199 protein-coding genes, 3 tRNA genes, 1 pseudogene and 1 riboswitch (1 of these 204 only partly in view) are annotated in these 227,496 nt (G+C 72.4%); of the genes and pseudogenes, 91 read left to right on the forward strand and 112 right to left on the reverse strand.

The genetic code is table 11. The annotated features are described in order from the left end of the window. Positions 1-222: 222 nt before the first annotated feature. From rho to PZB77_RS09175, 7 genes are all read right to left on the reverse strand, one after another. Positions 223-2,253 (reverse strand): transcription termination factor Rho, encoded by a 2,031-nt coding sequence (rho, locus tag PZB77_RS09145; protein ID WP_275492073.1) that lies wholly within the window; start codon positions 2,251-2,253, stop codon positions 223-225. 386 nt (positions 2,254-2,639) lie between these two features. Next, entirely contained in the window at positions 2,640-3,557 is a 918-nt protein-coding gene (gene thrB / locus PZB77_RS09150) for a homoserine kinase (protein WP_275492074.1), read from the reverse strand. Positions 3,558-4,016: 459 nt separating this feature from the next. Further along, on the reverse strand, positions 4,017-5,087 hold the full coding sequence (gene thrC, locus PZB77_RS09155; protein WP_275492075.1) for a threonine synthase: 1,071 nt from the start codon (positions 5,085-5,087) through the stop codon (positions 4,017-4,019). A 6-nt stretch (positions 5,088-5,093) separates the two neighbouring features. Continuing rightward, positions 5,094-6,449 carry a homoserine dehydrogenase gene (locus PZB77_RS09160; protein ID WP_275492076.1) on the reverse strand — a complete coding sequence of 452 codons (1,356 nt, stop codon included), beginning with the start codon at positions 6,447-6,449 and terminating at the stop codon, positions 5,094-5,096. 95 nt (positions 6,450-6,544) lie between these two features. Then, positions 6,545-7,936: a diaminopimelate decarboxylase gene (gene lysA, locus PZB77_RS09165; RefSeq protein WP_275492077.1), complete on the reverse strand. Its 1,392-nt coding sequence runs from the start codon at positions 7,934-7,936 to the stop codon at positions 6,545-6,547. A gap of 30 nt (positions 7,937-7,966) precedes the next feature. Continuing rightward, positions 7,967-9,115: an ArgS-related anticodon-binding protein NrtL gene (gene nrtL, locus PZB77_RS09170; RefSeq protein ID WP_275492078.1), complete on the reverse strand. Its 1,149-nt coding sequence runs from the start codon at positions 9,113-9,115 to the stop codon at positions 7,967-7,969. Between the two features lie 126 nt (positions 9,116-9,241). Beyond that, entirely contained in the window at positions 9,242-9,676 is a 435-nt protein-coding gene (locus PZB77_RS09175) for a response regulator (protein ID WP_275492079.1), read from the reverse strand. A gap of 170 nt (positions 9,677-9,846) precedes the next feature. Here PZB77_RS09175 and PZB77_RS09180 point away from each other — a divergent pair. Next, positions 9,847-9,918: transfer RNA gene (locus tag PZB77_RS09180), tRNA-Arg, on the forward strand. A 550-nt stretch (positions 9,919-10,468) separates the two neighbouring features. After that, positions 10,469-11,047, forward strand: coding sequence for a hypothetical protein (locus tag PZB77_RS09185; RefSeq protein ID WP_275492080.1), 579 nt, complete (start codon positions 10,469-10,471; stop codon positions 11,045-11,047). A gap of 21 nt (positions 11,048-11,068) precedes the next feature. On the opposite strand, the gene PZB77_RS09190 is transcribed toward PZB77_RS09185, so the two are convergent. Further along, a complete protein-coding gene (locus PZB77_RS09190) occupies positions 11,069-11,317 on the reverse strand; it encodes a hypothetical protein (protein WP_275492081.1) in 249 nt (82 codons plus the stop codon). A 177-nt stretch (positions 11,318-11,494) separates the two neighbouring features. Here PZB77_RS09190 and PZB77_RS09195 point away from each other — a divergent pair, with 177 nt between their 5' ends. Continuing rightward, positions 11,495-12,004 (forward strand): MSMEG_6728 family protein, encoded by a 510-nt coding sequence (locus tag PZB77_RS09195; RefSeq protein ID WP_275492082.1) that lies wholly within the window; start codon positions 11,495-11,497, stop codon positions 12,002-12,004. 16 nt (positions 12,005-12,020) lie between these two features. Here the strand turns inward: PZB77_RS09195 and PZB77_RS09200 are convergent, their stop codons facing one another. Continuing rightward, a complete protein-coding gene (locus tag PZB77_RS09200; RefSeq protein WP_275492083.1) occupies positions 12,021-12,749 on the reverse strand; it encodes a ScbR family autoregulator-binding transcription factor in 729 nt (242 codons plus the stop codon). A gap of 226 nt (positions 12,750-12,975) precedes the next feature. Between PZB77_RS09200 and PZB77_RS09205 the strand changes: the two genes are divergently transcribed. Beyond that, positions 12,976-14,001, forward strand: coding sequence for a ScbA/BarX family gamma-butyrolactone biosynthesis protein (locus PZB77_RS09205; protein ID WP_275492084.1), 1,026 nt, complete (start codon positions 12,976-12,978; stop codon positions 13,999-14,001). 71 nt (positions 14,002-14,072) lie between these two features. On the opposite strand, the gene PZB77_RS09210 is transcribed toward PZB77_RS09205, so the two are convergent. The 3 genes and pseudogenes from PZB77_RS09210 to PZB77_RS09220 all read right to left on the reverse strand — a co-directional run bounded on the left by PZB77_RS09210 (position 14,073) and on the right by PZB77_RS09220 (position 17,598). Further along, on the reverse strand, positions 14,073-15,389 hold the full coding sequence (locus PZB77_RS09210; protein ID WP_275492085.1) for a cytochrome P450: 1,317 nt from the start codon (positions 15,387-15,389) through the stop codon (positions 14,073-14,075). A 201-nt stretch (positions 15,390-15,590) separates the two neighbouring features. Then, positions 15,591-16,850: pseudogene (gene glyA, locus PZB77_RS09215) on the reverse strand (serine hydroxymethyltransferase); the annotation flags it as partial. 349 nt (positions 16,851-17,199) lie between these two features. Then, positions 17,200-17,598, reverse strand: coding sequence for a VOC family protein (locus tag PZB77_RS09220; RefSeq protein WP_275492086.1), 399 nt, complete (start codon positions 17,596-17,598; stop codon positions 17,200-17,202). Positions 17,599-17,756: 158 nt separating this feature from the next. On the opposite strand from PZB77_RS09220, the gene PZB77_RS09225 reads away from it, so the two are divergent. Further along, positions 17,757-18,767, forward strand: coding sequence for a YafY family protein (locus PZB77_RS09225; protein WP_275492087.1), 1,011 nt, complete (start codon positions 17,757-17,759; stop codon positions 18,765-18,767). A gap of 217 nt (positions 18,768-18,984) precedes the next feature. Next, entirely contained in the window at positions 18,985-20,778 is a 1,794-nt protein-coding gene (locus tag PZB77_RS09230; protein ID WP_275492088.1) for a hypothetical protein, read from the forward strand. Between the two features lie 119 nt (positions 20,779-20,897). Here the strand turns inward: PZB77_RS09230 and PZB77_RS09235 are convergent, their stop codons facing one another. Beyond that, on the reverse strand, positions 20,898-22,079 hold the full coding sequence (locus PZB77_RS09235; RefSeq protein WP_275495972.1) for a Ku protein: 1,182 nt from the start codon (positions 22,077-22,079) through the stop codon (positions 20,898-20,900). Positions 22,080-22,194: 115 nt separating this feature from the next. On the opposite strand from PZB77_RS09235, the gene ligD reads away from it, so the two are divergent. The 11 genes from ligD (at position 22,195) to PZB77_RS09290 (ending at position 37,026) form a co-directional block, all read left to right on the forward strand. Next, positions 22,195-23,112 carry a non-homologous end-joining DNA ligase gene (gene ligD / locus PZB77_RS09240; RefSeq protein WP_275492089.1) on the forward strand — a complete coding sequence of 306 codons (918 nt, stop codon included), beginning with the start codon at positions 22,195-22,197 and terminating at the stop codon, positions 23,110-23,112. A 304-nt stretch (positions 23,113-23,416) separates the two neighbouring features. Next, positions 23,417-25,522 (forward strand): PBS lyase, encoded by a 2,106-nt coding sequence (locus tag PZB77_RS09245; protein ID WP_275495973.1) that lies wholly within the window; start codon positions 23,417-23,419, stop codon positions 25,520-25,522. 136 nt (positions 25,523-25,658) lie between these two features. Then, positions 25,659-25,991: a zinc-ribbon domain-containing protein gene (locus tag PZB77_RS09250; RefSeq protein ID WP_275492090.1), complete on the forward strand. Its 333-nt coding sequence runs from the start codon at positions 25,659-25,661 to the stop codon at positions 25,989-25,991. A gap of 304 nt (positions 25,992-26,295) precedes the next feature. Then, positions 26,296-26,799: an SH3 domain-containing protein gene (locus tag PZB77_RS09255; protein ID WP_275492091.1), complete on the forward strand. Its 504-nt coding sequence runs from the start codon at positions 26,296-26,298 to the stop codon at positions 26,797-26,799. 206 nt (positions 26,800-27,005) lie between these two features. Continuing rightward, positions 27,006-28,385 carry an FtsW/RodA/SpoVE family cell cycle protein gene (locus PZB77_RS09260; RefSeq protein ID WP_275492092.1) on the forward strand — a complete coding sequence of 460 codons (1,380 nt, stop codon included), beginning with the start codon at positions 27,006-27,008 and terminating at the stop codon, positions 28,383-28,385. Continuing rightward, complete coding sequence (locus tag PZB77_RS09265) at positions 28,382-29,860, forward strand: penicillin-binding transpeptidase domain-containing protein (protein WP_275492093.1); 1,479 nt, start codon at positions 28,382-28,384, stop codon at positions 29,858-29,860. Before PZB77_RS09260 ends, PZB77_RS09265 begins: the two co-directional genes overlap by 4 nt. A gap of 67 nt (positions 29,861-29,927) precedes the next feature. Next, positions 29,928-31,001 (forward strand): amidase family protein, encoded by a 1,074-nt coding sequence (locus tag PZB77_RS09270; protein ID WP_275495974.1) that lies wholly within the window; start codon positions 29,928-29,930, stop codon positions 30,999-31,001. Positions 31,002-31,202: 201 nt separating this feature from the next. After that, positions 31,203-32,138, forward strand: a complete 936-nt coding sequence (locus PZB77_RS09275) for a diiron oxygenase (protein WP_275492094.1) — start codon at positions 31,203-31,205, stop codon at positions 32,136-32,138. A 78-nt stretch (positions 32,139-32,216) separates the two neighbouring features. Then, on the forward strand, positions 32,217-32,492 hold the full coding sequence (locus PZB77_RS09280; protein WP_275492095.1) for a hypothetical protein: 276 nt from the start codon (positions 32,217-32,219) through the stop codon (positions 32,490-32,492). 87 nt (positions 32,493-32,579) lie between these two features. Continuing rightward, on the forward strand, positions 32,580-35,324 hold the full coding sequence (locus tag PZB77_RS09285; RefSeq protein ID WP_275492096.1) for a PQQ-binding-like beta-propeller repeat protein: 2,745 nt from the start codon (positions 32,580-32,582) through the stop codon (positions 35,322-35,324). Positions 35,325-35,544: 220 nt separating this feature from the next. Continuing rightward, on the forward strand, positions 35,545-37,026 hold the full coding sequence (locus PZB77_RS09290) for an NlpC/P60 family protein (RefSeq protein WP_275492097.1): 1,482 nt from the start codon (positions 35,545-35,547) through the stop codon (positions 37,024-37,026). Positions 37,027-37,034: 8 nt separating this feature from the next. On the opposite strand, the gene PZB77_RS09295 is transcribed toward PZB77_RS09290, so the two are convergent. The 6 genes from PZB77_RS09295 to PZB77_RS09320 all read right to left on the reverse strand — a co-directional run bounded on the left by PZB77_RS09295 (position 37,035) and on the right by PZB77_RS09320 (position 43,522). Further along, positions 37,035-37,436: a hypothetical protein gene (locus tag PZB77_RS09295; protein ID WP_275492098.1), complete on the reverse strand. Its 402-nt coding sequence runs from the start codon at positions 37,434-37,436 to the stop codon at positions 37,035-37,037. Between the two features lie 210 nt (positions 37,437-37,646). Next, positions 37,647-38,882, reverse strand: coding sequence for a styrene monooxygenase/indole monooxygenase family protein (locus tag PZB77_RS09300; RefSeq protein ID WP_275492099.1), 1,236 nt, complete (start codon positions 38,880-38,882; stop codon positions 37,647-37,649). 45 nt (positions 38,883-38,927) lie between these two features. Next, complete coding sequence (locus tag PZB77_RS09305) at positions 38,928-39,674, reverse strand: ATP/GTP-binding protein (RefSeq protein ID WP_275492100.1); 747 nt, start codon at positions 39,672-39,674, stop codon at positions 38,928-38,930. Continuing rightward, on the reverse strand, positions 39,655-40,068 hold the full coding sequence (locus tag PZB77_RS09310) for a DUF742 domain-containing protein (protein WP_275492101.1): 414 nt from the start codon (positions 40,066-40,068) through the stop codon (positions 39,655-39,657). The genes PZB77_RS09305 and PZB77_RS09310 overlap by 20 nt, the downstream gene beginning before the upstream one ends. After that, entirely contained in the window at positions 40,065-40,544 is a 480-nt protein-coding gene (locus PZB77_RS09315) for a roadblock/LC7 domain-containing protein (protein WP_275492102.1), read from the reverse strand. The genes PZB77_RS09310 and PZB77_RS09315 overlap by 4 nt, the downstream gene beginning before the upstream one ends. Continuing rightward, complete coding sequence (locus PZB77_RS09320; RefSeq protein ID WP_275495975.1) at positions 40,541-43,522, reverse strand: nitrate- and nitrite sensing domain-containing protein; 2,982 nt, start codon at positions 43,520-43,522, stop codon at positions 40,541-40,543. Before PZB77_RS09320 ends, PZB77_RS09315 begins: the two co-directional genes overlap by 4 nt. Before the next feature lie 365 nt (positions 43,523-43,887). Here PZB77_RS09320 and PZB77_RS09325 point away from each other — a divergent pair, with 365 nt between their 5' ends. Continuing rightward, positions 43,888-44,673: a protein phosphatase 2C domain-containing protein gene (locus PZB77_RS09325; protein ID WP_275492103.1), complete on the forward strand. Its 786-nt coding sequence runs from the start codon at positions 43,888-43,890 to the stop codon at positions 44,671-44,673. 43 nt (positions 44,674-44,716) lie between these two features. Here the strand turns inward: PZB77_RS09325 and PZB77_RS09330 are convergent, their stop codons facing one another. Further along, positions 44,717-45,199 (reverse strand): MarR family transcriptional regulator, encoded by a 483-nt coding sequence (locus PZB77_RS09330; protein ID WP_275495977.1) that lies wholly within the window; start codon positions 45,197-45,199, stop codon positions 44,717-44,719. Between the two features lie 247 nt (positions 45,200-45,446). On the opposite strand from PZB77_RS09330, the gene PZB77_RS09335 reads away from it, so the two are divergent. Further along, positions 45,447-46,274 carry a lysozyme gene (locus tag PZB77_RS09335; RefSeq protein WP_275492104.1) on the forward strand — a complete coding sequence of 276 codons (828 nt, stop codon included), beginning with the start codon at positions 45,447-45,449 and terminating at the stop codon, positions 46,272-46,274. A gap of 336 nt (positions 46,275-46,610) precedes the next feature. Then, positions 46,611-47,291 (forward strand): polysaccharide deacetylase family protein, encoded by a 681-nt coding sequence (locus PZB77_RS09340; protein ID WP_275495978.1) that lies wholly within the window; start codon positions 46,611-46,613, stop codon positions 47,289-47,291. A 129-nt stretch (positions 47,292-47,420) separates the two neighbouring features. Here PZB77_RS09340 and lon read toward each other — a convergent pair whose 3' ends face one another. Together lon and PZB77_RS09350 are read right to left on the reverse strand one after the other, a co-directional pair. After that, positions 47,421-49,835 carry an endopeptidase La gene (lon, locus tag PZB77_RS09345; RefSeq protein ID WP_275492105.1) on the reverse strand — a complete coding sequence of 805 codons (2,415 nt, stop codon included), beginning with the start codon at positions 49,833-49,835 and terminating at the stop codon, positions 47,421-47,423. Positions 49,836-50,187: 352 nt separating this feature from the next. After that, on the reverse strand, positions 50,188-50,844 hold the full coding sequence (locus PZB77_RS09350; RefSeq protein ID WP_275492106.1) for a hypothetical protein: 657 nt from the start codon (positions 50,842-50,844) through the stop codon (positions 50,188-50,190). Between the two features lie 1,082 nt (positions 50,845-51,926). Here PZB77_RS09350 and PZB77_RS09360 point away from each other — a divergent pair. From PZB77_RS09360 to PZB77_RS09375, 4 genes are all read left to right on the forward strand, one after another. Then, positions 51,927-52,664, forward strand: a complete 738-nt coding sequence (locus PZB77_RS09360) for a response regulator transcription factor (protein ID WP_275492107.1) — start codon at positions 51,927-51,929, stop codon at positions 52,662-52,664. Further along, the gene (locus PZB77_RS09365) at positions 52,661-53,737 is read left to right on the forward strand and encodes an ATP-binding protein (RefSeq protein ID WP_275492108.1); all 1,077 of its coding nucleotides are present in this window, start codon (positions 52,661-52,663) and stop codon (positions 53,735-53,737) included. Before PZB77_RS09360 ends, PZB77_RS09365 begins: the two co-directional genes overlap by 4 nt. Positions 53,738-53,995: 258 nt before the next feature. Next, positions 53,996-57,829, forward strand: coding sequence for a multifunctional oxoglutarate decarboxylase/oxoglutarate dehydrogenase thiamine pyrophosphate-binding subunit/dihydrolipoyllysine-residue succinyltransferase subunit (locus tag PZB77_RS09370; protein WP_275492109.1), 3,834 nt, complete (start codon positions 53,996-53,998; stop codon positions 57,827-57,829). A gap of 145 nt (positions 57,830-57,974) precedes the next feature. Further along, a complete protein-coding gene (locus PZB77_RS09375; protein WP_256920535.1) occupies positions 57,975-58,157 on the forward strand; it encodes a DUF6104 family protein in 183 nt (60 codons plus the stop codon). A 126-nt stretch (positions 58,158-58,283) separates the two neighbouring features. Here the strand turns inward: PZB77_RS09375 and PZB77_RS09380 are convergent, their stop codons facing one another. Beyond that, positions 58,284-59,117 carry a hypothetical protein gene (locus PZB77_RS09380; RefSeq protein ID WP_275492110.1) on the reverse strand — a complete coding sequence of 278 codons (834 nt, stop codon included), beginning with the start codon at positions 59,115-59,117 and terminating at the stop codon, positions 58,284-58,286. 162 nt (positions 59,118-59,279) lie between these two features. On the opposite strand from PZB77_RS09380, the gene PZB77_RS09385 reads away from it, so the two are divergent. Together PZB77_RS09385 and PZB77_RS09390 are read left to right on the forward strand one after the other, a co-directional pair. Continuing rightward, complete coding sequence (locus PZB77_RS09385; protein WP_275492111.1) at positions 59,280-60,137, forward strand: DUF4097 family beta strand repeat-containing protein; 858 nt, start codon at positions 59,280-59,282, stop codon at positions 60,135-60,137. 1 nt (position 60,138) lies between these two features. After that, positions 60,139-61,281 (forward strand): PadR family transcriptional regulator, encoded by a 1,143-nt coding sequence (locus PZB77_RS09390; RefSeq protein ID WP_275492112.1) that lies wholly within the window; start codon positions 60,139-60,141, stop codon positions 61,279-61,281. A gap of 163 nt (positions 61,282-61,444) precedes the next feature. Here the strand turns inward: PZB77_RS09390 and PZB77_RS09395 are convergent, their stop codons facing one another. Continuing rightward, complete coding sequence (locus PZB77_RS09395; RefSeq protein WP_275492113.1) at positions 61,445-62,029, reverse strand: Clp protease N-terminal domain-containing protein; 585 nt, start codon at positions 62,027-62,029, stop codon at positions 61,445-61,447. Next, positions 62,029-62,238, reverse strand: coding sequence for a helix-turn-helix domain-containing protein (locus PZB77_RS09400; protein WP_275492114.1), 210 nt, complete (start codon positions 62,236-62,238; stop codon positions 62,029-62,031). Before PZB77_RS09400 ends, PZB77_RS09395 begins: the two co-directional genes overlap by 1 nt. Positions 62,239-62,386: 148 nt before the next feature. Between PZB77_RS09400 and PZB77_RS09405 the strand changes: the two genes are divergently transcribed. Together PZB77_RS09405 and PZB77_RS09410 are read left to right on the forward strand one after the other, a co-directional pair. Continuing rightward, positions 62,387-63,352 carry a zinc-binding dehydrogenase gene (locus PZB77_RS09405; protein WP_275492115.1) on the forward strand — a complete coding sequence of 322 codons (966 nt, stop codon included), beginning with the start codon at positions 62,387-62,389 and terminating at the stop codon, positions 63,350-63,352. An 87-nt stretch (positions 63,353-63,439) separates the two neighbouring features. Continuing rightward, positions 63,440-63,883, forward strand: a complete 444-nt coding sequence (locus PZB77_RS09410) for a DUF6304 family protein (RefSeq protein ID WP_275492116.1) — start codon at positions 63,440-63,442, stop codon at positions 63,881-63,883. Positions 63,884-64,080: 197 nt separating this feature from the next. Here PZB77_RS09410 and PZB77_RS09415 read toward each other — a convergent pair whose 3' ends face one another. Continuing rightward, a complete protein-coding gene (locus PZB77_RS09415; protein WP_275492117.1) occupies positions 64,081-65,475 on the reverse strand; it encodes an MFS transporter in 1,395 nt (464 codons plus the stop codon). Between the two features lie 586 nt (positions 65,476-66,061). On the opposite strand from PZB77_RS09415, the gene PZB77_RS09420 reads away from it, so the two are divergent. Both PZB77_RS09420 and PZB77_RS09425 read left to right on the forward strand, forming a co-directional pair. Then, entirely contained in the window at positions 66,062-66,400 is a 339-nt protein-coding gene (locus PZB77_RS09420) for a DUF952 domain-containing protein (protein ID WP_275492118.1), read from the forward strand. Between the two features lie 1,371 nt (positions 66,401-67,771). After that, complete coding sequence (locus PZB77_RS09425) at positions 67,772-71,038, forward strand: tetratricopeptide repeat protein (RefSeq protein ID WP_275492119.1); 3,267 nt, start codon at positions 67,772-67,774, stop codon at positions 71,036-71,038. Positions 71,039-71,040: 2 nt separating this feature from the next. On the opposite strand, the gene PZB77_RS09430 is transcribed toward PZB77_RS09425, so the two are convergent. From PZB77_RS09430 to PZB77_RS09440, 3 genes are read right to left on the reverse strand one after another with little or no spacing between them, the layout of a single operon-like run. Then, positions 71,041-71,229, reverse strand: coding sequence for a hypothetical protein (locus PZB77_RS09430; protein WP_275492120.1), 189 nt, complete (start codon positions 71,227-71,229; stop codon positions 71,041-71,043). Beyond that, the gene (locus PZB77_RS09435) at positions 71,216-71,746 is read right to left on the reverse strand and encodes an NUDIX domain-containing protein (protein ID WP_275492121.1); all 531 of its coding nucleotides are present in this window, start codon (positions 71,744-71,746) and stop codon (positions 71,216-71,218) included. The genes PZB77_RS09430 and PZB77_RS09435 overlap by 14 nt, the downstream gene beginning before the upstream one ends. Position 71,747: 1 nt before the next feature. Then, positions 71,748-73,103: a tetratricopeptide repeat protein gene (locus PZB77_RS09440; protein ID WP_275492122.1), complete on the reverse strand. Its 1,356-nt coding sequence runs from the start codon at positions 73,101-73,103 to the stop codon at positions 71,748-71,750. A gap of 194 nt (positions 73,104-73,297) precedes the next feature. On the opposite strand from PZB77_RS09440, the gene PZB77_RS09445 reads away from it, so the two are divergent. From PZB77_RS09445 to PZB77_RS09460, 4 genes are all read left to right on the forward strand, one after another. Beyond that, entirely contained in the window at positions 73,298-74,047 is a 750-nt protein-coding gene (locus tag PZB77_RS09445; protein ID WP_275492123.1) for a hypothetical protein, read from the forward strand. Positions 74,048-74,123: 76 nt separating this feature from the next. Further along, positions 74,124-75,035 (forward strand): phosphotransferase, encoded by a 912-nt coding sequence (locus tag PZB77_RS09450; protein WP_275492124.1) that lies wholly within the window; start codon positions 74,124-74,126, stop codon positions 75,033-75,035. Continuing rightward, a complete protein-coding gene (locus PZB77_RS09455) occupies positions 75,036-75,728 on the forward strand; it encodes a class I SAM-dependent methyltransferase (protein ID WP_275492125.1) in 693 nt (230 codons plus the stop codon). Positions 75,729-75,743: 15 nt separating this feature from the next. Beyond that, positions 75,744-76,289: an HAD domain-containing protein gene (locus PZB77_RS09460; RefSeq protein ID WP_275492126.1), complete on the forward strand. Its 546-nt coding sequence runs from the start codon at positions 75,744-75,746 to the stop codon at positions 76,287-76,289. A gap of 487 nt (positions 76,290-76,776) precedes the next feature. Here PZB77_RS09460 and sodN read toward each other — a convergent pair whose 3' ends face one another. Next, positions 76,777-77,172, reverse strand: coding sequence for a superoxide dismutase, Ni (sodN, locus tag PZB77_RS09465; RefSeq protein WP_275492127.1), 396 nt, complete (start codon positions 77,170-77,172; stop codon positions 76,777-76,779). Between the two features lie 186 nt (positions 77,173-77,358). On the opposite strand from sodN, the gene sodX reads away from it, so the two are divergent. Next, entirely contained in the window at positions 77,359-77,796 is a 438-nt protein-coding gene (sodX, locus tag PZB77_RS09470; RefSeq protein WP_275492128.1) for a nickel-type superoxide dismutase maturation protease, read from the forward strand. On the opposite strand, the gene PZB77_RS09475 is transcribed toward sodX, so the two are convergent. After that, positions 77,700-78,329 (reverse strand): CGNR zinc finger domain-containing protein, encoded by a 630-nt coding sequence (locus PZB77_RS09475; RefSeq protein WP_275492129.1) that lies wholly within the window; start codon positions 78,327-78,329, stop codon positions 77,700-77,702. The two genes, sodX and PZB77_RS09475, sit on opposite strands and share 97 nt — an antisense overlap. Positions 78,330-78,423: 94 nt before the next feature. On the opposite strand from PZB77_RS09475, the gene PZB77_RS09480 reads away from it, so the two are divergent. Beyond that, positions 78,424-79,188, forward strand: coding sequence for a class I SAM-dependent methyltransferase (locus PZB77_RS09480; protein WP_275492130.1), 765 nt, complete (start codon positions 78,424-78,426; stop codon positions 79,186-79,188). A 339-nt stretch (positions 79,189-79,527) separates the two neighbouring features. Here the strand turns inward: PZB77_RS09480 and PZB77_RS09485 are convergent, their stop codons facing one another. From PZB77_RS09485 to PZB77_RS09495, 3 genes are read right to left on the reverse strand one after another with little or no spacing between them, the layout of a single operon-like run. Beyond that, positions 79,528-80,289: an amino acid ABC transporter ATP-binding protein gene (locus tag PZB77_RS09485; RefSeq protein WP_275492131.1), complete on the reverse strand. Its 762-nt coding sequence runs from the start codon at positions 80,287-80,289 to the stop codon at positions 79,528-79,530. Then, on the reverse strand, positions 80,286-81,224 hold the full coding sequence (locus tag PZB77_RS09490; protein WP_275492132.1) for an amino acid ABC transporter permease: 939 nt from the start codon (positions 81,222-81,224) through the stop codon (positions 80,286-80,288). The genes PZB77_RS09485 and PZB77_RS09490 overlap by 4 nt, the downstream gene beginning before the upstream one ends. A 29-nt stretch (positions 81,225-81,253) precedes the next feature. Next, positions 81,254-82,222, reverse strand: a complete 969-nt coding sequence (locus PZB77_RS09495; RefSeq protein ID WP_275492133.1) for an ABC transporter substrate-binding protein — start codon at positions 82,220-82,222, stop codon at positions 81,254-81,256. Between the two features lie 552 nt (positions 82,223-82,774). On the opposite strand from PZB77_RS09495, the gene PZB77_RS09500 reads away from it, so the two are divergent. Then, positions 82,775-84,004, forward strand: coding sequence for an NADP-dependent malic enzyme (locus PZB77_RS09500; RefSeq protein ID WP_275492134.1), 1,230 nt, complete (start codon positions 82,775-82,777; stop codon positions 84,002-84,004). A 147-nt stretch (positions 84,005-84,151) separates the two neighbouring features. Here the strand turns inward: PZB77_RS09500 and PZB77_RS09505 are convergent, their stop codons facing one another. Beyond that, positions 84,152-85,201: a family 2 encapsulin nanocompartment cargo protein polyprenyl transferase gene (locus tag PZB77_RS09505; protein WP_275495980.1), complete on the reverse strand. Its 1,050-nt coding sequence runs from the start codon at positions 85,199-85,201 to the stop codon at positions 84,152-84,154. 148 nt (positions 85,202-85,349) lie between these two features. Next, the gene (locus tag PZB77_RS09510) at positions 85,350-86,756 is read right to left on the reverse strand and encodes a family 2B encapsulin nanocompartment shell protein (RefSeq protein ID WP_275492135.1); all 1,407 of its coding nucleotides are present in this window, start codon (positions 86,754-86,756) and stop codon (positions 85,350-85,352) included. Positions 86,757-86,937: 181 nt separating this feature from the next. On the opposite strand from PZB77_RS09510, the gene PZB77_RS09515 reads away from it, so the two are divergent. The 3 genes from PZB77_RS09515 to PZB77_RS09525 all read left to right on the forward strand — a co-directional run bounded on the left by PZB77_RS09515 (position 86,938) and on the right by PZB77_RS09525 (position 89,759). Further along, positions 86,938-87,387, forward strand: coding sequence for an Rrf2 family transcriptional regulator (locus tag PZB77_RS09515; protein WP_275492136.1), 450 nt, complete (start codon positions 86,938-86,940; stop codon positions 87,385-87,387). Between the two features lie 98 nt (positions 87,388-87,485). Then, positions 87,486-88,706, forward strand: a complete 1,221-nt coding sequence (locus PZB77_RS09520; RefSeq protein WP_275492137.1) for a globin domain-containing protein — start codon at positions 87,486-87,488, stop codon at positions 88,704-88,706. Positions 88,707-88,811: 105 nt separating this feature from the next. Then, a complete protein-coding gene (locus PZB77_RS09525; RefSeq protein WP_275492138.1) occupies positions 88,812-89,759 on the forward strand; it encodes a pyridoxal-phosphate dependent enzyme in 948 nt (315 codons plus the stop codon). Here the strand turns inward: PZB77_RS09525 and PZB77_RS09530 are convergent. Next, positions 89,735-91,336, reverse strand: a complete 1,602-nt coding sequence (locus PZB77_RS09530) for a Na+/H+ antiporter (protein WP_275492139.1) — start codon at positions 91,334-91,336, stop codon at positions 89,735-89,737. The genes PZB77_RS09525 and PZB77_RS09530 overlap by 25 nt on opposite strands. Before the next feature lie 36 nt (positions 91,337-91,372). On the opposite strand from PZB77_RS09530, the gene PZB77_RS09535 reads away from it, so the two are divergent. The 3 genes from PZB77_RS09535 (at position 91,373) to PZB77_RS09545 (ending at position 93,294) form a co-directional block, all read left to right on the forward strand. Beyond that, positions 91,373-91,633, forward strand: coding sequence for a UBP-type zinc finger domain-containing protein (locus tag PZB77_RS09535; RefSeq protein ID WP_275492140.1), 261 nt, complete (start codon positions 91,373-91,375; stop codon positions 91,631-91,633). Between the two features lie 294 nt (positions 91,634-91,927). Beyond that, on the forward strand, positions 91,928-92,341 hold the full coding sequence (locus tag PZB77_RS09540) for an anti-sigma regulatory factor (RefSeq protein WP_266708962.1): 414 nt from the start codon (positions 91,928-91,930) through the stop codon (positions 92,339-92,341). Positions 92,342-92,364: 23 nt separating this feature from the next. After that, positions 92,365-93,294: an RNA polymerase sigma factor SigF gene (locus PZB77_RS09545; protein WP_275492141.1), complete on the forward strand. Its 930-nt coding sequence runs from the start codon at positions 92,365-92,367 to the stop codon at positions 93,292-93,294. 69 nt (positions 93,295-93,363) lie between these two features. On the opposite strand, the gene PZB77_RS09550 is transcribed toward PZB77_RS09545, so the two are convergent. Then, positions 93,364-93,831, reverse strand: a complete 468-nt coding sequence (locus tag PZB77_RS09550) for a hypothetical protein (RefSeq protein WP_275492142.1) — start codon at positions 93,829-93,831, stop codon at positions 93,364-93,366. 164 nt (positions 93,832-93,995) lie between these two features. On the opposite strand from PZB77_RS09550, the gene PZB77_RS09555 reads away from it, so the two are divergent. After that, positions 93,996-94,961 carry a diacylglycerol kinase family protein gene (locus PZB77_RS09555; protein ID WP_275492143.1) on the forward strand — a complete coding sequence of 322 codons (966 nt, stop codon included), beginning with the start codon at positions 93,996-93,998 and terminating at the stop codon, positions 94,959-94,961. Positions 94,962-95,280: 319 nt separating this feature from the next. Further along, positions 95,281-95,538: a WhiB family transcriptional regulator gene (locus PZB77_RS09560; RefSeq protein ID WP_003953983.1), complete on the forward strand. Its 258-nt coding sequence runs from the start codon at positions 95,281-95,283 to the stop codon at positions 95,536-95,538. Between the two features lie 189 nt (positions 95,539-95,727). Here the strand turns inward: PZB77_RS09560 and PZB77_RS09565 are convergent, their stop codons facing one another. Further along, positions 95,728-97,194, reverse strand: coding sequence for a PAS domain-containing sensor histidine kinase (locus tag PZB77_RS09565; protein ID WP_275495982.1), 1,467 nt, complete (start codon positions 97,192-97,194; stop codon positions 95,728-95,730). 670 nt (positions 97,195-97,864) lie between these two features. Here PZB77_RS09565 and nagB point away from each other — a divergent pair. Beyond that, complete coding sequence (gene nagB / locus PZB77_RS09570; RefSeq protein ID WP_275495983.1) at positions 97,865-98,650, forward strand: glucosamine-6-phosphate deaminase; 786 nt, start codon at positions 97,865-97,867, stop codon at positions 98,648-98,650. A gap of 88 nt (positions 98,651-98,738) precedes the next feature. Here the strand turns inward: nagB and PZB77_RS09575 are convergent, their stop codons facing one another. The 4 genes from PZB77_RS09575 to PZB77_RS09590 all read right to left on the reverse strand — a co-directional run bounded on the left by PZB77_RS09575 (position 98,739) and on the right by PZB77_RS09590 (position 103,458). Further along, positions 98,739-100,259: a glycoside hydrolase family 3 protein gene (locus PZB77_RS09575; protein ID WP_275492144.1), complete on the reverse strand. Its 1,521-nt coding sequence runs from the start codon at positions 100,257-100,259 to the stop codon at positions 98,739-98,741. A 10-nt stretch (positions 100,260-100,269) separates the two neighbouring features. Continuing rightward, positions 100,270-101,109, reverse strand: a complete 840-nt coding sequence (locus PZB77_RS09580; protein WP_275492145.1) for a carbohydrate ABC transporter permease — start codon at positions 101,107-101,109, stop codon at positions 100,270-100,272. Then, positions 101,106-102,086 (reverse strand): sugar ABC transporter permease, encoded by a 981-nt coding sequence (locus PZB77_RS09585; protein ID WP_275492146.1) that lies wholly within the window; start codon positions 102,084-102,086, stop codon positions 101,106-101,108. The genes PZB77_RS09580 and PZB77_RS09585 overlap by 4 nt, the downstream gene beginning before the upstream one ends. Positions 102,087-102,174: 88 nt before the next feature. Continuing rightward, the gene (locus PZB77_RS09590; protein WP_275492147.1) at positions 102,175-103,458 is read right to left on the reverse strand and encodes an extracellular solute-binding protein; all 1,284 of its coding nucleotides are present in this window, start codon (positions 103,456-103,458) and stop codon (positions 102,175-102,177) included. 345 nt (positions 103,459-103,803) lie between these two features. On the opposite strand from PZB77_RS09590, the gene PZB77_RS09595 reads away from it, so the two are divergent. From PZB77_RS09595 to PZB77_RS09625, 7 genes are all read left to right on the forward strand, one after another. Beyond that, complete coding sequence (locus tag PZB77_RS09595; protein WP_275492148.1) at positions 103,804-104,568, forward strand: GntR family transcriptional regulator; 765 nt, start codon at positions 103,804-103,806, stop codon at positions 104,566-104,568. A gap of 282 nt (positions 104,569-104,850) precedes the next feature. Then, complete coding sequence (locus PZB77_RS09600; RefSeq protein WP_275492149.1) at positions 104,851-105,123, forward strand: DUF3311 domain-containing protein; 273 nt, start codon at positions 104,851-104,853, stop codon at positions 105,121-105,123. Then, the gene (locus tag PZB77_RS09605; RefSeq protein WP_275492150.1) at positions 105,120-106,754 is read left to right on the forward strand and encodes a sodium:solute symporter; all 1,635 of its coding nucleotides are present in this window, start codon (positions 105,120-105,122) and stop codon (positions 106,752-106,754) included. Before PZB77_RS09600 ends, PZB77_RS09605 begins: the two co-directional genes overlap by 4 nt. A gap of 112 nt (positions 106,755-106,866) precedes the next feature. Then, positions 106,867-107,508 carry a hypothetical protein gene (locus PZB77_RS09610; RefSeq protein ID WP_275492151.1) on the forward strand — a complete coding sequence of 214 codons (642 nt, stop codon included), beginning with the start codon at positions 106,867-106,869 and terminating at the stop codon, positions 107,506-107,508. Between the two features lie 47 nt (positions 107,509-107,555). After that, positions 107,556-108,068, forward strand: coding sequence for a GNAT family N-acetyltransferase (locus tag PZB77_RS09615; RefSeq protein WP_275492152.1), 513 nt, complete (start codon positions 107,556-107,558; stop codon positions 108,066-108,068). 189 nt (positions 108,069-108,257) lie between these two features. Continuing rightward, positions 108,258-108,397, forward strand: a riboswitch (cobalamin riboswitch). 141 nt (positions 108,398-108,538) lie between these two features. Next, positions 108,539-110,956, forward strand: a complete 2,418-nt coding sequence (locus PZB77_RS09620) for a ribonucleoside-diphosphate reductase subunit alpha (RefSeq protein ID WP_275492153.1) — start codon at positions 108,539-108,541, stop codon at positions 110,954-110,956. Next, the gene (locus tag PZB77_RS09625; protein ID WP_275492154.1) at positions 110,956-111,990 is read left to right on the forward strand and encodes a ribonucleotide-diphosphate reductase subunit beta; all 1,035 of its coding nucleotides are present in this window, start codon (positions 110,956-110,958) and stop codon (positions 111,988-111,990) included. The genes PZB77_RS09620 and PZB77_RS09625 overlap by 1 nt, the downstream gene beginning before the upstream one ends. A 117-nt stretch (positions 111,991-112,107) precedes the next feature. On the opposite strand, the gene PZB77_RS09630 is transcribed toward PZB77_RS09625, so the two are convergent. The 4 genes from PZB77_RS09630 to PZB77_RS09645 all read right to left on the reverse strand — a co-directional run bounded on the left by PZB77_RS09630 (position 112,108) and on the right by PZB77_RS09645 (position 115,001). After that, positions 112,108-113,397: a hypothetical protein gene (locus PZB77_RS09630; RefSeq protein WP_275492155.1), complete on the reverse strand. Its 1,290-nt coding sequence runs from the start codon at positions 113,395-113,397 to the stop codon at positions 112,108-112,110. A gap of 10 nt (positions 113,398-113,407) precedes the next feature. Beyond that, complete coding sequence (locus PZB77_RS09635; RefSeq protein WP_275492156.1) at positions 113,408-113,704, reverse strand: hypothetical protein; 297 nt, start codon at positions 113,702-113,704, stop codon at positions 113,408-113,410. A gap of 302 nt (positions 113,705-114,006) precedes the next feature. Next, on the reverse strand, positions 114,007-114,681 hold the full coding sequence (locus PZB77_RS09640; RefSeq protein WP_275492157.1) for a 1,4-alpha-glucan branching protein: 675 nt from the start codon (positions 114,679-114,681) through the stop codon (positions 114,007-114,009). 92 nt (positions 114,682-114,773) lie between these two features. Continuing rightward, positions 114,774-115,001, reverse strand: coding sequence for a hypothetical protein (locus tag PZB77_RS09645; RefSeq protein WP_275492158.1), 228 nt, complete (start codon positions 114,999-115,001; stop codon positions 114,774-114,776). 81 nt (positions 115,002-115,082) lie between these two features. Between PZB77_RS09645 and PZB77_RS09650 the strand changes: the two genes are divergently transcribed. Then, a complete protein-coding gene (locus PZB77_RS09650; RefSeq protein WP_275492159.1) occupies positions 115,083-116,057 on the forward strand; it encodes a helix-turn-helix domain-containing protein in 975 nt (324 codons plus the stop codon). Positions 116,058-116,085: 28 nt separating this feature from the next. Here PZB77_RS09650 and PZB77_RS09655 read toward each other — a convergent pair whose 3' ends face one another. The 9 genes from PZB77_RS09655 to PZB77_RS09695 all read right to left on the reverse strand — a co-directional run bounded on the left by PZB77_RS09655 (position 116,086) and on the right by PZB77_RS09695 (position 124,746). Continuing rightward, positions 116,086-116,823, reverse strand: coding sequence for a D-Ala-D-Ala carboxypeptidase family metallohydrolase (locus PZB77_RS09655; RefSeq protein ID WP_275492160.1), 738 nt, complete (start codon positions 116,821-116,823; stop codon positions 116,086-116,088). Between the two features lie 196 nt (positions 116,824-117,019). After that, the gene (gene def, locus PZB77_RS09660; RefSeq protein WP_275492161.1) at positions 117,020-117,658 is read right to left on the reverse strand and encodes a peptide deformylase; all 639 of its coding nucleotides are present in this window, start codon (positions 117,656-117,658) and stop codon (positions 117,020-117,022) included. 116 nt (positions 117,659-117,774) lie between these two features. Then, entirely contained in the window at positions 117,775-118,755 is a 981-nt protein-coding gene (locus PZB77_RS09665) for a hypothetical protein (protein WP_275492162.1), read from the reverse strand. Between the two features lie 81 nt (positions 118,756-118,836). Further along, positions 118,837-120,165: an HD domain-containing protein gene (locus PZB77_RS09670; protein ID WP_343299856.1), complete on the reverse strand. Its 1,329-nt coding sequence runs from the start codon at positions 120,163-120,165 to the stop codon at positions 118,837-118,839. After that, entirely contained in the window at positions 120,162-121,604 is a 1,443-nt protein-coding gene (locus tag PZB77_RS09675; protein ID WP_275492163.1) for an HD-GYP domain-containing protein, read from the reverse strand. Before PZB77_RS09675 ends, PZB77_RS09670 begins: the two co-directional genes overlap by 4 nt. 254 nt (positions 121,605-121,858) lie before the next feature. After that, positions 121,859-122,179 (reverse strand): mycothiol system anti-sigma-R factor, encoded by a 321-nt coding sequence (rsrA, locus tag PZB77_RS09680; protein ID WP_275492164.1) that lies wholly within the window; start codon positions 122,177-122,179, stop codon positions 121,859-121,861. Continuing rightward, positions 122,176-122,832 carry a sigma-70 family RNA polymerase sigma factor gene (locus PZB77_RS09685; RefSeq protein WP_266708915.1) on the reverse strand — a complete coding sequence of 219 codons (657 nt, stop codon included), beginning with the start codon at positions 122,830-122,832 and terminating at the stop codon, positions 122,176-122,178. The genes rsrA and PZB77_RS09685 overlap by 4 nt, the downstream gene beginning before the upstream one ends. 371 nt (positions 122,833-123,203) lie before the next feature. After that, positions 123,204-123,863 carry an alpha/beta family hydrolase gene (locus tag PZB77_RS09690; RefSeq protein ID WP_275492165.1) on the reverse strand — a complete coding sequence of 220 codons (660 nt, stop codon included), beginning with the start codon at positions 123,861-123,863 and terminating at the stop codon, positions 123,204-123,206. A gap of 67 nt (positions 123,864-123,930) precedes the next feature. Next, positions 123,931-124,746, reverse strand: coding sequence for an SOS response-associated peptidase (locus PZB77_RS09695; protein WP_275492166.1), 816 nt, complete (start codon positions 124,744-124,746; stop codon positions 123,931-123,933). 52 nt (positions 124,747-124,798) lie between these two features. Here PZB77_RS09695 and PZB77_RS09700 point away from each other — a divergent pair, with 52 nt between their 5' ends. The 6 genes from PZB77_RS09700 (at position 124,799) to PZB77_RS09725 (ending at position 129,876) form a co-directional block, all read left to right on the forward strand. Then, positions 124,799-125,512, forward strand: coding sequence for a M50 family metallopeptidase (locus PZB77_RS09700; RefSeq protein ID WP_275492167.1), 714 nt, complete (start codon positions 124,799-124,801; stop codon positions 125,510-125,512). Positions 125,513-125,584: 72 nt separating this feature from the next. Beyond that, a complete protein-coding gene (gene aroA, locus PZB77_RS09705; RefSeq protein WP_275492168.1) occupies positions 125,585-126,925 on the forward strand; it encodes a 3-phosphoshikimate 1-carboxyvinyltransferase in 1,341 nt (446 codons plus the stop codon). A 5-nt stretch (positions 126,926-126,930) separates the two neighbouring features. Beyond that, the gene (gene rsgA / locus PZB77_RS09710) at positions 126,931-127,947 is read left to right on the forward strand and encodes a ribosome small subunit-dependent GTPase A (RefSeq protein ID WP_275492169.1); all 1,017 of its coding nucleotides are present in this window, start codon (positions 126,931-126,933) and stop codon (positions 127,945-127,947) included. A gap of 120 nt (positions 127,948-128,067) precedes the next feature. Continuing rightward, on the forward strand, positions 128,068-128,391 hold the full coding sequence (locus PZB77_RS09715; RefSeq protein ID WP_275492170.1) for a multidrug efflux SMR transporter: 324 nt from the start codon (positions 128,068-128,070) through the stop codon (positions 128,389-128,391). Between the two features lie 63 nt (positions 128,392-128,454). Next, positions 128,455-129,255: a histidinol-phosphatase gene (gene hisN, locus PZB77_RS09720; protein WP_275492171.1), complete on the forward strand. Its 801-nt coding sequence runs from the start codon at positions 128,455-128,457 to the stop codon at positions 129,253-129,255. Between the two features lie 219 nt (positions 129,256-129,474). Next, the gene (locus PZB77_RS09725; protein WP_275492172.1) at positions 129,475-129,876 is read left to right on the forward strand and encodes a CBS domain-containing protein; all 402 of its coding nucleotides are present in this window, start codon (positions 129,475-129,477) and stop codon (positions 129,874-129,876) included. An 84-nt stretch (positions 129,877-129,960) separates the two neighbouring features. Here the strand turns inward: PZB77_RS09725 and PZB77_RS09730 are convergent, their stop codons facing one another. Then, positions 129,961-131,430 carry a catalase gene (locus PZB77_RS09730; RefSeq protein WP_275492173.1) on the reverse strand — a complete coding sequence of 490 codons (1,470 nt, stop codon included), beginning with the start codon at positions 131,428-131,430 and terminating at the stop codon, positions 129,961-129,963. A gap of 152 nt (positions 131,431-131,582) precedes the next feature. Between PZB77_RS09730 and PZB77_RS09735 the strand changes: the two genes are divergently transcribed. Continuing rightward, complete coding sequence (locus PZB77_RS09735) at positions 131,583-132,005, forward strand: transcriptional repressor (RefSeq protein WP_275492174.1); 423 nt, start codon at positions 131,583-131,585, stop codon at positions 132,003-132,005. Between the two features lie 110 nt (positions 132,006-132,115). Here the strand turns inward: PZB77_RS09735 and PZB77_RS09740 are convergent. The 4 genes from PZB77_RS09740 to PZB77_RS09755 form a co-directional block, all read right to left on the reverse strand. Continuing rightward, positions 132,116-132,189 (reverse strand) — tRNA-Met (locus tag PZB77_RS09740). Between the two features lie 101 nt (positions 132,190-132,290). Beyond that, positions 132,291-134,372, reverse strand: coding sequence for a tetratricopeptide repeat protein (locus PZB77_RS09745; protein ID WP_275492175.1), 2,082 nt, complete (start codon positions 134,370-134,372; stop codon positions 132,291-132,293). A gap of 226 nt (positions 134,373-134,598) precedes the next feature. Then, a tRNA-Met gene (locus PZB77_RS09750) sits at positions 134,599-134,672 on the reverse strand. Positions 134,673-134,714: 42 nt separating this feature from the next. Continuing rightward, on the reverse strand, positions 134,715-137,705 hold the full coding sequence (locus PZB77_RS09755) for a UPF0182 family protein (protein WP_275495985.1): 2,991 nt from the start codon (positions 137,703-137,705) through the stop codon (positions 134,715-134,717). A gap of 127 nt (positions 137,706-137,832) precedes the next feature. Here PZB77_RS09755 and PZB77_RS09760 point away from each other — a divergent pair, with 127 nt between their 5' ends. Further along, the gene (locus PZB77_RS09760) at positions 137,833-138,402 is read left to right on the forward strand and encodes a PPA1309 family protein (RefSeq protein ID WP_275492176.1); all 570 of its coding nucleotides are present in this window, start codon (positions 137,833-137,835) and stop codon (positions 138,400-138,402) included. Positions 138,403-138,440: 38 nt separating this feature from the next. On the opposite strand, the gene PZB77_RS09765 is transcribed toward PZB77_RS09760, so the two are convergent. The 4 genes from PZB77_RS09765 to PZB77_RS09780 form a co-directional block, all read right to left on the reverse strand. Beyond that, positions 138,441-139,529 carry a PDZ domain-containing protein gene (locus tag PZB77_RS09765; RefSeq protein ID WP_275492177.1) on the reverse strand — a complete coding sequence of 363 codons (1,089 nt, stop codon included), beginning with the start codon at positions 139,527-139,529 and terminating at the stop codon, positions 138,441-138,443. A gap of 227 nt (positions 139,530-139,756) precedes the next feature. Continuing rightward, positions 139,757-139,927 carry a hypothetical protein gene (locus tag PZB77_RS09770; RefSeq protein ID WP_275492178.1) on the reverse strand — a complete coding sequence of 57 codons (171 nt, stop codon included), beginning with the start codon at positions 139,925-139,927 and terminating at the stop codon, positions 139,757-139,759. A gap of 194 nt (positions 139,928-140,121) precedes the next feature. Continuing rightward, positions 140,122-140,595, reverse strand: coding sequence for a molybdenum cofactor biosynthesis protein MoaE (locus PZB77_RS09775; protein WP_275492179.1), 474 nt, complete (start codon positions 140,593-140,595; stop codon positions 140,122-140,124). A 136-nt stretch (positions 140,596-140,731) separates the two neighbouring features. Beyond that, positions 140,732-141,874: an SDR family oxidoreductase gene (locus PZB77_RS09780; RefSeq protein ID WP_275492180.1), complete on the reverse strand. Its 1,143-nt coding sequence runs from the start codon at positions 141,872-141,874 to the stop codon at positions 140,732-140,734. A gap of 192 nt (positions 141,875-142,066) precedes the next feature. Between PZB77_RS09780 and PZB77_RS09785 the strand changes: the two genes are divergently transcribed. Further along, complete coding sequence (locus tag PZB77_RS09785) at positions 142,067-143,548, forward strand: zinc-dependent metalloprotease (RefSeq protein ID WP_275492181.1); 1,482 nt, start codon at positions 142,067-142,069, stop codon at positions 143,546-143,548. Further along, positions 143,545-144,081, forward strand: a complete 537-nt coding sequence (locus PZB77_RS09790; RefSeq protein WP_275492182.1) for an NUDIX hydrolase — start codon at positions 143,545-143,547, stop codon at positions 144,079-144,081. The genes PZB77_RS09785 and PZB77_RS09790 overlap by 4 nt, the downstream gene beginning before the upstream one ends. Positions 144,082-144,177: 96 nt before the next feature. Here the strand turns inward: PZB77_RS09790 and PZB77_RS09795 are convergent, their stop codons facing one another. The 4 genes from PZB77_RS09795 to PZB77_RS09810 form a co-directional block, all read right to left on the reverse strand. Beyond that, positions 144,178-144,924 (reverse strand): AIM24 family protein, encoded by a 747-nt coding sequence (locus PZB77_RS09795; RefSeq protein ID WP_275492183.1) that lies wholly within the window; start codon positions 144,922-144,924, stop codon positions 144,178-144,180. An 18-nt stretch (positions 144,925-144,942) separates the two neighbouring features. Beyond that, positions 144,943-145,623 (reverse strand): AIM24 family protein, encoded by a 681-nt coding sequence (locus PZB77_RS09800; RefSeq protein ID WP_275492184.1) that lies wholly within the window; start codon positions 145,621-145,623, stop codon positions 144,943-144,945. Between the two features lie 11 nt (positions 145,624-145,634). Further along, positions 145,635-147,218: a TerD family protein gene (locus tag PZB77_RS09805; RefSeq protein WP_275492185.1), complete on the reverse strand. Its 1,584-nt coding sequence runs from the start codon at positions 147,216-147,218 to the stop codon at positions 145,635-145,637. A gap of 107 nt (positions 147,219-147,325) precedes the next feature. Continuing rightward, positions 147,326-147,946, reverse strand: a complete 621-nt coding sequence (locus PZB77_RS09810) for a M48 family metallopeptidase (protein ID WP_275492186.1) — start codon at positions 147,944-147,946, stop codon at positions 147,326-147,328. 222 nt (positions 147,947-148,168) lie between these two features. Between PZB77_RS09810 and PZB77_RS09815 the strand changes: the two genes are divergently transcribed. Together PZB77_RS09815 and PZB77_RS09820 are read left to right on the forward strand one after the other, a co-directional pair. Further along, complete coding sequence (locus PZB77_RS09815) at positions 148,169-149,311, forward strand: ThiF family adenylyltransferase (protein WP_275492187.1); 1,143 nt, start codon at positions 148,169-148,171, stop codon at positions 149,309-149,311. 63 nt (positions 149,312-149,374) lie between these two features. Then, the gene (locus tag PZB77_RS09820) at positions 149,375-151,051 is read left to right on the forward strand and encodes an AarF/ABC1/UbiB kinase family protein (protein ID WP_275492188.1); all 1,677 of its coding nucleotides are present in this window, start codon (positions 149,375-149,377) and stop codon (positions 151,049-151,051) included. Positions 151,052-151,530: 479 nt separating this feature from the next. On the opposite strand, the gene PZB77_RS09825 is transcribed toward PZB77_RS09820, so the two are convergent. The 5 genes from PZB77_RS09825 to PZB77_RS09845 form a co-directional block, all read right to left on the reverse strand. Further along, on the reverse strand, positions 151,531-151,731 hold the full coding sequence (locus PZB77_RS09825; protein ID WP_275492189.1) for a hypothetical protein: 201 nt from the start codon (positions 151,729-151,731) through the stop codon (positions 151,531-151,533). A 395-nt stretch (positions 151,732-152,126) separates the two neighbouring features. Then, complete coding sequence (locus PZB77_RS09830) at positions 152,127-152,465, reverse strand: hypothetical protein (protein ID WP_275495986.1); 339 nt, start codon at positions 152,463-152,465, stop codon at positions 152,127-152,129. A gap of 17 nt (positions 152,466-152,482) precedes the next feature. Beyond that, positions 152,483-152,851, reverse strand: coding sequence for a WhiB family transcriptional regulator (locus PZB77_RS09835; RefSeq protein WP_275492190.1), 369 nt, complete (start codon positions 152,849-152,851; stop codon positions 152,483-152,485). A 173-nt stretch (positions 152,852-153,024) separates the two neighbouring features. Further along, positions 153,025-153,360 carry a hypothetical protein gene (locus tag PZB77_RS09840; RefSeq protein WP_275492191.1) on the reverse strand — a complete coding sequence of 112 codons (336 nt, stop codon included), beginning with the start codon at positions 153,358-153,360 and terminating at the stop codon, positions 153,025-153,027. Between the two features lie 176 nt (positions 153,361-153,536). After that, positions 153,537-155,762: an ATP-dependent DNA helicase UvrD2 gene (locus PZB77_RS09845; RefSeq protein ID WP_275492192.1), complete on the reverse strand. Its 2,226-nt coding sequence runs from the start codon at positions 155,760-155,762 to the stop codon at positions 153,537-153,539. 549 nt (positions 155,763-156,311) lie between these two features. On the opposite strand from PZB77_RS09845, the gene PZB77_RS09850 reads away from it, so the two are divergent. Then, positions 156,312-156,566, forward strand: coding sequence for a mycoredoxin (locus tag PZB77_RS09850; protein ID WP_275492193.1), 255 nt, complete (start codon positions 156,312-156,314; stop codon positions 156,564-156,566). Between the two features lie 412 nt (positions 156,567-156,978). On the opposite strand, the gene nudC is transcribed toward PZB77_RS09850, so the two are convergent. The 5 genes from nudC to PZB77_RS09875 form a co-directional block, all read right to left on the reverse strand. After that, positions 156,979-157,926: an NAD(+) diphosphatase gene (gene nudC / locus PZB77_RS09855; RefSeq protein WP_275492194.1), complete on the reverse strand. Its 948-nt coding sequence runs from the start codon at positions 157,924-157,926 to the stop codon at positions 156,979-156,981. A gap of 39 nt (positions 157,927-157,965) precedes the next feature. Further along, on the reverse strand, positions 157,966-159,369 hold the full coding sequence (locus PZB77_RS09860) for a dipeptidase (protein WP_275492195.1): 1,404 nt from the start codon (positions 159,367-159,369) through the stop codon (positions 157,966-157,968). A gap of 10 nt (positions 159,370-159,379) precedes the next feature. Then, entirely contained in the window at positions 159,380-162,871 is a 3,492-nt protein-coding gene (locus PZB77_RS09865) for an ATP-dependent DNA helicase (RefSeq protein ID WP_275492196.1), read from the reverse strand. Positions 162,872-163,024: 153 nt separating this feature from the next. After that, entirely contained in the window at positions 163,025-166,420 is a 3,396-nt protein-coding gene (locus PZB77_RS09870) for an ATP-dependent DNA helicase (RefSeq protein WP_275492197.1), read from the reverse strand. A 303-nt stretch (positions 166,421-166,723) separates the two neighbouring features. Continuing rightward, positions 166,724-167,218, reverse strand: coding sequence for an MGMT family protein (locus PZB77_RS09875; protein ID WP_275492198.1), 495 nt, complete (start codon positions 167,216-167,218; stop codon positions 166,724-166,726). Positions 167,219-167,415: 197 nt separating this feature from the next. On the opposite strand from PZB77_RS09875, the gene PZB77_RS09880 reads away from it, so the two are divergent. After that, the gene (locus tag PZB77_RS09880) at positions 167,416-170,214 is read left to right on the forward strand and encodes a lysylphosphatidylglycerol synthase domain-containing protein (protein ID WP_275492199.1); all 2,799 of its coding nucleotides are present in this window, start codon (positions 167,416-167,418) and stop codon (positions 170,212-170,214) included. A 147-nt stretch (positions 170,215-170,361) separates the two neighbouring features. Beyond that, on the forward strand, positions 170,362-171,930 hold the full coding sequence (locus PZB77_RS09885; protein ID WP_275492200.1) for an alpha/beta hydrolase: 1,569 nt from the start codon (positions 170,362-170,364) through the stop codon (positions 171,928-171,930). A 152-nt stretch (positions 171,931-172,082) separates the two neighbouring features. Here the strand turns inward: PZB77_RS09885 and moeZ are convergent, their stop codons facing one another. The 7 genes from moeZ to PZB77_RS09920 form a co-directional block, all read right to left on the reverse strand. Further along, entirely contained in the window at positions 172,083-173,261 is a 1,179-nt protein-coding gene (moeZ, locus tag PZB77_RS09890; RefSeq protein ID WP_275492201.1) for an adenylyltransferase/sulfurtransferase MoeZ, read from the reverse strand. Positions 173,262-173,345: 84 nt separating this feature from the next. Next, entirely contained in the window at positions 173,346-174,179 is an 834-nt protein-coding gene (locus PZB77_RS09895) for a spherulation-specific family 4 protein (protein ID WP_275492202.1), read from the reverse strand. Next, positions 174,167-175,132, reverse strand: coding sequence for an NAD-dependent epimerase/dehydratase family protein (locus PZB77_RS09900; protein ID WP_275492203.1), 966 nt, complete (start codon positions 175,130-175,132; stop codon positions 174,167-174,169). The genes PZB77_RS09895 and PZB77_RS09900 overlap by 13 nt, the downstream gene beginning before the upstream one ends. A 206-nt stretch (positions 175,133-175,338) precedes the next feature. Next, positions 175,339-176,568 carry a hypothetical protein gene (locus PZB77_RS09905; RefSeq protein ID WP_275492204.1) on the reverse strand — a complete coding sequence of 410 codons (1,230 nt, stop codon included), beginning with the start codon at positions 176,566-176,568 and terminating at the stop codon, positions 175,339-175,341. Positions 176,569-176,632: 64 nt separating this feature from the next. Then, a complete protein-coding gene (locus PZB77_RS09910; RefSeq protein WP_275495987.1) occupies positions 176,633-178,654 on the reverse strand; it encodes a DUF3492 domain-containing protein in 2,022 nt (673 codons plus the stop codon). A 416-nt stretch (positions 178,655-179,070) separates the two neighbouring features. Further along, positions 179,071-180,558, reverse strand: coding sequence for a DUF3152 domain-containing protein (locus PZB77_RS09915; RefSeq protein WP_275492205.1), 1,488 nt, complete (start codon positions 180,556-180,558; stop codon positions 179,071-179,073). A gap of 8 nt (positions 180,559-180,566) precedes the next feature. Beyond that, a complete protein-coding gene (locus tag PZB77_RS09920; RefSeq protein WP_275492206.1) occupies positions 180,567-181,532 on the reverse strand; it encodes an alpha/beta hydrolase in 966 nt (321 codons plus the stop codon). Between the two features lie 114 nt (positions 181,533-181,646). On the opposite strand from PZB77_RS09920, the gene PZB77_RS09925 reads away from it, so the two are divergent. The 4 genes from PZB77_RS09925 (at position 181,647) to PZB77_RS09940 (ending at position 183,745) form a co-directional block, all read left to right on the forward strand. Beyond that, the gene (locus PZB77_RS09925; protein ID WP_275492207.1) at positions 181,647-181,865 is read left to right on the forward strand and encodes a hypothetical protein; all 219 of its coding nucleotides are present in this window, start codon (positions 181,647-181,649) and stop codon (positions 181,863-181,865) included. Between the two features lie 337 nt (positions 181,866-182,202). Further along, positions 182,203-182,838 carry a TetR/AcrR family transcriptional regulator gene (locus PZB77_RS09930; protein ID WP_266708815.1) on the forward strand — a complete coding sequence of 212 codons (636 nt, stop codon included), beginning with the start codon at positions 182,203-182,205 and terminating at the stop codon, positions 182,836-182,838. A 157-nt stretch (positions 182,839-182,995) separates the two neighbouring features. Beyond that, on the forward strand, positions 182,996-183,223 hold the full coding sequence (locus PZB77_RS09935) for a DUF3107 domain-containing protein (protein WP_275492208.1): 228 nt from the start codon (positions 182,996-182,998) through the stop codon (positions 183,221-183,223). A gap of 246 nt (positions 183,224-183,469) precedes the next feature. Further along, positions 183,470-183,745 carry a hypothetical protein gene (locus tag PZB77_RS09940; RefSeq protein ID WP_275492209.1) on the forward strand — a complete coding sequence of 92 codons (276 nt, stop codon included), beginning with the start codon at positions 183,470-183,472 and terminating at the stop codon, positions 183,743-183,745. 13 nt (positions 183,746-183,758) lie between these two features. On the opposite strand, the gene PZB77_RS09945 is transcribed toward PZB77_RS09940, so the two are convergent. Continuing rightward, on the reverse strand, positions 183,759-184,505 hold the full coding sequence (locus PZB77_RS09945) for a ferritin-like fold-containing protein (protein ID WP_275492210.1): 747 nt from the start codon (positions 184,503-184,505) through the stop codon (positions 183,759-183,761). A gap of 449 nt (positions 184,506-184,954) precedes the next feature. Between PZB77_RS09945 and PZB77_RS09950 the strand changes: the two genes are divergently transcribed. Then, a complete protein-coding gene (locus PZB77_RS09950) occupies positions 184,955-187,057 on the forward strand; it encodes a DEAD/DEAH box helicase (RefSeq protein ID WP_275492211.1) in 2,103 nt (700 codons plus the stop codon). Between the two features lie 270 nt (positions 187,058-187,327). Next, positions 187,328-188,209, forward strand: coding sequence for an alpha/beta hydrolase (locus PZB77_RS09955; protein ID WP_275492212.1), 882 nt, complete (start codon positions 187,328-187,330; stop codon positions 188,207-188,209). Positions 188,210-188,363: 154 nt separating this feature from the next. On the opposite strand, the gene PZB77_RS09960 is transcribed toward PZB77_RS09955, so the two are convergent. Next, positions 188,364-189,272 (reverse strand): NYN domain-containing protein, encoded by a 909-nt coding sequence (locus tag PZB77_RS09960; RefSeq protein ID WP_275492213.1) that lies wholly within the window; start codon positions 189,270-189,272, stop codon positions 188,364-188,366. Positions 189,273-189,483: 211 nt separating this feature from the next. Here PZB77_RS09960 and PZB77_RS09965 point away from each other — a divergent pair, with 211 nt between their 5' ends. After that, positions 189,484-189,636 carry a hypothetical protein gene (locus PZB77_RS09965; RefSeq protein ID WP_007446805.1) on the forward strand — a complete coding sequence of 51 codons (153 nt, stop codon included), beginning with the start codon at positions 189,484-189,486 and terminating at the stop codon, positions 189,634-189,636. 138 nt (positions 189,637-189,774) lie between these two features. Here PZB77_RS09965 and PZB77_RS09970 read toward each other — a convergent pair whose 3' ends face one another. The 3 genes from PZB77_RS09970 to PZB77_RS09980 all read right to left on the reverse strand — a co-directional run bounded on the left by PZB77_RS09970 (position 189,775) and on the right by PZB77_RS09980 (position 192,271). Further along, the gene (locus PZB77_RS09970; RefSeq protein WP_275492214.1) at positions 189,775-190,380 is read right to left on the reverse strand and encodes a MarC family protein; all 606 of its coding nucleotides are present in this window, start codon (positions 190,378-190,380) and stop codon (positions 189,775-189,777) included. A 190-nt stretch (positions 190,381-190,570) separates the two neighbouring features. Beyond that, positions 190,571-191,437, reverse strand: coding sequence for a PHP domain-containing protein (locus tag PZB77_RS09975; RefSeq protein WP_275492215.1), 867 nt, complete (start codon positions 191,435-191,437; stop codon positions 190,571-190,573). 156 nt (positions 191,438-191,593) lie between these two features. Further along, positions 191,594-192,271: a DUF6758 family protein gene (locus PZB77_RS09980; RefSeq protein ID WP_275492216.1), complete on the reverse strand. Its 678-nt coding sequence runs from the start codon at positions 192,269-192,271 to the stop codon at positions 191,594-191,596. A gap of 204 nt (positions 192,272-192,475) precedes the next feature. Between PZB77_RS09980 and PZB77_RS09985 the strand changes: the two genes are divergently transcribed. Continuing rightward, the gene (locus PZB77_RS09985) at positions 192,476-193,708 is read left to right on the forward strand and encodes an MFS transporter (RefSeq protein ID WP_275492217.1); all 1,233 of its coding nucleotides are present in this window, start codon (positions 192,476-192,478) and stop codon (positions 193,706-193,708) included. 58 nt (positions 193,709-193,766) lie between these two features. On the opposite strand, the gene PZB77_RS09990 is transcribed toward PZB77_RS09985, so the two are convergent. After that, a complete protein-coding gene (locus tag PZB77_RS09990) occupies positions 193,767-194,351 on the reverse strand; it encodes a suppressor of fused domain protein (RefSeq protein ID WP_275492218.1) in 585 nt (194 codons plus the stop codon). A 416-nt stretch (positions 194,352-194,767) separates the two neighbouring features. Here PZB77_RS09990 and PZB77_RS09995 point away from each other — a divergent pair, with 416 nt between their 5' ends. Together PZB77_RS09995 and PZB77_RS10000 are read left to right on the forward strand one after the other, a co-directional pair. Next, a complete protein-coding gene (locus PZB77_RS09995) occupies positions 194,768-195,895 on the forward strand; it encodes a magnesium and cobalt transport protein CorA (RefSeq protein ID WP_275492219.1) in 1,128 nt (375 codons plus the stop codon). A 54-nt stretch (positions 195,896-195,949) separates the two neighbouring features. Continuing rightward, a complete protein-coding gene (locus tag PZB77_RS10000; RefSeq protein ID WP_275492220.1) occupies positions 195,950-196,462 on the forward strand; it encodes a hypothetical protein in 513 nt (170 codons plus the stop codon). 64 nt (positions 196,463-196,526) lie between these two features. On the opposite strand, the gene PZB77_RS10005 is transcribed toward PZB77_RS10000, so the two are convergent. After that, positions 196,527-197,288, reverse strand: a complete 762-nt coding sequence (locus tag PZB77_RS10005; protein ID WP_275492221.1) for a hypothetical protein — start codon at positions 197,286-197,288, stop codon at positions 196,527-196,529. Between the two features lie 217 nt (positions 197,289-197,505). Between PZB77_RS10005 and PZB77_RS10010 the strand changes: the two genes are divergently transcribed. The 3 genes from PZB77_RS10010 to PZB77_RS10020 are packed head-to-tail and all read left to right on the forward strand — an operon-like array spanning position 197,506 to position 200,506. Then, on the forward strand, positions 197,506-198,780 hold the full coding sequence (locus PZB77_RS10010) for a CBS domain-containing protein (protein WP_275492222.1): 1,275 nt from the start codon (positions 197,506-197,508) through the stop codon (positions 198,778-198,780). Next, complete coding sequence (locus PZB77_RS10015; RefSeq protein WP_275492223.1) at positions 198,770-199,330, forward strand: DUF1003 domain-containing protein; 561 nt, start codon at positions 198,770-198,772, stop codon at positions 199,328-199,330. Before PZB77_RS10010 ends, PZB77_RS10015 begins: the two co-directional genes overlap by 11 nt. A 42-nt stretch (positions 199,331-199,372) precedes the next feature. Further along, the gene (locus PZB77_RS10020; protein ID WP_275492224.1) at positions 199,373-200,506 is read left to right on the forward strand and encodes an Mrp/NBP35 family ATP-binding protein; all 1,134 of its coding nucleotides are present in this window, start codon (positions 199,373-199,375) and stop codon (positions 200,504-200,506) included. A 124-nt stretch (positions 200,507-200,630) separates the two neighbouring features. Here the strand turns inward: PZB77_RS10020 and PZB77_RS10025 are convergent, their stop codons facing one another. The 5 genes from PZB77_RS10025 to sigE form a co-directional block, all read right to left on the reverse strand. Further along, positions 200,631-201,299 (reverse strand): hypothetical protein, encoded by a 669-nt coding sequence (locus PZB77_RS10025; protein WP_275492225.1) that lies wholly within the window; start codon positions 201,297-201,299, stop codon positions 200,631-200,633. A 126-nt stretch (positions 201,300-201,425) separates the two neighbouring features. Further along, positions 201,426-201,926, reverse strand: coding sequence for a sec-independent translocase (locus PZB77_RS10030; RefSeq protein ID WP_275492226.1), 501 nt, complete (start codon positions 201,924-201,926; stop codon positions 201,426-201,428). 119 nt (positions 201,927-202,045) lie between these two features. Continuing rightward, entirely contained in the window at positions 202,046-203,626 is a 1,581-nt protein-coding gene (locus PZB77_RS10035) for a trypsin-like peptidase domain-containing protein (protein ID WP_275492227.1), read from the reverse strand. Positions 203,627-203,810: 184 nt separating this feature from the next. Beyond that, positions 203,811-204,815 (reverse strand): zf-HC2 domain-containing protein, encoded by a 1,005-nt coding sequence (locus tag PZB77_RS10040; protein WP_275492228.1) that lies wholly within the window; start codon positions 204,813-204,815, stop codon positions 203,811-203,813. Beyond that, the gene (gene sigE, locus PZB77_RS10045) at positions 204,812-205,573 is read right to left on the reverse strand and encodes an RNA polymerase sigma factor SigE (protein ID WP_275492229.1); all 762 of its coding nucleotides are present in this window, start codon (positions 205,571-205,573) and stop codon (positions 204,812-204,814) included. Before sigE ends, PZB77_RS10040 begins: the two co-directional genes overlap by 4 nt. A gap of 178 nt (positions 205,574-205,751) precedes the next feature. Here sigE and PZB77_RS10050 point away from each other — a divergent pair, with 178 nt between their 5' ends. After that, positions 205,752-206,417, forward strand: a complete 666-nt coding sequence (locus PZB77_RS10050) for an O-methyltransferase (protein ID WP_275492230.1) — start codon at positions 205,752-205,754, stop codon at positions 206,415-206,417. A 194-nt stretch (positions 206,418-206,611) separates the two neighbouring features. On the opposite strand, the gene PZB77_RS10055 is transcribed toward PZB77_RS10050, so the two are convergent. Continuing rightward, complete coding sequence (locus tag PZB77_RS10055) at positions 206,612-206,779, reverse strand: DUF3117 domain-containing protein (protein WP_003966491.1); 168 nt, start codon at positions 206,777-206,779, stop codon at positions 206,612-206,614. Between the two features lie 356 nt (positions 206,780-207,135). On the opposite strand from PZB77_RS10055, the gene PZB77_RS10060 reads away from it, so the two are divergent. Continuing rightward, positions 207,136-207,948 (forward strand): enoyl-CoA hydratase-related protein, encoded by an 813-nt coding sequence (locus tag PZB77_RS10060; protein ID WP_275492231.1) that lies wholly within the window; start codon positions 207,136-207,138, stop codon positions 207,946-207,948. Positions 207,949-207,983: 35 nt separating this feature from the next. Here PZB77_RS10060 and PZB77_RS10065 read toward each other — a convergent pair whose 3' ends face one another. Both PZB77_RS10065 and PZB77_RS10070 read right to left on the reverse strand, forming a co-directional pair. Then, positions 207,984-208,571 (reverse strand): DNA-3-methyladenine glycosylase I, encoded by a 588-nt coding sequence (locus PZB77_RS10065; RefSeq protein ID WP_275492232.1) that lies wholly within the window; start codon positions 208,569-208,571, stop codon positions 207,984-207,986. Then, complete coding sequence (locus tag PZB77_RS10070) at positions 208,568-208,969, reverse strand: DivIVA domain-containing protein (RefSeq protein ID WP_275495988.1); 402 nt, start codon at positions 208,967-208,969, stop codon at positions 208,568-208,570. Before PZB77_RS10070 ends, PZB77_RS10065 begins: the two co-directional genes overlap by 4 nt. Positions 208,970-209,092: 123 nt before the next feature. On the opposite strand from PZB77_RS10070, the gene folP reads away from it, so the two are divergent. After that, a complete protein-coding gene (gene folP, locus PZB77_RS10075; RefSeq protein WP_275492233.1) occupies positions 209,093-209,965 on the forward strand; it encodes a dihydropteroate synthase in 873 nt (290 codons plus the stop codon). A 96-nt stretch (positions 209,966-210,061) separates the two neighbouring features. Here folP and PZB77_RS10080 read toward each other — a convergent pair whose 3' ends face one another. Beyond that, positions 210,062-210,823 (reverse strand): TIGR00730 family Rossman fold protein, encoded by a 762-nt coding sequence (locus tag PZB77_RS10080; protein ID WP_275492234.1) that lies wholly within the window; start codon positions 210,821-210,823, stop codon positions 210,062-210,064. Between the two features lie 153 nt (positions 210,824-210,976). Further along, on the reverse strand, positions 210,977-212,056 hold the full coding sequence (dapE, locus tag PZB77_RS10085; RefSeq protein WP_275492235.1) for a succinyl-diaminopimelate desuccinylase: 1,080 nt from the start codon (positions 212,054-212,056) through the stop codon (positions 210,977-210,979). Positions 212,057-212,231: 175 nt separating this feature from the next. On the opposite strand from dapE, the gene PZB77_RS10090 reads away from it, so the two are divergent. After that, entirely contained in the window at positions 212,232-213,227 is a 996-nt protein-coding gene (locus PZB77_RS10090; protein WP_275492236.1) for a hypothetical protein, read from the forward strand. 335 nt (positions 213,228-213,562) lie between these two features. Further along, positions 213,563-213,973 (forward strand): ATP-binding protein, encoded by a 411-nt coding sequence (locus PZB77_RS10095; protein ID WP_275492237.1) that lies wholly within the window; start codon positions 213,563-213,565, stop codon positions 213,971-213,973. 118 nt (positions 213,974-214,091) lie between these two features. Here PZB77_RS10095 and dapC read toward each other — a convergent pair whose 3' ends face one another. Continuing rightward, entirely contained in the window at positions 214,092-215,189 is a 1,098-nt protein-coding gene (dapC, locus tag PZB77_RS10100; RefSeq protein WP_275492238.1) for a succinyldiaminopimelate transaminase, read from the reverse strand. Positions 215,190-215,309: 120 nt separating this feature from the next. After that, positions 215,310-215,630 carry a ferredoxin gene (gene fdxA / locus PZB77_RS10105; protein ID WP_065490770.1) on the reverse strand — a complete coding sequence of 107 codons (321 nt, stop codon included), beginning with the start codon at positions 215,628-215,630 and terminating at the stop codon, positions 215,310-215,312. A 117-nt stretch (positions 215,631-215,747) separates the two neighbouring features. Between fdxA and PZB77_RS10110 the strand changes: the two genes are divergently transcribed. Both PZB77_RS10110 and PZB77_RS10115 read left to right on the forward strand, forming a co-directional pair. After that, complete coding sequence (locus PZB77_RS10110; protein WP_275492239.1) at positions 215,748-216,749, forward strand: GNAT family N-acetyltransferase; 1,002 nt, start codon at positions 215,748-215,750, stop codon at positions 216,747-216,749. Positions 216,750-216,778: 29 nt separating this feature from the next. After that, the gene (locus tag PZB77_RS10115) at positions 216,779-217,660 is read left to right on the forward strand and encodes a transglutaminase-like domain-containing protein (RefSeq protein ID WP_275492240.1); all 882 of its coding nucleotides are present in this window, start codon (positions 216,779-216,781) and stop codon (positions 217,658-217,660) included. A 63-nt stretch (positions 217,661-217,723) separates the two neighbouring features. Here PZB77_RS10115 and PZB77_RS10120 read toward each other — a convergent pair whose 3' ends face one another. Continuing rightward, the gene (locus PZB77_RS10120) at positions 217,724-218,110 is read right to left on the reverse strand and encodes a hypothetical protein (protein ID WP_275492241.1); all 387 of its coding nucleotides are present in this window, start codon (positions 218,108-218,110) and stop codon (positions 217,724-217,726) included. 367 nt (positions 218,111-218,477) lie between these two features. Between PZB77_RS10120 and PZB77_RS10125 the strand changes: the two genes are divergently transcribed. Continuing rightward, on the forward strand, positions 218,478-219,890 hold the full coding sequence (locus PZB77_RS10125; protein WP_275492242.1) for a Tat pathway signal protein: 1,413 nt from the start codon (positions 218,478-218,480) through the stop codon (positions 219,888-219,890). Positions 219,891-219,945: 55 nt separating this feature from the next. Beyond that, the gene (locus PZB77_RS10130) at positions 219,946-220,425 is read left to right on the forward strand and encodes an SAM-dependent methyltransferase (RefSeq protein WP_275492243.1); all 480 of its coding nucleotides are present in this window, start codon (positions 219,946-219,948) and stop codon (positions 220,423-220,425) included. Positions 220,426-221,052: 627 nt separating this feature from the next. Here PZB77_RS10130 and PZB77_RS10135 read toward each other — a convergent pair. The 6 genes from PZB77_RS10135 to PZB77_RS10160 form a co-directional block, all read right to left on the reverse strand. Continuing rightward, entirely contained in the window at positions 221,053-221,670 is a 618-nt protein-coding gene (locus PZB77_RS10135) for a response regulator transcription factor (protein ID WP_275492244.1), read from the reverse strand. Positions 221,671-221,680: 10 nt separating this feature from the next. Then, entirely contained in the window at positions 221,681-222,829 is a 1,149-nt protein-coding gene (locus PZB77_RS10140; protein ID WP_275495989.1) for a sensor histidine kinase, read from the reverse strand. Between the two features lie 56 nt (positions 222,830-222,885). Further along, positions 222,886-223,572 carry an ABC transporter permease gene (locus tag PZB77_RS10145; RefSeq protein WP_275495990.1) on the reverse strand — a complete coding sequence of 229 codons (687 nt, stop codon included), beginning with the start codon at positions 223,570-223,572 and terminating at the stop codon, positions 222,886-222,888. 206 nt (positions 223,573-223,778) lie between these two features. After that, the gene (locus PZB77_RS10150; RefSeq protein ID WP_275492245.1) at positions 223,779-224,714 is read right to left on the reverse strand and encodes an ABC transporter ATP-binding protein; all 936 of its coding nucleotides are present in this window, start codon (positions 224,712-224,714) and stop codon (positions 223,779-223,781) included. 283 nt (positions 224,715-224,997) lie between these two features. After that, positions 224,998-227,124 (reverse strand): hypothetical protein, encoded by a 2,127-nt coding sequence (locus PZB77_RS10155; protein WP_275492246.1) that lies wholly within the window; start codon positions 227,122-227,124, stop codon positions 224,998-225,000. Positions 227,125-227,299: 175 nt separating this feature from the next. After that, positions 227,300-227,496 carry the final stretch of a DUF6113 family protein gene (locus PZB77_RS10160; RefSeq protein WP_275492247.1) on the reverse strand. It continues 274 nt past the right edge of the window, so 197 of the gene's 471 nt are visible here — the last part of the coding sequence; its start codon lies beyond the right edge, outside the window — the gene reads right to left on this strand; it ends in the stop codon at positions 227,300-227,302.

Here is a 227,496-nt window from a genome sequence, read left to right on the forward strand (position 1 = left end):
TGTGACCACCGTACGGCCGAACGGGTGGCGACAGGACCTGGAGAACTGCCGGTGACACCGCGCTCACCTGCGGTTTCTTTCCTCGTGCACCCACCCGGTCGTCCCTTGGGCCGTCACGCTGGGTGTGGCGAACGTCTCGGTTCCGGGGAGCCACCCGTCACGACGGAGCCGCCCCCGTCGCGGGTGCGACGGGGGCGGCCCGGTACGACCGTGTGGAGGGCGTCAGTCGTTGTTGCCCGGCGACGGCGTCGTCTTCTGGATCTGGAGCAGGAACTCCCCGTTGGACGAGGTCTTCTTCATCCGGTCCAGCAGGAGCTCGATCGCCTGCTGCTGGTCGAGTGCGTGGAGCACCCGGCGCAGCTTCCAGGTGACGGCCAACTCGTCGGTGCCCAGCAGGATCTCTTCCTTGCGGGTGCTGGACGCGTCGACGTCGACAGCCGGGAAGATGCGCTTGTCCGACAGCTTTCTGTCGAGCTTGAGCTCCATGTTGCCGGTGCCCTTGAACTCCTCGAAGATCACCTCGTCCATGCGCGAGCCGGTCTCGACGAGCGCGGTGGCCAGGATGGTCAGCGAACCGCCGTCCTCGATGTTGCGCGCGGCACCGAAGAAGCGCTTCGGCGGGTACAGCGCGGTCGAGTCGACACCACCGGAGAGGATGCGTCCGGAAGCCGGCGCCGCGAGGTTGTACGCGCGGCCCAGGCGGGTGATCGAGTCGAGCAGCACGACCACGTCGTGGCCCAGCTCCACGAGGCGCTTGGCGCGCTCGATGGCGAGCTCGGCGACGGTGGTGTGGTCCTCGGCGGGACGGTCGAACGTCGAGGAGATGACCTCGCCCTTCACCGACCGCTGCATGTCGGTGACTTCCTCCGGACGCTCGTCCACGAGGACGACCATCAGGTGGCACTCCGGGCTGTTGACCGTGATCGCGTTGGCGATGGCCTGGAGGATCATGGTCTTACCGGTCTTCGGCGGGGCCACGATCAGCCCTCGCTGGCCCTTGCCGATGGGGGCGACCAGGTCGATGATGCGCGTCGTCAGGACGTTGGAGTCGGTCTCCAGACGGAGCCGGTCCTGCGGGTAGAGCGGCGTCAGCTTCTGGAACTCCGGGCGTCCGCGGCCCGATTCGGGCGCCATGCCGTTGACGGTGTCCAGGCGCACGAGTGCGTTGAACTTCTCGCGGCGCTCGCCGTCCTTGGGCTGGCGCACCGCGCCGGTGACGTGGTCACCCTTGCGCAGGCCGTTCTTGCGGACCTGGGCCAGCGAGACGTACACGTCGTTCGGGCCCGGGAGGTAGCCGGAGGTCCGGATGAACGCGTAGTTGTCGAGGATGTCCAGGATGCCCGCGACGGGGATCAGGACGTCGTCGTCGGCCACCGGCACGTCGCTGACGAAGTCCTCGCGGCCACGACGGCCCCGGCGGTCGCGGTAGCGGCCGCGACGGCCGCGACGGCCGCCCTCGTCGTCGAAGTCGTCCTGCGGACCGTTGTCACGGTGCTGCTGGCCCTGGCCCTGGCTCTGACCCTGGCTCTGACCTTGGCCCTGGCTCTGCCCCTGGCCCTGACGCTGGGACTGGCCCTGACCCTGGCGCTGCTGGCCCTGGTCGTCGCCCTTGCCCCGGCGGTCGCGCTGCCGCTCCCGGCGGTCGCCCCGCTGACGGTCCTGGCGGTCACCGCGGCGGCCCTCGGCCGTGTCCGCGGCGGACTCGGCACGGGCTTCGGCCTTGGCCTCGGCACGGTCGTCCTGCTTCTCGGCCGGGCGCTCGTCCTGCTTGGGCTCGGCCTTCGCCTCGGGGGCGCCGGCCTGCGCGGTGGCGCGGCGCCGGCGGCGCTCGCCCGCGGGCTGGTCGTCGCTGGCGGGCTGACCGGGGATGTCGATCTGCTGCTGCGCGGCCGGCTGCTCGGCCGGGGCGGCGGCCTCGTCGCCCGTGCGCGCCTTGGAGGTGGCACGGCGCTTGGGCTTGGTCTCCGCGTCCGCGGCGACGGGCGCCTTGGCGGCGGTGGCCTTGGCGGCGGGGGCCTTGCCGGCCTGCGCCTCCTTGATGACCTCGATCAGCTGGCCCTTGCGCATGCGCGCGGTTCCCCTGATGTTGAGGCCGGACGCGACCTGCTGCAGCTCGGCCAGGACCATGCCGTCAAGGCCGGTGCCGGAGCGGCGGCGCCGTGCGGTGGTGCCAGAGGCAGCACCTTCGGCGGGCGCGGCGCTGTCGACGCTCTTGTCGGCAGTCACGCCCATCAGATCGGTGGTGTCGCTCACGAAGGGTCCTTCCCTGGAGCGGACGTCGGCCTTCTGGCTCGGCGACCGGTTGTGCTGTCCGGCATTCGGTTGGTGATCTTCTCGATCGCGGACCGTGCCGGGGCGATGGTCCGCCGGGTGCGGCGGAGAGAGGTACGTGCGGGGTCCGACGCGAGCTCCCCCTGCTCGGCCCACTCATGGACGAACGTGGGGTGTCGTGCCGGTTCCGGAGCGTGCTCGAAACTGCTCAGACAGGCTGATCAGGCAGTTGGGGAGGCTCCCGGAAGAAAGGTGGTCCCTGAAGGGGACGCGAAGCAACGCGTCGCGAGGACGTCGATTGCCGACTTGAGATTAACACTACCGGCTCCCACGAATATTCCCCCACTCTCTCACCGGCAATCCCTTGACTACTGCGCGAGCGGCAGGACGCACGCGCCCGGACCGTCGAGTGCGAGCCGGTTGGCGGCCCACCCTTCGCCGGCGAGCCGGGCCACCTTGTCCGCGGCTCCTTCGTCGGTGAGGGCGAGGACCGTCGGGCCGGCTCCGGAGATGACGGCGGGAACGCCGTCCGCGCGCAGCCTGTGCACGAGTTCGAGGCTCTCCGGCATCGCCGGTCCGCGGTAGTCCTGGTGGAGCCGGTCCTCGGTCGCGGCCAGCAGCAGCTCGGGGCGCCGGGTCAGGGCCTCGACGAGCAGCGCGGCGCGACCGGCGTTGGCGGCGGCGTCGACGTGCGGGACCTGGCGCGGCAGCAGTCCGCGGGCGGTCTCGGTGAGCACCGGCTTCCCGGGGACGAAGACCACCGGGACGACCGACGCGGCCGGGTCCATCCGGATCGCCCGGGCCGCTCCGCCGTCCGTCCAGGCGAGGGTGAATCCGCCGAGGAGGCAGGCCGCGACGTTGTCCGGGTGACCCTCGATCTCGGTGGCCAGCTCCAGCAGCGCCGCGTCGTCGAGGCGGGCCTCGCCGCCGGTCGTCACGGCGCGGGCGGCGACGATGCCGGCCACGATGGCGGCGGAGGAGGAGCCGAGGCCGCGGCCGTGCGGGATGCGGTTGGCGCAGACGATCTCCAGCCCGTGCGGCTGTCCGCCGAGCAGGTCGAATGCGGTGCGCAGGGAGCGTACGAGCAGGTGCGACTCGTCGCGCTGCAGGGTGTCGGCGCCCTCGCCCGCGATGTCGATGTGCAGCCCGGAGTCGGCGACCCGGACGACCACGTCGTCGTAGAGGCCCAGCGAGAGGCCGAGGGCGTCGAAACCCGGGCCCAGATTGGCGCTGGTGGCGGGGACGCGCACCCTGACGGCGGCGGCTCGGAACGCGGGACCGGCCATCGGCTGGTGAACTCCTTGGGGCGGGGATGCGGTGCGTGCGGGTGACTGAGCGGCGGCGGGGGCGGCGCGGTGGCCCGGTCGGCCGGAACGGGGTGTCCGGGCGGCCGCTTTGCTGGTGGGCCCCACGGTCGCGCCACGGCGACCGGGACAGGGCCCCGTACAGGCCCTGACGGCGCTGCCGGTCGCGTACAGCTTATCGAAGGAAGGTTCTGTGGCGACATAGGGCGCATGAGAGGCGCACGATGCGTGTCGCACGCGTTCCCTGCGCTCTCCGCCCGGGAAGGGGCGGTCGGACCGCGCCCGCCCGACGTGTGCCGCACCGCCCGCGGGCGTGTGGCCTGCGGGCGGTGCGGTGTTGGTACGTGGCCCCGGAGCCGGGTGCCATGGCGGACGGGTCGCCGGACCGGCCGGGCTTTCGGCCGGGGAGGGCTCTCAGGGGAGGGTTCCCGGCCGAGGCGCTCAGGCGAGGCCGAGCTTCTCCGCGGCAGTGGCGGCGTCGACCGGGACGGTGACGGGCTGCGGTGCGCCCGCGACGGCCCAGTCGGGGTCCTTGAGGCCGTTGCCGGTGACGGTGCAGACGATCCGCTGACCGGGGTCGACCTTGCCCTCTTCGGCGGCCTTGAGCAGACCGGCGACGGAGGCGGCCGAGGCGGGCTCGACGAAGACGCCCTCCTGTGCGGCCAACAGGCGGTAGGCGGACAGGATCTGCCGGTCCGTCACCTCGTCGATGAAGCCGCCCGACTCGTCCCGTGCGGCCAGCGCGAAGTTCCAGGACGCCGGGTTGCCGATCCGGATCGCGGTCGCGATCGTCGCCGGGTCCTTCACGATCTCGCCGCGCACGATGGGCGCGGAGCCGGAGGCCTGGAAGCCCCACATGCGCGGCCGGTGGGTGGCGAGGCCGTCACCGGCGTACTCGGTGTAGCCCTTCCAGTAGGCCGTGATGTTGCCCGCGTTGCCGACCGGCAGGACGTGGATGTCCGGGGCGTCGCCGAGCGCGTCGACGATCTCGAAGGCGGCGGTCTTCTGGCCCTCGATGCGGACCGGATTGACCGAATTGACCAGCGCCACCGGGTAGTTGTCGGAGAGCGAGCGGGCCAGTGTCAGGCAGTCGTCGAAGTTGCCGTCGACCTGGAGGATCTTGGCACCGTGCACGAGCGCCTGGCCCATCTTGCCGAGCGCGATCTTGCCCCGCGGCACGAGGACGGCGCAGACCATCCCGGCGCGCACCGCGTACGCGGCGGCCGAGGCGGAGGTGTTGCCGGTGGAGGCGCAGATGACGGCCTGCGCGCCCTCCTCCTTGGCCCGGGTGATGGCCATGGTCATGCCCCGGTCCTTGAACGACCCGGTGGGGTTGGCGCCCTCGACCTTGAGGTGCACCTCGCAGCCCGTGCGCTCGGAGAGGACCTGGGCCGGGACGAGCGGCGTACCACCCTCACGGAGGGAGACGATCGGCGTCGTGGCCGTGACCGGAAGGCGGTCCCGGTACTCCTCGATGATGCCGCGCCACTGGTGGGTGCCCTTGCTGGTCATGGGTCCTTACTCCCCTTCAACACGCATGATGCTGGCGACACCGCGCACGGTGTCGAGCTTGCGCAGCGCTTCGACGGTCGCCGAGAGGGCGGCGTCGGGCGCGCGGTGGGTGACGACGACGAGGGATGCCTCGCCGCCACCGCCCGCCCGTCGCCCGCCGGCACCCTGCTCGATGGCGCCTTCGTCACCGCTGCCTGGATTTCGTCCTTGCTGACGGACGGTATCGATCGACACACCCTGCTCGGCGAAGACCGTGGCGACCTGGGCGAGAACACCCGGTTTGTCGGCGACGTCGAGGCTGATGTGGTAGCGCGTCACGACGTCGCCCATCGGGCTGACCGGGAGACGCGTGTAGGCGGACTCGCCCGGGCCGGTGGCCCCGTTGAGCTTGTTCCGGCAGACGGCGACGAGGTCGCCGAGGACCGCCGAGGCGGTCGGCGAACCGCCGGCGCCGGGGCCGTAGAACATGAGCTGCCCGGCCGCCTCGGCCTCGACGAAGACGGCGTTGTACGCCTCGCGGACGGAGGCCAGCGGGTGGCTGAGCGGGATCATCGCGGGGTGGACGCGCGCGGTGACCGACTGCCCGTCCGCCGCACGCTCGCAGATGGCGAGGAGCTTGACGGTGCAGCCCATGCGGCGGGCGGAGGCGATGTCGGCCGCGGTGACCTCGGTGATGCCCTCGCGGTGGACCTCGCCGATCCTCACCCGGGTGTGGAAGGCGATCCCGGCGAGGATCGCGGCCTTCGCGGCCGCGTCGAAGCCTTCGACGTCGGCGGTCGGGTCGGCCTCGGCGTACCCGAGGGCGGTGGCCTCGTCGAGCGCCTCGGAGTATCCGGCGCCGCTGGTGTCCATCTTGTCGAGGATGAAGTTGGTCGTGCCGTTGACGATGCCGAGCACCCGGTTGACCTTGTCGCCGGCGAGGGACTCGCGCAGCGGGCGGACCAGCGGGATGGCGCCGGCGACGGCGGCCTCGTAGTAGAGGTCGCGGCCGTGCTCCTGGGCGGCGGCGTGCAGGACGGTGCCGTCCTCGGCCAGCAGTGCCTTGTTGGCGGAGACGACGCTCGCGCCGTGCTCGAAGGCGGCCGTGATGAGGGTGCGGGCGGGCTCGATGCCGCCGATGACCTCGATGACGACGTCGATGTCGCCGCGTTTGACCAGGGCCGTGGCGTCGGTGGTGATGAGCGCGGGGTCGATCCCCTCGCGCACCTTCGAGGGACGGCGGACGGCGACGCCGGCGAGCTCCACCGGCGCGCCGATGCGCGCGGCGAGGTCGTCGGCGTGCGTCGTCATGATGCGCGCCACCTCTGAGCCGACCACTCCGCAGCCCAGCAGCGCCACCTTCAGCGGACGCGTACGCATCATCCGACCTCGTTTCTCCTACATCCGATGTGTGGACCAGTCTCACTCACCGGACGGGCGATTCTGCCACCCGTCCGGATTCTGAGACATCTATTTCATCAGCCGACATCGAGACGCAGGAGATCTTCCTCCGTCTCGCGCCGGACGATGACGCGCGCCCGGCCCTCGCGTACGGCGACGACGGGCGGGCGGAGCGCGTGGTTGTAGTTGCTCGCCATCGACCGGCAGTACGCCCCGGTGGCCGGTACGGCGATCAGGTCGCCGGGCGCGAGGTCCGCGGGGAGGAACGCGTCCTTCACCACGATGTCGCCGCTCTCGCAGTGCTTGCCGACGACCCGGACCAGCATCGGCTCGGCGTCCGAGCTGCGGGAGACGAGCGAGACGCTGTACTCGGCGTCGTAGAGCGCGGTACGGATGTTGTCGGACATCCCGCCGTCGACGCTGACGTAGGTGCGGAGCCCTTCGAGCGGCTTGATGGTGCCGACCTCGTAGAGGGTGAACGCGGTGGGGCCGACGATGGCGCGGCCCGGCTCGACGGAGATGCGGGGGGTGGCGAGCCCGGCGGCCTCGCACTCCCGGGTGACGATGTCGCCGAGCGCCTTGGCGATCTCGTGCGGCTCGCGGGGATCGTCGGCGGAGGTGTAGGCGATGCCCAGGCCGCCGCCGAGGTCGATCTCGGAGAGCTCGACGCCGTGCTCGTCGCGGACCTGGGCGAGGAGCTGGACCACGCGGCGGGCGGAGACCTCGAAGCCGGCCATGTCGAAGATCTGCGAGCCGATGTGCGAGTGGATCCCGGTGAGTTCGAGGCCGTCCAGGGTGAGGGCGCGGCGGACCGCCTCGGCCGCCAGGCCGCCGGCCAGCGCGATGCCGAACTTCTGGTCCTCGTGGGCGGTGGCGATGAACTCGTGGGTGTGCGCCTCCACGCCGACCGTGACCCGGATCTGGACCCGCTGGCGCTTGCCGAGCCGCTGGGCGACGTGCGCGACGCGGACGATCTCCTGGAAGGAGTCGAGGACGATCCGCCCGACACCGGCTTCGACGGCCCGCTCGATCTCGTCCGTCGTCTTGTTGTTGCCGTGGAAGGCGAGGCGCTCGGCGGGCATCCCGGCGTCCAGCGCCGTGGTGAGCTCGCCGCCGGAGCAGACGTCGAGGTTGAGCCCCTCCTCGTGGAGCCAGCGCACCACGGCCCGGGAGAGGAAGGCCTTGCCGGCGTAGTAGACGTCGGCGTCGGCGCCGAAGGCGTCCGCCCAGGCGCGGCAGCGGGCGCGGAAGTCGGCTTCGTCCAGGAAGTACGCCGGAGTGCCGAACTCCTCTGCGAGGCGGGCCACTTCGATGCCTCCGACGGTGAGGGCGCCGTCCGCGTCACGGGTGACGGTACGGGACCAGACCTTCTCGTCGAGGACGTTCAGGTCGGCCGGCGGAGCGGTGTAGTGCCCTTCGGGGAGGACGTCGGCGTGACGGGGTCCGGCGGGGTGGGCGGATCGGCTCATCGTGGTGCTCTCTCGGGTCTCTCGGGTCTCTCACACATGTGCGGGCGCGCTGACGCCGAGCAGGGACAGGCCACCGGCCAGCACCGTCCCGGCGGCCTCGGCGAGGGCCGTCCGGGAGCGGTGGGCGGCCGAGGGTTTCTCGTCGCCGGCGGGGAGCGGGGGGCAGGCGTCGTGGAAGTCGAAGAAGGTGTGCGCGACGGCTTCCAGGTGACGGGCGAGCCGGTCGGGCGCACGGTGCCGGGCTGCGGCGAGGAGGACCGCCGGGTGGTCGGCGAGGAGGGCGGTCAGGGCGAGCGCGGCGGGTTCGCCGTACGCGGCGGCGTCCTCGTGCGGTTGCGGTGCCCCGTGCACGCCGAGGTCGCGGGCGGACCGGACGAGGGCGCGGGTACGGGCGTGGGCGTAGCGGACCAGGAAGAGCGGGTTGGCGGCGCTCTGGACGAGCAGCCCGTCGCCGAGGGCGGCCCGGTCGTGGCCGGCGGCCCGCAGCAGCCCCCAGCGGGCGGCGTCGGGGCCGAGGCGTTCGACGAGCTCCGCGGCGGCGGCCCCCGCCGGCACGGGCCGGACCGTCGCGGCCGGCTCGGCGGTTCCGTGCCCGGGAGCCGTGCCGGCGGTTCCGTGCCCGGGGGCCGTGTCGGCGGTTCCGTGCCCGGGAGCCGTGCCGGCGGTGACGCCGAGCCGGCTCCACGCGGGATCGGCCGGTCCGGTCGCCACGGTGCGCGGGGCGGCGCCCTGCGACCGGAGCAGTGCGGCCACAGCATCGGCGGTGACGGCGGCCCGCACCTCGGCGGCGTACGGCAGGAGGGGTTCCTCGCCGCGCAGCGCCGTGCCGTGGCCGTACTCCGTACCGCGTGCCGCCACCTCGCGCACGAGAGCGGTCCGCGCGGCGCCGTCGGTGGAGGCGTCGAGGGTGAGGCTGAGGAAGCCGGGCCCGGTGATCTCGACCCGTCCGATGCCCGGTGCGGCCGCGATGCGGTCCTTCAGGATGCGGGCGACCTCGTGGGCGGGCAGCGCCGCAGACCGGGCCAGTTGCAGCGCGACGGCGCAGGCGTAGTCGCCGCTGCCGCCGGGCCGCGTCCGCTCCACCCGCACCCGCTCCGGTACGGCCACGCGCAGGGCGTCCTCGTCCACCGCGCGGCGCACGGCGTGCAGCACGGTCCTGGAGAGGTCGGCGGGGGTCACGGGACCAGCCTAGGGGAGGGAGGGGGGCCCTCCGCGACCGCGTTTCGCCATGCGGGCAACCGCCGGAGGGCCGGGCCGGAGGGTCCGGCCCGGCGTCGCCCGGCCGGTGCGGGACGCCGGGGTCCCTCAGCGGGCCGTACTGCCGGCCCGCCCGGCGCCGGAGCCGCCGTCCACCGCGGTGCGTTCCGGCGCCAGCGCGAGGCGGCGCACCAGCCGCACCAGCTCGCTGGGCTCGAACGGCTTCGCCAGGAACGCCTCCACCCCGGCGGCGACGCCCCGGTCCGCCTCGTACGGGGTGCAGGCGCTGATGATCGCGACCGGGATGGCGCTGGTACGGGGGTCCTCGCGGAGCCGGGCGGCGGTCCGGGGGCCGTCGAGCCGGGGCATCACGACGTCGAGGGTGATCACGTCCGGCCGCACCCGGTGCACGATGTCCAGGCACTCGACGCCGTCGGCCGCGGTCACGACCTCGAAGCCCTCAAGCTCCAGGTTGACCCTGATCAGATGCCGGATGACCTTGTTGTCGTCCACAACAAGCACGCGGCCGTACGCCCCTGACACGTTTCGAGAGTAGGTGGGCCCCGGGGGCCGCGTCCGGGTTTTGCCCACTTCCGCCCCGGAGCCGCGCCCGCACACGCCGGTGAACCGCCCCGCCCTGCGGAAATACCCGTTCACGAACACCCCGTCGGAGCTGGTAGTGTTTCCCCCGTCGCAGAGCAACACCGCGATACGCCCCCGTAGCTCAGGGGATAGAGCATCGGCCTCCGGAGCCGGGTGCGCAGGTTCGAATCCTGCCGGGGGCACTTCCGCAGGGGAACGTCATCTGGACGATGCCCGGCGAAGTGCCGCGCATGAAGGGTCGGACACCAGTCTCACTGGGTCCGGCCCTTTGTCGTTGTCCCGCTCATGGGTCCCGCGTGGGCCGTCCCGCTTGGGCACAGCGTTTCTTCCCCGCCGGACTCCGCGACGCGCGACGGCGGTTCGTCCGGACCGCCGGCCGGCCGCTCCGGCTCCCCCGTGTCGGTTCCACCGACGGGCTTTCGGAGCCCCCTCCGGATCGCGTCCGGCGCGGGGACGCCGCGGATGTGTCACTCCGTGACAGCGCGGAAGGCGTCCCCACTCACCGGACGACAACCGGGGCGGGCCCGCCCGCCGCTGCCCGACCGGAGTATTGCCGCCGTGCATTACCGCCGGTAACCTCCGCCCAAGGCTCGACACAGAGGCTACTGAGCACAGTTTTCCCTCGCGCGAGCCTTCAGAGAACCGGCCCGATTCCGGAACCCCGGCAACGCGGTGGTGGGGGATCGTCGCCGGTGGCTCGGTCCGCCCACCTGCGAGAGGAACTCCATGCGTGTGTTCGGCCGGAAATTCGCCCTGCGTGGTGCGGCACTCGTCGCAGCCCTGGGACTGTCGCTCACTCTCGGGTCGGGGACCGCGCACGCGGTGACGATCAGCCCCGGGGGGCCGTTCAGCGGAACGTCCGGGACCTTCTCCATCGGCTCACCGCCCGCGGGGCTCGCCTGCTCCTCCTCGCACATCACCGGGAACTTCCTGTCCTCCCCGATCGGCGGCCAGATCGGGACGGCGACCCCCTCGATGTTCTCGGGTTGCGTCGCCTACGGCTTTCCCGTGAGCGTCACGCTCACGAAATCGCCGTGGGCTCTGTACCTCACCGGCGTCAACCCCAGCAATCCCAACCAGTTCTACGGGAACGCCACCGGCATCGGGATCAAGATCACCGGTGTCGGGTGCACGGTCAGCTTCGTCGGAAGCGCACCGCTCACCTGGACCAATCCCAACGCGCTGAAGTTCGTCGGCACGGCGCCGACCCTCACCGCCACGGCGGCCAACTGCCTGGGGCTGATCAACGTCGGGGACACCCTGCCGCTCACCGCCTCGTACACCGTCTCGCCGCCGCAGATCATCACCTGAGGACGGGCGGCGGGGGCCTCCTCAGCCCGTCGACTCGTCCGGGGTGGGGTGCTCGGGGTGGACGCCCGCGTTCCGGGCGGCGCGTGCTCCCGCACCCGCCTCGTCCGGGTCGGCGTCGGTGTCCTCCGGCTGTTCCGCCCAGGGCGGCGGGGTGACGTCCAGGGCGTCCTCGCCCTCCTGCACCTGCTGGTCCGGCATGTCGGCCGGTATCGGCGGCGGGGTTCCCTCGGCACCGGTGTACGCGGTTCCTTCTGGCCTGCGGTCGGTCATCTGGGTTCTCCGTTCGACGTGCCCATGGTTGCCGGAGCGAGGTCGCCCCGCCACTTCGCGTACCCGGGACACGCCCCCGGCGAACCCGGCCGCGCGGCGGGGACCGTCCGCCCGCAGTCGGATGAATGCGGAGCCGCGACCGGTCGGGGGCGGCCCGGGCGCGGTAGACGCACTCCCATGCAGACCTTCCTGCCGTACCCGGACTTCCGCCGCAGCGCGCTCGTCCTCGACGCCCGCCGGCTGGGCAAGCAGCGGGTGGAGGCGCTCCAGGTGCTGCGCGGCCTCACGGTGCCCGGTTACGGCTGGCGCCACCATCCCGCCGTCCGGATGTGGACCGGTTACGAGGAGGCGCTGGTGCGGTACGGGCTGGACGTCTGCGAGGCGTGGACGGAGGGCGGCAGGACCGACACCTGCGCGGCCACGCTGCTGGTGGACCTCGCCGCCCACCGGGAGCTCCCCGGGGTCCGCGTCCGGAGCGAGGAGGAACTGGCCGGGGCGGGTGAGCTGCCGCCGTGGCTCGGCGACGAGGCGTTCCACCTGAGCCACCGCTCGGCTCTCGTCCGCAAGGCACCGGACCACTACCGGCCGCTCTTCCCGGAGGTTCCGGACGATCTTCCGTACGTCTGGCCCCGGTCGGACCGCGGGGCGGGCGGCGGGGTGCCGGAGGAGCGCGGCGGGGGCCGGTAGCGGCGCCCGGACGGCGTCAGGCGGTGTGCGCCGCCGGCCGGTCCGCGGCGAAGGCCGCCGCCGGCGGATCGGAGACCGTTCCGGCGGCGGCCGGCGGATCGGCCTCCGCCTCGGCGGAGGCACGGGCCTCGGCGAAGGCGCGGGCGCCGCGCCGGGGCGAGGTGTCCAGCCGTCCGAGGACGCCGGGCACCGCGATGCTGGGCAGCACCAGGTCGTAGAGGAGGGAGATGCGTTCCTCGAAGTCGGCCATCTCGGTGGCGGCCTGCGACATCAGCTGGATCCCGGTGAAGGAGCCGACCATCGTCTGGGCGGTGCGCCCGGGATCGACGTGCGGCAGCACCTCGCCCTGGCTCTGAGCGGCCACGATCTGCTGGGTCGTCAGCTGGACCCAGTCGTGCCAGGGCTTCCCGAAGAAGCGCTGGTTGCTCTGATCGGCGGCAATCCGCGCGGCGCCCCGCAACAGTGGCTCCCTCGGCAGTCGGTGCGCGAGGATCAGTCCCATGTCCACGAAGGACTGCAGCTTCAAGGGCTGTTCGGGCGGCGGCTCGGTCACCGCGTGGTCCAGAACCCCTCGTGCCAAGTCCTCCTTGGAGGGGAAGTGGAAGTACAGCGCGCCCTTGGTCACCGCGGCCCGTTCCAGGATCTCCTGGATGGTGGCGGCTTCGTAACCGCGTTCGGCGAAGACCGCCGCAGCCGCTGTCAGTACCGCGTTGCGCGTCCGGATCGCGCGCTCCTGCCGTGCCATTCGAGATCTCCTGACGATGCGCCTGTCGGGGCTCAGTGTCTCCGGCGTGTTCCTCTCAAGAAACCGGCTGGTCCGTATTCTATGGCACCCCTCCGGGCGGCCTCCAGTTGAGGCGGCGCCGGCAACCGTGCGTCCGGTCGCGCTCCCCGCCGCGCACGTTCCTCGCGGTCCGCCGTTCCGGGTGTCCCGCGCTGCTCCGTATTCGCGCTCGACCACCATCGATCACGTGCGCATTCATCCCTGGGGGGAGCACATGCACCACACCGTGAAGCACCACCACACCCCGTCCGCCCCGCCGCCGGCGACGTACGGCGACACCTCGGTCCGGGCACCGGCACGGGGCGCACCGGCCGCCGCGCCCGTCGTCGGCCCGGCCGCCGCCCACCGCGTCCAGGCGGAGGACGTACTGATCCGCGGCGTGCGCCGACTCGTCGAGAACACCTACACGCTCGACGTCGACTGGGCCGGCCGGCACGTTTTCTTCGAACCCGCACTCGGCAGTGTGCACCACCACATGCTGATCGCGCAGACACTGCGGCAGATCGGACTCAGCCTCGCACACACCGAGTTCGCGATCAGCTCCGCCCACCAGTTCCTGATGAGCGGCATGGCCTACTCCGCCCACCCCGGCCGTGCGACGGACCGGTCGCCGGTCCGCGCCGAGGCGGTCTGCACCTGGACGGGGCGCAACTCCCTCCGCATGGCCATCACCCTGGAGCAGCGCGGAGAAGTCGTCGTCCGGAGCGAATCCGGGTTCTCCTGGGTCTCCGACCGGGTCTACCGGCGGCTGCGCGGCGCCTTCCTGACCGCGCGGCCCGGGGCCATGCCGGTGCCGGTCGAAGCGGCGCGGGCCGGGCGGAGGGCCGCCGACGAGGTGGTGCTCGGCGCCTCGGACCGCCCGCACCACTGGGAGTTGATCGCCGACACCGGGCACCCGGCGCTGATGGACCACCCGGTCGACCACGTGCCGGGGCTGGTGATCATGGAGGCGAGCCAGCAGGCCGCGCATGCCGTCGTCGCGGGGCCGGGCACCAGGTCGTGGCTCCCGCTCACCACCGACATGGTCACGTCCCGGTACGTCGAGTTCGACGCGCCGTGCTGGATCCGCGCGCGCGAAGTGCCGCCGCCCGCCGGGCCCTCGACCGGCGGACCGGGCCGGTCGGCGGTGGAGGTGACGGGGGTGCAGCGCGGCAGGGTCGCGTTCCGCACCCTGGTGGAGGGGGTGTCGGGGCCCGGCGCCCGGCGGGAGTGACGGACGGGTGAGGCACCGGGCCGGTGGCGGGCGGAGGACGGCCTCCGTCCGCCACCGGCCCGCCCGGAACTTCAGGCCCCGGGCCCGTACCGCAGGACGGGGAGTTCCCGGTGGCCGTTGGAGATGAAGGACTTCACGGGGCGCAGGGACGAGGAGGGGACGGCGAGGGCGAGTTCGGGGAACCGGGCGAAGAGGGCGGAGAGGGCCGTCGTGCCCTCCATCCGGGCGAGGGGCGCCCCGAGGCAGTGGTGGACGCCGTACCCGAAGGCGAGATGGTCGCGACGGGTGGCCCGGGTGAGGTCGAACAGGGCGGCGTCGGGCCCGTGCAGGCCCTCGTCGCGGCCCGCCCCGGCGACGGCCATCACGAGCGCCTCGCCCTTCGGTACGACGACCTCGCCGAGGTCGATGTCCTCGACGGCGTACCGGAGCATGAGGTTGGCGGCGGCCGGCTCCCAGCGCAGTGTCTCCTCGACCGCGTCGGACCACTCGGCCGCGCCGGTGCGGATCAGTTCGAGCTGCTCGGGGTGGGTGAGCAGGGCGTGCACGGCGTGGTCGATGAGGTTGATGCTGGTCTCGTACCCGGCCGACAGGAAGTGGACGAGGGTGTCGAGCAACTCCTGGTCCTCCAGGGGTTGCGGCGCACCGGAGGCGATGCTCTCCCTCTGGATGGTGATCAGGGCGCTGGTGAGGTCGTCGCCGGGGGCCCCGCGCTTGAGGGCGACGAGCGCGTGCAGGATTCCGTAGAGCTCGACGGCGTGGGCGCGGACCTCCTCGGCCGGGGTCGCGGTGCTGAACAGGGCGTCGAACAGGATGCAGAGGCGGTCGCGGCTCTCCAGCGGTACGCCGAAGAGCTCGCAGATCACGCGGGCGGGCAGCGGTCCGGCGTACCGGGCGCGCAGGTCCACCGGTTCGCCCGGGGGCAGCGCCTCGATCTCGTCGAGCAGTTCCTCGGCGATGCGGGAGACGACGGGGGCCAGCGCCTTGGTGCGGTGGGCGGTGAAGGCGCCGGAGACGAGCTTGCGCAGGCGGGTGTGGGCGGTGCCGTACGCCGTGAACATGCTGCGTATGGAGACCCAGAGGGCGAGCGACCAGTCGGGGCCGACCTCGCCGTCGATCCACGCGGGCCAGTGCTGGGCGGCGTCCTTGGAGACGGCGGGCGAGGTGAGGAGGCGGGTGATGACGGCCGGGTCGGCGACGGCCCAGGCGGGGACCCCTTCCGGCAGCTCGATCCGGGTGGCCGGTCCGGCGGCCCTGATGCGGGCGGCCTCGCCCTGGATGTCCGTACCGTCGGGGTCGAGCCGGAACGGGCAGCGCGCGGCGGGGCCGGCGGCGTGCTCGGAGGGGGTGCCGGGGGCGACCGCGAGGGCGTCGCCGTGGTTCGTGTGCATGGTGTGTCTCTTTTCTGGACGGCTCGTGCCTGTCTGGACATTGGCCGCAGAGACGGTTCTTCGGCAAGCGAAGGGGCGAACCGATTTTTCAGCCGGTCGCCGCGGGAGGCGGTACGAGGACGCGTCGGAGCCCCGGTACCGCCTCCCGCCCGCGGTGGTCGGCCGGGGCCGCCCCGGCCCCCGCCGCTCACCCGCCGGGGATCACCGGACGGCCGCGAGCGGCAGGCCCGGTGCCGGGTGGGCGTCCATCAACTCCTTGACCTCGGACCGGACCCGGGCGACCACTGCCTCGTCGCCGGTGCGGGCCGCCTCGACCACGGTGTCGATCCAGGCCGCCACGGCCGGCATCGCGGAGGACGGGATGCCGCGGGTGGTGAGGGCCGGGGTGCCGATGCGGATGCCGGACGGGTCGAAGGGCTTGCGGGTGTCGTACGGCACGGAGTTGTGGTTCACCACGATGCCCGCCCGGTCCAGCGCCTTGGCGGCGACCTTGCCCGGCACGTCCTTGCCGGTGAGGTCGATCAGGAGCAGGTGGTTGTCGGTGCCGCCGGAGACGAGGTCGAAGCCCCGCACGGCCAGTTCCTCACCGAGGAGACGGGCGTTGGCGACCACCTGGTGGGCGTAGTCGGCGAAGTCCGGTCGGGCCGCCTCACCGAGCGCGACCGCGATGGCGGCGGTGGTCTGGTTGTGCGGACCGCCTTGGAGGCCCGGGAAGACCGCCCGGTCGAGGGCGCGCGCGTGCTCGGCCGTGCTGAGCAGCATCGCGCCGCGCGGCCCGCGCAGCGTCTTGTGCGTGGTGGTGGCGACGACGTCGGCGTACCGGGCCGGCGAGGGGTGCGCCCCACCGGCGATCAGCCCGGCGATGTGGGCGACGTCGGCGACCAGCACGGCACCGGCCTCGCGGGCGATGTCGGCGAAGCCCGCGAAGTCGATGGTGCGGGGCACGGCCGTACCGCCGCAGAAGATCACCTTCGGGCGTTCGGCGAGGGCCAGGTCGCGCACCTCGTCGAGGTCGACGCGCCCGGTGTCACGGCGCACGCCGTAGCGCACCCCGCGGAACCAGGTGCCGGTGGCGGAGACGCCCCAGCCGTGGGTGAGGTGGCCGCCCATCGGCAGCCCCATGCCGAGGACGGTGTCGCCGGGTGCGCAGAACGCCAGGTAGACGGCGAGGTTGGCGGGGGAGCCCGAGTACGGCTGCACGTTGGCGTGCTCCATGCCGAAGAGGGCTTTGGCGCGCTCCACGGCCAGCGTCTCGACCTGGTCGATGACCTGCTGGCCCTCGTAGTAGCGGCGTCCGGCCTAGCCCTCGGAGTACTTGTTCTGGAGGACGGTGCCGGAAGCCTCCAGCACGGCGGCGGAGACGTAGTTCTCGCTGGGGATCAACCGCAGGGTGTCGGCCTGGAGCCGTTCCTCCGCGTCGATCAGCCCGGCGAGTACGGGATCGGCGGCGGCGAGTGCGGGGCGAGCGGCGGCGAGCGCCGCGGATCCGCGTGCGGGGGTGGGTACGGGCGTGGGTGCGGGTGCGGTCACGAGACTCTCCCGGGTCGGCCGCGTGGAGCGGCATGGACCCGGATGCCCAGGCGGACGGCCCTCCGGCGGTGGTCCTCCGGCCAGGCCGGAGCGTGCCGCTTCCTCGTGGTCGGTTCCACGCAACGCCCAGCGGGGCGCACGCCAGTCGCGGCACGTGGGACGTTACCCGCTCCGCCCGCCCCGCGTCCGGTGAACCGTTGTCCGCGGCGACGAACCTGGTCCGATCGCCGACCGGGTCGGACGGAGGGCGAAGCCCTGTGCCTGCCGGGTCGTCGTGCTCTCAGCGGGCGAACTTCTCGCGGGCGGCCGCAGTGACGGGGGTGAAGAAGTTGACGAGATTGCCGTCGGGGTCCCGGAAGAGCAGCGTGCGGTTGCCCCACGGCATCGTGGTGGGCTCGTTGACGAACTCCTCCACGAAACCGGTCAGGTTCCCGTGCACGCCGTCCACGTCGTCGACCAGGAATTCGAGGATGACGCTGTGGTTGTCGGCGGGGCGGGCGGAGCCGGGCGCGAAGAGGGGGACCGTGCGGGTGCTGCCGATCGCGAGGGTGGCCGAGGCGGTCCTGAGTTCGGCGAAGTCCTCGGTGGACCATACGGCGGGTACGCCGGTGGCACGCTCGTAGAAGTCGACGAGACGGGCGACGTCGTCGGTGATGACGCGGAGGGAGACGAAGTTCACGGGTTTCTCCTGGCAGGGCGGGACGGAGGGCAGGGACGTATCGGTGCTGCCGTCCGGGCTTCCGACGGGCTGCTGATCGGTGGCGGATCGGCTTCTGTTCGCAGGCTAGGGGGAATACCGGGCGGAATCCGCCCGGTATGTGCGGGAAACTTGTCGGCATGCCCCGCCCCGTCGCCCGCGTGCTCGCCCTGCTCGAACTCCTGCAGTCGGGCGGGATCCGGACCGTGCCCGAACTCGCGGACCGGCTCGGCGTCGACGAGCGCACCGTGCGGCGCTACGCCGCCCACCTCCTCGACCTCGACGTGCCCGTCGAGTCGGTCCGCGGCCGCCACGGCGGTTACCGACTCGCCCCCGGTCACCGCATGCCGCCCCTCATGCTCAACGACGACGAGGCGCTCGCCGTGCTGCTCGGTTTGCTCGCGGGCAGGCGAACGGGCCTGAGCACGGCCACGGACACCGCGAGCGAGACGGCGGCGGCCAAGATCCGGCGCGTGCTGCCCCAGCGGCTGCGCCTCGCCCTCGACTCCCTGCTCGGATCCCTCGCCTTCACCACCCCGCCCGGCGAGACCGTCCCCCCGCAGGCGGCGGTCCTGCTCCCGGTCGCCGACGCGGTCGACCATCACCGGCCGGTCTCGATCCGGTACACCGGCGCCGACGGCCGGCGCAGCGAACGCACCGTGCACCCGCACGGGCTCGTCGCCCACGCGGGCCGGTGGTACCTCACGGCGGTGGATCCCACGTCCGGCCAGGACCGGACGTTCCGGCTGGATCGCCTCACCGGCGTGCGGGCACTGCCCGGCTCGTTCGAACCTCCCACCGGACCCGACCCGGCCGCACGCGTTCTGACGGGGTTCGCCACCGCCCCGTACCGGCACGAGGTGATCCTCCGGATCCACGGCACGGCCGAGGGGATCCGCACCCGGCTCCCCGCCGGCGTCGCGATCGTGGAGGAGCAGGCGTCGCCGGACGGTGAGGATCCCCGGGCCGGCGGCTGGTGCCGTGTCGAACTGCGGGTGGACCGGCTCGACTGGCTGCCCGCCGTGCTCGCCTCGCTGGACCGGCCCTTCGTCGTCGAGCGCCCGGACGAACTCCGCGACCTCGTCGAGGCTCTCGCCGAACGGCTCATCGACTCCGCCCGGCGCCTCCCCCCTCCTGCGCGGCCTGTGTGACGGAGGCGAGGCCGCGCTCCGTCTCGGTCAAACTCGGTCAATATCAATCACCTTCGGTCGACTTCGAACCGCTCCGTTCCGCCGGCGGATGCGAGTGAGCGCTCTTCGGTGGGTGACCGCCCGGTCCCCGTGAGGACGAGGGGAAATGCGCGCGTGGACGGGAAAAAAAGGGGAAGAGAGACGGGGACTGGAATGGCTCGACGGTGGGGGGACCGTTATGGAGTCGGACGAAGGACGCGCGCACCCGTACGACGGTGCGCGGGATCCCGGCCCCGGATCGGGGCCGGACTCGGGGCCGGGTACGGGTCCGACGGCCGCCCGGGGCTCCGGTCCGGACGGACCGGTGGACGCGCCGCCGCCTCCACCGGGGCCGCCGAACGCGCCCCCGCCGCCGTCCTCGCCGCCTCCCCCGCCGTCGCTGCCGCCGTTCGCCGCGCAGCCCTCTCCCACCGGTCCGCCGCCACCCGGTGCCGGGCTGCGTGCCGCTGCGGCGGGGCTGCTCAACCTCAGCGGGCTCGGGCTCGGCCACCTCCTCACCCGCCGCTGGATCCGTGCCGCCCTCTGCCTCGCGGCGACGGGCGCGCTGCTCCTCGCGGTCCTGCCCGCCGAGCCCGACGGGGTCTCCGGCGGGCTGCTCGTCGCGTACCTCGTGGTGCTCGTGGTGGCCGCCGTCGACGCGGCCCGGATCGCGCGACGCACGCCGGTCGGCGGTTCGTGGCGGCCGGTGGTGGCCGCCGGGGTCGGGCTGGTGCTGCTGGCCGTTCCGGTCGGCGGGGTGGCGCTCTACGGCTCCGCGCGCGACGAGGCCGTCGAGAAGATGCTGCTCGACCGGCTGGAGACCGCCGACCGAGCGGTCGCCGCGGTGTCCGGGCAGCCCTTCGCCACGGCGAAGGCGGGGTACGGCAAGGCCTTCACCGCCTACCGCGACCTCGGTCGCGAGCACCCCGGCTCAAGGGCGGGCAAGCAGGTGCCGGACCGGCTGAAGTCCTACTACGAGGCGGTCGCCGCCCCGTACGACAGGAAGGACTACTGCGCGGCGCTGGAGCCACTGCGCTATCTGCGCACCCTGCCGAAGGGCGAGGACGCCGAGCTGCTGGGCAGCCTCGCGCACTGGCCCGACGAGCCGCTCGGGGAGTCCCTCTACGCGTGCGGGATCGCCCAACTGGGCACGTACGGCGCGGACACCGCGTCCGCGTCCGGCGGCGCCGAACTGGGCGAGCTGCAGCGGACGTTCCCGGACTCGGCCGCCGCACGGAAGATGGCTCCGGCCGTCGACGCGCGGATCACCGAGGAGACCGGGAAGCTGGCCGGCGAGGAGCCCTGCACGGTGACGGAGACCCTGCGCAACATGAGCGGGACCGTCGGCGCCCTGACCGGGGACGCCCTCGAGGCCTCGGCCGCCCGTGCGGACCGGGGCGTCCGGGACGGGGTGTACGCCTGCGGGGTGGACCAGTTCCGGGAGAAGGAGTTCAGTGAGGCGCGGGAGACGCTGACCGGGTTCGCGGACACCTACAAGGACGACAGGCGGCGGGGGCAGGCGCGGAACATCTCGATAGCCGCCGAGATCGCCGAGGACCGTCCCGCCGCGGGTGACGCGCTGCCCCCGGCGAAGCGGCCGGGCGGTCCCACGATGGAGCTCGTCATCAGCAACGACGCGCCCAACGGCGTGGAGGTGCTCTACACCGGACCGGTCACCGGCAGCGTCACGTTGAAGGCGTGCGGGAGTTGCGGGCGGTACAGCAGCTCGGCCGCCGGGGACCGGCAGGCCTGCAAGGCGAGCGGGAAGAGCTACCCGAAGGCGCGGCTGCGGCTTCCGGCCGGCGACTACCACTTCCTCTACAAGCACGGCACCGGGGCGAGTTCGAGCGTGGACAGCTACTCCGACGGGTCGTCGATCGAGTCCGGCTACACCTACACCTCGTGCACCTACGTCGTCGAGCAGGACGACCCCTACGGGCTGGACCTTCCCTCGCTGGAGCCGCCCTTCATCGATCCGGACGACATCGCCTGATCCACGCGCCCGCGGGGCCCGGCCTCCGGGTGCCGGGGATCCGCCACCGACGTGCCGCGGCGTCGGTGGCGGCGGGACGGCTCCTGCCCCGGAGCCGTGCACGGGCGCCGTGCGGAGGTTCAGGCGGAGGACCGCGCGGAGCGTCTGCCGGAGGGGGCGCTCCCACCGGCGGACGTCTTCTTCGCGGCCGTCTTCTTCGCCGCTGTCTTCTTCGCGGCCGACTTCTTCGGCGCCGTCTTCTTCTCGGCCGGTTTCTTCGCGGCCGGCTCCTTAGCCGTCGTCTTCTTAGCCGTCGTCTTCTTCGCGGCCGGCTCCGTGGCTGTCTGCTTCTTCGCGGCCGGCTGCTTCGTGGCTGATCTCTTCTCGGCCGTCTTCTCCACCGTGGCCGACTTCCCCGCCGCCTTCTTCGCCGGCGTCTTCCTCTCCGCCGTCTTCCCGGTGGGGCTGCGGCGCGTGGACCGCTCGATGGAGTGGACCTCGGCGACCTCGCCCTGCCCCGTGCCGCCGTCTGCTCCCCCTCCGTCCACCCGCGATTCCTTCGCCGCGCGGACGCTCTTCTCCAGCGCGGCCACCAGGTCGATGACCTTGCCGCCGGTCTCCGCCTCGGGGGCGGGTTCCAGGGGCTCCCCCGCGGCCTTCGCGGCCACCAGTTCCTCGACCGCCTCACGGTAGTCGTCGTGGAGGGTGTCCAGGTCGACTCCGCCGAGGGTGTTCATCAGGGCGTCCGCCAGGTCGAGTTCGGCGTCGCGCACCTTGGCCCCGGTGTCCGGTACGACGTCGTCGGGGGATCTCAGCTCGTCCGGCCAGAGGAGTCCGTGCATCACGATCACGTCGTCGGCCACCCGGAGCATCCCGAGCCGCTCCCGTCCCCGCAGCGCGAACTTGGCGACGGCCACCTTCTCGCTGCGCTTCAGCGCCTCGCGCAGCAGGGTGTACGGCTTCGCCGCCGGATTCCCGTTCGCGGAGAGGTAGTAGGCGGTGTCCATCTGGAGCGGGTCGATCCGCGAGCCGGGGACGAAGCCGAGGATCTCGATCGTCTTGTTGGTCGGGAGCGGGAGTGCGGCGAGGTCGTCCTCGGTGATCGGGATGAGGGTGCCGTCCGCGTCCTCGTACGCCTTGCCGGTCTCGGCGGAGGAGACCTCCTCGTCGTCGACCTCGCAGACCTTGCGGTAGCGGATCCGGCCGCCGTCGGTGAGGTGGACCTGGCGGAAGGAGACGGAGTGGTTCTCGGTGGCGTTCATCAGTTTGACCGGGATGCTGACCAGGCCGAACGAGATCGCGCCGTTCCAGATCGACCTCATCGAGCTCACTCTTCACTCCTTCGCGACTGCTTCCTGATGTCCTCTGACCTGTTGTGCGGATTGTCGACCGCAGGCGGTCGAGTCCATTTCGGGCGAATCATGCGATTCTTATCGTATGACGCCCATCACCGAGGTGGAGGGGCGGCGGCTGGCCCTCAGCAACCTGGACAAGGTGGTCCACCCGGCCACCGGTACCACCAAGGGCGAGGTGCTCCACTACTACGCCGCCACGGCCGCGGGCGCGCTGCTCGCGCACCTGTACAACCGGCCGGTCTCGTTCCTGCGCTATCCGGACGGCGCGGAGGGGGAGCACTTCTTCTCCAAGAACCCACCGCCCGGTACCCCCGCCTGGGTGCGTACCGCGCGCGTGCCGCACCGCGGGGAGCGGGACGCGGTCCAGGTCATGGTCCAGGACCTGGCGTCGCTGATGTGGGCGGCCAACCTCATGGTCGAGTTCCACACCCCGCAGTGGCAGGCGGACACCCCGGCGGTCGCCGACCGCATGGTGTTCGACCTGGACCCCGGCGCACCGGCGACCGTGGTGGAGTGCTGCGCGGTCGCCCGCTGGCTGCGGGAGCGGCTGTCGGCGGACGGGCTGCTCGCGTACGGCAAGACCTCCGGTTCCAAAGGGCTCCATCTGCTCGTCCCCCTGGAGCCCACCCCGTCGCAGGAGGTGACGGCGTACGCGAAGCGGCTCGCCGTCGAGGCGGAGGCGGAGCTCCCCGCTCTGGTGGTGCACCGGATGAAGCGGGAGCTGCGGCCGGGGAAGGTGTTCGTCGATTTCAGCCAGAACGCCGCCGCGAAGACCACCGCCACCCCGTACACGCTCCGCGCCCGCCGCGAACCGGCCGTCTCCGCCCCGGTCACCTGGGAGGAGATCCAGCAGTGCCGCTCCCCGCGGGAGCTGGTCTTCCTCGCGGGCGACATGGCGGCGCGGCTGGAGCGGTACGGGGATCTCCTCGGGCCGCTCATCAACCCGAACCGTGCTCGCCCGCTGCCCCCGGTGCGCCGGGGGCGACGGGCGGGCGCGTGACGCGTGCCGTCCGGCCGCACGGTCGTCCCGTGCACGCGGGGGCGACCGCCCCGACACCCGGCACCGGCCGACGTCGGGTGACACCGGCCGGAACCGGCGTCCGCGGGTCGTCTCCGGGACCACCCGCCCCACAGGTCGCGCACGGCATGCGCGCACGGCGGCGGGAAAGCCCCGTCCTCGGGGCGAGCCGTCGCGGACCTGGGGCACACTCGGCTGCGAGGCGGCACGCCTTCGTTCCGGGAACCAACTCCGGTCACGGGCCGTCGCACGGTAGAGCGTCGTGAGCGGGGAGGGGATGGCCGGAGTGTTCGCGGGGATCGACGAGGTGGACTGGGCCTCGATGGAACATGCCTACGGGCCGGCCGACGACGTACCGGCTCTGCTGGCGGGGCTCGCCTCCGCGGACGCGGCGGAACGCGAGCGCGCCCTCGACGGCATGTACGGCGCCGTCCACCACCAGGGTGACGTGTACGCCTGCACGCTCGCCTGCATCCCGTTCCTCTTCGAGCTGGTCGCCGATCCCGCGGTGGCCGAGCGCGGCGCCATCGTCGAACTGCTGACCAGTATCGGCGGCATCGAACTGGCCGAGGACGACGAGGACGAGCTGGACGAGGACGAGATCGAGGGTGCCGCCAACTACGCCATGGCCGCGGCGGCCGTCTGTGCCGGTGCTGAGGTCTTCGTGGGGCTGCTCGCCGAGGACGATCGCGGCGTGCGGCTCGCCGCTCCGCTGGCGCTCGCCACCCTCCACACCGAACCCGCCCGGGTGCTGGCGCTCTTGCGCGGGCGGCTGCCGGTGGAGCCCGACGAGGAGGTGCGGCTCGCCCTCGTGGAGGCGGCCGGGCGCCTCGCGCTGCGCCACGTGCCGGTGGCCGACACGGCGGCGCACTGGCTGAGCCGGCTCGCCATGCAGGAGTACGCGCCGGGCCTGCGGCTGGCGGCGCTCGCGCAGCTGGCCCGGTGCGCGCCCGGCGCGCTGCCCGTCGACATCGTGCCCAGAGTCGCGGATCTGCTGCGGGACCTGCGCGCGGCCCACCCGCCGGCCGGGCCCGGCACACGTGCGGCCGCGGAGGCGGCGGCACGGGAGGGCGTCCAGTCGCCAACGCTGATCGGCCAGTTGCGGGCCCTGCACGCGGCGGAGGCGGCCGGCCCGGGCACGCCCTGGGCCACCGATCTGCTGCGCACCCTGCACGGGGCGCTCGGTGACCGGGTGGAGGACCGGGTGGCGCTCCTGACCGACCAGTTGTGCAGCCCGGACGAGGGGCAGCGGCTGGACGCGGTCCGGATGAGCGGCGGGCTGATCCGGGTGTGGCGGGGGCCGTACGACGAGCTGGTGCGGCTGGTGGGGGAACAGCTCGCGGAGCCCGATCCGCGGCTCCGCGACGCCGCCGCGCATCTGCTGGCCGACGTCCGGGTGCTGGCCGGCCCGGCCGCGGACGCGCTGGCGGCGCGGGTGGCGGTCATCCCCGGGACGTGGATCAGACAGTGGGAGAACGGGCAGCCGAGCCTCGATCCGGCGGTACTGGCACTGGCCGGCACCGGTGACGTCCGGGCGCTGCCGGTGCTGGCCGCCGTGCTGGAGGGGCCGGTCGTGCCGCACGACCTCGGGCATGCCGTCGCCGCCCTCGGGACGGCCGCGTCCCCGTTGGCCGGGGCTCTGCGCCACAGGCTGTCCGAGGTCGCGCGGGACCCGTCCGCGCGCGGCGGGGCGATGCCGTTGATGCACGCCCTCGCCTCGCTACGGGCGGACGAGGCGACGCCCGAGGTGCTGCGTGTCCTGCGGGGCGGGACGGAAGCCGAGGCCCCGCGCGTACGGCAGTCGGCGTTGCGGACCCTGGGTGCGTTCGGACCCGGGGCGCGGGGCGCGGTCGGTGAGCTGGAGGCGCTGATGCGCCGGTCGGAGGGGCGCGAGGCGGTCGACGCGGCGGACGCGCTCTACTCGGTCTCCGGTGACGTCGACGCGGTCCTGCCGGTGCTGATCGAGGCGCTGACGGCGGAGGAACCCCCGAGTGTCCGGGCGGCGTCGGGCCTGGCGGGCCGGCTCGGCGCCCGGGCGGCGGCGACCGCTCCCCGGCTGCGGGCACTGCTGGGCCACGACGATCTCCGGGTACGGGTGGACGCGGCGCTCGCACTGTGCGAGGTTTCGGGGCGGTCCGCGGAGACGTGGCCGGTCCTGCTGGCCGCGTGGACACAGAACCCGTACGTCCGCGTCCGGGTGGCGGACACACTGGCGCGGACGGGGGCAGCTGCGGCAGGGTCCGGGGCGGCGCACGCGCTGCGTGCCGAGTTGTCCTCCGTACGCCGTCACAACGCCCGGGACGGCGGATTCGGCACCTCGGACATCGCGGCCGACGCCCACCTGTTGGCGCTGTGCCGGCAGGCGCTGCGCGACCCGGGCGGCCGGGGCTGAGCCGGCCGCACGCCGGTCGGGGGGCGGCCGCGCGGACCACCGGGGTGCCGGATCGGCCGGTACGCCGTGTCACGGGGAGGCGGGGCCGTCGGGCTCGCGGCACATCCGTACAGAAGGCAACAAGGAGAGGCACGAAATGATCATTTTCGGTACACGGGGCTACCTGTATCAGCTAGCCGTCCTGACGATGGTGTGCGGCTGGTGCGGAAACCCCGCCGCGCACACCCTCCGCAAGCGGGTCACCAAGTTCACCCTGTTCTTCATCCCGCTCTTCCCGATCTCCGTCAAGTACGCGACGCAGTGCACCTTCTGCGGCGGGGAGCAGAAGATAGCCAAGGAGCAGGCCGAGGCGCTGCTCGCCCAGCACGCGGCGGGCCCGGACGGCGCCAACCCGTTCGGCCAGGCTCCGCAGCAGGGCCAGGCCGCCCAGCAGGGGCAGACCCCGGGCACGAACCCCTACAGCGGCTGAGGCGCGCACGCCACCGGAGCGCCGCGCGTCCGGCGCGGCACTCCGGCGGAGGGGCCGGCCCCGGGGGCGGTCACGCCCCGCCGCCGTCGCACCGGAGGCGGGGCCGGTGACGGACCGGCCGGCGGACAGGGCGGCAGGCGGTCGGGCGGGCGGCCGGTACACCCGGACGGTCCATCGGGCGTCCCCCGTCCGCGTACATCACCGAGAGCGACTCTGGTCGTGCGCGGCGTGGCGAACCTAGCGTGCCAGGAGCGGCCCCCCGGGCCGCGGCCCCGCACCTCGCCCACGTTTTTCTGGAGGCAGCATGTCCTCTCCGTCCCTCCGCCGCATCGGTATCGGTGTCGCCACCGGTCTGCTCGCCGCGCTGACGGCCGCCGCTCCCGCCTTCGCCGCCGGACCGCTTCCGCAGCCGGTGGACCAGCACCACCACGTGATCAGCGCCGCCACCGACCCGGCGCCCGGGCACGGGAAGCCCGCCCAGCAGGGAAGGCCGTCCGCCGAGCCCCAGGTGGACCCCGCGGAGCACCGGGAGCCGTCGGCCGGCACCGAGGTGAAGCCCGCCGCGCCCCTGGCCACGTACCGGGGGCGGGTCATCGCCCGGCCGAGTCTGCTGCTCCGTGACCGTCCGACCCGCAGCAGCCGGGTCGTGGGCGAGGTGCCGTACGGGACGGTCGTCACCATCTTCTGCAAGACCCGGGGCGACAGTGTGGACGGCAACGACCGCTGGTACCTGCTGACCGACGGCACCTGGGCCTGGGGCTCCGCGCGGTACATCGAGAACATCGGCGCGGCCCCCGACTGGTGCTGACGCACCACCACGGCACCGTCACCGCACACCACCGCACGCGCCGCCGCCCGGGCCGTTCGCCTCGCGAACCCCGGGCGGCGGCGCGTCGCCGTGCGCGGCCCGTCGGCCGCCGCGGACCGCCCACTGGAGGACGGGCCGGGACATCAGCACCAGCAGAAAACTATGACATAAGGGAAATAACCTCCCGCACTTGCTACGTTCCTGGCATGACCGCACCGACGGTGGACTCTCCCCCGCCTCCGCTCCGGCTGCCCAAGCGGCGCGGCGTGGAGCTCTCCCTCCTCGTCGGGGCCGTCCTCATCTCCGTCTACGGCTACGCGGCGGTCGGCCTCGCCCACGACGACGCCGTACCGCCCGACGTCGCGGGGTACGGCGGCGGGCTGGGGCTGCTGGCGCTCCTCGCCCACCTCGCGGTCCGCTTCCGCGCCCCGTACGCCGATCCGCTGCTGCTCCCGATCGCCGTGCTCCTCAACGGGCTGGGTCTGGTGCTGATCTACCGGCTCGACCTGGAGACGCCCTCGGACACGGCAGCGCCCACCCAACTGGTCTGGTCGACACTCGGGGTGGCCTTCTTCATCCTGGTGGTGGTCCTGGTCCGCGACCACCGGGTGCTCCAGCGGTACGCCTACCTCGCGGTGGCGGCCGCGCTGGTGCTGATGATCGTGCCGATCTTCTTCCCGGCGGTGAACGGCGCCCGGATCTGGATCAGGGCCGGCGGGCTGTCGTTCCAGCCCGGGGAGTTCGCCAAGATCCTGCTGGCGGTCTTCTTCGCCGCGTACCTCGCGGCCAACCGCAACGCCCTGGCGTACACCGGCCGCACGGTCTGGAAACTGCAGCTGCCCACCGGCCGGGTGCTCGGCCCCATCGTGGCGATCTGGCTGCTGAGCGTCGGTGTCCTCGTTCTCGAACGCGACCTGGGGACCTCGCTGCTCTTCTTCGGCCTCTTCGTGATCCTGCTGTACGTGGCGACCGGGCGCATCGGCTGGATCGCGGTCGGGCTGCTGCTCGCGGCGGTCGGCGCCTTCGTCGTCGGCTCGTTCGAACCGCATGTGCACAGCCGGGTGCGGGACTGGCTGCACCCCTTCGCCTCGATCGACGCCGGCCTGGGGCCGAACCAGCTGGCCCAGTCGCTCTTCGCGTTCGCCGAGGGCGGGATGCTGGGTACCGGCCTCGGCCTCGGGCACTCGGTCCTGATCGGCTTCGCGGCGAAGTCCGACTTCATCCTGGCGACGGCGGGCGAAGAGCTGGGACTCGCCGGGCTGACCGCCGTCTTCCTGCTGTACGCGCTGATGGTGGCGCGCGGGTACCGGGCGGGGCTCGCGCTGCGCGACCCGTTCGGGCAACTCCTCGCCGTCGGGCTCGCCTCGATCCTGGCGCTCCAGGTGTTCGTGATCGCCGGCGGGGTGATGGGGCTGATCCCGTTGACCGGCATGGCCATGCCGTTCCTGGCGCAGGGCGGTTCCTCGGTCGTCACCAACTGGATCATCGTGGCCCTGTTGATCCGGGTGAGCGACCAGGCCCGCACCCCGCGCCCCGGTCAGCCGGAGACGGGCGTCATCGCTCCGATCGTGGAGGACGAGCAGTGATCCGGTACATCCGGCGGGCCGCCGCGTTCTGTCTGCTCCTGCTGCTGGCGCTGCTGGTGAACGCGGCGCGCGTCCAGGTCTTCGAGGCCGACGAGCTCACCGGGAACCCCGCCAACCGCCGTAACACGATCGCCCGTTACGACCAGCCGCGCGGCAACATCCTGGTGCGGACCGGCACCGGGGACGCGACGGCGACCGTCACCGGCTCGAAGAACACCGGCCAGCAGCTCGCCTGGGAACGCACCTACCTCCACGGCCCCCTGTACGCGCCGGTCACCGGGTACGCCTCGCAGACCTACGGCACCTCGCTCCTGGAGAACGCCGAGGACGCCGTCCTCTCGGGGACCGACTCGCTGCTCGCTCCCCTGCCGCTGTGGAACGACCTCACGCGCGGCCGGCAACCGGGGGGCGACGTGGTCACCACCATCAGGGGTGCGGTGCAGCGTGCCGCGTACGAGGGCCTCGCCGGCCGCAAGGGCGCGGTTGCGGCGCTGGAGCCGTCCACCGGGAAGATCCTGGCGCTGGTCTCCTCGCCCTCGTACGACCCCGAGCTGCTCTCGGGCACGGGAACGGCGGTCACCGACGCGTGGACGCGGCTCAACACCTCCGCGAGCCGGCCGATGCTGAACCGGGCCATCCGGCAGACCTACCCGCCGGGTTCGGCCTTCAAGATCGTGACCGCGGCGGCTGCGCTGGACGCCGGAGTGGTGGACGACCCGGACGAGGCGACCGACACCCCGTCCCCCTACGTCCTGCCGGGCACGTCCACCGTGCTGCCCAACGAGTCGAGCGGCTGCGGGAAGGCGTCGCTGGCCGAGGCGATCCGGATCTCCTGCAACACCGTGATGGCGCACCTGGGGGTGGAGGTGGGCCTGGACGGGATGGTGGAGGCCGCGGGCGGCTTCGGCTTCAACGACGACGGGCTGCGGATCCCGTCCGGGGTGGCGAAGAGCAACTTCGACACGGAGATGAGCGACGACCAGCTGGCGCAGTCCTCGATCGGGCAGTTCGACACCACGGCGACCCCGCTCCAGATGGCGATGGTCGCCGCGGCGGTCGCCAACGACGGGGAGATCGCCCGCCCCCGGCTGGTGGACCGTACGATCAAGCACGACGGCGACACGGTGTCCCGGACGTCCACCGACTCCTACCGGCGGGCGATGAGCCCGTCGACGGCCGTGCTGCTGCGGCGGATGATGGTCGACGTCGTGGAGGACGGCACCGGGACCAACGCGGCGATCGACGGCGTCACCGTCGGCGGCAAGACGGGCACCGCGCAGCACGGGGTGGACAACACCGGTGCGCCGTACGCCTGGTTCATCTGCTGGGCGCAGTCGGCCGGTTCCGCCCGGCCGGAGGTGGCGGTCGCCGTGGTGGTCGAGGACGCGGCGGCGGACCGCGCGGACATCAGCGGTGGCGGCAGCGCGGCGCCGATCGCGCGGGCGGTGATGGAGGCGGCCCTGCCGCGCGGGTGATCGCGGCGACGGCCCTCCGTTTCCCGGGGCGCGGGTGAAGACTGGTGCGGTGGACGGAATCGGAGCGGTGGGGCGGGCGCTGGAGCGGATCGAGGAGCTCGATCCTCGGCTGGGCGCGTTCATCGAGGTGTGGCGGCAGGAGGCGCTGGCCCGGGAACCCGCGGCGGCCCTGCTGCCGTTGGGCGGACTGCCGTTCGCGGTGAAGGGCCCGGCGGGGCTGCGTGCGTACGCGGCCCGCCGGCTGGTCGGGGCGGGCGGGGTGCCGGTCGGCTCGACGGCGGTACCGGGGCCGGGCACCCACTGGCAGACGTGGGGGCTGGGCGCGCACGGCCGTACCCGTAACCCCTGGCGGGCGGACCGGACGCCGGGCGGCTCGTCGGCCGGGTCGGCGGTGGCGGTCGCGGCGGGGATGGTCAGCCTCGCCACCGGCAGCGACGGCGCCGGGTCGGTGCGGCTGCCGGCGGCGTGGTGCGGGGTGTTCGGGCTGAAGACGACGAACGGCCTGCTCCCCTCGCCGGACCGGTCGGGGCTGGCGTCGGCCGGTGTGCTGGCCCGGTCCGCGGCCGCGGCGGAACCCTTTCTGCGCCATGTGCTGGACGGGTACGAGAGCACCGGGGTGCGGCTTCCCGTGCCGGCCGTGTTCAGCGGGGACCTGGGTTTCGCCGACGTCGATCCGGAGGTGTCCGCGGTGGTGCGCGCGGCGGTGGACCGGCTGGTGGCGGCGGGCGTGGTGCGGCTGGCACCCGGCGGCTGCGCGCTGCGCGACCCGGCCCGGGCGTGGCAGGCCGTACGGGGCGGGGCGCCGGGCCCCGGGGCGGCGGAGACCCGGCGCGCCAACGACGCCGTGCTGGACGCCCTGTTCGCCCGTACGCCGCTGCTGCTGACGCCCACCACCCCCAACCGGCCGCACGGGCACGAGGGGCCGGGCGAGGTGTACTCGACGGCGCTGACCTGGGCGTTCAACCTGAGTGGGCATCCGGCGGCGAGCATTGCGGCCGGCTTCACCGGGGACGGCTGCCCGGTCGGCCTCCAGTTGGTGGCCGACCGGGGGGCGGACGCCTGGCTGCTGGCCGCGGCCCGCGCGGCCGAGGACGCGCTGCCCCGGGTGGGACCGGCGGTCTCGGGTCCCGCCTTCACGTGACCGCGAACGCGGCGGGCGTCCCCTGTACGCGGCACGCGCCTTATGGGTACCCCGGCAACGTGTGAGCGGTGTACGGCAGTTGAACGTGACGCACGGCATGGCGCTCCGGACCGGCAAGCGTGCCGGAGGGATTGACGGCCTTGCTGACAAGCAGTCCAATAAGAGGTGACCACCGGTAACCCACGTGCGAGGTACCCAGTCATGACGACAGTGAGCGAACACGACGTCCAGGTCCTTCGCGACGCGCTCGGCCCGCTGCGGGACCGCGAGCAGATCGCCGAGCGCCTGCTCGAATCCTCGGCCAAGCACTCCTTCGACCCCGAGACCGAGATCGACTGGAGCTCGGCGATCGAGGACGGCAAGTGGTTCTGGCCGCCCGAGCTGGTCTCCCTCTACGACACTCCGCTCTGGCGGAAGATGTCCGAGGAGCAGCGGATGGACCTGGCCCGGCACGAGGCGGCGTCGCTCGCCTCGCTGGGCATCTGGTTCGAGATCATCCTCATGCAACTGCTGGTGCGGCACATCTACGACAAGCCGGTGACCAGCAACCACGTGCGGTACGCGCTCACCGAGATAGCCGACGAGTGCCGCCACTCGATGATGTTCGGCAAGATGATCGAGTGGGGCCAGGCCCCCACCTACCCGGTCCCGCGCGGCTACCACAACGCGGCCCGGATCCTGAAGACCGTCTCCACCACCCCGGGGTCGTTCGCCGGGACCCTGCTCGGTGAGGAGATCCTCGACTGGATGCAGCGGCTGACCTTCCCGGACGAGCGCGTCCAGACGCTGGTGCGCGGGGTGACCCGCATCCACGTCGTCGAGGAGGCCCGGCACGTCCGGTACGCCCGTGAGGAGCTCCGCCGCCAGATGGTGACCGCCCCGCGCTGGGAGCGCGAGCTGACCCGGCTGACCTCGGGCGAGGCGGCCCGCGTCTTCTCGGTCTGCTTCATCAACCCGCAGGTGTACGAGAACGTGGGCCTCGACCGCCGTGAGGCGCTGGAGCAGGTCAAGGCCAGCGGGCACCGCCGGGAGGTCATGCAGTCGGGCGCCAAGCGGCTCACCGACTTCTTCGACGACATCGGCGTGCTGAACGGGGTGAGCCGCCGGCTGTGGCGCAAGTCCGGCCTGCTGGCCTGACCCGGCGCCCCGGCGGCCCGGGCCCGCCGGACGCCCGCCGGTCCCCGGCGGGCGGGGCCGGTGAGCAAGACTGTCGGGGTGAGAAGCGAGAACACCCCCTTCGAGGGCGGTCCCCTGGACGGCCGGGTCCTGCCCGTCCTCACCGGCCCCACCGGCCACCCGCCCAAGTGGTACGTGGTCCCGGTGCCGGCCGAGGACGGCGGCGCGCCGACCGTCCACGCCTACCGCCGTGTCCCCGCCGGCCACACCCCCCGGCTGCACCTGCAACGCGGCTGGCTGTACGAGTACGCCCCCCAAGGACGCGAGCGTTTCCGCCCCAAGTGGCCCTGGACGAAGCCGAACAGCGGCGGCTGACGGCCCGGGGCGGACGTCTCCGCCCTCTGCCGCACCCCATAGGATCGGCCGTCAGGTGCCGAGGGACGGTCACGAGGGGGGTGCGCCATGGAGGCGCTGCGTCAGGACGATCCACGCCGCTTCGGCCCGTACACGACGCTGGCCCGTCACCGCGAGACGGCGAGCGCGGTGAGTTACCTGGCGCGCGGCGCCGACGCCGGGGAGCTGGCGCTGATCACCGCCGCCCGGCCGGCCCTCGCCGCGGTGCCCGCCTTCCGGCGCCGGTTCGTGGCGGAGCTCCGTACCGCCGAGCGGCTGGCGGGCGGCTGGGTGCAGCCACCGCTCGACCCGCCCGACCAGGACGCTCCCGCTTCTGCGGACCGCCTCTGGAGGGCCACCCGCTACCTCCCGGCCCTGACGCTCGCCGAAGCCGTCGCCGTCGGCGGACCGCTGCCCGAGCGCGCGGTCCGGATACTGGGCGCGGGCGTGGCGGAGGTGCTGGCCCGGGTCCACGCCACCGGCTCCGCGCTGCAGGGCCTCTCCCCGGACACGGTTCTGCTGGCCTCGGACGGGCCCCGGCTGACGGCCTTCGGCCCGCTGGGCGGGGCGTCCGCCGCCGAGGCGCTGCCTGGCGGCCAGCTCTCCGTACGGCTCGGCTACCTCACCCCGGAGCAGGTCGCCGGCGAGGAGGCGGGCCCGGCGTCCGACCTCTTCGTCCTCGGCCTGCTGCTGGCGTACGCGGCGACCGGCGCCACCCCCTTCGCCGAGGGCCCCGCCGGGAAGGCGGCGGACCGGATCGCCCACGGGGAGCCCGGACTCGACGGCGTACCGGCCGGAGTGCGCGAGCTGATCGCCGGATGTCTGGCGAAGGACCCGCACCACCGCCCGAGCGCCGCGACCGTCGCGGCGGCGCTGGCCCTGGAGGGCGCGGCCGCGCTCGCCCGGAGCGGCTGGCTGCCCGGACCGCTGTCGGCGGCGGTGGCGGACCAGGAGGCACGGGTGCGGGCGCTGGAACCTCCCCGGGACGGCGGGACCTCCGGCGACGGACCGGCCGGTGCGGGCGACGACCCGGCGGCCACCGGGACGGCCGGCGACGTCGGAAACGTGTCCGGCACGGGGAACGGCCCTCGGGACGATTCCGTGCCCCGGGAGGGGGAGGCGACCACCCGGTTCCCCGACACCCGGGCCCGGGAGCCGGAGTCGGACAGCCCGACCACCCGGCTCATGGTGACCCGCGAGCACTCCGCCGGGCGGGCCCTGGCCACCCGGCCGGCCGCCCCGGTGGCACCGGCCGTCCCGCCGGCCGTCCCTTCCCCCGGCTCACTGCTCCCCGCGCGCCGGCCCCTCGAGTCGCCGTCCGGCAGCCCGCTCTCCGCGCACGTCCCCACCGCCCCGGCCTACCCGGCGCCGTACTCCGGCACCTCCCTGCCCGGCACCTCGCTGCCCGGAGGCGGGGCGTCCCGTGCGGCCGGCCCGGCTGCGCTGCCCGCCGCACGCCCGCACACCGGACCGGAGGGCGCAGCGCTCTTCCCCACCCGCAGGTCGCTGCTGGCCACGGTCGCCGCCGGAGCGTTCGGTCTCCTCGTCGGCGGCATCGCGGTCGGCGCCCTCGGGACCGACGGCACGTCCACGCCGGCCGAGGACGACGAGCCCGCGCCGAGCAGGGCCCCGGTACTGCTGCCGGGGCAGCCGCCCGCCCTCACCTGGACGTACGCGCATCCGGCCGCCGAGGCGGAGCCGCTCACCGCCGCGCTCTGGCAGGACCGGCTCCTGGTGCTGACCAGCAAGGTCCAGGCGTCGGCCGTCGACCTCCGGACGGGCGAGCGGGTCTGGCAGCGGGCGGACGGCGCCGAGGGGCAGGCGGCGCTCGCCGCCGGGGACGACCTCGTCTTCGTCGCGGGCCCGACCGCCTTCCTGTGGCTGTCGCCGACGACCGGAGAGGTGAAGCACCGGGTGCTGCACGCGGACGGTTTCGCCGGCCTGCCCGGCCTCCGCGTCGGCACCCTCACCGGGCACTCGGGCTCCGTCGTCTGGTTCTGCGGCGCGCGGACCGTCACCGTGAAGGCACCGAAACCGGCCAAGGGCAAGAAGCCCGGCAAGGACCGACGGGTCGTCCAGGCGTACTTCTTCGCCTACGACCTGGTGCGCCGAGAGGAGGTCTGGCGCGTCCAGGTGCCGGCGGGCCGGGGGGCGTCCGGCCCGGAGTACCGGCTGGCGGCGGCCCGGCTCAACGACATCGTGGTGCGCCAGGACGCCTCCGCTCTCACCCCCGACGACGTGCGCTCGGCGAAGGGGAAGGGATCCTTCCGCTGTTTCGACCGGAGGACCGGGAAGCTGCTCTGGACCAAGGGGTTCGGCGCGCTCTCGCCCGCCGGAGCGGTCGGCGGCGACGAGGAGGGACGGCTCTTCGGTGCGGTCGGCGACGACCTGGAGGCCTGGGACACGGAGTCGGGAAAGCCGCTCTGGCGGCTCGACGGGACGGGCCGCTCCTCGGAGTTCGGTCCCCCGGTGGAGTCGGGCGAGCTGATCGTCACCACCAACCGCAGCCAGGAGGTCGGGCTGGTCGAGCGCGAGACCGGCAAGCTCCTCTGGCTGCGCTCCACCGAGGTGCCCGCCGGCGGCGCCGCCCCCGCCCTCACGGTCACCGCCTCCGGCGACACGATCCTCGCCTCGGACACCACGCAGGTGACGGCCTTCGACGCGCGCGACGGGCGACGGCTGTGGAAGTTCCAGGACATCGGCGTGCAGGAGCCCGGGGGAGCCGCCGTCACCGGCCCGTACCGCGTGCTGACGACCGCGCGGACGGCCGTCGTCCTGCGGGGCCGGGCCGTCTACGCCTTCCCCGTCGCCTGACTGGCTCCGTGGCCGGGCGGGTCCGCTCCAGGGCCGGCCCCGCCGTACGGGCTCCGTCGCACGGACGCCCGACCGGGCCCCGCCGTACGGGGAGACGCGCGGCGCCACGCCGTGCGGAGCTTGCACCGCCGGACCCCGGGTGAGCGAATAAATATGATTCGCACACTTTTAGGGGACCCGGCGTACGGTCCGGCTCCGCAGCCTCACCGGAGGTGACGACGTGTCAGGCAGAGTTCTGCGAGCGGTCTGCGCGACCGCGGTCCTGGCGGCGGTGACCGCCCCCGTCTCCGCCGGGGCCGCCCCGGGCCCCGGACCGGCGCCCGGGCCGTCCGAGACCTCGCCGACAAGGAGCGAACGCCCCCGGGAGGACGGGACGGCCGGCCCCGCACCCGCTGAACCGACGACCGGCCCGAGCGCCCGCGCCACCCCCGGCACGACGGCCGCACCCGGCGCGGGCACGCCCTCCGGCCCGGCTCCCGGCGCGAGTCCCGGCACGACCGTGGACGCCTCCGAGGCCTTTCCGGGCCGCACCCCGTCCGCTTCCCCCGACCCCGGCGCGGACCGGCCGGGCGACCCGTCCGATCCGGCCGCCGATCCCGACCCGTCCGACGACGCGGTCGCAGGGCTCCCCGACACCACCGCGGCCGGTGCTCCGGAAGCCGCCCCCGGGACCGTCCCCGCGCTGCTCACCGAGCTCCGGACGCTCTTCGGGCGCGCCGAGGCGGCTACCGAGACGTACAACGCGACCGCCGAGAAGCTGGAGCGGCAGAAGGCCGCCACCCGGAAGGTCGACGCCCAACTGGCGAGGTCCCGGCGTGCTCTCGGTGCCGGACGGGCGGCGGCCGGCCGGCTGGCCCGGGAGCAGTACCGGGGGCGGTCCGAGTTCTCCGCCTACCTCCGTCTGCTGCTGGCGGACGGGGCGGGATCGGCGGACGTGTTCGGCCAGGGCCATGTGATCGCCCGGGCGGCGGCGGGGCGGGCGGCCGCGGTGGGCCGGCTCACGAAGGCGGAGAAGCGTGCCGCCGTCCTCGCGGTCGCGGCCCGGAAGTCGCTCGCGAAGCAGCGGAGACTCGCGGCGGACCAGCGCAGGCAGCGAGATTCCGTACGGGCCGGCCTTGCACGTGTGGAAGCGCGCCTGGCGAAGCTGACGCCCGCCCAACTCGGCGCCGTCTCCGCACTGGAGAACGAGGAGGTCGACGAGGCGCAGCGGGACCTCGTCACCTCCGGCGCCCTCGGTTCCCCCCGCGTCCCCTCGCGGCGGGGCGCCGAGGCCGTGGCGTACGCGGTCGAGCAGATCGGCAAGCCGTACGAGTGGGGGGCGGAGGGGCCGGACACCTTCGACTGCTCCGGGCTGACGATGCGGGCCTGGGAACGGGCCGGGGTGGCCGTCCCCCGGACCTCGCAGGAGCAGTGGGCCGGGCTGCCCCGGATCCCGGTCTCCTCGCTGCGCCCGGGCGACCTCGTCGTCTACTTCCCGGAGGCCACTCACGTGGCGCTGTACATCGGTGACGGCCTGGTGGTGCAGGCGCCGAGGCCGGGGGCGGTGGTGAAGGTGTCGCCGCTGGCGTCGAACCCGCTGCTCGGTGCGGTCCGCCCCGACCCGGAGGGCGTACCGCTGGAGGAGTACACCCGGCCGGAGCTGCCGGAAGGGGCCTCGGAGGGTTCGGACACGGGGTACAGCGGGTCCACCGAGCCGGAGTGACCGAGAGCTCACCCCTGGAAGTGGAGGACCGCGAGCCCGACCGTGCCGACGCTCAGCCACAGCAGGGTGCCCCACAGGGCGATGCCGGCGAAGAGGCCGGGGCGGGCGATCCGGGCGAACAGCGCGGGGACGCCGAGGAGGACCACCGACGCGCACCGGGTCGCGGACGCCGTGCGCGGCGCCGCGACCCCGGTCAGGGCCGCGAGCGCACCGAGTGGCGCGAGGCCGGTCGCCGGCACCACCGGTGTCCACCACGCCTCCCGGCCGCCGAACCTGCGCGCCGGCACCTCGCCGAACCCGACGGCGGGAAGCACGACGAAGTACGTCGGCACCGCCCCCGGGACCCCTCGGGACAGGGCGGACGGCATACCGGACACCCCGGCGATCAGCACGCCGGAGATACGCGGCACACCCGGTGGGCGCCTGCGGCGACGCCTTTCCTGCCAGGAGTTGTGATCGTGTGCACCATGGGACGCACGTCCGTGGCGGACACGGCCCAGCCCGGCCCCGCGCACGAGAAAGGCACCGGCCACCGGCGGGTTGCCGGTGACCGGTGCCAGAGGTGGGCGCGGCGCGAGGGGCGTCGCGCCCGCCCGGGCCGTGCCCGGGTGCGGAGCGGGTCAGGCGCCCGCGACCGAGGCCAGGTAGGCGTTCGTCTTCTCCGGGTCGAAGAAGAAGTGGTCGAAGTCGGCCGGGTCGTTGAAGCCGTTGGCGAAGCGGTCGGCGACCGGCTGCATCTGGCCGGCGGCACCGATCAGGTTGAGCACGTGCTCCGGCGGGACGCCGAGCATCGCGTTGGTCCACTTCACGACGTGCTGGGCGGTGTCCCAGTAGCGGTCGAAGGTCGCCTGCATCCACTCGGCGTCGAACGCGCGGTCGCCGTGCTCGACGATCGACTCCAGGTACGCGTGGGCGCACTTGGAGGCCGAGTTGGAGCCCTGGCCGGTGATGGGGTCGTTGGCCACGACCACGTCGGCGACACCGAGCACCAGGCCGCCGCCGGGGAGCCTGCCGATCGGATTGCGGACGGTCGGCGCGTAACGGCCCGACAGGGTGGCGTTGGCGTCGGTCAACTCGACCTTGGTGGCGCGGGCGTACTCCCACGGCGTGAACCGCTCCATGAGCTCCAGCGTCGTGGCCAGGTGCTCCGAGGGGTCCTTGATGCCCTGGAAGACGTCGAGCGGTCCGCCCGGGACGCCCTCCCAGAAGAGGATGTCCGCGCGTCCCGAGAGGGTCAGGGTCGGCATCACGAAGAGCTCGCCGACGCCCGGCACCAGGTTGCAGCGGACCGCGTCGAACTCCGGGTGCTCCGGACGGGGGCCCATGCCGTGCACGTACGCGACGGCCAGCGCCCGCTGCGGGGCGTCGAACGGCGAACGCGACGCGTCCCGGCCGAACATGGAGACCAGTTCGCCCTTGCCGGCCGAGACCAGCACCAGGTCGTACGTACGGGAGAAGTAGTCGAGGTCGGAGACGGCCGCGCCGTGGACGACGAGCTGGCCGCCGCGCTGGGCGAAGGTCTCCATCCAGCCGGCCATCTTGACCCGCTGGTCGACCGACTGGGCGAAACCGTCCAGCTTGCCGACCCAGTCGATGACCCGCGAGGAGTCGGGGCCGGCGACCGAGACCCCGAGACCCTCGATCTTCGGCGCCTGGGACTCCCAGAAGTTGAGCTGGTCGTCGCGCTCGTACTGGAGGGCGGTGTCGAACATGCACTGGGTGGACATGACCCGGCCGGTCCGGATCTCGTCGGCCGTGCGGTTCGACATGAGGGTGACGTCGTACCCCCGGGACTGCAGGCCGAGGGCGAGCTGAAGTCCGGACTGGCCGGCTCCGACTATGAGTATCTTCCGCATGGGGCGGTTCTCCGTTTGCGTGGTACGGCGATCGGGGGGCGCTTCTCAGACCGGGGTGGCGTCGAGAGCGTGGCCCACCAGGGTGAGCAGCGACTCGACGACGGTGATCCTGTTGCGCGCGTCCATGATCATCACAGGCACGTGCCCGGGGACGCTCAGGGCCTCCCGGACGTCCTCCGGCTCGTAGGGGTCCGACCCCTCGAAGTGGTTGACGGCCACGATGTAGGGCAGCCCGCAGCTCTCGAAGTAGTCGAGCGCCGGGAAGCAGTCGGCGAGCCGGCGGGTGTCGGCCATCACGATCGCGCCGATCGCGCCGCGCACCAGGTCGTCCCACATGAACCAGAAGCGCGGCTGGCCGGGCGTGCCGAAGACGTACAGCACGAGGTCGTCGTCGAGCGTGAGGCGGCCGAAGTCCATCGCCACCGTGGTGGTCGCCTTGTCCGGGGTCGCCGTGAGGTCGTCGGTCTCCTCGCTGGCCCGGGTCATGACCGCTTCGGTCTTCAGCGGGGTGATCTCGGAGACCGCGCTCACGAAGGTCGTCTTTCCCACGCCGAACCCGCCGGCCACCACGATCTTGGTGGCGGTCGGCGCCCGGGTGTGGTCCAGCTGCCACGGCTGCGCCGGCTCCTCGGTCCGGGCTTCGTCCCGGTCCTGGTCCTGGTCCTGGTCCCGGTCCCGGGGACCCGGCTGGCGCGGGGTGAAGAGCGTGGAACCGGAGAGCTCCGGCTCGGCGAGCCCGGGCCCGGCGAGCGTCGGGGCGGAGAGCTTCGGCTCAGAGACGACGGAGTCCATCGAGCACCCTTTCGAGCAGTGCGCGGTCGGGCTGACCGGCGCCGTGGCCGGTTCCGTACACGCGGATCTTTCCCTGGTCTGCCAGGTCGCTGAGGAGGACCCGGACCACGCCGAGCGGCATCTTCAGCAGGGCCGAGATCTCGGCCACCGTACGCATCCGGCGGCAGAGTTCGACGATCGCCCGGAGCTCCGGCATGACCCGGCCGGCGAGGTTCCCGCCCGTGAGCTCGCGGCGTTCGTCGGGTGCCTCCAGCGCGGCGACGAAGGTCTCGACGAGCAGCACGTGCCCGAAGCGGGTGCGCCCGCCGGTGAGGGAGTACGGGCGGACGCGTGCGGGCTTGCGGTCGTAGCCCCGTACGGGGAGCCTGCGGGCGGGTTCGGCGGCGGACGTCACTGGGCGCTCTCCATCGATTTGCGCAGCTCGCTGCGGAGTTCGGGGGTGAGGACGTGTCCGGCCCGGCCGACGAAGAGCGCCATGTGGTAGGCGATGACACTCATGTCGCAGTCGGGGGTGGCGTGGACGCCGAGGAGCGAGCCGTCACTGATCGACATGACGAAGACGCTGCCCTCCTCCATCGCGACCATCGTCTGCTTGACACCGCCGCCGTCCATCAGCTTCGCGGCTCCCATGGTGAGGGAGCCGATGCCGGAGACGATGGTGGCGAGGTCGGCGCTGGAGCCCCGGGGGCTCTGCTGGTTCCCGGCGGCCGGCGCGGCCTGGTGGCCGGGGTCGGAGGAGAGCAGCATGAGCCCGTCGGACGAGACGACCGTGACCGAGTGGACCCCTGGTACCTCCTCCACCAGATTGCTCAGCAACCAGTGCAGGTTCCGGGCTTCGGTGCTCAGCCCGAGCGTGCTGGGCGCAGTCAACTGCGTGCCTCCTCGACTGTGTCCCCCGTCTCCTGGCCGTCCGGGCGGCCGGCCAGGTCGGTCCGTGCGGCCGACGCGGACGGTGCGCCGGGTCCCGCGTCCTCCGCGATCTCCGCCTCCACGTCCCGGCGGCCGTCGCGCGCTCCCCGCTGGAATCCGCCGAGCCGGCGCCGGAGCGCTTCCTTGTCCAGACTGCCCGTGCGCTCCGTGGTGGATGCCTCGGCGGGCTTGGTCACCCGGGGGGTGCGTTTGGGCAGCCCCTTGTCGGTGAGCCGTTCGGGCTGCCGGGGCCCGGGCACGCTCTCGGCGGACGCCGCCTCGTGCCCGGAAGCCGCGCCGGGCTCGGGGGCGGCGGTCCGGTCGTACGGCTGCGGGACGGGGGTGGTCCCGGGCAGCGGGAACGGCCGGGGCTCCGGCGCCTCGTACGGGTCGTGGGCGGCCGGGGCGGGCGTGCCCGCGTCGTCGGCGGGCCGCTCGTGCTGGTCGGGGCCGATGGCGTACGGGTCCGCGGGCGTGCGGGGGGCGGGTCCGGAAGCGGCCTCCGGGACAACCGGGAGCCGGAACTGCATGGTGGTCTCGGCCGGGGACTCCGGCACGACGGGGGGCCGCGGGGCCGTCGGGGGCGTGGGGGCGGCGGATTCCCGCGCGGCGACCGGTCCTTCGGGCGTCTCCGGGGCGACGGGGCCCGTCCCCGCCGGTTCCGTGTCCCGGAGGGTGCGCTCGGCGGCGGCGATCAGCGGATCGTCGGCGGGGAGTTCGAGGAGACGCCCCTGGAGGGTGTTGGAGTTCGCCTCGGCGACCGAGCCGGGGAGGTTCAGCGCCGGTGCGGCACCCGGCACCTTCACGGGCGGCGGCGAGGAGGCCGGCGGAGCCTCCGGCAGCAGGGCCTGCGGCAGCACCACGACCGCCGCCACGCCGCCGCCGGTCTTCCGCGCCCGCAACTGGACCTGTACGCCGTGGCGCGCGGCCAGCAGCGAGGAGACCCGGAGGCCGAGACCGGCGTTGTCGTCGTCGTGCTCCCCGGTCCGGAAGGCGGCCGGGTCGGCGAGCCGGACGTTGAGTGCGTCCATCCGCGCTGCCGACATCCCGATGCCCTCGTCCTGCACGGAGAGCATCACTTCGCCGGTCTCCAGCAGCCAGCCGGAGAGCTCGACGCGCGAGTCCGGCGGGGAGAAGGCGGTCGCGTTCTCCAGGAGTTCGGCGACCAGGTGGCTCAGGTCGTCGGCGGCGAAGCCGGCGACCTGGGCGTGCGGCGGCAGGGACTGGATGGTGACGCGCTCGTACCGCTCGATCTCGCTGACGGCGGCGCGGGCCACGTCGACGAGCGGGATCGGTCCGGGGTGGCCCTGGCCGTGATCGGCGCCCGCGAGGACCAGCATGTTCTCGCTGTGACGCCGTATCACCGTCGCGAGGTGGTCGAGCTTGAACAGGGTGGCCAGCCGCTCCGGGTCCTGCTCGCGCTCTTCGAGGTGCTCGATCACGCCCAGCTGGCGCTCGACGAGGCCGAGACTGCGCAGCGAGAGGTTGACGAAGGTGTGGTGCACGGTGGCGCGCAGCCGCTCGAGTTCGGCGGTGAGGCCGGTGACCCGGTCCTGGAGTTCGGCGCGCTGGAGGGTGAGCGCCTCGCGTGCGGCGAGCAGTTCGGCGTGCTCGGTCCGCACTCCGCCGGCCTGCCCGGCGAACTCGCCGTGCAGGGCGAGCAGCCGCTCGTGCAGGGCGTTGATCGAGCGGACGACCTGGGCGAACTCGTCGTTGCGGCCCCGGTAGGCGACCGGTTCGGCGCTCTCCGGTTCGGCGGCCAGCCGGGCGGACCCGATGCGCAGCACGGCGAGCGGCTGGGTGAGGGTGCGGGCGACGGCGGTGGAGACGCCGACCGCGATCAGGAAGCAGCCGCCGAGGAGGGCGAGGGAGAGTTCGAGCGCGGTGACGTCGTCGTCGCGGAGCGTCTCCAGCCGGCGCACCTGGGCGGTGCCGAGCGCCGACTCGACACCGCGCATCCGGTCGATGCGCGCGGTGAGCGCGGCCGAGAGCTTCTTGGAGCCGGTCTTCTGCTCGGAGTCGGAGAGTTCGGGGCGGTCCATCAGGGCGGCGAGGTACTTCTCCGCGCTGTTGACCTCGGGCCCGGTGACAGTGGCGGAGAGCTTGTCGCGGGCCGCGTCGCCGGCCGCCTGGTCGAAGTCGGCGAGGGCGGCGAGTTCACGGACCCGGGCCTGCTGGGCGGCGGCGCTGAGCTCGTCCCGGGCACGGTCGTCGGCCGACTTCTCGTCGTCGTCCTCGTTCACCACGGGGAGCCCGGTGTAGGGGTCGTACTCCTGGACCGGCTCGGGGCGGGGTACGGCGAGGGCCGCGAGCAGCAGCCCCCGGGTGGCGGAAGCCTGTTCGACGGCGGTGGAGAGGGCGAGCGGTGCCCGGGTGGCCGCGGCGGCGCGCGGCGGGGCCGTCTCGGCCAGCTCGGCGGCCAGATCGTGGAGCTTGGCGATGACCTCGGTGTACGCCTGGTGCGCGGCGAGGGCCGTGCCCTTGCCGCTGACCGCGTCGCGGCGCAGCGACGGAACGGTGGAGAGGTCCCGGCGGAGCGTGGCGGGGGCCGCCTCGCGGATCTCGTCGATCTGCTGGTCGACCCGGGCACTGAGGCCGTCGGCGCCCGGCTTGTCACCGTCGGCTCCGTCGTCGGTCTCACGGCCGCCCGCGATGTACGCGGTGATCGCGTCGCGTTCGTCGGCGAGGGAGTGGGCGAGCGTGATGGCCTGCTGGTCGAGTTCGGCCAGGGTCACCAGGTTCTGCGACTCGTTGAGGTCGGAGGAGGCCCTGAGGGCCGCCGGGGCACCCGCCGCGATGACGGTGATCCCGACGACGGCGACGCCCGCGACGAGCCGGTTGCGTACGCGCACCTTCCGCTTGTCGCCGCCCGCCACCGGGGCGGTGGCCCCGGAAACGTCCTGCGTGCCGACCTTGTTCCGCGGCCGCTTCTTCTGCACCGGTGCTCGCATTCTTGACTCGTCCACCCATGAAGCAGAGGTGACGCACCGCCATGTGCACAGGCTCCCCCGCTTCCGGTCCGGCTTCTGACCATTCCAGCCCTTTTGGGAGGGGGGCGCACATCGACCGCTCCGCCACTCGAACGAGTGAACATCACTCGTGAGTGGGCGAACAAGTCTCCCCCTGGCGCGCCCGTCCCATGCGGCGGGCGTCGGGTGGACCTTCCGCGCGGGCTTTGGCAGGATGCCCGCCCGCACCCCGCTCCGGCCCTTCCCCACGCCGCACGGTCCTGGTCCGGCCTGCTGGGACGGACGATGTTCGCAGGGGTGCGGGCGGCGTGAAGGCCTCGTGCAGACTGGCTGTCATGCGCATCGAACTCGCCGGAGCGCCCGGCAGCTCCGAACGCCCCAACGAGGACTGGGCCATGGCCGCCCTTCCGGCATCCGGGCGGGGCGGGTGCGTGGTGCTGCTGGACGGGGTGACGCCCCCTCGGGGCGGCGACGGTTGTGTGCACTCGGTGCCGTGGTTCACCGCGCGGCTGGGCGGAGCACTGGCCGAACTGTCCGCATCCCGCCCGGATCTGACGCTGGAGGAGATCCTCGCGGCGTCCATCCGGCACACCGCGGACGCCCATCGCCTCACCTGTGACCTTTCTCACGCAAGGACGCCTCAGGCAACCGTCGTGCTGGTCCGCTGGGACGAAGCGGCGATCGACTACCTGGTGCTCTCCGATTCGGTGCTGCTGCTGGAGTCCCCGGACGGGAGCGTACGCGCGGTGCTCGACGACCGACTGGACCTGCTGCCACGGGAGGTGCTCGCCTCCGTGGAGCTGACGGACACCCTGGCCCGGAACCAGGAGGGCGGATTCTTCACCGCCGCCGCCGACGCATCCGTCGCCTCGCGCGCGGTGACCGGCGGACTGCCGCTCACGGAGGTCCGGGCGCTGGCCGCCCTGACGGACGGGGCGAGCCGCTGGACCGAGGTGTTCCGGGAGGGCGACTGGCACGCGGCGTTGGAGCTGCTGCGCTCGGCGGGGCCCCAGCACCTCATCGACCGGGTTCGCGCGTGCGAGCGGGCCGACACGGACCGGGTCCGCCTCGGCCGCGGCAAGCGGCACGACGACGCAACGGCGGTCCTGGTGGAGTTCTGACGAGGGGTCGGCGGGCCGCCGGACGGGGCCGCCGAGGCCGTCCTCAGCCCTCGGCGCGGGCGTTGAACTGGTGGAGCAGCCGCGCGAGTTCCGCGACCTCGGCGCGGTCCCAGTCGGCGAGCTTACGGACATAGCGGGCACGACGGGCGTCCCGGACGCGGCGGAACCGGGCGAGCCCCTCCTCGGTGAGGCGGACCAGCGAGGCCCGGCCGTCCAGGGGGTCCGGCTCGCGGTTCACCAGACCGAGATCCTCCAGGGCGCGCAGTTGACGGCTCATGGTGGCCTTGCCGACCCCGAACCACGCCGCGAGCTCGGTGGCCCGCTGCCGTCCGGCGGACTCCAGGCGCACGAGCAAGCCGTAGGCGGCGGCCTCCAGTTCCGGATGGACCTCACGCGCCATCTCTCCCGAGGTGGCGCGTGCCCGCCGCAGGATCACGGCGAGTTCGCGCTCCAGGGCGAGGAATTCCTGATCCGCCACGCCCGCGTCGGCGGGGCCGGACCCCGCCCCGCGCTCGTCGTCCTGCACCACGGCACCCCTCACGCGCTTTCCGCCCCTGAAACTTTCCGCCGCGGCGGGCCTCCTCCGCAGCTCGGCCAGTATTTCGCAGGAGTAGACCACAGGCGGGTGCCGGGCCCCCTTCCGGTGCGCGGGTCCACGCGCGTAGCGTCATTGCTGACATGTCCACACCAGACATGTCATCGGGGCCCGACCCCGCCCGCACCCCGGTTCGCGGTCCCCCACCGTCCCCCCACGAGCCACGGAGGCACCTCCCATGTCCGCAGTCAGACCCGGTTCCCGAACGGCACGTCTGCTCGCTCCCGCCGGCGCCCTGCTCGCCGCCCTCTCGCTCCTGCTCACCCTGCCCGGCACCGCCTCGGCGTCGGCCGCCGTCCCCGCCCGGGGCACGGCCTCGCTCGGCATGGGCGTCGTCGCCCACGACGGCCGGGGCTCCCTGCCGGTCGGCACCAGCGCGACCCAGACCGAGGGCGTCGACGTCAGTGGCCACCAGGGGAACGTCGCCTGGTCGACGCTGTGGAACAGCGGCGTCCGGTGGGCGTACGTGAAGGCGACCGAGGGGACGTACTACAAGAACACCTCGTTCTCGCAGCAGTACACCGGCTCGTACGGCGTCGGGATGATCCGCGGTTCCTACCACTTCGCCACCCCCGACACGACCTCCGGCGCCGTGCAGGCGAACTACTTCGCGGACAACGGCGGCGGCTGGTCCCGGGACGGCCGGACGCTGCCCGGCGTGCTGGACATCGAGTGGAACCCGTACGGGGACCAGTGTTACGGCAAGTCCCCGGCCGCGATGGTCGCCTGGATACGTGACTTCGTGAACACGTACAAGGCGCGCACCGGCCGTGACGCGGTGATCTACACGGCGACCAGCTGGTGGACGACCTGCACCGGGGCCAACGCGGGCTTCGGCGCGACCAACCCGCTCTGGGTCGCCCGCTACAACACCACGGTGGGCGCGCTGCCCGCCGGGTGGGAGTACTACACGATCTGGCAGTACACCTCGACCGGCCCGACGGTCGGGGACCACGACAGGTTCAACGGCGCACTGGACCGCGTGCAGGCTCTGGCGAACGGCTGACCCGCGGCGTCCTCGCCGCCCTCCCCCGCCCGTGGCCCCGGCGACGCACCTCGTCGCCGGGGCCATGGCGTGTCCAGCGGGTCCCGTCGGTCTCACGGGTCCCCTCGCGCTGGGGCCCGGCCGAGTCCGGGGCCCGGCCGCGTCCGGGGCGCCTCCCGCTATGAACCGCCTGTATACACCCTATGTATAGTCCGGGCTGTCGTACGGGACGTACGGCTGTACCGAGCCGTACCGAACGATGGGTGGTCCACCGTGTTCAGAAGGACGTCGAAGCCGCGCAAAAGGTTCAGCCCCGCGCTGGTGGCCCTGCTCACCCTCGCCCTGGGCGGCTGCTCCATGGCCACCACCGCCCCCGCCTCCGCGCGCGACGAGGCCGCCGGGGACGCGAAGGGCGTGCTCGGGCCGGTGGACTGCCGGACCGCCAAGTGCATCGCCCTGACCTTCGACGCCGGCCCCGGCGAGGACACACCGCACCTGCTGGACGTGCTCAAGGAGAAGAAGGTGCACGCGACGTTCTTCCTGCTCGGCGCGAACCACGTCCTCAAGTACCCCGACACCGTGCGGCGCATCGCCGACGAGGGGCACGAGGTGGCCAACCACACCTGGTCCCACAAGATCCTCACGGACCGCGAGCCGGACGAGATACGCGCCGAGCTGGAGAAGACGCAGGACGCGATAGCGGCCGTCACCGGGAAGAAGCCCCGGCTGATGCGCCCGCCCCAGGGCCGTACCGACGACACCGTCTCGGAGATCAGCGAGGACCTCGGCCTCTCCCAGATCCTGTGGAGCGCGACCGCCAAGGACTACGCGACGACCGACTCGGCGCTGATCGAGAAGCGCATCCTGGACCAGGCGAGCAGGGACGGCATCATCCTGCTCCACGACATCTACAAGGGCACCGTGCCCGCCGTGCCGCACCTCATCGACGCCCTGCGGGAGCGCGGCTACACCTTCGTGACCGTCCCCGAACTGATGGCCCCCGCCGAACCGGAACCGGGCACGGTCTACCGCCCCTGACCGTCCCCGACCGCTGCGCCGCGCACCGTCCGGGCACGGGTAAGGCCCGCTCCCCCGGGGTCTCCGGGGGAGCGGGCCGTCGCTTCGGCCGGTCACGCGCGCGGCGGCACGTCCGTCACGCCGTGCCGCTCACGCCGCGGCCGGAACCGTCTCCCGCGCGCCGGCGGTGGCCGGCGCGAGGGCGATCTCCAGCACCTGGCGGACGTCGGTCACCGGGTGCACCTCCAGCGTCGCGAGGACCTCGGCCGGAACGTCGTCCAGATCGGCTTCGTTCCGCTTGGGGATCACCACGGTGGTGATCCCGGCCCGGTGCGCCGCCAGCAGCTTCTGCTTCAGACCGCCGATCGGCAGGACCCGCCCGGTCAGCGAGACCTCACCGGTCATCGCCACGTCCGTGCGGACCAGCCGGCCGGAGAGCAGCGAGGCCAGCGCGGTCGTCATGGTGATGCCCGCGCTCGGACCGTCCTTCGGGACCGCGCCCGCCGGGAAGTGGATGTGGGTGCCCCGGTCCTTGAGGTCGGCGACCGGCAGCTCCAGCTCCGCCCCGTGCGACCGCAGGAAGCTCAGCGCGATCTGCGCCGACTCCTTCATCACGTCGCCGAGCTGACCGGTCAGGGTCAGTCCGGACGCCCCGGTCTCCGGGTCGGCCAGCGAGGCCTCGACGTAGAGGACGTCGCCGCCCGCGCCGGTGACCGCGAGGCCGGTGGCCACGCCCGGCACGGCGGTCCGCCGCTCCGCCGGGTCCTGCGCGGCCTCGGGCACGTGGTGCGGCCGCCCGATCAGCCCTCGCAGATCGGCGTCGGTGACCGTGAACGGCAGCTCCCGGTCGCCGAGTTCGTGCTGGGCCGCGACCTTCCGCAGCAGGCGGGCGACGGCCCGCTCGAGGTTGCGCACGCCGGCCTCGCGGGTGTACTCGCCGGCCAGCTTGCGCAGCGCCGACTCGTCCAGGGTGACCTCGTCCTCCTCCAGACCGGCGCGCTCCAGCTGGCGCGGGAGCAGGTGGTCGCGGGCGATGACGACCTTCTCGTCCTCGGTGTACCCGTCGAGCCGGACCAGCTCCATCCGGTCGAGCAGCGCCTCCGGGATGGCCTCCAGGACGTTGGCGGTGGCGAGGAAGACCACGTCGCTCAGGTCGAGTTCGACCTCCAGGTAGTGGTCGCGGAAGGTGTGGTTCTGCGCCGGGTCCAGCACTTCGAGGAGCGCCGCTGCCGGGTCGCCGCGGAAGTCGGAGCCGACCTTGTCGATCTCGTCGAGCAGCACGACCGGGTTCATCGAACCGGCCTCCTTGATCGCCCGGACGATGCGTCCCGGCAGCGCCCCGACGTACGTACGCCGGTGGCCGCGGATCTCCGCCTCGTCCCGGACCCCGCCGAGCGCGACCCGGACGAACTTGCGCCCCATGGCGTGCGCGACGGATTCCCCGAGCGAGGTCTTGCCGACGCCGGGAGGTCCGACGAGGGCCAGCACCGCACCGCCGCGCCTGCCACCGACCACGCCGAGGCCACGGTCGGCCCGGCGCTTGCGGACCGCGAGGTACTCGGTGATGCGCTCCTTCACGTCCTCCAGCCCGGCGTGCTCGGCGTCCAGGGTCGCCCGCGCGCCCCGGATGTCGTACGCGTCCTCGGTCCGCTCGCTCCAGGGGAGCTCGAGCACGGTGTCCAGCCAGGTCCGGATCCAGGAACCCTCGGGGCTCTGGTCCGAGGACCGCTCCAGCTTCTCGACTTCCTTGAGCGCCGCCTCGCGGACGTACGCGGGCAGATCGGCGGCCTCGACCCGGGCACGGTAGTCGTCGGACTCGTCCCCCGGGTCGCCGTTGAGCTCGGACAGCTCCTTGCGCACGGCGTCGAGCTGCCGCCGCAGCAGGAACTCGCGCTGCTGCTTGTCGACGCCCTCCTGGACGTCCTTGGCGATGGACTCGGCCACGTCCTGTTCGGCGAGGTGCTCACCGAGCCACCGCACGGCGAGCTTCAGCCGGGCAACGGCGTCCGCGGTCTCCAGCAGCTCCACCTTCTGGGCGGTGGTCAGGAAGGGTGAGTATCCGGAGTTGTCGGCGAGCGCGGAGACCCCTTCGATCTGCTGCACCCGGTCGACGACCTGCCAGGCGCCGCGCTTCTTCAGCCAGCTGGTGGCGAGGGCCTTGTACTCCTTGACCAGCTCGGCGACGGCTCCCGGCAACGGGTCGGGCACGCTCTCGTCGATCCGGGTCGCCTCGACCCAGAGGGCCCGCCCGGGGCCGCTCGTACCCGTGCCGATCCGCACCCGCGAACGGGCCCGCACGATCGCCCCGGGATCCCCGTCGGAGAGCCGCCCGATCTGCTCGACCGTGCCGAGGACGCCGGTCCCCGTGTACCGGCCGTCGATGCGCGGCACCAGCAGCACCTCGGGCTTGCCCCCGTCCGCGGCGGCCTGCGCGGCCTCCACGGCGGCCCGCGCCTCACTGTCGGAAAGATCGAGGGGGACGACCATGCCGGGCAGCACGACTTCGTCGTCGAGCGGCAGCACGGGCAGGTCGAACGGGGTGGACGCCTTGGACTCGGTAGCCATGATCTTCCCTTCGGCAGTCAAGTTGAGCTATGCAGACTCAATGCTTGTGAGCCGGGGAATGTTCCCCGAGGCGTGTTCGCTCTGAGCGATCGGAGGGTGACGGCCTTCCTGCGGCGCTTCCTCCCCCGCCCGAACAACCGCGCGCACCTGATCCATCCCGGACGCCCGTACGTCCTCGGCCGGATGCGCGAAGGAGCGACACCCGTGCCGCACAGCCGTCGGCGGCGAGCACTCGGGGGGCGGCCGGTCCCCCGCGCTCACGGCCCGACGGAGGGCCGGGGCCGTAGGGGCCGGGGTGTTCCGGGCTCTCCGCGCGGGCGGACCTGGCCGGCCCGGCGGAGCAGGGCGACTGCTACCCCCGGGGGGTGCCGTCCCAGCGCCAGGTGGCCGGACGGGGACGCCCCGGCAGATCGGCGCGGCCGGTGGCCCACAACAGGGTGGACCAGGGGTCCGTCGACTCCGGGGCATCCGGGAAGAGCCGGGTCAGCACCCGTGAACAGAGTGCGGCGGGCGGGTTCCAGGGGAGCCCGAGACCTTGGGTCAGGTCGTGCGTGTGCACCAGTGTCTCGACGATGCCCATCGCGGCGAAGCCCTCGGGGTCGGAGGCACCGTAGGTGTGGTGGGCGCGGGTCTGCGACGGTTTCGTGCGGACCGTGGCGACCAGCAGCGCACCGCTGGCCTCCAGCACCTGCAGCAGACCGTCGGGGCCGGCCTCCCGGTCGGCGTGGATCGCGTTGGCCGGGCCGCCGGGCCGCCGGCTCTCCCACAGGAAGGGCACCTCGCCCTGCGAGGGTGGTGTTCTGGGGCCCAGTTGCGCGGCGTAGGCGAAGAGGTCGTCACTGAGGTGCTCGACCGTCTCCCAGCAGTCCCATTCCAGCGTGCCGGCTTTCTCCTCCCACGCGGCCGAAGGCGCCTCGCGCAGGGCGGCGACGGCGAGTTGCACCGCCAGGTCGAGGTCGTCGGCGGTGACGGGGGGCCGAGCCGAGCCGGCCTCTGCTGATCGGGACATGGCAGGACCGTACCCCGGCGGGAAAGGGCTGCGGCCACCCCCGGGCGGCCCCTCGCACCTCTGGCGCCGCATCCCCTTTCTTACTCCCGCGGCCGGATGGGCCCACCCGGGTCCCTCGGCTCCTCCGCACCAGCAGTCCCCCTCGCTCCCCTCGCCCCGCCGGCCCCTCCCCCGCCACCCGCGACCGCCGCGACGGCCCCTTCGGCGAGGCGGTACGGTACCGCGCCAGCCGGGCGGCCACTTCGACATCGTCGCCGACGGGTGCTTCCTGATGGACATCCCGGACGGCCGGTCCGAGCAGCTTCCGACCGACGCGGCGCCGCCGGCGCTGCCGGACGCGCCGCCGCCCGCGCCATGGGCTCAGTCGGTGCTCATCAGCGGGCACGGGGGCGGGTTCCCGGTGGTCCGGGCCGCCGCCGCCCAGGACGGTAAGGGCGAATCGTCGTGGCCGAGCGGGAACCCGCTGCCGTGTCGGGCACCGCGCGGCCCGCCCGACCGGATCTACGCCGCCCCTCCGGCCGATCCCATGACGGAGATCGGCGGGCGGACCTCGTCGAGCACCTCCGTACGACTACGGAGCGTTATGGCCGCACTCTGTCTGGACATCGACAACGAGTCCGCGTGGAGCGTGGCCGGGACAAACGGAGGCCCCCACTCCCCTCTCGTCCCGCCGACCGCCGGGAGCACCTGCCTCCCGGAGGCGTTCTCGCCATCTGGTCAGCACAACCGTCCGAATCGTTCGAACAGGCTCCGCGCCACGACGGAATCACGGGGGTACGGACCGAAGAGGTGGCCGTCGCCCGAGGTGTTCCCGACGCGTTCCCGACGTGGTTCATCTCGCACTTCGGACCGGCCGGGCACCCCGCCGGGGTATGCGGGCGAGCGAAGATACCCGGACAAGGCAGGCTTTCCTCTTCTCCGGGCGGGGTATCCCTTCCTCTCCGGGCACCACCCTGCGTAGCCGAAAGGCGTCCGCTGCCTCTACGCTGCTGCCCGGCAGTCGGACCACGTACGCAAGAAAACGAGCGATCACCGCGACTTCTGGAGGAATAGCCTCCGCGGAAGCGGGCAGGGGCGGGGCGATGGAACAGACACACACCACTCACAGCGGCGTCGCGGCCACCCCCGGTGCGCAGCGCCGGGTGCTGGTGGTCGAGGACGACGCCACGATCATCGAGGCCATCGCCGCCCGCCTACGGGCGGAGGGTTTCCTGGTGCAGACCGCGCCGGACGGCCCCGCCGCCGTGGACGCCGCCGAGGCGTGGCAGCCCGATCTCATGGTGCTCGACATCATGCTCCCGGGCTTCGACGGCCTGGAGGTCTGCCGCCGGGTGCAGGCCCAGCGCCCCGTGCCGGTGCTGATGCTGACCGCCCGGGACGACGAGACCGACATGCTGGTCGGGCTCGGCGTCGGCGCTGACGACTACATGACCAAACCGTTCTCCATGCGCGAGCTGGCGGCCCGGGTGCACGTGCTGCTGCGCCGGGTCGAGCGGGCCGCGCTGGCCGCCGTGACGCCGCGCAGCGGCATCCTGCGGCTGGGCGAGCTGGAGATCGACCACGCGCAGCGCCGGGTCCGGGTGCGCACCGACGACGTGCACCTGACGCCGACCGAGTTCGACCTGCTGGTCTGCCTGGCGAACACCCCGCGCGCGGTGCTCTCCCGCGAGCAGCTGCTCGCCGAGGTCTGGGACTGGGCGGACGCCTCGGGCACCCGCACGGTCGACAGCCACATCAAGGCGCTCCGCCGCAAGATCGGCGCCGAGCGCATCCGGACGGTGCACGGAGTCGGCTACGCACTGGAGACCCCGGCAGCATGACCCGCTCCGGGTCCGGTCTGCGCCCGTTCTCCATCAAGGCCAAGCTGGGCACGCTCGTGGTGGTGTCCGTCTTCATCACCACGGGACTGCTCGTGGTGGCGCTGCGGACGCGGACCGAGTTCCAGTTCATCACCGTCTTCTCGGTGATCGCCACACTGCTGATAACCCAGTTCGTGGCGCACGGCCTGACGGCTCCGCTCGACGAGATGCGGGCGGTGGCCCGGTCGATCTCGCACGGGGACTACACCGGCCGGGTCAGCGGGGCGGGGCGCCGGGACGAGCTGGGCGACCTCGCCCAGACGATCAACCTCATGGCGGACGACCTGGAAGCGGTCGACCGGCACCGCAAGACGCTGGTCGCCAACGTGTCGCACGAACTGCGGACCCCCATCGCGGCCCTCCGCGCGGTGCTGGAGAACGTGGTGGACGGGGTGTCGGCCGCCGACCCGGAGACGATGCGTACGGCGCTGCAGCAGACGGAGCGGCTCGGCCGGCTGGTGGAGACCCTGCTCGACCTCTCGCGGCTGGACAACGGTGTCGTCCCGCTGAAGGCCGGCCGTTTCGAGGTGTGGCCCTACCTGTCGGGGGTACTGAAGGAGGCGAACCTCGCGGCTTCGCGCCGTCGGCTCTCCTCCGGTTCGGGTAACCACTCCCGTACGGACGTCCATCTGCACCTGGACGTCTCGCCGGCGGACATGACGGCGTACGCGGACACCGAGCGGCTCCACCAGGTCGTGGCGAATCTCATCGACAACGCCGTCAAACACAGCCCGGCGCACGGCCGGGTGACGGTGCTGGCGCGACCGGGTGCACATCCCGAGTCTCTGGAACTGGAAGTGGTGGACGAGGGTCCGGGCATCCCGGAGGCCGAACGCCACCGCGTGTTCGAGCGATTCAACCGGGGCCAGAACCCGTCTCCGCACGGTCCCGGGAGCGACGGCGGCACCGGGCTGGGGCTCGCCATCGCGCACTGGGCGGTGGACCTGCACGGTGGCCGCATCCGAGTGGCCGAATCTGCACGTGGGTGCCGTATTCGCGTCACTCTTCCGGGGATGTCACCGGCTCGCAGTTGACATATGGTTCGAACGCGAGGGGCGTGATCTTGGTCCCTCACCACCAGGGGTGCGGCTGTAGGGGCCGAAGCCGCCCTCCTGACTACCCGAAGCACAGCGGGACCTCGCTTGTTTCCCGCCATTCCGCGCTCCGAAACCCGCCTTCCGATGTGATGTGCACGACGATGCGCGGCCCGGTCTGCAAGGAACGGCATGGGAGGCGTAGCCTTGATTCCCGCTGTCCATCACCTTGTGAAGCGGAAGAGGGCGGTTGCCGCCGTGTCGTCTCAGTCCCCCAGTAACTCGACCATCTCGACCGATCAAGCAGGCCCGGGAATCAACCCGGCCGCTGCTTTCGGTGCCAATGAATGGCTCGTCGACGAGATCTACCAGCAGTACCTCCAGGATCCGAACTCCGTCGACCGAGCCTGGTGGGACTTCTTCGCCGACTACAAGCCGGGAGCCTCCGGCACGGCGGACAAGCCCGGAGCCGCAGCCCCGGCAGCACCCGACGCCCCGGCAGCGCCCGACGCCCCGACGGCGGACGCCCCCGCGGCGCCCGCCGCCCCGGTCACGCCGCCCGCGCCCGCCGCCGAGAAGGCCGCCCCCGCGCAGGCCGCCCCGGCAGCCCCCGCGGAGCCCGCCGCCTCAGCTCCGGCCGCACCCGCCGCCCCGGCGGCCCCCGTCCCCGCGGCCCCCGCCGCGAAGGCGCCCGCCAAGGCCGCCCCGGCGACCGAGTCGGCCGGTGGACCCGAGTACGTGACGCTGCGCGGACCCTCCGCGGCGGTGGCGAAGAACATGAACGCCTCGCTGGAACTGCCGACGGCCACGTCCGTCCGCGCCGTCCCGGTGAAGCTGCTCTTCGACAACCGCATCGTCATCAACAACCACCTCAAGCGCGCCCGCGGCGGGAAGATCTCCTTCACGCACCTCATCGGGTACGCGATGGTGCAGGCCCTCAAGGCCATGCCGTCGATGAACCACTCCTTCACCCTGAAGGACGGCAAGCCGACCCTGGTCAAGCCGGAGCACGTCAACCTCGGCCTGGCCATCGACCTGGTCAAGCCGAACGGTGACCGCCAGCTCGTGGTCGCGGCCATCAAGAAGGCCGAGACGCTCAACTTCTTCGAGTTCTGGCAGGCGTACGAGGACATCGTCCGCCGCGCCCGCATCGGCAAGCTGGGCATGGACGACTTCACCGGAGTCACCGCCTCGCTGACCAACCCCGGCGGCATCGGCACCGTCCACTCCGTGCCGCGCCTGATGCCCGGTCAGGGCCTCATCATGGGCGTCGGCGCGATGGACTACCCGGCGGAGTTCCAGGGCACCTCCCAGGACACCCTGAACAAGCTCGGTATCTCGAAGGTCATGACGCTGACCTCGACCTACGACCACCGGGTCATCCAGGGCGCCGCCTCCGGCGAGTTCCTGCGCGTCCTCGCGCAGCTGCTGCTCGGCGAGAACGGCTTCTACGACGAGATCTTCGAGGCGCTGCGGATCCCCTACGAGCCGGTCCGCTGGCTAAAGGACATCGACGCCTCGCACGACGACGACGTCACCAAGGCCGCGCGGGTCTTCGAGCTGATCCACTCCTACCGGGTCCGCGGCCACGTCATGGCCGACACCGACCCGCTGGAGTACCGCCAGCGCAAGCACCCCGACCTGGACATCACCGAGCACGGCCTCACCCTGTGGGACCTGGAGCGGGACTTCGCGGTCGGCGGTTTCGCCGGCAAGTCGATGATGAAGCTCCGCGACATCCTCGGTGTGCTCCGCGAGTCGTACTGCCGCACCACCGGCATCGAGTTCATGCACATCCAGGACCCGAAGCAGCGCAAGTGGCTCCAGGACCGGGTCGAGCGTCCGCGCTCGCAGCCCGAGCGCGAGGAGCAGCTGCGCATCCTGCGCCGCCTCAACGCGGCCGAGGCCTTCGAGACCTTCCTGCAGACGAAGTACGTCGGTCAGAAGCGGTTCTCGCTGGAGGGCGGCGAGTCCGTCATCCCGCTGCTCGACGCGGTCATCGACTCGGCCGCCGAGGCCCGCCTCGACGAGGTCGTCATCGGCATGGCCCACCGCGGCCGCCTGAACGTCCTGGCGAACATCGTCGGCAAGTCGTACGCGCAGATCTTCCGCGAGTTCGAGGGCAACCTCGACCCGCGTTCGATGCACGGCTCCGGCGACGTCAAGTACCACCTGGGCGCCGAGGGCACCTTCACCGGTCTGGACGGTGAGCAGATCAAGGTCTCGCTCGCCGCGAACCCCTCGCACCTGGAGGCGGTCGACCCGGTCCTGGAGGGCATCGCCCGCGCCAAGCAGGACATCATCAACAAGGGCGGCACGGACTTCACCGTTCTGCCCGTCGCCCTGCACGGCGACGCGGCCTTCGCCGGCCAGGGTGTCGTCGCCGAGACGCTCAACATGTCCCAGCTGCGCGGGTACCGCACCGGTGGCACCGTGCACGTGGTGATCAACAACCAGGTAGGCTTCACCGCCGCCCCGGAGTCCTCGCGCTCCTCGATGTACGCCACCGACGTGGCGCGCATGATCGAGGCGCCGATCATCCACGTCAACGGTGACGACCCGGAGGCCGTGGTCCGCGTCGCGCGGCTCGCCTTCGAGTTCCGCCAGGCGTTCAACAAGGACGTGGTGATCGACCTCATCTGCTACCGCCGCCGCGGTCACAACGAGGGCGACAACCCGGAGTTCACCAACCCGCAGATGTACACGCTGATCGACAAGAAGCGCTCGGTGCGCAAGCTCTACACCGAGTCGCTCATCGGTCGCGGCGACATCACGCTGGAAGAGGCCGAGCAGGCGCTCCAGGACTTCCAGGGCCAGCTGGAGAAGGTCTTCGCGGAGGTCCGCGAGGCCACCTCGCAGTCGGCTGCCCCGCACGTCCGCGAGCCGCAGGCGGCCTTCCCGGTCACGGTGGACACCTCGGTCTCCGCCGAGGTCGTCAAGCGGATCGCCGAGTCCCAGGTCAACATCCCCGAGCACATCACGGTGCACCCGCGCCTGATGCCGCAGATGCAGCGCCGGGCCGCCTCGGTGGAGAACGGCACCATCGACTGGGGCATGGGCGAGACCCTCGCCATCGGCTCGCTCCTGATGGAGGGCACCCCGGTCCGGCTCGCCGGCCAGGACACCCGCCGCGGCACGTTCGGCCAGCGCCACGCGGTGCTGGTCGACCAGGTCACCGGCGAGGACTACACCCCGCTGCTCTACCTCACCGAGGACCAGGCCCGTTACAACGTCTACGACTCGCTGCTCAGCGAGTACGCGGCGATGGGCTTCGAGTACGGCTACTCGCTGGCCCGCCCGGAGTCGCTGGTCGTCTGGGAGGCGCAGTTCGGTGACTTCGTCAACGGCGCGCAGACCGTCGTGGACGAGTTCATCTCCTCGGCCGAGCAGAAGTGGGGCCAGACGTCCGGCGTCACCCTGCTGCTGCCGCACGGTTACGAGGGCCAGGGCCCGGACCACTCGTCCGCCCGCCCGGAGCGCTTCCTCCAGATGTGCGGTCAGGACAACATGACGGTCGCCATGCCGACGCTGCCGTCGAACTACTTCCACCTCCTGCGGTGGCAGGTGCACAACCCCCACCACAAGCCGCTGATCGTCTTCACCCCGAAGTCGATGCTCCGCCTCAAGGCGGCCTCCTCGAAGGTGGAGGAGTTCACCACCGGCGGTTTCCGTCCGGTGATCGGCGACGCGTCGGTGACTCCCGAGAACGTCCGCAAGGTCGTCTTCTGCGCCGGCAAGCTGTACTACGACCTCGACGCCGAGCGCCAGAAGCGGGGCGACACGGAGACCGCGATCATCCGGCTGGAGCGCCTGTACCCGCTGCCGGGTGCGGAGCTCCAGGCCGAGATCGCCAAGTACCCGAACGCCGAGAAGTACCTCTGGGCGCAGGAGGAGCCGGCGAACCAGGGCGCGTGGCCGTTCATCGCGCTCAACCTGATCGACCACCTGGACCTGGCCGTCGGCGCCGACATCCCGCACGGTGAGCGCCTGCGCCGCATCTCGCGGCCGCACGGCTCCTCGCCGGCCGTCGGTTCGGCCAAGCGCCACCAGGCGGAGCAGGCCCAGCTGGTCACCGAGGTCTTCGAGGCCTGACCGGCAGCGGTACCCGCGGTACTCCGCGTACGACAGGGACCGGCCCCCACCACAGCAGCACGGTGGGGGCCGGTCCCTGTTCCGGTGCACGGCGCACCGCGCCCTACCCTGGGGGAGGAACATCCGCACGCATCAGGAGCACGCCGTGTATTTCACCGACCGTGGCATCGAGGAACTGGAGAAGCGGCGCGGCGAGGAGGAGGTCACCTTCGAGTGGCTGGCCGAGCAGCTGCGCACCTTCGTCGACCTCAACCCCGACTTCGAGGTGCCGGTCGAGCGGCTGGCGACGTGGCTGGCGCGGTTGGACGACGACGAGGACGACGCGTAGGGGTACCGGCGACCGCGGCGCGCCCCCTCTCCCGTCTCATCGGTGCGGCGCGCCCCCTCTCCCGTCTCATCGGTGCGGCGCGCTCCCGCTCCCGTCTCATCGGTGCGGCGCGCTCCCGCTCCCGTCTCATCGGTGCGGCGGTCCCCCGGGGGACCTGACCCTGTTGTACGCGAGTCCCAGCACGCCCTGCGCCAGCAGGAGGGCACCGGCCGCCGTCCATCCGCCGCTGCGGTGCCATGCTCCCCAGAGTGCCAGCGGGGCGCCGACGGCGATCTGGGCGGTGGCCACCTTCCGCGCGCGGGTACCGAGCATCCAGGGGCCGAGTCCGGTGCTCTCCACCGCGTCGAGTTCCACGCGTACGGCGTCGCGCCAGCCCGCCCACTCGATCCGCGCGGTCTCCGGCAGCGCCTCGGCCGTCTTCCGGAGTTCCTCGGCGCCGCGGCCCGGCTCCAGTCCCGGCCGCAGCTCCACCCCCGCACGAGTAAGCAGCCCGAGCAGCCGCCGCAGCCGTGCGGAGCCGTCCGCGTACGGGTCGGGGCGGGTCAGCGCCTCCAGCGCCTGTACGTCGAGCACCGGGTCCAGGTCCAGCCGGGTGGCGAAGGTGGTCATCGCCTCCTGCTCACCGGCCGGGGTGCCGTCCGCCAGCCAGACGTACCCGACGGGGCGGCGGAAGCCGGACGCGAGGGTGCAGCCGGCGCGGGTGCCGTCCCACCAGAGCGCGACGACCGGCCAGGCGGAACCCACGGCGAGGGCCGCCGCCCAGCCCGCCACCACCCGGTCGACGGGCTCGGCCGGCTCGGCGGGTGTGCCCCGCCAGGCCCGGCCCTCCGGCACCAGCACGCTCCACCGGTCCCCGGCCGGGGTGAGCAGCATGGGTTCGCGCAGGAGATGCGCCACGGGCCGCACGGCGTCGGGTTCCGCCCGGCACAGCAGTAGTGCCCCCTCGGGTGTCGCGTTCATGGCTCACACGCTAGGGCAATTCCTCACGCTATGGACCGTTTTGGCGATGCTTTCGGCGGGCGAGTGAGGAGGTGTGGCCTTGACTCGGCCGATCCGCGATATATCGTGTTGAACAAGAGACGCGATATGTTGCGTCATGCCACGCTCTCTGGAGGTCACCCCATGCCCGTGTCGACGTGGACCGTCGCCGAGCCGCTGAAACTCGACTTCACCGACGAGGTGACCGCCCTCCAGGTGCGGATCGTCAGCGGCACCGTCAACGTGGTCGGCTCCGAGGAGCCGGGAGCGCGGCTGGAGGTCTCCGCCCTGGAGGGCCCGCCGCTGATCGTCACCCACCGGGACGGCGTCCTGACGGTGACCTACGAGGACCTCCCCTGGAAGAGCTTCCTCAAGTGGCTCGACCGCAACGGCCGTTCCCGCAGCGCCGCGGTGACGCTCACCGTGCCGGCCCCGGCGTCGGTGGAGGTGGGCGTCGTCGGAGCCGGGGCGTTCGTCTCGGGCATCCGGGGCCGTACCGAGGTCCGCGGCGTCACCGGTGACACCACCCTCGTCGGGCTCTCCGGGGAGGTGCGCGGCGAGACGGTGTCCGGCGGCCTGGAGGCGCAGTCCGTCACGGGCGATCTGCGGTTCGCATCGGTCTCCGGCGACCTGACCGTGGTGGAGGGCGCGGGCACCTCGGTGCGCGCGGAGTCCGTCAGCGGCGACATGGTCCTGGACCTCGACGCCGCCGGGGCGCCGACCGACATCCGGCTGACGACGGTCTCCGGCGCGATCGCGATCCGGCTGCCGCACCCGTCGGACGCCAAGGTCGAGGCGAACACCGCGAGCGGCGCCGTCTCCAACGCCTTCGAGGACCTGAGGGTCGGTGGCCAGTGGGGCGCGAAGAAGATCACCGGCACGCTGGGTGCCGGTACGGGCCGGCTGAGGGCGACGACCGTGTCCGGCTCGATCGCCCTGCTGCGCCGCCCGCCGTCCGAGGACGAACCGTACGTTGCCGAGCCGACCGGAAAGGTGCTCTGACATGCCCCCCGTATTCGCCCACGGCCGTCTCCGCCTCTACCTGCTGAAGCTGCTCGACGAGGCCCCCCGCCACGGCTACGAGGTGATCCGGCTGCTGGAGGAGCGCTTCCAGGGCCTGTACGCCCCGTCCGCCGGCACGGTGTACCCGCGGCTGGCCAAGCTGGAGGCCGAAGGGCTCGTCACCCACGCGACGGAGGGGGGACGGAAGGTCTACTCGATCACCGGTGCGGGCCGCGCCGAACTCGCCGGGCGCACCGGCGAACTCGCCGAACTGGAGCTGGAGATCCGCGAGTCGGTCTCCGAGCTGGCCGCCGAGATCCGCGAGGACGTGCGCGGTGCGGCCGGCAGGCTGCGCAGCGACATGCGCGCCGCCGCGTCCGCCTCCCGCCACCGGCCCGGCGACGGCGAGCCGGGGGGTGCCCGGAGCGAGTGGGAGTCCCTCATCGGCGACCTGGGGGATCTCGGCCGGCTCGGGAACCTCGGCGACCTGACGGAGAAGGACGCCTGGCGCAAGGCCAAGGAGGAGTTGCGCCAGGCCAAGCAGGAGTGGAAGGAGCAGGCCCGACGGGCGAAGGACGAGTCGCGGCGGGCCCGCGAGGAGGCCCAGCAGGCCCGCCGCCACGCGAAGGAGGCCGACGAGCGGGCCCGCGAGCAGATGCGGAACGCCGCGCGCCAGGTGCAGGAGCACTTCGCCCGGGGCGACTGGCCCGCCGGGGTGCGCGACGGCCTCGCCGAGATCACCGGGCACCTCGCCGGTCTCGCCAGGAACGGCTCCTGGCCTCCGGCGGACCCGGCCGAACCCGTACGTGCGCAGGGCCCGGAGGGTGGGCCCCCGGGTACGGAAGCGCCGCGCACCGGTCCGTCGCGTGCGGACGCGCCGCCTGCCGCCTCCCCCGCGGAGTCCGGCCCGGCGCCGGACTGGGCTCTGGACGTGCCAATCTCGGGCGACCCGGCCCGGGACCTGGACCGGCTGCTGGACCGCTTCCGCGACGACATCCGCGACGCCGCCCGCGACCGGGGCGTCACGGCCGGTCAGGTGGCCGAGGCCCGAGCCCACCTGGCGACGGCCGCCTCGCGCGTCGACGCGCTGCTGCGGAGGGGCACCGCGCCCGACGGGGACGGCCCCGGCCTCCGCAAGGACTGAGCCCTTCGGCGGCCCGGTGGAGCCGCCCGTCCCCGGCGACGGGGGCGGCGGCTCCACCGCACCGCGGGCCCGTCGTCCGGCGGCGGCCTTCGCCTCTCCGCCGCGCCAGGGGGGCACGCCACCGGCAGCCGCCCTCCCGGCCCTCCCCCGCGTCACACGCACGTCATCCGGTCGCGGTCTTCGCCCCTCCCCCGCCTTCCCGCCCCGCCCCGTACAGCGCCTGCTCCACGGCCGCGTACGTGGCGCCCTGGTCCGCGAGGGCCTCCGCCACCACGCCGGGCCGGGCGGCGAGCGCCAGCAGCAGGTGTTCGCCGCCGATGAAGCGGTCGCCCCGGCCCAGGGCGATCCGCAGCGAGCCCTCCAGCACCCGCTTCGCCCCCGCCGTGAGCGGCCTGCGCCCGGACCGGCGACGACGGCCCTTCCCCTCCTCCGCCAGGACGCCCGCACCGTGCTCCTCCTCGATCCGGGCGACGATCTCGCCGACGTCGATGCCGAGCCCGGCCAGCGCCTCGGTGTCGGCCTTCGTCAGGCCGCCCAGCCTGCGGGCCTCGCCGAGCGCCGCCTCCACGGAGTCCCGGCGGTCGGTGACGCCGAGAGCGGTGAGGGCGAACGCGGCCCGGCCCGCGTCCTGGTCGAGCAGGGAGAGCAGCAGGTGATCCTCGGTGATGTGGTCCTCCCCCGTGCGCCGGGAGTAGGTGACGGCCCCGGCGACGGCGGCACGGGCCTCCGTGGTGAATCGCTCGAACATCAATTCCTCCCATACTTCTTGTGCACGGCCTGCCTGCTGACGCCGAGTTCGACCGCGATCTCCTGCCACGACCAGCCCTTGGCGCGGGCACTTCTGACTTGGACGGCTTCGAGCTGCTCCAGCAGCCGCCGCAGCGCGGCGACGGCCCGCAGCCCGACGCGTGGGTCGCGATCCCCGGCACGCGCGGCCAGGTCCGTTGCATCGGTCATGCCGTCAACGTACGTTGACACAGGACGTCCGTCAACCCTGGTTGACATGAGTGCCGCTCGGGCGCTCCGCGCAAGGGGCCGGGAAGCGCGGCGCGTGTCACACCGGCACCCCGTTGGATCGGGCGGCGGCCCGGCCTAGGGTCGGGGCATGTTCGCCGCCTACGCAGCCCGCATCGACCGCGAGAACCCCCTGTCCGGCCTGGAACTGGGCGACCGCCCGACTCCCTCGGCCCGGCCCGGCTGGACCACCGTCGACGTCCGCGCCGCCTCGCTCAACCACCACGACCTCTGGTCGCTGCGCGGGGTGGGCATCACCGAGGACCGGCTGCCGATGATCCTCGGCTGTGACGCGTCCGGCGTCGACGAGGACGGCAACGAGGTCGTGGTGCACTCCGTGATCGGCCAGAGCGGCCACGGCGTCGGGCCCGAGGAACCGCGCTCCATCCTGACCGAGCGCTACCAGGGCACCTTCGCCGAACGGGTCTCCGTACCCACCTGGAACGTGCTGCCCAAGCCGAAGGAACTGACCTTCGAGGAAGCCGCCTGCCTGCCGACCGCCTGGCTCACCGCGTACCGGATGCTCTTCACCAACGCCGGTGTGCGGCCGGGCGATTCCGTGCTGGTGCAGGGTGCGGGCGGCGGGGTCGCCACCGCCGCCGTCGTCCTCGGCCGCGCGGCCGGACTCCGGGTCTACGCGACCAGCCGGGACGAGGCGAAGCGGCGGCGGGCGGTGGAGCTCGGGGCCGTCGAGGCGTTCGAGCCCGGCGCCCGGCTGCCCCAGCGGGTGGACGCCGTCATCGAGACGGTCGGGGCCGCGACCTGGTCCCACTCGGTGAAGTCGCTGCGCCCCGGCGGCACCCTCGTCATCTCCGGTGCCACCAGCGGCGACCGGCCCGCGCACGCCGAACTGACCCGGATCTTCTTCCTGGAACTCAAGGTCGTCGGCTCCACGATGGGCTCCAAGGACGAGTTGGAGGACCTGCTGTCCTTCTGCGCGACGACCGGCGTGCGGCCCGTCGTGGACGCGGTCCTGCCGCTGGACCGGGCCCGCGAGGGCTTCGAACGCATGCTCACCGGGGAGCAGTTCGGCAAGATCGTGCTGACCGCCTCCTGACCGGCCCGTTCCGGACGCACCACCCCGGACGGCCTAAGGGGAGGGCGGCACCGTTCCCGCCGTGAGCAGCGGCTACAGTCCCTGCTCATGACAATCGAGTCGTGGGCAGGCTGGTACCGGGACCACTTGGGTTCCGACGCGGCCACCGTCTTCGCGGGCGGCGGAGTGATCAAACTGCGCATCCGGGGCGTTGAGTTCGAGGGCAAGCGCCTCGACGACCTGCGCCCGGCGGCGGAACCGCTGCCGGACGGCGCTCCGTTCGCCCTCGCGAACGGCGCCCTGACCGACTGCGTCCTGGAGTGGGACCAGCCGGTGACCGTCACCGACGGGGGCGAGGACGGGGCCGAGCGGCCCGCGACCCTGAGCTGCCTGTTCTCCCTGCGCCGGACGGACCCGGACGTCCACCTCGCCCTGCACCTGGATGGCGCGCTCTACGAATCGGCGCGCGCCGAACGCGACTTCACCGCCGCGCTGGCCGCGATACGCAACGTCCTGCCGGAGGACGTGCACCTGCGGGCACCGGCTCTCTGACCGCCGGCTCGGGGGTGACCGCGGGCGGGCACTCCTGCGGACGGCCGGCCCACGGTCCCGGGGAACATCGCCCCAGCCGTGGGCACTGAGAACGATCACCGTCCGGTCGGTGTGCGCGCGGACGCGGTTCTCGCTACACCCCAGGTCTTTGCGACAGACCGGGACCGACGCGGGTGTCGCCGAGGAACCCTCCCTTCCTACTCGCCGTCCGGTTCGGCCGCGGGCGTTGGTGTCGTGGTGCCCGTGCCGCGACGGGATCGGGCGATGCCCCAGCCCACCAGCGCCCCGGCCGAGACCGTGAGCAGGAGGCCGGCCAGCGTGACGGCCTCGCCGAACTCCGCAGTCCGGTCGGCGCTCCAGTGCGACGTGGCGATGTCGCCGGTGAAGAACGCTGCGAGGATGGTTCCGCTGACGGCGATGCCGATTGCCGTGGCGACTTCGCCGGAGGTGTCGACCAGCGCCGCTCCGATGGTGGTGCGGTCGGCCGGCAGACCACGCATCACGTTGGTTCCGGCGACGACACCCACCACGCGCATCCCGGCGGCGACGAGCACGAGCGCGAGGGCGACCCAGACGTACCCGAAGCGGCCCAGCAGCGCGTAGACGGCGAGTCCGCACACGACGGATCCGGCACCGAGCCAGGCGGCTCCGTCGAAACCCACACGCGTGAGCAGCGGCCCGACGAGAGCACCGCCGGCGATGAGTACGACGACCTGCGGCAGCATTCCCAGCGCCGCCCGAGCCGGCGTCCAGCCCCAGTCGAGCTGAAGCTGGAGGCTCACGAGGTAACCGAGGCCGGCCACCGCGAGGCCCGAAGCGCCCTTGAACGCCAGCCCGCTGGACACGAGCGGGCGAGCGACGAGCGCGAGGTCGAGCAGCGGATGGGCGGTGCGGCGCGCGCGGACGACGAACAGCACGGCCGTCACGACGGCCGCTGCCGTGGTCAGCCACGGCAGGAGCGATGCGGCGCCCGCGTCGACGAACAGCGTCGGAGCGACCAGCGCGGACACGATCGCGGCCGTGCCGCACAGGGCACCGGGGCCGTCGACGGGGTCGCGGTGCAGCTCGTCCTTCCGGTCGGCGGGTATGCCCCGGCGAATGCCGATGAAGGCGAGCGCGGCGATCGGTACGTTCACCAGCAGCAGCGCCTGCCACGGAGCGAACGCCAGCACGAAGCCGCCGGCCGCGGGCCCGATCGCGAGTCCGACCAGCCCCACGGTCGAGATCAGTGTCGTACCACGGACACGGAGGGTGTCCTCGTCGAACAGACGGAACGCCAGGGCGAGGGAGCCCGGCGTCGTCATCGCAGCCGCGACACCCATCACCGCACGGACCGCGATGAGTTGCTCTGCCGTCGCGACGAAAGCGGTCGCCAGGCTCGCCGCACCCAGCAACACCAACCCGAGCAGCATGATCTTGCGGCGGCCGACCCGGTCGGCCAGCGCGCCGAAGACCAGCATCAGTCCGCCGAAGACGACGGCGTACACGCCCGTGACCCACTGCAACTCCGTCGTCGACGCCGAGAGCCGGCGGCCGATGGTCGGCAGCGCGACGTTGAGGATCGAGTTGTCGAGCATCTCGAACAGGAACACCGCGGACAGACCGGCGAGGGCTGTCCACGCTTCTCGCAGGGAGCGAGGCGAACGCGAGGATGGAGGAGAACTTTCGGCACCGTCGACCTGGTCGACCGTTCCGGTACGTCGGACCTTCACTGCGCACTCCTTCGAGGGAAGAAGTGGCGGTCCGTCCGGCACCGCGTACGCGCGCGTGCCCCTGCTCCATCGACTGGCGACGATGACCCGCAGAGCGCACAGGCTTTTACTTCGAGTGCTCCCATGCTACGACACCGTCGGACGTCACGACGCGGCACTGCGCCGCCACCGGGCTCCACTCGACGCTCAGGCCCGGTAGCGGCTCGCCCCACCACAGCCCGGAGCGAATCGACATGGCTGCGAGGGGTCAGCCGACGCGGACGCGCCCGCTTTCGTGGTCTTCGTGGTCTTCGTGGTCTTCGTCGTCGTCCTCGTCCCGCTCGTACCCGTCCGGATCACATAGCGGCAACGCCCCGCCGACGAGGCGGGGGCCCGGCTGACCGCCCTCGGCGATGCGGCACCGTACTGCCTCCCCGCCCGGGAGCCGCCCTCTTCCCGCCGGACCGCAGCGCACTACCGTGACCGCATGACCGAACTCCTCCACCTCACCGAACCCGCTCTCTGGGCGGCAGCCCTGCACGACGGCGCCTACACCTGGTCCACCCGTGGCCGCACCCTGCGGGAGGAGGGCTTCATCCACCTCTCCCACCCTCACCAACTGCCCGCCGTGGCCCGCATGCTGTACGGCTCCGAGGAGATCGAGCTGATCGTCCTGGTCATCGATCCGGCCAGGCTCACCGCCCCGGTGCGCCACGAGGCGATGACCGAGGGCGGCGAGGAGTTCCCGCACCTGTACGGCCCGCTTCCGGTGGACGCGGTGGTGGAGGTACGGCAGTGGGCGGCCCCGGGGCACGCCTCGGAGTGACCGCGCCCCCTGCTTCCCGATGCGGCGCGGATCCCGTCCAACAGCGCCCGGACCAGGCCCTCAGGCCGCTCCAGTGCCTCCGCGGACCGCCTGGGAGGGTCGGAGGGCCGGCGGCGGTACACGGTCGGCTCGCCCCTCCCGCGGCCGGCGCAGGAGCCCTTCTGGTCGAAGCCCCGGGCACCGGGCACCGCGCCGCTCGCCACCGCCGACGACATGGCGGCCGGCGTCTCCGCCCGGGCCGCCCGGCGAAGGGCGTCTGAGCACCCGCGCGGGGCCCTCCGGACAGACCTCCGCACCAGGCTCCCGCACGCGGCCCCGTGCTCGCGGGCGGCCTCTCGATGCGGCCCGCCCGGGAGGCAGAAAAAACCGCACCCGGCCCCCTCGGACACCGACTTCGGCGTGCGGGAGGGACGGATGCGGCAGCCGAGCGAGGCGTTCTGCGGCGACCGGAGCGGATTCCGGGCGCCCGCCCTGCCCTGCGTCAGGCCTTCTTGGTCTCCTAGTAATCGGCCGGGTCGGTGACCTGCGGTGATGGCGGCCGCAGGTCGTTGACCTGGCCTTTTGGTGTTGGGTGGTGATGGGGTGCGACGGTCTTCATCGGGTGTCCTGCGGACTGTGTGCGGACTGTTGAAAGAACAGAAGACGCCCCTGTGGCCGTATCGGTCCTCCAAATGATCAGCCTTGTCGGCGTTAACGCGTAACCGCTGCTTCCCCGACTGTCACTGGGTACCGTTACCTTCCCATCAGGGGCCGGTGAAGGCACTCAACGTTCCTCTGTGCGGCAAAAACTTGACGAAGGGTCGATGAGTTGATGGCGATGGTCGGGACCGGGCGCGTATGGATATCGGTGACGGTTGCGTTGACTGGCGTGGCGACCGTGGTGCTGGTCCTGGTCGCCGTCTTCGCGGACCCTGATACGACAGAGCGGACCGTGGGGGTGTGGGGTGCGGTCGTCTCGATGCTCAGCTTGCTGGTTTCTGTGGTTGCTTTCTTCCGAAGTGCAGGAGGCGGGCTTGCGGGCGGGCGGCGAGTGCGTGGCGGCCGCGGATCGGTAGTGGCTGGCGGCAATATCACTGCCTCCGCAATTGGAAACAACTCCAACGTGAGCGGCCCCCACTCGTCGCCTAGTCGTGCTGCAGCGAGGCGGAACGCGGATGACGTTCGGGCTGGTCGAGATGGGATCGCAGCTGGTGGTGATATCACGGACAGCGCCCTCGGGGATGGTAGCCAACGATGACGCCATTCCCCGGGTTCCGGCGTAAGGGCCGAACTGCTTTTCTGGGAAGTGAAGAAGTACCCGTCGAGGTCGCACGGACGGTTCAGGCCGGCCCGGGCGCAGTCGTGGCTGGCGGATCTATCATCGCTTCTGCGGTGGGTGACAACAACAACGTCACATACATCGAAAAGCAGTATGTAACCGATGGGGACGCCTTGATAAAGGCGACCCGGGACGCTTTCGAGAACGCGCTAGGCACTTTGCCACCGACGCTCCAAGAAGAAGCTCGCCAATTGCGTGATCACTGGCCTGACGTGGAAGCCGTCATTATCAATTTTCCCTCTGGTAGATCTGCACGGAGGGGCGTGTTTGAACAATGGGAAAAGTGTGAGCCGCCGTGGCTCGACAAGGCCCCCACTCGCGCGCTTACGTGGCTTGGTGGCCTGGCGGCAGTCTACGATGCCGAGAGCGCATCATTCTCGTTTTATGACCGGGCCGTACGCGAGGGGGGATTTCCTCGTGAACTTTTGGTCGTCAAGGCTGCCCTGCAGAAAGAGACGCTGACCAAGGGCAGTGCATGTTCGTACCTAGCCGCCCATGTAGATCTCGACTCACCGCTAATCCATTCCGTGCGATCCGCTCTCGCTAAAGACTGGGCCGCAGCCCTTGCTCACCTGGACCGGTGGACTGCTCTTGATAGCAGCGGACAGGCTCTGAAATGTCTCCTAAGGACGCGCATGCTTATGGCGCTGGACTTGGTCGACCAGGCCCTGCCTGCTCTGCGTGAAGCGGATGTAGCACGCGTCAGCCAACTTGGAATGGAACTGGCACAGGCTTTGCTCCTGCGAGCCAGGCGCCGCGCTACTCGCCACAGGCTCGCTGACGTCCAGGAAGCCCTGGCTGTTGCACTCCGAGTTCGTAACGCACGTCGAGAATGGTTTGGTGACAGCGCTGCGGCGGTCGTCCTTGCAATGCGGGCCGCCCTGTCTACTCAGGACCTGGCAACCGCGTGGGCTCTCTGTCAGCCGGCTCCCGAAGGAGAAGCTAGCGAGCAAGAAGCTGAGGATCCTCGCGTATTGGAGGAGAGCGCCCTGATTGCGGCACTAACGGGTCGCGAACACCGTGCGCGCGAACTCTTGAGCGTAGTGACGAGCCCGTTCCCGCGAGCACAGGTGCTGGCTGTACTCGAGGAACGCCGCGCTGGCAGCAGCGAGGACGAGCGGGTAGCGGAGGCTTGGCGGCGTGCCTGGGATGCAGCGGAGTCGGGGCCCGACCAGCTCATGGCGGCCATGGGGCTGGTGGAGTCCGGACAAGACCTGCCGGAGCTCGCGCACCTGAATGACGACTATCCCGAGGCGGTGGCTGATCTCAAGAAATTTGCCCACGCCGTCAGCGGCACAGTAGACGGCGATCTGTCGATTTTGCGTGCCAATGCGAACCAACATCCGATTATTGCTGTGAAACTGTCGCAGCGCTATCAGCAACTCGGCAATCTCGAAATGTCTGCGGCCACGCTGCAGGAGGCCGCGACACACTGGCGCGATGCGCAGCTGATGAATATGGCAGCTCGCGGCTACCAACGTGCCAGGAACTACCTAAAGTCCAAGGAGTGCGCTGAGAGCGCGCTGCGAATTGCTGGGCCAGGCTGGGCAGCGCAGGGTGCCATGTACGAGCTGCTCGTTGAGACAGAATCCGCCGCAGGGAATTGGGAGCAGGCCACGGAAGCGGCCATCACACTCCTAAGGTTGGACCCGCATAGCCTTGACGCACGTTGGGCCTTGGTGAAGTGCTACGTCACGCGGGCGCAGCCTGACGAAGCGTGGCAGACCCTGACCGAACTCGGCGAAGCAGCGACACCACGACGTCGCGACGAAGCGATCCTGTGGGTCCAGCTCGGCGCGCGCCTGTCTACTGATCCACAGTTTGTCGGGCGTGCACTAGAACTGATGCAGAAATGGCCGCAGGATGAAGAGTTGCTGGGACGCTTCCTTGCAGCTCTTCTCTTGCGATCAGCCACGACGCAACCTATGCCTGAAGAGGCAGCTGAAATGCTGCGTGAAGCGAGCTCGGACTACTTGGAGCGCTTCCCCGATAGTGTGTATTTCCGCGCCCTCGACGCCAGCGAACCACGCGCGGTACTCGAAGAACTTGGCCGGAGCCTGCGCCGCGAGCACGAGGATGAGGACCGTCGCGAGATTGGAGAGCGGATTGGGCAAGGCCAGTTCCCTGTGGGAATGCTGACCCTGCTGAACGGCCGGCCATACGCCGAGGTGTGTGTGCGGCTCACCGAGGGACCTCCCGGCCTTTTTGCATCGGACCCAAACTCGGACGTTTGGGAAGCAGCCGCCGTCCAAGCTGCCATGACTCGGCGGGTAGTCCTGGATACGAGTGCAGCTGTATCTCTCGCCCTGTTGGAGCAGGAAGCCACCGAACGGCTCCTCGGCTCCTGTCAGAGCATCATGACGACTGATCAGGTTGTTGGCGACGCCTTCCATGCCCTCGAGTCCCTCGCTCTGCGGTCCGATGCCACGGTGGTCTGGAACGAGAGCGAGGCACGGGCAGCTCTTCACGTTGCTTCAGAGGAACAGATGAGTGCCCTGCGAGGGACACTCAAGCGTGCCGTTGAACTCGTACGACTTCTACCGCGGGTGGCCCGGCCGGAGCTACGGGCATTGCCGGGATTGTCTGGGGACCGCGCCCCGCAGGCATGGCTCACGGCCTTGGACCACGCCAAGGAGCACAACATGGTGTTGTGGTGCGATGACCGAGCTCTGCGCGTAGTTGCCCGGTCGGTGGGCGTACCCGCATTCGGCACGCTTGCCTTGATCGACGCGTGTCTGCGTGAGCGGACCTTGGCACCGCAGGAGGCGATGGTTCTGAGGGCCGAACTCCTCCGACATTTCTACATGGATATACCCTTCTCCAGCGAGTTGTATGGGTTCGCAGCGCAATCCGACAGTTGGCAGGCACGAGCCGTAGCCGCAGCGATCGCACGGCCGACGGCCTGGACCGATGCACAGGCTGTGGTGCGGCTGGTTCTCAATGCGATTGCACAGATCATCGATTCTGAGCCGGACCATACTGCTTCCTGGTTGACAGCCGCGTACGTGGGTCTCTGGCGAGCAACTCTGCCCTCCCACAGGGCTGCCAACCTACAGAAACTATGCATCCAAGCCCTGACTCAGCCGTGGGTCTCCGCCTCATCAATGCCCTTTATTCTTACCGGTCTGCGCGACGGTGCTACAGAGGTCGAAAGCGGCGATGGCCCCCTGATGGCCGCTCTGGCTCGCTACTACGGCGAACTAGTGAGACAAATGGGTCATCCTGAGGCAGGGACAGAGCTCATGGACTTGTTCAGTCATGCTGGTGCAGCAGACAAGTCCGCAGCTGCACGTATCGTGATTACTCACCGAGACAATTAGGGTCATGCGGCGTACCTGACAAAGATGCCGTCGATGTGCTTCTTCGGGGGTGCGGCTCTTTTGAAGTGAAGGTCGTGGGGCCAGGCGGTCAGTGTGTATCCGTCCTGGTCGGGGCTGGGGTAGAGCAGTTGGTGTCCATGTTTGATGTGGTAGGCGTCGAGGCCACTTAGTTGCTCATTAGCTCCAGCCATCCAGGGATACCTGAGGGTTGCCGGCGAGGTAGCAATGCAGCGCGCTGGCAGTTGTGTCCACGAACGCTTCGGGAATGGCATCAGTGTCGACCCAGCGGACCTGGGAGTGCTTGCGGGGTTCGCGGTTTTCGGGTTCGCCGGTCCATTCCTCGGCGGCGAAGACGACGGTGAGGAAGCCGTTGGGGGATTCGACGCCCCAGGCGCCGTGGATGATGTGGGCGACCTTGAGGGACTCGGGCTTGACCGTGAGGCCGGTCTCCTCGTAGAGCTCGCGGACTGCGGTCTCCGTGATGGGTTCGCCGGGCTCGTTCTTGCCGACGGGGAGGTCCCACAAGCCCTGGGCGAACTTGGCATTTTCGCTGCGCTGGAGGAGGACGACTCGGTTAGTGGCCTTGTCGTGGACGATGACGGCCGCGACCAGCAGGGTCATCGAGTCGAGTGCCGGCTTGAGGGCCGGGGGGCGGTTGTCAGTCTGCTGGGCCACGGAGTTCCCTTCGTCGGGGCGGTTGTTGGGCATGTTAGGCGAGGGCCTCGCGGGCGCGGCGGGCGAGATCGGCGGCGCCGGGTACGCGGCGGCGCTGGTAGATCGCGAGCGTGGAGCGGATCGAGGTGATCGCCTTGCGGGTGCGGTCGGAGGTCATGCCCTCCATGAGGGCCAGGGCCTGTGTCCAGGCCGCGACCGCTTCGTCGGCTCGGGCCTGGGCAGCGAGGCTGTCGCCGAGGTCGGCGTGGGTGAGGGCGTGGACGCGCTTGTACTTCTCTGGGTCCCAGCGGGTGAGCGCGTCGCGGTGCTGTTGTTCCGTGCCGATGTGGTCGGCGAGGTCGGTCAGCGTGCGTGCGGTGTGGCTGGCGACTGTGCCGGCGGCGGGGCCGCTGACGCGGGAGAAGCTGGGCTGGGGACCGTCCTCGCGCAGGAGTGCGTCTTCGGCGGCGAGGAGAGCGCGGGCGGCCAATGGGTTCTCGCCGACGGCTGCGTAGGCGCGGGCGTGCGTGATGTGGAGGAGCGCTTCGGTCTGGCCGTCCACGTGGCCGAGGCCGCGGGTGAGGGCTCCTTTGACGAGGTCCACGCAGTGGTGGGGTTGCTTGAGGCTGAGGGACTGGTGAGCGAGGGCACGCATCATCCAGGCGGCATGGCCGTGGGGGTCGGCTTCGCAGGCGAGCTGGTAGCCGACCTGGTAGTAGCGCTGGGCAGCGCCTTCGTGGCCGAGGTCGTGGTGCTTCCACCCTGCGAGATAGGCGAGTTCGGCGACGGCACCGAAGGCAGCCTGGCGTAAGGCTTCGCTGGGGAAGCGGCCGCGCAGCATGGGGGCGGCTGTGTCGGCGAGGTACGCGGTGACGGTGGTCAGGCCATGGCCGCCGCCGAGGCGTTCGTCGGCGGCGCTGAAGGCTGCCGTGATCTGTCGAACGACGTCGATGTCGTCGCTGCCGACGAGGGAGCGGGCGGTGCGGGCGCGGAGCATCCGCGAGGTGGCTTCGTGGTCGTGCAAGAGCGGCATGGCCACGCCGGCCGTTGTGAACGCGGCGATGGCGAGGAAGCGACGGCGCTCGACGTCCGCGCGGCCGAGGTCGGTGACCGCGGTGACGGGGTCGCTGTCCGGTGGCGACTCCGTGTCGGGTGAGTGGAGGCCGAGCTCGGTTCTAGTGACGACGCGGCCCAGCCGTCGAGAGAGAGCTTCGGCAAGGTACTGCCCTGCTCGACCGGATGGTGTGCGGGCACCGCCCACCCAGTGGGAGATGGCCGACTTGTTGGTCTGGAGCAGTTCGCCGTTCTCGGCGGCGATGCGGCGTACGTCCTTGGCGAGTGTCTCGTACGTGCACCCGGTGGCGTTGATCGTGTCGCGCAGGCGGGAGTTGGCGCTGGTCGGTGCCGGCACGATCGCCTCCGCTCCGGGTCCGTAAACCGTGTATACCGCTTGGCCTCGGTCACACCGTACCCACTCTGCGTAGTGGGCGGTTCACTTATCGACAGCCGCCCCACTCTCGGGCCGGGCGGCCCCCAAGTTCCGTACGCCCCAACGGGCTCGGGCATTCCTGTGCCCCGGTCCGGACGATCAGAGACGGAGACACGGTGACCACCATTGACACCGCGACCATCACGGTCGAGCTGCCCGACGCCTTCGACCCGCGCTGGAACCGCCTGCCCGGCATCCAGGTGGACGGCCGGCGCATCGCCATCGACCCGGCCGAGTACTTCTTCCGCTTCGAGTCCAGTACCTGGCTCGTCGCCGACTGGGAGTTGGTGAAGGCTCAGCTCCTCGACGTGGATGAGACGACCGGGAGCGCGGTCGAGCAGCTCGCGCTCGACTTCATCAAGAACCACGGTGAGTCCACCTCGGACGCGGCCCGCGTGCTGGCGACGGCGTACGGCGTGTACTCGTACCTCTTCCGCGAGGAGCACCTGGCCGGCCTCGGCCTGCCGCAGATCACCGCCGACCACCTGCGGATGCTCCGCGAGACGGCCACGCTCATGGCGCTCAACAAGGTGGAGCTGGACGGCCACATCTCCAATGTCGGCCCGTGCTGGTTCTTCCCCGCCGCCACCTCCGTCGTCTTCGACCTGGACGACGCGACGGGCGGAATGCTGGACGAGGTCTACCACGGCGGCTGGTTCAACGAGCACCGCCGGATCGAGTCCATCAAGGCCCACGCCGCGCTCGGCGGCCGACTCGTGCACGGCTGCCAGTCCGTCCCGGACCAGTCCGGCGGCGTCGTCGCGCCCTACGGTGCCTCGATGGCCAACTTCCGTGACGACCTGGCCGAGTTCAAAGCGGGCTGGATCGAGCAGGTCTACGCCCACCGCGTGACCGCAGCCGAGTAACCCCACCCCCGTACGGCTCCGGGGCGGGCCAGCTCGCGCGCCCGCCCCGGAGCCCACCAGCCCCCTGGAGACCCCCATGGACCAGAGCCTGTCCGCCACCCTGCTGAACGACCTGTGCACCCTCGTCGGCAAGCCCCTACCCCACCGTGCCGAGATTCGCGTCTGGGGCATGTCCGGCGTCGAACGCGTCACCTTCCCCGACGACACCACGGCCGTCTTCAAGTACGCCAAGGAACCCTTCGACCGCGAGGCGCAGGCCCTGCAGCTGGCCCACCAGCGACGGCTCCCGGTCCCCGCGCTCCACGCAACCGCCCTGCGGGACAAGTGGCTCGGGATGCTCATGGACGACCTCGGCACCCCCGTAAGGAACGCGGACGACCTCGACGGTGTCGCCGCCGCCGTCATGCTCCACGCCGCACGCCCAGCGGGCGGTCTGCCACTCCTCGACGGAGCGGGCCTCGCAGCTCTGCCCGGCCGAGCCCTCGATCACCTCGGGCAGCTACGGAAAGCCGACCGATGGACGGACTGCGACGACATCGAGACCGCGCTGGGGAAGATCTCCGCAGCGGCCGAGACCCGTGTCCAGGGGGCGACGCTCGACCCGTTCGGCTGGGTCCACTCCGAGTTCCACCCCACGAGCGTCCACATCGGGGAGAGCGGGTGGCACCTTCTCGACTTCGCCCGCGCCTTCACCGGACCTGGCCTGATCGACCTCGCCTCCTACCACGGCACCACCGACGTACCGAGCCCCTTCCGCATGCGGGTGTTCCTGGAGCAGTACGTCACCGCAGGCGGTCATGAGGACGCCCTCGCCGCCCGGGGCGGCCTGACCGCCGAGGCATGGGCACTGGGCTGGCACCGCATGTGGGCCGTGGAGTGGTTCATGGAACAGGCCATCCACTGGATCAACGACCCGGCCAAGGACCCCGCATACATCCCCGTCGTCCGACGCCACCTGGACGACGTGGTCCAACTCCTGGAGGTCTAGGTGCTCACCCAGATCTCCCCCTGGTACGCCCACGCAGCCCAGCGCACAGCCGCCGCCCCCGCGCACGCCCTGACCGCACCGGCCCGGATGGAATGGAGCACCCACGCCGGCATCGGTCCCGGCGCCGAGATCCTGGGACGGGACCTCTGCGGCAAGCGCCTCCTGGAGCTGGGCTGCGGCCCCGGCCACAACGTTGCCCACCTCGCGAAGCACCACCAAGCCCGCGTCACCGGCGTGGACCTGATCGGCCTCCAGGTACGTCGGGCCCGCTCCCACTACGGCCACATCGACGGCGCCACCTTCGCCGCCGGCCACGCACTGCACCACCTGCAGGCCACCGGTCGGATCTTCGACGCGATCTACTCCGTCTTCGGGGCCGTCGGCCTCGTCGCCCCCGATCTCCTCCTCGCCGCCATTTCCCGGCGTCTGGAACCAGGCGGTGTGCTGGCCTTCTCCGTCCCTCACCCGGGACGGGCCGGAAGACATCCATCCACGGACGACCGCCCGCGCGAGGACTACGTCACCATGCCCGACCGCACCCGACTGCCCCTCGCCCGATGGGAGTTCGACGCCCGTCGCTGGGGCGCTCATCTCTCCCGGACCGGCCTGCGCGTCACCTCGGCGGCGGAGCTGCGGCACCCGCGCCGCGACCCGTGGCCTACCACTCTCCTGATCACCGCCCGCAAACGCTGACCGACGGAGGCACCGATGCCCCTGCCCTACCTGCTCCTGGACATCGACGGCGTCCTCATCCCCTTCCCGGCCGCCGACGGGAGCACCCCGCCCACCCACCTCCGTCACACCGTCCTGCCCGCCGGTCGGCACCCCGATGACCCCGTGCCCATCTGGCTCGACCCGAGTCACGGCGGCCTTCTCGCCGATCTCCTGACCAGTGGACTCGTCACCCCCGTGTGGTGCACGAGCTGGCGCGAGGACGCCACCACGATCATCGGCCCTCTCCTTGGACTGCCCGACTTCCCCTACCTCGACCTTCCTCGACCTCAGATCACCACGAGCCACCCCGACGGCTACCTCTGGAAGCGCGACCACGTCGACCCATGGTTGGAAGACACTCCCGCCGTCTGGATCGACGACGACTTCACCAGCTTCGACCACAGCTGGGCGGCGAAGCGCAATGCCGGGGGAGCGCCGACTCTCCTCGTGCAGCCCGACCCGTACTCAGGGCTGCAGCCCTGGCACCTGACCGAGCTCACGGCGTGGGTCTCGCAGTTGTCCGCGGTTCGCACCGTCTGACGACGAATCCACCGCAGTCCCGAACAGCGAGGGCTTCAGAGTGTTGCTCCGCGCGATGGCCGGGGCCACGCCCCGGGGAATCCAGCGAACCTCTGACTGGCTCTTCACGGGAGGAGGGCGAACCATGCAACTACCCGATGGTTAGACGAATGGAGTTTCTCTCGTCGCACGCTGCAAGCGGCGAAGAACAGGGCGCCGAGGCTGAGGGCTGCAAACCCGCGGAACCGCCGCACCGGGTCACCCATGACCTGCGGCACTTCTCCGCCTCCGCGCTCATCGGGGGCGGGGCGAGCGTCAAGCAGGGTCGGCTGGTCCTCGGCCGTGTGTCCGCCGTCATCACGCTGCGGATCTACGCGCACACTGTGGCCTGGAAAAGAAGACCGCACCCGGTCCGCCATGGACGCCGTGCTCGGCGGCCTGCGGACCGGGTGCGGACCGGTAGGAAGTCTGACTAGCGAAACCGCAGGTCAGAAGGCCTAACCAGAGATCAGGCCTTCTTGGTCTCCCAGAAGATCTTGTCGATCTCACCGATCAGGTCCAGGGCCTTCTGGCCCGTCGCCGGGTCGTTCGACGCCTTGGCGGCGGAGAGCGCCTTCAGGGTGTCGTTGACCAGCTGGTGGAGCTGGGGGTACTTCTCGAAGTGCGGGGCCTTGAAGTAGTCGCTCCAGAGCACGGAGACGTGGTGCTTCGCGAGCTCAGCACGCTGTTCCTTGATCAGGACCGAGCGGGTGCGGAAGTCCGCGTCCTCGTTGGCCTGGTACTTCTCCTGGACGGCCTTGACGGACTCCGCCTCGATGCGGGCCTGGGCCGGGTCGTACACACCGCAGGGCAGGTCGCAGTGGGCGCTGACCTTCACCTTGGGGGCAAACAGGCGGGAGAGCATGGAGCTGTCCTTCCTCGTGATCGTCTTCTCAGGTGGGACATTACTCCGTGGAGCACCCGATTCGCCGAGTGCCCCCAGGGGCTTAGGTCAAAAGTCCGGGGCGGGGGCGGGCCTTCGGGGGCCGAATGTACGAGAGGTACGCGAGACGGTGTACTGGAGTCCGGACGTACCGGGGAGGTGGCGGAGATGACGGAAGCGGCGCGGGAGCCCGGGGACGGGCGGCCGGCCGGGGGGCGGTTCCAGGTGGTGGAGGTGACGGGGCCGTCGATGGTGCCGACGCTCTACCACGGCGACCGGCTGCTGGTGCGGTACGGGGCGCCGGTGCGTCCGGGGGACGTGGTCATCCTGCGCCATCCGTTCCAGCAGGACCTGCTGCTGGTGAAGCGCGCCACCGAGCGTCGCCCCGGCGGCTGGTGGGTGCTGGCAGACAACACCTTCGCCGGCGGCGACAGCACGGTGTACGGCGCGGTCCCGGAGGACCTCGTGCTGGCCCGGGCGCAGCTGCGGTTCCGGCCGCTGAGGAAGGATCAGCGTTCGGCGCTGGGGGTGCTGGGCTGGGCGACATCGGCGCTGCGGCCGGTGTCGGCGGTGCGGTCGGCCTCCAGGCGCTTGCGCGCCCGGTAGGCGGCGACGTTGGCGCGGGTCGCGCAGCGGTCGGAGCAGTACCGCCGCGACCGGTTGGTGGAGGTGTCCAGGTAGGCGTTGCGGCACGGCGGTGCCTCGCACAGCCCCAGCCGGTCCACCCCGTGCGTGGTGAGGTGGAAGGCGAGCCCCATGGCGGCGATGGCGGCGTACCCGGCGGTGGCGTTGGACGGGTGGTCCGCCAGGTGCATGTGCCAGTCCGGCTTACCGGTCTCGTCCCGGGTGTCGTGGCCGGAGATCTGCGGGCTGACGGGGAACTCCAGCAGCAGGGAGTTGAGCAGGTCCACGGCGAGGGTCTCATCGTCCTCGTCGGCCGCCTCGAAGACCGACCGCAGCCGGCCCCGTACGGAACGGAAGCGGGTCACGTCGGCGTCGGTCGCCCGGCGGGCCGCCTGGGAGTTGCCGGCGAAGAGGTCGCGGACGGCGTCCACCGAGGTGAGCACGTCCTTGTTCCGGGCCGGCTCCTCGGTGTTGACCAGACGGACGGCGTAGTCCGAGTAATAGGCCAGTTCCACTTGTCGTCCTTACGGCGTGGGTCTACAGTTCCCTACGAACCAACGTGGTAATAGTCTCACCTGCGTAGCAAGTATTACACCAGAGAGGGTTTCCATGACGGAGCACGTGACGTCGGGCACCGACTGGCGGTCCTGGCAGGAGAGCTGGGACCGGCAGCAGGAGTGGTACATGCCGGACCGCGAAGAGCGGTTCCGGGTCATGCTCGACATGGTGGAGGCACTGGTCGGCCCCGAGCCGCGGGTGCTCGATCTCGCCTGCGGTACGGGAAGTATTACGGACCGGCTGCTCCGCAGGTTCCCGAAAGCCACCAGCACCGGCGTGGACCTCGATCCCGCGCTGCTCGCCATCGCCCGCGGCACCTTCGACGGCGACGACCGAGTCACCTTCGTCACCGCCGATCTCCTGGATCCCACCTGGCCCGGGAAGCTCCCCCACGCCTCGTACGACGCCGTGCTCACCGCCACGGCCCTGCACTGGATGCACTCCGGGCCGCTCACCACGCTCTACGGGCAGATCGGCGAACTCGTCGCGGACGGCGGGGTGTTCATGAACGCGGACCACATGACCGATCCCGCGACTCCCCGCATCAACGCGGCCGAGCGCGCGCACCGGCACCTCGGGATGGACCGCGCTAAGGCCGCCGGCGTGCTCGACTGGGCCGAGTGGTGGGAGCTCGCCGCGAAGGACCCCGTCCTCGCCGGGCCGACCGCCGAGCGGTTCGCGATCTACGGCGAGCACGCGGACGGCGACACCCCGTCGGCCGAGTGGCACGCCCGTACCCTGCGGGCCTCCGGCTTCGGCGAGGCGCGAGCGGTGTGGGCCTCGCCCTCGGACGCGCTGGTGCTCGCCGTCAAGTAGGGGCCGGGGTCCAAAGGTCGACGGCGCACCGGTCCGGACCGACGGCGACGTGCTGATGCCGCGTTCCAGCACCGGTTTCCGCGCGGAAGGACCGTAGGACCCCCGCCCCCGCCCCCTGCTGACGGCCGACCAGGTCCGGGAGCTGATACTGCGGCCGGCGACGGCGCCGTCCACGTAACCGCCCCGACGGCCTACCGGCCGGTCGGCGTCCGGCCGGTCGGGGCCGGAGACGTCCGGAGGGGCGGCGGGACCGCAAAAAGCCCCGCTGCCCCTCCGGACGACCTGGTTCGCCGTGATGCCTGCAGCACTACGGCCCTGCAGCACTACAGCACTACAGCACTACAGCACCTTGGAGAGGAACGCCTTGGTGCGTTCGTGCTGCGGGTTGGTCAGCACGTCCCTCGGGTGGCCGGTCTCGACGACCACGCCGTCGTCCATGAAGACGAGCGTGTCGCCGACCTCGCGGGCGAAGCCCATCTCGTGGGTGACGACCACCATCGTCATGCCGTCCTCGGCGAGTCCGCGCATGACGTCCAGGACGTCACCGACCAGCTCCGGGTCGAGCGCCGAGGTGGGCTCGTCGAAGAGCATCAGCTTCGGCTCCATGGCCAGCGCGCGGGCGATGGCCACCCGCTGCTGCTGTCCTCCGGAGAGCTGCGAGGGGTAGTTGCCGGCCTTGTCGGAGAGGCCGACCCGGTCGAGCAGGCGCTCCGCGCGCTCCCGGGCGACCGCCTTGCTCTCGCCCCGGACCTGGATGGGCGCCTCCATGACGTTCTCGATGGCCGTCATGTGCGGGAACAGGTTGAAGCGCTGGAAGACCATGCCGATGTCCCGGCGCCGCAGGGCGACTTCGCTGTCCTTGAGCTCGTACAGCTTGCCGCCCTGCTCGCGGTAGCCGACGAGTTCACCGTCGACGGAGAGGCGTCCGGCGTTGATCCGCTCCAGGTGGTTGATGCACCGCAGGAACGTCGACTTGCCGGAGCCGGAGGGGCCGATCAGGCAGAAGACCTCCCGGGGGGCGACCTCCAGGTCGATCCCCTTGAGGACGTGCGCGGCGCCGAAGGACTTGTGGACGCCCTCGGCCTTCACCATGGCGGTCATGCGACGCCTCCCTGGGGCCGGCTGAGCGACATGTTGGCCTTGATCCGCTGGAACGGGGTGGGGGGCAGGCTGCGGCTCGACCCTCGTGCGTAGTGGCGCTCCAGGTAGTACTGGCCGATGCTCAGCACCGAGGTGAGGACCATGTACCAGATGGCCGCCAGGAACAGCATCTCCACCGCGGCACCGGAGTTCTGCGTGACGTCCTGGGTGGACCGCAGCAGTTCGCCGTACTGGACGGCGACCGCGAGCGAGGAGGTCTTGAGCATGTTGATGACCTCGTTGCCGGTGGGCGGCACGATCACCCGCATCGCCTGCGGGACGACGATCCGGCGCAGGGTCATGCCGTGGCTCATGCCCAGCGCGTGCGCCGCCTCGGTCTGGCCCTCGTCGACGGACTGGAGGCCGGCCCGGCAGATCTCCGCCATGTACGCGGCCTCGTTGAGTCCGAGGCCGAGGAGCGCGCAGAGGAACGGGGTCATGAAGTTCGACCACTCGTCCTTGTAGACGGGGCCGAGGTTGATGTACTGGAAGACCAGGCCCAGGTTGAACCAGACCAGGAGCTGTACGTAGACCGGGGTGCCCCGGAAGAACCAGATGTAGCCCCAGGCGACGGACGAGGTCACCGGGTTCTTGGAGAGCCGCATGACCGCGAGCACGACGCCGAGGACGATGCCCATGATCATCGCGAGGACCGTGATGACGACGGTCTTGCGGACGCCGATGAGTATCTGGTCGTTGAAGAAGTAGTCCGGTATCGCGCCCCAGTTGATCTTGCCCTGGGAGAAGGCGTAGACGAGCGTGGCGAGCAGGCCGAGGATCACGACCGCCGCGAGGTAACGGCCGTAGTGGCGTACCGGGACGGCCCTGATCGGCTCGGGCCCGGCCGCCGGGGCCGGCGGGGTGTCCGCCGGCCCGGGGGTGTTGGTGTCAGTCACTGGTGATGCCTTTCAGCGCCGGTTTCCGTTCAGGACCCGCCGTTGAGCTTGGCCTCGGTCACCGCGCCGGCGTCGACGCCCCACTTGGTGATGATCTTCTGGTACTCGCCGTTCTTGATGATCTCCGCCAGCGCGGCCTGGATCGCCTTGGTGAGCTCGGGGTTGTCCTTGGCTATCGCGATGCCGTACGGGGCGGCCTCGACCTGCTCGCCGACGAGCTGGAAGTCCTTGCCGCCGCCCGAGGTCTTCACCGCGTAGGCGGCCACCGGGAAGTCGGAGGAGCCCGCGTCGGCGCCGCCGGCGCGCAGCCGGGTCTGGGCCTCCAGGTCGTTGTCGAACGCCTCGATGGCGATCTTGCCCTTGCTGCCGCACTTCGCGCTCTCGGTCTTGGCGAGGTCGTGGGAGACCGTGCCGCGCTGGACGACCATCTTCTTGCCGCAGAGGTCGGCCCAGGTGGCGATCCCCTTGTCGTCGCCCTTCCTGGTGTAGATGGAGACGCCGGCGGTGAAGTAGTCGACGAAGTCGACGCCTTCGCCGACCTTCTTGTTCGTCTCGGGGTCCACGCCGTCCTGGCGGTTCTTGTTGTCGGTCATCGCCGACATGGCCAGGTCGTAGCGGCCCGAGCGCAGGCCGGTGAGCAGCGTGTCGAACGTGCCGTTCTGGAAGGTGAACTTCACTCCGAGCACCTTGCCCAGCGCGTTGCCGAGGTCGGGGTCGATGCCGATGACCTTGCCGTCCTCACCCTTGAACTCGACGGGCGGGTAGGCGATGTCGGAGCCGACCTTGATCTCGCCCTTCGACCGGATGGAGGCGGGGAGGAGATCGGCGGGCGCGGAGGCGCCGGCGGAGGCGGTGGTGGCGGCCGGCGTCGCCGCGTCGTCGGCGCTGTCGGTCTGGTCGCCGCAGCCGGTCAGGATCAGCGCGCCGGCGACCGCGAGGGAGCCCACCGCTGCCAGACGGGACATGGCGGGCGAACGGCGGGTGGTGCGAGCGGTCATGGTCGGAGTCCTCCGGCAGTGAGGGAGCGTCAACGAGCGAGAGTCGCGCACGAGTCTTCGAGTGTCGACATCTTGAGCGGTCAGGGCATCCTGCCATCCGGAATGGCCCATTCAGGGGTCCAGCCATGTCAAAATCGGGTAACGGGTGACCCCCGAATCCCCCCAGGCCGGTACAGCCGGGCCGGACCATCTGTGGGAATCGCACCTGGCGACCGGAGAATCTCCGGGACGGCCGGAGCCGGCGCACGACTCGTGTGCCGTACACCGGAATTACGCCGGACGGATTTCCGCCGCGGACTTCTCACGCCATTCGCCCATGAACCTCGTCACGCGGTCGAAAGAGACTCGTCCACGGCGGGCCCGGTCCGGTAAGAAAGACCTTTACACCCCTCATCCGGGGACCAGGACGCGTGTGCGGCGCGTCCGCGTGTGCGAACCCTCCTCGCCGAGGCGGTCCAACCGCCGGCGCGGGGACGTACACGGTGCCCACCCACCCCTCCTCGACCAGGAGCGGCAACCCTTCGACGATGAAGACCTAAGGGGTCACACAGCATGGCAGCGGAGATCGTCAACCCTCTCAATCACAGCACCACCGGCGGTCCGGCCGGAGGACCGGACACGGCCGACGAGCCCTTCGACGCGGCTTTCGCGCTCCACCGCGGCGGGAAGATGGCCGTGCAGGCCACCGTTCCGATCCGCGACAAGGACGACCTGTCCCTCGCGTACACGCCCGGCGTCGCCAAGGTGTGCAGCGCCATCGCGGAGAACCCGGAACTCGTCCACGACTACACCTGGAAGTCCCAGGTCGTGGCGGTCGTCACGGACGGCACCGCCGTGCTCGGTCTCGGTGACATCGGCCCCGAGGCGTCCCTCCCGGTGATGGAGGGCAAGGCCATCCTCTTCAAGCAGTTCGGCGGGGTGGACGCGGTGCCGCTCGCGCTCGCCACCACCGACACGGACGAGATCGTGGAGACCGTCGTCCGGCTCGCCCCCTCCTTCGGCGGGGTCAACCTGGAGGACATCTCGGCGCCCCGCTGCTTCGAGATCGAGCGCAGGCTCCAGGAGCGGCTGGACATCCCGGTCTTCCATGACGACCAGCACGGCACCGCGGTGGTGACACTGGCGGCCCTGCGCAACGCGGCGAAGCTCTCCGGCCGGACCCTGGGGGACCTGCGCGGGGTCATCTCGGGGGCGGGCGCTGCCGGTGTCGCCATCGCGAAGTTCCTGCTGGAGGCGGGGATCGGCGACATCGCCGTCGCCGACCGCAAGGGCATCGTCAGCCGGGACCGCGAGGACCTGACGGACGTCAAGCGGGAGTTGGCCGGCCTCACCAACAAGGCGGGGCTCTCCGGCCCCCTGGAGTCCGCACTGGCCGGCGCCGACCTCTTCATCGGTGTCTCCGGCGGTACGGTGCCCGAGCCGGCCGTCGCCTCGATGGCCCCGGGCGCGTTCGTCTTCGCCATGGCCAACCCGAACCCGGAGGTCCACCCCGACATCGCGCACAAGTACGCGGCGGTGGTGGCCACCGGTCGCTCGGACTACCCGAACCAGATCAACAACGTGCTCGCCTTCCCCGGCATCTTCGCGGGCGCGCTCCAGGTGCGTGCCTCCCGGATCACCGAGGGCATGAAGATCGCCGCGGCGAACGCGCTGGCCGACGTGGTCGGTGACGAGCTGTCCGCGGACTACGTCATCCCGTCGCCGTTCGACGAGCGGGTGGCCCCGGCGGTGACGGCCGCCGTCGCCGCCGCCGCGCGGGCCGAGGGCGTCGCCCGGCGCTGACCCCGCCCGTAGGCCCACGTGACCGTACGCCCGTACGCCTGTAAGACGGCGAGGGCATGGGCACGCACGGAACCCCGCTCCCCGCCCGCCCGGGAGCGGGGTTCCGTGCGCTGCGGGCTCCATGCGCCGCGGGGCTGTCCTCCTGCCTCAGTGGCTGCGGCGGGTGACGAACTCGGCGAGGGAGAGCAGGTCTCCCGCCGCCGCGAGATCGGGCACGGCACGGGAGAGGTGGTGGACCGCCCGGGCCATCCGGTCGGCCGCCGCGGCCTGGGCCCAGTCGCGTCCGCCGGCCCGCTCGACGGCGTCGGCGGCCCGGCGCACCTCGTCCCGGGTGGTGAGGGGCCGTTCGTAGAGCGCGGCGAGGTCGGCCGCCGCCGGGGTGCCCGAGGTGAGCGCGGCCACCACCGGCAGCGACTTCTTGTGGGCGGTGAGGTCGGCGCCGACCGGTTTCCCGGTCCGCGCGGGGTCGCCCCAGATCCCGATCAGGTCGTCGATGAGCTGGAAGGAGAGGCCCGACTCGCGGCCGAAGCCGTCCATCGCGGCGACCGACCGGTCACCGGCACCCGCGTAGAGGGCGCCGAGGGCACAGGCGCAGCCGAGCAGCGCGCCGGTCTTGGCCATGGCCATGGTGAGGCACTCGTCGAGCGTGACCTCGCGGGGGCCGCGTTCCTCGAGGGCGCAGTCGGCCTGCTGGCCGGCGCAGAGTTCGATGACGCACGCGCAGAGCCGGGCCGCCGCGGTGGCCGAGGCGGGGTGGTCGTCCTCGGCGAGCAGGCGCAGGGCGAGCGCCTGCATGGCGTCGCCGGCGATGACGGCGTCCGGCACTCCGAAGACCGCCCAGGCGGTGGGCCGGTGCCGACGGGTGGCGTCCTCGTCGATGACGTCGTCGTGGAGCAGGGTGAAGTTGTGCACGAGTTCGACGGCCACGGCCGCGCGCACCGCGCGTTCCGGGTCGCCGCCGAGCGCGCGGGCGGCCGCCAGCACCAGGGCGGGTCGGATGGCCTTCCCGGCGGGGGCGGCACGACCGTCGACGTTGCCCTCCGCGTCGGCCCAGCCGAAGTGGTACATCGCCACCCGGCGCATCCCGGCGGGCAACGACTCCACCGCGGCGCGCAGGTGCGGGTCGACGACGGCCCGGGTCCGCTCCAGGAGCGCTGCGGCCTCGTGGCCCTCGGTCGCGGCGTCCGTACTCGTCATGGTCACGGGTCACTCCCTCTGTCACGGGTGGGCCCCCGGTCCGGTTCGCCGGGGGCCCAGGGGCGCGGGTGGTGCGGTGGTACGGGCGCGGGCGGCGGGCCCCGGACGGGAAGTCCGGGGCCCGCCGCCCGGGGACGGCCCGGGGCCGTCAGTGCCAGCGGCTGACCTCCACGTTCTCCAGGATGCCGAGGGCGTCCGGGACGAGGACGGCGGCCGAGTAGTAGGCCGTGACCAGGTAGGAGATGATCGCCTGCTCGTCGATGCCCATGAAGCGGACGGAGAGGCTCGGTTCGATCTCGTCCGGGATGCCGGTCTGCTGGAGGCCGATGACGCCCTGCTCGGCCTCGCCGGTCCTCATGCAGATGATCGAGGTGGTGCGGGCATCGGTGATCGGGATCTTGTTGGACGGGAAGATCGGTACCCCGCGCCAGGCCGGTACGTGCTGTCCACCGACGTCGACGCTCTCCGGCACCAGTCCGCGCCGGTTGCACTCGCGGCCGAAGGCGGCGATGGCGCGGGGGTGGGCGAGGAACAGCTTCGATCCGCGCCGCCGGGAGAGGAGTTCGTCCATGTCGTCGGGGCTGGGCACCCCGGCGTGCGGCTGGAGCCGCTGGCCGTAGTCGCAGTTGTTGAGGAGGCCGAACTCCCGGTTGTTGATGAGCTCGTGCTCCTGGCGCTCGCGGAGCGCCTCGACCGTGAGCCGCAACTGCTGCTCGGTCTGGTTCATCGGCTGGTTGTACAGGTCCGCGACACGGCTGTGCACCTTCAGGACGGTCTGCGCGACGCTGAGTTCGTACTCGCGGGGCGCCGCGTCGTAGTCCACGAAGGTGTGCGGGACGACGGCCTCGCCGACGTGGCCGGCGGAGAGGTCGATCGCCGCCTCGCCGTACTTGTTGGTCCGCTGCTGCGGGATGGCGAGCAGCCGGGCGAGGTGGTCGCGGAGGGTGTCCACCCGCTCGGCGAGGTTGAACACGTCGGCGCGGCTCAGCGTCAGCAGCGTGCAGGCGGTGGCCGCCCGGGCGGTGAACTCCCACTGCGCGTCGCCCTCCACCAGGGAGTGGTCACCGAAGTACGAGCCGTCCGCGAGGACTCCGAGCACCGTCTCGTCGCCGTAGGGTCCCGTGCCGATCTTCTCCACCCGGCCGTGGGCCAGCAGGAAGACCCGGTCCGCAGCGTCCCCCGAGGCGGCGATGACCTCTCCGGCGGCCACGTCACGCTGTTCGCAGCGGCGGGCGAGTTCGGCGAGCGCCTCCTCGTCCCCGTACTCGCGCAGTGCGGGCAGTTCACCGAGTTCGGCGGGGATGACCGCGACCCGGTCGCCGGTCTGCACGAAGGTCACCCGGCCGTCCCCGACCGAGTAACTGAGCCGACGGTTCACCCGGTAGGTACCGCCCTGGACCTGCACCCACGGCAGCATCTTCAGCAGCCACCGCGAGGTGATCTCCTGCATCTGCGGCGCCGACTTGGTGGTCGTCGCGAGGTTCCTCGCAGCGGCCGTGCCGAGACTCTGCTGCGGCGTGCCCTGCGTGTCGCGAACCTCTTCACCAACGGACATCTGACGGCTTCCTCTCGATCATGGGCTGAGCTGCGTGAAGAAGCCTTTCAGCACGGAGTGTCGCGACGCCATTACACAAAAGAGTGTGGTTGAACGGGGTGCAGACGGGGCAGGACGGACCCGCGGTGTCCCGCGTGACTCATAATTTGCATGCCAGATACCAATTATTGAGGGTGGTGCCGTGCGGCTGACGAGATTCACCGACGTGGCGTTGCGCGTACTGATGCGCCTCGCCGTCGCGGGGAACGGCGAGGCACCGACCACCCGGGAGGTGGCGGCGACCATGCGGGTGCCGTACACCCACGCCGCCAAAGTGGTCGCCCGGCTCCAGCACCTCGGCCTGGTCGAGGCGCGCCGGGGACGCGGCGGCGGACTCGCCCTCACCGGGGCGGGCCGCGCGGCGTCGATCGGCGGAGTCGTCCGGGAGCTCGAGGGCACCGGAGACGTCGTGGAGTGCGAGGGCGACAACCCGTGCCCCCTGCTCGCCGCCTGCCGGCTGCGCGGCGCCCTGCGCCGGGCGCAGGAAGCCTTCTTCGCCGAGCTGGATCCGCTCACCGTCGCCGAACTCGTCGCCGCACCCACCGGGCCCCTGCTCATCGGCCTCAGCGCCACCCGCCCGGACGCCGGCTGAGCGGGCTCCCGCGGGTACGGCCCCCACGGGCCGTACCGGACCTCTGCGGTGCCAAAAATGCGCATCCCACATACCAATTCAACATCCGAGGAGTCCCGATGCTCTCCGAGCCGTCGACCGCCACCGTCCGCGCCACCCTCCCCGCCGTCGGGGCCGCCATCGGAGACATCGCCGACCTCTTCTACCACAAGCTCTTCGCCGCCCACCCCGAGCTGCTGCGCGACTTCTTCAACCGCGGCAACCAGGCCGCCGCCACCCAGCAGCGCGCCCTCGCGGGCTCGGTCGCCGCGTTCGCGACGATGCTGGTCGAGCACCCGGACACCCGCCCGGACGTGATGCTGAACCGGATCGCGCACAAGCACGCCTCCCTCGGCGTGACGGCCGCGCAGTACGAGGTGGTTCACACCCACCTCTTCGCCGCCATCGCGGAGGTGCTCGGCGACGCGGTCACCCCGGAGGTGGCCGCCGCCTGGGACGAGGTCTACTGGCTGATGGCCAACGCCCTCATCTCCCTCGAGGACCGGCTCTACGCGGAGCGGGGCGTCGCCGCCGGCGACGTCTGGCGGGAGTGGGAGGTCGTGGACCGTGCGGAGGCCACCGCCGACGTCGCCACCTTCCGGCTCCGCCCCGCGGACGGCTCCCCGGCCCCGGCGTTCCGCGCCGGCCAGTACGTCTCCGTCCAGGTAGAGCTCCCGGACGGCGCCCACCAGATACGCCAGTACAGCCTCTGGGGCGCTCCGGACTCCCCGCTGCGGTCGATCGCCGTCAAGCGGGTCCGCGGCGGCGCCGGGCCGGACGGCGAGGTCTCGGCGCACCTGCACGCCCACGTCAGCCCCGGTGACCGGCTGCGCGTCTCGCTGCCGTACGGCGACCTGACCCTCGGCTCGCTCGGCGGGTCCGTCGGAGGGGAGTCGCAAGTCCCGCTGCTGCTCGCCTCGGCCGGAATCGGCTGCACCCCGATGCTGTCTTTCCTGGAGCACCTCGTGGCCACCGCCCACGCCGCACCGGTGACCGTGGTGCACGGCGACCGCTCCCCCGACGACCACGCCCTCCGGGTCGACCACGCGCGGCTGACCGGCGAACTCAAGGGCGGCGCGGCCCACTTCTGGTACGAGCACCCGGAGGCCGGCCACCCCGCCGAGCGCACCGGACCGGTCGACCTGCGCGGCCTGACCGTCGCGCCCGGCACCCACGCCTACCTCTGCGGCCCGCTGCCCTTCATGCGCGCCGTCCGCACCCAGCTGCTGGCCAAGGGCGTCCCCGCGGCGGACATCCACTACGAGGTGTTCGGCCCGGACCTCTGGCTCGCCCAGGATTGATCCGGGGCCGGCCCGCGCGGCAGGACGGGCGTCGCCGGCGACGGCCGGGCCGGCGGGGCGAAGGGTCCCCGCCGGCCTCCGCGCGGCTGGGGTGACACTGGAGGGGTGCGCCCGACACCCCCCGCCTCCCCGGACCCCGCCTCCCTCCTCCGCCCCCTCCTGCCGTCCCCGCTGGTGGAGACGGGCGACGAACGGTTCGCGCGGCACGGCGTCCGTCTGCTCCTCAAGCGGGACGACCTGATCCATCCGGACCTGCCGGGCAACAAGTGGCGCAAGCTCGCGCCCAACCTCGCCGCCGCGGACGGTCGCCCGGTGCTGACCTTCGGCGGGGCGTACTCGAACCACCTGCGGGCGACCGCCGCCGCCGGGCGGCTGCTGGGCTTCGCCACCGTCGGGGTCGTACGCGGCGAGGAGCTGGCGCACCGCCCGCTCAACCCCTCGCTCGCCCGGTGCGCGGCCGACGGGATGCGGCTGCACTTCGTGGACCGGGCGACCTACCGCGCGAAGGACGATCCGCGGGTGCTGGGGGCGCTGCTGGACCGCTTCGGGGACGCCCGGGTCATCCCGGAGGGCGGCAGCAACGCGGCGGCCGCACAGGGCTGCACGGAGCTCGGGCGGGAGTTGCGCGGGCACACCGAGGTGGCCGCGGTGGCCTGCGGGACCGGCGGGACCCTGGCGGGCCTCGCGGCCGGCCTGGACACCGGGCAGCGGGCGCTCGGCGTCGCGGTACTGCGCGGCGGTTTCCTGGCCGGCACCGTGCGGGACCTCCAGCGGGAGGCGTTCGGCGGGCCGAAGGGGCAGTGGTCGGTGGAGGACCGCTTCCCCTTCGGGGGTTACGCCCGGACGACACCGGAACTCCACGCGTTCGCCGAAGACTTCGAGGACCGGCACGGGCTGCCGGTCGAGCGGATCTACGTGGCGAAGCTGCTGTACGCGCTGACCGAGCTGGCCCGGGAGGGGGCGTTCGCCCCGGGCTCCCGGGTGACGGCGGTGGTCACCGGGCGCCCGGAGCCCGGGCCGGACGCCGGTCAGGAGGCGTCGGACTCCCGGTAGGCCGCGGCCTCTTCGAGGTCGAGGCGGCGCAGCAGGGTGCGCAGCATCTCGTCGTCGATGCGGCGGTCGTCACGGAGCCGCACGAAGACCGCGCGCTCGGCCTCGATCATGTCGCGGGAGAGCCGGCGGTAGGTGTCGTCGGCGGACTCGCCGGTGAGCGGGTTGGCGGCGCCGAGGCGTTCCCACACGGCGTTGCGGCGGCGTTCCAGGACCGTGCGGAGCCGGTCGGCGAGGGGGGCGGGAAGGCTGTTGTGCTCGTCCGCGAGGAGTTCGTCCAGCCGCTGTTCGGCGGCGGTGGACGCCTCGCTCTGGGCCTGCGCCTCGGCGAGCGTCTGGGTTTGCGGGTCGGGGCGGGGCAGCTTCAGCACCCGGACCAGCAGCGGCAGTGAGAGGCCCTGGACGACCAGGGTGCCGATGACGGTGGTGAAGGTCAGGAAGAGCACCAGGTTGCGGGCGGGGAAGGGCTCGCCGTCGTTCATGACCGTCGGGATGGAGAAGGCGATGGCGAGCGAGACGACGCCGCGCATGCCGGCCCACCCGACGATCAGCGGGGCGGTCCAGTCGGTCTCCGGTTCGCGGGCGCGGATGCGGGAGGAGATCCAGCGCGGCACGTAGGTGGAGGGGTAGACCCACAGGAAGCGGACGACCACGACGGCGACGAACACGGCGACGGCGTAGCGGAGCGCGTCCCACACGGCGTAGGCGCCCAGTCCCCTCAGCACGAACGGCAACTGGAGCCCGATGAGGGCGAAGACGGCTGACTCCAGCACGAAGGCGACCATCTTCCAGACCGCGGCCTCCTGGAGGCGGGTGGCGAAGTCGACCTGCCAGGACCGGTGTCCGAGGTAGAGGGCGACGACGACCACGGCGAGCACGCCGGAGGCGTGCACCCGCTCGGCGGCCGCGTACGCGACGAACGGGATCAGCAGGGACAGGGTGTTCTGGAGCAGCGCCTCCTTGAGGTGGGTGCGCAGCCAGTGCAGCGGGACCATCAGCAGGAGGCCGACGAGGACGCCGCCGACCGAGGCGAGCAGGAACTCGAAGATCCCCTCGCCCCAGCTCATCCCCGCGCCCACGGCGGCGGCCAGGGCCACCTTGTAGGCGGTGATCGCGGTGGCGTCGTTCACCAGGGACTCCCCCTGGAGGATGGTGGTGACCCGGGCGGGCAGGCCGACCCGGCGGGCGATGGCGGCGGCGGTCACGGCGTCGGGCGGGGCGACGACCGCGCCGAGCACCAGCGCTGCGGGCAACGGCAGGTCCGGTACCAGGAGATAGGCGAGCCAGCCGACGGCGAGCGTCGCGAACAGGACGTAGCCGACCGACAGCAGAGCGACGGGCCGGGCGTTGGCCCGCAGGTCCAGGTAGGAGCTGTCCACGGCGGCGGTGTACAGCAGGGGCGGCAGCAGCAGCGGCAGCACGATGTGCGCGTCGAGCGTGTAGGCCGGTACGCCCGGCAGGTAGGCGGCCAGCAGTCCTACGGCGACCAGCAGCAGCGGCGCGGGCACGGGTGTCCGCCGCGCGGCGCCGGCGACCGCCGCGCTGGCCGCGACCAGTGCGACCAGGGGCAATGCGTCCATCAGTCGGGTCCTCGCATCCGTCGTAACCTGGCCATCATGAGTGAGTGCCTCCACGTATCCGAACTGCCCCGCCCCGAGCCGACCCCGCTCAGCTCCACCTGCCTGGAGTGCCGGGACGCCGGGGCACACCCCGTGCAGCTGCGCCTCTGCCTCACCTGCGGGCACGTCGGTTGCTGTGATTCGTCACCGCTGCGGCACGCTACGGGACACGCCCGGGAGAGCGGACACCCGGTGATGCGGAGCTTCGAGCCCGGCGAGAGCTGGCGCTGGTGCTACGAGGACGGTTCGATCGTCTGACGCCTGGGTACGTCGAACCGGGCGCCGGTTCTTCGGAATTGCGACCCCGCACTCCGCACCCCGCAACCCCCGGGGCGGGGCACCTCCCCGTCACGGGCGAACAATGCCGGTCACGGCACTAGCCACTTTCCGTAGGACCGTGCTTACCATGTGTCACCCCCACCGGTTGGGCTCGCGGCGACACGGCACCATGGATCGCGATAGCGTCGCCCCGACCGAGAACCGACGACCGACCGCACGGTTTTGGACATGTTCCGGAACCTCGAACGAGTTTGTGCCACCTTGGAGGTGAGGGTGTCCCAGATCGCAGGTGAACCCGGGAACCAGGACTTCGTGGAGGTCCGGCTGCCCGCGGCGGGTGCCTACCTGTCGGTGTTGCGTACGGCCACGGCCGGCCTCGCGGCGCGCTTGGACTTCACTCTCGACGAGATCGAGGATCTCCGCATCGCGGTCGACGAGGCCTGCGCGATCCTGCTCCAGCAGGCCGTGCCGGGTTCCGTCCTCAGCTGCGTGTTCCGGCTCGTCGACGACTCCCTCGAAGTGACCGTGTCGGCCCCGACCACGGACGGGCGGGCGCCGGAGCGCGACACCTTCGCGTGGACGGTGCTCGCCGCGCTGGCGGGCAAGGTCGAGTCCACGGTCGCCGACGACCGGACGGTCAGCATCAGCCTCCACAAACAGCGCGGCGCGGGACCCGGGCCGGCGTGAGCGACGGGAACGGGGACGGTGCTGTGCGGGACGATTCGGTTCGACCAGGGGCGGTGCACCCGACCGCCGTCCCCGAGCAACAGGCCCGGCCGCACCCGGTGGACGGGGCGGCCGGGGCCGGCGGGCCCGGGGGTGTCACGGTCGCGGCAGATCAGGTGGAGCGGGCGGGCCAGATGAGCGAGCACGGGCACCACGATCCCAACGACCGCAGCGGCGCACGGGCGCTCTTCTTCGTGCTCCGGGAGCTGCCGGACGGATCTCCCCAGAAGGCGGAGCTGCGCAACCGGCTGGTCCGGATGCACCTGCCGCTCGTGGAGCACTTGGCCCGCAGGTTCCGCAACCGGGGCGAGCCGCTGGACGACCTCACCCAGGTCGCCACGATCGGCCTGATCAAGTCCGTGGACCGGTTCGATCCGGACCGGGGCGTGGAGTTCTCCACCTATGCGACGCCGACCGTCGTCGGTGAGATCAAGCGCCACTTCCGGGACAAGGGCTGGGCGGTGCGAGTCCCGCGCCGCCTTCAGGAGTTGCGGCTGTCGCTGACCACGGCGACCGCGGAGCTCTCCCAGCAGCACGGCCGTTCACCGACCGTGCACGAGCTGGCGGAGCGCCTCGGCATCTCCGAGGAGGAGGTGCTGGAAGGGCTGGAGTCGGCCAACGCCTACAGCACCCTCTCGCTCGACGTGCCGGACACGGACGACGAGTCGCCCGCCGTCGCGGACACACTGGGTTCGGAGGACGAGGCCCTGGAGGGGGTCGAGTACCGCGAGTCCCTGAAGCCGCTGCTGGAAGGCCTGCCGCCGAGGGAGAAGCGGATCCTCCTGCTCAGGTTCTTCGGCAACATGACCCAGTCGCAGATCGCGCAGGAGGTCGGCATCTCGCAGATGCACGTCTCCCGGCTGCTGGCCCGCACCCTGGCCCAGCTGCGCGAGCGGCTCCTCGTGGAGGAGTGAGCGTACGCGTACGGAAGCGGCCCGCCCCGGCAGATGCCGGGGCGGGCCGCTTCCGTACGGAGAGCCGGGCTACCGGTCCTCGGGGGCCGGGCGCGGTCCGCGGTCGATGCCCAGCTCCCGCGTGGTGGCGGGGTTGAGGACGAGGACCAGCGCGGTGATCGCGACGGCGGCGAGCGCGATCCCGGTGGGGATCAGGCCGCCCTGGGACTTCAGCAGTGTGTACGCCACCGGCAGCGCCATGATCTGCGTGATGAGCGTCGGGCCCCGGCTCCAGCTGCGGCGCAGCAGCAGTCCGCGGGCGGCCGCGAGCGGGATGACGCCGAGCGCGGCGAGGGTGGCTCCGCCGGTCACCGCCTGCTGCGGGCTCTGCGGGTGGCCGAGCAGCCCCATCACCAGCATGGAGATCCCGCCGACGACGAGTGCCGCCCCTTCCAGGGCGGTGAGCGCGGCGAGGGCCTCCATGCGCCCCGGCTTCCCGGTCCGTGCCCCGGGTGCGGGCGCGGGCGGCGGGGCGGGCGTGTTCGCTTGAGTACTCACGCCAGCCAGGTTGGCATCCCGGGGCCCGGAAAGCGAAGCCGGGGGCCGCGCGTTCCCGAGCGGCACGCCCGGTAACTCCGTGTCACCGGGGGTGAGCGATCACCCTGGGTGACCGGCCGGGAGCGGCTCCCGGCCGGTACCGCCCGGTAGGTAGGCTTGCTGTCATGCGCGCTCTCCTCGTGGTCAATCCCGCCGCCACCACCACCAGTGCGCGCACGCGCGACGTGCTGATCCACGCACTGGCGAGCGAGATGAAGATCGAGGCCGTGACCACGGAGTACCGGGGTCACGCCAGGGACCTGGGACGGCGTGCCGCGGACTCCGGCGGCTTCGACCTCGTGGTCGCCCTCGGCGGTGACGGCACCGTGAACGAGGTCGTCAACGGACTGCTGCACGACGGTCCCGACGACGGGCTGCCGAGCCTCGCCGTGGTCCCCGGCGGCTCGACGAACGTCTTCGCGCGGGCCCTCGGACTGCCCAACGATCCGGTGGAGTCGACCGGCGCGATCCTCCAGGCGCTGGCCGCGGAGAGCTCCCGCACGGTCGGGCTGGGACTGGCCGTCGGCACCCCGGGCTCCGCCGACGAGGCGGTGCCCGAACGCTGGTTCACCTTCTGCGCGGGCCTCGGCTTCGACGCCGGCGTGATCGGCCGGGTCGAACAGAAGCGCGAAGGCGGCAAGCGTTCGACCCACGCGCTGTACGTGCGCCAGGTGCTCCGGCAGTTCGTCGACGAGCCGCACCGCCGTCAGGGCGTGATCACGCTGGAGGTGCCCGGACAGGAGCCGGTGCACGAGCTGGCGCTGTCGATAATCTGCAACACCGCCCCCTGGACCTACCTGGGCAATCGCCCGATGTACGCCTCCCCCAAGGCCTCCTTCGACACCGCCCTGGACCTCCTCGGCCTGAAGCGGCTCTCCACCGCGCAGGTGGCCCGCTACGGCACTCAGCTGCTCACTTCCAGCCCCGAGAAGGGTCCACACGGCAAGCACGTCGTTTCACGACACGACCTCACGGACTTCACCTTGCATTCAAAGGTCCCGCTCCCCTTCCAGATGGACGGCGACCACCTGGGGCTGCGTACGAGCGTGACGTTCACAGGCGTACGCCGTGCACTGCGTGTGATTGTGTGAGTGGAAGGGCCCGAAGTCCTTTAACTCGAACGTTTGGGCTGGTTCCCACCCCTTAGAAGTACGGCTGTGACGGAGCCGACACCGAGGAATCAAAAAAAACTTTCCAGAAGGGGTTGTATCCGCCGCCCAGGTTTGGGAATCTCTACATGGCGATCGGGACGGCCCGCAGCATCGGCCTCCACTGAGAGTCAGAACCCCTCCCCACTGTGATGACCACGACCAGTTCGTCTGGGCGTAGGCCCTTCACCTGCGGGAGGATTCGTGAAAGCGTTCACATTCACAAGCAACACGCAAGTAATACCAAGGAGAGGTAGCAGCCATGGACTGGCGTCACAACGCCGTTTGTCGTGAGGAAGACCCCGAGCTGTTCTTCCCCATCGGCAACACCGGTCCTGCGCTGCTGCAGATCGAGGAAGCCAAGGCCGTCTGCCGTCGCTGCCCCGTCATGGAGCAGTGCCTGCAGTGGGCGCTCGAGTCCGGCCAGGACTCCGGCGTCTGGGGTGGCCTCAGCGAGGACGAGCGCCGCGCCATGAAGCGCCGCGCCGCTCGCAACCGGGCGCGCAACGCCAGCGCCTGACCGACGCCCCCGCGACAAAGCCTCAGCCCGGCGGCGCGTACGCAGCGTACGCACAGCCCCGCCTTCGAGTCGCAGCGCGCAGTACCCCGTAGCGCAGAAGAACGTGCTTGAGGCGAAAGGCCCGGACCGTCACCACGGTCCGGGCCTTTCGCTGTGCCGGGGGGAACGCGCCAGTCTCCCGGTCGGCGCCTACCGATCGGCGCTGACCGGGAGGTCGAGCACCACTTGGGTGCCGCGTCCCGGCGCGGGCACCATGTCGAAGCTGCCGCCCAATTCGCCCTCGACCAGCGTCCGTACGATCTGCAGGCCGAGGTTCCCCGCCGTCCGGGGGTCGAACCCTTCGGGGAGGCCGCGGCCGTCGTCCCGCACGGTGATGAGCAGCCGGCCGTCCTGGGAGGATCCGCCCCGCACCGCGGAGACCTCGACCGTGCCGCTGTCGCCGACGCCGAACGCGTGCTCCAGGGCGTTCTGGAGGACTTCGGTGAGCACCATCGACAGGGGCGTGGCCACTTCCGCGTCAAGGATGCCGAAGCGGCCGGTGCGCCGGCAGGTGACCTTGCCGGGCGAGATCTCGGCGACCATGGAGATGACCCGGTCGGCGATCTCGTCGAACTCGACCCGCTCGTCCAGATTCTGGGACAGGGTCTCATGCACGATGGCGATCGAACCCACCCGTCGCACCGCCTCGTTGAGCGCTTCGCGCCCCTGTACGGAGTCCATCCGGCGGGCCTGGAGGCGCAGCAGGGCGGCCACCGTCTGGAGGTTGTTCTTGACCCGGTGGTGGATCTCCCGGATGGTGGCGTCCTTGGTTATCAGCTCGCGCTCCCGGCGACGCAGTTCCGTGACGTCCCGGAGCAGCACCAGCGAACCGATGCGCACCCCCTTGGGCTTGAGCGGGATCGCCCGGAACTGGATGACGCCGCTCGTGCACTCGACCTCGAACTCGCGGGGCGCGTAACCGCTCGCCACCTTCGCCAGGGCCTCGTCCACCGGCCCCCTGGAGGGGGCGAGTTCGGCGGTGGCCTGGCCGAGGTGGAGGCCGACGATGTCGGAGGCGAGGCCGAGACGGTGGTACGCGGAGAGACCGTTGGGGCTGGCGTACTGCACGATCCCGTCGGCGTCGAGCCGGATGAGGCCGTCGCCGACCCGGGGCGACGCGTCCATGTCGACCTGCTGGCCGGGGAAGGGGAACGCCCCGGTGGCGATCATCTGCGCGAGGTCGGCCGCGGACTGGAGGTAGGTGAGCTCCAGGCGGGACGGGGTCCGCACGGTCAGCAGGTTGGTGTTGCGAGCGATGACGCCGAGGATCCGGCCTTCGCGGCGGACGGGGATGGACTCGACCCGGACCGGCACCTCCTCGCGCCATTCCGGGTCGCCCTCGCGCACGATCCGGCCCTGGTCCAGGGCGGCGTCCAGCAGGGGGCGCCGGCCGCGCGGCACCAGATGGCCGACCATGTCGTCCTGGTAGGAGGTCGGGCCGGTGTTGGGACGCATCTGCGCGACGGAGACGTACCGCGTCCCGTCCTGGGTCGGAACCCAGAGGACGAGGTCGGCGAAGGAGAGGTCGGAGAGCAGTTGCCACTCCGAGACCAGCAGGTGGAGCCATTCGAGATCGGTGTCGCTCAGGGCTGTGTGCTGGCGGACGAGGTCGTTCATGGAGGGCACATGTGCGAGCGTACCCGTGGATACCGAGAGGTTCCGAACCGAGCGGGGCCCGCCTCCCGCGACGGGAGGGCCCGCCCCGTGTACAGAACGGCACCGGGGCGGGAGAATCGGTGCGGCAGACGCATGGACACCGAAGAATGGTCTAGTCCACAATACGGAAACACGAACCTCCGTCCTCCCCGCACAGGAGGACGGATCGAGGCACCCGCGCTCTCTGCCCTGATCGCGCCGGTGCCCCGTACGGCCGGAGGCACCGCACACCGCCGGCCGAGCAGCTCCGGGTCGCGGAGCCGGGTGGGCTGAGGGTCCCTCCCGGCACCGCGGCCCGCGGGTGGCCGGCCGCCGCACGCGCCCCGCACCCCCCACCGGCCTTCGCCCGCCGTTCCGCGCGAGAGTCCCGCGTCGGTGCATCCTCCCCGCGTCCGCCCCCGCCCGGTACCGCCGCGTCACGACGGACCGGGATCACCGTCCGGTCGCGCGCCCTCCACATCTGCGGACAATTGGTTCAAGTCGCCCGACCGTCCGCCTCCCCGCGATCAAGATCCCAAAGACGGTGATCACAGGCGGACCGCACTCGCCCCCGCGGCGCCGAATTCTGTTAAATTTGGAGCCGATTGGTCTAAACCACATGGCCCTCACGGATCAGATCGGCAGGCACAGCGTGGAAGTTGTCATCGTCCCGGACGCAGCGGCAGGCGGCGAGCTCATCGCGGAGGCCATGGCAGCGCTGCTGCGCCGCAAGCCCTACGCCCTGCTCGGCGTCGCCACCGGCTCGACCCCGCTGCCCATCTACCGGTCCCTGGCCGAGAAGGTGCGCACGGGCGCGGTGGACGCCTCCCGGGCCAGGATCTGCCAGCTCGACGAGTACGTCGGACTGCCGGCGGGCCACCCGGAGTCGTACCGCTCGGTCGTCCTGCGCGAGGTCGTCGAACCCCTCGGACTGACCGCGACCTCCTTCATGGGCCCGGACGGTTCGGCCGAGGACGTCCAGGCCGCCTGCGAGGCGTACGACAGGGCGCTGACCGAGGCCGGCGGCGTCGATCTCCAGCTGCTCGGCATCGGCACGGACGGGCACATCGGATTCAACGAGCCCTGCTCCTCGCTCGCCTCGCGCACCCGGATCAAGACCCTGACCGAGCAGACCCGGGTGGACAACGCCCGCTTCTTCGACGACGACATCGACCAGGTGCCGCACCACGTCATCACCCAGGGCATCGGCACCATCCTGGACTCGCGCCACGCGATCCTGCTGGCCACCGGCGAGGGCAAGGCCGACGCGGTGGCGCAGACCGTCGAGGGACCGGTCGCCTCGATCGTGCCCGCCTCCGCGCTCCAACTGCATCCGCGCGCCACGGTCGTGGTCGACGAGGCCGCCGCCTCCAAGCTGAAGCTGGCCGACTACTTCCGGCACACCTTCGCCTCGAAGCCGGCCTGGCAGGGGCTGTAGGCCCCCTGGCCGCACGGGAAGGAAGGAGGGGCCGGCCACCTGGTGGCCGGCCCCTCCTTCCTTCCCGTGCGGCACGTCCCGCGCGCGGTCACGCCCCGGTGAGGGCCTCCGCCGCGGCGAGGCCGCAGACGCGGGCGGCACCGCGCGTCTCCACGTACAGCGCGCCACGGGGCGCCGAGTACGGCAGCCCCATCTCCACGACCACCGTGTCGGGGCGCCGGGCGAGCAGGGCGTCGACCGCCGCCGCCATCCAGGGGTGCCGGTGGGCGTCACGGACGACGGCCACGACGCGCCGCTCCCCCGCGGCGGCGAGGACCTCCGCCAGCGGGTCCGGACCGTCGCTGCCGTAGGTGGCGGCGGTGGTGCCGGGCAGCATCCGCGTCAGCTCGGCGGCGACGCCCCACGGCGTCTCGTCGCCGACCGCGATGTTGGCGACCGGGGTGAAGGCCGCGACGTGGACCGGGGCGTCGAGCCGCGGACCGTCGCCGGTCACCCGTACCGCCCTGCGGGCCGCGACGAGGCCGACGTCGCGGGAGCCGGTGCCGGGCGCGATCCCCTCCTGCACTGCCGCGCCCGGCTCCGTACCCGCCCCCCTCGCACCGCGCGTCCAGGACGCGAGTGCCCGTACCCGTGCGGCCGCGTCGGCCAGCCGCTCCTCGGCGAGCTCGCCGTCGCGCACCGCGGTGACCAGCGCGTCGCGCAGCCGCTCGACCGTGGCGTCGTCCTCCAGGCCGCCCCCGACGCACAGGGCGTCGGCGCCGGCCGCGATCGCGAGGACCGAGCCGCGCTCGATCCCGTACGTCGCGGAGATGGCCTGCATCTCCACCGCGTCGGTGACGATGAGCCCCTCGTACCCGAGTTCGCCGCGCAGCAGACCGGTGAGGATCTGCGGGCTGAGCGTCGCGGGGCGGTCGGGGTCGAGCGCGGGGAGCAGGATGTGCGCGCTCATCACCGACTTCGACCCCGCCGCGATGGCGGCCTTGAAGGGCACCAGTTCGCGGGCGTGCAGGGTCTCCAGATCGGCGTCGATCCGGGGCAGCGCGTGGTGCGAGTCGACCGCGGTGTCGCCGTGGCCCGGGAAGTGCTTGGTGCAGGCGGCGACTCCGGCGGACTGGATGCCCTCGACGTACGCGGCGGTGTGCCGGGCCACCAGGGCCGGATCGGCGCCGAACGAACGCACGCCGATGACCGGGTTGTCCGGGTTGGAGTTGACGTCGGCGGAGGGCGCCCAGTTGAGGTTGACGCCGCACTCGATGAGCCGGCGGCCCAGCTCGTGCGCGACCGCCCGGGTCAGCGCGGTGTCGTCCACCGAGCCGAGGGCGAAGTTGCCCGGGAAGGACGAGCCGTTGCGCACCTCCAGGCGGGTGACGTCGCCGCCCTCCTCGTCGATGGCGACCAGGAAGTCGTCGCGCTCGGACCGCAGTTGGGCGGTGAGTGCGGCGAGCTGGTCGGGCGAGACGATGTTGCGGCCGAACAGGCCGACGGAGGTGAGCCCTTCGCCGACGCGGCGCAGCAGCCACTCCGGCGCGGTGGTGCCGGTGAAACCGGGCTGGAGGACCGCGAGCGCGTCGCGGGTGATGGTGTCGGTGGGGGAGACAAGAGTGGTCATGGGGGCCGCACTATCCCTTCACTGCGCCGTCGGTCAGACCGCTCACGGCCTTGCGCTGCAGGAAGACGAAGAGGACGAGGATCGGGACCGCGAAGACGGAGGAGGCCGCCATGGTGGCGCCCCAGTCGTCGCCGAACTGGGTCTGGAACTGCGACAGCCACAGCGGCAGGGTCTGCGCCTCCGCCTGCTTGTTCAGGACCAGGACGAGCGGGAACTCGTTCCAGGCGGTGATGAAGCCGAACAGCGAGGTGGACATCAGACCGGGCGCGAGCAGCGGCAGGATCACCTTGACGAACGCCTGCGGCCGGGTGCAGCCGTCCACCATCGCGGACTCCTCCAGCTCCCTGGGCACGGAGGCGACGAAGCCCCGCAGGGTCAGGAGCGTGAAGGGCAGGATCATGACCATGTAGAACAGGGTCAGCGGGATCAGACTGTTGAGCATGTCCGCGTCGCGCACGATGAAGTAGATCGCGATGACCATGACTTCCCACGGCGCCATCTGCGCGACCATGAAGCCGATGATGAACCCCTTGCGTCCCTTGAAGCGCATCCGGGCCAGGGCGAACGAGCCGGCCAGTGCGAGGACGAGGGAGAGGGTCACGGCGACGACGGTAACCGTGAGGGAGTTGCGGACCATGGTCCAGAAGTTCTCGGCGGCGAGCGCCGTCCTGAAGTGGTCGAGCGTGACGTGGGTGGGGAACCACACCGGGTCGTCCGAGACGATGTCCGGCGTCGGCTTGAAGGCCGTGGCGAACATCCAGTACACGGGGAAGACGAAGCCGACGACCATGACGAGGGCCGTGGCGTTCGGCCAGATCCGGCCGAAACGTGACGAAGCCGAGCGCTTCACAGCTCGTCCTCCTCTTGCTTGAGAACGATCCGGAGGTAGTACGAGGTCAGCAGGAGCAGGATCACGATGGTGAGCAGCGCGATGGCCGAACCCATGCCGTAGTGCTGGTTGCCGACGCCCTCGATGTAGGCGTACACGGGCAGGATCTCGGTGAGCCGGTCCGGGCCGCCCTCGTTGATCGCGAAGACCTGGGCGAACGCCTTGAAGACCCAGATGACTTCGAGGAAGGTGGTCGCGAAGAGGAAGGGCCGCAGGAACGGCATGGTGACCGAGGTGAAGCCCTTCCAGGCGCCGGCACCGTCGAGCGAGGCGGCCTCGTAGAGCTCCTTGGGGATCGTCGTGGTGGCGGCGTACAGGTTGATCGCCACGAAGGGGATCGACTGCCACACGATGAGCACCGTGATGACGAAGAAGGTGGAGAACTGGCCGCCTGTCCAGTTGTAGTCGGCCATCGAGTGGAAGCCGACCTTGTCCAGCACCCAGTTGACGACACCGAACCGCGAGGCGAAGAGCCACTGGTAGACGGTGGTCGCCGCGATGACGGGCATGGCCCAGGCGAGGACCAGGCCGATCAGCAGCGTGACCCGCATGCGCTTGCCGAGCTTGGCGAGCAGCAGGCCGGTCAGGGTGCCGAGGATCATGATCAGGACGACGTTGGTGCCCGCGAAGACGATCGACCGGCCGGTGACGTTCCAGAAGTCCGCGTTGCCGAGGATCTCCTTGTAGTTGTCGACACCGTTCCACTCGGAGATGTGCTGGATCAGCTGCCGCATGTTGAGGTTCTGGAACGACAACAGGGTGTTCTTCACCAGCGGCCAGCCGAGGAACACCAGGGTCACGGCCACCGGGGGGGCCAGCAGCAGATAAGGCGCCAGCTGCGATTTTCTGCCGCCGATTCCGGACGGGGCCGGTGTGCGGTCGGCCCGCTTCGTAACCTCCGCCGGGCCGGAGGGCGGCCGTTCGGTCTGCACGGTCATGCTCGCCATCTCTTCCTTGGCACCATGGGACACAACTCGGCTGCCGGGCGCGGACCCCTCGGGGGAGTCCGCACCCGGCAGCTCGGCCTTACTGCTGCTGCGCGAGGCGCTTGTTGAGCTCCGCCTCGACCTGCTTGGCGGCTTCGGCGTTGGACTTGCCGTTCAGGACCGCGGTCATGAAGGTCTTGATCGGGTTGGGCGCGTTCTCGACGGCGGCCCACTCCGGGATCAGCGGCGTGGTGCCACCGACCTTGGCGGACGGCGCGGCGGCTTCGGCGACCGCGTTGCCCGTCAGGTTGGTGTTGAGCGACTCCTTGTTCGGGATGACGCCGTTCAGCTTGGCGAGCTGACCCTCGAACTGGTCGGAGAGCGCGAGCTTCAGGAACTCCTTGGCGAGGTCCTTCTTCTTGCTGCCCTCGGCGACGGCGAGGTTGGAGCCACCGAGGAAGACCCCCTCGGGCTTGTCGGCGGTCTCACCGGGGATGGTGAAGTAGCCGATCTCCTTCTCGATGGCCGGGTTGGCGGCGATGGCCGTGCCGGCCTCCCAGCCCATGCCGATGAAGGCGCCGGTCTTGCCCTTGGCGAAGACGTCGGCCTGCTGCGGGGTGGCCTCGTCCTTGTCCTTGGGTGCCTGGGAGTAGGACTGGTACTTCTTGTAGAGGTCCATCGCCGCGCCGATCTTCGGGTCGGCGAGGTTGGAGACCCACTTGTCCCCGTCCTTCTTGACGAGGTCGACACCCTGGCCGATGGTGAGACCGTCGAAGAAGTACCAGTTCTGGCCGGGCAGGTAGAGGGGCTCCGCCTTGCCCTTCGCCTTGATCTTGTCCAGGTCCGCGAAGAACTCGTCGCGGGTCTTCGGGGTGTCGGTGATCCCGGCATCCGCGAAGACGGTCTTGTTGTAGATGACCACGCGGTTGGCGAAGTACCACGGCGCCGCGTACTGCGTGCCGTCCACGACCGAGGCCTTGTTGAGGGTCTCGGACCAGTCGGTACCGATCGCGGACTTCACGTCGCCGAGGTCGGCGAGGCCGCCCGACTTCGCGTAGGCGGCGGTCTGGGTGTTGCCGATCTCGAAGACGTCCGGGGGGTTCTCCTCGGAGAGGGCGGTCGTCAGCTTCTGCTGGATCCCGTCCCACTTCTGGACCTCGAACTTGACCGTGGCGCCCGTCTTCTTCTCGAAGGCGGCGCTCAGGTCCTTCTGCCACTGGTCGGGCGTCGAGCCGTCCATGGCCCAGACGGTCAGCGTCTGGCCCTTGTAGCTCTCGGGACCCGCCGGCTTGGCGGCGGTGTCCTTGTCATCGTCCGAACCACATGCCGCGATCGAGATCATCATGCCCGCGACGCCAATGGCCGCGATGAGCTTGCGCTTCACGCCAAACCCTCCTCAGGGATGCTGCAACCCCGCCCACCGCGAAGACATTCGACGAGTACTGCTGGGGCTGGACCTGGTCTTTAATGGTTTAGACCAGCACCCGGAGCTTGGCCTAGACCTTTAGGGGTGTCAAGGGTGTATAAGAAGTGCACTCGCGTCCGTTATAGGACCGACACCTAGGGTCTTTTGATCGAAAGACCTCGAAGCTGGATCACCCGTGGGACGGCGGGCCGACGACACGGCCGGATGGGGAGGACGACACCCCTGGGCCGGACCGTGCCACCATGTGAGCCGCGACGTACGGAGGAGCCGGTGACGGCAGTACAGCAGGTGGGGAGAGGGACCATGAGCGCCGGTGAGGTCAGTCCCGCGAGCGGGACCGGGACGGGTGCGCGCATCGCGCGGGTGCCCAAGTACTACCGGCTCAAGCGCCACCTCCTCGACATGACGGACACCATGCCGCCCGGCACCCCGGTGCCGCCCGAACGCACCCTCGCGGCCGAGTTCGACACCTCCCGCACCACGGTGCGCCAGGCCCTCCAGGAACTGGTCGTCGAGGGCCGGCTCGAACGGATCCAGGGCAAGGGCACCTTCGTCGCCAAACCGAAGGTATCCCAGGCGCTCCAACTCACCTCCTACACCGAGGACATGCGTGCCCAGGGCCTGGAGCCCGCCTCCCAGCTGCTGGACATCGGCTACGTGACGGCGGACCAGGCGCTGGCCGGGCTGCTCGACATCACGACGGGCGGCCGGGTGCTGCGCATCGAGCGGCTGCGCCTGGCCAGCGGGGAGCCGATGGCCATCGAGACCACGCACCTCTCGGCCAAGCGCTTCCCCGCGCTGCGGCGTTCGCTGGTGAAGTACACCTCGCTCTACACCGCCCTGGCGGAGGTGTACGACGTCCGTCTCGCGGAGGCCGAGGAGACGATCGAGACCTCGCTCGCCACCCCGCGCGAGGCGGGCCTCCTCGGCACCGACGTGGGTCTCCCCATGCTGATGCTCTCCCGGCACTCGATCGACGGGCGGGGCGAGCCGGTGGAGTGGGTGCGCTCGGTCTACCGGGGCGACCGGTACAAGTTCGTGGCCCGGCTCAAGCGGCCGGTGGACTGACCGGCGGACGGGCGGACCGCGGGGGGCGGGGCGGTTCCGGAGGGGCGGGCCGGAGGACGTGTTGCCCCCACCCGTGCGAGGGCGACCGGCCCCCTCCCCCGCGCGCCGCGGCACGATCGCGCCCGCAGCGACGATTTTCGGCCAAGCATGAACCAGAACCGTTCCCTCTCCGTGCCGTTGACGGAAAGAGTCCCGTCGCCGGGAAGGCATACGGCCGGCGCACCCGGCCGGGGCGCCGGCCGTACGTGACCATCGGCGGTCAGCGAGGAACGGAGTCAGTCCATGCCAGAAGTGTCAGCGCCCACCCCACCCCCGACGGCGAAACCCCCGGCGGTGACTCCCCTGCGGGTGGTCATCGCGATATGCCTCGCCGCTCCGTTCGTGGCGCTGCTCTGGGTCGGTTCGTACGCGAAGACCGACCCGACGTTCATCGGCATCCCGTTCTTCTACTGGTACCAGATGCTCTGGGTGGTCGTCTCGACCGGGCTGACGATGATCGCGTACACGCTGTGGAACCGTGACCAGCGCGCCCGCAAGGGGGGTGCTTCCGCGTGAAGGACGGCGTGAACGGCGTGGCACTCGCCGTCTTCATCTTCTTCTTCCTGGCGGTCACCGTCATGGGCTTCTGGGCCGCCCGCTGGCGGCGCGCGGAGAACGAGCAGAGCCTGGACGAATGGGGTCTGGGCGGACGGTCGTTCGGTACCTGGGTGACCTGGTTCCTGCTCGGTGGCGACCTGTACACCGCGTACACGTTCGTCGCCGTCCCGGCGGCGATCTACGCGGCGGGGGCCTCGGGCTTCTTCGCGGTCCCGTACACGATCCTGGTCTACCCGCTGATCTTCACCTTCCTGCCGCGGCTCTGGTCGGTGTCGCACAAGCACGGGTACGTCACCACCTCCGACTTCGTCCGAGGGCGCTTCGGCTCCCGGGGCCTGTCGCTGGCGGTCGCGCTGACCGGCATCCTCGCCACGATGCCCTACATCGCCCTGCAACTCGTCGGCATCCAGGCGGTGCTGGACGTCATGGGCGTCGGCGGCGGCGAAGGCACCAACTGGTTCGTCAAGGACCTGCCGCTGCTGATCGCCTTCGCGGTCCTCGCGGCGTACACCTACTCCTCCGGCCTGCGGGCGCCCGCGCTCATCGCGTTCGTCAAGGACGGTCTGATCTACCTGGTCATCGCGGTCGCGATCATCTACATCCCGATCAAGCTGGGCGGCTTCGACGACATCTTCGCGGGGGCGAGCGCGAAGTTCTCCGCCGCCAACGAGTCCGCGGGCAAACCGGTGGCCGGGATCGTCCCCGGTGACGCGGGCCAGTGGGGTTACGCCACGCTGGCGTTGGGCTCGGCGCTGGCGCTCTTCATGTACCCGCACTCGATCACCGCGACGCTTTCCAGCCGCAGCCGTGAGGTGATCCGGCGCAACACCACGATCCTGCCGCTGTACTCGCTGATGCTCGGCCTGCTGGCGCTGCTCGGCTTCATGGCCATCGCCGCCGGGGTCAAGGTGGCCAACGGCCAGCTGGCCATCCCGCAGCTCTTCGAGAACATGTTCCCGGACTGGTTCGCCGGGGTGGCCTTCGCCGCCATCGGGATCGGCGCGCTGGTACCGGCCGCCATCATGTCCATCGCGGCGGCCAACCTCTTCACCCGGAACATCTACAAGGAGTTCCTGAAGCCGGACGCGACGCCCGCCCAGGAGACGAAGGTCTCCAAGCTGGTCTCGCTCCTGGTGAAGGTCGGCGCGCTGGCCTTCGTGCTCACCATGGACAAGACGGTGGCCATCAACTTCCAGCTGCTGGGCGGGATCTGGATCCTCCAGACGATGCCCGCCCTGGTCGGCGGCCTGTTCACCCGGTGGTGCCACCGCTGGGCGCTCCTCGCGGGCTGGGCGGTCGGCATGCTGTACGGCACCCTGGCGGCGTACGGCGTGGCCTCGCCGACCCAGAAGCACTTCGGCGGATCGTCGAAGGAGATCCCGGGCATCGGCGAGATCGGGTACATCGGCCTCACCGCGTTCGTGCTGAACGTCGTGGTGGTGGTCGTGCTGACCCTCGTCCTCCGCGCGGTCAAGGCGCCCGCCGGCGTGGACGAGACCTCCCCGGAGGACTACACGGCGGACGCCGGTGACGCGGGCGTCGAGGCGACGCTGCCGCCGGCCACCGTGGGTGCGCCGGGCGGTCACTGACCGGCCCCGTCCCGCGCCGGGCGAACCGCACGCCGGGCCGTCGCGTCCTCTCCCCGGAGGGGCGCGGCGGCCCGGCGGCGTTCCCACCCCACGCGTACGGAAGGATGTGCTCATGACATCTCGCACCCGGCTGCACGGCCTCTGGCCCGCACTGCTGGTCCTCACCCTCGCCGGCTGCGGCACCGAGCACGCGGACGCGGGCGGCGAGGCCCCGGTCGGCGCACCGGACCCCGCCGAGCTGGAGGCGCGGGCGGCCCACCTCCAGACCCGCACCGACCACGTCTACGTCACCGAGATCCCCGGATACACCCTGGCCCTGCAGTCGGTGGGCGTGCTCGGCGACGACGGTTTCGGCAGCTCGTACACGGACAGGAACGGCCACGTGATCCAGCTCGGTGTGGAGCGCGCCGCGTACTCCCCCGCCGACTGCGGCGAGAAGCAGCCCACCGACGGCTCGCCCGGCTACACCGTCTGCGAGCACGAGGACGACGGCTGGTACAGCGCGACCGCCCTCGGCCACGCCTACGCCCGCACCGAGGGAGACGTCGTGGTGACGGTCAGCGCCGGGCTCCCCGGCGTGGACCGCGCCACCCTGCGCACCGCGGCCGACGCGGCCCACCGGGCGGACGACGCCGAGCTCGACAAGGTCCTCCCGCCCCTCGGCGAGGCGCCCGGCTCGCAGCCGATCGAGCGCGGCGACCTCCCGCCGAACGGCGACGGCGCCCCGAACAACGAGGTGGGCGCGAGCGGTTGAGCCGCCCCGGTCGCACGCGCACCGGGGCGTTCGGCGAAAATCGGGGGATGGACCTGACGATCAGAAGCGCCGCACCCGAGGAGTACGCCCTCCTCGGCGAGATCACGGCGCAGGCGTACCTCGGCGACGGCCTGCTCAGCCTCGGCGAGGACGACCCCTACCTGGCGAGACTGCGGGACGTGGCCGGCCGCGCCGCCGGGGCGGAGGTATTGGTCGTGGTGGACGACACCGGCACCGTGCTCGGCGGGGTCGCCTACGCCCCGCCCGGCAGCCCTCTCTGCGACGTCGCGGCGCCGGACGAGGCGGAGTTCCGGATGCTGGCGGTGGACAGGGCGGGACGCGGCCGGGGAGCCGGGGAGGCGCTCGTACGGGCGTGCGCGGCGCGGGCCCGGGCGACCGCCGGGGTCACCGGGCTGGTGCTGTCCACCCAGCCGGCCATGACCGGCGCGCACCGGATCTACCGGCGGCTCGGCTTCGCGCGCACCCCGGAACGCGACTGGTCTCCGGTCCCGGGCCTGACACTGCTCACCTACCGGCTGGACCTGGGCGCCGCCGGCTGAGGCGGTGCCGTGTGGCCGAGGCGGTGCCGTGTGGCCGAGGCGGTGCCGTGTGGCCGAGGCGGTGCCGTGTGGCCGAGGCGGCCGCCGCGCGATCCCCCCGTGGGCCCGGTCTCCTGCCGGTAACGACACCCCCGGGGACCCCCGGGGACCCCCGGCACCCCAGGCACAAGATGTGGGGTGCGTCCGCGGCACCGCCCCCCACATGTATGCTCGTCTCGCTGTCGTCGCAGGGGAATCCGGTGCGAATCCGGAACTGTCCCGCAACGGTGTGAACCGCGCGTTTCGCGCACCTTCGAGTCCGGCTACCTGCCGACAGCGCGTCCGGCTCACCCGAACCGGACGCCCGTACGTCCGGGCCTCGCGGATGGGCCGGTGGACGCCGTGTGCGGTGTTGCCCGTCTCCAGGTGGCACGCCCCGCGGCCCTCCCCTCCCCCGCCGGCCCAGGGCCGAGTGAGGGAGAGCACCACCCGTGACCATCGCGCCCGCCGATCCGGCGTCCGTGCCCGCGGCCGCCGCGGCGACCGAGCCCGCCGACGGCCCCGGGGCCGCGCTGCTGCGCACCTTGACCGCCCTCACCGCGGACCTGCCGGACACCGACCCGGGCAGGGTCGCCGCCGCCGCGCTCCGCGGCCGCAGCGCGCATGCCGACGAGGCGGAGCTGCGGAGCCTGGCCACCGAGTCGGCCGCCGGCCTGATCGCGGACGACCCCGCCTACTCCCGGCTCGCCGCCCGGCTGCTCACCCGTACGATCGCCGCCGAGGCGGCCGGTGAGGGCGCGGTGTCGTTCTCCGCTTCGGTCGCCATCGGTCACCGCGAGGGCCTGATCGCGGACCGCACCGCCCACTTCGTGGCGCTGCACGCGGTCCGGCTGGACGCACTGGTCGACCAGGCGCTCGTGGACGGCGCCGACGACCGGTTCGGCTACTTCGGGCTGCGTACCCTCCACAGCCGCTACCTGCTGCGCCACCCGCTCACCCGTCAGGTGCTGGAGACGCCCCAGCACTTCATGCTGCGGGTGGCCGCCGGTCTCGCCGAGGACGACACCGACCGGGCGGTGGACGAGGTGGCCGCGCTCTTCGGGCTGATGAGCCGGCTGGAGTACCTGCCGTCCTCCCCCACGCTCTTCAACTCGGGCACCCGCCACCCGCAGATGTCCTCCTGCTACCTGCTGGACTCGCCGCTGGACGAGCTGGACTCCATCTACGGCCGCTACCACGAGGTGGCCCGCCTCTCGAAGCACGCGGGGGGCATCGGTCTGTCGTTCTCCCGCATCCGCTCGCGCGGCTCGCTGATCCGGGGCACCAACGGGCTCTCCAACGGCATCGTGCCGTTCATGAAGACGCTGGACGCCTCCGTCGCGGCGGTCAACCAGGGCGGCCGGCGCAAGGGCGCGGCCGCCGTCTACCTGGAGACCTGGCACGCGGACGTCGAGGAGTTCCTGGAGCTGCGCGACAACACCGGTGAGGACCAGCGGCGTACGCACAACCTGAACCTGGCGCACTGGATCCCGGACGAGTTCATGCGCCGGGTCGACGCCGACGCGGCCTGGTCGCTCTTCTCGCCCGCCGACGTCCCCGAGCTGGTCGACCTCTGGGGCGACGCGTTCGACACCGCCTACCGGGCCGCCGAGGCGAAGGGCCTGGCGCGCCGGACGCTGCCCGCCCGCGAGCTGTACGGACGGATGATGCGCACCCTGGCGCAGACCGGCCAGGGGTGGATGACGTTCAAGGACGCCTCCAACCGCACCGCCAACCAGACCGCCGAGCCGGGCAGGGTCGTGCACTCCTCGAACCTCTGCACGGAGATCCTGGAGGTCACCGACGACGGCGAGACCGCCGTCTGCAACCTCGGCTCGGTCAACCTGGGCGCCTTCGTGGCGGACGGGGACATCGACTGGGAGCGGCTCGACGCCACCGTGCGCACCGCGGTGACCTTCCTCGACCGGGTCGTCGACATCAACTTCTACCCGACGGAGCAGTCCGGCCGGTCCAATGCCCGCTGGCGGCCGGTGGGTCTGGGCGCGATGGGCCTCCAGGACGTCTTCTTCCGGCTGCGCCTGCCGTTCGACTCCGCGGAGGCGCGCGCGCTCTCCACCCGCATCTCCGAGCGGATCATGCTCGCCGCGTACGAGGCTTCCTGCGACCTCGCCGAGAAGTCGGGCCCGCTGCCGGCGTGGAGCGAGACCCGCGCCGCGCGCGGGGTGCTGCACCCGGACCACTACGACACCGCTCCGGCCTGGCCGGAGCGGTGGGAGGCGCTGCGCGCCCGCATCGCGAAGACCGGCATGCGCAACTCGCTCCTGCTCGCCATCGCCCCCACCGCCACCATCGCCTCGATCGCCGGGGTGTACGAGTGCATCGAGCCGCAGGTCTCCAACCTGTTCAAGCGCGAAACGCTCAGCGGCGAGTTCTTGCAGGTCAACGCCTACCTGGTGGACGAGTTGAAGCAGCTCGGCGTGTGGGACGCGCGGACCCGTGAGGCGCTGCGCGACGCCAGCGGCTCGGTGCAGGGCTTCGGCTGGATCCCGGCGGACGTGCGGGCGTTGTACCGCACGGCGTGGGAGATCCCGCAGCGCGGCCTGATCGACATGGCGGCCGCCCGTACGCCGTACCTCGACCAGAGCCAGTCGCTGAACCTGTTCCTGGAGACGCCGACCATCGGCAAGCTCTCCTCGATGTACGCGTACGCCTGGAAGCAGGGGCTGAAGACGACGTACTACCTGCGTTCGCGCCCGGCGACCCGGATCGCCCGCGCCGCTTCCGGCACGGCGAACGCCGCTGCCCCGGCTGCCGCCCCCGCCGCCATCCCCGTCCAGCAGGCGGTCTCCGACGCGGAGGCGCTCGCCTGCTCCCTCGAAAACCCCGAGTCCTGCGAGGCCTGCCAGTGATGACCACCAACGATTCCACCGCGGGCGCCGCAGTGAAGAACCTGCTCGACCCGGGCTTCGAACTGACCCTGCGCCCCATGCGCTACCCGGACTTCTACGAGCGCTACCGGGACGCGATCAAGAACACCTGGACCGTGGAGGAGGTCGATCTCCACTCCGACGTGGCCGACCTCGCCAAGCTGTCCCCGGGTGAGCAGCACATGATCGGCCGGTTGGTGGCGTTCTTCGCCACGGGCGACTCGATCGTCTCCAACAACCTCGTGCTGACCCTGTACAAGCACATCAACTCCCCCGAGGCGCGGCTCTACCTGTCGCGGCAGCTCTTCGAGGAGGCCGTGCACGTCCAGTTCTATCTGACGCTGCTCGACACGTATCTGCCCGATCCGGACGACCGGGCCGCCGCCTTCGACGCGGTGGAGGAGATCCCGTCGATCCGTGAGAAGGCGCAGTTCTGCTTCCGCTGGATGGACTCGGTGGAGAAGATCGACCGGCTGGAGACCCGGGCCGACCGGCGCCGGTTCCTGCTGAACCTGATCTGTTTCGCCGCCTGCATCGAGGGGCTCTTCTTCTACGGCGCGTTCGCGTACGTCTACTGGTTCCGCTCACGCGGTCTGCTGCACGGCCTCGCCACCGGCACCAACTGGGTGTTCCGGGACGAGACGATGCACATGAACTTCGCCTTCGAGGTCGTGGACACCGTCCGCAAGGAGGAGCCGGAGCTCTTCGACGACGAGCTCCGCCGGCAGGTCACCGACATGTTGAAGGAGGCCGTCGAGGCGGAGTTGCAGTTCGGCCGCGACCTCTGTGGTGACGGGCTGCCTGGCATGAACACCGAGTCGATGCGCCAGTACCTGGAGTGCGTCGCGGACCAGCGCCTCACCCGGCTGGGCTTCGCGCCGCTGTACGGCTCGGAGAACCCGTTCTCCTTCATGGAGCTCCAGGGTGTCCAGGAGCTGACGAACTTCTTCGAGCGCCGCCCGTCGGCGTACCAGGTGGCGGTGGAGGGCACGGTCGGTTTCGACGACGACTTCTAGGAGCGGCGCCGCACTGCGGGCGGGGAAGTCGTCGGCCGGGGCGGGTGAAGGCGGCGGAGCCGGCACGGCGGCTCCGCCGTCGGGACACGTCGCCCCGACCGGGACGCTCTCACGTCCTCAGGATTTCTTCTCGTCGCGTGGGAGCAGGACGTAGTCACCCGTGGTCGTGTCCACGGACTCGACGACGAGCCTGTACGTACCGCTCTCCTCGGCGTCCAGGTCGATCGGATCGATGTAGGGGTAGAGGTCGCTCTTGCCGATCTCCCTGCCGTCCGGGGCCCGCAGGCTCCATTTCGGCCGCAGCCCTTTTTCGGCGTTGAGGGCGAAGGCGATGCGGTCCCCTGCCTGGGCGTCGATGGTGAACTCGTCCCGACCACCCGGCTGCTCGATTCTCCCCTCGATCGGGTTGTCGAGCCCGATGTTCCGCTTGTCCACGGGCGCGTCCCAGATCTTGATGGAGTACGTCTGCGGCAGTGACCCGTAGCCCAGGGCGACGCGCAGTGTGTAGGGTCCGGCCTCCTCGAGCTCCACCGCTTCGGACGAGGGGCAGCGGGCTGTCGCCTCGTAGAAGCCAGGCACTTTGTCCCCCTGCGCCCGGCGCAGCGACAGGACCCGTCCGAAGGTGTCGGCGCAGTCCAACTGCTGCACGTACACGCGCGTCCCCTTCAGGGCGGTGAAGGTGTACTCGTCGGCCGGATTTCCGTCGACGAGTTCGCCGGCGCCCTCCTCTGGCAGGTTCTTCCCGATCGTGTCACCCACCGCGACGTCGAACTTCTGCACCTCCTCCGCTCCGCCCGAGTCCGGCCACAGGGTGTACACCAGCCAGGCTGTGGTGATCAGCGCGATCGACACGAGAGTCATGAGCGCGATGGAGGAGGGTGACCCCAGCAGCCCGCCCCGTCCCGCGGTGCTCGGCCCCGCGAGCTTCTCCACCTGGCTGAACCCCACACCACGGCCGTCGACCCGCACGTCCGCCCCGTCCCCGTCGGCCAGGACCTGCAAGGTCAGGACGTCCTCGCCGTTGAGGAGCGGACGTCCGATCCGCACACTCTCCGCCACCACCCGCACGTCCGCGGTCACCGACGCCGGTGTCCCCTGGACGCTGCTCCAGACGATCTCGACGCCCTCGGGGAACGTGACTCCCAGATCGTCCTGGTAGTCATCGGGGCGGATGGGCACGTTGCCCACGTTGATGATCTCCAGGACCATCAACCGCGGCCTGGTGAGGACGCGACCGTCGTAGTGGATGCCCAGGTTCTCGATGCCGTCGATGTTCTGGGCGAGAGGGCTGTCCGCGACGAGGCGGTAGCCGATCCGGGTCCGCTGGTGACGCCGGTGACTGACGTAACCCAGCAGCAGACCCAGGACACTGACGACACCGCCGAGAAGAGCGAGAAACATCTCCATCGAAGCGGCCTCAGTCCCGGTCTCGCCTGTCGCGCTGCGCCTCCAGCAACCAGCCGAGGAGTCCCGCGATCAGCAGCGCCTGCCCGATCGGCGGAAACACGGTGCTCGCGGCCATCAAGCGGGTGAAGCCGTCCTCGTCGACCTGGTACGCCCCCCACTCCCCTGGTGGTCCGGAAAGGTCGAAATCACCGAGACCTGTATCCACTGTCGTGTACATAACCCCGTGGAGCAGCAGAATCACGAGGCCGGCCGCAATCAGGATGGCGGGTCTGCGATGTCTGCGCACTGCCTCGGCAAAACGGTCCACGGCCCCTCCGCAAGGTCAACTAGCCAGCATCCGGGGCCACTTGACGACTTTTCCGTGGCCCCGGGCGCCATCATGGCGCGGAAATCCCCCTGTGCACACGGGCGTTGAGGACTCTGGCCTGGAATCGCTCGACGATGTCCTCCGGCCGACCAGCGCCGGCCCCTTCGGTCGTTGACGGCGCCGCCCGGCACGCACCCCGGCGGCGTCGCCCCTCGTTCACGTCACCGTCCCCGGACCGGGGGCCGACCGGCCCGGCGTACGGACACGGCGGGCACCTCCGAAGGGGTGCCCGCCGCCATGTGTCAGCCCTGGGCCGTGTGGCGCACCTCGGCGAAGCGGGCCCGGGCCGGTTCGGCGCCCGGGAGTGCCCAGAGCGCGGTGATCTCGCCGAGCAGCGGTCCCGCGTCGCCCTTGGCCTCCTCCGCGTCGCCCGTCAGGGCGCGCACCACCCGCAGGGTCCAGCGTCCGGGTCCGGCGGGGTCCGCCAGCAGGATGTCGGTGCCGAACATCCCGCTCTCGATGCTCTCGACGACCACTCCGTCGGGGATGTCCTCCCCCATCTCCCGGGCGTGCACGGTCGGGTCGGGGGTGTCCGAGTCGCTCTGCGCCTGCGGCTCGGCGCGACCGTGCAGCAGGGCGAGGAGGCGGCCGGTGAGCACCGGGTCCGAAGCGCCGTCGTACACCCAGCGCGTGCCCAGCACTCCGTGTTCGCTGGTCCCGATGAGCGCGGCCCCCGCCCCCTCCAGCGGGGCGCCCCGGTAGGTGACGGGCACGTGGTAGGGGTGCGGGCGGCCGGTCGAGGCGTCGCTGACCACCATGAACTCGATGCCCACCTCGCCCTGCGGGTCGTCGAGCCGGAAGCCCCCGGCTTTCGACAGTTCGGGCGTGGTGCCCGCGTACCAGGGCTGGGCGGGCAGCCAGGCGGCCACCAGGTCGAGCTTGCCGGGGGTCATGGTGGTGCGGTGGATGAAAGCCATGTCTCACTTCGTCCGTCGGTGAACAGGTCGGTCCATGATCGCGTGCCGGCCCCGCGCTGCGGCCCGGCGACGGGCCGGGCCGCGGCCCTCCGTCAGACGCGGGCCCAGGAGCGGAGGTACGGGCGCCGGGTGGCGCCGCGCGGCCGTACGGCATCCTGCGGCTGCGCGGGGACCGGGTCCGGCGGGTCGGTGCGGCGGGCGTGTTCGGCTGCGCGCAGCTCGCGGTCGATGCGGCGCTCGCGGGCGAAACCGACGAGGGCGGGGAGCAGGACGAGGACGGCGAGGAGGGTGACCCCGAGGAGGTTCAGAAAGGTGTTCATGGCTCCACTCTGGCCGCCGGGAAGCCGTCAGGGCAGTGGCAGGACTGTCCAGGAACAGCGAATTACTGCCACACTGCGGTCATGCTGAAAAACGTCGCCGCCCTACTGCTGGACGAGGTCCATCCCTTCGAACTCGGCGTGCTCTGTGAGGTGTTCGGCCTCGACCGCAGCGACGAGGGGCTGCCGGTGCACGATTTCGCGGTGGTGTCGGCGGAGGGCCCCGGGCTGCGCACCCACGCCGGCTTCACCATCACCGCGGCGCACGGCCTCGAACGGCTGGAGGAGGCCGACCTCGTCGCCGTGCCGGCGGGCAGCCGCTTCGTCGCCCGCACCTACCCGCCGGAGGTCCTGGAGGCGCTGCGGCGGGCCGTGGCACGCGGTGCGCGGGTGCTCTCCGTCTGCTCGGGCGCCTTCCTCCTCGGGGCGGCCGGGCTGCTGGACGGACGCCGCTGCACCACGCACTGGCGGCACGCCGCCGAGCTGGCCGAGCGCTTTCCGCTGGCCCGGGTGGAACCGGACGTGCTCTACGTCGACGAGGGCCAGGTGATCACCTCGGCGGGGACCGCAGCGGGCATCGACGCCTGTCTGCACCTGGTGCGCCAGGAGTACGGCCAGGAGGTGGCCAACGCCGTCGCCCGCCGGATGGTGGTCCCCCCGCACCGGGACGGCGGCCAGGCGCAGTACGTCAAGCGGCCGCTGCCGCGCACCCGCTGCGACACCGTCGGGGACACCCTGGCCTGGATGGAGAACCACCTCGACCAGGAGATGACCGTCGACCAGCTCGCGGCCCTCGCCCATATGTCGCCGCGCACCTACGCGCGCCGGTTCCAGCAGGAGACCGGCACCACGCCGTACCGCTGGCTGCTGCGGCAGCGGGTGCTGCTGGCGCAGCATCTGCTGGAGACCTCGGACGAGACGATGGAGGCGGTCGCGGGGCGGGCCGGCTTCGGCAACGCGGCGGCCCTGCGCCATCAGTTCGTACGCTCGCTGGGCACGACCCCGCACGCCTACCGGCGGACGTTCCAGGGACCGGCCGGGGTCGCCGAGAGGGTCTGACGGCTCCCGGCGCGGCCCCCGGAGAGGGTCAGATGCCGCAGCTGGAGGCCGACCAGAAGTGGCTCGGGCCCTGGTTGACGTGCACGTGGTCACCGTGGTCCGGGTAGCCCGGGCCGAGGATTCCGTTGAAGCCGTGGTTACGGGCCTGGAGCGCCATGGTGCACAGCGAGCGCGCGCCCACCCCGAGGTCGACCGCGTCCCCGTACAGGTGGCGGCTGCCCGCCGCTCCGCCGACCGCCGCGTTGCAGGAGGTGGACCGGAAGCCGCTGGTGACGCGGAGCGGCTGGTCGCCGAGGGCGTGCCGCAGCGCCTCCAGCTTCCACATGCTGGTGAGCGCGTTGGCCCTGGCCGTCCCGGCCGCGACCGCCCCGCCCGCCCAGGTGCTGTTGCAGGTGTTCAGCTCCGCGTACGTGAAGTGGACCGGGGTGCAGTCGTCGTCCTGGAGCGCGTAGATCTTGGCCTGGGTGGCCGGGCCCGCGATGCCGTCGGCGGTGAGGCCGTACGCGGCCTGGAAGCGCTTGACCGCGGCGGTGGTGGCGGGCCCGTACGAGCCGTCGACGGCCAGCACCGAGTTGTAGCCGGGGTACCCGGCGACCCGGATCTGGAGCTGGGTGACGTCGCTGCCGGTGGCACCGGAGGACAGGGTGCGGGTGAAGGTGAAACACCCGTCCGCGTGGGCGGTGCCGGCCGTGAGCACGGCCCCGCCCCACGCAAGTGAGATGGTCATGACAAATCCGAGCAGGATGCGTGCGGCGCGCCTGAGCATGTGGGGTGCTCCCTCTCGCGGTGGATGTGATCCCTGCGGAACGTGGGAGTGAGCCTGGCGCAGCGGTCGACGCGCGTCAACTCCCCCTGGGAAAACGTCCGATGACGAACGCCGCACACCGAGGGGCCCGTCCGCCGCGGAACACCGCGGCGGACGGGCCCTCGGCGCCGGCTCTCGCGCCGGCGGCCAAAACGGCTCAGTCGTTCGGGACGACCTCGTAGCGCGGGGTGCCCTCGGCCATCTGCTTCAGCGCGTCCTTGCGGTCCCGCTTGGACAGCCGGTCGATGTAGAGGTAGCCGTACAGGTGGTCCGTCTCGTGCTGGAGGCAGCGCGCGAAGTAGCCGGTGCCCCGCACCTTGACCGGGTTGCCGAGGGCGTCCTGGCCGTGCACGACGGCGTAGTCCGGGCGGGCCAGTTCGGCGTAGGCGGTCGGCACCGACAGGCACCCCTCGTTGGAGTCGTCCAGCACCCGGGCCTCCGGGGGCAGTTCCTCCAGGACCGGGTTGACGACGACGCCCACGTGCCGCACCCCGTCGTCGTCCGGGCAGTCGTAGACGAAGACCTTCTGGTCCACACCGATCTGGTTGGCGGCCAGGCCCACGCCCTCCGCGGTCCGCTGGCTCGCGAACATGTCGTCGATCAGCCGCGCCAGCTCGTCGCCGAACTCCGTGACGTCCCGGCACTCCTTGTGCAGGACCGGATTGCCCACGACCGTGATCGGACGGGAGGTACCGCGTCCGCGGTACGCCGCCTCACGCTCCTCGCAGTCCTCCGTGTCCACGACGAAACCCTCGTCGTCCACGCCGATCCGCTCGTCCGTCTCCTGCTGCGACATGTCCGCCGTACGCCTTCCTGCAAACCGTGAACCGTGAAAACCCGGGAGCCGGGCAGATCCGCACCGGAGAATCGGTGCCCGTACAGCCTACGGGGAGACGGCGCCCGGGAGGACGGTCAGCAGACTTCTTCGAGATCCCGCCACTCGCGGCTGTCCGGGCTGTCGGCGACCCAGCCGTCCAGCAGCCCCCGCACCAGTCCGGCCGGGGCCGCGAGGCCGCACTCGCGCTCGGGGGACCAGAGGCCGCCCGCCGTACGGTGCCCCAGCGGGCCGGGGTGGCCGGGCTCACTGTGGTCGTGCGGGTCGAGGTGCTCGCCGTCGCCCTCGTCGCTCTCCATCCGGCTCTCCGAACAGGAACGGCAGAGCAGCCGCACCGACGAGGACCAGTCCTCGGCGGCGAACCCGGCGTCCGAGGCGAGTTTCTCCAGCGCGTCCCGGTCCTCCTCGGTGGCCGCCTCCAGCAGCACCACCCACGTCGGCACCGGCGAGGGCGCCCACAGCTCGATCTCGTCGAAGACCGGGTAGGCGGGCCCCGCCGCCGTCACCCGCTCACCGTGGGGCACCCCGTCGTGCAGCACGACCTCGCCCCACCGGCGCCCCGAGGACGGCAGCGGGATCGACAGCACCTCGATCCGGGCCGGGTCGAGCCGGCGCCCCCAGACCACCTCGGCCTCACCCTCCGGCGACAGCCGCACCGCGGCGCTGCCCAGCTCCATGCCGGTCGGCTCGGTGGTCGCGGCGCCGTTGCCGGGCACCTTCAGGCCGTACGCCTGCCAGGCGCGGCGGGCCAGCGGCCAGTCCTGCAGCGCGGTCGCGGCGATGCCCACGTTCCACCAGTCCGGTGCGCCGGACTCCCGGTCCAGCAGCGCCACGGCCCGCAGCCCGGCCGACCGCGCCTGCTCCCAATCGTGCCGGAACTTGTGCAGCAGCGCCAGGTTGAACCAGGACTCCGAGAGCCAGGGTTCCAGGTCCGCCGCGCGCGTCAGCAGCGCCCCCGCGTCCTCGTACCGGCCGTCGCCGATGAGCGTGAACGCGCGGTCCGTGGCCTGACGCCACGAGGCGGACGGCCGATGCCGTGCCTTCCCGAAGATCCTCACGATTCCCGCCTGTCCCGACTGGACACCCTCTTCTTTCGCATCCAACCATGCCCGGCCGGACGCCCGCTCATTACCCATGGGTCACCCCGTCCGCACCCGGGGTGGGCCGCCCCGCGCCAGAACCGCGGCCAGCGCCTCGACCACCTGCGGCTGGTAGTCGTGGCCGGTACCGAGCCGCAGCTGTTCCAGGGCCCGCAGAGCCCCTCCCGCGCCTTCCCCGCGCAGATCCTCGTACGCGTTGACCGCACGGACGATCCGCGCGGTCAGCGGCTGCTCCCGGTACGGGTCCGCCTGCCGTTCCACCACCACCGCCACCTTCGCGTCCACCCCGGTCTGCCGCACCACTGCCCCGCCCAGCAGCGCGATCCGGCGCTGTTCGGCCGCGGGCAGCCGGGCGGTGGCCCCGTCCGCCAGCGGGTCGACCAGGGAGAGCTGACCGATGTCGTGCATCAGCGCCGCGTACTCCAGCACGGCCAGCTCACCGCCGCCCAGCCCCAGCTCCCTCCCGACCGCCGTGCAGAGCTCGGCGACCCTGCGGGCGTGACCGGGCGGGGTGTACCCGGCGACCTCGGTGGCCCGGGCCAGCGAGGCGATGGTCTGCCGGTAGGTCGCGCGGACGGCCGCGTACCGGCGGAAGGAGACCTGGGTGAGGAGGAGCGGCACGCAGAGCACCGGCAGTGCCCAGAGCCCGGCGACGGCCACCCCGAGCGCCATCACCGCGCCGGTGGCACAGACCGCCGAACCGATGCCCGGCAGGCCGCGCAGTTCGTCGCGAAGGTGGGTGCCGTACGGATACCGGGTCCGCGCCGCCCGCACGAACGCGGCGAGCACCGCGTCGCAGAGCGCGGTCAGTCCCAGCAGAGCCACCAGGAGGACGGCGTACGCGGGCCCCTCCCCCAGCACCCCGGTGAACTGCTCCGCGTCCCGCAACGGCTGGAAGCAGACGGCGGCGAAGGCCACGGTCAGCACCCGGCGGGCGAGCCGGTCGTGGCCGGGCCCCGGACCGCGGCCGTGCCCGGGCCGGGGGACGGCCGCGAGGAGTTGCGCCACCACGACCACGGCGACCACCTGGAGCACCCCCTGCCCGGTCGGCTCCCCCGCGCTCCGCCCCAGCAGGGCGTACGCGAAGGCCCCGGCGGATCCGAGCGGCGCGGGCTCCCGTTCGCCGGGCAGGCCGCCCCGGCGCACCCCGGCCTCCGGTCCGGCCCCGGCCGGCACCGGACCCGGACCGGTCCGGACGCAGGACCCCAGCTCACCCACCGCGACGAGGGCGCCGAAGGCGAGGGCGTGCCCCGGTTCGGCGACCCCGGACCAGAGGGTGTGGACCACGGCGACGAGCGCCAGCGCGAGGGCGGCGGCGTGCAGGAGGCGAACGGCGACGGGCGCTCCGCCTCCGGGGACGCCCTTCACCGCTCGTTCCCCCCGTCGCCCTCGGCGGACCGGGCCGCCCCTCCCGCGACAGGTGCCTGCCCGCGCGGGGGCGGCAGGGTGGCCTCGTCCGAGGTCACCGCGACCGTCGTCGCCGACCAGCCGTGCTGGTCCAGGGCCCGGACCAGAGCCCGCACCATCAGGGGGTCGAACTGGCTCCCCGCGCAGCGGCGCAGCTCCTCCACCGCGGCGGCCACCGGACGGCCGCGCCGGTAGGAGCGGTTCGAGGTCATCGCGTCGAAGGCGTCGGCGACGGCGACCACCCGGGCGAACTCGGGGATGTGCGCGCCGGCGAGCCCGTGCGGATAACCGCTGCCGTCCAGCCGCTCGTGGTGGTGGAGGATCGCGGCCCTGGCCTCGTCGAGGAAGCCGATGCCCCGCACGATCTCGTGGCCGTACTCGGGGTGGAGTTCGATGACCCGTCGCTCCTCGGGGGTGAGCGGGCCGTCCTTGCGCAGGACACGGGTGGGCACGCCGAGCTTGCCGACGTCGTGCAGGATGCCGGCGAAGCGCAGCGCCTCCACCCGCTCCGGTGCCATGCCGATCTCACGGGCGATGAGGACGGAGGCGCGGCCGACGCGCTCGCTGTGGCCGCGCGTGTAGGTGTCCTTGATGTCGACGGCCTGGACGAGGGCCCGGATGGTGGCCCGGTGGGCGGCGTGCTCCCGGTGGTACTGGGCGAAGACCCAGCAGGAGATGTACATCGGCAGCAGCACGAAGAGCGAGGAGAGCGGGCCGTAGGGGCCGCGCCACAGCACCGCCATCATCAGTCCGGCGAGCGCGTGCACGAGATGCGGCCCGAGCGGGGGGCCCACCAGCCCGTGCCAGGCGTTGCGGAGCGCCACGTGTTCGGCAGGCACCCGGACGGCGCCGTCCAGCAGGGCGAGGACGAGGCTGAAGACGACGGCGGCGGCGCAGGCGGGCAGCAGCACGTACGGGAAGTCGGGCACGGCCCCCCGCTCCCCGCCCGGCCCGGGTGGGCCGCCGAGCGCGGACCGGCCGCCGAGCGCCCCGTAGACCGTGGAGGCCGCCCACACGGTGACCGTGAGCTGCGCGGCCCGCCAGATCCGGCGGGCCGCGGACGGCGGGTGCTCGACCCGGCCGGCGAGGGAGCCGGGCACGGCGACGAGCGCGGCGGCCGAGGGCGGCAGCAGGAAGGCCGCGGCGAGCAGGAACGGGAAGAACGAACCGGAACGGATGGGCATCCGCTCGCCGGAGAAGGGGCAGCGGCCCGGGAGTTCGCCCACGAGATAGAGGGCGGCCAGCAGGCCCAGCGTCCGCCACGCCACCGGGTCCCCGCCGGTGGGTGCGTGCGCCTGCCAGGGCCGGGTGAACTGGTCGAGTACGGGAGCGAGGCAGCCGGCGGCGCAGACCGCCACGACCGCGATGAACACGCGTGCCGCGACCGGTGTTCTCCTCATGTCGCACCCGCCCCCGCATGGTCGATGGAGGCGTCACGCTAGCGAGTAGTCCGGGCGGAGGTGGAGCAACGATCGTGATTAGCGCGTACGGGTGATGCGCCTCCGGGCGCGCGCCGGGGAGGCGCGCGGGAAGAGCGCTGCGCCCGGGGAGGGAGACGGAGAACGGCCGGGAGGCGCACCGCGTCCCGCGCGGTGCGCCTCCCGGCCGTCCTTCCGGCTCCGCCGGCGTGCGTGTCCCGGCGGCGTCGGTCGTGCTATTCGGTGGTGGCCGCCGACCGGTCCGTGTCGCCCAGCGACACGTCCTGGTCCGGCACCGCCTGGCCGGAACGGATCAGATCGATCCGGCCCATCACCTTCGAGCGCAGGTCCGTCGGGACGTCGTCCTGACCGCAGCAGCGCTTGACCAGCTTCTTCACGGCCTGCTCCAGGCCGTACTTCTCCAGGCACGGGGAGCACTCACCGAAGTGCGTCTCGAACTTGGTGCAGTCGCCCTCGGGCATCTCGTGGTCGAGGAACTCGTAGAGGTGGTCGAGAACCTCTGAGCAGTCCGTCTCGTGCGGCTCTCCGCAGCTCATGAGGCCGAGCCTTTCCGATCGTCCGACTCACCGGCGCCGGCGGGAACGAGCCCGCGCTCGCGGGCGTAGTCCTCCAGCATGCCGCGCAACTGGCGGCGTCCGCGGTGCAGTCGGGACATCACCGTACCGATGGGAGTCCCCATGATGTCCGCGATCTCCTTGTAGGCAAAGCCCTCGACGTCCGCGAGGTAGACCGCTATGCGGAATTCCTCGGGGATCGCCTGCAGCGCCGACTTCACGTCGGAGTCCGGAAGGTGGTCGAGAGCCTGGGACTCGGCCGACCGCAGCCCGGTCGACATGTGCGACTCGGCTCGCGCCAGCTGCCAGTCCTCGATCTCCTCGGCGGCGCTGCGCTGGGGCTCGCGCTGCTTCTTGCGGTACGAGTTGATGAAGGTATTGGTGAGAATGCGGTACATCCACGCCTTGAGGTTGGTGCCCTCGCGGAACTGGTGAAAGGAGCCGTACGCCTTCGCGTAGGTCTCCTGGACCAGGTCCTCGGCGTCCGCGGGATTGCGCGTCATGCGCAGGGCCGCGGAGTACATCTGGTCGAGAAAGACGAGCGCGTCCCGCTCGAAACGTGCGTTCCGCTCGTCCGTCGTCTCCTCCGGGCGGCCGTCGTCGGTCCCTGTGTCGTTACCAGTGACCGGACCCACCTCCTCCAACGCTGTTGCGGGGCCGAAACCGGACCCGCTCGCCTCGGAGAATAGTCGACCCTGGTTCCGCGCGTGCGGTCGATCGCTTCCGCCCGGCGCGTGCCCGGGAATGGCCTTCGGCGCGTGCAGCACCGTCCACTCCAGATCCGCGGCGTTCGAGCGACGCGGGCAGATGGTCGAACCCATGCGACGGACTCCCTCTCCACAACCAGATGACGTGTGCGGTGTACCGGAGGTGCCGGCGTACCGATTCCTCGGCGTACCGGGCGCCGATGTACCGAACAACAGCGGTCCCACGGCGCGCATTCCCGGCCGCCGGGCGGCCCGCGGGATGTGAGCGGGGCCACGGCCGGCGCGGGGCCGCAGGGGGGTCAGGTGGGGAGCCGGTCGAGCCAGCCGGTGACGGCGCCGGCGAGGATCTCCATCGTCTGGGCCTCCGTCAGGCCCGACCGCTTGGGCACCGCGAAGCCGTGGTCGCCGTGCGGGACCTCGGCCATCTCGTACCCGCCCGCGGGGAATTCGGCGGGGCGTCCGAAGGGGTCGTTGCCGCCCTGCACCACGAGGGTGGGGACCCCCGTGCCCAGCAGTTCGCCGGCGCGGGACCTCTCGGGGCGGCCCGGCGGGTGGAGCGGGAAGCTCAGCGCGAGGACGGCACGGGCGCCGAGCTCCCCCGCGGTGCGGCAGGCGACCCGCGCGCCGGCACTGCGGCCGCCCGCGACGACCGGCAGGCCGGGGGTGGCGAGCTCGGGCCAGACCGCCCGCCAGCCGGTGTCCAGCGTCTTCGGGGCGGGCGCGACCTTCTTCCCCGCGACCCGCCAGGGCTGCTCCACCAGGGCGACGCTGACCCCGTGCCCGGGGGCGGCCGCGGCGAGCGCCGCCAGGTCGCGGGCCTCGATGCCGCCGCCCGCACCGTGGCCGAGGGCCAGGACCAGGCGGGCGCCGACGGAGGGGAACCAGGTGATCCGGGCCTCCCCCGCCGGGGTGGGAACGCGGACGGGCAGCCCGCCGGGGGCACTGCGATCGGGGCTCATGGGGCCCATCCTGCCCCGGCGGCCCACCCCTCCCGGTCGGCCCACGCGCGCCGGGGACGCGCCTGCCTCAGAAGAGCGTGGGCTCCTCGGGCGCGACCAGTTCCTCCCGGAGCTCGGGCCCGTTGTTGCGGACGTTGCTGACGGCGGTGGCGACGGGGTGGGCCCGCATCAGTCCGCCCCGGGGCGGGGCGATCAGTGCGCGCAGTTCGTCGGTGTCGGTGCGCGCCGGGTCGAGCCAGGCGTCCCAGCGGTCGGGCGTCAACATCACGGGCATCCGGGGGTGGATGTCGGCGAGCGCGGACGGCCCTTCGGCGGGGGCGACCGCCAGCGGGGTGGTCTCGGCCTCGGTGGTGATCACCGAGCAGGTCGTCCACCAGGCCCGCGGGTGGTCCGGGGGAAGGGTGGCGTCGCGCCAGAACTCGTAGAGTCCGGCCATCGCGAAGACGGAGCCGTCGGCGGGGGTCACGAAGTAGGGCTGCTTGCGGGGCCGCTTCTTCCTCCCCTCCTCCTCCCGCTGCCGCTCGTCGGCGCCGGTCATCCACTCGTAGTAGCCGTCGGCGGGCAGCACGCACCGGCGCTGGAGGAACGCCTTGCGGAAGGAGGGCTTCTCGTGGACGGTCTCGGCGCGGGCGTTGATCAGCCGGGCGGCGCCCTCGGGGGTCTTGGCCCAGGAGGGTACGAGGCCCCAGGTGAGGGTACGGAGCTGGCGAACCGGACGCCCGTCCGCCGCGTCCTTCAGGGGACGCTCCAGTACCGCGTAGACCTCCTTGGTCGGAGCCACGTTCCAGTCGGGGGCAAGGGTCTCGACCGGGTCCCACCGCTCCACGTGGAAGAGTCCGGTCAGATCCTCCGGCCGCCGGCTCGCCGCAAAACGTCCGCACATGCCTGCAAGCCTGCCACGCCACCCCGCCCTCACCGCAAGGAGTTCCGGCCGTATGGACAAAGACGAACTGGGCGCCCTGTGGGACCGCGTGTTCGGCACCCAGCCCGCTCCGGAGCAGTGGCTGGTGGTGGTGACCGCAGCGGCGGCGCTCGTCGCGGTCGCACCGAACGCGCTGTGGCGGCTGACCCGGAACTCGATCACCATCGCGCACGAGGGCGGCCACGGACTGGTCGCCCTGCTCACCGGTCGGCAGCTCTCCGGCATCCGGCTGCACTCGGACACCAGCGGGCTGACGGTCAGCCGGGGGAAGCCGACCGGCATCGGCATGATCCTCACCGCCGCCGCCGGTTACACCGCGCCCTCGCTCCTCGGCCTGGGCGGCGCCTGGCTGCTGACCAACGGCCGTATCACGCTGCTGCTGTGGCTGGCCACCGCGCTCCTGGCGGTGATGCTGGTGATGATCCGCAACCTGTACGGGGCGCTGACCGTGATCTTCACGGGCTCCCTCTTCCTGCTGGTCTCCTGGCTGACCTCGGCCGCCGTGCAGTCGGCGTTCGCCTACGCGGTGGTCTGGTTCCTGCTGGTGGGCGGGGTCCGGCCGGTCTTCGAGCTCCAGTCGAAGCGGCGCCACGGCGGCGCTCCCGACTCGGACGCGGACCAGCTGGCCCGCCTGACGGACGCCCCGGCCTGGCTCTGGCTGTTCCTCTTCCACGCGGTGTCGCTCTGCTCGCTCATCGGCGGCGGACGCTGGCTGCTGGGGATCTGATCGCCCCCGCGGGCGCGGGGCGGCACGGCACCGGTCACGCCCTCCGCCCCCTTCCCCCTCTAAAGTGAGGGCATGACCGAACGTTCCGTGCACCCCGCCCTCTGGCCCGCCCCCCACGCGAGCGGCGCCGTCGACGCGACCGTCACCGTGCCAGGATCGAAGTCGGTCACCAACCGCGCGCTGGTCCTGGCCGCCCTGGCCTCCGAGCCCGGCTGGCTCCGCCGGCCGCTGCGCTCACGCGACACCCTGCTGATGGCGCAGGCGCTGCGCGCGATGGGCGTCGGCATCGAGGAGACGGTCTCGTCCAGTTCGGCGGCCGCGGGCGCCCCCGACGTCTCGGGCGAGGCGTGGCGGGTCATCCCCGCCGGCCTGCACGGCCCGGTCACCGTCGACGTCGGCAACGCCGGTACGGTCATGCGCTTCCTGCCCCCGGTCGCGACACTGGCGGACGGCCCGGTCAACTTCGACGGCGACCCCCGTTCCTACGAGCGCCCGCTGCACGGCGTCATCGACGCGCTGCGCGCACTCGGCGCCCGGATAGAGGACGGCGGGCGCGGCGCCCTGCCGCTGACCGTGCACGGCGCGGGCGCGCTGGAGGGCGGTCCGGTACGGATCGACGCCTCCGCCTCCTCGCAGTTCGTCTCGGCCCTGCTGCTCTCCGCCCCCCGGTTCAACCAGGGCGTGGAGGTGCGCCACGTGGGCTCGGCCCTGCCGTCGATGCCGCACATCCGGATGACGGTGGAGATGCTGCGCGCGGTCGGCGCCCAGGTGGACGAGCCCGAGACGGGCGGCGAGCCGGACGTCTGGCGGGTAGCCCCGTCCGCGCTGCTCGGCCGGGACCTGACGGTCGAGCCCGACCTCTCCAACGCCCAGCCTTTCCTGGCCGCCGCCCTGGTGACCGGCGGGCGGGTCACCGTACGGGACTGGCCGGAGCGCACCACCCAGCCCGGGGACGCGCTGCGGGAGCTGTTCACGGCGATGGGCGGTTCGTGCGAGCTGACCCCGCAGGGCCTCACCTTCACCGGTTCGGGCCGCATCCACGGCATCGACGCCGACCTGAGCGAGGTCGGTGAGCTGACGCCGGGCATCGCGGCCGTCGCCGCCCTCGCCGACTCCCCCTCCACCCTGAGCGGTGTCGCCCATCTGCGGCTGCACGAGACGGACCGGCTGGCCGCGCTCACCAAGGAGATCAACGAGCTCGGCGGCGACGTCACCGAGACGGCGGACGGGCTGCACATCCGCCCGCGCCCGCTGCGTGGGGGTGTCTTCCACACCTACGACGACCACCGGATGGCGACGGCGGGCGCGATCATCGGCCTGGCGGTGCCCGGGGTGGAGATCGAGAACGTGGGGACGACCGCGAAGACCCTGCCGGACTTCCCGGACATGTGGACCGAAATGCTCGGGGCCTAGAAGCGATGCGCCGTTACGGGAAGAACCCCGACGAGGACGACATCCGCGTCCGCCCCAACCGCAAGGGCAACCGCCCGCGCACCCACACCCGGCCCAAGCACGAGGACGCCGAGGACGGCATGGTCCTCACCGTCGACCGGGGCCGGCTGACCTGCCTCGTCGAAGGGCGCACGGTGGTCGCGATGAAGGCCCGTGAGCTGGGCCGCAAGGCCGCGGTGGTCGGCGACACCGTGTCGATCGTCGGGGACCTCTCCGGCGACAAGGACACGCTGGCCCGCATCGTCCGCATCGGCGAGCGCCGCTCGGTGCTGCGGCGCACGGCCGACGACGACGATCCGTTCGAGCGGGTGGTCGTGGCCAACGCCGACCAGCTCGCCATCGTGACGGCTCTCGCCGATCCGGAACCGCGCCCGCGCATGATCGACCGGTGCCTCGTCGCCGCGTACGACGGCGGGCTGACGCCGCTGCTGGTGCTCACCAAGTCCGACCTGGCGACCCCCGACAAGCTGCTGGAGGCGTACACCCCGCTGGGCGTGCCGTTCATCGTCACCAACCGGGACGAGCTGGCCGACGGCCACGCGGCGGACCGGGTGCGGGAGAAGCTGAACGGCAAGATCACCGCGTTCGTCGGGCACTCCGGGGTCGGCAAGACCACCCTGGTCAACGCCCTGGTGCCGGAAGACCGGCGGCGGACGACGGGCCATGTCAACGCGGTCACCGGGCGCGGGCGGCACACCACCACGTCCGCGCTGGCGCTGCCGCTGCCGGACGGCGCGGGGTGGGTCGTGGACACCCCCGGCGTCCGGTCGTTCGGGCTGCACCACATCGACCCCTCCCGGGTCATCAACGCCTTCCCCGACCTCCAGCCCGGCACCGAGGAGTGCCCGCGCGGCTGCACCCACGACGACAGCGCGCCGGAGTGCGCGCTCGACGCGTGGGTGGCCGGCGGACACGCCGACCCGGCGCGGCTCTACTCGCTGCGCCGTCTGCTGGCGACGCGCGAGCGGCGCGAAGGCGACTGAGCGGGCCGCGGACCGGTGGCCGCCGCCCCGGCCGCCGCGCGTTCGCGACCGCGCGGCGTCGGTAGGGGCATAATCGCAGCGAGCGAGCGGACCGGTGAGCGAGGCGGAGGACGACGGACGATGGCGTGGCTGCTGGTCGTGGTCGCAGGACTGCTGGAGACCGGCTTCGCCGTGTGTCTGAAGCTGTCGCACGGTTTCACCCGCCTCTGGCCGACGATCGCATTCGCCGCGTTCGCGCTCGGCAGCTTCGGCCTGCTGACCCTGTCGCTGCGCAAACTCGACGTGGGCCCCGCCTACGCGGTGTGGACCGGTATCGGGGCCGCCGGCACGGCGATCTACGGCATGGTCTTCTTCGACGACGTGGTGAACACCTTGAAGCTCGTCTCCATCTCGCTGGTGATCATCGGCGTGATCGGCCTCCAGCTCTCCGGTTCCTCGCACTGACGGCCGTACGGGTGGCGCCGGGGTGCGTGGCCCCGCGGGAACACCGCTGGATACTGTGACGCCATGCCCGACTACCACGATGATCTGCGTCTCGCCCACGTACTGGCGGACGCCGCCGACGCGACGACGATGGACCGGTTCAAGGCCCTCGACCTCAAGGTGGAGACCAAACCGGACATGACTCCGGTGAGCGAGGCCGACACGGCCACCGAGGAGCTGATCCGGGGCCATCTGCACCGGGCCCGCCCGCGTGACGCGATCCTCGGCGAGGAGTACGGGCTGGAGGGCACCGGCCCCCGCCGCTGGGTGATCGATCCGATCGACGGGACGAAGAACTACGTGCGCGGGGTACCGGTCTGGGCGACCCTGATCTCGCTGATGGAAGCGGGCGAGGACGGCTTCCGGCCGGTGGTCGGCGTGGTCTCCGCGCCGGCGCTGAACCGGCGCTGGTGGGCGGCGAAGGGCTCCGGCGCGTACTCGGGGCGCAGTCTCACCTCCGCGACCCCGCTCCGGGTCTCCCGGGTCGGACGGATCGCGGACGCCTCCTTCGCGTACTCCTCACTGACGGGCTGGGAGGAGCAGGGGCGGCTCGACGGCTTCCTCGACCTGTCGCGGGCCTGCTGGCGGACGCGGGGGTACGGCGACTTCTGGTCGTACATGATGGTCGCCGAGGGCGCCGTGGACATGTGCGCGGAGCCGGAGCTCTCCCTCTGGGACATGGCCGCCACCGCGATCGTGGTCCAGGAGGCCGGTGGCAGCTTCACCGGCCTGGACGGCGTCCCCGGCCCGGGCGGGGGCAACGCGGCCGCGTCGAACGGCCTGCTCCACGACGAACTGCTGGGCTACCTCAACCAGCGCTACTGACGCCAATCGCGCCCCAGCCCCGTACCGGCGCTGGACACCGCCCCGATCGGCGGAGCGCCCGGGGCGCCCGGCTGCCACAGGGCGTGCGCGCGCACGCCCTGTGGCAGCTCCGCGCAGCTCTTGTCGGCCCGCGAACGGGGTGCCATTCTGAAAGCCCCCGCTTGTGAACTTGTGAATCGGCTCACGCACGGCCGGCTCACGACAGGAGGTGCCTCCCTCATGCTGGTCCGAGACGCCATGACCACCGTGGTGCTCACCATCGGCCCCACCCACACGCTCCGTCAGGCCGCCGCGCTGATGTCGGCCCGCCGGGTCGGTGCCGCCGTCGTCCACGACCCGGACACCTCCGGTTGCGGCATCATCACCGAGCGCGACATCCTCAACGCGATCGGGCTCGGCCTGGACCCCGACCAGGAGACCGTGTCCGGCCACACCACCGCTGACGTGGTGTTCGCCGCGCCCGCCTGGACTCTGGAAGAGGCCGCCGAGGCGATGACCCACGGCGGCTTCCGGCACCTGATCGTGCTGGACGACGGCGGCCCGGTGGGCCTGGTGTCGGTCCGCGACATCATCCGCTGCTGGGCTCCCGTACGCCGCCGTCCGGCCGAGCTGGCCGGCTGACACTCCTCCCCGCACGCGACGACGGCCGGACTGCCACCTGAGTGGCGCGTCCGGCCGTCGTCGCGGACGGGGCGGGCGAAGGATTCAGGCGCGCAGCGTCCGCACCGCGTCCTCCAGCCTCTTGCCGAAGTCGCCGTCGGCCTGGCGGAAGTTGTTCACCGCGCGCTCGGCGATCTCGTCGCGCGAGACCTTGGCGATGAACTGGGCGAGGTTGTCGACCAGCCGGCTCTTCTCGTCCTCGGTGAGCAACCGGTAGAGGTTGCCCGCCTGCACGAAGTCGTCGTCCTCGGCGTGGACCGGCGCCACGTGGTTACCGGTGACTCCATCGACGGGGGTGGGCTGCCAGAGCGGCCGGCCGGTCTGCGCCGGGCCGCCGAAGCTGTTCGGCTCGTAGTTCTTCGCACCCGCGTGGCGGCCGTCGTAGAGGTAGCCGTCACGGCTGTTGGTCCGCGCCTCGGTGGCGTGCGGGCGGTTCACCGGCAGGTGGTCGGCGTTGATGCCGACGCGGTAGCGGTGCGCGTCGCCGTAGGCGAAGAGGCGGCCCTGGAGCATCTTGTCCGGGGACGGGCCGATGCCGGGCACGAAGTGCGCAGGGCTGAAGATGGACTGCTCGACCTCGGCGAAGATGTTCTCCGGGTTTCGGTTGAGCTCCAGCTTCCCGATCTCGATCGGCGGGTAGTCCGCGTGCGGCCACACCTTGGTGAGGTCGAACGGGTTGAAGCGGTAGGTCGCCGCGTCCGCCGCGGGCATGATCTGCACCTGCACGGTCCAGGACGGGAAGTCGCCGCGCTCGATGGACTCGCGCAGGTCGCGCTGGTGACTGTCCGGGTCCACGCCGGAGAGGCGGTTGGCCTCGTCGGTGGTGAGGTTCTTGATCCCCTGGTCGGTCTTGAAGTGGTACTTGACCCAGAAGACCTCGCCGGCCTCGTTGTTCCACTGGTACGTGTGCGAGCCGTACCCGTTCATGTGGCGCAGGGTGGCCGGGATGCCGCGGTCGCCGAAGAGCCAGGTGACCTGGTGGGTCGACTCGGGCGACAGCCCCCAGAAGTCCCAGACGTTGTCCGCCTCCTGCGAGCCGGTGTACGGGTCGCGCTTCTGGGTGTGGATGAAGTCGGGGAACTTGATGGCGTCCTTGATGAAGAACACCGGGGTGTTGTTGCCGACGAGGTCGTAGTTCCCCTCCTCGGTGTAGAACTTCAGCGCGAAGCCGCGGGGGTCGCGGACCGCGTCGGCGGAGCCGAGGTTCCCGGCGACGGTCGAGAAGCGGAGGAAGGTCTCCGTCTCCTTGCCGACCTCGGAGAGGAACGCGGCGCGTGTCCACCGCGAGACGTCGCGGGTCAGGGTGAAGGTGCCGTACGCGCCGGCGCCGCGGGCGTGCACGACACGCTCCGGGATGCGCTCCCGGTTGAAGTGGGCGAGCTTCTCCAGCAGCGCCTGGTCCTGCACGAGCACCGGACCGCCGACGCCCGCCGTCTCGCTGTTCTGGTTGTCGGCGACCGGCGCTCCGGCCTCCGTGGTGAGCGGTCCCTGCGTCACGTGCGCCTCCTGCGTCATGCAGCCGCACACCCACCGTCTCCCGGTGGCGCACACGGCCGTTTCCTTGGCTTCTGCCGAGCCCAATCCTACGATGGACTTTGTCTAAGTCAAGCGACCATCCAAAGTCACACTCGTTCAGGACTGGTTCCACCCACTGTTAAGCTGATGCCATGAGCGACCTCCTGGAACGACTCCGTGGACGCGGCTGGCGCATGACGGCGCAACGCCGCGTGGTCGCCGAGGTCCTCGACGGCGAACACGTCCACCTGACCGCGGACGAGGTGCACGCGAGGGCCGTGGACCGGCTCCCGGAGATCTCCCGGGCCACCGTCTACAACACCCTCGGCGAGATGGTGTCGCTGGGCGAGGTGCTGGAGGTCTCCACGGACCGCCGCGCCAAGCGGTACGACCCGAACGCCCGCCGCCCCCACCACCATCTGGTCTGCGCGAGCTGCGGAGCCATCCGGGACGTCCACCCGACCGGCAACCCGCTCGCGGACCTGCCGTCCGAGGAGCGCTTCGGCTTCACGGTGTCCGGCGTCGAGGTGACGTACCGCGGGCTCTGTCCGAACTGTGTGGCACCGGGCGCCTGACCCGGGGCCCTGCCGATCCGGCCGGACGACCTCTCCGGCCGGATCCGCGTGCGGGCGTGAGCGGACACGACGAAGGCCCGGATCCAGTGGATCCGGGCCTTCGTCTTTCGTAGCGGGGACAGGATTTGAACCTGCGACCTCTGGGTTATGAGCCCAGCGAGCTACCGAGCTGCTCCACCCCGCGTCGTTGAATGCAACATTACGTCAGCCGGTCGGCGGTGGCAAATCCATTCAGCGGCCGCGGTGCTCCTGGCGTTCGTGCAGGCCGGGAGCACCGCCACGAGCTCACGCCGTGAGTTCCTGGTGCAGCGCCTCCTGGAGGCGGGCGGCGCGCTCCGCCACCTCGGCCGGTCCCAGCTCGACAGCGCGGGCGCACCAGCGCTGGCCCTCGGTGAGTTCACCCCGGCGGGCGGCGAGCAGGGCGAGCCGGAGTGCCGCCCTGCCGTGGCCGTCATTGGCGGCGCGGCTCCACCAGAGGGCCGCCTCGCGCTCGCTGCCCTCCCGGGCCAGCAGCAGGCCGAGGTTGAAGGCGCCGTTGCGGCTGCCCGCCTCGGCGGCCTCGCGGTACCAGCGCGCGGCGCTCTCCACGTCCCCGCGCGCGGCGCAGAGCATGCCGACCCGGACCTGGGCCCGGCGGTGACCCAGCTCGGCGGCGCGTTCGTACCACTCCTCGCACTCCGACTTCTCCGGCATCGGCTCGCCGAGGACCGGTGTCGCGCGCGGCGGGCGGCGTGCGTCCAGGACTCCGGCCAGCCGGAAGGCGGCCTCGGCGCTGCCCCCGCCGGCCGCGGTGCGCAGGTGGCGTTCGGCCTCCTGGTCCTCGCCCTGGCGCAGGAGTGCCATGGCGACCTGGAGCGCGGCGTCGGTGTGCCCCGCGGCGGCTGCGCGCCGGTACCAGCTCAGCGCGGCGAGGCTTTCGTCCCGGCCGGCGTGCAGGATGCCGAGGTTGAAGGCGGCGTCCACGCTGCCCGCCTCGGCCGCCTTGGAGAACCAGGGTTCGGCGCCCGTCGCGTCCCCGGCCTGCAGGAGCAGCACGGCGAGGGCGTTGGAGGCCTCGCGGTGACCCGCGTAGGCGGCGCGGCGGTACCACTGCTCGGCCTGCGGGGTACGGTCCTGCGCGGCGCAGAGCAGGCCGAGGTTGTACGCGCCGTTGACGTCTCCGGCGTCGAGGGCGGCCCGGTACCAGCGCTCGGCGGTCTGCGGCTCGCCCCGGTCGGCGTGCAGGGCGCCGAGGGCGTTGGCCGCGTTGCCGTCGCCCTCCTGCGCGGCGCGCAGCCACCACACGGCGGCGCTCTCGACGTCGCCCACGTCCCGCAGCAGGAAGCCGAGGGCGCACGCCGCGCGGGCCTCGCCGGCCCGTGCGGAGGTGAGGTACCAGCGCCCGGCCTCCTTGAGCTCGCCCCGCCGCTCCAGAATGGCGCCGAGGTGCAGCGCCGCGCGGGCGTGACCGCGCGCCGCCGCCTGCCGGTACCACTGCTCGGCCTCGCCGAAGCGTCCCTCGGCGGGGCCCGCGACGGGGCTGTCGCCGGAGGCGCCGGCGCCGTTCGTCGCGGACCCGACGGCCTCCGCCGGCAGGCGCCCGAGGCCGAAGGCCTGGTGCGGGTCGTCCACGGCGTTGCGCTCGATGGCCCTGGCCAGGCGGTACGCGGCCTCCCGGTGGCCCTGCTCGGCGGCGGCGCGCAGCCAGCGTTCGGCGCCCACGTCGCTGCGGTGCTCCAGCAGGTCCGCGAGGGCGTAGGCGCCCAGCGCGTGGCCCTGCTCGGCGGACTGGCGCAGCCAGTACTCGGCGCCGGGCTCGTCGCCCCGCTCGCGCAGGAGCCGGCCGAGCGCGTGCGCGGCGGAAGCGGAGCCCGCGACCGCAGCGATGCGCCACCAGCCGGCCGCCTCGTCCGGGTATCCGCGCTGGTGCAGCAGGACCCCGAGGTTGTTGGCGGCGGCCCGGTCGCCGTCGGCGGTGGCGCCGCGCAGGTAGGGCTCCGCGCCGTCGAGATCGCCCCGGCGCAACAGCAGTGCGCCGACGACGCTCATCGAGGCGGTGTCGCCCGCGTCGGCGGCGCGCCGGTGGCGCTCTTCGTCCTCGGTGGTGCCGCTCGCGTCGGCTGCCGCGAGGGCGTCGGCGGCGTCGGTCACATCGGTCGTGTCCAAGGCCTCGGCGGCGTGCGTGCTTCCTGGCGTGACGGTGACCCCCGTCGTCTCGGTGGCCCCGGTGGTGAAGTCGTCGCTGGTCGCGGCCTGTTCGGCGGCCCCCGCCGCCCCGGCGGTGACCACGGCGGATGCCGCGGCCGGCACCCTCTCCGGGTCCCTCGACCGCCGTTGCACAAACCGCCCTGTCTCCAACAGAGTTGCCCTGTCCCCCATAAATACCATCGTCGCACCACCTGTAACCCGCGTACACCTCGTATATCGCGGACAGTGAGGTCACTTCAGCGTTTTGTCGACATGCCCACAGAGAGACAAGTCAAACACGACCCCGCTCCACTGGTGCCCCGCGAACCGCCCTTCACGCCCACTCTCCGCACTCTTGGCACGTCGGGCAAAGCGGCACGGACATGACGAAGGCCCGGATCCAGTGGATCCGGGCCTTCGTCTTTCGTAGCGGGGACAGGATTTGAACCTGCGACCTCTGGGTTATGAGCCCAGCGAGCTACCGAGCTGCTCCACCCCGCGTCGTTGTGTTCAAACAGTACCACGACGCGGGGGTGGGGTTTCTCAGCTGCCCTGGTCGCCGGCCTTTTCCGCCGGGGTGGTGGCGGTGTCCCGGGCGGTGCTGCCGGAGGAGCCCGCACCGCCGGTACCGGTCTCCGAGCCCGTACCGGCGCCGGAGCCGCCCGCGCCGGACTGGGCGTCGGCGGCGGCCTGCAGGGCGTCCTTGAGGTCGTCCTGCGCCTTGCCGTACGCCGTCCAGTCCTGCTTCTCGAGCGCTTCCTGGCCGGCCTCGTACGCCTTCTGGGCGTCCGCGATGGCCTCCTTGAGCGCCGCGTCGCCGGTGGCCGGCGGCTTGGTCGGCTCGGTCGGCTTCGTGGGCTCGGTGGGTTCGGTGGGTTCGGTGGGTTCGGTCGTCTCCCCGTCGACCCCGAAGACCGCGTTGAGCGCCTCCCCGAGGCTGTTCTCGAAGACGATCTTCGACCCGAACGAGGCGGCCACCTTGCGCAGCAACGGGTAGTTCTGGTTGCCACCGCGCGTGTAGACCGGCTCGATGTAGAGGAACCCGCCGTCCAGCGGCACGGTGAGGAGGTTTCCGTACTCGATGTCCGAGTCGGTGCCCTTGAGGTTCCTCACGAACTCGGCGACGTCGTCGTTGCCGTTGAGCTCGCTCTGTACCTGTCCTGGCCCCTTCACCGTGTTGGTGACTCTGAGGAGTCTGATCGTGCCGTAGTCCTTGCTGGCCGCGTCCGCGTCCACCGCCATGAACGCCCCGAGGTCGGGACGGCCCCTCGGGGTGAACGTCGTGGTCAGCGAGAACGTCTGCTGATCCTGGTCCGGCATCTTCATGGAGAGGTAGTACGGCGGAACGGAGCCCGGTTCCTTGTTGGTCGGGTCGTCCGGCACCTGCCACGCGTCACTGCCGCTGTAGAACTGCGCCGGGTTGGTGACGTGGTAGCGGGTCAGCAGCTCGCGCTGGACCTTGAAGAGGTCCTGCGGGTAGCGCAGGTGGTCCATGAGCTCGGCCGGGATGGCGGACCTGTCCTTCACCGTCCCGGGGAACGCCTTGCGCCAGGTCTTGAGGACCGGGTCCTCGGTGTCCCACTCGTAGAGCGTGACGGTGCCGTCGTACGCGTCGACGGTCGCCTTCACCGAGTTGCGGATGTAGTTGACCTGGTTCTGCTGGGCGACGACCGCGCGCTGGTTGGTCGTCAGCGAGTCGGCGGTGGTGTCGCCGAGCGTCGTACGGGAGGCGTACGGGTAGCCGTTCGTCGTGGTGTACGCGTCGACGATCCACTTGATCCGATGGTTGACCACCGCCGGGTAGGCGTCGCCGTCGATGGTCAGCCACGGGGCGACCGACTCGACGCGGTCCTTGGGCGTGCGGTTGTAGAGGATCCGCGAGCCCTCGCCGATGGCCCCCGAGTAGAGGATCTGCGGCTCGCTGAACGAGACCGCGTAGGCGGCACGGTTGAACGCGTTGGCGAGGCTGACCCCGCTGTCACCCTGGTAGCTGGTGGTCTTCTCGCCGTCCTCCTCGTAGTCGAGCTCCTTCTGGGGCCCGCCGACGATGGAGTACTGCTCGGTCTTCTCGCCGTAGTAGATCCGCTGCTCGTACTCGCCGAAGTCGCCCGTGGTCGGCAGTCCGGACTCGGTGAAGTCCGGGGAGCCGACGGGGTTGGTCCCCGTCGTGGTGCCCTTGGCCGCGATGGCGCCGAAGCCGTGGGTGTACGTGAAGTGGTCGTTGATCCAGTTCCGCTTCGGCAGGCCCGCGAGGTTGAGCTCGCGCAGACCCACGACGGTGTCCTGCTCCTTGCCGTCCTCCTCGTAGCGGTCCACGTCCAGCGTCGCCGGGAACTGGTAGTAGTTCCGCTTCTGCTGGAGCTGCTGGAACGCCGGGGAGACGACGTTGGGGTCCATCACGCGGTAACTGGCGGCGGCGTCGGCCTGCCTGCGCAGCGCGGCGCCCTCGGTCTCCGTGCCCTTGCCCGCGTAGTCGTCGACCTGTGCGTCGTCGATGTCGTACGCGTCGCGTGTGGCCTCGATGTTCTTGCTGATGAACGGGGCTTCCTTGGCCTGCTCGTTCGGCTGGACCTGGAACTTCTGGACGATCGCCGGGTAGAGCCCGCCGATCAGGATGGCCGAGAGGACCATCAGCCCGAAGCCGATCACCGGGAGCTGCCAGGTGCGGCGCCAGAGCGTCGCGAAGAAGAGCACCGCGCAGATGGCGGCGATGCAGAACAGGATCGTCTTCGCGGGCAGGTAGGCGTTGGCGTCGACGTACCGCAGGCCGGTCCAGTTGTCGGTGGCCTTGAAGTCGCTCGACTTCACGGCCAGGCCGTACCGGTCGAGCCAGTACGCCACGGCCTTCAGCGAGACGAAGACGCCCAGCAGCACCGAGAGGTGGCCGGTGGCGGCACCGGTCGCGCGGGCACCGGGGCTGGTGATCCGCAGACCGCCGTAGAGGTAGTGCGTCAGGGCCGCGGCGATGAGCGACAGCACGACCGCGGCGAAGCCGAAGCCGAGCAGGAAGCGGTACCACGGCAGGTCGAAGGCGTAGAAGGAGACGTCCAGGTGGAACTGGGGGTCCTTCTTCCCGAAGGAGACGCCGTTGACGTACATCAGCCACGTGCGCCACTGGCCCGAGGCGGAGGCCCCGGAGATCAGCCCGACCAGCGCGGTGACCGCGAGGAGCACCCACTTCTTGAACGGGGCGACACCCATGCGGTAGCGGTCGAGGCTCTGCTGCTCCATCGACATCGCGCTCAGCGGCGGCCGGAGCCGGTACGCGAGCCAGACGTTGAGGCCGACGGCGAGTGCCATCAGCACCCCGAAGACGAGGAAGAGACCGATCTTGGTCCACAGCGTGGTGGTGAAGACCGACGAGTACGAGACCGAGCGGTACCAGAGCCAGTCGGTCCAGAACCCGGCGAACATGATGAAGGCCATACCGAGCGCCGCGAGGACGCCGAGGGTCATGAGGAGGGTACGGGCACGCCGGGACGGGCGGCCGACTCTCATCCGTGGCCCGGTCGGGCCTCCGCCGCGGTCCGGCATCTGGAAAGCCAACGTGCGCACCTCGTACTTCGGGGTCGTGTGGAAAGGGCTCCGCGATCGTAGAACCCTTCCTTGCAACTTACGGACGCTTTACCTAGTTCCCGTTTGCGGTGCGGAAGGAGGCAGGATGTTGGGTATGCCCAACGCTTCTTCCTCAGGTCCTCAGATGGCGGCGAGTCCCCTCACCGTCGCGGTGCTCGAAATCGACGAGTACGCCGCCGGTCTCGGATGGGACCGCCCCGCCCGCCTGTTCGCCCTCGTCGACACCGCCAGCCTGCGCGTGCAGGAGCCGGGCCTCGCCGCCCAGCTCGGTCTCGGCGCGGGCGGTACGGTGCCCGCCGCTTTCACCCCCGTGGAACAGGAGGAGATCCCCTCCGGCAAGCCGCTGGACGAGTTCCTCGCCACGATCGCCTGGCCGGCCGGGGTGGCGGGCTGCGCGCTGACGGTCGAGCGGCTCATGCTGCCGCCGTCCGCCGAGGCCTCCGTGCCCGAAGGGCTCAGCGGCAAGAAGCTGACCGCGTGGGTGGCGGCGCACCCGGAGCGCCAGGAGGTGCGGATGACCGTGGCCGTGCTGCGCGACGGCAGGCGCGAGTCCGCCATCCGGCTGCGGGAGAAGGACTCGGCCAACGAGGTCCTCACCGGTCCGGCGCTCGTCCCGGGGCTGGCCGACGCGCTGGCCGCGACCTTCGAGTCCTGAGGCCGGCGCGGGGCCCCGCGGTGCGGGGCTCCGGCCGGTCAGCCCTTCGAGCAGCTCGGCAGTCCGGCGACGTCGCCGGTGCGGATCTTGTCCAGGGACTTCTTGGCGTCGTCCATCGTCTTGACCCGGACCAGGGTGAGGCCGGACGGGGTGTCGGCCGCCGCGGCGGCGCAGTTGTCGTCGGGGGTGAGGAAGTACCGCGCCCCGGCGTTCCGCGCGCCGACGAGTTTCATGTTGATGCCGCCGATCGGGCCGACCGTGCCGTCGTCGTCGATGGTGCCGGTGCCGGCGACGAACTTCCCGCCGGTCAGCTGACCCGGCGTGAGCTTGTCGACGATGCCCAGCGAGAACATGAGCCCGGCGCTGGGGCCGCCGACGTCGGCGAGGTTGATGTCGATCTCGAACGGGAAGGTGTGGTCGGTCCCCGCCTGGATGCCGACGACGGCGCGGCCGTCGTCGTCCGCCCCGCGGGTGGTGAGGGTGACGTCCTGGGTGCCCTCGGGTTCCTTCCCGGCCTTCTCGGCCGCCGCGGCCCGTTCGGCCGGCACGACCGTGAACGTCACGTCCTGGCCCGCGTCGCGCTTGCTCACCAGTTCGGCGACGTCCGCAGGGTCCTTGACCGCGGTGCCGTCCACCGACTCGATCACGTCGCCCGCGTGGAGTTTGCCCTCGGCCGCGCCGCCCTTGACCACGGTCGACACCACCACACGCGAGGTCACCGGGATGTCCAGCTCCTCCAGGGCGGCGACCTTGGCGCTCTCCTGGGACTGACTGAACTCCTCGGCGTTCTCCTGCGTGGACTGCTCCTCGGTCTTCCCGTCCGGGTAGAGGGTGTCGTGCGGCACGATCACGCTGTCGTGCGCCAGCCAGCCGTACACGGCCTCGACCAGGTTCATGTTGTAGTCCGCACCGGTGACGCGGACCGTCGTCATGTTGAGATGCCCCGACGTCGGGTACGTCTTGCGACCGGAGATCTTCAGTACCGGTTCGCCGTTCGCGTCGCCCAGCGTGTTCACGGTCGGCCCCGGGGACATCTCCGCGTACGGAGCGGGAATCAGCACGCCCACGCAGAGAAGCGCGATGAGGATGAGGGTCGAGGCGAGCATCGTCGCTGTGCGGCGTGGCATGGAACGACAGTACGGTAAGCGCCTGTCGGTGCACCGCCGGGGCCGGTCCGTACGGGGCTCTCGGAGACGGGGCGCCGGGGCGGAGGTCCACGCTCCGCGAAGGGCCCGAGAGCGGCTCCCACAGGACGGACGAAGGGGACGGATCGGACGGAGCGGAGGGGTCACGGGGCGGTGCCCGGTCGGCCCGCCCGTACGTCCGACGCTCTCTCCCCGGTCGCCGTCGTACGTCAGACGGCGTCGGAACCGGAATGCGACTTCTCCATCGCTTCACGGAACCGGGCATACCCGGCGAGCTCGGTGACGTCGCCGGTCGTGCGATTGCGTGCGGCCCAGCCTCCCCATATCGCCGCGCCGAGAGCGGCGAGAAGCGGAATCAAGAGCCATGCGAGTGCTGCCACTGCGACCTCCCTTACTCGATGAGCGACCGTCACCGACGGTCTGCAGATTAACCAGCGGTGCGACCCACGCTGGTGGCAGGGGGGCGGTTACGCAAATCGGGCCTGATCCGCGCCCGTACGGTTTGCGGACGACGGACCCGGGTCCGTTCCCGGGTGAAAGCTCCGGGTCCGTGCGGCAGCCGTTCAGCAGCCGTTCAGCAGGCTCCGACCCACTCCTCGGTGCCGTCCAGGAAGCTCTGGTGCTTCCAGATGGGCACCTCGTGCTTGAGGTCGTCGATGAGCTTGCGGCAGGCGTCGAACGCCTCCGCCCGGTGCGGGCAGGCCACGGCCACCACGACCGCCAGGTCGCCCACGTCCAGTTCACCCACCCGGTGGACGGCGGCCAGCGCGCGGACCGGGTAGTCCGCGGCGACCTTCTCGGCGACCCGGCGCAGTTCGTCCTCGGCGGACGGATGGCAGGAGTAACCGAGCGCCCCCACGTCCTGCCCCCCGTCGTGGTTGCGCACCGTACCGACGAAGAGCGCGATCCCTCCGGCCGCGTCGTCCCCGACCGCACGGAAGACCTCGTCCACGGAGAGCGGGGTCTCGCGGATGGCGAGGAGCCGGAGGGGGTCGGCCGCGGCCTGCTCGCCGGGGTGGCCGCCGGGGTGATCGTGGTGGGATGCCATGGGGCCATGGTGCCGCACCCCGGAGCCGTGACGGAACGCGTTCCGGTGCTTGGGACGACCGTCCGCGGGCCGGAAGGTCCTGGGCCGCGCGGGTCCGGCGCGGTGCCCGGCCGGGTTCGCCGGACACCGCCCGGGGTCAGATACGGCGGCGGGCCTTGCGGGCCCGGCGGACCAGGGCGGCCGTGCCGAGCAGGGCAACCGTCGCCCCGGCGGCCCCCGCCGCGGTGGCGTCCTTGCGGCCGAGCCGGCGCCCCGCCACGGTGCGGCGCCCCTTGACCTCGTCGAGGAGGGCCGTCAGCACGTCCTCGTTGGTCCACCGGGGCCGCCAGCCGGCGTCGTGCAGTCTGCCGACGCTGACCACCCAGGGGTGCATCGTGTAGGCGAGGTCGCCGGCGGGTGAGGGGGTCAGTCCGATCCGGTGCAGCCGGGCGGCGGCGCCCAGCGCGACCGCCGAGGGCAGCTCCATCCGGCGCACCCCGCTGAGCTCCTCGACCTGCTCCTGCTCCAGCCATCCGTCGCAGCCGACCGCGAACTCCCCGTCGATCTTCTCCAGGGCCGCGTACTCCAGGGCGCTGACCAGGTCCTCCACGTGGCAGAACTGCCAGGTGGGACGCGATCCGGCGACGACCAGGAGACGGGGGGACTCGAAGTAGCGGGTGAGCGCGGTGTCCGTGCCGCCGACCAGGACGGCCGGGCGGACGACGGTGACGTTGAGGCCGGGGTGGGCGCGCGGGGCACGGCGGCCCAGGCGTTCGATCTCCAGCAGGTCGCCGACGCCGGTGGCCTCGGCCGTGGCGCGCAGTTCGGCGTCTTCGGAGAGGGGCACGTCGTTGTCGGGCAGGGCCCCGTAGACCATCGCGGAGGTGCAGAGCACGACCCGGTGGACGCCCACGGCCGCGGCGGCGGTCAGCACGGTCTGGGTACCGCGCACGTTGTACGCCGTACGGGCCGCCGCGTCGGTCTCCAGATCGAGGTCGACAGCGAGGTGCACCACGACGTCCGCGCCCCGCAGCTTCTCGGCGATGGCGGGGTCCCGTACGTCCAGGACGTGCCAGGTCACCCCGGGCACGTCCGCGCGCCGCTCGTCGAGCGCGACGACCTTCCCGATGTCGTCCGACGCGGCGAGGTGCGCGGTCAGCAGCGCGCCCACTCCGCTCGCCGCGCCGGTGACCACGACGACGGGGCCCCGCTTGCCGGAGATGTTTTTCGCGGGTTTCGTGCCGGTCGTGGGGTCGGTCAGGTTTCGCGCTCCGCGAACCTGCGGATCTGGGGAACTCACCAGGCGTCTCCAGCGGTTGTCTTCAGTACGTACCCCAGCGGGGCGTGCGTACCTGGTGTCGTCCATCCTGCCGCAGCCCGCGTCCCGGCGGAGCACTGAGCCCCTGAGCCGGAGCGGGTGTCTACGCTGGATGGTGACAAGCCGGGCATCGCCGCCGGTTCCAGCCGGCGGCCCTACGAGCCGAGGAAACCCGTGAGCGACACCCCATTCGGATTCGGCCTTCCGCCGGAGGAGCCGGAGAACGGCGACGGCAAGAAGAAGGACCCCATCGAAGGTGGGCAGGGTCAGAGCGGGCCGGCGAACCCGTTCGGCTTCGGGCCCGGTGGTGCCGGGGACAATCCGTTCGCGGCCATGTTCGGTTCGATGAACCCGAACGACCTGGGCGCCGCCTTCCAGCAGCTCGGCCAGATGCTGAGCTACGAGGGCGGTCCGGTGAACTGGGACATGGCCCGCCAGATCGCCCGCCAGACGGTGTCGCAGGGCACCCAGGACGGCAGCAAGGACGCCAGTGTCGGACCGGCCGAGCGCGCCGCGGTCGACGAGGCCCTGCGGCTGGCCGACCACTGGCTGGACGGCGTGACCTCGCTGCCCTCCGGCGCGGTCACCACCGTGGCGTGGAGCCGTGCGGAGTGGGTCGAGGCCTCCCTTCCGGCTTGGAAGCAGCTGGTCGATCCGGTCGCCGAGCGGGTCGGCATCGCCATGGGCGAGGTGCTGCCCGAGGAGATGCAGGCGATGGCCGGCCCGTTGATCGGCATGATGCGGTCGATGGGCGGCGCCATGTTCGGCCAGCAGATCGGGCAGGCGGTGGGTGTCCTCGCCGGTGAGGTCGTCGGTTCCACCGACATCGGGCTGCCGCTCGGTCCCGCGGGCAAGGCGGCGCTGCTGCCGCTGAACGTCGAGCGCCTCGGCAAGGACCTGAGCGTCCCGCTGGACGAGGTGCGGCTCTACCTCGCCCTGCGCGAGGCCGCCCACCAGCGTCTCTTCGCGCACGTTCCGTGGCTGCGCTCCCACCTCTTCGGCGCCGTGGAGTCCTACGCCCGCGGCATCAAGGTCGACACCTCCAAGCTGGAGGACGTCGTCGGGCAGTTCGATCCCTCCGAACCCCAGCAGCTGCAGGACGCGCTGCAGCAGGGCATGTTCCAGCCGGAGGACACCCCGGAGCAGAAGGCCTCGCTGGCCCGGTTGGAGACGGCGCTCGCCCTGGTCGAGGGGTGGGTGGACGCGGTGGTCCACGAGGCGGCGAAGCCCCGTCTGGGATCCGCCGACGCACTGCGCGAGACGATGCGCCGGCGCCGTGCCTCCGGTGGCCCCGCGGAGCAGACCTTCGCCACGCTCATCGGGCTGAAGCTGCGTCCGCGCCGGCTGCGGGACGCCTCGCGCCTGTGGGCCTCGCTCACCGACGCCCGGGGCCTCGAAGGCCGCGACGGCCTCTGGGAGCACCCGGACATGCTGCCGACCGCCCAGGACCTGGACGACCCGGACGGCTTCGTCCACCACGAGCAGCTGGACTTCTCCGAGCTCGACAAGATGCTCGGTGAGGCCGCGAGCGGCGGCACGAAGGCCCCCGGCACGGCCCCCTCCGAGCCGGAGGACGCGGCGGCCGAGGACGCCGCCGGCGCCGAGGGTGACGAGGACGGCGACGGCTCCGGCCCGAAGGGCGACACGGACCGGTGAGCCTGCATGACGACGCCGCCCTCGTGCTGAAGACGTACGAGGGCGGGGGCGAGGCCGGCCAGGCGGAGCTGCGCCGGAGCTACCTCGACCATCTGGACGCCCACCCGGACGGGATGTGGAAGGCCTGCGGAGCGGGGCACCTGACCGCCAGCGCGCTGGTGATCGACCCGGCGGCGGGGCGCGTGCTGCTGACCCTGCACCGGAAGCTCGGTATGTGGCTGCAGATGGGCGGCCACTGCGAGCCGGAGGACGCCACCCTCGCGCAGGCGGCGCTGCGGGAGGCGACGGAGGAGTCCGGGATCGACGGCCTGATCCTCCTGGCGGGCGGCCCGGTGCGCCTGGACCGCCACCCGATTCCGGCCCCGTGCCACTGGCACCTCGACGTCCAGTACGCCGCGCTGGCCCCGTCCGGTGCCACCCAGCGGATCAGTGAGGAGTCGCTGGATCTGCGCTGGTTCGCCTACGACGAGGTGGCCGGGGTGGCCGACGCCTCGGTGGTCCGGCTGCTGGAGGCGGCGCGCGCGGCGCTCTGACCCATCCCGCGCACGGCGCAGGGGGCGGCCCTCCGGTCCGGAGGAGCCGCCCCCTGTCGCTGGGGTGCGGGACGCGCCGCGGTCACTTCGGGCCGGTCAGTTCCAGGCGTTGTTCTGGTTCTGGTTCTGCGAGCCCACGCCGTACTGGCCGCGGACGCCCTGGCCGATCTGGGCGCTCTGCGGCGGCAGGACCTCGCTGGGCTGGACCAGCGCGAAGCCCTCGCCGAGGAAGCTCAGCTCCCAGCCCTCGCCGGTGTTGCCCCGTCGGCGCATGACGCCCGAGGAGTGCGTCTGCGCCTGCATCTGGACCCGGAGCGAGCTGGACCAGGCGACGATCGCGTCGGCGTCGGCGTTGACGTACTTGTCCGGTGTGACCTGGAGCATCAACGGCTGACCGGAGGTCATCAGCGCGACCTTGCCGGTGCCGGTGATGTTGAGCTGGTACTTGCCGGTGCCCGAGATGCCGTACTGGCTGTCCACCGCGATGACCTCGGTGTGCAGTGAGGAGTCGAGCGCCAGGACGTAGGCGCTGTCGACCGTCATCCCCGCGTGGTCGACGTCCACCACGTGGATGTACTGGGCGAGGTTGGCGAAGTAGACGGTGCCCTGGCCGGTGCAGCGCATCAGTTCGAGGCCCTCGCCCGTGCGGGCGCGCGCGTTGCGCTGGGAGCTCGACTGGTACTCCCCGTCGAACTCCATCAGCCCCTGGTAGGCGACCATGGCGCCCTTGCGGGCGAGCACGGCGTCACTGCCCGTCAGGGAGACCCGCAGCAGCTGCGGGTTCTGCACGGTGTACCGCTCCGAGGACTGCTGCTCGGTGTGGGCGAAAAGCGGACTCTGCATGGTGTTTCCCTCCTCCCTTCAGGACCGGACGCGCAGGCGGTCGGTGCTGTCCTCGCTCGGCTGGACGACGACGATTCCCTGGCCCGAGAAGGCCATCTGGTACGCCTCGCCGCTGCCGCGGCCGATGAGCGCGCCCGCCTTGAAGCTGCGCTTGCCCTTGACCTTCAGGTTCGGCGACCAGGCGACGAGTGCGTCCGGGTCGACGTACGTCTCGTCCTCGCCGCGTCCGCAGTCGACCACGATCGGGGTGCCGCGGGAGGTGATGGCCACCCATCCGGTGCCTTCCACGACCACGTTCCACAGGCCCTGGCCGGCGAACTTCGCCATTCCCTTGACCTTCTCCACGCCCCAGCCCAGATGGGCGTCGAAGGCGAGGAGATTGGTGCCGTTGACCGAGATGGACTCGTTGGCGAGGTTGATGACGACCACGTCGGCGCCGTAGTCGGCGAGGTAGAGCAGCCCGTCGCCGGAGCACTTCATGACGGGGGCGCCCTCGCCGGTGACCCACTGGGAGGCGATCTGCCGGACGGCGGGCGGGTTGGGCTCGTACTGGATGAAGCCTTCGTAGGCCACCATCGAGCCCGGACGGGCGTAGAGGTCCTGGCCGGTGGCCATGGCCACCTTGAGCATCGAGTGGCCGTGGTTCTCCATCCGTGCGGTGACGGGGGTCGGGGCGTAGCCCGCGAGTTGCTGGTTCATGGCAGGCTCCCTCAGACCTCGTAGGGCTGGACGACGATGAAGTTGCCGGGCGCTCCCCGGAACTGGAGGTTCACGGTCTCCCCGCTGTGCCCGGGGTACGCGTTGCGGCGCAGCCGGACCTGGCTGGAGATGATGACCTGGGCGGCGGACGACCAGGCGACGACGGCGTTGCAGTCGGCGAAGGTGGTCGGTGTCACCGGCAGGACGACCGGCACACCGCGGGTCTTGACGACCACGGTGCCGGTGCCCTGGAACTGCATGGTGAACAGGGCTCCGCCGGGGATGCCGTGGCCCTCCACCCTGCGGACCTCGTACTGGAGCGACTCGTCGAAGGCCAGGACGTTCTCCGCGGAGACGCAGATGCCGTCGCCCTGGAGCTCGATGGGGTGCAGGTGGGCGCCGTCCTCGGCGAGGAAGACCTGCCCGCGGCCGGTGCAGCGCATCAGCTGCATCTCCTGGCCGGTGGCGTTGCCGACCACCCGGCCGGTGAACCCGGCGCTCTTGTATCCGAAGTCGACCTTGCCCTGGTACATCACCATGCTGCCCTGACGGGCGAGTACGGGGTTGCCGCCGAGCGTGAGATCGACCCGCATGAGCTGCTGGTTCTGCGGCGTCCACCGCTGGCCGGTCGGCTTCTCCTTGTACGGCTGGAGCGCCGCGCCGAGTCCGGCTCCGGTCGCCGGAGCGCCCTGCGGAACCCCTTGCGGGAGCCCACCGGGGGGTTGCCCGCCGAACGGCTGCGCGGGCTGCTGGCCGAACTGCGGCTGCCCGTAACCCTGCGGGGGCTGCTGGCCGTACGGCGGTGCGGGCGGCTGCTGACCGTACGGCGGGGCGCCCTGTCCGGGGATCTGACCGAACTGCGGCTGGGGCGGCTGGCCGTACGGGGCGGGGGCCTGGGGTGCGAGGGGAGCCGCGACCGTGGGCGCCGCGTGCATCGGCTGCGGCGCCGGCGATCCGAACGACGGCGCGGGCTGCGGGGTCGCGGGTGCGCCGAAGGCCGGCGGTGCGGAGGCCTGGGCCGGTGCGCCGAAGGAGGGCGCCGCCTGCTGGGGAGCGGCCGGCGTCTCTTCGGCGACCTCGCCGCCGAAATTGCGCAGGAGCGCGTCGAGTCCGCCGTCGAAGCCCTGGCCGACGGCCGCGAACCGCCAGACGTCCTTCAGGTAGAAATCGCCCAGCATCACTGCGCGCTCGGTGGTGAATTCGGAGCCGGTGAAGGCGTAGCGCACCACTTCTTCACCGCCCGCGACGATCCGGATGTATCCGGGGCCGACCTGCGACATCTGGCCGGCGCCGTCGACGGTCGCGGTGAACGACAACTTGAGGATGTTGGCCGGAATACGATCCAGCGTCACCCGGAACGACTCGGTGTCGCCGGACTGCGCGCCGAGAAGCTGAATGGACTCCTCGGGTGATTTCGGCTGATTGAAGAAGATGAAATACCGGTCGTCCGACAGCTGTTCATCGGCGTCGAGACCGAAGCAGCTGATGTCGAAGGTCAGTCCTGGGCCCGCGATCTGCACGCCTACGTACAGATCCGTCCCCGACGTGAGATCACTGATCTTGGCCTTGTGGCCGCGTTGGAATTCCCTGGCCATGCGTAACGACCGTCCCCCATCCCGAATGTGAATGCGTCGCGTCAGGCTATCCGCAAACTACGACATCGAGCCAAGCCGGTACACATTCGGTACAGAGCCGGTGGTCGTCACTCCTCCCGGGCGGTGGGCAGATGCGGCAGCCGGTCCGCCGCCACGACGCCCTCGAGGTACCCCCGGGCCCGTTCGGTGCGCGGATACGTCTCCAGCAGACGCCAGAAGCCGGGGCCGTGGCCGGGCACGAGGAGGTGCGCGAGCTCGTGGACGAGCACGTAGTCGACGACGTACTCCGGCATGCCCTGCAGCCGGTGCGAGAGCCGGATGCTGCCCTCGGCGGGGGTGCACGAGCCCCAGCGGGTGTTCTGGTTGGTGACCCAGCGGACCGAGACGGGCCGGGCCCGTCCTTCGAGGTACAGGTCGGACAGGCGGGCGGCGCGCTCCACGAGCGCGCCGTCGCCGAGCACCCGCCGGCTCTCCTGCGCCGCCAGCTTGTCGAGCATCACGCCGACCCAGCGGCGTTCTTCGGCTTCCGACATCCGGGCGGGGATCAGCACGATCGTGCGGTCGCCCTCGCGGTAGGCGGACACCGTCCTGCGGCGCCGGTCGCTCCTGCGCACCTCCACCGCGCTCTTGGCGGCTGTGCGGATCGGGCGGGTGGCCCCGCGCTGCAGGGCAGCGGCGGAGCGCGCGGGAGTCTCCCCGGCGAGGCCGGGAGACGGGTCGGCGGGCACGCCCCGACGTTACCCGCTGTTCCCGGCGGAAGTCCCGCCTCCTCCGCAGTTCGTCGACGATCCCCCCAGGAAGCACACCATTTGAACGACTAATTCCCTCCCCTGTGGATAACTTTCGACGGGTTTCACGCTCCCACGGCATTCTGTGAGCGGAGAGACCGGCTGGAGAAGACCGGCCGACGACCCGTCAGAGAAGCGACCCGACCGCAAAGGAGAAAAAGGATGCACCCGATGCTGAAGCCCGCACTGCGCCGCGCCTGGCGTGGGCGGAGCACCGTGCAATTCGGAGTCACCCCCGCACACGCGGTCACGTTCGGTCCTCTGGATATCGCCACGGGGAGTTTCCTGGAGCTGCTCGACGGCACCCGAGGGCTGCCCCTGCTGAAGGAGGAGGCGCGCTCGCTGGATCTGGCGGAGCGCCACGTGGACCTCCTCGTGGAGCGACTGGCGGGCGCCGGTCTCCTGGACGATCCGCACGCGGCGGGCCCGGAGTCCGAGGCGTTACGCCGCCGGGCCGACGTCCTGGACCGCCAGCGGTCGGACGCCGCCTCGCTCTCCGTGGTGCACCCCGAGCCGGGAAGCGCGGTCCGCCGGCTCGCCGCGAGGCGGGCGATGCGCGTCCAGGTCCGGGGCGCCGGGCGGGTCGGGGCGGCGATCGCGGCCCTGCTCTCGGGATCGGGCGTCGGACGGGTGGACGTGCTGGACGGCGGTCTCACGGAGCCCTGGGACGTGGCTCCCGGAGGCCTGCCGCCCTCGGCCGTCGGTGAACGCCGCGATGCCTCGGCCCGTCGGCTGGTGCGCCAGTCGGCCGCGGGAGGCCAGCCGCGCACCGCGGAGTCGGACTCGGGGCGGGAGGGCAGCGGCCCCGGACTCTCCCTGGTCGTGGTCGCGCCGCGGGACGGCCTCGCGGTGTACGCGCCCGACCCGGGGACGGCCGAGCCATGGATCTCCGCGGGCATCCCTCATCTGTACGCGGGAGTGATCGAAGCCACCGGCGTGGTCGGCCCGCTGGTGCTGCCCGGCGGTACCGGGTGCGCGGGCTGCCTGGGTCTGCGCCGGGCGGACCAGGACGCGCAGTGGCCGCGTCTGGTGGCACAGTGGCGGACCGGGCGCCGGGGCGCGGTGCCGGCGTGCGACCTCGCTCTGTCGGCGGCGGTGGCCGGGCTCGCCGCGTCGCACGCCCTCTCTTTCCTGGACGGTGAACTCCCGGCGACCACGGGCGCCCGCTGGGAAGCCGCGCTGCCTCTCCTGGAGTGGCGCGGCGAACGCATCGCACCCCATCAGGCGTGTGTGTGCGGTGCTGCTCGCGCCACCGGGGTGCTCTCCCCCGCCTCGGGCTCGGCTCACGACACAATGGCCGGGTGACAGCCGTCGTCGGGATGATGCGAAGGGCGCACCGGCACCGCAGTTCACGAACTGGAGGAGCACATGTCTGATCTTCCCCGCAAGGCGGTCACCCGTACCGCGAAACTGGCCGCGCTCCCGTTCGGGTTCGCCGGCCGCGCCACCTGGGGCCTCGGCAAACGGCTCGGCGGCAGATCGGCCGAGCTGGTCGCCCGTGAGGTGCAGCAGCGGACGGCGGACCAGCTCTTCAAGACCCTGGGCGAGCTGAAGGGCGGTGCCATGAAGCTGGGGCAGGCGCTCTCCGTCTTCGAGTCGGCCCTGCCCGAGGAGGTGGCCGGACCGTACCGGGCGGCGTTGACGAAGCTGCAGGAGGCCGCTCCCCCGATGCCGGTGCGGACGGTTCACGGCGTGCTGGAGGAGGCCCTCGGTACGGGCTGGCGCGACCTCTTTCTCTCGTTCGACGACCAGCCGGCGGCTGCGGCCTCCATCGGACAGGTGCACCGCGGGGTCTGGCTCGACGGGCGCGACGTCGCCGTGAAGGTGCAGTATCCGGGCGCCGGAGAGGCACTGCTCTCGGATCTCACCCAACTCAGCAGGTTCGCGCGGCTGCTCGGGCCGCTGGTCCCCGGCGTGGACATCAAGCCGTTGATCAAGGAGATGCGCGACCGGGTGTCGGAGGAGCTGGACTACGCCCTGGAGGCGCGGGCTCAGGAGGAGCACGCGGCGGAGTTCGCGGACGACCCCGATGTGGTGGTCCCGGGGGTGGTGCTCCATTCGGACCGGGTGCTGGTGACGGAGTGGATGGACGGCATCCCGCTCTCCGAGGTGATCGAGCGGGGGACACCGGAGCAGCGGGACCGGGCGGGCCAGTTGCTCGCGCGTTTCCTCTTCTCGGGGCCGGCCCGCACCGGTCTGCTCCATGCCGACCCGCACCCGGGCAACTTCCGGCTCCTGCCGCCCGTCGGCGAGCCGGTCGAAAAGTGGGCCGGGGAGCGCGGATCGGCCGGGAAGCCCGGATCGGCGGGAACGCCCCACGGGACCTCCGCCGGGGCGTCCCCGGAGGAAGGGGCGCTCGCACCGTCCCCGAGGGACGTGACGGGCCCGGACGACTCCCGGGAGTGGCGGCTCGGTGTGCTGGACTTCGGCACCGTCGACCGGTTGCCGGGCGGACTGCCCGACATCATCGGCGAGACGTTGCGGATGACGCTGCGGGGTGAGGCGGAGACGGTCTACGCGACGCTCCGTCGGGCGGGGTTCGTGCCGGAATCGGTGGATCTCGACCCGGAAGCGGTCCTCGGTTATCTGCTTCCCGTCATCGAACCGGCGCGGGGGGAGGAGTTCACCTTCAGCCGATCGTGGCTTCGCACCCAGGCGGCTCGGATCGCCGATCCTCGCTCTCCCGCCCACCAGCTCGGCAGGCAGTTGAACCTCCCCCCGTCCTACCTCCTCATACACCGGGTGACGCTGAGCACGATCGGCGTGCTCTGCCAGTTGGGCGCGACGGTGCGGCTACGGGAGGAGCTCGATGCGTGGCTGCCCGGCTTCCTGAGCCCCGACGAGGTCTACGGCGGGGACGACGCGGACGGTCGTGATGACGGGGACGGCCCGGAGAACGAGGGCTCTCCGACTGACTCGCCCGGCGAACCGGGTGGTCACACGGACTCCCTTCCCCTCGCCAAGGAGGAGTCCGGGGAGTCCGGGGGGTCCGGGGAGTCCGGGGAGGGGAAAGTACGGCGGGCGCGGGCGACCGAGGAGGTGTAGCGAGGTAGCGGGACACCCTGGGGGCGGAGGGACGATGCGGATGGCCTGCGGTGGCAGGGCCGGGGCTCGTCGAGCGGATGTCACGGCCGTGCGGATGCCGGCTGGCTCGTGTCCGGCCGCCGCCGTCGCGCCGGCGCACCGCTTGTCGGCGCGACCGATGGGCAGCCCTTGGTCCGCCTCCGCGGCGGCCGCCGGAGCGCTCGCCGGGTCTGTCTCCGCGGCGGCCCACGGCGGGCTCCGCGTCGGCCGAGCCCGGAGGGCAGGGCTGCCTCGCCGACCGGCGGGTCAGCCTGGTGGAGCCGGTAGCAGGTCATCCCGGCGCACCGGCAGATCAGACTGGCGGGCCGACGGGCATGGCGGTCGCGCGCGGCTCGGGCGCACAGGGGAGTCCTGGGGCGGGCCCGGGGTTGGAGAGCACTGTCCTCCGACTGTCCCAAATGATGTACGGCCGCTGCCTGCCCGGAACCGGGACGGTCGGTTCACCAGGAATCCGGGTCGAGGCGGCCTTCGATGGCGCGGATGTGGGCGCGGGCGCAGCGCTCACAGTAGTACCGGTGGGCGCCCTGTTCCAGCGCACACATCCAGGTGAGGGGGGCGCTCGTGCCCCCCGTGGTGCCGCAGCGCTCACAGAGCACGCGCGGGGCTTCCGGCAGCGGGGGGTGCAAGGTCTGCTCGTTCACGCGGTGACGATAACTCCGCTGATGGTGGCTGGCGCGGCGGAACGCACGACAGGAAACGAGACCGGGGGCCGCCCGACACACGGACGAAACTCCCGCGCGGACACGCACGCGCGAACCCCGCCCGCGGGCGCCACCTAGGGGTGGCGACTGCCCGGCGGGCGGGGTGACGTCGTCTTCTCGGTCCGGCGCTCGGTCCGGCCTGGCTTGGTCCGAACCGTGCCGGTCCGAGCCGTGCCGTACGGGGCCCGAGCCGGTCCGAGCCGTGCCGTACCGTGCCGGTCCGGGTCCGGGCCGTATCGGGCCCGGGCCGTATCGGGCCCGGGCCGTATCGGGCCCGGGCCGTATCGGGCCCGGGCCGTATCGGGCCCGGGCCGTACCAAGGGTGCCAGGGGGTCCTACTGCATGACCGCCATGGCGAGCGCGCGGCGGGCACGCAGCGACACGCGCTCCGCCCTGCGCTGCATCCGCCGGGCGTAGACCAGGCGGAGGGCCTGGCGTTCCGCCTCGGCGGAAGCCAGGCGGTCGTGCATATGCGCACGGGCCAGGGCTTCTGGGATGAGTTGCATCTCGCGGTTCCTGTTCTGACGCGAGTCGTTCGCGCCGGTGTTCGTGACGTCGAGCGTGGCGGAGCCGACGGGCTCCTTCGTGGGGGTGGTCATGGCTGCCTGATTTCGCGGGTCATGGGTGTGGGGGCGGTCGATGGTGCCGACCAGGTGCAGTGCTGCGGGAGCCATGGCTCCCAGGTCGGCGGTCACGCCGCGACCGGGTTCTTGCGCGGACGGCCACGGGGCCGCTTCCGGGCGACGACGACGCCCTGGACGAAGAGTTCGCCACCCCAGACGCCCCAGGGCTCGCGGCGCTCCTGGGCGCCGGCGAGACACGCCTCGACGAGCGGGCAGGTCCGGCAGAGGGACTTGGCGTACTCGACGTCGGCCGGGGACTCGGCGAAGAAGACCTCGGGGTCGTAGGAGCGGCACGGCACCGGGGTGCCGAGGTTCTCGATGGCGTCGTCGAGAGCGGTGAGGGTGGTGAGGGCGAACACGGTGGGGTCCTCCGTGGAACCGGGCGGGACGATCGGGGCGGAAGGCGGTACGGACGGGGCGTGCGCTTGGAGTTGCACGGTGAGTGGTGTCCTCGTCTGGTTCGTTCCGGCTGTTGGCCGGTGGTCGGCTGGTACCAGGTACTGCTTGTCCCGAGGCTCCTTCGTTCCGTCTCATCCGTTCGGACAAAACAAAAGGGCCGCGGATCCCGAGTGGGGTTCCGCGGCCCTGAAGGCGCCGGCCTGATGCTGGATCAGGCTGGATCGCTCCAGGGTTCAGGCCCACGGAAGGCCCACATCGTGTGGTGGTGAATCGTCTGATCGGTGCTACCGAATCCGGCACCGGCTGCCGCAAAGGCATAGGCCTGAGCCTGTTCCGCCTTCACTACTGCTGCCGCCGATGCCTCGGCCGGTCGCTCGTTGCGCTCCCGGACCACGGGCAGGGACGCCACCGGCAGCGGACGAACGGCGGAGACGCCGGACAGACCGGTGCTGGGAAGTGAGACATCCGAAGAGCCGAGGAGGCCGAGCGAGCATGCGGAGACGACGGGGCGATCGGTCATTTTGACGGTCTTGATGATGCTGATCACTGGAATCGCCTCCTCTCGGCGTCTCGGGGGGCCGGCCGGGACCGGTCCTGCTTATTCGGATGGGTACAGCGAAGTACAGCACGGAAGGCGGGCTTCGGAGAAGCCGCTGTTTCCGTGGTTAAGAACCTATGGTGACGACTGGCGCGGGCGCAAACTATTTTTCCGACGAGTTTCCCTCACCCTCCTGCGGCACCCTCCCGGTCCCCCTCGTCTCCGTCCTCACCTGCGCAGATGGCCAGCACGTCGCTCCCGAAGCGGCCCATTTTGCGGTTCCCGACGCCCGGGATGGTGACGAGTTCGCGCTCGCTGCCGGGCACGGCCTCCGCGATGGCCATCAGGGTCTTGTCGGTGAACACGCACCAGGCGGGTTGGGAGAGCTCCCGGGCCCGGGCGGCCCGCCAGGCGTGCAACCTTTCGTAGAGCGCCTCGTCCATGTCCGAGGGGCAGTCCTCGCAGCGCATCAGCTTCATCTCGCCGGCCTCGGTCAGTGTCCGGCCGCAGACCCGGCACCGCACCGGACCCCACGGCTTGCGCTGGACGGTGCCTTCGGTGGCCCTGGTCGTGGCGGTGGCTCCCGTGCCCGTCCCGCGGTCGATGCCTCCGCCGCCTCCAGCTCCGCCGCGGCCGCCCGCACCGGAGCCGGGGCGCAGTCCGTTGAGGAAGCGGGTGGGCCGCCGGCCGGCCCGGCCCCCCGGAGAGCGGGACATCGCCCAGGAGAGCGCGAGGTGGAAGCGGGCCCGGGTGATCCCGACGTACAGGAGGCGGCGTTCCTCCTCGACCTGCTCGTCGGTCTTGGCGTAGGCGATCGGCATCATGCCCTCGGTCAGTCCGACCAGGAAGACCGCGTCCCACTCCAGCCCTTTGGCCGCGTGCAGCGAGGCCAGGGTGACGCCCTGGACGGTCGGGGCGTGCTGGGCGGCTGCGCGTTCGTCCAGTTCCCGGACGAGATCGGTGAGCGTCGCACCGGGCTTGGCGACTTCGAAGTCCTCGGCCAGGCGGACCAGCGCGGCCAGGGACTCCCAGCGGTCGCGCACCGCACCGGATCCGGCGGGCGGTCGGTGCGTCCAGCCCTGGGTAGAGAGCACCGCCCGCACCTGGGAGGGCAGCCCTTCGGCTCCGTCGAGCAGGGCGTCGTTCCGTCCGGCACGGGCGGCGCCGCGCAGGGCCACCCACGCCTCGCGGACCTCCCGGCGCTCGAAAAACCGCTCGGCGCCGCGGAGCTGGTAGGGCACTCCGGCGTCGGCGAGTGCCTGCTCGTAGACCGCGGACTGGGAGTTCACCCGGTAGAGGACGGCGATCTCGCCCGCCGGCACGCCGGCGGCGACGAGGTCGCGGATGCGGCGGGCGGTGCCTTCCGCCTCGGCCGGCTCGTCGGCGTACTCGGTGTAGGCGGGCTCCGGGCCCTTCTCCCGCTGGGAGACGAGTTCGAGCCGGTGCTCGGCGGCCCGTCCGCTCGCCTGGCTCAGCAGACCGTTGGCGAGGTGTACGACCTGGGGGGTGGAGCGGTAGTCACGGACGAGCTTGACCACGGTGGCGTTCGGGTGGGCGGTGCGGAAGTTCAGCAGGTGGTCGGGGGTGGCCCCGGTGAAGGAGTAGATCGTCTGGCTGGCGTCGCCCACGACACAGAGGTTGTCCCGGTCGCCCACCCAGAGGTCGAGCAGCCTCTGCTGGAGCGGGCTGACGTCCTGGTACTCGTCGACCACGAAGTGCTGGTACTGGGCGCGGACGTGGTCGGCGATGTCCTGGCGGTCCTGGAGGATCGCCACGGTGAGCAGCAGCACGTCCTCGAAGTCGATCACGGACCGCTCGCGCTTGAGCTGTTCGTACATCGCGTAGATCTTGGCGATCTCCGCGGGATCGCGGGGGGCGTCGCGCAGGCTCTTGGCGACGGCCGCCGGGTAGTCGGCGGGAACGGTCTGGGTGACCTTGGACCACTCGATCTCGCTGGTGGTGTCACGGAGTTCGTTCCGGTCGAGGCGGACCTCGCAGCGGGCCGCCGCTTCGGCGACCAGCTGCACCTTGCGTTCCAGCAGCCGGGGCAGCTCACCACCGACTGCTTTCGGCCAGAAGTACTGGAGCTGGCGCAGGGCGGCGGAGTGGAAGGTGCGCGCCTGGACCCCGGAGGCGCCGAGCTGGCGGAGGCGTCCGCGCATCTCCCCGGCTGCCCGGTTGGTGAAGGTGACGGCCAGCACCGTCGCCGGCTGGACGATTCCGGAGCGGACGCCGTAGGCGATGCGGTGGGTGATCGCGCGGGTCTTGCCCGTGCCCGCTCCGGCCAGCACGCACACCGGCCCGTGCGTGGCGAGGGCTACCTCGCGCTGCTCGGGGTCGAGCCCTTCCAGGACCGCGTCCGGGGACTCGGGAACCTGGGGGAAGAGGGTGGAGTGCGTTGCTGCTGTCACCCTGTCCATGCTGCCAGGTCGCCGGAGGCCGACGACGTCGTCGTCCACAGGGGTGACGCATCCGTCATACCGGAGCGGTGGCCGTACAGGGCCTGCACGACGGTCTTCCGCCGTATCGCCCCTTACTCACCGGCCCTCCGGGCGGCGCGGGCGGGGAAAGCCGTCGAGCAGCTGCTTCCGCACCTCGTCGACTCGGAGTCGACACGGAGGGGAGTTCCTGTCCGGCGATCCGGACGAGGTGCTCCCCCCACGCTCGCCTCCGGGACGCGGCGCCGGTCGCGTGATCCCGGGCCCTCATCGCGCCTTCCTCCGCGGAGATCCGTGGATCCCGCACGGTTCTCCCTGGCGCACCGTCACCGCGGCGGCCCGGCGTCGGAGGGGATCCGAGGGGAATGGTGGCGGGGGTCCGAGCGTTGTCCGAGCGGGTTCCGCGTGCGGGCTGCCGTTCGGGGCACGTGACGTGGCGACCCCGACACCGCGCCTTTTCAGCCTTTTCCGGCTTCGGGCGGGCGGCCAGACGGACGAGACGACCAGAGGAGCACCAGCGACATGCCGGGCACTGTGACGATGTACAGCACCACGTGGTGCGGCTACTGCCGCCGACTCAAGGGCCAGATGGACCGCGAGGGCATCGGGTACACCGAGATCAACATCGAGCACGACCCGGAGTCGGCCGCGTTCGTCGAGAAGGCGAACGGCGGGAACCAGACGGTTCCCACGGTCCGGATCCTGCCGGAGGGCGGCCCCGAGGTCGTCATGACCAACCCCAGCCTGGCTCAGGTGAAGCAGGCGCTCGGCGCCTGATCGACACCAGCACGCCAGAACACTCGCGGCGAGCAGCAGGCAGCAGGCAGCAGGCAGCAGGCAGCAGGCAGCAGGCAAGGCTCGCACTCACGAGGCCCACGCCCGGTGAAGAACCCGGCGTGGGCCTCGTCGGCTGTGGTGCAGCCGTGCTGCGGGGCGCGGGGACGGTCGCGCCGCCCCGTGCGACGCGCCCCGGGAAGATCACCGAGGCCTGGGGCCCCGGGGGCCGCCCCGGGGGCCCGGGGCCCGCTTCCCCACGTTCCGGTTCGACGACGACGGGGCGGGGCCGGTCGCCGCACGCGCTCTCGGCGAGGGCCCTGCGGCCGTACCCCGCGTCCGCCGCCCACCGTCGGGCGGACGGTGTCGGGCGGACGGTGTCGTCCCCGCCCGCGGGCAGCACGTGTCCGCCGCCTCAGCCCAGCGGGCGGGCCTTCGGCAGGGGCTTGCCGTACCACATCTCGATGAGCCGGGCGGCGATGGAGATGCCGTTCGGGGGCAGCACCGCGCCGGACTCGAAGGCCTCGGTCAGCTCGTCGCGGGAGAACCAGCGGGCCTCCTCGATCTCGTCCCCGTCCACGTCGATCTCCGACGTGGTCGCCCGCGCCATGAAGCCGAGCATCAGGCTGGAGGGGAAGGGCCAGGGCTGGCTGGCGACGTACTCGACGTCGCCGACGGTGATCCCGGCCTCTTCCAGCACCTCGCGGGCGACCGACTGCTCTATGGACTCGCCGGGCTCCACGAACCCTGCGAGCGTCGAGAAGCGGCCCTCGGGCCAGTGCACCTGGCGGCCGAGGAGGGCGCGGTCCTGGTCGTCGACGACCAGCATGATCACCGCGGGGTCGGTCCGGGGGTAGTGCTCGGCGCCGCACGCCTGGCAGCGGCGGATGTGGCCGGCCGCGGCGATCATGGTGCGCTCGCCGCAGCGGGAGCAGAAGCGGTGCAGCCGCTGCCAGTTCTCCAGGGCCACCGCGTGCACCATCAGACCGGCGTCCCGGGCGCTGAGCAGCAGACCCGCCTCGCGCAGCCCGGCGGGCCGGGCCTGCTGGTCCATCCGGCCGGGCAGCGAGTCCTTCTGGAGGGCGAAGTAGCTGACGCCGTCCTCGTCGGTGCCGAGGAAGTAGCGGTGGGTCTCGGTCAGCGGGGCCTCGAAGGCCGGCGTCATGACGATCTCGGTACCGCCGTCGGCGGTGTCGTCGACCAGCACCTGGCCGCCGGAGACGACGAAGACCTTGGTGGTGGGGTGGCTCCAGGCGACGGCGAGCCACGCCTCGTCCAGACGGTGGTGGGCCGCGCGGTCGATGCCGCTCGGTGCGGTGAGACCGATGGGACGGTCGGTGTGGTCGGTGTCGAAGGTACTCACAGTGCTTTGCTTCCTACTCCCCCGGGGCGGGTCGGGTGCTCAGTTGTTTCGGCGGAGAGCGGCGGCCAGCTCACCCCAGAGGTGGGCGGTCGTCTCCACGCCCTTGAAGAGGAGGGCGAGCTCGACCTTCTCGTCGGGTGCGTGCCAGCCGTCGGACGGTACGGAGATGCCGAGGAAGAGGACGGGGACGTCGAGTACGTCCCCGAGGTCGGCGGCGGGGCCGGAGCCCCCCTCCCGGGTGAAGAGGATCTCCTTGCCGAAGGCCCGCCCCATGGCCCGGGCGAGGGCCTGGAGGGCGGGGTGGTCCAGCGGGGTCAGACAGGGCCGGGTCGCGGGGGCGAAGGTGATCCGGTGGCGGATACCGGCCGGGATCCGGCTCTCCGCCCAGGTCCGTACGAGCTTCTCCACCCGGTCCGGGTCCTGGCCGTCCACCAGCCGGAAGCTGATCTTGACCAGCGCGGAGGCGGGGATGACGGTCTTGCTGCCGTCGCCCTGGTAGCCGCCGCCGATGCCGTTGACCTCGGCGGTGGGCCGCGCCCAGACGCGCTCCAGAGTGGAGTACCCGTCCTCGCCGCGGGCGGCGGTGGACTTGGCGGTGCGCAGCCACGCGGCCTCGTCGAAGGGGAGGGCGGCGAAGAGAGCGCGCTCGGCGTCGGTCAGCTCGGCCACGTGGTCGTAGAAGCCGGGGACGGTGACGCGGCCCCGCTCGTCGTGGAGGGCGGCGACCAGCCGGGCCACCTCGGTCGCGGGGTTGGGGACGGCGCCCCCGAACGATCCGGAGTGGATGTCCCGCTCGGGGCCGTACAGCTCGATCTCGCATTCGGCGAGGCCGCGCATGCCGGTGCAGACGGTCGGGGTGTTCTCGTCCCACATGCCGGTGTCGGAGACGATCACGGCGTCGGCGGCGAGGCGCCCGGCCCGCTCCTCGACCAGGGCGCGGAAGTGCGGGGAGCCGGACTCCTCCTCGCCCTCGATCAGGAGCTTGAGGTGCACGGCCGGGGTGGTGCGGCCGGTCGCGGCGAGGTGGGCGCGGACGCCGAGTGTGTGGAAGAACACCTGGCCCTTGTCGTCCGCGGCGCCTCGTCCGTACATCCGTCCGTCCCGGACGACCGGCTCGAACGGGTCGGTGTGCCAGCCGTCCTCGCGGGCCGCGGGCTGCACGTCGTGGTGGCCGTAGACCAGGACGACGGGGGCCTCGGGGTCGTCGGAGGGCCACTCGGCGAAGACCGCCGGGGCACCCGGGGTCTCCCAGACCTCGCAGACCGGGAAACCGGTCTCCCCGAGCTTCTCGGACAGCCATGCGGCGCTGCGCCGTACGTCCCCGGCGTGCTCCGGCTGGGCGGAGACGGAGGGGATGCGGAGCCATGCCGCGAGGTCGTCGAGGAAGGCTTCGCGGTGCTGCTCGATGTACGGCTGGACGGCGCTGTCCGGGGTGTCGCTCATGCCATTGAGCCTAACGGGCCCGCGACGGTGGGTCGTCCAGGAGCAGGCGCTCCAGCTCCGGCCGGCCGGGCAGTGAGCGGGGCCGGACGGTCTCCCCCGTGCGGACGTAGAGGAAGGTGGCGGTGACGGATTCGAGCGGCACGTCGTGGAGTTCGGCCCAGGCGAGCCGGTAGACGGCGAGCTGGAGCGGGTCGGCGGTGCGGTGGCGGCTGGTCTTCCAGTCGACGATCTCGTCAGTGCCGTCCTCCGCCCGGTAGACCGCGTCGATCCGGCCCCGGACGACCCGGCCCGCGAGCGAGATCTGGAACGGGGTCTCGACCCGGTACGGGGTGCGGCGGGCGTACTCCGTCCGTTCGAACGCCTCCTTCAGCTCGGCGAGCTCGCGCTCGTCCGCGATGTCGATCTCGTGGTAGCCGTCGCCTCTGCCGGGGAGTTCGTCGGGGCCGAGCATCGGCAGCGGGAGTTCCTCGTAGCGGGACTCGACCCAGGCGTGGAAGCGGGTGCCCCGGCGGGCGGCGGGCTGGGGCGGGCGGGGCATCGGGCGGGCCAGCTCGCGTGCGAAGGCGTCCGGGTCCTCGGCGAGGCGGAGCAGCTGGGTGGCGGAGAGCGAGGCGGGTACGACGACGTCCCGCACGGTGGCGCGGGCGCGGCGCAGCTCCCCGGCGAGGGCGTCGAGGTCGCGGTCCCAGGAGGCGAGGGTGCGGCTCTCCTCGGGGGTCAGCTCGACGGGGTGCCGGGCGGCGGGAACGTACGGGTGGAGGGCGGCGGGAGCGTCCGCGTCGCCCCGGGCGGCGTCGTCGGCGACGGGTCCGGGAGCGGCTTCGGCGGGGGCCGGCGGGGTCTCCTCGGGACGGTCGGTGGCGAGGGTGTCCCAGTCGTCCCAGTCCGGCTCCTCGAACGGGTCCCCGGCCGACGGGCCGTACGCATCCCCCCCGTCGCCTCCGGCGGGAGCGGGGTCCGGCCCCGCGTACGGGAGCGCTTCCGTACCCGCCCAGGCGTCCAGGTGCGCGAGCACCGTGTCCCGGGCGGCGCGGCGGCGGGCGGTCGCGGTGGCGTCCAGCGGGAGCGGCCAGGCGAGGTCGGCTTCCTTCTCGGCGGCGAGCGCCGGGTTCTCCTCGTCTGCCTCCGGCTCCTCGGCCCAGACCTCGATCTCGCCGTGTCCGGCGGCGCAGTGCTCGTACAGCGCGTCGAGGAAGACCGACGGGCCGCGGGTCTTCTTCTGCGAGGGGCCCCACCAGTGGCCGGAGCCGAGCAGCAGGGAGCGGGGGCGGGTGAAGGTGACGTAGCCGAGGCGCAGCTCCTCGGTGTACTGGTGCTCCTTCATCTCCTGCTGGTACGCCTTGAGCGCCTTGGCGTCGTAGCCCTCCAGCGCCGGGAGGGTGGCCGCGTCGCCGCGCAGGGCGTGCGGGAGCACCTTGGCACGGGAGGTCCAGGAGTCGCGGGCGCGGCTGCTGGGGAACTGGCCGGTGACGAGGCCCGGCACGGCGACGACGTCCCACTCCAGGCCCTTGGACTTGTGGGCGGTGAGGACCTTGACGGTGTTCTCGCCCCCGGGCAGGGCGTTGTCGAGCCCCTTCTCGTACTGGGCGGCGGTGCGCAGGAAGCCGAGGAAGGCGAGGAGGGTCGCCTCGCCGTCGAGGGAGGCGAAGCGGGCCGCGACGTCGAGGAAGTTGGCGAGGGTCTCGCGGCGGCGGGCGGCGAGGGCGTGCGGGGAGGCGGAGAGTTCGACCTCGAGGCCGGTGGTGGCGAGGACCCGGTGCAGGACGTCCATCAGTGGGTCGGCGAGCGAGCGGCGCAGGTCGCGCAGCTCGGCGGCGAGCCGGGCGAACCGCACCCGGGCCTCGGCGGAGAAGGGGAGCCCGTCGTCCTCGTCACCGCCGTGGTCGAGGAAGGTGTCCAGGGCGTCGGCGAGCGAGACGACCTCGGCCGGGTCGGTGCCCTCGACCGCTTCGGCGAGCCGCAGGTCTCCGTCCCCGTCTCCGTCGCCCGACGGGGCGCGGTGCACGAGGAGGCGGGCCCGGCGGCCGAGGAGCGCGAGGTCGCGGGGGCCGATCCGCCAGCGGGGGCCGATGAGCAGCCGGACGAGAGAGGCGTTGGCCCCCGGGTCCTGGAGGACCTCGCAGACGGCGACCAGGTCGGCGACCTCGGGGAGGTGGAGCAGCCCGGAGAGGCCGACGACCTCGACGGGGATGTCGCGGGCCACCAGCGCGGCGTGGATCTGCGGGAAGTCGGAGGCGGTGCGGCAGAGCACGGCGATCCCCGCGGGCTCGGTGCCGGTCCGTACCAGGTGGGCGAGGGAGTCGGCGAGCCAGTCGATCTCCTCGGAGTGGGTACGCAGCAGCGCGCAGCGGACCACGCCGTCGTGTTCGGCGCCGGGGGCGGGGCGCAGCGCCTCGACGCCCTCGTGCCGGGCGCGCAGCGGCGCGGCGAGGCCGTTGGCGAGCTGGAGGAGACGGCCGCCACTGCGCCGGTTCTCACTGAGGCTCTGGCGGGTGGCGGGGGTGCCGTCGGCGTGCGGGAAGTGCAGGGGGAAGTCGTCCAGGTTGGCGACGGAGGCGCCGCGCCAGCCGTAGATCGCCTGGCAGGGGTCGCCGACGGCGGTGACGGCGTGGCCGGTACCACCGGTGGGGCCGTGGCCGAAGAGGGCGGAGAGGAGCAGCCGCTGGGCGACGGAGGTGTCCTGGTACTCGTCCAGCAGCACCACCCGGAACTCCTCGCGCAGCAGGGCGCCGACCTCGGGACGGGTGAGGGCGAGCCGGGCGGAGAGGGCGATCTGGTCGCCGAAGTCGACGAGGTCCCGGCCGCGCTTGGCGTCCCGGTACCGTTCGGTGAGGGTCAGCAGTTCGCGCCGGGCCCGGGCGGTCTCGGGGAGTTTGCGGAGCTGCTCGTTGGAGAGCTTGACGCCCTCGAGCGTACGGAGGAGCTCCGTGTCGTACGAGGCGAGGGCGCCGGGCTCGACGAGGTGCTCGGCGAGCTCCGCGTCGAGCGCGAGGAGGTCGCCTACCAGGGTGGGGAAGGAGTGGGTGAGCTCCGGGTAAGGCCCCGGGGCGTCACGCAGCACACGGGCGGCGAGCTGGTAGCGGGTGGCGTCGGCGAGCAGCCGGGTGGTGGGTTCGAGCCCGATGCGCAGCCCGTGGTCGGTGAGCAGCCGGCCGGCGAAGGCGTGGTAGGTGGAGATGCTCGGCTCGCCGGGCGGGTTGTCCGGGTCGATGACGTCGGGGTCGGTGACCCCGGCGGCGACCAGGGCCTTGCGGACGCGTTCGGCGAGTTCGCCCGCGGCCTTGTTGGTGAACGTGAGACCGAGGACCTGTTCGGGGGCGACCTGGCCGGTGCCGACGAGCCACACCACCCGGGCGGCCATCACGGTCGTCTTGCCGGAGCCGGCTCCGGCCACGATCACCTGCGGGGCGGGCGGCGCGGTGATGCAGGCCGTCTGCTCCGGGGTGAAGGGGATACCGAGCAGCTCCTTGAGCTGGTCGGGATGGGTGAGGCGTGGGGGCACCCCAGAACGGTAACCGGACGCACCGACACCGTGCCCCGGACCGTGGCCCCCTCACCCGGGCCGGCCGTGACCGCCGTCACCCCCGTCACCCGGGCCGGCCGTGACCGCCGTCACCCGCGCGCCGCACCCCGCTCACCGTGCCCGGGAGCTCACTCACTCCAGGACGTGGCGCCCTTCGGGCTGGGCGCTGCACGAGGCCCGGAAGGCGCAGTGGCCGCAGTGCGTGCCGGTCGTCGGTGTGAAGCGTTCGTCGAGCACCCGGCCGGCGGCGGTGGCGAGCAGGTCGGAGACCCACTCCCCGGCGAGCGGCTGCTGGGCCTGCACCTGGGGCGAGCTCTCGCCGCCCTCCTTCTTGGGGGCGGGGCGGCGCAGCTGGACGAGTTCGGCGCCGCCGGGTTCAGGGCGCACGCCGCCGAAGACCTCGTCGACGGCGCCTTCCCGGACGGCCAGCTGGTAGACGGCGAGCTGCGGGTGGCGGGCCACCTCGTCCTTGGTGGGCGCCTGCTTTCCGGTCTTGAAGTCGACGACGTAGGCGCGGTCCTCGGCGTCGCGTTCGACGCGGTCCATGGAGCCGCGGATCCGGACGGCGTACTCGCCCGCTTCGAGGGTGACGTCGAATCCGTGCTCCCCGGCGACCGGCGTGCGGCCGGAGCGGTCCATCACGTGCCAGTGCAGGAAGCGTTCGAGGGCGGCGCGGGCCTGGCCCTTCTCCTGGTCGGACTTCCACGGGGCGTCGAAGGCCAGGCCGTTCCAGACCGTGTCGAGCCGTTCCATGAGGACGTCCAGGTCGGCGGGGGTGCGGCCGGAGGCCACCTCGTCGGCGAGTACGTGGATGACGTTGCCGAAGCCCTGGGCGGCGGTGGCGGGGGCGTCGGCCTTGACCTCGCGGCCGAGGAACCACTGGAGGGCGCAGGTGTGCGCGAGCTGGTCGAGGGCGCTGCCGGAGAGCACGACGGGCTGGTCCCGGTCGCGGAGCGGGACGGCGGAGCGGGTCGGCTCGTCCAGCCCCCACCAGCGGTGCGGGTGGGCGGCGGGCACCAGCGGGCGGTCCTCGTCGTCGGTGAGCGAGGCCAGCCGGGCCAGCCGCTGGGCGGCGGCCTCGCGGAGCGCCTCGGAGGCGGCGGGGTCCACGGTGGTGGCGCGCAGTTCGGCGACGAGGGCGGCGACCGCCAGCGGCCTGCGGGGGCGGCCGGTGACGTCCCGGGGCTCGACGCCCAGTTCGGCCAGGAACCGGGACGGCTGGTCTCCGTCGTCGGCCGGGGCCTTGACGGCGGTGACGATCAGGCGCTCCCGGGCGCGGGTCGCGGCGACGTAGAAGAGCCGGCGCTCCTCGGTGAGGAGGGCGCCGGGTGTCAGGGGTTCGGCGAGGCCGTCGCGGCCGATGCGGTCGGCCTCCAGCAGGGAGCCCCGGCGGCGCAGGTCGGGCCAGAGCCCTTCCTGCACCCCGGCGACGACGACGAGCCGCCACTCCAGCCCCTTGGAGCGGTGGGCGGTCATCAGGCGGACCGCGTCGGGCCGGGCGACCCGGCGCGACAGGGTGTCGGCGGCGATGTCCTGGGCGTCCACCTCCTCCAGGAAGTTGAGGGCCCCGCGCCCGCCGGTGCGCTCCTCGGCGCGGGCCGCCGTCTCGAAGAGGGCGCACACGGCGTCCAGGTCGCGGTCGGCGTTGCGGCCGCCCACGCCCTGGCGCAGCGCCGCGCGCTCCAGCCGGCTCGGCCAGGGGGTGCCGTTCCAGAGGGTCCACAGCGCCTCCTCGGCGGTGCCCCCTTCCTGGAGCAGGGTCCGGGCCCGGCCCAGCAGGGTGCCCAGTCGCTGGGCGCCCCGGGCGTAGGCGGGATCGTGCGTGGCGAGGCGTTCCGGTTCGGCGAGGGCCCGGGCGAGCAGTTCGCCGGAGGGCGGCGGTACGCGGTTCCCGGCGGCACGCTCGTCGTCGCGCAGGGCCCGGCCGAGGCGGCGCAGGTCGGCGGCGTCCATGGCGCCGAGGGGGGAGGTGAGGAGGGTGAGGGCCGTCTCCTCGTCGAGGACGTCCGCGGGGTCGTCCTGATCGCCGTCCGGGCCCACCCCGGCGGGGGGCCGGCGCAGGGCCGCCTCCGCCACCGCGCGCAGGGCGGTCAGCAGCGGGGCGACGGCGGGCTCGTGGCGCAGCGGGAGGTCGTCGCCGTCGACCTCCAGCGGCACCCCCGCCGAGGTCAGCGCCCGGCGCACGGAGGGCATCGAGCGCCCGCCGGCGCGTACCAGCACCGCCATCTCCTTCCAGGGCACCCCTTCCTCCAGATGGGCGCGGCGGAGCAGGTCGGCGATGTTGTCGAGTTCGGTGGAGGCGGTCGGGTAGGTGTACACCTCGACCCGGCCGCCCGGGCGTACGGCGGAGAGTTCGCGGTGGGCGCGCACCTTCTCCGCGGGCAGCCGGGTGAGCGGCATCCGGCGGGTGAGCAGCCGGGTCGCGGCGAGCAGGCCGGCGCCGGAGCGCCGGGAGGTGGGGAGGACGCCGACCGGCGCGGGGGCGCCGTCCGCGCGCCGGAAGACGTCGGGGAAGCCGAGGATGCCGTTCACGTCGGCGCCCCGGAAGGCGTAGATGGACTGGTCCGGGTCGCCGAAGGCGATCAGGGTCCGGCCCGCTCCCGTGCGGGCGCGGGCACGCACGCCGGTGTCCGGGCCGGACGCCGTACCGCCCCGCGCGCGCCCCACGGCGTTTCCGGCCAGCGCGTGCAGCAGCCGCACCTGCGACGGGTCGGTGTCCTGGTACTCGTCGACGTACACCGCGTCGTACTCCCCGGCCAGCCGCTCCGCCACCTCGGGGCGCTCGGTGAGCAGGACCGCGCGGTGCACCAGTTCGGCGTAGTCGAGGACGCCCTGTGCGTCCAGCACGTCGAGGTACTCGGCGAGGAACTGGGCCGCCGCGCCCCAGTCGGGCCGCCCGGTCCGGCGGGCGAAGTCGGCCAGGGCGTCCGCGCCGAGACCGAGTTCGCGGCTGCGTGCGAGGACGGCGCGCACCTCGTCGGCGAAGCCGCGGGTGGTCAGGCAGGCCCGCAGTTCGTCGGGCCAGCGGACGTGGGCGAGCCCGGCCTTCTCCAGGTCGAGCTGGCCCGCCAGCAGGTCGCGGACGGTGACGTCCTGTTCGGGCCCGGAGAGCAGGCGCAGCGGGTCGGCGAAGAGGTCGGCGTCCTGGTGGGCCCGGACCAGGGCGTAGCAGTACGAGTGGAAGGTGGTGGCCTGCGGGCCGCGGGCCGCGCCGAGCCGGGCCGCCATCCGGTCGCGCAGCTCGACGGCCGCCTTGCGGCTGAAGGTGAGGACGAGGACGCGGGCGGGGTCCGTACCGGCGGCCACCCGTGCGGCGACGGACTCGACGAGCGTGGTGGTCTTGCCGGTGCCGGGCCCGGCGAGCACCAGCAAGGGGCCGCCCGGGTGCTCAACCACCGCGCGCTGCGCCGCGTCCAGCACAGGGGGCTCCACCGACCCCGGGGGCGTGCGCACCAACCGGTACGCGCCCGGCGCCCGCCGTCGCGTTTCGCGGGGCGGGTCGTGCCGGGTGGTGGAGGAGGAGCTCACTGTGTCGCCGGTCCTGTCGGTGGTGCTGGCGGGTGGTGCGCCGCCCGGTCGTCCCACCGGGGGCGGGCGGTCACGGGTGGGGTGGGGAGACGTGCGGGAGAGGGTGTGCGGGTGATCGCGGTGCGGTGCGGACGGGTGTCCGCGTCGGGAGGCATCGACGCTACGCCAGTGGGGGCGCGGGCGGACGCGGGTCCGTTGCGTCCCTCGTCACGCGTCCGACCCGGCGGGGCCGGTCCGCGTCCCGCGACGCGCGGCGTACGGGGCCCGGGGAAGACGGTTCGGGGGTCCGGATGGCCGAAGCTGTCAGGTGTGAGTTTCCTCGCCCCCGTCCGGTGCGGTGGTCCCGCCGGGTCCGCCGTCCGCCACCCCGTCCCACCGTGCGCGCCGCATGTCGAGGCGCGGGACGTGCCCCTGCGCGGAGCGGGCCGCGGCGCGGGCCGCGGCGCGCAGCGGTGTGCCCTCGTCGCGGTAGTGCGCGAGCGCGCGCGGTTCGTGCCCGGGCAGGAGCGTGCCGTCGGAGCGCACCACGCGCCACCAGGGAGCGGCCGATCCGTAGAGCGCCATCACCCGGCCGACCTGGCGCGGCCCGCCGTCCCCCAGCCACTCGGCGACGTCGCCGTAGGTCATGACGCGGCCGGGCGGGATCAGGTCGGCGACGTCGAGGACCCGCTCGGCGTACTCCGGGAGCTCGGCGTGGGCCTGCGCGGCCGGGGTACGGCCGGCGGGGGCGGCGTCCGGCGGGGTGTGGCCGGCGACGCCGTCGTCCGCGCCCTGCCGGGGCGTCCGGTCCTGTCTCATCCGCCCCATCCTGCCGTACGCCACCGACATCGGGGCGCCCGTCCGCGGGGCCGGACCCCCGCCCTCACGCGCCCGCGCGCGTGTGGAGGACGGACCCTGCGTGCGCCGGGTGTCCCCGCACCGTGCCACCATCGTGCGGGCGGTGACCGGTGATACGAGAACACGAAGATCGACCAGATGCGACGAAGGAGCAGGGCGTGCAGCCATCCAGCGCGGCGGACGCCTCCGACGCCGACGCGCGGACCGGTGGCTCCGGTTCCGGACCGGACCGCAACGGTGGCCGCGACGGCGGGAGGAGTGCCGGCGCGGACGCCGGGAGCGCGGGCGGCACCGGCGACGCGCCGGACGCTCCCGCGCCGTTGACCGGTTCGACCCGCGCGGGCACCGGCGAGGGGCCGAAGGAGCGCGTCTCGGGGGACGAGCCGCTGCTCGCCGCCCGGGTGCACCGCCCGTCCGACCTGTTGCGCCTGCTCATCGGTGTGGTCGCCATCGTCCTCCTGCTGGCCGTCGCCGCCTTCGCCCAGGGCACCACGACGGGCCTGGAGGACGACATCTCCCGGGGCACCGAGCAGGCCCCCGACCTCCTGATCAAGGTGGCCGGGCTGGTGTCGAGCATCGCGGTGCTGCTCGTCCCGGTCGCCTTCGCGATCGAGCGGCTGATCAAGCGCGACGGGCTGCGCATCGCGGACGGTGTACTCGCCGCCGTGCTCGCGCACGGCGTGACGCTCGCCACCGACCTCTGGGTCTCCCGGTCCGCCCCCGGCTCGATCCAGGACGCCCTCACCCAGCAGCAGCCCGGTCACGCGCTGACCGACCCGGTCCACGGCTACCTCGCCCCCGTGATCGCGTACATGACGGCGGTGGGGATGGCGAGGCGCCCGCGCTGGCGGGTCGTGCTCTGGGTGGTGCTGCTCCTCGACGCGTTCGCCATGCTGGTGGGCGGCTACACCACGCCGTTCTCGATCGTCCTCACCGTACTGATCGGCTGGACCGTCGCGTACGGGACGCTGTACGGGGTCGGTTCCCCGAACGTCAGGCCCACGGGCCAGCATCTGATGGCCGGCCTGCGGCACGTCGGTTTCAAGCCGGTCGCCGCCCTGCGCGCCGAGGAGACGCCCGACGGGCCGGACCACAACGACCGCGGCCGGCGCTATCTGGTCACCCTGGAGAACGGCCCGCCGCTCGACGTGACGGTCGTCGACCGGGAACAGCAGGCGCAGGGGTTCTTCTACCGGGTCTGGCGGCGGATCACGCTGCGCAGCCTCACCCAGCGGCGCTCCATCCAGTCGCTCCGCCAGGCCCTGGAGCAGGAGGCGCTGCTCGCCTACGCGGCCATCGCGGCGGGGGCGAACGCGCCGAAGCTGATCGCCACCTCCGAGCTGGGCCCCGACGCCGTGATGCTGGTGTACGAGCACATCGGCGGCCGGTCGCTGGACTCCCTGGAGGACGCGGAGATCACCGACGAGCTGGTGCGCGGGGCCTGGAAGCAGGTGCGGTCGCTCCAGTCGCGGCGGATCGCGCACCGCAGGCTTTCGGGGGACGCGATCCTGGTGGACGACCGGGGCACGGCGTACATCACCGATCTGCGCGGCGGCGAGATCGCCGCCGGTGACCTGATCCTGCGGATGGACGTGGCCCAGTTGCTGACCACGCTCGGTCTGCGGGTCGGCGCCGAGCGGTCGGTGGCCGGGGCGCTCGCGGTGCTCGGTCCGGACGCGGTGGCGGGCTGTCTGCCGCTGCTCCAGCCGATCGCGCTGAGCCGCTCCACCCGGGCGACCCTGCGCAGGCTCGCCCGCGAGCGGGCGCAGCGGGAGCGCGAGGCGGCACTGGAGGTGTCCGACGCGGCCCGCCGGGAACGGGCGGAGTCGGTGGCCGCCACGGCCGCGGGTCCGGCCGGCCGGAAGACCGAACGGAAGTCCCAGCGTACGGAGAAGCAGGCCGAGAAGCGCGCCCTGGACGAGGCACGGGACGAGGCACGCGAGGAGGACCTGCTCACGCAGATCCGCCGCCAGGTCCTGCTGATCCGGCCGCAGGCCCCGGTCGAACCGGTCCGGCTGGAGCGCATCAAGCCGCGCACCCTGCTGAGCTTCATCGCCGGTTCCATCGCCGCGTACTTCGTGATCTCGCAGATCACCCAGGCCGACTTCGGCACGGTCGTGGAGCAGGCCGAGTGGGGTTGGGTGGCGGCCGCGCTGGGCTTCTCGGCGCTGAGTTACGTGGCGGCGGCGATGAGCCTGCTGGGCTTCGTCCCCGAGCGGGTGGCGTTCGGACGCACGGTGCTGGCACAGGTGGCCGGGTCGTTCGTGAAGATCGTGGCTCCGGCGGCGGTGGGCGGGGTCGCGCTGAACACCCGCTTCCTCCAGCGCCAGGGGGTGCGGCCCGGGCTCGCGGTCGCGAGCGTCGGCGCCTCCCAGCTGTTCGGGCTGGGGTGTCACATCCTGCTGCTGGCCCTCTTCGGCTATCTGACGGGTACGGAGAAGACGCCGGACTCGCTGACCCCGTCCCGTACGGTCATCGCCGGGCTGCTGACGGTGGCGGTGCTGGTGCTGGTGGTGACGGCGATCCCGTTCCTGCGGAAGTTCGTGGCGACCCGGGTGCGGTCACTCTTCGCGGGCGTCGTGCCGCGCATGCTGGACGTGGTGCAGCGCCCGCAGAAGCTGGCCACCGGGATCGGCGGCATGCTGCTGCTGACGGGGCTCTTCGTACTCTGCCTGGACGCGTCCATCCGGGCGTTCAGCGGCCCGGACGTACCGCAGTTGTCGTACGCCAGCATCGCGGTGGTCTTCCTCGCGGGCAACGCCCTGGGTTCGGCGGCGCCGACCCCGGGCGGCATGGGCGCGGTGGAGGGGGCGCTGACCCTCGGGCTCATCGCCGTCGGACTCCCCAAGGAGGTCGCGGCCCCGGCGGTGCTGCTGTACCGCGTGATGACCCTGTGGCTGCCCGTGCTGCCGGGCTGGATCTGCTTCAACCAGCTGACCCGCAAAGGCCAGTTGTAGTCCGGGGGCGCCTCCCGCACTCCGCGGGCCCCGGCGCCGGACGCGGCTCCCGGCGCCTGACCTCGTCGGCGGCTGGACTACCGTGGCCGCACACATGTCGTGCCGGGAGCGGCCCCCCGCCCCGGCGTCGGGGAGGACGACGACACCATGCACCCACGTCAACGGACCCACCGCACCGCGGCCCTGGCGGGCGCGGCCCTGCTCACGGCGGTCGCCCTGGCGGGCTGCGGCGGCTCCCCCGAGGCCGCGCCCCCGGACCGGGAGAGCGAAACCGCCACGAGTCCGGCTCCCGACCCGCGTCCCACCGGCCGCCCGGCCGCGCTCGGCTCGCAGAAGCCCGACTGGAAGAAGTGCCGGGCGCCCGAGGGCGGCGACGCTCCCGGCAGCCGCTGGCGGTGCGCCACCGTCCAGGTGCCGCTGGACTACGCGAAGCCCGACGGGGACACCATCGGCATCTCCCTGATCAGACGCCAGGCGAGCGACTCCCGCGCCCGGATCGGTTCGCTGCTCTTCAACTTCGGCGGCCCCGGCGGATCCGGAGTGAGCATGCTCCCGCAGGCCGCGTCCGAGTACGGGAAGCTCAACTCCCGCTACGACCTGGTGAGTTTCGACCCGCGTGGGGTCGCCGCCAGTGAAGGGGTGGACTGCCGGAGCGACGGGGCGACCGAAGCGGCCCTGAAGCGCGTCGACATGACGCCGGACACCCCGGCGGAGGAGGCGGCCTTCGTCGAGGACGGGGTGGACATGGGCGCCGGCTGCGAGAAGAACTCCGGCACGGTCCTGCCCCACTTGACGACCACCAACACCGCCCGCGACATGGACCTGATCCGCCAGGTGCTCGGCGACGAGAAGCTGTACTACTTCGGCATCTCCTACGGGACGGAGCTGGGAGGCACGTACGCCGACCTCTTCCCCACGCACGTCGGCCGGGTGGTGCTGGACGCGGTCGTCGACCCCACCGCGGACACGGTCGGGCACGCCAGGAACCAGACGGAGGGGTTCCAGCGCGCGCTGGAGAACTACCTGAAGGACCGGGGCGAGGACCCGGAGGCCGGGAGCGCGCGCATCGCCCGGCTGCTGGCGAAGCTCGACGAGAACCCGCTGCCGACCGACTCCGGCCGCATGCTCAGCGAGTCCCTCGCCCTCACCGGCATCGTGACCCCGCTCTACTCGAAGGACAGCTGGCCGGTGCTGACGCAGGCGCTCGACGAGGCGGAGAACAACGGCACCGGGAACACGCTGCTCGCACTGGCCGACTCCTACAACGGCCGTGACGACGCGGGGCACTACGACACGATGACGCAGTCCCAGCGGGCCATCTCCTGCGCGGACGACCGCGCGCGGCCGACCCTCGACGACGCGCGGGCGCTGCTGCCGGAGTTCCGCGAACTCTCCCCGGTCTTCGGCGCGTTCCTCGCCTGGGACACCGCCGGCTGGTGCGCGGGGTGGCCGGTCCCGGGGGAACACGACACCCCGGAGGCGAGCGCCCCGGGCGCGGCGCCGATCCTGGTGATCGGGACGACCGGCGACCCGGCCACCCCGTACGAGGGGGCGAAGCGGATGGCGGACGAACTGGGCGAGGGCGTCGGGGTGATGCTCACCAACAGGGGCGAGGGGCACGGTTCCTACGGCACCGGCACCTGCGTGACCGACCGGACGGACGCGTACCTCCTGGACGGGAAGGTCCCGGCGGACGGATCGGTCTGCTCGTCCTGACGCCGTACGGAGAGGGCACCCGCGACCGCGGCGGGGAAGCCCGGGTGGAACAGCGTCCCGGACCGCACGGGGACACAGGGGACGCAAAGGGACACAAGGAAAGGGACCCCGGCACGGACTTCCGTGCCGGGGCCCCTGCGCGTCGACCTGTCCTAGTAGACGGGCTTCGACGGCTCGATCTGGTTGACCCAGCCGATGACGCCGCCGCCCACGTGCACCGCGTCGGCGAAGCCCGCCGACTTGAGGACCGCGAGGACCTCGGCGCTGCGGACACCGGTCTTGCAGTGCAGGACGATGCGCTTGTCCTGCGGCAGGTCCTGGAGGGCGTTGCCCATCAGGAACTCGTTCTTCGGGATCAGCGTGGCGCCGGGGATCGAGACGATCTCGTACTCGTTCGGCTCGCGGACGTCGATGATCTCGATCTTCTCGTCGGCGTCGATCCACTCCTTGAGCTGACGCGGAGTGATCGTGGAACCGAGCGCCGCCTCCTGCGCCTCTTCGGAGACGACACCGCAGAAGGCCTCGTAGTCGATGAGTTCGGTGACGGTCGGGTTCTCGCCGCAGACCGCACACTCGGGGTCCTTGCGGATCTTGACCTGGCGGTACTGCATCTCCAGCGCGTCGTAGATCATCAGCCGGCCGACGAGCGGGTCGCCGACGCCGGCGAGCAGCTTGATGGCCTCGGTGACCTGGATGGAGCCGATCGACGCGCAGAGCACGCCCAGCACCCCACCCTCGGCGCAGGACGGGACCATCCCGGGCGGGGGCGGCTCCGGGTAGAGGCAGCGGTAGCAGGGACCGTGCTCGGACCAGAACACCGAGGCCTGGCCGTCGAACCGGTAGATGGAGCCCCAGACGTACGGCTTGTTCAGCAGCACGGCCGCGTCGTTGACGAGATAGCGGGTGGCGAAGTTGTCCGTGCCGTCCACGATCAGGTCGTACTGGGCGAAGATCTCCAGCACGTTCTCGGCTTCGAGCCGCTCCTCGTGCAGGATCACGTTCACGTACGGGTTGATGCCCAGCACCGAGTCCTTGGCCGACTGGGCCTTGGAGCGGCCGATGTCGGCCTGGCTGTGGATGATCTGGCGCTGCAGGTTCGACTCGTCGACCTCGTCGAACTCCACGATGCCGAGCGTTCCGACACCGGCGGCGGCCAGGTACATCAGGGCGGGCGAGCCGAGGCCGCCCGCGCCCACGCAGAGCACCTTCGCGTTCTTCAGCCGCTTCTGTCCGTCCATCCCGACGTCCGGGATGATCAGGTGGCGGGAGTACCTGCGGACCTCATCGACAGTGAGCTCGGCAGCCGGCTCGACCAAGGGTGGCAGCGACACAGGAACCTCAACAATGCAGGTGGTCGGTTTCTACGTACTTCATCTACGTACGGTTGTTCTCCGGTAACACTGCCACGCCCCTGCTCATTCCGAGATACCCGGTCCGATCCGCGAGACGATTTCGTCCCAGTAGCCGGGCAGCGTCGCGAATGGGTCGGTTTGTCGGCTCCGGCCGTCCCGGTCGGTGAAGAAGATCGTCCCGGCGCCCTGCCATCGCGCGATGCGCATCGCCTCGTCGAGGTGGGTGCGGGGGACGCCGTGGACGAAGTGCGCGAACCGTTCGGGCGGGTACTCCGCGGTCCACTGGGCCACTTGCGACCAGCGGTAGTCGGGCCAGCTTCCGCGGAAGGTGACCAGTTGGTCGGCGGCCTCGGCATAGCCGGGGTACGGATGGGTACCGAGTCCCAGCACGATCCGGCCGCCGTCACCGTCCAGACCGCCCCGGGCCGCACCGTGCTGGGCCACCATCTCGTGCAGCGTCGCGGTGAGCCGGCGGACCGCCGGGAGGCCGGCCCGCTCGGTGGGGCAGCGGCCGAGGTAGAAGCCCCCGACCCGGTACCAGTCCAGGAACCGCTGGGCGTCCACGACCAGATCGCCGAACGGCCGTGCCCCGTGGACCAGATCGAGATGGCCGAGCAGTCGGCCGCTCGGGGCGGCGGCGCCGGGAGCGGCCCCCCGCAGGGCGCGCTCCCGGGCGTTGTGCAGTTTTCCGGCGGCTTCCAGGCAGTGCGGATCGGGCCGGCTGCCCGGCCCGTCCGCGATGTCGAGGACCGCCCAGTGCAACGGCGTGCCGGGGCGGGTGAGCTCGGCCCACTCCGTCGGAGCGAGCAACGGATGGGCGAAACCAGGCACACCGAAACCCGTCTGCGTGGCGCCGCTCGTCCGGCGGGCGGTTCCCGCGCCGGTCAGATGCGGCACGCCGCCTCCATCCAGATGTCGGCGAGGGACTCCTCCAGGTTGATCCGGGGGCGCCAGCCCAGCCGGTCGCGGGCGGTGCGCACATCGGCCTGCTGCCAGGCGCCGCAGCCGTCCGGGTAGGGCGAAGGGGTGGCGGCGAGGTGTTCCATGACCGACTCCGCGGAGGTGCGCTGGGCACCGATCGGGATGCGGCCCGGCGGCAGCTCCAGCTCGTGCAGCACACCGGCGAAACCGGAGACCCGGGCGAGGACGGCGGCGGCGTCGCGCAGCCGGACGGCCCGGCCGGTACCGATGTTGACGACCCCCTGCGCGGCGGAGAGCGAGGCGGCGTGCACGGCACGCGCCACGTCCCGTACGTCCACGAAGTCGCGCTGCACCCCGAGGCCGCTGAGCTTCAGCTCACCGTCGCCGGACTGCATCGCGCGGCGCATCGCCTCGGCGAGCCGGCCGAGCGGGGAGCCGGCCGGCGTGCCGGGACCGACCGGGGAGAAGACCCGCAGCACGACCGCGTCCAGCCCCGAACCGAGGACCAGTTCGGTAGCGGCGAGCTTGCTGACGCCGTACGGGCCGCCCGGGCGCGGCACGGCGTCCTCGGCGGTGGAGGAACCGGGTTGCGAGGGCCCGTACTCCGAGGCGCAGCCGACCTGGACGAGCCGCGCCCCGCAGCCGCTGCGGCGCAGGGCCTCGCAGACGGTGGCGACGGCGACGGTGTTGTGCCGGGTCAGCTCGCGGGCCTGGCCCCGGGTGGCCCCGGCGCAGTTGACGACGACCCCCGGGTGGACGGCGTCCAGGAAACGGGTGAGCGCCCCGGGACTGCCGCCCGCGAGGTCGAACCGGACGTCGGCGTCGTCCCCCCGGCCGAGGGCCGTGAGGTGGACGGCCGGGTCGGCCAGCAGGCGGTCCGCGACGAAGCGGCCGAGGAATCCGTTGGCGCCGAGCAGAAGGACCCTCATCGTGCGCTCCCTGAGTGCCGGCGGCGGGGGGCCGGTGCGGCGGGTCGGCGGATCATGTCCGGTGTCTCCTTGATCGATGGGTGTGCGGTGCGGATGCTCCCGCGGCATCGGCTCCGCGGGACGGTGGGCGATTCGGACGGGCGAGGCGTCGCCCGGTACGGAGTGCGGTGGGGCGGTCGTGCGGTCACGGTCGGTCGCGCGCGGAGTCAGCGCCGGCGGTGGGCCGAGGCGCGGGCGAGCGCGACGGAGGCGTGCGCCAGCAGTCCGAGCGCGGCGCCCCCGCAGGCCAGGGCGGGTACGGCGCCGGTTCCGGCCACCGCGACCAGCGTGTCGACGGGCCGGGCCAGGAGGTCGAGGCCGGGCACCCGGCCGCCCAGCACCAGGACCGGGGCCGCCGCCTCGACCGCGCAGGCGGCGGCCAGCGCACGGACGGCGGGGGCGGGGAGTCCGTGCGCGGTCTCCAGGCGGGCCAGGAAGAACAGCAGGCCGAGGGCGTAGGCGGAGAGCGGTACGCCGCGGCCGCCGTATCCGAGGTCGGCGAGGAGCATGAGCGGCAGGAGGGCCGCGAGGAAGAGCGCGACGCTCACCAGCAGCACCGGCCGCACCCCGGCCCCGAACTCCTCCAGCACCCGGCTGCCGCCGAGTCTGCGCAGGGCGTGCACGGAGAAGAGGTGCGCGCACCAGGCCGCCGGGATGACGGCGAGGGAGAGGCCGAGGAGCGGAGCCGGGGTGCCGGGCCAGTGGCCGTCGGGGCCGCCGCTGAGGACCTGGGCGAGCAACTCCTCGCCGTACACCGCGTATGCGAGGAGCCAGCAGGTGTAGAGGGCGGTCCGGCCGGAGCCGGCCGGGGCACGCAGGGGACCGGCGGCCAGCGCGGACCGGAGCGCGAGGTGGACGAGGAGAGCGCCGGCGGCCGTCAGCGTGTTCCGCACGCCGTCACCGAGCACCCCCCCGGTCAGCCGGAGAACTCCCGCGGTGGCGAGGCAGGCGGCGCCGGGCAGCAGCGCGTACACGGGCCAAGCGGCGCGGTGGCCGGAGTCCTGGTCGTCGCCCCGCCGCTCGGCGGGCGCCCTGACCGGGCCCGAGGAGAGCCGGGGGACCCGGGCGTAGAGCTCCTCGGCCAGCGAGAAGACGTCCCGGTGGCGGTAGCGGGCGGCGGCCCGGTCGGTGAGGCCGTGCGCCTCCAGGCCGGCGGCGATCTCCAGCGGATCGACGGCGCGTTCGCAGAGTGGGCGGTGCCGGTCGAGCAGCAGGCGCACGGGATCGGCGGTCACCCGGTGTGCGGTGGCGGCATCGGCCCGCGCCGTCTCCTCCGCCGACGCTGTCCGCGCCGCGGAGCCGGCCGCCCCGGTGCTCTCCGCGCCGTCGGCCTCCGTCCGCCCGGCGGTGAGGGCGCCGCCCTCCGGCCCGCCGGGGGCGTGGGAAGCGCGGCCCATGAGGGTTCCTCCGTGCGGTTGGTCGCCGGGGACACCCTCGGGGATCCGGGGGTGGGCGTGGGGGTCACGCATCGCCGTCACCCACTCCGGCAGCGGCGGCGGCGCCGACCTTCTCGGGCACGACGGGGGCGACGGACGCGACGGCTGCGACAGGGGCGACGGTTGCTACCGGCAAGACGGGAGTGGCGGGCGACACGGGAGCAAGGGGTGAGGCGGGTGTGACGGCCCAGGCCGGAACCTGCCCGGCGGCGACCCGGGCGGACCGCCGCTCCGCCTGTTCCGTACGCCACCGGCCGGCGCGCGCGCACCCCTCGGCGGGGACGGCGACGGGGCGGGGCGCCGAGGCGGCCCGCGTGCCGCGGGGCGGGGCGGTACCGGTCGCCGGCCGGACCGGGGTCCGGGGCGCTCCCCCGGACCGCGGCGGGTGGCCGGCGGCGGTCAACCGCTGGTAGAGGGAGCGGTAGGCCGCGAGGTTCTGCTCGACGGTGAAGAGTTCGCCCGCGCGCGCCCGCGCCGCCCCGCCGAGGCGCGCACGCCGCTCCGGGTCGCGCAGCAACGCGAGGCACGCGTCCGCGAGCGCCGGGATGTCGCGTGGCGGCACCACCACTCCGGTGCCGCCGACGACCTCCACCACCGCGCCCACGTCCGTCGAGACGGTGGCCCGGCCGCAGAACATCGCCTCCACCAGGCTGATCGGGAAGCCCTCGACCACGCTGGACAGGACGACGACACCGGCCGCCGCGTACGCCTCGGCGAGGGTCCCCGCACCGGCCCCGCCCATCTCCTCGAAGGAGACCGGCTGCCCCTGGTCCCCCACCCCGGGCGTCTCCTCGCGCTCGCCCGGCACGGGGAAGAGTCGCTCCGCGACGCCCCGGCAGTGCGCCAGGTACGCGGCACCCTCGGCCCCCTCGGCGGCCGTGCCGAAGATCCTGAGCCGGGCACCCGGTTCGGCCCGGTGCACCTCGGCGAAGGCGTGCAGCAGGGCGACGAGGTCCTTGGCGGGCTCGACACGGCCGACCCACACCAGAGTGTCGGGACCGGCCCCGGTGGACTCGCCCACCTGCGCGAGGCGCCCGGTCTCCATGCCCGGGTAGACCGTGCGCTGTTTCGCGGCGTCCGCGCCGCAGCGCTGCTGCCAGCGGCGGACGAGCGCGCTGCCGGGGGTGATGACGGCTGCCTCGCGGTAGACCTCGGCGGCCAGGTGGGCGTGGAAGTTGGCGAGCAGGGCGCGCACCGGCGCGGCGGACGGTCCGTCCGTGGCGGAGAGGTAATGCGCCCGCAGCGGCAGCGCGTGCTCGGTGACCAGGAGAGGAACGCCGAAGAAGCGTTTGGCCAGCAGCCCGGGGAGGGCGGCGGTGCCGCCCGAGGCCGCGTGGCAGACGTCCACGCCGCCGAGCGCCCCGGTGTCGTACCAGTCGAGTGAGAGCGGCCGCAGCAGACGGGCGAGTTCTGCGGCGAAAGCCAGGTGATCGGCGACGGTGGCCCGTTGGACGGTACCGCTGGTCCCCCGCGAGCGGCAGGCGGACTCCAGCACGTGGAGGGCCGTCTCGGAGGCGAGCGCGGTGGGCAGGCCACCGTGTTCCCGGGCCAGTTCGGCCAGTCCGTAGAGACCTTCGCCGAAGAGGCCGGCGGAGGTGGCCGCCGTCCGACCGGTCCCGGCCGGGCCGTCCGCCGCGTCCCGGGAGGCCGCCGGGAGTTCCGCGCGGGCGTCACGGGCCGCGCCCGCTGCCGGTCCACCGGCGCCCGGGGCGCTGACCGCCGTGGCGAGCGCCGTCAGGTGCGCCGTGAAGCGCCGGCGCTCGCGACGGCCGTAACCGCCGCCGCTGCCGGTGACGAGGCGTGCGAGGCGGCCCCCGCGCCCGTCCTGCGGCACGGTGGCGTCCGCGGCCCAGAGCGGCGCGGTCCGCACCTGCCCCACCTGCGGCGGCAGACTCACCCACCCGCCCTTCTCCTGACGGGCGGAACGGCTCAGCGCGTAGAGGTCGAACTCGTGCTGCGGGAGACCGCGGACCAAGCGGTCGCACCACAGTCTCGACTCACCGTCCGCGTACGGATAACCACCGTGGGTGAGCAGTCCGATGCGCACGAGTACACCCTCGATCTCCCATGAATCCGCCACCGTCGGCCGGTGACCAGCGTCGGGACGACCGTAAGCGGAGGCGCCGGTGACACGACGGACGGTTGTCCGTCACGCCACCAGAAGGGGTGAACCGGCGTAACTTTCCCGGGCTCCGCGCGTTTCGGCGCGGGCGGGCCCTTCCGGGGCCCGTCGCGAGAGTGCGCGGCGACCCGCCATCCCCAAAACGGCGGCTCGTACGGACGCCGGGAGCCACCGGCGGTGAACGGCCGGGCGGGCCGGGCGAGGGCCGTACACCTCGTCGACGGCCTCCTGTTCGACGGTCCGGGCGGCGTCGAACGGCCCCGCTCCTACGCCCGCGTCCCGGCCGCCCGCCCCGGCGAGGCGGACGCCGCGCCCCCTCGTGGACCGGTGGGGCGACGGCGTCAACGGGTCGGGTAGACCCAGGGGTTGGGCTTGCAGGCGATCCCGCCGATGTCGAGCGACTTCGTCTGCTGCTGCATCACCGGCGCCGGCGCGCCCGCGGTGGTGCAGGAGACGTGGTTGTGCCCGAGCCGGTGCCCGACCTCGTGGTTGATGAGCATCTGCCGGTAGGGGTAGAGCTTGTCGGGGCCGAAGGTGGCCGATCCCTGGGCCCACCGGAAGGCGTTGATCATCACCCGCTCGGTCGAGGCGGAGTCGCAGGAGACGTTGTCCTCGGTGGTGTCCAGACCGGACTTCGCGCACCAGACCCCGGTGGTGCCGGGGCTGGCGAGGGTGATGACGAAGTCGGGTTCGCCGGTGGAGACCCGCTCGAAGGTCATGTCCCCGTGGTGCGCCCAACTGCGGTCGTCGTTGAGGGTCTTCTGCACGGCCTCGGCGAAGAGGGTCCGGTCGAGGCCGAGCCCCTCCTCCACGTCGATCCGGTAGCGGCGCACCTGCCCGGTACCGGGAGCCTTCGCGGAGCCCGGGACGACCTCGAACTTCCCGTTCCCCGCCAGATCGGCGGCGAGGGGGTAGGGCGTGGCCATCTTCTCCTCGTACGAGAGGACCTTCAGCGGTGCGGGGGTCGCCGTTCCGGGGGTCGGGCGGGTGTCGGAGCGCGAGGCTCCCGGCCCGTCCTGGCGGCTGCCGGACGCCTGCGGGGAGCCGTCCCCGCCGGGTCCGCGGGCCACCTGACCGGCCACGACCACGGCGAGGACCGTGGTCACCGCGGCCGCCGCGATACCGGTGAACGTCCTCCCCCAGCCGCCCCGTCCGCCCTTGTCCGGGGCGCCGCCCGGCTCCGCCGTGCCGTTCCCCGAGCCCTCGTCCGGCCCGTCGTCGCGCGGGTCAGCGGAGCCCCGGGACTCCTCCGCCGCGGTGGACGCCCCGGCGGGCGCGGAGACGCGCGAGGGGACGGACCGGACCGGGAGCCCGACGGAGTGCGCGCCGAAGGCCTCCACGAACTCGGGGCGGGGGCCGGGTATCAGCGGCGCGGCGCCGGCCGGCGGCCGGACCACCGCACGGCCCACCGGGGCGCCCCGACCCGTCGCGCCGCGCCCCTCCTGCGGGCGCGGGCCGTCCGGACGGCCCGCGGCGCTCGGCCGCGCGGCCGGTGATTCCCCCGAACGTGTCTGTTCCCGGGTGGGGGTCGCTGACCGCGAGGGCGGGGAGGCGCTCTCCGGGACGTACCTCGGCTGCGGCCCGGTACCCCAGCCACCACCCGGTTCGCGCTGTTCGGGATGGCCGCCGCGCACCCGCGGGGTGCCCGGGAAGGGGGTGTCCGTCCGCGCCGGGTGCGGCGGCCGGCCGTCGCGGACGGGGGCCGCCGGCTCCGGCGACCGCCTGCGGCGGCCGTTGCCGGGGCTCTCCCCCGGCGCTCCGGCCGGGGCCGGTGCGGCTTCGCCCGCCGGGCCCTCGGCCTCGACGCCCCTTCGGCTGTGTCGTCCCACGCCCCGGATCAGCTCCCGCCGTTGTCGTCCACCAATTCCCGGACCGCCTGGGCGACCGCTTCCGGGTACTCCATCATCGCCACGTGCCCGGCCTCGGGCAGCGACAGCAGGCGCGAGTCACGGAAGGCCGCCGAGGCCCTGCGTGCCATGCGGTACGAGACGAGCTTGTCCCGTCCGCCGTAGACCAAAAGCGTCGGCGCGAGAACCCGCTCGGCCTGGCGCCACAGTCCCTGCTGGCCGCCCAGCGTGTAGGCGTCCACGATGCCCCGGGCGGAACGCGCCATGGCGTCCCAGAAGTACGGCAGCTCCAGCCGACGTTCCATCTCGGTCACCGCGTGGCGGAAGCCGTCCTCGGTGATCCGCGCCGGATCGCTGTAACAGAGTGCCATGACCCCGCGGGTGCGTTGTTCGGCGGTCATCCCCCGGCTGAGCCGGGAGAAGAGCGCGGCGACCCCGGGGAGCGCCAGCAGCCCGGTCGGCACGGCCGGCCGCTGGACCCGGATCTCGGGCAGTGCGGGCGAGACGAGGGTGAGCGTGCGCACCAGGTCGGGGCGGACCGCGGCGACCCGGGTGGAGACCGCACCGCCCAGCGAGTTGCCGACGAGGTGGACCGGGCCGCGCCGCTGCGCGTCGAGCAGCCGGATGACCGCACGGGCGTGCGCGGTCACCGAGTAGGCGCCGTCGTCGGGCGGCGGGGAGTCGCCGAATCCCGGCAGGTCGACCGCCTCACCGTCCACCACGTCCTCCAGCAGCGGCATCAGGGCGGACCAGTTCTGCGAGGAACCGCCGAGGCCGTGGACGTACAGCGCGGGAGGGAGCCCGGCGCGCGCGCCGGGGCGGGAACGGACGGTCAGGCTCAGCCCGGCCAGGGAGACGGTGCGCAGTTTCTCCCCGGACGCGACGTGGACGGCACTGACCGTGGGGGCGACCGCCGCGGCGGCGGCCTCGACACCCGGCAGCTCGGTCGAAGACATGCGCCAATGTTACGAGACGATCACGCGCTGATTCATGTGTTCGCGGTCACAGGCCGCATCGCGGGGCAGGAGTCCAGCTCATAGGCTTCGGAAGAGGGACGGAAGGGAGTCACCATGACGGTCGACCCGCGCGACCCGGAGACGTTTCTGGACGAGCAGCCGGACCCACCGGGTCTGGAGACCCCGGTGGCGGACGCCGAGGAGCAGCGCACGGAGGTCCGGCACGAGGACGACGAGCCGCTGACGGAGGTCTCCGCCGAGGAGGCGGACGAGGCCGACGTCGCGGAACAGACCAAGGTGGTCGTCGAACACGAGGACGACTACCGGCCCTGACGCGGGCCGCGCCCCACCCGCCGCCCGTCATCGACCGTGGGCGTGCGTCGCGCAACCGCGCGCGGTCGCGGTCGGTGACGGAGCGGCGGGCCGGTGGAGGCTCCGCGGGGCGACCGGGAAGGGCTCGGCGCGGGGCGATCTCGGGCGAAACACGCACGTCACGGGCGCCGGCCCGCCGGCCGGACGAGGAGGCGGCCCCGGTCCACGACTACCGGAGTTGTCCGGTCCGTGAAATTCTGCGTCCGCGCCGCGCGCACCCGGGTTACCCAAAAGTACGATGGCTGCTCGGCGCGTACGCACCGGACAGCCGTGTCGGATCACACATTTGGGAGGCGGCGTGAGCGCCATCGAGCAGACAGAGGCAGCGCGCCCGCGGGGCACTCGCCTGCCCCGCCGCGCCCGACGCAACCAGCTCCTGGGCGCCGCCCAGGAGGTCTTCGTCGCGCAGGGCTACCACGCCGCCGCGATGGACGACATCGCCGAGCGGGCCGGGGTCAGCAAGCCGGTGCTCTACCAGCACTTCCCCGGGAAGCTGGAGCTCTACCTCGCCCTCCTGGACCAGCACTGCGAGTCGCTGCTCCAGGCGGTGCGCACGGCCCTCGCGTCGACGACCGAGAACAAGCAGCGCGTCGAGGCCACCATGGACGCCTACTTCGCGTACGTGGAGGACGAGGGCGGCGCCTTCCGGCTGGTGTTCGAGTCGGACCTGACCAACGAGCCCGCCGTGCGCGAGCGGGTGGACCGGGTGTCGCTCCAGTGCGCCGAGGCCATCTCGGACGTCATCGCGGGCGACACGGGTCAGTCCAAAGACGAATCGATGCTGCTGGCGGTGGGCCTGGGCGGGGTCGCACAGGTGGTGGCCCGCTACTGGCTCTCCAGCCCTTCCGGCATCCCCCGCGACACGGCGGTCCAGCTCCTCACCTCGCTCGCGTGGCGGGGCATCGCCGGCTTCCCGCTGCACGGGACCGAGTAGCGGCGCCCCGCCCGCCGCGTCCGCCGCTGCCGTGTTCGCCGGCGGCGTGTTCGCTGCGGGCGTGGCCGGTCGGGCCGTGGGCGCTCCGCCCTCCGGGCTAATGTGGCTGCGTACGGCGCGGCTACCGCGCAGAACCGACCGTCGGAGGGACATAGCCGTGGAGGTCAAGATCGGGGTGCAGCACACGCCCCGCGAGATCGTTCTGGAGAGCGGGCTTTCCGCCGAGGACGTCGAGAGCGCGGTCGCCGAGGCGCTCGGCGGCACGGCGCAGCTGCTCAGCCTCACGGACGAGAAGGGCCGCAAGGTCCTCGTGCCGGCCGACCGGATCGCGTACGTCGAGATCGGTGAGCCGTCGACCCGGCGAGTCGGGTTCGGCGCGCTGTAAACAGCACCAGGCGTGGCACGCGGGAGCGGCCCGGCGGATTTCCGCCGGGCCGCTCCCGCGTGCTGTCGTCCCAGGTCGCTCCGGGTCGTCCGGCGGAACACGGCGCTCCGCCGAAAGGTTTCCCCGAACCCTCGGCAGGGTTGCGTGACGCAGGTCACGGGTAGGACGGCGTAAGGCCGCACCGGCCCCTTGACCGTCACCCGGAAGCGCCGGGGACGACCGACGAACTCCGCGAGGTGATGCTCCGTGATCTGGGAATCCATCGGCTCCGTCGTGATCGGGCTCGCCCTGTCCTGGGCAGCCCTCCACGTCCTGCCGGGCCGGCTCCCGTCGGCCCGTGCGGTCTACCCCGCCGGCGCCCTGGGAGCCCTGTTCGGGGCGTATCTGGCGGACGGCGTGCTGTACTCCGGGCACGCCGAGGCCACCGCGGTCGGGGCGCTGGTCGTCGGCGCGGTGACGCTCTCGCTGCTGCTGCGGCCGCGCGGCCGGCGCCGGATCACCGGCCCGGCGGCCACGCGGTAGCGCGGGCCCCGCGTCAGGCCGCGAGGCCCAGCGCGGCCATCCGCTTGGTGTGCGCCTCGGTGATCCGGGAGAACATCCGGCCCACCTCGGCCAGGTCGAACCCGTCCGCCACGCCCCCCACCAGCATCGTGGACAGGGCGTCGCGGTCGGCGACCACCCGCTGGGCCTGCGAGAGCGCCTCGCCCATCAGCCGCCGCGCCCAGAGGGCGAGCCGGCCGCCGACGCGGGGCTCGGCCTCGATCGCGGCCCGTACCTTCTCCACCGCGAAGTTCCCGTGCCCGGTGTCGTCGAGGACGGCGAGCACCAGTTCCCGGGTGTCCTCGTCGAGCCGGATGGCGACCTCGCGGTAGAAGTCACTGGCGATCGAGTCACCGACGTACGCCTTGACCAGGCCCTCCAGCCAGTCGGAGGGAGCGGTCTGGCGGTGGAAGTCGTCCAGTGCCTTGGCGAACGGCTCCATGGCCCCGGTCGCGTTCTCGCCGATCGCCGAGAGCCGGTCGGTGAGCTGCTCGAAGTGGTGGAACTCCGCGGAGGCCATCTTCGCCAGCGCCGCCTTGTCGCCGAGGGTCGGCGCGAGCTTGGCGTCCTCGGCGAGCCGCTCGAACGCGGCCAGTTCGCCGTACGCGAGGGCGCCCAGCAGATCCACCACGGCGGCGCGGTACTGCGGGTCGACCGAGGCCGCCGTCCAGTCTCCGGCGGCGATACCGGTGGGGGCGAGGGCTTCGTCGGGCGTGCGAGCGGCGTTGTCAGGCGTCTCCATGGAGCGCACAATAACCCGCACGGCCCCGGTGGTAAGGGCCCGGTCCGCCGCCGGGTTCGCACCGATCCGATGAATTCGCCCGACACACATGCGCGAATCCGGGGTACAGTGGTAATGCGCCTACTGAGCAATTCGTGTGCCCGGGGCGCGCCCTTGAATGAGGATGCCCGGTCGGTGGCCCGATCGGCTCCGACCCGACAGCCCTCCACGCGGGTCGTACACACCGTACGACCGCGGATGAGGGGCCCCCTCAGCGGCACGAGCGCTCGAGCGACGGCAGTGGTCCCGCGCCACCCGCGCCCTCCCGGGCCGGATGACCAACCCCGGCACGGTACGACCCCCAGCGTTCGCCTCGGTCCGCGTTTCACAGAAGAGGCAGCACCCTGACTACCTTCCGCGACCTCGGGATCCTCCCCGAGACGGCCGAGGCCCTCGAAGCCGTCGGCATCATGTCCCCCTTCCCGATCCAGGAGATGACGCTCCCCGTCGCGCTCTCCGGCAGCGACGTCATCGGCCAGGCGAAGACCGGCACCGGCAAGACGCTCGGCTTCGGTCTGCCGCTCCTGGAGATCGTCACCGTCCCCGCCGACGTCGAAGCGGGCCGCGCGGCTCCCGAGAAGCTCACCGACGCGCCGCAGGCGCTCGTCGTCGTGCCGACCCGCGAGCTCTGCCAGCAGGTCACCAACGACCTCCTCACCGCCGGCAAGGTCCGCAACGTCCGCGTCCAGGCCATCTACGGCGGCCGCGCCTACGAGCCCCAGGTCGAGGCGTTGAAGAAGGGCGTCGACATCGTCGTCGGCACCCCCGGCCGGCTGCTCGACCTGGCGGGCCAGCGCAAGCTGGACCTCTCCCACGTCCGCGCCCTCGTCCTCGACGAGGCCGACGAGATGCTGGACCTGGGCTTCCTGCCGGACGTCGAGCGCATCCTGACGATGCTGCCGCCGAAGCGCCAGACGATGCTCTTCTCGGCCACCATGCCGGGCGCCGTGATCAGCCTCGCCCGCCGGTACATGTCGCAGCCCACGCACATCAACGCCACGTCGCCCGACGACGAGGGCACGACGGTCAAGAACACCACCCAGTTCGTGTACCGGGCGCACAACATGGACAAGCCCGAGCTGGTCTCGCGCATCCTCCAGGCCGACGGCCGGGGACTGGCGATGATCTTCTGCCGGACCAAGCGCACCGCCGCCGACATCGCGGAGCAGCTGGAGAAGCGCGGCTTCGCCTCCGGCGCGGTCCACGGCGACCTCGGCCAGGGCGCCCGTGAGCAGGCGCTGCGCGCCTTCCGCAACGGCAAGGTCGACGTCCTCGTCTGCACCGACGTCGCCGCGCGCGGTATCGATGTCGAGGGTGTGACCCACGTCATCAACTACCAGTCCCCCGAGGACGAGAAGACCTACCTGCACCGCATCGGCCGTACCGGCCGCGCGGGCGCCAAGGGCATCGCGGTCACGCTGGTGGACTGGGACGACATCCCGCGCTGGCAGCTGATCAACAAGGCGCTGGACCTGAAGTTCCCGGACCCGCCGGAGACGTACTCCACTTCCCCGCACCTCTTCGCGGACCTCGGCATCGCCGACGGCACCAAGGGCATACTGCCCCGTGCCGAGCGGACCCGTGCGGGTCTGCGCGCGGAGGACCTCGAAGACCTCGGCGAGACCGGCGGTCGGGGCCGCAAGGCTCCCGCCGCGTCCGCCCCCGCTCGTGAGGCCCGCGAGGAGCGCCCCGCGCGTACCCCGCGCCAGCGCCGCCGCACCCGTGGCGGAACCGGTGAGGAGGGCGCCGCCGTCGTGCCCGCGCCCGCCACCGAGGCCGCACCTGCCTCGGACGGTACCGAGGCCGCCGGGACCACGGAGCCGCGCGCCCCGCGTCGCCGCCGCCGTGGCCGGGTCGGTGTCGCGGAGGCCGTAGCCGCCGAGGCGGCAGCCGTCGCGCTCGTCGAACCGCCGGCAGCGGTGGCCGCCGAGGCTCCTGTGTCCGTCGTGGAGGCCCCGGTGGCCTCCGAGGTCGCCGAGGTCACCGAGGTCACCAAGCCGGCGCGTCGCCGTCGTACCCGCGCCGCGGCACCGGCCGAGCCGGAGTTCCAGACGGTGGCCGTCGCCGTCGGCTTCAGCGCGCCCGCCGCCGAGGCCAAGGCCGAGACGAAGCCGCGCCGCCGCCCCCGGATCGTGAAGCCCGCCGAGGACGAGGTGGACTTCCAGATCGCCCCGTTCTCGGAGCCCGAGACGGAGAGCCGGCCGCGTCGCCGCCCCGCCCGTACGGCCACGAAGCCGGCCGCCGAGGCGAAGGCCACCACGGCCGAGTCGAAGCCCCGGACCCGGAAGGCCGCCGCTCCTAAGAGCGCGGCCGTCCAGGCCGAGGCCGTCGACGCCGTGGCCGCCGACGCCGTGGAGGAGAAGCCGAAGCGCCGCCGCCGCACCGCCGCCAAGCCGGAGACCGTCGCGGTCACCGAGACCGTGGCGGACGAGGTCTCGGAGGCTCCGGCACGGACCCGCCGTCGCCGCAGCACCCGTCCGGCGACCACCGAGGCCGCGTCGACCGAGAGCTGATCCTCCCGGCAGCACACCGGATGCCCTACGGCCCCGGCCCCGATCACGGGGCCGGGGCCGTCCGGCGTTCCGGGGCGCTGCCGGCCGTCGCCTCTCAGGGGTGCCCCGCATCCCGTCGTGGACCCGTACGCGGCGTCGGATGCGCGGGGCATCGCACGGTGAGGACATCCGCATACGGGACGTAGGCGGACGTTCCGACGGGGCGGCGAGGCGCCGTGGCCGGTGTCGCGCACCCGCCGGGAAGCACGGGACAACCCTTACCCTCGTCCCATGAGCCGGCCGCCGACCTTCACCCCGCCCCCCTGCGCCCGCGCCCGTGTCCTGCGCACCCCGCGCGGCGAGTTCGCCGCCCTGGACGCCGTGCCGTGTACGGCCGCGCGGGGCACCGTCCTGATGCTCCCCGGCTTCACCGGGAGCAAGGAGGACTTCGTCGCCCTCCTCGAGCCCCTGTCCGCCGCCGGTTTCCGCGCCGTCGCCGTGGACGGTCGGGGGCAGTACGAGAGCCGGGGGACGGGCCGTCAGGAGGACTACGCGCAGGACGAGTTGGCGCGCGACGTACTGGCGCAGGCCGCCGCGCTCGTCCCGGCCGGGGTCCCCGACGGCACCGATGGCACCCACGAGGGCACGGCGCTGCATCTGCTCGGCCATTCGCTGGGCGGCCAGATCGCCCGTGCCGCCGTGCTGATGGACCCCTCGCCCTTCCGCTCGCTCACGCTGATGTCGTCGGGTCCGGCCGAGGTCTCCGCGGGACAGCGGGAGAAGCTGAAACTGCTCGGCGACGCGCTGTCGGCGCTGACCATGGCTGAGGTGTGGGACGCGATGCGGGCGCTCGACCCGCCGGAGGACACGGCCACCGACGACGGCGAGGACCTGCGCCGCCGGTGGCTGGGGAACGATCCGGCGCAGCTGATCGCCACCGGTCGCCTGCTGTGCGGGGAGCCGGACCGGGTGGACGAGCTGGCCGCCACCGGTCTGCCGGTCCACGTGCTGTCCGGGGAGCGCGACGACGTGTGGCCGGTCGGTCTGCTGACCGCGATGGCCGATCGCCTCGGCGCCCGGCGCACCACGGTCGCCGGCGCCGAGCACTCCCCGAACACCGCACGCCCCGAGGAGACCGCCCGCGCGCTGGTGGCGTTCTGGGAGAGCCTCTGAGCTGCGGCCACTCCTCCGGGCCGAGGGCCGGGTGCGGGGACGGGGCCCCGGCCCGTGACGGGGCGACGCCCTGTCGTCCGAAGGACCGGGCGACGCCCTGTCCGTCCGAAGGCCGCGCCGCGCCCCCGCCCCCCGCCCCCGCCCTGAAGTCCGCCTAGAACTGCGCCTGGAGGTGCTGCCAGAAGCCGTCCCGCAGCGCCCGGCGCAGCGGGGGGTGCCCGCGCAGAGAGTGCTGGAGCAGGCGTTCCGCCTCGACCAGGAGGTCTTGGTCGACGGAACCCGGCAGGTACGGGTGGCCCGGCATCAGGTCGACCAGCGACTCCCGGCCCTTGGCGGCGAGCCACGCGGCGGCCACCTGTGCCCCGACGAAGCGGACGTCTTCGCGGGAGGGCGCCGGTCCCTCGTCCTCGTACGTGGTGACGGGGCGGCGGGTGACGTAGGGGCGGCAGAAGTCCAGGTCGAAGGTGCGCTGGCTGTCCACCTCCCAGAGCAGCGGCTCGGCCTGGTTGCGGCCCTCCCCGGCCTCGATGCCCCAAAGGTGGACCCGGGCGCCGTACCCCTGTGCGGCCTCCACGGCGGAGACCAGGTCCTCGTCGCCACCGACCAGCGCGGCGTCGCTGATGGCGCGGTGCCGGGCGAGCGATTCGAGGTCGGTGCGGATGAGGGAGTCGACGCCCTTCTGCTGGTTGTTGGCGTTGAGGTTGCCGAGCCGCACCTTGACGTCCGGCAGTTCGGCGATGGACTGCTGCTCGGTCGTGTGGGTGCGGCGGCGGGCGCCGTCGTACCAGTAGACGCGGAGCAGCCGGCTGTCCGCGAAGATCGTGCGCGCCTGTTCGATGAACGCCTCGATCAGCCCGCCGGAGTCGAGGTCGAAGGAGCGGCGGTCCTCGGTGCCGGTGACCAGGAGACCGGCTGCGGCGTACACGTACCCCGCGTCGACGAAGATCGCGTGGGTGGAGGGAGTTTTCGAGACCTCGGCGAGGACACGCTTGAGGAGTTGGTTCGTCAGGTCCAGGCGGTCGCGGATCTCGTCCGCGGTGGTGGCGGGATCGGCGTTGCTCATGCGGAACTCTGCGTCCGTGGTGGCGTGACTACCTGCGGGTACTTAGACATCCAAAAAATTTCCTTAGCGTAGGGAATGTTTCTCGGGGGGCATGCCGTTGTACCCCTCGTAGGGAGCGGGACCGAAGGGCCTCGCTTCCTTATCCTTGTGGACGGGAACGCCCGTCCGGCCAGTAGTTCTCCAGCAGGAGGATCAGACGAAGGGAAGCCCTGTGCGCTTCGAGATCATGCGACTCGACGACGTCGACGGTACCGCCGTGGACAGCACCGTTGTAGACGCCGCCTCCGTCAACCGGATCGTGCAGCAGGCCGCGGCAATGGGCCAGCGCATCTACATTCGGCCGGCAGACAGTTCGGCCTCGTAACACCTTCCGGCAGTACGCCTTGATGAGATGACGAGCCGCCCCCGTACGGGTCCCCGTGCGGGGGCGCAGTGTGTCCGGGGTCCGGTCGGCCCCGGGCGGTGGCTCGCGTACCGCGACCCGCCCCGCGAGCACTGCCCCTCAGCCGTTCTGGATGACCTGGGTGATGCCGTTGATGATCTGCTGCACCGCGATGGCGGAGAGCATCATCCCGGCGAGCCGGGTCACCAGCACCACCCCGCCGTCCTTGATGACCCGGATGATCAGCAGCGAGTAGCGCATGGTCAGCCAGAGCACCACGTGCATGGCGACGATCGCCGACCAGACGGATATCTGGCTGCTCACGGTGTGCGCGTGCTGCACGGCCAGGATCACCGAGACGATCGCGCCGGGACCGGCCAGCAGCGGCATGCCGAGCGGTACGAGCGCCACGTTGACGTCCTTCGTCTGCGTCGGCTCGTCCGTCTTGCCGGTGAGCAGGTCCAGCGCGATGAGCAGCAGGAGCAGCCCGCCCGCGATCATCAGCGCGGGGACGGAGACGTGCAGGTAGTCGAGGATCTGCTGGCCGAGCACACCGAAGACGGCGATCACCCCGAAGGCGACCGTGACCGCCTGGAGCGCCATCTTGCGCTGGGTCCTGGCCGGCCGTCCGGCGGTGAGGGCCAGGAAGATCGGCGTGATCCCGGGCGGATCCATGATCACGAAGAGGGTGAGGAAGAGCGAACCGAAAACAGCGACGTCGAACACGGTGAGCCTTGCGGGAGAAGAGGAGGAGCAGGTCGGGGAGGAGAAGCCGCGCACGGGTGCGCCCGGGCTCACGGGGCGTGAGCTCCGGGACGGTCGGGCGGGGTGGCGGCGGGACGGGCGCGCGGCACCGGGGTGCGGCGGGAAGGACCGGCCGCCGCACCCCGGCGGCCGGAAGAAGGGGGTGCGGCCCTCAGCGGTGGAGCGCTCCGCCGGCACCCGGTACCGGGAAGGCTCCCGTGGAGCGCCGGGTGATCTCGCCGTAGATCTCGGGGTCGGTGGTGTACTCGCCGAGCGCGACGGTCTTGCGGCTGCCGTGGTAGTCGCTGGAACCGGTGGTCAGCAGTCCGAGTTCGGCGGCGAGAGCGCGCAGTGCGGCGCGGGTGGCTCCGTCGTGGTCCATGTGGTCGACCTCGATGCCGTCGAGTCCCGCGGCGGCGAGCCGGGCGATGGCCGACTCGGGGACGACGGCCCCGCGCTTGACGGCCCGCGGGTGGGCGAGGACGGTGACCCCGCCGGCGGCCTTGACGAGCCGGACGGCGTCGAAGGGATCGAGTTCGTGCTTGCCGGCGTGGGCCCGGCCTCCGTCGCCGAGCCACTCGGGGGTGAACGCGTCGGAGACGGTGGGGACGACACCCGCTTCGACGAGGGCGGCGGCGACGTGCGGGCGGCCCACCGAGCCGTCACCGGCGATCCGGGCGACCTGCTCCCAGGTCACCGGCACGCCCAGCGCCCGGAGCTTGGCGACCATGGCCCGGGCGCGCGGCACCCGGTCGTCCCGGACCAGCTCGCGTTCGCGGGCGAACTCGGGCTCCGTGGGATCGAAGAGGTACGCCAGCATGTGCAGGCTCACCCCGTCGAGGCGGCAGGAGAGTTCCGCGCCGGTGACGAGGGTGAGGCCCTCGGGGAGGGCGGCGAGCGCGTCGGCGTGCCCCCGCACGGTGTCGTGGTCGGTGAGTGCGACGACGTCGAGTCCGGCCGCCGCCGCGCGTGCGACCAGCTCGGCCGGGGTGTCCGTACCGTCGGACGCCGTGGAGTGCGTGTGCAGGTCGATGCGCACGACGGTGACTCCTGTGCTCGCGGCGGACGGTGCGACCGGTGGGACCGGTGGGGACGCTCCAGGATAGCCGCCGTACCGACCGCCACCCGAACGGCCCGTGCGGGGAACGGCGGCCGCTGCACGCCGGGTGGGACCGGGATCGCGGGGCAGCGCGGCTCAGCGCGGCGCGGGCCCCTGCCGGGGCGGCGCGTCGGGGAGGCCGAGGAGGCGGGGGGTGAGGGCGCCGCAGGGTACGAGGTCCACTTCGGCGCCGGCGTCGCGGAGGTCGGTCAGAACCAGTTCGTCGTACATCAGCAGCGCCGACTGCTGGGGCCAGACGATCGCCCAGAGCCAGAGCCCGCGCGCCTCACCGGCGAAGACGGCCCGGTCCTCGGGGACATCGTGCACCTGCCACAGCGGGGTCGGCCGGCCGGCGGCGAGCACCTTGGCCACGGGCGGCCCGTCGATGCGCATGTGCGGACCGGGGTCGGGGCCCTCGATCCCGGCGTAGCGGGCGCCGAGCCCGACGCCGAGCTCCTCGGCGACGAGCAGCAGCTCACCCATCCCGCCGAGCGGTCCGGGGCCGGAACAGGCGAGCGCGGTGGCGCGGCCTCCGCTGCGGTCGTCGCCGGCGTGCGCCACGCCCGTGAAGAGCCAGCCGACCGGCAGCGGCCACGGCATCCACACCGGCACCTGCGCGCGGTGGACGACCACTCCGAGCGCCTCGACGCTGGGCGGGACCACCGGTTGCATCGGGTGGACCGGGCCGTGCGCGGGGCACTGCCAGGAGTCGGCGAAGAGACCGGGCGCCCTGACCCGGCCACCGCACTTCGGGCAACTGGGTTCGCCCCTCATACGAACCCACGGTCCCCCTCCCGCGCCGCCACGTCAAGGACGGTCACCCGTCCGCAGCGTGGCTCCCACCGGGGAATGTAGATGTAGCTTGCATCAATTAGCCGAGCTAACTTATTCTGGAGAGCGCACGGACATCAGGCCAGGGTCGCGGGACCGCCACGAGCGGGAGCGCCGGGACCCGTTCGACGAGGAGAGTGGAAACACATGCGGGGAGACGATCCGTTCGACGAAGGGGCCACCAGCATCCTTCGCCAGCCCAAAGCGGTCTGGGCGACCGCCGGCGCGTCCGTCGTGGCGTTCATGGGCATCGGCCTGGTGGACCCGATCCTGCCCTCCATCGCCGAGGGACTGGACGCGACGCAGAGCCAGGTGTCGCTGCTGTTCACCTCGTACTTCCTGATCACCGCCTTCGCGATGCTGGTCACCGGCTTCGTCTCCAGCCGCATCGGCGGCAAGAAGACCCTGCTGGCCGGTTTGGCGCTGGTCGTCGTCTTCGCCGCACTCTCCGGGACGTCGTCCTCGGTGGGCGAACTCGTCGGCTTCCGGGCCGGCTGGGGACTGGGCAACGCGCTCTTCGTCTCCACCGCGCTGGCCGTGATCGTCGGCGCCGCCGCCGGGGGCAGCGCGGCGGCGATCCTGCTCTACGAGGCCGCCCTCGGCCTCGGCATGGCGTGCGGCCCCCTGGTGGGCGCGCTGCTCGGCAACGCCAGCTGGCGCTACCCGTTCTTCGGCACCGCCGCCCTGATGGCGATCGGCTTCGTCTGCATCACCGCGTTCCTGCGGGAACAGCCGAAACCGGCACGGAAGACCTCGCTGCTCGACCCGGTCAGGGCACTCGGCCACGGCGGACTGGCCTCGGTGGCGACCTCGGCCTTCTTCTACAACTACGCCTTCTTCACCATCCTCGCGTTCACACCGTTCGTGCTGGACATGACTCCGTACAGGTCCGGTGCGGTCTTCTTCGCCTGGGGCCTGCTGCTCGCCGTCTTCTCCGTCTTCGTCGCCCCGCGGCTCCAGGAGCGCTTCGGTTCGCTGAGGGTGCTGGGCGGCTCGCTCGTCCTCTTCGCGGTGGACCTGCTGGTCCTCGGGTACGGGAACCACACCGCCGCCATCGTCTGCACCATCGTCTCCGGCGCCTTCATCGGCATGAACAACACGGTCTACACCGAGCTCGCCCTCGGCGTCTCGGACGCGCCCCGTCCGGTCGCGAGCGCCGGGTACAACTTCGTCCGCTGGTTCGCCGCGGCCGCCGCTCCCTACCTCGCGCCGAAGATCGAGGAGTGGAGCGACGTGCACATCCCGTTCGTGGTCGCCGCCGCCACGGCCCTCGCCGGTGCGCTCGTCGTCCGGATCCGGCGCACCGCGCTGACCCACGAGGCCGAGGACGTCCGGCCCCGGCACGCCACCGAGGACGGCGTCTCGGCGTTCGCGAACTGAGACCGTTCGCCGACCGGGGCCGTCCGCCGACCGGGGCCCGTGGCTCGTACGGGTGGTCTCAGTCCAGCGGTACGGAGGAGCGGAGCGGGTCCCGCAGGTCGGTCCCGTGCGACAGCCAGCGCTCCTGGAGTTCCTGGGCGCCCCGGACCCGCTTCCAGGCGGCCTCGTTGGGGGTCATCGGGAGCAGCGGCAGGAAACGCACAGGGTCCATCGGTTCGTCCAGCTCCAGGTCCTCCACCAGTCCGCCGGACTCGGCGACCAGTACCGAGGAGAAGGGGGCGGACGGCCAGAGCGGGTCGCCCAGGTCCAGGGAGGCGCCGGGCTGGACGATCACACCCTCGACCTGCGGGGACGCGGCGAGCACGGCGAGCGGGCGCAGCACCTGGTCGGTGGCGGCCAGTCCCGCCCGTACCGAGAGCACCAGTTCCGCGCGCGGGCCCTTCACCGGGTCGGCGAGGGGGGAGGTGGGGTCCGCCATGGGCTGGGCGGACATGCCGAGGGTGGCGTAGCGGACCACGTCGCCGTCGAGGAAGCGCAGCACCTCGATGCGGTCCGTCCCGAGGAAGGTCACGGCGGCGCGGGCGTCCGGCTCGCCGAGAGCGGTGCGGAGCCGGGCTTCGACGAGCGCGAGAATTTCTTCCATGTCGCGAGCATAGAACGCGTATCGAACGGGCAAAGTACGGGATTGGCCCTTGGCCGGCTGATAGCCTGGCCGCCGGTCGGGACAGCGTGCGAAGCCACGCTCCCTCAAGTCCCGGCAGCACGTCGTCCCCCACGGGGGACCGACCGGAGGAGGTGGGGACTGCCATGGATCCAAGTCGACCGTGCAGTACCAAGCGCCCTTCCGTCTCCACCGTTTCCCGGTGATCTTTTAAGCCCTCTCGGTCAGGGCTCGTGGCTTGTCGCACGGCGGAAGAGCATCTCGTTTTTGCCTGTCTGTAGCGAACGCCGTCGCCACCGCTGCGCGGTGCCGCCCGCTTTGCGGACGTGGTCCCACGTCTCCATTCCGGGCTGTTCCGCCTGCGCGCGCCGCACGGCCCTTTCGTGTAGGAGCCAGCCATGTCCATGATCCGTGACCTGCGCGCCGCCGTGCGCCCTTCCCTGCGGCCCTCCCTCCGCAAGAACCCCGCTCCCTACAACGGTTACGACACCACCCGCGACCCGTCCGCCTCCAGTGCGGTGGTGGACTGCGCGGTCTACCGCGACGGCCGCCGCATGGAGGCGTCCGCCTGCCAGACCCCGCACGAGGCGATGCTGCGGGTGCGGGAGGGCGGCGGCTTCGCCTGGATCGGGCTGCACGAGCCCACCGAGGCGGAATTCGCGGTCATCGCACGGGAGTTCGGGCTGCACCCGCTGGCGGTGGAGGACGCCGTCCACGCCCACCAGCGGCCGAAGCTGGAGCGGTACGACGACACGCTCTTCACGGTCTTCAAGACCATCCACTACGTCGAGCACGCCGAGCTCACCGCGACCAGCGAGGTCGTCGAGACCGGCGAGGTGATGTGCTTCACCGGCCGGGACTTCGTGATCACCGTCCGGCACGGGGGCCAGGGGTCGCTGCGCGCCCTGCGTCACCGCCTCCAGGACGATCCGGAGCTGCTCACCAAGGGCCCGTCCGCCGTGCTGCACTCCATCGCCGACCACGTGGTGGACGGATACATCGCGGTCGCCGCCGCGATGCAGGACGACATCGACGAGGTGGAGATCGACGTCTTCTCCACCCCGGCCAAGGGCAGCGCGCGCGGCACCGACGCCGGGCGGATCTACCAACTCAAGCGCGAGGTGCTGGAGTTCAAGCGGGCCGTCTCCCCGCTCCAGCGGCCGATGCAACTCCTCAGCGAACGGCCGATGCGGCTCATCGACCCGGACATCCAGAAGTACTTCCGTGACGTGGCCGACCACCTCGCCCGGGTGCAGGAGGAGGTCCTCGGCTTCGACGAACTGCTCAACTCGATCCTCCAGGCCAACCTGGCGCAGGCGACCGTCACCCAGAACGAGGACATGCGCAAGATCACGTCGTGGGCGGCGATCGTCGCCGTCCCCACGATGATCTGCGGGGTCTACGGCATGAACTTCGAGCACATGCCGGAGCTGCGGTGGACCTACGGCTATCCGATGGTGCTCGGCGTCATCGCGGTGGTCTGTTTCTCCATCCACCGGACGCTGAAGCGCAACGGCTGGCTGTGAGGGCGCCCGGCCGGGGCGGACCCGTTGCGCGGGCGGCCCGTTAGGCTCTGCGCCATGACTGCTGACGCGCTGCTCGGGCAGGCCCTGGTCGAGGAAGCCACCAAGAAGTCCGGCCTGGTCTGGGTACGCGCCTGTGGGGCGGCCCGGGCGCTCTGGCACGTGTGGCACGAGGGCGCGGTGCTGCTCGTGGGCGGCCCCGGCGAGCAGCCGCTCCCGGACGGTCTGGCGGACGGTGCGCGGGCCGAGGTGACCGTGCGCAGCAAGGACAAGGGCGGCCGGATCGTCGCCTGGACGGCCCAGGTCGGCGAACTCGCCCCGCGTTCGCAGGAGTGGGAGGCGGCGGTCGCCGAGCTGAAGGGGAAGCGGCTCAACGCCCCGGACGCCGAGCGGCTGCCGGAGCGCTGGGCTCGGGAGTGCCGGGTGATGCGGCTGACGCCCCTCACGCACACCACCGACCTGCCGGACGGCTCGCTCGCCGCCCGCCCGCTCGACACCCCGGCGACCACCCGCGAACCGGTGCCCGCCGCTCTCCCCCGCCTGCTGCTGAAGCGCCGCAGGCCCCGCTGAGGGATGAGGTCGGCCCCTTCCCGCGGGGTCGCGCCGCGCCCGCCGACCCGTTCGTACGAACGGGTCAGCCGGAACTCCTCGGCAGCTCTCCGCCGTAGTCGACGGTCTCCTCCCGCGGCGGGGCCGCCAGGTCGAAGGACCGGCCCCAGTCGGCGAGGGTGACCGTCCCGCCACCGCCGCCCCGCGCCACCCGGACGGGGTAGGGCTCACCGCGGAGCGCCACGTCGAGGGTGCCGCCCTCGCCCTTCCCGCCCAGGATCTGGATGGTGGGGACGCCGGTGATGGTGTCGCGGTCGCCCTTGTTGACGGTGCCGTGCAAGGTCAGGAGCCCGTCCAGCAGGGTGTCCTTCTCGGTGAAGCCGCGCAGCCGCTTGTACGTGGGGTCGTCCTCGGGCACCTTGACGTACTTGCCGTCGAGCTTCTTCGCGGCCTCGGCGTCGTCGTCCTCGCCCTTGCCGTCCTGTTCGGCGCTCCAGAAGGCCGCGTCCGCCTTGAGGTAGAGGTCGTCACCGACCCGGAGCACGGCGAAGGTGCTCTCCTCGGAGGTGACCGAGCCGGTGCCGCCGTCCGCGTTGAGCCGCATGTCGAGGGTGTAGCTGCCGTCCTTGCTGATGAGGGTGCCCGCGAGGTGGACGGCGCCGGCGGCGTCGGCGGCGGCTCTGGCCCGCGTGTCGATCTCCGTGGCGGGGAGCTTGCCGAGGCCGTTGGTGCCCGCGTCGGGGTCTTCGCCCGAGCAGCCGGTGAGGCCGAGGGCGAGTCCCGCGCCGAGCGCCAGGGCGAGCGCGGTCCGGCGGCGGGCCCGAACGGCGGGGGCGGAGGAGGTCACGCGCACTTGCCTCTCGTCTGCGTGGGGATGGCAAGCGGCAGCGTACCCGGGGTTCCGGCGCGGCCCGGAAGGGAGCCGTCCGGGGGGCCGCCCGGGGCGGTGCGGAGCAGTACGGGCTAGCCTGAATCCGGCATACCGGCGTCACCGACGCCCCTGACGTACCGTGAAGCGGCCACGTCACGCATGCACGCGGCAACCGGCACGGAAGGGGTGCGCTATGGCATCGGGCGCGCCCAGGGTCTTCGTCTCGCACCTGTCCGGAGTGCCGGTCTTCGATCCCAACGGCGACCAGGTCGGCCGGGTCCGCGATCTGGTCGCGATGCTGCGCGTCGGCGGCAGGCCGCCCCGGCTGCTCGGCATGGTGGTCGAGGTCATCAGCCGGCGGCGCATCTTTCTGCCGATGACCCGGGTGACGGGTGTGGAGTCCGGCCAGGTCATCACCACGGGCGTGATCAACATGCGGCGCTTCGAGCAGCGGCCGACCGAGCGGCTGGTGCTCGGCGAGTTCCTCGACCGGCGGGTGCGGCTCGCCGGGACCGGCGAGGAGGTCACCATCCTCGACGTGGCCATCCACCAGCTGCCCGCCCGCCGTGACTGGGAGATCGACAAGTACTTCGTCCGCAAGGGGCGCGGCGGGGCCCTGCGCCGCAAGGGCGAGACGCTGACCGTCGAGTGGCCCGCGGTGCGCGACTTCACGCTGGAGGAGCACGGGCAGGGCGCGGAGAGCCTGGTCGCCACCTTCGAACGGCTGCGCCCCGCCGACGTCGCCAACGCCCTGCACCACCTGACGCCCAAGCGCCGTGCGGAGGTGGCCGCCGCCCTCGACGACGACCGGCTCGCCGACGTCCTGGAAGAGCTCCCCGAGGACGACCAGGTGGAGATCATCGGCAAGTTGAAGGAGGAGCGCGCGGCGGACGTCCTGGAGGCGATGGACCCGGACGACGCGGCGGACCTCCTCTCCGAGCTGCCGGAGGCGGACAAGGAGCGGCTGCTGACGCTGATGCGCCCGGACGACGCGGCCGACGTGCGCCGGCTGATGAGCTACGAGGAGCGGACGGCGGGTGGTCTGATGACGACCGAGCCGATCGTGCTGCGCCCGGACGCCACCGTCGCGGACGCGCTCGCCCGGGTGCGGCAGTCGGACCTCTCCCCCGCGCTCGCCGCCCAGGTCTACGTCTGCCGCCCGCCCGACGAGACGCCCACCGGCAAGTACCTGGGGACCGTCCACTTCCAGCGGCTGCTGCGCGACCCTCCGTTCGCGCTGGTCAGTTCGATCGTCGACAGCGACCTGGTGCCGCTGCCGCCGCACACCCCGCTGACGGTGGTGACCAGCTATCTGGCCGCGTACAACCTGGTCGCGGTGCCGGTGGTGGACGAGAGCGGCTCGCTGCTGGGCGCGGTGACCGTCGACGACGTGCTGGACCACCTCCTGCCCGAGGACTGGCGGGAGACCGACTTCCACGGCGAGGAGGAGATCGCCCGTGGTCGCTGAGGAGCGTACGAAGGGGGCGTCCACCGGTTCGTCCGGGATGGTGCGCCCGCCCCGGTTCCGGCTGGACCAGCCGAAGGCCCCGCGCCGCCGGCTCCTCCCGGAGTACGACCCCGAGGCGTTCGGCCGGTTCTCGGAGCGGATCGCCCGCTTCCTGGGCACCGGACGGTTCATCGTCTGGATGACGCTGATCATCGTCCTGTGGGTGCTCTGGAACATCTTCGCGCCGACCGCCCTGCGCTTCGACGAGTACCCGTTCATCTTCCTGACGCTGATGCTCTCGCTCCAGGCCTCGTACGCGGCACCCCTGATCCTGCTGGCGCAGAACCGGCAGGACGACCGGGACCGGGTCACCCACGAGCAGGACCGCAAGCAGAACGAGCGCTCCATCGCCGACACCGAGTTCCTCACCCGGGAGATCGCGGCGCTGCGGATGGGGCTCGGCGAGGTCGCCACCCGCGACTGGATCCGCTCCGAACTGGAGGACCTCGTGAAGGACCTGGAGGACCGGCGGGTCCTGCGTCCGTCCGAGAGTGACGAAGCCGACCGCTGAAGGGCTACCCGCGCGTAGCGCCGCGCGCCGTAACATCGTCGTATGGCTACGGAAGACGCGGTGCGTGAAGCACTGGCGACAGTGAACGACCCGGAGATCCACCGCCCGATCACCGAACTCGGCATGGTGAAATCGGTCGAGATCGATCCCGACGGTGTGGTGGCTGTCACGGTGTACCTCACGGTCTCCGGCTGCCCGATGCGCGAGACGATCACCAGGAACGTGACCGACGCGGTCGCCCGGGTCGAGGGCGTCTCGCGGGTCGAGGTCACCCTCGACGTGATGAGCGACGAGCAGCGCAAGGAACTGGCGGGCGCGCTGCGCGGCGGCACCGCCGAGCGCGAGGTGCCCTTCGCCCAGCCCGGCTCGCTCACCCGGGTCTACGCGGTGGCGTCCGGCAAGGGCGGCGTCGGGAAGTCCTCGGTGACGGTCAACCTCGCTGCGGCGATGGCGGCCGACGGGCTGAAGGTGGGTGTCGTCGACGCCGACATCTACGGCCACAGCGTGCCCCGGATGCTGGGCGCGGACGGCCGGCCCACCCAGGTCGAGAACATGATCATGCCGCCGTCCGCGCACGGCGTTAAGGTCATCTCCATCGGCATGTTCACCCCGGGCAACGCCCCGGTGGTCTGGCGCGGCCCGATGCTCCACCGCGCGCTCCAGCAGTTCCTCGCGGACGTCTACTGGGGCGACCTCGACGTCCTGCTGCTCGACCTGCCGCCGGGCACCGGTGACATCGCGATCTCGGTGGCGCAGCTCGTGCCGAACGCCGAGATCCTGGTCGTCACCACTCCCCAGCAGGCGGCCGCCGAGGTGGCCGAGCGGGCCGGTTCGATCGCGGTGCAGACCCACCAGAAGATCGCCGGCGTCGTGGAGAACATGTCGGGCATGCCGTGTCCGCACTGCGACGAGATGGTCGACGTGTTCGGCAGCGGCGGCGGTCAGCGGGTGGCGGACGGTCTGACGAAGACGGTCGGCGCCGAGGTGCCGGTGCTCGGTTCGATCCCGATCGACGTACGGCTGCGCGAGGGCGGCGACGAGGGCAAGCCGGTCGTGCTCTCCGACCCGGACTCCCCCGCGGGCCGCGCGCTGCGCTCCATCGCGGAGAAGCTGGGGGGCCGTCAGCGCGGCCTCTCGGGCATGTCGCTGGGCATCACCCCGCGCAACAAGTTCTGAGGCGCCCGGAACCGTTCCGAGGCGCCCGCGGCGGGCCGACGCGCGAGGAGCCGGGCGGTCCGTGGGAACGGACGGCCCGGCTCCTCGCGTGCCGTCCGGCTCCGCCGGAGCCGGACGGCACGCCTCAGGCGTAGTCGGCGACGTCCTCGACGGCCGAGAAGCCGAGTCCGTACGCGCTCATCCCGCGCCCGTAGGCGCCGATGTGCACGCCCTTCGCGGACCCGGCCAGCACCCAGCCGAACTCCGACTCGCGGTAGTGGAACTCGACCGGCACACCGTCCACGGGGAGCGAGAGCGTCGACCAGGGCGCCTCCTCCAGTTCGTCGGCGAGCTCGAAGGCGATCTCCGTCTGCTGGTCGAGCCAGTCGTCGCGCAGCGTGTGGTCGAGCTGCGGCGGCCAGGTGCAGGCGAGGAGGCCGGAGCCGGCCAGCCACGCGGCCGTGGAGACCGTGGTGGCCTCCAGCGTTCCGGTGCCGTCGCCGCTGCCCCGCACGGGGCTGCTGGCCACGGTCACCACGACGGCGAACCGCTCCTTCTCGGGGCCCGCGTCGGGGCGCGCCAGCGGCTCGTCACCGTGGCCGATCGCACCGTGCTGGACCGTTCCGTCGGCGGCCCGGCCGACCGGGGTCAGCCGGCGCGGCCCGGTGAACGCCTCGTCCAGGGCGTACCAGGGGAAGGTCGCCCGCCGATAGCCGTCGACGACGACCGCACGCCGGGCCGTGCGCACCCCCTCCGCTTCCGCGGTGTCCGTACTGGGCGCGCCATCCGTATCAACCCGACTCGTGGTCTCCATCTACCCGGCCGCCTCCTCGATCTCCTCAGGATCCGGAGCGGCCCGCCCCCCGCGGGCTCGGGCGTCCTCGCAACCGGACAGATGGAGAATAGCCATAGCGTCCGGGCGAGCCGGGATTGACCGGTCTCAGGTGGCGTCGGCGTCGAACGGCGGGCGGTCGTCCCGCGCGGCCGGAACGGCCTTCTCCAGGGGGTCCGCGGCACCCTTCACCAGCGGGTCCGCCGCGGCTTTCGTCAGGGCGTCGGAGTCGGATCCGCCCGGGGAGGCGGAGGCGGCGGCCGTCGCGGCGCTCACGCTCTCGCGGCCTTTCGCGGCGTCCGTCATGTCGGTGAGCTCCTTGCGGAGGTCGAAGCTCTCGCGGATCTCCTTGAGCCCGAGATCGTCCTCGCCGTCCATCAGCTGCTTGCGGATGAACGTCTTCGGGTTGAGGTCCTCGAACTCGAAGTCCTTGAACTGCGGACCCAGCTCCGAGCGGATGTCCTGCTTGGCGCTGTCCGAGAACTCGCGGATCTTGCGGATCGTGCGCGTGACGTCCTGGATGACCTTCGGCAGCTTGTCCGGCCCGAAGACCAGGACGGCGAGAATTCCGAGAGTAAGCAGCTCGAGTGCGCCTATGTCATTGAACACTTCGCTGCTCCTCGTGTGCTCCGCGTGTTCGTCGCGTGGTCCCACCGGCACGGCCGGAAAAGTCCGGCCGTGCAAACCGTACCTGTCCCAGCTGTACGGACGGTAGCTCCGGGGGACCTTCAGGTGCCGGTGGCGGACCCCAGGACCAGAGTCATGGACAGCTCTTTACCCCCGCGCGTCAGACGCAGGGAGAGCCGGTCGCCGGGCCGGTGGGCGCGGATCTTCACGATCAGCTCCTCGCCGCTGTGGACCCGTACGCCGTCCACCGCGGTGATGACGTCGCCCGGCCGGACGCCGGCCTCGTCGCCGGGGCCGCCCTCGGTGACGGCGGGGGTGCCGCCCTCGCCCTCGGTGTTCACCTTCGCGCCGTCGCCGAGGTACTCCATGTCCAGGGTGACGCCGATCACCGGGTGGGTGGCCGTGCCGGTGTTGATGAGCTCCTCGGCGACGCGCTTGCCCTGGTTGATCGGTATGGCGAAGCCGAGGCCGATCGACCCTGCCTGGGCGCCCTCCGCGGCCGAGCCGCCGTCGGCCGCGCGGATGGCGCTGTTGATGCCGATCACCTGCGCGTGCGCGTCGAGGAGGGGGCCGCCGGAGTTGCCGGGGTTGATCGGCGCGTCGGTCTGGAGGGCGTCGACGTAGCTGACGTCGGTGGAACCGCCCTCCTCACCGCCGGCGGTGATCGGACGCTGCTTGGCGCTGATGATCCCGGAGGTGACGGTGTTCGACAGGTCGTACGGGGCGCCGATGGCCACCACCGGGTCGCCCACCTCGACGTTGTCGGAGTTGCCGAGGGCCAGCGGATGCAGGCCCGAGACGCCGCCGACCTTCACCACGGCGAGGTCGTAGCCGCTGTCCTTGCCGATCACCTCGGCGCGCGCGCTCTCGCCGCCGCTGAAGGTCACCGTGATGTCGCCCGAGGAACCGGCGGGCGCGACGACGTGGTTGTTGGTGAGGATGTGGCCCTGCTCGTCGAGGACGAAGCCGGTGCCGGTGCCGGCTTCCGCCGTGCCGCTGACGTGCAGGGTGACGACGCCCGGCAGGGCGCTCGCGGCGATTCCGGCGACGCTGTCCGGTGCCCGGCCGGTCGCGGTGGCGTCGGCCTGCGGGAGGTGCACGGTGGTGAGGCCGCCGTTGCGCTCGACGTAGGCGCCGACCCCGCCGCCGATGACCCCGGCGACCAGGGCGAGGAGTACGGCCCCGACGAGGAGCGAACCGCGCCGGCCGCCCGTACGGGGCGGCGCCGGGGTGACGCCCGCGTGCTGGGGGGCGGTCCGGATCAGCGGCTGCTGCGGGGAGCCCCAGGGGTCGTACTGGCCCCAGGGCGTGCCCTGGCGGGGCAGCTGCGGCGGTACGGGGGCCGGGGCGGGTCCGGCGGTGCTCCGGTCGCCGTGGACCGGGCAGGGCTCGCTTGCGTACGCCGGCGGTACGGGGACACCGTGCGCGGGGGTGGCCGCCGGGTGCTGCACCGGCGGGGCGGGCGCCCAGGGTCCGGGGCCGCCGTGGGGCGGGGTGCTGTACTCGTCCGGCTCGTGCGGCGGACGCGTGGTGGCGGGCGCGGGAGGGACCGGTGCGGACGGCCCGGGTTCCGGTGCGGGGGTCCGGACGGCCGGCTGCACCGGCGCGTCACCGGCCGGGTGCCCCGTCGCGGAACGGCTCCACCACTTCGGCTTCGGTCCGGTGGGCTTTCCCTCGTCCATACTCTCCCCGCACCTGGCTCCGCACGCCCCCGCCGGAGCGTCCCGACCGGAATTCAACCAGGTTTTGGGCGGCGCGGACGGAGAGGGCGGGGAGTCGGTGCGGGGACGGTCGCTGACGGGCCGTGAGGGCGAACCGCGGAAGCGGGCCGTCTTCCCCTGCCGGGGGTGCCTCCGGCGCGGAGCGTCAGCGCACCGTCTGGGGCGGCGGGGCCAGCGCCGAGAGCGGGGTGGGGGTGGCGGAGGGGGACGGGACGCCGGGAGCGGCGGACGCGGTGACGAGCGGTTTCGCCGCTGCGGCGGGGAAGAGCGGGGCGAGCAGCGGGGACGCCGTGCTCGGGCACATCAGCGAGGCGAGGGAGATCTTCCCCGCCGGTCGCGTGTACGCCTGCCCGGTCCTCGCGAGGACCTCGGTCCCGCCGCCGGTCCGGTAGGGCGGGTTCGCCGCGGTGAGCCCGACGGGGGCGGAGGACGCCGTGAAGGTGGCCGAGACGCCGGAGCGGTCCTCCACCGAGAGCGCGCCGCCCGCGGGACCCCTGCGGGAGGCCTCCGCGATGCCGTTCGCCGCCCGCTCGTCGGCATCGAGCGGGGTCGTCGCCGATCCGGCGCCCTCGGTGCGCAGGGGGCCGTCGAAGGCGTCGTCCACCGGGATGGCACCGCCGAGCGCGATCGCCGCCAGGGAGACGGCGCTCGCGGCGGCGAAGGCGAACCGCCGACCGCGCCACGGGGAGCGGTCCGCCTCGCGGGCCACCTCGTGTATGCGGAAAGCCGGCCCCGCACCGGGCAGCAGCGTCGCTGAGCCGTGTGCGGCGGGAAGGTATCCGAACCCCTCCAGCGGCGAGGGGATCCGCTCCGCCCGGCTGTCTCCCTGCGGTCGGCCCGCGGGGAGGCGGAAGTCGTCGACCGGCCGTCCGTCGGGGCCGAAGGGGCCACGCCGGGCTCCGTCGTCGGTTCCGCCGCCGGGGAGACCCTGGAGACGGGCGAGGAACCCCTCGGTGGGGGAGGGGGAAGCGGTCTGCGCGAACACGGACTTGACCCGTCGCTGGGCATCCGCCTCGGCCTTGCACCGGGCGCAGGTGGCGAGGTGGGCCAGGACGCGTTCGCGGGCGTCGTGTTTGAGCTCGCCGTCGACCAACGCGGCGAGCCGGTCCCCCAGATGCTGTTCGGCAGGGGTGGGGCCAGTGGGTGTCACGTCGTTCCGCCCTCCCCCGCGAGGACGGCGCCCGCCAGGGAGCGCTGTTCGGCGCGGGCTTCGGGAGACCGGTGCTTGAGCGCCTTGCGCAGGTGCGAACGGCCTCGGTGGATACGGCTGCGTACGGTGCCCAGCTTCACGCCGAGCGTCGCGGCGATCTCCTCGTAGCTCAACCCCTCGATGTCACAGAGCACGACGGCGGCCCGGAACTCGGGCGCGAGGGTGTCCAGCGCCTGCTGCACGTCCGCGTCGAAGTGGGTGTCGTTGAACACCTGCTGCGGCGAGGGCTCACGGCTGGGCAGCCGCTCGGCGGCGTCGTCCCCCAGGGAGTCGAAACGGATCCGCTGCTTGCGGCGGACCATGTCGAGGAAGAGATTGGTGGTGATGCGGTGCAGCCAGCCCTCGAAGGTGCCGGGAGTATAGGTCGACAGCGACCGGAAGACGCGGACGAACACCTCTTGGGTGAGGTCCTCCGCGTCGTGCTGGTTGCCCGTCAGTCGGTACGCGAGTCGGTACACGCGGCCGCTGTGGGTGCTGACGATCTCTTCCCAGGAGGGCGGGGTCCACGCCGGGGATTCCGTATCGGTGGCGAAGGTCGCGGTCGTCGCGGAATCGTTGGAAGAACGGTCAGCTGTGTCGGTCACGGATTTCGGCTCACCCCCCGACCTGAGAAAGCGCCGCAGCACTCCTCCCCGATCCTCAGGCGCAGCCGCACCTCCCCTGTCGGCTCTGGTGGTGTCCAGTGGAGCCCCTACCATAGCCACCTCGCCCGTTAGCTCCGTATAAGCCTTTTTCGGAGGGGCCGGGCCATGCCCGGGGCCTGTCTCGTGCGGTCCGGTGACCCGGTCCTCGGGCACTCGTCAGGCGCTTTCCCCTCTCCCTCCCCAACGTCCGGTCCCATCTGCGGGTTCCCCTGCGCAGCGGATACAGTCACGGTTGCGCCAACTAAGGGGACAGGAGAGGGTCATTACCGCCAACCGGCAGACGAGCTGGGCGTTCGCCGACGCCTTTGTCCCCGAGGACGAGGCTCTGTACCTGGCCCGCGAGCGGGCCAGGGAGTTCGGGCTCCGCTCGGTCTCCCCCGGCACGGGTGCCGCGTTGCGGCTGCTCGCCGCCGCGGCGGACGCCAAGGCGGTGGCGGAGATCGGCACCGGCACCGGCGTGTCCGGCATCTACCTGCTGAACGGGATGCGGCCGGACGGGGTGCTGACCACGGTCGACCCGGAGCCGGAGCGCCAGCAGTTCGCGCGGGGGGCGTTCCGCTCCGCGGGCTTCGCCACCAACCGGGCCCGGTTCATCCCCGGGCGCGCGCTGGACGTGCTGCCGCGCCTCGCGGACGGCGGGTACGACCTCGTCTTCTGCGACGGCGACCGGCTGGAGAGTCTGGAGTACCTGGCCGAATCGTTGCGTCTGCTCCGTCCGGGCGGTGTCGTCTGCTTCGAGGGAGTCTTCGCCGACGGCCGTACGGTCGACGCCGCGGCCCAGCCCGCCGAGGTGCAGCGCATCCGGGAGCTGCTGCGGGCGGTGCGGGAGAGCCAGGAGCTGATGTCGACGCTGCTGCCGGTCGGTGACGGGCTGCTCTGCGCGGTCCGCCGCGGCTGACCCCTGCGGGACCGAGGGGCGGCCGTGGCGGTTCCCCGGGCCCGTACCTTCTCCCCGAGCGGGCCCCGTACCGCGCTCCTCGGAGCCGTACGGGCCGTACCGCCCGTACGGGCCATGCCGTGGGCACCGCACACGCTTCTGCCCCGGCACGGGATCCGTGCCGGGGCAGAAGTGAAGTGTGGGCGCGCGTCAGGTCAGCCGACAACCTTCTTGAGCGCGTCGCCGAGCGCGTCTGCCTCGTCCGGAGTCAGCTCGACAACGAGCCGACCGCCGCCTTCGAGCGGAACGCGCATGACGATGCCCCGCCCCTCCTTTGTCACCTCGAGCGGGCCGTCGCCCGTCCGCGGCTTCATGGCCGCCATGCTCGTTCCCCTTCCTGAAACCAGCTCAATCGCAACCGGCGGCCCCATGACAGGCGCTGCCTCACCGGCATCGAACACATTGCTTCCAGGTCATTATCCCGCATGCGACACCCCGATGACCAACATCGATCGGCATCGCTTGCGCAACGCCCACCACCAAAACCACCCAATTCGGCGATCCGGCTGCGATACTTCGCCCCCTCGCGGCCCCAGGTGAGAGCCAATCGTTAGACGCAGGTCACATGTCGGCCCGGCGGGGCGTCGGCCATGCTTGCCTGACGGCGCACCGGCACGCACCCACCGCCGCCGACGCGCCGCGGCGGGCAACGACACCAGAACAGCGAGGGGACACCACCATGGCCGACGATTCCGCGAGCACCGTGCTCTACGAGGTGAGCGACGGGCTCGCGACGATCACGCTCAACCGGCCCGACGCGATGAACGCCATGAACACCGAGGCCAAGGTCGCCCTGCGCGACGCGCTCCGCGAGGCCGCCGGCGATGCCGCCGTCCGAGCCGTACTGCTCACCGCCACCGGGCGCGCCTTCTGCGTCGGCCAGGACCTCAAGGAGCACGTCGCCTCGCTCGCGTCCGTCCAGGAGACGGGCGACGGCAACGCGCTGAGCACGGTGAGCGAGCACTACAACCCGATCGTGCTGGCCATCACGGAGATGGAGAAGCCGGTCGTGGCGGGGGTGAACGGCGTGGCCGCCGGGGCGGGGTTCGGCTTCGCGCTCGCCGCCGACTACCGGGTGGTCGCCGACACCGCCTCGTTCAACACGTCCTTCGCGGGAGTCGCGCTGACCGCGGACTCCGGCATGTCCTGGACCCTGCCCCGGCTGATCGGCCCGAGCCGCGCGGCGGACCTGCTGCTCTTCCCGCGCTCGATCAGCGCGGCGCACGCCCACGAGCTGGGCCTGGTCAACCGGGTCGTCCCGGCGGCGGACCTCGCGGCGGAGGCGGCGTCGGTGGCGCGCGCGCTGGCCGACGGCCCGACCGTCGCCTACGCGGCGCTGAAGGCGTCCCTGGCGTACGGCGCGGGGCACACCCTGGCCGAGACGCTGGAGAAGGAGGACGAGCTCCAGACGAGGGCGGGTGCCTCGCAGGACCACACCATCGCGGTGAAGGCGTTCCTGGCGAAGGAGCGGCCCCGGTATCTCGGGAAGTGATCCCGCCCCCGCCCCCGTGAGCGACGGGGGCGGGGTCAGACGGCGGCGCCCCGCGCCACGCACCGCGCGAGGTGGTCGTCGACCAGACCGCACGCCTGCATCAGGGCGTGCGCGGTCGTCGGGCCGACGAAACGGACGGACCTCTTCTTCAGCGCCTTGGCGAGCGCGGTGGACTCCGGTGTGACGGCCGCCACGTCCCCGAGCACCTGCGGGGCGGGCCGGGTGGCCGGGTCGGGGGCGTACGACCAGATCAGTTCGTCCAGTTCACCGGGGGCCCAGCCGGCGAGCACGCGGGCGTTGGCGAGGGTGGCGTCGATCTTTGCGCGGTTGCGGATGATGCCGGCGTCGGCGAGAAGGCGTTCCTGGTCGGCATCGGTGAAGCGCGCCACCTCGGCGATCCGGAATCCGGCGAAGGCCGCGCGGAAGCCCTCGCGGCGGCGCAGGATCGTCAGCCAGGAGAGGCCGGACTGGAACGCTTCCAGAGTCAGGCGTTCGAAGAGGGCGTCGTCGCCGTGGACCGGCCGGCCCCACTCGGTGTCGTGGTAGGCGAGGTAGTCCTCGGTGGCGAGGCCCCAGGGGCAGCGCAGCGCGCCGTCCGGGCCGGGCTCGGCTCCCGCCGTCATCGCGGGTCCCCGTCGTCGTGGCCGTGGCCGTGGTGGTGGCCGGTGTCAGGGCCGTCGTGGCGGTCGTCGGGGCCCGCGTCCCGGCCGGCGGGCCGTTCGCGCGGGTCGGGGGTGGACGCGCCGGGCGCGTGGGCTCCGGCGAGTGCCGACTCGAGGTCGGCGATCCGGGCGTCGCGCTCGGCCAGTTCGGCCGCGACCCGGTCGAGCGCCTCGTCCACGTCGGCCATGCGGTAGCCGCGCAGGGCCATCGGCAGGCGGAGCCGCTCCAGGTCGGCGGTGGCCAGCGGCCGGGTCACCGGCAGCGGGTCGGTGAGGTACTCGGGCGCGGCGTCCTGGAGCACCGCGCGGTCGCCCCCACCGACCACGGCAAGGGTGACCGCCGCGACGACCACGACCATCGCGAGCAGCAGGAAGAAGAACACGTGCGCCTCCCCAGCGGGCGGAAATCAGTCCGGGTCCCGATCGTGTCATGCGAGACCGGCGGTTAGGGTCGCAGGCGACCTATGAGGAGGAAACACGGGATGCGAAGCGGTCCACTCAGGCTGGGGCGGCGTGAATTCGGTCCGCACGAGCCGGTGATCATGGCAATCGTGAACCGGACGCCCGACTCCTTCTACGACCAGGGGGCCACGTTCCGGGACGAGCCGGCGCTCGCCCGGGTCGAACAGGCGGTCGCGGAGGGTGCGGCCATCATCGACGTGGGCGGCGTCAAGGCGGGACCGGGCGAGGAGGTGTCCGCCGAGGAGGAGGCGCGGCGGACGGTCGGCTTCGTCGCGGAGGTGCGCCGGCGTCACCCGGACGTGGTGATCAGCGTGGACACCTGGCGGCACGACGTGGGCGCGGCGGTGTGCGAGGCGGGCGCCGACGTGCTGAACGACGCGTGGGGCGGGGTCGACCCGAAGCTGGCGGAGGTCGCCGCACGGTACGGCGCGGGTCTGGTCTGCACCCACGCGGGGGGCGCCGAACCGCGCACCCGCCCGCACCGGGTGGCCTACGAGGACGTGATGGCGGACATCCTGCGGGTCACCCTCGGGCTCGCCGAGCGGGCGGTGGAGCTGGGGGTGCGCCGGGACGGGATCATGATCGATCCGGGTCACGACTTCGGGAAGAACACCCGGCACTCGCTGGAGGCCACCCGGCGCCTCGACGAGATGACGGCGACCGGCTGGCCGGTGCTCGTCTCGCTCTCCAACAAGGACTTCGTCGGCGAGACCCTGGACCGGCCGGTGAAGGAGCGGGTGATCGGCACCCTGGCGACGACGGCGGTGTCGGCGTGGCTGGGTGCCCAGGTGTACCGGGTCCACGAGGTGGCGGAGACCCGGCAGGTGCTGGACATGGTGGCATCGATCGCGGGCCACCGGCCCCCGGCGGTGGCCCGGCGCGGACTGGCGTAGCTCCTGCGGCGGTGAAGACCTCCGGGGCCCGGCTGCCCGGGGGAGCCGACGGTGCTCCCCGGGCGGCCGGGCCGACCGAGGGGCATCGATCCGCTGCTACCTGCCGACTTCCTTCGTCACCAGGGCGACCGCCTCGTCCACGTCGTCGGTCACGTGGAAGAGCAGCAGGTCCTTCTCGGACGCCTTGCCCTGGGCGACCACGGTGGTGCGGAGCCAGTCGACGAGTCCGCTCCAGTACGCGGAGCCGAAGAGGACGATCGGGAAACGGGTGACCTTGCCCGTCTGGACGAGGGTCAGCGCCTCGAAGAGCTCGTCCAGGGTGCCGAGACCGCCGGGGAGCACGACGAACCCCTGGGCGTACTTCACGAACATCGTCTTCCGCACGAAGAAGTAGCGGAAGTTGACGCCGATGTCGACGTGCGGGTTCAGTCCGGACTCGAAGGGCAGCTCGATCCCGAGTCCGACCGAGATCCCCTTCGCCTCCCGGGCGCCCTTGTTGGCGGCCTCCATCGCCCCGGGGCCGCCGCCGGTGATGACGGCGAAGCCCGCGTCGACGAGCGCCCGGCCGATCCGCACCCCGGCGTCGTACTCCGGGGTGTCCGCTGCGGTGCGGGCCGAGCCGAACACGCTGATCGCGCTGGGCAGCTCGGCGAGCGCCCCGAATCCCTCGACGAACTCGGACTGGATGCGCATGACCCGCCAGGGGTCGGTGTGCACCCACTCCGAGTCGTCCTCGGAGTCCAGCAGGCGCTGGTCGGTCGTGCCGGGCTGTACCTGTTCCCTGCGGCGCAGCACCGGGCCGAGCCGCTGCTCCTCGGGTTTGACCGCGCCTTCGGGAATCTCCGTGTCCTCCGGCATACCCGTGCTCCCGGGGTCCCCTGTGCTCGCCGGGTTCCCGGGAATCCGCGCGTCCTGCGGGTTGCCCATGACCTGCTCCCTCCACCGACCTGCGTTGTGGCTGTTCACGTCAGCGTAGATCCACCGAGGTTACGGGCGGGGTAATGCCGTGGGTCAGCTGGTGAGCCAGGAGCGGAGGCGCTCCTCGCAGTGGGTGATCCGTGCCGTCGCCACGTGTTCGTCGCGCTTGTGGGCGTAGAGCGCGTCGCCGGGACCGTAATTGACGGCGGGGACACCGAGATCGCCGAAGCGGGAGACGTCGGTCCAGCCGAACTTGGGCTGGGCGGTGCCGCCGACGGCCGCCATGAACGCCTTCGCCGCGGGGTGCGAGAGGCCGGGCATGGCGGCGCCGGAGTGGTCGTCCACCGTGAACTCGGCGATCGCGCAGCCGGCGAATACCTCGCGGACGTGCGCGAGCGCCTCCTCGGCGGTGCGGTCGGGGGCGTACCGGTAGTTGACGGTCACCGTGCACGCGTCCGGGATCACGTTGGTGGCGACGCCGCCCTCGATGCGGACGGCGTTGAGGCCCTCGTGGTATTCGAGGCCGTCGACGACCGGGCGGCGCGGTTCGTACGCGGCGAGCGCGGCGAGGATCGGGCCGGCCGCGTGGATGGCGTTGGACCCCATCCAGCTGCGGGCCGAGTGGGCGCGTTCGCCCTCGGTCCGCAGGATCACCCGGAGCGTGCCCTGACAGCCGCCCTCGACCTGGGCGTCGGAGGGTTCCAGCAGGACGGCGAAGTCGCCCTCCAGCCAGTCGGGGTGGGCCTCGGCGACGTGGCCGAGGCCGTTGAGGTGGGCGGCGACCTCCTCGTTGTCGTAGAAGACGAAGGTGAGGTCGCGGTTGGGCTCGGGCACGGTCGCGGCGATCCGCAGCTGGACGGCGACCCCGGACTTCATGTCGGAGGTGCCGCAGCCCCAGAGGATGCCGTCCTCGTCGAGCCGGGAGGGGACGTTGCCGGCGATCGGCACGGTGTCGATGTGACCGGCCAGGACGACGCGCTCGGGCCTGCCGAGGTGCGTCCGGGCGACCACGTTGTTGCCGTGCCGGTCGACGGTCAGGTGCGGCAGGGTGCGCAGCGCCGCCTCGATGGCGTCCGCCAGCTCCTTCTCCTCCCCGCTCACCGACGGGAAGTCGACGAGCCGGGCGGTCAGTTCGGGTGCGTCCAGAGCGAGGTCAAGCGTGCGTTCGGCCATGGCCCCGACCCTATTACCCGGGCGCCCGGCCCCGGCCCGCGGGAAGCCCGGCAAGAAGGCCCCGGCGAAGACCGTCGGGAAGCCCTCGGCGGAGACCGGCAGGAAGGCCCGGGCGAGGGAATGCGGGGGGCGCACGGCCCTCGGCCCCCTCCGTACTCTCCAGTACGGTGGGCGCGTGCCCAGGACGACACCCTCCTCCCCCAGCCGTGTCCACGGCCGCCGCCGCCTTTACCAGGTCCTGGCAGCGTTCGTCGTACTCGCGGCTCTGGCCGGATACCTCGCCGTGCAGTACCTCTCCGGCAGCAGGGACCTGCTCTCCGGCTGCGAGGTGCGTTCCCCGGGCGGTACGGAGGGCGGCGGCGCGGAGGGCGGCGAGGAGCGCACCTACGAGCTGGGGGTCGACCAGGCCGCCAACGCCGCGACGATCGCCGCGGTGGGGGCCGCGCACGGGATGCCGGAGCGCGCGGTGGCCATCGCGCTGGCGACCGCCATCCAGGAGTCGCGGCTGCGCAACATCGACTACGGCGACCGGGACTCCCTGGGCCTCTTCCAGCAGCGCCCCTCCCAGGGCTGGGGCACCTCCCGGCAGATCAAGGACCCGGTGTACGCCGCCGGGAAGTTCTACGAGCACCTCGCGAAGATCAGCGGTTACGAGGAGCTGCCCCTGACCGAGGCCGCGCAGCGTGTGCAGCGCAGCGGCTTCCCGGAGGCGTACGCCCAGCACGAGCCGGACGCGATCCTGCTGGCGTCCGCCCTGACCGGGCGGATCCCCGCCGCGCTGAACTGCGCGGCGCCGGTCACCGCGACCGCCGCCGCGCCGGGCGACCCGGACCGGCTCCGCGCGGAGCTGGTGCGGGACTTCGGCAAGGGGGTCCTGCCGGCGGACGGGGCGGCGGGGACGGCCGGGGCGGCCGGCCCGGCGGCGACCCGCACGGTCGTGGTGCCGGCGCACACGGCGACGACGGACGACGGCGCCGCCGCCGACGCGACGACGGACGCGCGGCGGGGCTGGGAGCTGGCCCACTGGGCGGTCGCCCGCGCCGGAGGGCTCTCCGTCGACCGGGTCGACTGGGCGGGGCAGGTGTGGACCGCGGGCACGGGATGGCGTACGGAACAGACCGAAGGGGCCGAAACGGACACCGGCGAAGTCCGGATGCGCCTCGCACAGTAGCGCGGCCGATCACCCGCAGGGGCCATCCCTCGACCCGGTCGCCGACGCCCTGGACCGCGGGGCGCGGGGTGCGGCCGAGTGGCGCCTCCGCCCTGTCGCACCAGGGAAGTGACGGTACTGCGGAGGGACCGGGAATCCGTGGCCGGGCCAAGCGTCCGGGGTGCGGATAATCCGACGCATTGCCGACTCTTTACCTCGGCCCACCGCAACCTCCCCCGCCCCCGGCGCAGTTGATCAGTCCGTCCGGAACGCCGGACCGAGCACTGCCAGGGGTGCCAGTGGCGCCCGTACCGGCAGTGAAGGCAGCACCGACGCATTCCCGCCGAAGGAGCATCATGTCCCTCCCCCTGACCCGCCGTATCGCCCGCGCCGCCCTGCTGATCGCCGCCGCCGCTCCGGTGCTCGGCGCGGCCGGCGCCGCGAGCGCCGCGGGGCTCCCGCAGACACCGGCCCTGGGCGGCCTGACCCACCTCGACAGCGCGAACCTCAGCAGCACGCTCGACAGCACCGCCCAGCAGGGCGCGAAGACGCTGAACGAGACCGGCGGCAAGCTGGTCGGCACCGCCGTCCCGGTCGCCGCGAAGACGGTGAACCAGGCGGGCGAGCTGGTCGCTCCCGAGGCGAAGGAGAAGGCCGGCAAGACCACCGGCGAGGCGGCCGGGGTGCTGGGCGGCGCCGCGAACGGGGCGACCGGCGGCTCGCTGCCCGTCGAGCGTCTCGCCGGTGCCCTGCCGCTCGGCGGCTGAACCCGCCCGGCGGGAGATCAGCCACGCCGGGGCCCCGGGTCGCGTCCTGTCGGACACGGCCCGGGGCCCCTGGGCGTGGCCCGGGGCGCGGCAGCGCCCGCGGGGGAAGGCGCGGCCCTCAGGCGAGCCGCTTCACGGCGGCGATGACCCGCTCGTCGGTCGCCGTGAACGCGACCCGCACGAAGCGGTCGCCGGCCGGGCCGTAGAACTCGCCCGGGGCCACCAGGATGCCGAGGCCGGCCAGGTACGCCACCGTGTCCCAGCAGGGCTCGTCGCGGGTCACCCAGAGGTAGAGGCTCGCCTCGCTGTGCTCCACGCGGAAGCCGTGGCCCTCCAGGGCCGCACGCAGGGCCGCGCGCCGGTCGGCGTACCGGACGCGCTGTTCCGAGACGTGGGCGTCGTCGGCGAGGGCGGCGACGGTGGCCGCCTGCACCGGGGCGGCGGTCATCATGCCGCCGTGCTTGCGGATCTGGAGCAGGTCACCGAGGACCGCCGGGTCGCCGGCGACGAACGCCGCCCGGTACCCGGCCAGATTGGACCGCTTGGAGAGCGAGTGGACGGCGACGAGGCCGTCGAAGGAACCGCCGCTGACGTCCGGGTGGAGCACCGAGACCGGCTCGGCCTCCCAGCCGAGTTCGAGGTAGCACTCGTCGCTGACGACCAGGATGTCGTGGGCGCGGGCCCAGGCGACGATCCGGGTGAGCTCCTCGGCGGACAGGACCCTGCCGGTCGGGTTGGACGGGGAGTTCAGCCAGAGCAGCTTGAGCCCGGCCGGGTCGAGCGCGGTCGGGTCGTCGTAGGAGACCGCCTCCGCGCCGCAGAGCCGGGCGCCGACCTCGTACGTCGGGTAGGCGAGCGCCGGGAAGGCGACCTTGTCCCCCGGGCCGAGTCCCAGCTGGGTCGGCAGCCAGGCCACCAGCTCCTTGGAGCCGACGACCGGCAGGACGTGGTGGTGGGTGACGCCGCGTGCGCCGAGGCGCCGGGTCACCCAGCCGGTGAGCGCGTCCCGCAGCTCCTCGGTCCCCCAGACGGTCGGGTAGCCGGGGCTGTCGGCGGCCGCCGTGAGGGCCCGCTGGATCACCTCGGGCACCGGGTCGACCGGGGTGCCGATGGACAGGTCCACGATGCCGTCCGGGTGGGCGGCCGCGGTCGCCTTGTGGGGGGCGAGACGGTCCCAGGGGAATTCCGGGAGGCGGGCGGAGAGTGCTGCGGACACGGGACTCTGCTTTCTCGTGCGGGCGGAAAACACTTCGGTCCCGCACGCGGACGAGCCGTACGGGACCGAGCGGCACAGGTGCTGCCGCGACCTACGGGTGCGGAGGCGGCAGCACGGCTGTTACTGGTTCTGGGGCGGCAGTGCGGCCACGAACGCGTGGTCACGCTCGATGAGCCCCAGCTTGGAAGCGCCACCGGGCGAGCCGAGGTCGTCGAAGAACTCGACGTTCGCCTTGTAGTAGTCCTTCCACTCCTCGGGGGTGTCGTCCTCGTAGAAGATGGCTTCGACCGGACACACCGGCTCGCAGGCTCCGCAGTCGACGCACTCGTCGGGGTGGATGTACAAGGACCGCTGGCCCTCGTAGATGCAGTCGACGGGGCACTCTTCGATGCAGGCCTTGTCCTTTACGTCGACACAAGGCTGCGCGATGACGTAAGTCACGCTGTCGTTCCTCCTCGGTAGGGCGTTGGCTCTCGCGCGGGAGCGCGGCGTCGATGATGCCCTCACCTAGTATCTCCGTAGTTGAGCGCGAACCGAACAGGAGGGGCGGTAGGAGCCGTGGAATTCACCGTCGGCGGACGGCTCGAGGTTTGTATTACCCAGGCTGATGTGGGAAAACGCGTCTCCGTACGACGTCGTTTCGAGGAGGGTGGTCCGGGCGCCGCGTTCACCGACACCATCGGCGTTCTCACATCCTGGGACGCGGGCGTGCTCCGTATCACACCGAGGAGTGGGCAGGGTGTCCACATCGCGGAATCCAGCCTCGTCGCCGGCAAGGTCGTCCCGCCCGCTCCCGCCCGCCGTGCCGGTCCGGCCGCCTCCTTCGCGGAGCTGACCTGGGCGACGGCGCGCGCCTGGCAGCCGGTGGAGAGCGAGGCGCTGGGCGACTGGCGGCTGCGCGCCGCCGGCGGCTTCACCCGCCGCGCCAACTCGGTCCTGCCGCTGGGCGATCCGGGGATGCCCGTCGCCGACGCGCTGGCGCACGCCACGCGGTGGTACGCGGAACGTGGCCTGCCCGCCTACGTCCAGGTGGGCACCGGCGCCGCCGGCGCCCAGGAGGCGCTCTGCGCCGGACTGGAGGAGCACGGCTGGCGGCGCGAGGTCTCCGCCGAGGTGCGGATCGCCCCGCTCGCCCCGCTCGGCGACCAGGATCCGGACGTCTCCCGGGTGGTGCTCGACCGGACCGCCGACGCGCGGTGGCTGGAGCGCTACCACCGCGCCGGAGCGGACTCCGCCGCCGTGCTCCGGGTGCTGTCCCAGGGCCCGTCGGTCTGGTTCGCGACCGTGCCGGGCGACGACCCGGCCGGTGCGCCCGCCGCGATCGGCCGGTGCGTCGTGGACGGCCGCTGGGCCGGCTTCGGGGCGGTGGAGGTGCATCCGGAGTACCGGCGCCGGGGCCTCGCCACCACGGTGATGGCCGCGCTCGCCCGCACCGCGCTGGAGGAGGGCGCCTCGGCCGCCTGGCTCCAGGTGGAGGAGGACAACACCGGGGCACTCGCCCTGTACGACCGGCTGGGCTTCGCGGCCCACCACCGGTACCACCACTTCCGTTCCGCGTAGCGGCACGGGCGTTCGGAGCGGCGGAACAGGTGTCGGACACAGACCCCGAGGGCGTGGGCCCCGACGAGGACTTCTCCACGGCGGGCCGGCGGGCCCGGTTCGCCGAGGAGGCGCGCTCCGAGCGGCCGGACCTCGCGCTGCTCTGCCTCCTGGTGGGGGCGGAGGCGATGCCCGCTCCCCCGCCGGGCTGCACCGACCCGTACGGCCTCGACGCGGCGCAGATCGAGCTGGACCGGCTGGCCGGCCTCCTCCCGCACGGTCTGACCACCCCGCTCGACTGGGCGACGGCGCTGGCCGGGGTGCTCGGCGGCCGGTACGGCTTCTGCGGCGCCTCCCCCGACTACCAGCGGCTGGAATCCTCGCTCCTCCAGCAGGTGCTGCGACGCCGCCGGGGGCTGCCGATCCTGCTCTCGGTGGTCTGGATGGAGGTGGCGCGGCGGGCGGGCGCCCCGGTCCACGGGGTCGCGCTGCCGGGCCACTTCGTGGTCGGCTTCGGTGATCCGTCGGAGCACGTGCTCGCCGATCCGTTCGCCGGCGGCGCGGTGCTGACGGGTGAGGACGCCGAGTTGATGGTGGCGGGGGCGACCGGTGTGCCCCTGCGGGAGTCGCTGCCGGCGCCCGCCCGGCCGCAGGCCATCGTGCTGCGCATCCTCAACAACGTACGGGCCTGGGCCGCCACCCGCCCCGAGCGCACCGACGTGGCGCTGTGGGCGGTCGAGCTCTCGCTCCTGCTCCCCTCCCATCCGGCCCGGCTGCGGTACGAGCGGGCCCAGCTCCTCGTACAGCGCGGGGACTTCCTGCGCGGGGCGTCGGAGATGGAGGAGTACGCGGACGTCATCGGCGGCATCGAGCCGGCGGCGGCGGAGACCATACGCCGGGGAGCGCGGGCGGCCCGGGCCCGGCTGAACTGACCTCCTTCGGGCGGGTGGACCCCCCTGCGGTCCGCGGGGCGCTCCCTGTCGCGGTGCGGCCCCTCACCCCTCCGCCGTCTCCCCCGCGCCCTGCCGCATCTCCTGGTAGAGGTCGCCGAAGGCGGCCGTGAGGGAGGCGACCGTGCGCCAGTACGCGTACGCGGCGGCGTCCGGGGTGGTCGCGTCGGGGCGCACCGCGACGTCGAGGTGGCGGTAGGCGGCGCGGAAGAGCAGCCGGACCGCGCCCCGGTCCGGTTCGTCGTGGCCGTACTCGTCCGCGCTCATCAGTCTCCGCAGATGGGCGACGAGTTCGTCGGTGCCGGCGTTGACGACGCAGCGCGGCGGCAGACCGGCCCGGTCCGCCCGCGCGTGGTCGATGGCCAGGGCAATCGCGTCGACGTCGATGCCCGGGTCCCTCGGTCGGACGTCCGGTGCGGTGCTGCTGTTCATCGGTCCTCCTGGCGTCCGGCGTGTTCCCGGCCGCCGACCACCGGTGGGCGGGGCGAGCCGGGGGACTCGCTCCGGGACGAGCTTGCGGTACGAGCTGCGGTACGGGAATCGAACCGCATGCGGCCCTCGCGCGGGGTGACCGACGCCCCGTCAGGGTGATCAAAGTGGTCAAAGATCGACAGGTCTCGCACAGGACCGGTCCGGGACCACCCCTACACGGGTGACGTGCGGAGGTTCGCCGAACGGGAGCCCGGTCCAGGCCTACGTTGAGCCCGTTCGAGCGCCTCCGGGAGTCCTCGCCGTCTCCGGGCGGTGCTCCGCGCACGCAGCAACGTCAGGCGTCGGGCTTCTGGCATCAGGGGATGCGATGGCACGTACACGGAACGAGCAGTTGGCCGGTCTGCTGGCCGAGGCCGGCTGGTCGCGCGCCCAGGCGGCGAGCGCCTTCAACCGGGCGGCGGCGGAGGGCCGGAGAGCCGACGACCCGTGCGGACCGCTGATCGGGCGTTCGCACGTGAGCATGTGGGTGGGCGGCACCCGGCCGTCCGGTTCCGCCCCCGCCGTCCTCGCGCGGGCGCTGTCCCGGCGGCTGAGACGGGTGGTCACCGTCGCCGAGCTGGGCTTCGGCGGCCCCGGACCGGCGCAGCCGGGTCCGTCCGCCGAGGGCCCGTCCCCCGATGCCCTGTCCGTCCTCGCGGACCTCGGGCGGGCCGATCTGCACCCGGACCGCCGCAACCTCCTCGCGGGGATCGTCTACTCCACGGCGTTCCTGGCCGTCCCCACCGGCGAGCGGCCGCCGCCATCGGCGCCCGGGGCATTCCCGCCGCCCGCCGAACGGCTCTCCAACGGTCTGCGGGTGGCTCAGGGCGATGTCGCGACCGTCCGCGAACTCACCCTCGCCTTCTCGGCGGTGGACCAGCGGCGCGGCGGCGGTCACGGCCGCACGGCCCTGGTGCAGTACCTCCACACGGACGTGCGCGACCTGCTGCACGGGCGGTACGCGCACGAGCGGGTGCGCCGCGAGATGGAGTCGGCGGCGGCCGAACTCGCCTACCTCTCGGGGTGGATGGCCTTCGACAGCGGCGAGAACCCCCTCGCGCAGCGCTACTTCGTGCTCGGACTCCAGCTCGCGGAGCAGGCGGAGGACCATCCGCTGTGCGGGCACATCCTGCGCGCGATGGCCCACCAGGCCCTGGACATGGGCCACTTCGACAACGCGATCGCCCTCGCCGAGGCGTCCGTTCAGGACCGCCGCTACACCGCGGCGACCCCGCGCGAACGGGCCCTGCTCGGTGTGGTGCACGCCCGGGCGCTGGCGGCGGCGGGCCGCACCCGGGGCGCGGTGAAGGCGCTGCTGCGCGCGGAGAACGACCTGACCGGCGCCGACGGGGGGGTGGCCGAGCCGCACCGGACCTTCTTCTTCGGCGAGGCGTCCCTCGCCCACGAGACCGCGCGCACCCTGGAGGTGCTCGGTGACCGCAAGGGCGCGATCCGCGAGTTCGGCCGTTCGGTACGCACCCGGGGCGCGGCCTTCCGCCGTACCCACGCGGTGACCCTGGGGCACCTGGGAGCGGCGCAGATGGCGGACGGCCGGGTCGAGGAGGCCTGCGTTACGTGGGGCGGGCTGCTGGACTCCATGGAGGAGGGGATCCAGTCGGGACGGGCCGAGCAGGCGGTCGTCCAGGTGCGGCGTCTGCTGTCGCCGCTGCGGCACCGCAGGATCGCCCCGGTCACGGCGGTGGCCGAACGCGCCAACCGACATCTGGCGCGGCTACATTGACGGCGACGTGGCTCCGGAGGCCGCGGCGGACGACGGACGGGCGGGGTACGGGGACATGGCGGACGCACTGGGCATCGAGCCGGTCGGAACCGTGGTCGGGGGGCGCCGGGAGGTGTCCGACGACCACTGGGGCGGCGTCGAGGCGGTGATCCGGCTGCGGCCGGACTTCCCGCCGGAGGTCGTACGGGGGCTGGAGGAGTTCTCCCACCTCATCGTCGTCTGGCACTTCGACCGGGCCGACCCGGGCGACGTGGCCCTGCACGCGCGGAGCCCCCGCTCCAACCCGGCCTGGCCGTCCACCGGGACCTTCGTCCACCGCAACCACCGCCGGCCCAACCAGCTCGCGACCAGTTTCCCCCGGTTGCTCGCGGTGGACGGCCTCGATCTGCGGGTGGCCGACCTCGACGCGGTGGACGGTACGCCCGTCTACGACCTGGCCCCCTACTTCACCGCCTTGGGCCCCCGGGGCCCGGTCCGGGAGCCGTCCTGGCCGGGCGAGATGCTCGCGGAGTACTGGGCCCCGGACGCGGACTGAGGAAGGCCGTACGGGCCGGGTCGGGAGCCGCCGGCGCGGGATCGGTCGCGGGCTCCCCGCGATCGGACCTCTCCGTCGGGAGAAGCCTCTCCAGGACCCCTCCCAGGACCACGCCGAGCAGGCCGAAGACGACGAACCGCACGACGAACCCGGCCGTTCCGTCCAGCGCCGTCCAGTCGTCGACCAGATACGCCCCCAGTCCGGAAAGGGGAATGACGGCGGCGCCGACGGCCCTGTCTCTCCACGTCCTCCGCGGCATCCTCGGTTCTCCTCCTGACGGTGGTGCTCGCACTGGGAGTCCTGCCCCCTCCGGTGACGCCTGGGCCGACCCTACGGCTCCGGTCGCGCCTCGCGCATCGGTGGGGTGGCGTCGGCCGGGGCCCCGTCCGACGCGCCCGCATGTTCGGCCGGACCGGGCGCGCTCGGCGCACACCTCGGCGGGGCTCCTCAGGAGCCGGGCCCGCCCGCGAACCAGGGTCTCGACCTCCGTGTCCGCGGGACGGCGAGGCGGTGCGGAGGCTCCCGGCCGCCGCTTCCCGCCCCACCGGACGCGGCGGGCGACGCCGCGACGTGCCGTGGCGGGCGCCCCGACCCGGCCCCGGTTCGGGTTCGGGTTCGGGGCACCGCCTACAGCCAGCCCTTGCCGGCCGCGATCCGTACCGCGTCCGCCCGGTTGCGGGCGGCGGTCTTCTGGATGGCGGTCGAGAGGTAGTTGCGGACCGTTCCGTGGGAGAGGTGGAGGGCCGCGGCGATCTCGGCGTTGGTGGAACCGTCCGCCGCGCCGCGCAGCACGTCCCGTTCGCGTTCGGTCAGCGGGTTGGCGCCGTCCGCGAGCGCGGCGGCGGCCAGGGCGGGGTCGATGACGCGTTCGCCGGCGACCACCCTGCGTACCGCCGCCGCGAGTTGGGCGGCGGGCGCATCCTTGACCAGAAAGGCGTCGGCACCCGCCTCCATCGCGCGGCGGAGGTAGCCGGGGCGGCCGAAGGTCGTGACGACGACGATCTTCACGGCCGGGAGTTCGCGGCGCAGCACCCCGGCCGCCTCGATGCCCGTCATGCCGGGCATCTCGATGTCCAGGAGGGCCACGTCGACCGACCGCGCACGGGCCGCGGCGAGGACCTCGTCGCCGCGCGCCACCTGGGCGACCACCTCGATGTCGGGCTCCAGGCCGAGCAGCGCGGCGAGCGCCTCGCGCACCATGGACTGGTCCTCCGCGAGGAGGAGTCGGATCGTGCTCAGGCTCATTGGGGTGATTTTAACTTGATCCCGGGTCCGTCCCTCCGGACGGCGCGGGGTCCAGGGGAACGCCGAGGGTGAGACGGAAGCCCCGGCCGGATGCGCCGGGGTGGACGGTGAGGGTGCCGTCCACGGCGGCGAGGCGCTCGCGGAGGCCGGTGAGGCCGTTGCCGGGGGCGACGGCCGCCGTACCCCGGCCGTCGTCCGCGACGGTGAGTTCGAGGACCCGGCCCGCGAGGGTCTGCCGGGGTGCCAGGGTGACCGTGCAGCCGTCGGCCCCACTGTGGCGTACGACGTTGGTGACCGCTTCCCGCAGCCCCCAGGCGAGGGCCTCCTCGCGGGCTGCGGACAACCCCTCCGGGCCCGCAGCGCCCTCGGGCGGCCCGGCGGGGACGCGGGCGGTGATGCCGGCGGCGGCGAGCGCGGTGCGGGCTCCGGCCAGTTCGCCGGGGAGGGTGAGGCGTCGGTAGCCGGTGACGGCGTCGCGTACGTCCACCAGGGCCTGGCGGCTGACCCGTTCGATGTCGGCGACCTGGAGGGCCGCCTCTTCCGGATGGCCGGGGAGCATCCGCCCGGCCAGTTCGCTCTTCAGGGTGATCAGCGAGAGCGAGTGGCCGAGCAGGTCGTGCAGGTCACGGGCGAGGCGCAAGCGCTCCTCGTTGGCGGCGAGCTGCGCCACCGTGGCGCGAGCCTCACGCAACTCCACGGTGGTGCGTACCAGTTGGCGTACGCCGGTCATGGCGAATCCGCCGAGCAGTGCGGGCAGGAGCAGGCCGGGGATCAGGTCCCCCGCGCCCTCGCCGCCGATGGCGAGGCCGAGCCCCGCCATCAGGGCGGTCACGGCGGGGATCAGCCGGCAGGCGGCCCGCAGCGGCAGTGCGGCGCCGGCACAGACGCTGACGTAGACGAAGAGCACCAGCCACGGGAGGCCGAGCGTCAGGCTCAGGACGACGGCGAACACGGCCAGGAGGGCGATCGCCCACCTGGCCTGCCCGGGGTCGGGGGAGCGGGAGGTGTGGCGGAAGACGAGGAGGAGGTAGGCGCCGACGAACCCGGCCAGCCCCAGCGAGCCGAGCGCCGTCGCCCAGGAGGTGTGGCCGCCCCCGGCGAGGTCCGCCACCGGGGCGCTCATGAAGACCAGCCAGACGCCGATCCAGAGCACCTTCATCCGGATCTGCCGGGGGTTCGCCGGGGTGCGCCCGATGCCGACCCACGTGTCGTCGCTCACGCCTTCAGGGTGTCCTTCCGGTAGAGCCGGGCCGCACCGCCCGCGAAGACCACGAAGTAGGCGCAGAGCAGGACGACGTCCCCGGCGTGCGGCGCGCCGCCCGCCTCGACGGCCTGACCGAGTGCAGCGTACGCGTGGGTGGGCAGCCACCGGGCGATGTGCTGGAGCCAGTCGGGGAAGGTGGTGGTGGGCATCCACAGTCCGCCGAGGATCGAGAGACCGAAGTAGATGATCATGGTGATCGGGCGGACCGCGTCACCGTTGGCGAGGTACCCGATGGCGACGCCCAGGGCGGCGAAGACGAGCGACCCGGCCCAGACGACCCCGGTCAGCGCGAGCCACTGCCAGGCCTCCACCCGTATGCCCTCGACGCCGGCGGCCACCAGGAAGACGACGACGATGCAGGGCAGGGTGACGATCGCGGCTCCGGCGATTTTCGCGAGGACGTAGGCGTGGCCGGGGAGCGCGGTCAGACGGAGCTGGCGCACCCAGCCCTTCTCGCGTTCCTTGGCGATCCGTTCGCTGTTGCCCATGAGTACGGCGGTCAGCGCGCCGAAGGAGGCCATCGAGATCATGAAGTAGGCCTGCACGGTCAGGTCGCTTCCGTCGACCGTGCCGGTGGCGCCCTGGGTGTGGGAGATCAGCAGGTAGATCACCGACGGGTAGAGGACCGAGAAGAACATGAACTTCTTGTTCCGCAGGGTGCGGGTCACTTCGAGCCGGATCAGCGCCCCGGAGAAGAGGTCCGCCCGGCCCCCCGCACGCGCACCGCCCGTCCTGCCCGTCCTGCCCGTCGTGGTCATGACGCTCGTCCTTCTCTCCCCGTTCGCGCTCATCGCGCTCTCCCCCCTCGTCCCGTCCGTCGCGCTCGTCCCGTTCTTCCCGTGCGTCATGCGGTTCTGGCCTCCTCGGCCTCGGTGAGGGCAACGAAGGCCTGTTCCAGGCCGAGTCCGGCGACTTCGAGTGCGCGCGGGTAGAGGCCGAGGCCGTAGACCGCGTGGACGGTCGCGTCGGCGTTCTGCGACTGGATGCGGACCCGGGGGCCGCTGATGTCGAGCGCGGTGAGGAACGGCAGGGCGCGCAGGGCCGCCGCGTCGATCGCGCCCTCGATCTCGAAGGAGATCCGGCGGGCACCCGCCCTGGCCTTGATCTCGGCGGCGGTGCCGTCGGCGAGCAGCCGGCCCTTGTGGAGGACGAGGACCCGGTCGGCGACGGCGTCGGCCTCTTCGAGGTAATGGGTGGCGAACAGGACGGTACGGCCCTGGTCGGCCTGCTCCCGCATGGTGGCCCAGAAGTCCTGGCGGGCGGTGACGTCCATGCCGGTGGTCGGCTCGTCGAGGACGATCAGGTCGCCGGCTCCGGCGGTGGCGAGGGCGAACCGCACCCGCTGTTCCTGGCCGCCGGAGAGTTTGTTGACCATCCGGCCGGCGATCGACGTGATCCCTGCGCGGGCCAGTACCTCGTCGGCCGGGTACGCGCGGGGGTGCAGGCCGCAGGCGAGCCGGACGATCTCCTCGACGGTGACGTCCTCCATCAGCCCGCCGCTCTGCAGCATCGCGCCGACCCGCCCGGCCGTGATGGCCGCCCGCGGGGTGGTGCCGCAGACCCGGACCGTGCCGCTGTCCGGTGTGCGCAGACCGAGCAGCAGGTCGAGGGTGGAGGACTTCCCCGCGCCGTTGGGGCCGAGCAGTGCCACGGTCTCGCCGGGGTGCAGGTCGAGGTGGAGCCCGTCGACCGCGCGCACATCGCCGTACGCCTTGCTGACCCGGTCGAAGCTGACCACGGCCGTGGCTGCGGCGGTCGCTCCCGGGGTTGTCGTCGTCATGCGTACACCCTCGCGGAGAGGGGGGTGCGGGCGGCAGGGACGGCGGGCTGGGATCGGGCATGACAGATGTCATCCCCGGCGGCTGACACGCGGCGCACGGCCACGGCGTGGCGCGGGCGGCGGCAGGCCCGCGGTCACCGCGCCGGGGTGCCGCCGTCCCCGCCGTGGCGGCGCCGGCCGCCCACCGCGCCCGGAGCCGTCCGTCCGGTGCCCCGCGTCCCCGTACGACACCGCCCCGCCCGGAGGTCCGGGCGGGGCGGTGTGCGGGGAGGGTTCGGGCGGATCAGCCCTGACCGGTGAGGTCGATCGTGACGGTGCGTTCGGCGGTGGTCTTGCCGAGCAGCGCCTGCTGCATCGCCTTGGCCACGTCGTCGGGCCCGACCTGGTGCTGCTGACCGTCGGCCTTGACCGCCATGACACCGTCGAAGACGCCGTCGCAGAGGGTCTCGATGGCCTTCTTGTCGTAGTAGGGCACGAGTTTGCCGTCGATCGCCTTCATCGACAGGATCTGCGGCAACGATCGCGCCGGGCCGAACTGGATCTCCTTGCCACCGGCCCTGATGGTGATCAGGTCCGACATCGCGGGCTCCGCGAACTCCTTCATCGCCCGGTCGAGTTCGGCCTGGGTGATGGTGGGCTGCCGGGAGACGACCGGCAGGGCCACGACGGCGGAGGTGCCGGTCTGGACCTGGGCGCGGTAGGCGTCCCGTACGGCGACGATCGACTGGTTGACGTCGATCCCCTTGCCCGCCTTGCCCGGGACCGCCTCGGCCTTGTTCGGCTCGAACGTGATGGTGCCGTCGGCGGCGGAACCGGAGGTGCCGGAGAGGGCGTTGAGCGCCGCGCCGAGCTTCTCCTCGTCGACCGGGATTACCGGGTCGGCGGGGCGTGCCCCGCCGAACAGGGAGCCGATCACGGAGATCGGGTTGTAGTCGCTGCCCGCCGCGCCGCGCACGGTCTCCTCGCTGTCGAGCTCCAGACCGGCCTTCTCCGGGGAGAGTCGCGTCTGCTTGCCGTCGACCGACAGCTTCAGCGGCGTCCGGGCGCGCTTGCCGAACTCGGCGTCGAGCTTGCTCACCGCCTCGGTCTTCGTGCCGCCGCCGATGTCGAGGCCGAGGACGGTGGTGCCCTTGGGGACCTCGGAGTGGTTCATCAGCAGGCCCGCACAGTAGGCGATGCCCAGCAGGACGACGACCGCGACGCCGAGCAGGACCGTCTTGGACCGGCCCTTTCGGGCGGGGGCGGCGGACGGCGCGGCCGGGCGCGGAGCGGTGGGGCCGGAGGGCCCCTGGGGCGCGGTACCCGGCCCGTCCGGGCCCTCGGACCGTGCCGGGAACGGGCGGGGCCCGCCGGGCACGACGGGGATGCCGCCGGTGAGGGTGTCGCCGGAGACGTGGCCGAGGCCGGGGACCGGTACGGGCGCCTGCGGGGTCAGGATCGCGGTGTCGTCGGAGAGACGCGGTACGGGACCTGCGCCGCCGGGCCCGCGCCGGCCGCCGGGGCCACTCTGTCCGCCGGGGCCGCCGGGGCCACCCGCGCCGCCGGGGCCGCCCGGGCCGCCCTGAGGAGTGCCGGGACCGCCGGGCGCGTGGGGCCCGCCCGGGACCGCGGGGCCGGGACGGCCCTGGCCCCCGGGGTTCTGGGGGACGGGCGGGAAGGTGGCGGTGCCGGCCGCCGGTCCGGCGGTGGAGCCGGCCGGGCCGGGGGTGCGTGCTCCGAAGTCGGGCGTGGGCCGCCCGGTGTCGGACAGTTCGGCGTCGATGCTGTCCAGCGCGCTCCGGGCGGCCGGCGGGGCGGGGAATCCGCCCCGCGGGCCGGCCGGCGGGAACGGCGCCTCGGCGCGCGGTCCGGCCGGCGGCTCCGCGCCCGCCGGACCCGGCACGCTCCCGCCGGCGGGAGCACCGGTGTCGCCCAGTACGGAGGGGGCCGCCGGTGGGGTCTTGCGCGGGGCGAACCAGTCGCTGGTGGGCTTCTTCTCCTGGGCGGGCGGCTCGGCCGGGGCTCCGTCGGAGTCGTCGCCCTCGCGCCCCGCCGGAGCGGATTCGCCGGGCACCGGGCCGGGGGCGGGCGCGCCCGGGCCGGGCAGCGGTGTCACGGCGGTGCGCTCCGGGTCGGGACCCGAGGCGCTGTCGCTCTCCGCCATGGGCGTACGCATCACGACGGGCGGGATCGGCCGCGAACCGGGGATGTTGATCCGGATACGCGTCGTCAGGGTCGTCTCGGTCCTGGGCTCGTCGGGCCGTGGTGGCCGAGGGGCTTCCGGTGTGGACTCCGGTGCGGGTTCCGCGCCGTCCTGCGCCGGGTGCGACGACGGGTACTGGCGTGATCCGTACGGCGGAGTACCCGACGGATACGCGGCACCACCACGCCCCTGGGGCCCGGAGGACGAACTGTCAGTTTCACGACTCAAAGCAGGTTCTCCCGATTGGCTCCGCCGCCCGTACTTCCCCCATGCCGCAGGCCAGGGGACGGCTCGGCGCGCGCACCACCATACTGGCCGCCGCGCGCGGGCGTTTCACGGCCGGGGAAAACCTCCACCGGCACCGCACACCCGTGAACGCTCGTGAGCTGCCGCTCAAAGCGCGTCACCGGCCTGAACGACTCTGGTCGTTGGCCGAAACCGACCCCTGGCCGAGGGTGGCACAGATCACAGCGACAACCATCCCGCCGAGGACGAAGAGGGCCAGAGCGATCTCGTCGCCGCCGCCGAAGAGCATGTCGCCCTCGGGGCGTCCGTTCAGCAGGACCACCACCGCGATCAGCCAGCCGGCGGCGGGCGCGA

This window comes from Streptomyces sp. AM 2-1-1, from assembly GCF_029167645.1.
In the GTDB taxonomy this organism is placed as follows: domain Bacteria; phylum Actinomycetota; class Actinomycetes; order Streptomycetales; family Streptomycetaceae; genus Streptomyces.

Excerpts from the sequence above, each read along its gene's own strand:
- PZB77_RS09610 (WP_275492151.1), top strand. The coding sequence starts at position 106,867 with ATGACATCTCGCACCCGGCTGCACGGCCTCTGGCCCGCACTGCTGGTC.
- PZB77_RS09700 (WP_275492167.1), top strand. The coding sequence starts at position 124,799 with ATGGACAAAGACGAACTGGGCGCCCTGTGGGACCGCGTGTTCGGCACC.
- PZB77_RS09745 (WP_275492175.1), bottom strand. The coding sequence starts at position 134,372 with ATGGTATTTATGGGGGACAGGGCAACTCTGTTGGAGACAGGGCGGTTT.
- PZB77_RS10010 (WP_275492222.1), top strand. The coding sequence starts at position 197,506 with ATGGCATCGGGCGCGCCCAGGGTCTTCGTCTCGCACCTGTCCGGAGTG.
- PZB77_RS09285 (WP_275492096.1), top strand. The coding sequence starts at position 32,580 with ATGGAGGCGCTGCGTCAGGACGATCCACGCCGCTTCGGCCCGTACACG.
- rsrA (WP_275492164.1), bottom strand. The coding sequence starts at position 122,179 with ATGAGCTGCGGAGAGCCGCACGAGACGGACTGCTCAGAGGTTCTCGAC.
- thrC (WP_275492075.1), bottom strand. The coding sequence starts at position 5,087 with ATGACCAGCAAGGGCACCCACCAGTGGCGCGGCATCATCGAGGAGTAC.
- PZB77_RS10035 (WP_275492227.1), bottom strand. The coding sequence starts at position 203,626 with ATGGACGAGGGAAAGCCCACCGGACCGAAGCCGAAGTGGTGGAGCCGT.
- PZB77_RS10135 (WP_275492244.1), bottom strand. The coding sequence starts at position 221,670 with ATGAGCCTGAGCACGATCCGACTCCTCCTCGCGGAGGACCAGTCCATG.
- PZB77_RS09225 (WP_275492087.1), top strand. The coding sequence starts at position 17,757 with ATGCCCCGCCCCGTCGCCCGCGTGCTCGCCCTGCTCGAACTCCTGCAG.
- PZB77_RS09950 (WP_275492211.1), top strand. The coding sequence starts at position 184,955 with ATGTCCCCCTTCCCGATCCAGGAGATGACGCTCCCCGTCGCGCTCTCC.
- PZB77_RS09900 (WP_275492203.1), bottom strand. The coding sequence starts at position 175,132 with ATGAGGGTCCTTCTGCTCGGCGCCAACGGATTCCTCGGCCGCTTCGTC.
- PZB77_RS09300 (WP_275492099.1), bottom strand. The coding sequence starts at position 38,882 with ATGCGGAAGATACTCATAGTCGGAGCCGGCCAGTCCGGACTTCAGCTC.
- PZB77_RS10120 (WP_275492241.1), bottom strand. The coding sequence starts at position 218,110 with ATGAACAGCAGCACCGCACCGGACGTCCGACCGAGGGACCCGGGCATC.
- PZB77_RS09520 (WP_275492137.1), top strand. The coding sequence starts at position 87,486 with ATGCTCTCCGAGCCGTCGACCGCCACCGTCCGCGCCACCCTCCCCGCC.
- lon (WP_275492105.1), bottom strand. The coding sequence starts at position 49,835 with ATGGCTACCGAGTCCAAGGCGTCCACCCCGTTCGACCTGCCCGTGCTG.
- PZB77_RS09560 (WP_003953983.1), top strand. The coding sequence starts at position 95,281 with ATGGACTGGCGTCACAACGCCGTTTGTCGTGAGGAAGACCCCGAGCTG.
- PZB77_RS09530 (WP_275492139.1), bottom strand. The coding sequence starts at position 91,336 with ATGGACGCATTGCCCCTGGTCGCACTGGTCGCGGCCAGCGCGGCGGTC.
- PZB77_RS09695 (WP_275492166.1), bottom strand. The coding sequence starts at position 124,746 with ATGTGCGGACGTTTTGCGGCGAGCCGGCGGCCGGAGGATCTGACCGGA.
- PZB77_RS10065 (WP_275492232.1), bottom strand. The coding sequence starts at position 208,571 with ATGACGGCGGGAGCCGAGCCCGGCCCGGACGGCGCGCTGCGCTGCCCC.
- PZB77_RS09195 (WP_275492082.1), top strand. The coding sequence starts at position 11,495 with ATGCAGACCTTCCTGCCGTACCCGGACTTCCGCCGCAGCGCGCTCGTC.
- PZB77_RS09380 (WP_275492110.1), bottom strand. The coding sequence starts at position 59,117 with ATGAACGCGACACCCGAGGGGGCACTACTGCTGTGCCGGGCGGAACCC.
- PZB77_RS09755 (WP_275495985.1), bottom strand. The coding sequence starts at position 137,705 with ATGCCGGACCGCGGCGGAGGCCCGACCGGGCCACGGATGAGAGTCGGC.
- PZB77_RS09255 (WP_275492091.1), top strand. The coding sequence starts at position 26,296 with ATGTCCTCTCCGTCCCTCCGCCGCATCGGTATCGGTGTCGCCACCGGT.
- PZB77_RS10020 (WP_275492224.1), top strand. The coding sequence starts at position 199,373 with ATGGCTACGGAAGACGCGGTGCGTGAAGCACTGGCGACAGTGAACGAC.
- PZB77_RS09555 (WP_275492143.1), top strand. The coding sequence starts at position 93,996 with ATGCGCGCTCTCCTCGTGGTCAATCCCGCCGCCACCACCACCAGTGCG.
- def (WP_275492161.1), bottom strand. The coding sequence starts at position 117,658 with ATGTCGCAGCAGGAGACGGACGAGCGGATCGGCGTGGACGACGAGGGT.
- PZB77_RS09400 (WP_275492114.1), bottom strand. The coding sequence starts at position 62,238 with ATGACCGATGCAACGGACCTGGCCGCGCGTGCCGGGGATCGCGACCCA.
- PZB77_RS10025 (WP_275492225.1), bottom strand. The coding sequence starts at position 201,299 with ATGGAGACCACGAGTCGGGTTGATACGGATGGCGCGCCCAGTACGGAC.
- PZB77_RS09500 (WP_275492134.1), top strand. The coding sequence starts at position 82,775 with ATGGCAGCGGAGATCGTCAACCCTCTCAATCACAGCACCACCGGCGGT.
- PZB77_RS10095 (WP_275492237.1), top strand. The coding sequence starts at position 213,563 with ATGTCCCTCCCCCTGACCCGCCGTATCGCCCGCGCCGCCCTGCTGATC.
- PZB77_RS09730 (WP_275492173.1), bottom strand. The coding sequence starts at position 131,430 with ATGACGCAGGAGGCGCACGTGACGCAGGGACCGCTCACCACGGAGGCC.
- PZB77_RS09505 (WP_275495980.1), bottom strand. The coding sequence starts at position 85,201 with ATGACGAGTACGGACGCCGCGACCGAGGGCCACGAGGCCGCAGCGCTC.
- PZB77_RS09350 (WP_275492106.1), bottom strand. The coding sequence starts at position 50,844 with ATGTCCCGATCAGCAGAGGCCGGCTCGGCTCGGCCCCCCGTCACCGCC.
- PZB77_RS09405 (WP_275492115.1), top strand. The coding sequence starts at position 62,387 with ATGTTCGCCGCCTACGCAGCCCGCATCGACCGCGAGAACCCCCTGTCC.
- PZB77_RS09160 (WP_275492076.1), bottom strand. The coding sequence starts at position 6,449 with ATGATGCGTACGCGTCCGCTGAAGGTGGCGCTGCTGGGCTGCGGAGTG.
- PZB77_RS09275 (WP_275492094.1), top strand. The coding sequence starts at position 31,203 with ATGACGACAGTGAGCGAACACGACGTCCAGGTCCTTCGCGACGCGCTC.
- PZB77_RS09690 (WP_275492165.1), bottom strand. The coding sequence starts at position 123,863 with ATGAGCCCCGATCGCAGTGCCCCCGGCGGGCTGCCCGTCCGCGTTCCC.
- PZB77_RS09805 (WP_275492185.1), bottom strand. The coding sequence starts at position 147,218 with ATGGCCAGGGAATTCCAACGCGGCCACAAGGCCAAGATCAGTGATCTC.
- PZB77_RS09435 (WP_275492121.1), bottom strand. The coding sequence starts at position 71,746 with ATGCCCAACAACCGCCCCGACGAAGGGAACTCCGTGGCCCAGCAGACT.
- PZB77_RS09230 (WP_275492088.1), top strand. The coding sequence starts at position 18,985 with ATGGAGTCGGACGAAGGACGCGCGCACCCGTACGACGGTGCGCGGGAT.
- PZB77_RS09565 (WP_275495982.1), bottom strand. The coding sequence starts at position 97,194 with ATGAACGACCTCGTCCGCCAGCACACAGCCCTGAGCGACACCGATCTC.
- PZB77_RS09645 (WP_275492158.1), bottom strand. The coding sequence starts at position 115,001 with ATGAACACCTTTCTGAACCTCCTCGGGGTCACCCTCCTCGCCGTCCTC.
- PZB77_RS10070 (WP_275495988.1), bottom strand. The coding sequence starts at position 208,969 with ATGGTCGTGGTCGTCGCGGCGGTCACCCTTGCCGTGGTCGGTGGGGGC.
- PZB77_RS09625 (WP_275492154.1), top strand. The coding sequence starts at position 110,956 with ATGACCACCAACGATTCCACCGCGGGCGCCGCAGTGAAGAACCTGCTC.
- PZB77_RS09325 (WP_275492103.1), top strand. The coding sequence starts at position 43,888 with ATGCGCATCGAACTCGCCGGAGCGCCCGGCAGCTCCGAACGCCCCAAC.
- PZB77_RS10140 (WP_275495989.1), bottom strand. The coding sequence starts at position 222,829 with ATGAAGGTGCTCTGGATCGGCGTCTGGCTGGTCTTCATGAGCGCCCCG.
- PZB77_RS09995 (WP_275492219.1), top strand. The coding sequence starts at position 194,768 with ATGTCCATGATCCGTGACCTGCGCGCCGCCGTGCGCCCTTCCCTGCGG.
- PZB77_RS09735 (WP_275492174.1), top strand. The coding sequence starts at position 131,583 with ATGAGCGACCTCCTGGAACGACTCCGTGGACGCGGCTGGCGCATGACG.
- PZB77_RS09960 (WP_275492213.1), bottom strand. The coding sequence starts at position 189,272 with ATGAGCAACGCCGATCCCGCCACCACCGCGGACGAGATCCGCGACCGC.
- hisN (WP_275492171.1), top strand. The coding sequence starts at position 128,455 with ATGCCCGACTACCACGATGATCTGCGTCTCGCCCACGTACTGGCGGAC.
- PZB77_RS09955 (WP_275492212.1), top strand. The coding sequence starts at position 187,328 with ATGAGCCGGCCGCCGACCTTCACCCCGCCCCCCTGCGCCCGCGCCCGT.
- thrB (WP_275492074.1), bottom strand. The coding sequence starts at position 3,557 with ATGGCCGGTCCCGCGTTCCGAGCCGCCGCCGTCAGGGTGCGCGTCCCC.
- PZB77_RS09650 (WP_275492159.1), top strand. The coding sequence starts at position 115,083 with ATGCTGAAAAACGTCGCCGCCCTACTGCTGGACGAGGTCCATCCCTTC.
- rsgA (WP_275492169.1), top strand. The coding sequence starts at position 126,931 with ATGCGCCGTTACGGGAAGAACCCCGACGAGGACGACATCCGCGTCCGC.
- PZB77_RS09655 (WP_275492160.1), bottom strand. The coding sequence starts at position 116,823 with ATGCTCAGGCGCGCCGCACGCATCCTGCTCGGATTTGTCATGACCATC.
- aroA (WP_275492168.1), top strand. The coding sequence starts at position 125,585 with ATGACCGAACGTTCCGTGCACCCCGCCCTCTGGCCCGCCCCCCACGCG.
- sodX (WP_275492128.1), top strand. The coding sequence starts at position 77,359 with ATGACGGAAGCGGCGCGGGAGCCCGGGGACGGGCGGCCGGCCGGGGGG.
- PZB77_RS10055 (WP_003966491.1), bottom strand. The coding sequence starts at position 206,779 with ATGGCGGCCATGAAGCCGCGGACGGGCGACGGCCCGCTCGAGGTGACA.
- PZB77_RS09430 (WP_275492120.1), bottom strand. The coding sequence starts at position 71,229 with ATGGCTGGAGCTAATGAGCAACTAAGTGGCCTCGACGCCTACCACATC.
- PZB77_RS09595 (WP_275492148.1), top strand. The coding sequence starts at position 103,804 with ATGAGCGCCGGTGAGGTCAGTCCCGCGAGCGGGACCGGGACGGGTGCG.
- PZB77_RS09390 (WP_275492112.1), top strand. The coding sequence starts at position 60,139 with ATGCCCCCCGTATTCGCCCACGGCCGTCTCCGCCTCTACCTGCTGAAG.
- PZB77_RS09260 (WP_275492092.1), top strand. The coding sequence starts at position 27,006 with ATGACCGCACCGACGGTGGACTCTCCCCCGCCTCCGCTCCGGCTGCCC.
- PZB77_RS09335 (WP_275492104.1), top strand. The coding sequence starts at position 45,447 with ATGTCCGCAGTCAGACCCGGTTCCCGAACGGCACGTCTGCTCGCTCCC.
- PZB77_RS09535 (WP_275492140.1), top strand. The coding sequence starts at position 91,373 with ATGAGTGAGTGCCTCCACGTATCCGAACTGCCCCGCCCCGAGCCGACC.
- PZB77_RS09800 (WP_275492184.1), bottom strand. The coding sequence starts at position 145,623 with ATGAACCAGCAACTCGCGGGCTACGCCCCGACCCCCGTCACCGCACGG.
- PZB77_RS10060 (WP_275492231.1), top strand. The coding sequence starts at position 207,136 with ATGGCCGACGATTCCGCGAGCACCGTGCTCTACGAGGTGAGCGACGGG.
- PZB77_RS09775 (WP_275492179.1), bottom strand. The coding sequence starts at position 140,595 with ATGGCATCCCACCACGATCACCCCGGCGGCCACCCCGGCGAGCAGGCC.
- PZB77_RS10000 (WP_275492220.1), top strand. The coding sequence starts at position 195,950 with ATGACTGCTGACGCGCTGCTCGGGCAGGCCCTGGTCGAGGAAGCCACC.
- PZB77_RS09420 (WP_275492118.1), top strand. The coding sequence starts at position 66,062 with ATGACCGAACTCCTCCACCTCACCGAACCCGCTCTCTGGGCGGCAGCC.
- PZB77_RS09395 (WP_275492113.1), bottom strand. The coding sequence starts at position 62,029 with ATGTTCGAGCGATTCACCACGGAGGCCCGTGCCGCCGTCGCCGGGGCC.
- PZB77_RS09600 (WP_275492149.1), top strand. The coding sequence starts at position 104,851 with ATGCCAGAAGTGTCAGCGCCCACCCCACCCCCGACGGCGAAACCCCCG.
- PZB77_RS09905 (WP_275492204.1), bottom strand. The coding sequence starts at position 176,568 with ATGGGCCGCGCTTCCCACGCCCCCGGCGGGCCGGAGGGCGGCGCCCTC.
- lysA (WP_275492077.1), bottom strand. The coding sequence starts at position 7,936 with ATGAGCCGATCCGCCCACCCCGCCGGACCCCGTCACGCCGACGTCCTC.
- PZB77_RS09410 (WP_275492116.1), top strand. The coding sequence starts at position 63,440 with ATGACAATCGAGTCGTGGGCAGGCTGGTACCGGGACCACTTGGGTTCC.
- PZB77_RS09815 (WP_275492187.1), top strand. The coding sequence starts at position 148,169 with ATGCACCCGATGCTGAAGCCCGCACTGCGCCGCGCCTGGCGTGGGCGG.
- PZB77_RS09340 (WP_275495978.1), top strand. The coding sequence starts at position 46,611 with ATGGCCACCACCGCCCCCGCCTCCGCGCGCGACGAGGCCGCCGGGGAC.
- PZB77_RS09250 (WP_275492090.1), top strand. The coding sequence starts at position 25,659 with ATGATCATTTTCGGTACACGGGGCTACCTGTATCAGCTAGCCGTCCTG.
- PZB77_RS09850 (WP_275492193.1), top strand. The coding sequence starts at position 156,312 with ATGCCGGGCACTGTGACGATGTACAGCACCACGTGGTGCGGCTACTGC.
- PZB77_RS09365 (WP_275492108.1), top strand. The coding sequence starts at position 52,661 with ATGACCCGCTCCGGGTCCGGTCTGCGCCCGTTCTCCATCAAGGCCAAG.
- PZB77_RS10080 (WP_275492234.1), bottom strand. The coding sequence starts at position 210,823 with ATGCCGGAGGACACGGAGATTCCCGAAGGCGCGGTCAAACCCGAGGAG.
- PZB77_RS09765 (WP_275492177.1), bottom strand. The coding sequence starts at position 139,529 with ATGCCACGCCGCACAGCGACGATGCTCGCCTCGACCCTCATCCTCATC.
- PZB77_RS09200 (WP_275492083.1), bottom strand. The coding sequence starts at position 12,749 with ATGGCACGGCAGGAGCGCGCGATCCGGACGCGCAACGCGGTACTGACA.
- PZB77_RS09875 (WP_275492198.1), bottom strand. The coding sequence starts at position 167,218 with ATGAGACAGGACCGGACGCCCCGGCAGGGCGCGGACGACGGCGTCGCC.
- PZB77_RS09820 (WP_275492188.1), top strand. The coding sequence starts at position 149,375 with ATGTCTGATCTTCCCCGCAAGGCGGTCACCCGTACCGCGAAACTGGCC.
- PZB77_RS09630 (WP_275492155.1), bottom strand. The coding sequence starts at position 113,397 with ATGGAGATGTTTCTCGCTCTTCTCGGCGGTGTCGTCAGTGTCCTGGGT.
- PZB77_RS09210 (WP_275492085.1), bottom strand. The coding sequence starts at position 15,389 with ATGCACACGAACCACGGCGACGCCCTCGCGGTCGCCCCCGGCACCCCC.
- PZB77_RS09725 (WP_275492172.1), top strand. The coding sequence starts at position 129,475 with ATGCTGGTCCGAGACGCCATGACCACCGTGGTGCTCACCATCGGCCCC.
- PZB77_RS09885 (WP_275492200.1), top strand. The coding sequence starts at position 170,362 with ATGCACCCACGTCAACGGACCCACCGCACCGCGGCCCTGGCGGGCGCG.
- PZB77_RS09980 (WP_275492216.1), bottom strand. The coding sequence starts at position 192,271 with ATGAGGGGCGAACCCAGTTGCCCGAAGTGCGGTGGCCGGGTCAGGGCG.
- PZB77_RS09360 (WP_275492107.1), top strand. The coding sequence starts at position 51,927 with ATGGAACAGACACACACCACTCACAGCGGCGTCGCGGCCACCCCCGGT.
- PZB77_RS09760 (WP_275492176.1), top strand. The coding sequence starts at position 137,833 with ATGTTGGGTATGCCCAACGCTTCTTCCTCAGGTCCTCAGATGGCGGCG.
- PZB77_RS09510 (WP_275492135.1), bottom strand. The coding sequence starts at position 86,756 with ATGTCCGTTGGTGAAGAGGTTCGCGACACGCAGGGCACGCCGCAGCAG.
- PZB77_RS09920 (WP_275492206.1), bottom strand. The coding sequence starts at position 181,532 with ATGTCTTCGACCGAGCTGCCGGGTGTCGAGGCCGCCGCCGCGGCGGTC.
- PZB77_RS09585 (WP_275492146.1), bottom strand. The coding sequence starts at position 102,086 with ATGACCGTGCAGACCGAACGGCCGCCCTCCGGCCCGGCGGAGGTTACG.
- PZB77_RS09615 (WP_275492152.1), top strand. The coding sequence starts at position 107,556 with ATGGACCTGACGATCAGAAGCGCCGCACCCGAGGAGTACGCCCTCCTC.
- PZB77_RS09945 (WP_275492210.1), bottom strand. The coding sequence starts at position 184,505 with ATGGAGACGCCTGACAACGCCGCTCGCACGCCCGACGAAGCCCTCGCC.
- PZB77_RS10130 (WP_275492243.1), top strand. The coding sequence starts at position 219,946 with ATGGCGGACGCACTGGGCATCGAGCCGGTCGGAACCGTGGTCGGGGGG.
- PZB77_RS09190 (WP_275492081.1), bottom strand. The coding sequence starts at position 11,317 with ATGACCGACCGCAGGCCAGAAGGAACCGCGTACACCGGTGCCGAGGGA.
- PZB77_RS09305 (WP_275492100.1), bottom strand. The coding sequence starts at position 39,674 with ATGGACTCCGTCGTCTCTGAGCCGAAGCTCTCCGCCCCGACGCTCGCC.
- PZB77_RS09450 (WP_275492124.1), top strand. The coding sequence starts at position 74,124 with ATGGACCAGAGCCTGTCCGCCACCCTGCTGAACGACCTGTGCACCCTC.
- PZB77_RS09715 (WP_275492170.1), top strand. The coding sequence starts at position 128,068 with ATGGCGTGGCTGCTGGTCGTGGTCGCAGGACTGCTGGAGACCGGCTTC.
- PZB77_RS09235 (WP_275495972.1), bottom strand. The coding sequence starts at position 22,079 with ATGAGGTCGATCTGGAACGGCGCGATCTCGTTCGGCCTGGTCAGCATC.
- PZB77_RS09385 (WP_275492111.1), top strand. The coding sequence starts at position 59,280 with ATGCCCGTGTCGACGTGGACCGTCGCCGAGCCGCTGAAACTCGACTTC.
- PZB77_RS09990 (WP_275492218.1), bottom strand. The coding sequence starts at position 194,351 with ATGGAAGAAATTCTCGCGCTCGTCGAAGCCCGGCTCCGCACCGCTCTC.
- PZB77_RS10125 (WP_275492242.1), top strand. The coding sequence starts at position 218,478 with ATGGCACGTACACGGAACGAGCAGTTGGCCGGTCTGCTGGCCGAGGCC.
- PZB77_RS09925 (WP_275492207.1), top strand. The coding sequence starts at position 181,647 with ATGACGGTCGACCCGCGCGACCCGGAGACGTTTCTGGACGAGCAGCCG.
- PZB77_RS10145 (WP_275495990.1), bottom strand. The coding sequence starts at position 223,572 with ATGTTCTTCTCGGTCCTCTACCCGTCGGTGATCTACCTGCTGATCTCC.
- sigE (WP_275492229.1), bottom strand. The coding sequence starts at position 205,573 with ATGGTAGGGGCTCCACTGGACACCACCAGAGCCGACAGGGGAGGTGCG.
- PZB77_RS09460 (WP_275492126.1), top strand. The coding sequence starts at position 75,744 with ATGCCCCTGCCCTACCTGCTCCTGGACATCGACGGCGTCCTCATCCCC.
- PZB77_RS09830 (WP_275495986.1), bottom strand. The coding sequence starts at position 152,465 with ATGGCTCCCGCAGCACTGCACCTGGTCGGCACCATCGACCGCCCCCAC.
- ligD (WP_275492089.1), top strand. The coding sequence starts at position 22,195 with ATGACGCCCATCACCGAGGTGGAGGGGCGGCGGCTGGCCCTCAGCAAC.
- dapE (WP_275492235.1), bottom strand. The coding sequence starts at position 212,056 with ATGGCCGAACGCACGCTTGACCTCGCTCTGGACGCACCCGAACTGACC.
- PZB77_RS09860 (WP_275492195.1), bottom strand. The coding sequence starts at position 159,369 with ATGAGCGACACCCCGGACAGCGCCGTCCAGCCGTACATCGAGCAGCAC.
- PZB77_RS09640 (WP_275492157.1), bottom strand. The coding sequence starts at position 114,681 with ATGGCTTTCATCCACCGCACCACCATGACCCCCGGCAAGCTCGACCTG.
- PZB77_RS10150 (WP_275492245.1), bottom strand. The coding sequence starts at position 224,714 with ATGACGACGACAACCCCGGGAGCGACCGCCGCAGCCACGGCCGTGGTC.
- PZB77_RS09575 (WP_275492144.1), bottom strand. The coding sequence starts at position 100,259 with ATGACCACTCTTGTCTCCCCCACCGACACCATCACCCGCGACGCGCTC.
- PZB77_RS09495 (WP_275492133.1), bottom strand. The coding sequence starts at position 82,222 with ATGACCGCTCGCACCACCCGCCGTTCGCCCGCCATGTCCCGTCTGGCA.
- sodN (WP_275492127.1), bottom strand. The coding sequence starts at position 77,172 with ATGCTCTCCCGCCTGTTTGCCCCCAAGGTGAAGGTCAGCGCCCACTGC.
- folP (WP_275492233.1), top strand. The coding sequence starts at position 209,093 with ATGCGAAGCGGTCCACTCAGGCTGGGGCGGCGTGAATTCGGTCCGCAC.
- PZB77_RS09675 (WP_275492163.1), bottom strand. The coding sequence starts at position 121,604 with ATGAGGAGAACACCGGTCGCGGCACGCGTGTTCATCGCGGTCGTGGCG.
- PZB77_RS09795 (WP_275492183.1), bottom strand. The coding sequence starts at position 144,924 with ATGCAGAGTCCGCTTTTCGCCCACACCGAGCAGCAGTCCTCGGAGCGG.
- PZB77_RS09985 (WP_275492217.1), top strand. The coding sequence starts at position 192,476 with ATGCGGGGAGACGATCCGTTCGACGAAGGGGCCACCAGCATCCTTCGC.
- PZB77_RS09485 (WP_275492131.1), bottom strand. The coding sequence starts at position 80,289 with ATGACCGCCATGGTGAAGGCCGAGGGCGTCCACAAGTCCTTCGGCGCC.
- PZB77_RS09480 (WP_275492130.1), top strand. The coding sequence starts at position 78,424 with ATGACGGAGCACGTGACGTCGGGCACCGACTGGCGGTCCTGGCAGGAG.